Annotated in this window: 134 protein-coding genes, 1 rRNA gene and 1 pseudogene; 37 read left to right on the top strand and 99 right to left on the bottom strand. The window is 54.7% G+C overall.

Annotation, left to right across the window (positions count from 1 at the left end; genetic code table 11):
• Positions 1 to 187: 187 nt before the first annotated feature.
• From SBL51_RS20980 to SBL51_RS20915, 14 genes are all read right to left on the bottom strand, one after another.
• Complete coding sequence (locus SBL51_RS20980; RefSeq protein ID WP_317933122.1) at positions 188 to 562, bottom strand: hypothetical protein; 375 nt, start codon at positions 560 to 562, stop codon at positions 188 to 190.
• Between the two features lie 1,318 nt (positions 563 to 1,880).
• A complete protein-coding gene (locus tag SBL51_RS20975) occupies positions 1,881 to 2,627 on the bottom strand; it encodes a hypothetical protein (protein WP_317933121.1) in 747 nt (248 codons plus the stop codon).
• On the bottom strand, positions 2,624 to 3,412 hold the full coding sequence (locus tag SBL51_RS20970; protein WP_317933120.1) for an FTR1 family protein: 789 nt from the start codon (positions 3,410 to 3,412) through the stop codon (positions 2,624 to 2,626). The genes SBL51_RS20975 and SBL51_RS20970 overlap by 4 nt, the downstream gene beginning before the upstream one ends.
• A complete protein-coding gene (locus tag SBL51_RS20965; protein ID WP_317933119.1) occupies positions 3,412 to 3,768 on the bottom strand; it encodes a cupredoxin domain-containing protein in 357 nt (118 codons plus the stop codon). Before SBL51_RS20965 ends, SBL51_RS20970 begins: the two co-directional genes overlap by 1 nt.
• Before the next feature lie 8 nt (positions 3,769 to 3,776).
• Positions 3,777 to 5,081, bottom strand: a complete 1,305-nt coding sequence (locus tag SBL51_RS20960) for a sensor histidine kinase (RefSeq protein ID WP_317933118.1) — start codon at positions 5,079 to 5,081, stop codon at positions 3,777 to 3,779.
• A gap of 6 nt (positions 5,082 to 5,087) precedes the next feature.
• Positions 5,088 to 5,750: a response regulator transcription factor gene (locus tag SBL51_RS20955; protein WP_317933117.1), complete on the bottom strand. Its 663-nt coding sequence runs from the start codon at positions 5,748 to 5,750 to the stop codon at positions 5,088 to 5,090.
• A gap of 822 nt (positions 5,751 to 6,572) precedes the next feature.
• Entirely contained in the window at positions 6,573 to 7,208 is a 636-nt protein-coding gene (locus SBL51_RS20950; RefSeq protein ID WP_317933116.1) for a hypothetical protein, read from the bottom strand.
• A 118-nt stretch (positions 7,209 to 7,326) separates the two neighbouring features.
• Positions 7,327 to 8,109, bottom strand: coding sequence for an SDR family oxidoreductase (locus SBL51_RS20945; protein WP_317933115.1), 783 nt, complete (start codon positions 8,107 to 8,109; stop codon positions 7,327 to 7,329).
• Positions 8,110 to 8,157: 48 nt separating this feature from the next.
• Positions 8,158 to 8,841 carry an iron-containing redox enzyme family protein gene (locus SBL51_RS20940; protein ID WP_317933114.1) on the bottom strand — a complete coding sequence of 228 codons (684 nt, stop codon included), beginning with the start codon at positions 8,839 to 8,841 and terminating at the stop codon, positions 8,158 to 8,160.
• 48 nt (positions 8,842 to 8,889) lie between these two features.
• Positions 8,890 to 10,518, bottom strand: coding sequence for an AMP-binding protein (locus SBL51_RS20935; RefSeq protein WP_317933113.1), 1,629 nt, complete (start codon positions 10,516 to 10,518; stop codon positions 8,890 to 8,892).
• A gap of 3 nt (positions 10,519 to 10,521) precedes the next feature.
• Positions 10,522 to 11,247, bottom strand: a complete 726-nt coding sequence (locus SBL51_RS20930; RefSeq protein ID WP_317933112.1) for a thermostable hemolysin — start codon at positions 11,245 to 11,247, stop codon at positions 10,522 to 10,524.
• 227 nt (positions 11,248 to 11,474) lie between these two features.
• A complete protein-coding gene (locus SBL51_RS20925) occupies positions 11,475 to 12,020 on the bottom strand; it encodes a peroxiredoxin (RefSeq protein ID WP_317933111.1) in 546 nt (181 codons plus the stop codon).
• A 61-nt stretch (positions 12,021 to 12,081) separates the two neighbouring features.
• Complete coding sequence (locus SBL51_RS20920) at positions 12,082 to 14,586, bottom strand: cation-transporting P-type ATPase (protein WP_317933110.1); 2,505 nt, start codon at positions 14,584 to 14,586, stop codon at positions 12,082 to 12,084.
• 228 nt (positions 14,587 to 14,814) lie between these two features.
• Positions 14,815 to 16,146, bottom strand: a complete 1,332-nt coding sequence (locus tag SBL51_RS20915) for an aspartate aminotransferase family protein (RefSeq protein ID WP_317933108.1) — start codon at positions 16,144 to 16,146, stop codon at positions 14,815 to 14,817.
• Positions 16,147 to 16,314: 168 nt separating this feature from the next.
• Between SBL51_RS20915 and SBL51_RS20910 the strand changes: the two genes are divergently transcribed.
• Positions 16,315 to 17,547, top strand: coding sequence for a beta-propeller fold lactonase family protein (locus tag SBL51_RS20910; RefSeq protein ID WP_317933107.1), 1,233 nt, complete (start codon positions 16,315 to 16,317; stop codon positions 17,545 to 17,547).
• Here SBL51_RS20910 and SBL51_RS20905 read toward each other — a convergent pair.
• A complete protein-coding gene (locus SBL51_RS20905) occupies positions 17,531 to 19,903 on the bottom strand; it encodes an EAL domain-containing protein (RefSeq protein WP_317933105.1) in 2,373 nt (790 codons plus the stop codon). The two genes, SBL51_RS20910 and SBL51_RS20905, sit on opposite strands and share 17 nt — an antisense overlap.
• A 64-nt stretch (positions 19,904 to 19,967) precedes the next feature.
• Positions 19,968 to 20,537 (bottom strand): YfiR family protein, encoded by a 570-nt coding sequence (locus SBL51_RS20900; protein WP_317933104.1) that lies wholly within the window; start codon positions 20,535 to 20,537, stop codon positions 19,968 to 19,970.
• A 208-nt stretch (positions 20,538 to 20,745) separates the two neighbouring features.
• Between SBL51_RS20900 and SBL51_RS20895 the strand changes: the two genes are divergently transcribed.
• Together SBL51_RS20895 and SBL51_RS20890 are read left to right on the top strand one after the other, a co-directional pair.
• The gene (locus SBL51_RS20895; protein WP_317933103.1) at positions 20,746 to 21,117 is read left to right on the top strand and encodes a hypothetical protein; all 372 of its coding nucleotides are present in this window, start codon (positions 20,746 to 20,748) and stop codon (positions 21,115 to 21,117) included.
• Positions 21,118 to 22,242: 1,125 nt separating this feature from the next.
• Positions 22,243 to 23,979, top strand: a complete 1,737-nt coding sequence (locus SBL51_RS20890) for a S8 family peptidase (RefSeq protein WP_317933102.1) — start codon at positions 22,243 to 22,245, stop codon at positions 23,977 to 23,979.
• 143 nt (positions 23,980 to 24,122) lie between these two features.
• Here the strand turns inward: SBL51_RS20890 and SBL51_RS20885 are convergent, their stop codons facing one another.
• From SBL51_RS20885 to SBL51_RS20865, 5 genes are all read right to left on the bottom strand, one after another.
• Positions 24,123 to 25,076, bottom strand: a complete 954-nt coding sequence (locus tag SBL51_RS20885; protein WP_317933101.1) for a diguanylate cyclase — start codon at positions 25,074 to 25,076, stop codon at positions 24,123 to 24,125.
• A 4-nt stretch (positions 25,077 to 25,080) separates the two neighbouring features.
• Positions 25,081 to 30,129, bottom strand: a complete 5,049-nt coding sequence (locus tag SBL51_RS20880; RefSeq protein WP_317933100.1) for a PAS domain S-box protein — start codon at positions 30,127 to 30,129, stop codon at positions 25,081 to 25,083.
• 398 nt (positions 30,130 to 30,527) lie between these two features.
• On the bottom strand, positions 30,528 to 31,502 hold the full coding sequence (locus SBL51_RS20875; RefSeq protein ID WP_317933099.1) for a DUF4340 domain-containing protein: 975 nt from the start codon (positions 31,500 to 31,502) through the stop codon (positions 30,528 to 30,530).
• Between the two features lie 19 nt (positions 31,503 to 31,521).
• Positions 31,522 to 34,407, bottom strand: coding sequence for a Gldg family protein (locus SBL51_RS20870; protein ID WP_317933098.1), 2,886 nt, complete (start codon positions 34,405 to 34,407; stop codon positions 31,522 to 31,524).
• A complete protein-coding gene (locus SBL51_RS20865; RefSeq protein WP_317933097.1) occupies positions 34,397 to 35,353 on the bottom strand; it encodes an ABC transporter ATP-binding protein in 957 nt (318 codons plus the stop codon). The genes SBL51_RS20870 and SBL51_RS20865 overlap by 11 nt, the downstream gene beginning before the upstream one ends.
• A gap of 259 nt (positions 35,354 to 35,612) precedes the next feature.
• Here SBL51_RS20865 and SBL51_RS20860 point away from each other — a divergent pair, with 259 nt between their 5' ends.
• Positions 35,613 to 36,392, top strand: a complete 780-nt coding sequence (locus SBL51_RS20860) for a queuosine precursor transporter (protein WP_317933096.1) — start codon at positions 35,613 to 35,615, stop codon at positions 36,390 to 36,392.
• A 36-nt stretch (positions 36,393 to 36,428) separates the two neighbouring features.
• Here SBL51_RS20860 and SBL51_RS20855 read toward each other — a convergent pair whose 3' ends face one another.
• A complete protein-coding gene (locus tag SBL51_RS20855) occupies positions 36,429 to 37,280 on the bottom strand; it encodes a sulfite exporter TauE/SafE family protein (protein WP_317933095.1) in 852 nt (283 codons plus the stop codon).
• A 139-nt stretch (positions 37,281 to 37,419) separates the two neighbouring features.
• Between SBL51_RS20855 and SBL51_RS20850 the strand changes: the two genes are divergently transcribed.
• Positions 37,420 to 38,217 carry a crotonase/enoyl-CoA hydratase family protein gene (locus SBL51_RS20850; protein WP_317933094.1) on the top strand — a complete coding sequence of 266 codons (798 nt, stop codon included), beginning with the start codon at positions 37,420 to 37,422 and terminating at the stop codon, positions 38,215 to 38,217.
• A gap of 122 nt (positions 38,218 to 38,339) precedes the next feature.
• Here the strand turns inward: SBL51_RS20850 and SBL51_RS20845 are convergent, their stop codons facing one another.
• Positions 38,340 to 39,632, bottom strand: a complete 1,293-nt coding sequence (locus tag SBL51_RS20845; protein ID WP_317933093.1) for an alkaline phosphatase — start codon at positions 39,630 to 39,632, stop codon at positions 38,340 to 38,342.
• Positions 39,633 to 40,292: 660 nt separating this feature from the next.
• On the opposite strand from SBL51_RS20845, the gene SBL51_RS20840 reads away from it, so the two are divergent.
• Together SBL51_RS20840 and SBL51_RS20835 are read left to right on the top strand one after the other, a co-directional pair.
• Entirely contained in the window at positions 40,293 to 44,486 is a 4,194-nt protein-coding gene (locus SBL51_RS20840; protein WP_317933091.1) for an Ig-like domain-containing protein, read from the top strand.
• Between the two features lie 1,732 nt (positions 44,487 to 46,218).
• Positions 46,219 to 50,415, top strand: coding sequence for an Ig-like domain-containing protein (locus SBL51_RS20835; protein ID WP_317933090.1), 4,197 nt, complete (start codon positions 46,219 to 46,221; stop codon positions 50,413 to 50,415).
• A 348-nt stretch (positions 50,416 to 50,763) separates the two neighbouring features.
• Here SBL51_RS20835 and SBL51_RS20830 read toward each other — a convergent pair whose 3' ends face one another.
• Positions 50,764 to 51,300: a rhomboid family intramembrane serine protease gene (locus tag SBL51_RS20830; protein WP_317933089.1), complete on the bottom strand. Its 537-nt coding sequence runs from the start codon at positions 51,298 to 51,300 to the stop codon at positions 50,764 to 50,766.
• 312 nt (positions 51,301 to 51,612) lie between these two features.
• Here SBL51_RS20830 and ylqF point away from each other — a divergent pair, with 312 nt between their 5' ends.
• Positions 51,613 to 52,563 carry a ribosome biogenesis GTPase YlqF gene (ylqF, locus tag SBL51_RS20825; protein ID WP_317933088.1) on the top strand — a complete coding sequence of 317 codons (951 nt, stop codon included), beginning with the start codon at positions 51,613 to 51,615 and terminating at the stop codon, positions 52,561 to 52,563.
• A gap of 117 nt (positions 52,564 to 52,680) precedes the next feature.
• Here ylqF and SBL51_RS20820 read toward each other — a convergent pair whose 3' ends face one another.
• Both SBL51_RS20820 and SBL51_RS20815 read right to left on the bottom strand, forming a co-directional pair.
• Positions 52,681 to 53,574 (bottom strand): hypothetical protein, encoded by an 894-nt coding sequence (locus tag SBL51_RS20820; protein WP_317933087.1) that lies wholly within the window; start codon positions 53,572 to 53,574, stop codon positions 52,681 to 52,683.
• A gap of 408 nt (positions 53,575 to 53,982) precedes the next feature.
• The gene (locus SBL51_RS20815) at positions 53,983 to 55,554 is read right to left on the bottom strand and encodes a PAS domain-containing methyl-accepting chemotaxis protein (protein ID WP_317933086.1); all 1,572 of its coding nucleotides are present in this window, start codon (positions 55,552 to 55,554) and stop codon (positions 53,983 to 53,985) included.
• 283 nt (positions 55,555 to 55,837) lie between these two features.
• On the opposite strand from SBL51_RS20815, the gene SBL51_RS20810 reads away from it, so the two are divergent.
• Entirely contained in the window at positions 55,838 to 56,713 is an 876-nt protein-coding gene (locus tag SBL51_RS20810) for a fructosamine kinase family protein (RefSeq protein WP_317933085.1), read from the top strand.
• Between the two features lie 48 nt (positions 56,714 to 56,761).
• Here the strand turns inward: SBL51_RS20810 and SBL51_RS20805 are convergent, their stop codons facing one another.
• The 6 genes from SBL51_RS20805 to rplU all read right to left on the bottom strand — a co-directional run bounded on the left by SBL51_RS20805 (position 56,762) and on the right by rplU (position 61,257).
• Complete coding sequence (locus SBL51_RS20805; RefSeq protein WP_317933084.1) at positions 56,762 to 57,040, bottom strand: hypothetical protein; 279 nt, start codon at positions 57,038 to 57,040, stop codon at positions 56,762 to 56,764.
• Positions 57,041 to 57,057: 17 nt separating this feature from the next.
• The gene (locus tag SBL51_RS20800) at positions 57,058 to 58,113 is read right to left on the bottom strand and encodes a histidinol-phosphate transaminase (RefSeq protein WP_317933083.1); all 1,056 of its coding nucleotides are present in this window, start codon (positions 58,111 to 58,113) and stop codon (positions 57,058 to 57,060) included.
• A 52-nt stretch (positions 58,114 to 58,165) separates the two neighbouring features.
• On the bottom strand, positions 58,166 to 59,287 hold the full coding sequence (gene proB, locus SBL51_RS20795; protein WP_317933082.1) for a glutamate 5-kinase: 1,122 nt from the start codon (positions 59,285 to 59,287) through the stop codon (positions 58,166 to 58,168).
• A gap of 36 nt (positions 59,288 to 59,323) precedes the next feature.
• A complete protein-coding gene (gene cgtA / locus SBL51_RS20790; RefSeq protein WP_317933081.1) occupies positions 59,324 to 60,520 on the bottom strand; it encodes an Obg family GTPase CgtA in 1,197 nt (398 codons plus the stop codon).
• Positions 60,521 to 60,666: 146 nt separating this feature from the next.
• On the bottom strand, positions 60,667 to 60,927 hold the full coding sequence (gene rpmA, locus SBL51_RS20785; RefSeq protein WP_317933080.1) for a 50S ribosomal protein L27: 261 nt from the start codon (positions 60,925 to 60,927) through the stop codon (positions 60,667 to 60,669).
• Positions 60,928 to 60,945: 18 nt separating this feature from the next.
• Positions 60,946 to 61,257, bottom strand: a complete 312-nt coding sequence (gene rplU / locus SBL51_RS20780; protein WP_317933079.1) for a 50S ribosomal protein L21 — start codon at positions 61,255 to 61,257, stop codon at positions 60,946 to 60,948.
• Positions 61,258 to 61,553: 296 nt separating this feature from the next.
• Here rplU and SBL51_RS20775 point away from each other — a divergent pair, with 296 nt between their 5' ends.
• The 3 genes from SBL51_RS20775 to SBL51_RS20765 all read left to right on the top strand — a co-directional run bounded on the left by SBL51_RS20775 (position 61,554) and on the right by SBL51_RS20765 (position 64,786).
• The gene (locus SBL51_RS20775; RefSeq protein ID WP_317933078.1) at positions 61,554 to 62,516 is read left to right on the top strand and encodes a polyprenyl synthetase family protein; all 963 of its coding nucleotides are present in this window, start codon (positions 61,554 to 61,556) and stop codon (positions 62,514 to 62,516) included.
• A gap of 42 nt (positions 62,517 to 62,558) precedes the next feature.
• Positions 62,559 to 64,187 carry a glucose-6-phosphate isomerase gene (pgi, locus tag SBL51_RS20770; RefSeq protein WP_317933077.1) on the top strand — a complete coding sequence of 543 codons (1,629 nt, stop codon included), beginning with the start codon at positions 62,559 to 62,561 and terminating at the stop codon, positions 64,185 to 64,187.
• A 200-nt stretch (positions 64,188 to 64,387) separates the two neighbouring features.
• Complete coding sequence (locus SBL51_RS20765) at positions 64,388 to 64,786, top strand: YbaN family protein (protein WP_317933076.1); 399 nt, start codon at positions 64,388 to 64,390, stop codon at positions 64,784 to 64,786.
• Between the two features lie 33 nt (positions 64,787 to 64,819).
• Here SBL51_RS20765 and SBL51_RS20760 read toward each other — a convergent pair whose 3' ends face one another.
• The gene (locus SBL51_RS20760) at positions 64,820 to 66,169 is read right to left on the bottom strand and encodes a phosphomannomutase (protein ID WP_317933075.1); all 1,350 of its coding nucleotides are present in this window, start codon (positions 66,167 to 66,169) and stop codon (positions 64,820 to 64,822) included.
• Complete coding sequence (gene galU, locus SBL51_RS20755) at positions 66,166 to 67,002, bottom strand: UTP--glucose-1-phosphate uridylyltransferase GalU (protein ID WP_317933074.1); 837 nt, start codon at positions 67,000 to 67,002, stop codon at positions 66,166 to 66,168. The genes SBL51_RS20760 and galU overlap by 4 nt, the downstream gene beginning before the upstream one ends.
• A 303-nt stretch (positions 67,003 to 67,305) precedes the next feature.
• Between galU and fabA the strand changes: the two genes are divergently transcribed.
• The 4 genes from fabA to SBL51_RS20735 all read left to right on the top strand — a co-directional run bounded on the left by fabA (position 67,306) and on the right by SBL51_RS20735 (position 70,734).
• Complete coding sequence (gene fabA, locus SBL51_RS20750; protein ID WP_317933073.1) at positions 67,306 to 67,833, top strand: bifunctional 3-hydroxydecanoyl-ACP dehydratase/trans-2-decenoyl-ACP isomerase; 528 nt, start codon at positions 67,306 to 67,308, stop codon at positions 67,831 to 67,833.
• Positions 67,834 to 67,939: 106 nt separating this feature from the next.
• A complete protein-coding gene (gene fabB, locus SBL51_RS20745; RefSeq protein ID WP_317933072.1) occupies positions 67,940 to 69,154 on the top strand; it encodes a beta-ketoacyl-ACP synthase I in 1,215 nt (404 codons plus the stop codon).
• A 115-nt stretch (positions 69,155 to 69,269) separates the two neighbouring features.
• Positions 69,270 to 70,181: a DUF6515 family protein gene (locus SBL51_RS20740; protein WP_317933071.1), complete on the top strand. Its 912-nt coding sequence runs from the start codon at positions 69,270 to 69,272 to the stop codon at positions 70,179 to 70,181.
• A 19-nt stretch (positions 70,182 to 70,200) separates the two neighbouring features.
• On the top strand, positions 70,201 to 70,734 hold the full coding sequence (locus SBL51_RS20735; RefSeq protein ID WP_317933070.1) for a glycine zipper 2TM domain-containing protein: 534 nt from the start codon (positions 70,201 to 70,203) through the stop codon (positions 70,732 to 70,734).
• On the opposite strand, the gene SBL51_RS20730 is transcribed toward SBL51_RS20735, so the two are convergent.
• From SBL51_RS20730 to SBL51_RS20715, 4 genes are all read right to left on the bottom strand, one after another.
• Positions 70,735 to 71,619 (bottom strand): sugar nucleotide-binding protein, encoded by an 885-nt coding sequence (locus SBL51_RS20730; protein ID WP_317933068.1) that lies wholly within the window; start codon positions 71,617 to 71,619, stop codon positions 70,735 to 70,737.
• 89 nt (positions 71,620 to 71,708) lie between these two features.
• On the bottom strand, positions 71,709 to 72,203 hold the full coding sequence (gene ssb / locus SBL51_RS20725) for a single-stranded DNA-binding protein (RefSeq protein ID WP_411860508.1): 495 nt from the start codon (positions 72,201 to 72,203) through the stop codon (positions 71,709 to 71,711).
• Between the two features lie 103 nt (positions 72,204 to 72,306).
• Positions 72,307 to 73,659: an MFS transporter gene (locus tag SBL51_RS20720; RefSeq protein WP_317933066.1), complete on the bottom strand. Its 1,353-nt coding sequence runs from the start codon at positions 73,657 to 73,659 to the stop codon at positions 72,307 to 72,309.
• A 110-nt stretch (positions 73,660 to 73,769) separates the two neighbouring features.
• Positions 73,770 to 75,116 carry a UDP-glucose/GDP-mannose dehydrogenase family protein gene (locus tag SBL51_RS20715; RefSeq protein WP_317933064.1) on the bottom strand — a complete coding sequence of 449 codons (1,347 nt, stop codon included), beginning with the start codon at positions 75,114 to 75,116 and terminating at the stop codon, positions 73,770 to 73,772.
• A gap of 475 nt (positions 75,117 to 75,591) precedes the next feature.
• Here SBL51_RS20715 and SBL51_RS20710 point away from each other — a divergent pair, with 475 nt between their 5' ends.
• Positions 75,592 to 76,278, top strand: a complete 687-nt coding sequence (locus SBL51_RS20710) for a LuxR C-terminal-related transcriptional regulator (protein ID WP_317933063.1) — start codon at positions 75,592 to 75,594, stop codon at positions 76,276 to 76,278.
• Positions 76,279 to 76,305: 27 nt separating this feature from the next.
• Here SBL51_RS20710 and uvrA read toward each other — a convergent pair whose 3' ends face one another.
• Both uvrA and SBL51_RS20700 read right to left on the bottom strand, forming a co-directional pair.
• Entirely contained in the window at positions 76,306 to 79,137 is a 2,832-nt protein-coding gene (gene uvrA / locus SBL51_RS20705; RefSeq protein WP_317933062.1) for an excinuclease ABC subunit UvrA, read from the bottom strand.
• Between the two features lie 74 nt (positions 79,138 to 79,211).
• The gene (locus SBL51_RS20700) at positions 79,212 to 80,627 is read right to left on the bottom strand and encodes a mannose-1-phosphate guanylyltransferase/mannose-6-phosphate isomerase (RefSeq protein ID WP_317933061.1); all 1,416 of its coding nucleotides are present in this window, start codon (positions 80,625 to 80,627) and stop codon (positions 79,212 to 79,214) included.
• 247 nt (positions 80,628 to 80,874) lie between these two features.
• Between SBL51_RS20700 and rfbC the strand changes: the two genes are divergently transcribed.
• The 3 genes from rfbC to SBL51_RS20685 all read left to right on the top strand — a co-directional run bounded on the left by rfbC (position 80,875) and on the right by SBL51_RS20685 (position 84,002).
• Positions 80,875 to 81,420 (top strand): dTDP-4-dehydrorhamnose 3,5-epimerase, encoded by a 546-nt coding sequence (gene rfbC / locus SBL51_RS20695; RefSeq protein ID WP_317933060.1) that lies wholly within the window; start codon positions 80,875 to 80,877, stop codon positions 81,418 to 81,420.
• A 40-nt stretch (positions 81,421 to 81,460) separates the two neighbouring features.
• Positions 81,461 to 82,348, top strand: coding sequence for a dTDP-4-dehydrorhamnose reductase (gene rfbD / locus SBL51_RS20690; RefSeq protein WP_317933059.1), 888 nt, complete (start codon positions 81,461 to 81,463; stop codon positions 82,346 to 82,348).
• Between the two features lie 88 nt (positions 82,349 to 82,436).
• Positions 82,437 to 84,002 (top strand): SulP family inorganic anion transporter, encoded by a 1,566-nt coding sequence (locus SBL51_RS20685; protein ID WP_317933058.1) that lies wholly within the window; start codon positions 82,437 to 82,439, stop codon positions 84,000 to 84,002.
• 59 nt (positions 84,003 to 84,061) lie between these two features.
• Here SBL51_RS20685 and SBL51_RS20680 read toward each other — a convergent pair whose 3' ends face one another.
• The 31 genes from SBL51_RS20680 to rpsJ form a co-directional block, all read right to left on the bottom strand.
• The gene (locus tag SBL51_RS20680; RefSeq protein ID WP_317933057.1) at positions 84,062 to 84,946 is read right to left on the bottom strand and encodes a sulfotransferase; all 885 of its coding nucleotides are present in this window, start codon (positions 84,944 to 84,946) and stop codon (positions 84,062 to 84,064) included.
• A 1-nt stretch (position 84,947) separates the two neighbouring features.
• Complete coding sequence (locus tag SBL51_RS20675; RefSeq protein ID WP_317933056.1) at positions 84,948 to 85,901, bottom strand: glycosyltransferase family 2 protein; 954 nt, start codon at positions 85,899 to 85,901, stop codon at positions 84,948 to 84,950.
• A gap of 244 nt (positions 85,902 to 86,145) precedes the next feature.
• Positions 86,146 to 87,594 carry an undecaprenyl-phosphate glucose phosphotransferase gene (locus SBL51_RS20670; protein ID WP_317933055.1) on the bottom strand — a complete coding sequence of 483 codons (1,449 nt, stop codon included), beginning with the start codon at positions 87,592 to 87,594 and terminating at the stop codon, positions 86,146 to 86,148.
• A 356-nt stretch (positions 87,595 to 87,950) separates the two neighbouring features.
• Positions 87,951 to 88,337 (bottom strand): 50S ribosomal protein L17, encoded by a 387-nt coding sequence (gene rplQ, locus SBL51_RS20665; protein ID WP_317933054.1) that lies wholly within the window; start codon positions 88,335 to 88,337, stop codon positions 87,951 to 87,953.
• Positions 88,338 to 88,400: 63 nt separating this feature from the next.
• Entirely contained in the window at positions 88,401 to 89,390 is a 990-nt protein-coding gene (locus tag SBL51_RS20660) for a DNA-directed RNA polymerase subunit alpha (protein WP_317933053.1), read from the bottom strand.
• A 26-nt stretch (positions 89,391 to 89,416) separates the two neighbouring features.
• Complete coding sequence (rpsD, locus tag SBL51_RS20655) at positions 89,417 to 90,037, bottom strand: 30S ribosomal protein S4 (RefSeq protein WP_317933052.1); 621 nt, start codon at positions 90,035 to 90,037, stop codon at positions 89,417 to 89,419.
• A 14-nt stretch (positions 90,038 to 90,051) separates the two neighbouring features.
• A complete protein-coding gene (gene rpsK, locus SBL51_RS20650) occupies positions 90,052 to 90,444 on the bottom strand; it encodes a 30S ribosomal protein S11 (RefSeq protein WP_317933050.1) in 393 nt (130 codons plus the stop codon).
• Positions 90,445 to 90,481: 37 nt separating this feature from the next.
• Entirely contained in the window at positions 90,482 to 90,838 is a 357-nt protein-coding gene (rpsM, locus tag SBL51_RS20645) for a 30S ribosomal protein S13 (protein WP_317933049.1), read from the bottom strand.
• A 284-nt stretch (positions 90,839 to 91,122) separates the two neighbouring features.
• The gene (rpmJ, locus tag SBL51_RS20640) at positions 91,123 to 91,239 is read right to left on the bottom strand and encodes a 50S ribosomal protein L36 (protein ID WP_317933048.1); all 117 of its coding nucleotides are present in this window, start codon (positions 91,237 to 91,239) and stop codon (positions 91,123 to 91,125) included.
• Between the two features lie 24 nt (positions 91,240 to 91,263).
• Positions 91,264 to 92,598 carry a preprotein translocase subunit SecY gene (gene secY / locus SBL51_RS20635; RefSeq protein ID WP_317933047.1) on the bottom strand — a complete coding sequence of 445 codons (1,335 nt, stop codon included), beginning with the start codon at positions 92,596 to 92,598 and terminating at the stop codon, positions 91,264 to 91,266.
• A gap of 43 nt (positions 92,599 to 92,641) precedes the next feature.
• Positions 92,642 to 93,076 (bottom strand): 50S ribosomal protein L15, encoded by a 435-nt coding sequence (gene rplO / locus SBL51_RS20630; RefSeq protein WP_317933046.1) that lies wholly within the window; start codon positions 93,074 to 93,076, stop codon positions 92,642 to 92,644.
• Position 93,077: 1 nt separating this feature from the next.
• Positions 93,078 to 93,263 carry a 50S ribosomal protein L30 gene (rpmD, locus tag SBL51_RS20625; RefSeq protein WP_317933045.1) on the bottom strand — a complete coding sequence of 62 codons (186 nt, stop codon included), beginning with the start codon at positions 93,261 to 93,263 and terminating at the stop codon, positions 93,078 to 93,080.
• A gap of 41 nt (positions 93,264 to 93,304) precedes the next feature.
• On the bottom strand, positions 93,305 to 93,829 hold the full coding sequence (gene rpsE / locus SBL51_RS20620; RefSeq protein ID WP_317933044.1) for a 30S ribosomal protein S5: 525 nt from the start codon (positions 93,827 to 93,829) through the stop codon (positions 93,305 to 93,307).
• Between the two features lie 10 nt (positions 93,830 to 93,839).
• Positions 93,840 to 94,190 carry a 50S ribosomal protein L18 gene (gene rplR / locus SBL51_RS20615; protein ID WP_317933043.1) on the bottom strand — a complete coding sequence of 117 codons (351 nt, stop codon included), beginning with the start codon at positions 94,188 to 94,190 and terminating at the stop codon, positions 93,840 to 93,842.
• Between the two features lie 10 nt (positions 94,191 to 94,200).
• Entirely contained in the window at positions 94,201 to 94,734 is a 534-nt protein-coding gene (gene rplF, locus SBL51_RS20610) for a 50S ribosomal protein L6 (RefSeq protein ID WP_317933042.1), read from the bottom strand.
• Between the two features lie 13 nt (positions 94,735 to 94,747).
• Positions 94,748 to 95,140, bottom strand: coding sequence for a 30S ribosomal protein S8 (gene rpsH, locus SBL51_RS20605; protein WP_317933041.1), 393 nt, complete (start codon positions 95,138 to 95,140; stop codon positions 94,748 to 94,750).
• A 25-nt stretch (positions 95,141 to 95,165) separates the two neighbouring features.
• On the bottom strand, positions 95,166 to 95,471 hold the full coding sequence (gene rpsN, locus SBL51_RS20600) for a 30S ribosomal protein S14 (protein ID WP_317933040.1): 306 nt from the start codon (positions 95,469 to 95,471) through the stop codon (positions 95,166 to 95,168).
• A gap of 10 nt (positions 95,472 to 95,481) precedes the next feature.
• The gene (gene rplE / locus SBL51_RS20595; RefSeq protein ID WP_317933039.1) at positions 95,482 to 96,021 is read right to left on the bottom strand and encodes a 50S ribosomal protein L5; all 540 of its coding nucleotides are present in this window, start codon (positions 96,019 to 96,021) and stop codon (positions 95,482 to 95,484) included.
• Positions 96,022 to 96,036: 15 nt separating this feature from the next.
• Complete coding sequence (gene rplX / locus SBL51_RS20590; RefSeq protein WP_317933037.1) at positions 96,037 to 96,354, bottom strand: 50S ribosomal protein L24; 318 nt, start codon at positions 96,352 to 96,354, stop codon at positions 96,037 to 96,039.
• Between the two features lie 44 nt (positions 96,355 to 96,398).
• Positions 96,399 to 96,767, bottom strand: a complete 369-nt coding sequence (gene rplN / locus SBL51_RS20585; protein ID WP_317933036.1) for a 50S ribosomal protein L14 — start codon at positions 96,765 to 96,767, stop codon at positions 96,399 to 96,401.
• 35 nt (positions 96,768 to 96,802) lie between these two features.
• Positions 96,803 to 97,069, bottom strand: a complete 267-nt coding sequence (rpsQ, locus tag SBL51_RS20580) for a 30S ribosomal protein S17 (protein WP_317933035.1) — start codon at positions 97,067 to 97,069, stop codon at positions 96,803 to 96,805.
• Positions 97,069 to 97,260, bottom strand: a complete 192-nt coding sequence (gene rpmC, locus SBL51_RS20575; protein WP_317933034.1) for a 50S ribosomal protein L29 — start codon at positions 97,258 to 97,260, stop codon at positions 97,069 to 97,071. Before rpmC ends, rpsQ begins: the two co-directional genes overlap by 1 nt.
• Positions 97,260 to 97,673: a 50S ribosomal protein L16 gene (gene rplP / locus SBL51_RS20570; protein WP_317933033.1), complete on the bottom strand. Its 414-nt coding sequence runs from the start codon at positions 97,671 to 97,673 to the stop codon at positions 97,260 to 97,262. The genes rpmC and rplP overlap by 1 nt, the downstream gene beginning before the upstream one ends.
• A 13-nt stretch (positions 97,674 to 97,686) precedes the next feature.
• Positions 97,687 to 98,361, bottom strand: coding sequence for a 30S ribosomal protein S3 (gene rpsC / locus SBL51_RS20565; RefSeq protein ID WP_317933032.1), 675 nt, complete (start codon positions 98,359 to 98,361; stop codon positions 97,687 to 97,689).
• Between the two features lie 12 nt (positions 98,362 to 98,373).
• Positions 98,374 to 98,706, bottom strand: a complete 333-nt coding sequence (rplV, locus tag SBL51_RS20560; RefSeq protein WP_317933124.1) for a 50S ribosomal protein L22 — start codon at positions 98,704 to 98,706, stop codon at positions 98,374 to 98,376.
• Positions 98,707 to 98,721: 15 nt separating this feature from the next.
• Complete coding sequence (rpsS, locus tag SBL51_RS20555; RefSeq protein WP_317933031.1) at positions 98,722 to 99,000, bottom strand: 30S ribosomal protein S19; 279 nt, start codon at positions 98,998 to 99,000, stop codon at positions 98,722 to 98,724.
• 32 nt (positions 99,001 to 99,032) lie between these two features.
• Entirely contained in the window at positions 99,033 to 99,860 is an 828-nt protein-coding gene (gene rplB / locus SBL51_RS20550; RefSeq protein WP_317933030.1) for a 50S ribosomal protein L2, read from the bottom strand.
• An 11-nt stretch (positions 99,861 to 99,871) separates the two neighbouring features.
• On the bottom strand, positions 99,872 to 100,168 hold the full coding sequence (gene rplW, locus SBL51_RS20545) for a 50S ribosomal protein L23 (RefSeq protein WP_317933029.1): 297 nt from the start codon (positions 100,166 to 100,168) through the stop codon (positions 99,872 to 99,874).
• A complete protein-coding gene (rplD, locus tag SBL51_RS20540; protein ID WP_317933028.1) occupies positions 100,165 to 100,779 on the bottom strand; it encodes a 50S ribosomal protein L4 in 615 nt (204 codons plus the stop codon). Before rplD ends, rplW begins: the two co-directional genes overlap by 4 nt.
• Before the next feature lie 14 nt (positions 100,780 to 100,793).
• Positions 100,794 to 101,432, bottom strand: a complete 639-nt coding sequence (gene rplC / locus SBL51_RS20535; RefSeq protein ID WP_317933027.1) for a 50S ribosomal protein L3 — start codon at positions 101,430 to 101,432, stop codon at positions 100,794 to 100,796.
• A 156-nt stretch (positions 101,433 to 101,588) separates the two neighbouring features.
• Positions 101,589 to 101,900, bottom strand: coding sequence for a 30S ribosomal protein S10 (gene rpsJ, locus SBL51_RS20530; RefSeq protein WP_317933026.1), 312 nt, complete (start codon positions 101,898 to 101,900; stop codon positions 101,589 to 101,591).
• Positions 101,901 to 102,968: 1,068 nt separating this feature from the next.
• Here rpsJ and SBL51_RS20525 point away from each other — a divergent pair.
• The 3 genes from SBL51_RS20525 (at position 102,969) to SBL51_RS20515 (ending at position 107,482) form a co-directional block, all read left to right on the top strand.
• Positions 102,969 to 105,164, top strand: coding sequence for a non-ribosomal peptide synthetase (locus SBL51_RS20525; RefSeq protein WP_317933025.1), 2,196 nt, complete (start codon positions 102,969 to 102,971; stop codon positions 105,162 to 105,164).
• 61 nt (positions 105,165 to 105,225) lie between these two features.
• On the top strand, positions 105,226 to 105,474 hold the full coding sequence (locus SBL51_RS20520) for an acyl carrier protein (RefSeq protein WP_317933024.1): 249 nt from the start codon (positions 105,226 to 105,228) through the stop codon (positions 105,472 to 105,474).
• Positions 105,475 to 105,874: 400 nt separating this feature from the next.
• Positions 105,875 to 107,482, top strand: coding sequence for a hypothetical protein (locus SBL51_RS20515; RefSeq protein ID WP_317933023.1), 1,608 nt, complete (start codon positions 105,875 to 105,877; stop codon positions 107,480 to 107,482).
• Between the two features lie 89 nt (positions 107,483 to 107,571).
• Here the strand turns inward: SBL51_RS20515 and SBL51_RS20510 are convergent, their stop codons facing one another.
• From SBL51_RS20510 to SBL51_RS20495, 4 genes are all read right to left on the bottom strand, one after another.
• The gene (locus SBL51_RS20510; protein WP_317933022.1) at positions 107,572 to 108,819 is read right to left on the bottom strand and encodes an FAD-dependent monooxygenase; all 1,248 of its coding nucleotides are present in this window, start codon (positions 108,817 to 108,819) and stop codon (positions 107,572 to 107,574) included.
• A 58-nt stretch (positions 108,820 to 108,877) separates the two neighbouring features.
• Complete coding sequence (locus SBL51_RS20505; RefSeq protein ID WP_317933021.1) at positions 108,878 to 110,173, bottom strand: NAD(P)/FAD-dependent oxidoreductase; 1,296 nt, start codon at positions 110,171 to 110,173, stop codon at positions 108,878 to 108,880.
• Positions 110,174 to 110,264: 91 nt separating this feature from the next.
• Positions 110,265 to 112,169 carry an acyltransferase gene (locus SBL51_RS20500; protein WP_317933020.1) on the bottom strand — a complete coding sequence of 635 codons (1,905 nt, stop codon included), beginning with the start codon at positions 112,167 to 112,169 and terminating at the stop codon, positions 110,265 to 110,267.
• 9 nt (positions 112,170 to 112,178) lie between these two features.
• The gene (locus tag SBL51_RS20495) at positions 112,179 to 113,654 is read right to left on the bottom strand and encodes an AMP-binding protein (protein ID WP_317933019.1); all 1,476 of its coding nucleotides are present in this window, start codon (positions 113,652 to 113,654) and stop codon (positions 112,179 to 112,181) included.
• A 144-nt stretch (positions 113,655 to 113,798) separates the two neighbouring features.
• On the opposite strand from SBL51_RS20495, the gene SBL51_RS20490 reads away from it, so the two are divergent.
• The 4 genes from SBL51_RS20490 (at position 113,799) to SBL51_RS20475 (ending at position 122,467) form a co-directional block, all read left to right on the top strand.
• Positions 113,799 to 114,983, top strand: a complete 1,185-nt coding sequence (locus SBL51_RS20490; RefSeq protein WP_317933018.1) for an acyl-CoA dehydrogenase family protein — start codon at positions 113,799 to 113,801, stop codon at positions 114,981 to 114,983.
• Between the two features lie 58 nt (positions 114,984 to 115,041).
• Positions 115,042 to 118,032 carry a non-ribosomal peptide synthetase gene (locus SBL51_RS20485; RefSeq protein ID WP_317933017.1) on the top strand — a complete coding sequence of 997 codons (2,991 nt, stop codon included), beginning with the start codon at positions 115,042 to 115,044 and terminating at the stop codon, positions 118,030 to 118,032.
• Between the two features lie 676 nt (positions 118,033 to 118,708).
• Positions 118,709 to 119,737, top strand: a complete 1,029-nt coding sequence (gene hppD / locus SBL51_RS20480; RefSeq protein WP_317933016.1) for a 4-hydroxyphenylpyruvate dioxygenase — start codon at positions 118,709 to 118,711, stop codon at positions 119,735 to 119,737.
• 81 nt (positions 119,738 to 119,818) lie between these two features.
• Positions 119,819 to 122,467, top strand: coding sequence for an AMP-binding protein (locus SBL51_RS20475; protein ID WP_317933015.1), 2,649 nt, complete (start codon positions 119,819 to 119,821; stop codon positions 122,465 to 122,467).
• A gap of 87 nt (positions 122,468 to 122,554) precedes the next feature.
• Here SBL51_RS20475 and ilvN read toward each other — a convergent pair whose 3' ends face one another.
• Complete coding sequence (gene ilvN, locus SBL51_RS20470; protein WP_317933014.1) at positions 122,555 to 123,046, bottom strand: acetolactate synthase small subunit; 492 nt, start codon at positions 123,044 to 123,046, stop codon at positions 122,555 to 122,557.
• Positions 123,047 to 123,048: 2 nt separating this feature from the next.
• Positions 123,049 to 124,785, bottom strand: a complete 1,737-nt coding sequence (locus tag SBL51_RS20465) for an acetolactate synthase 3 large subunit (protein ID WP_317933013.1) — start codon at positions 124,783 to 124,785, stop codon at positions 123,049 to 123,051.
• A 466-nt stretch (positions 124,786 to 125,251) separates the two neighbouring features.
• Between SBL51_RS20465 and SBL51_RS20460 the strand changes: the two genes are divergently transcribed.
• Positions 125,252 to 125,683: a DUF4124 domain-containing protein gene (locus SBL51_RS20460; protein WP_317933012.1), complete on the top strand. Its 432-nt coding sequence runs from the start codon at positions 125,252 to 125,254 to the stop codon at positions 125,681 to 125,683.
• Positions 125,684 to 125,792: 109 nt separating this feature from the next.
• On the opposite strand, the gene clpB is transcribed toward SBL51_RS20460, so the two are convergent.
• The 3 genes from clpB to rluD all read right to left on the bottom strand — a co-directional run bounded on the left by clpB (position 125,793) and on the right by rluD (position 130,240).
• Positions 125,793 to 128,375 carry an ATP-dependent chaperone ClpB gene (gene clpB / locus SBL51_RS20455; protein ID WP_317933011.1) on the bottom strand — a complete coding sequence of 861 codons (2,583 nt, stop codon included), beginning with the start codon at positions 128,373 to 128,375 and terminating at the stop codon, positions 125,793 to 125,795.
• A gap of 133 nt (positions 128,376 to 128,508) precedes the next feature.
• Positions 128,509 to 129,276, bottom strand: a complete 768-nt coding sequence (gene pgeF / locus SBL51_RS20450) for a peptidoglycan editing factor PgeF (protein WP_317933010.1) — start codon at positions 129,274 to 129,276, stop codon at positions 128,509 to 128,511.
• Positions 129,269 to 130,240: a 23S rRNA pseudouridine(1911/1915/1917) synthase RluD gene (rluD, locus tag SBL51_RS20445; RefSeq protein WP_411860507.1), complete on the bottom strand. Its 972-nt coding sequence runs from the start codon at positions 130,238 to 130,240 to the stop codon at positions 129,269 to 129,271. Before rluD ends, pgeF begins: the two co-directional genes overlap by 8 nt.
• Before the next feature lie 191 nt (positions 130,241 to 130,431).
• Here rluD and SBL51_RS20440 point away from each other — a divergent pair, with 191 nt between their 5' ends.
• Positions 130,432 to 131,403 carry an outer membrane protein assembly factor BamD gene (locus tag SBL51_RS20440; RefSeq protein WP_317933009.1) on the top strand — a complete coding sequence of 324 codons (972 nt, stop codon included), beginning with the start codon at positions 130,432 to 130,434 and terminating at the stop codon, positions 131,401 to 131,403.
• A 46-nt stretch (positions 131,404 to 131,449) separates the two neighbouring features.
• Here SBL51_RS20440 and SBL51_RS20435 read toward each other — a convergent pair whose 3' ends face one another.
• Complete coding sequence (locus tag SBL51_RS20435; RefSeq protein ID WP_317933008.1) at positions 131,450 to 133,081, bottom strand: NAD+ synthase; 1,632 nt, start codon at positions 133,079 to 133,081, stop codon at positions 131,450 to 131,452.
• Positions 133,082 to 133,228: 147 nt separating this feature from the next.
• On the opposite strand from SBL51_RS20435, the gene SBL51_RS20430 reads away from it, so the two are divergent.
• The 4 genes from SBL51_RS20430 to SBL51_RS20415 all read left to right on the top strand — a co-directional run bounded on the left by SBL51_RS20430 (position 133,229) and on the right by SBL51_RS20415 (position 138,461).
• Positions 133,229 to 134,857, top strand: a complete 1,629-nt coding sequence (locus SBL51_RS20430; RefSeq protein ID WP_317933007.1) for a sensor histidine kinase — start codon at positions 133,229 to 133,231, stop codon at positions 134,855 to 134,857.
• Between the two features lie 49 nt (positions 134,858 to 134,906).
• A complete protein-coding gene (locus SBL51_RS20425) occupies positions 134,907 to 136,289 on the top strand; it encodes a sigma-54 dependent transcriptional regulator (protein ID WP_317933006.1) in 1,383 nt (460 codons plus the stop codon).
• Between the two features lie 170 nt (positions 136,290 to 136,459).
• Positions 136,460 to 137,023, top strand: coding sequence for a GspH/FimT family pseudopilin (locus SBL51_RS20420; protein WP_317933005.1), 564 nt, complete (start codon positions 136,460 to 136,462; stop codon positions 137,021 to 137,023).
• A gap of 88 nt (positions 137,024 to 137,111) precedes the next feature.
• Positions 137,112 to 138,461, top strand: coding sequence for an MATE family efflux transporter (locus tag SBL51_RS20415; protein WP_317933004.1), 1,350 nt, complete (start codon positions 137,112 to 137,114; stop codon positions 138,459 to 138,461).
• A 348-nt stretch (positions 138,462 to 138,809) separates the two neighbouring features.
• On the opposite strand, the gene SBL51_RS20410 is transcribed toward SBL51_RS20415, so the two are convergent.
• From SBL51_RS20410 to murJ, 17 genes and pseudogenes are all read right to left on the bottom strand, one after another.
• A complete protein-coding gene (locus tag SBL51_RS20410; RefSeq protein WP_317933003.1) occupies positions 138,810 to 142,460 on the bottom strand; it encodes a pilus assembly protein in 3,651 nt (1,216 codons plus the stop codon).
• A gap of 173 nt (positions 142,461 to 142,633) precedes the next feature.
• Positions 142,634 to 143,296: a PilX N-terminal domain-containing pilus assembly protein gene (locus tag SBL51_RS20405; protein WP_317933002.1), complete on the bottom strand. Its 663-nt coding sequence runs from the start codon at positions 143,294 to 143,296 to the stop codon at positions 142,634 to 142,636.
• A 3-nt stretch (positions 143,297 to 143,299) separates the two neighbouring features.
• Positions 143,300 to 144,280: a PilW family protein gene (locus SBL51_RS20400; protein ID WP_317933001.1), complete on the bottom strand. Its 981-nt coding sequence runs from the start codon at positions 144,278 to 144,280 to the stop codon at positions 143,300 to 143,302.
• The gene (pilV, locus tag SBL51_RS20395; protein ID WP_317933000.1) at positions 144,280 to 144,807 is read right to left on the bottom strand and encodes a type IV pilus modification protein PilV; all 528 of its coding nucleotides are present in this window, start codon (positions 144,805 to 144,807) and stop codon (positions 144,280 to 144,282) included. The genes SBL51_RS20400 and pilV (SBL51_RS20395) overlap by 1 nt, the downstream gene beginning before the upstream one ends.
• 428 nt (positions 144,808 to 145,235) lie before the next feature.
• Positions 145,236 to 148,667 carry a pilus assembly protein gene (locus tag SBL51_RS20390; RefSeq protein WP_317932999.1) on the bottom strand — a complete coding sequence of 1,144 codons (3,432 nt, stop codon included), beginning with the start codon at positions 148,665 to 148,667 and terminating at the stop codon, positions 145,236 to 145,238.
• 172 nt (positions 148,668 to 148,839) lie between these two features.
• A complete protein-coding gene (locus SBL51_RS20385) occupies positions 148,840 to 149,391 on the bottom strand; it encodes a PilX N-terminal domain-containing pilus assembly protein (RefSeq protein ID WP_317932998.1) in 552 nt (183 codons plus the stop codon).
• Between the two features lie 25 nt (positions 149,392 to 149,416).
• Entirely contained in the window at positions 149,417 to 150,403 is a 987-nt protein-coding gene (locus SBL51_RS20380; RefSeq protein ID WP_317932997.1) for a PilW family protein, read from the bottom strand.
• Positions 150,404 to 150,425: 22 nt separating this feature from the next.
• Positions 150,426 to 150,914 carry a type IV pilus modification protein PilV gene (gene pilV / locus SBL51_RS20375; protein WP_317932996.1) on the bottom strand — a complete coding sequence of 163 codons (489 nt, stop codon included), beginning with the start codon at positions 150,912 to 150,914 and terminating at the stop codon, positions 150,426 to 150,428.
• 21 nt (positions 150,915 to 150,935) lie between these two features.
• On the bottom strand, positions 150,936 to 151,370 hold the full coding sequence (locus SBL51_RS20370) for a GspH/FimT family protein (RefSeq protein ID WP_317932995.1): 435 nt from the start codon (positions 151,368 to 151,370) through the stop codon (positions 150,936 to 150,938).
• A gap of 3 nt (positions 151,371 to 151,373) precedes the next feature.
• Positions 151,374 to 151,448 (bottom strand): annotated as a pseudogene (locus SBL51_RS23305) (prepilin-type N-terminal cleavage/methylation domain-containing protein); the annotation flags it as partial.
• A 472-nt stretch (positions 151,449 to 151,920) separates the two neighbouring features.
• On the bottom strand, positions 151,921 to 152,388 hold the full coding sequence (locus SBL51_RS20365; protein ID WP_317932993.1) for a type IV pilin protein: 468 nt from the start codon (positions 152,386 to 152,388) through the stop codon (positions 151,921 to 151,923).
• Between the two features lie 197 nt (positions 152,389 to 152,585).
• Positions 152,586 to 153,524 carry a 4-hydroxy-3-methylbut-2-enyl diphosphate reductase gene (gene ispH / locus SBL51_RS20360; RefSeq protein WP_317932992.1) on the bottom strand — a complete coding sequence of 313 codons (939 nt, stop codon included), beginning with the start codon at positions 153,522 to 153,524 and terminating at the stop codon, positions 152,586 to 152,588.
• A gap of 12 nt (positions 153,525 to 153,536) precedes the next feature.
• Entirely contained in the window at positions 153,537 to 153,986 is a 450-nt protein-coding gene (locus SBL51_RS20355; protein WP_317932991.1) for a peptidylprolyl isomerase, read from the bottom strand.
• 5 nt (positions 153,987 to 153,991) lie between these two features.
• Positions 153,992 to 154,510, bottom strand: a complete 519-nt coding sequence (gene lspA / locus SBL51_RS20350) for a signal peptidase II (protein ID WP_317932990.1) — start codon at positions 154,508 to 154,510, stop codon at positions 153,992 to 153,994.
• An 86-nt stretch (positions 154,511 to 154,596) separates the two neighbouring features.
• Positions 154,597 to 157,392 carry an isoleucine--tRNA ligase gene (ileS, locus tag SBL51_RS20345; protein WP_317932989.1) on the bottom strand — a complete coding sequence of 932 codons (2,796 nt, stop codon included), beginning with the start codon at positions 157,390 to 157,392 and terminating at the stop codon, positions 154,597 to 154,599.
• A gap of 79 nt (positions 157,393 to 157,471) precedes the next feature.
• Positions 157,472 to 158,425: a bifunctional riboflavin kinase/FAD synthetase gene (ribF, locus tag SBL51_RS20340; protein WP_317932988.1), complete on the bottom strand. Its 954-nt coding sequence runs from the start codon at positions 158,423 to 158,425 to the stop codon at positions 157,472 to 157,474.
• 95 nt (positions 158,426 to 158,520) lie between these two features.
• Positions 158,521 to 160,107, bottom strand: a complete 1,587-nt coding sequence (gene murJ, locus SBL51_RS20335; protein WP_317932987.1) for a murein biosynthesis integral membrane protein MurJ — start codon at positions 160,105 to 160,107, stop codon at positions 158,521 to 158,523.
• Between the two features lie 191 nt (positions 160,108 to 160,298).
• On the opposite strand from murJ, the gene SBL51_RS20330 reads away from it, so the two are divergent.
• The 4 genes from SBL51_RS20330 (at position 160,299) to SBL51_RS20315 (ending at position 162,566) form a co-directional block, all read left to right on the top strand.
• A complete protein-coding gene (locus SBL51_RS20330; protein WP_317932985.1) occupies positions 160,299 to 160,637 on the top strand; it encodes a YebG family protein in 339 nt (112 codons plus the stop codon).
• Between the two features lie 243 nt (positions 160,638 to 160,880).
• The gene (locus SBL51_RS20325) at positions 160,881 to 161,297 is read left to right on the top strand and encodes a hypothetical protein (RefSeq protein WP_317932984.1); all 417 of its coding nucleotides are present in this window, start codon (positions 160,881 to 160,883) and stop codon (positions 161,295 to 161,297) included.
• A 98-nt stretch (positions 161,298 to 161,395) separates the two neighbouring features.
• Positions 161,396 to 161,662: a 30S ribosomal protein S20 gene (rpsT, locus tag SBL51_RS20320; protein ID WP_317932983.1), complete on the top strand. Its 267-nt coding sequence runs from the start codon at positions 161,396 to 161,398 to the stop codon at positions 161,660 to 161,662.
• A 211-nt stretch (positions 161,663 to 161,873) separates the two neighbouring features.
• Entirely contained in the window at positions 161,874 to 162,566 is a 693-nt protein-coding gene (locus SBL51_RS20315) for an OmpA family protein (protein ID WP_317932982.1), read from the top strand.
• 1,457 nt (positions 162,567 to 164,023) lie between these two features.
• Here SBL51_RS20315 and rrf read toward each other — a convergent pair.
• Positions 164,024 to 164,139, bottom strand: a 5S ribosomal RNA gene (gene rrf / locus SBL51_RS20310).
• Positions 164,140 to 164,144: the final 5 nt, after the last annotated feature.

Below are 164,144 nucleotides of genomic sequence, written 5' to 3'. Positions count from 1 at the left end.
AAACAACCCCGCAACAAGAAAAAATAAAATAATGGCGACTGCTATTGATGCGAAGATCCCTATGACATTGAATATTAACGATGCAAGTTTTAGTGAATCATTCATGATCTATCCCCTGCGCATAACGCTTGCAGCATGGGCGGCCACGCAGTGGACGTCCAATGCCTGCACTTGTTAGCACTTTGCATTAAAACTCCTTGCTAAACTCTGGAAGGCCTAATTCAGTTTTTAGTTGCAAAAACCTAGACTCTGAGAATGGCCCTTGAGTAATTTCATCCCAGTTTAAGTATTTATCATCTTTAGCTCGATCAATGTAGAAATATGAGATAGAACCACCACCAATTGGTTTTTGTTTGGCTACTACATATTTTTCGTTGCTTCCGACAGCTATAACTTCTGCTTCAACTCGACCGATTGAGGCATTTTCACTTATTTCGTGATTCAGTGTTCGGTTATCACTCGTATCAATCCATATCACCTCATAAGGGCTATCTTTCCATTCCACACCTGAATCACATGAACAAAGGAATGAGGTAAAAATGATAAGTAATGCTCGTTTCATATTGAGTGCTAACGCCGCGGTTTGGGGCTGACATGGAGCGCCAGCGGAATGGCAGTCCCAGCCGAAGGCGACAACACCGCCTTGTTAAGTGTTTTCATTGCAGACACTGCCAGATACTTTTGTGGTATCAATATACTGCTTAAAATATGGCCACAGCTTAATAGATGAACGTAGATAGAGGGCCACACAAAAACAATAACCACCAACCACACCCAAAATCGCAGAAGCTCCTGGGGGGATTGCCGGCTCAATTGAAATTGCCTGAATAATTGAGGTAGCTATAAGCAGCCAACCAAGCCAATAAAATACAGCCTGCCTTTTTACGAGCCTAGAAATCTCTAGATCTTCGTTTTCTACAAGCCCCTTAAGCCTCTTTAATAATTTATCTTCCGATTTGATGGTTGAACTCCTTTGACACTTAACATTTGAATCAACGAAACAGTTTCGCTTTTTCCATTTCGCATGATTTTTTCGTAAATTTTTGTAAAGCTCTGAAGCCCCCGTTATTCGTGGCCTCTAGAGCTTTACGTTTTTCCTGTTCTGGAAAAAGCGAAATCGTTTCGCCTATCCCAAAAAATACCCCTTAGCTAAGTGCTTGAATTATCTTGGTATTAACCTTATTTCCGAGCCTAGCCCGGGATCACCGAAATAGTTTCGCGTTTTTGGAGTTTACAAGAGGAGTTACGCGTCGCCTATACTGTATTTATATTCAGACTTTGTATTTTTCTATGGGTACACACCCAAGCCCCACCTGCAAAACTCCTTAGTTTTATGGATTGATTTCGAGCTTATACACACTCTCACTAATTGTGTTGAATAGTTGCGTTACGCTAACGCTTATTTTTAGCCCGTACTGCCGAAAGCAGCCGAATAACGCTTTCTGCAGTGATTTTTATGAGTAGTTAAGCCATCCGGCGTCGCCGCTTTAGCTTTCCTTTTGTGCTAAAAACGGCATCGCCGCGACTGTTTATCCTTTTATTAATTTCTCAGCTTGGAAATTGGTTCATTGGACTTTGGTGGTGACCATAAACCTTGAGAGTTGGCGAAACGGCTCACCATAAATCGGCTCTTACACTGGCAAATTTTACAGGTGCAAACAGCTGTATCCATGTTGATGCAGGGCTTTAGCTGGGAAGTGTTGAAGTTTAAGTAGAACTGGGCAATCGCCGTGGGAATTAAAAGGTGCGCAGTGCCTGCTATGTTAACGGCCTACTGCCGCATGAATGGGCTAATTGAAAGCGATGGAGTGTTGGGAACATGGTTTAGCATCACCCCCAACAATCCCGAACAGCTCCAGCAAAGGAGAGGGAAAGAGCCGTTAAAATTCAAACTCCAGATTCACCTTAACGGTTGTATCCGGCGTGACATTATCCAAGCCAGCATAGGCCCCCACTTGCCAAAAAAATCCCTTCCGGCCACCCATACGGACATTACCCATAACCACCGGGCCGGTTGCGCGGGTATCCTGGGCTAAAAACAGTTCCCAGCCGGGCTCAAAGGCGCGGCGGTAGCGGTATTTAATCTGGCCGTTGAATTCGGTTTCGAGCTCTTCCTGACTACCACTGCCCCACTCGTAAATCACAGAGCCGTTGGCCACTGCCCACCAGTTGCTCCACTCATGGGCGACGATCAGCGTGGTCGCGGCCTCCCAGATATTGGCTGAAAATTCGCGTTCCAGCTCCACCATCACGCCCCAGTCGTTGTTGTATTCGCCCTGTTCGGTGAGCTGCCACTTGCTCTCCAGCTCGAAGCCTTCAGTCTCTGAGCGACGGTGCTCCCCATCCTGCACCAACAGGTAGGCCTCGGTAAACCAACGGTCACTCATTGATTGGCCGTAACCAAATTTATGCAGCTGCAGGTTATTGGTATCGTCGTGAATAACACGGTATTCCAGTTCGTGCTCCAGGGGTTGCACGTAGGGGTCGTAGATTTTATCCACGGTTAGGCCATCGGCCCAGGCCGAATTGACCAGGCTGGCACTGCTGATGACCAAAGCCCATGCAACCCGGTTGACAACACTGGGCAAAGAGGGAGCGTTTAGGAGTAGGTGACGATAACAGTTCATTGCGAATCCGTCGGTTTTACAGAATTAAAAAAGAGCTGGGTGGCCAGTTGTGCGGCCGTCGCCAGAATAATTGCCCCCCAGTAGATGGTCGCCTGCAGTGCGGTGGGGGTCGATTCGTAGCCGAGCACAGCGTAGGCCAGGGTGCCAACGAGAGATTGCTCCGGCAACAAGCCGTTGCTGTTCCAAATGGGCAGGCTGGTGGGCAGCCAGTCGGCCTGCATTAACAGTTGCGTGGCCTGGGAGACCATGCCAGCGGCCACAAAGGTGAGCACCAAGCGCACCAGCAAGCCGCCCAGCTTTTCAGCCAGAGGCAAAAGCAGGTAGTAGACAATACCACCCACACTAAAGCCGATCATCAAACCGATAAAGCCACTAAGCAGCGGCTTAATAAAGCCCTCATCCGAATGCCAAAAACCGCTGTAAAAGAGCAGAATTTCCACCCCTTCACGAATAATCGCCAGCGCCACCATCACCCCTGCCAGGCTGGCGACCAACTCGGTTTTGGCAAACCAGGGCGAGGAGCGTAGAGCCAACAGCACCAACAGCAGAATAAAGATAAGGTACTGCAAACTGGCATTGACCACCTCCTGGCCAACGTAATCAAACCAGGTGGAAACCGCCGGCAACTGCCACATATAAACAAAAGAGCCGACCAACCCCAATACTAACGCCGGCAGTACCCACAAAGCGGAATGGCGAGTATTGAGCAGCACCAACAGCAGGCTGATCAGCACGCCGGCTTCCAGAGTCTCGCGCAATACAATAATGACCGCGTCTAACAGCATTATTCGTCCTTCACGATAATTTTGCCCTGGGCAGTGGAGAGATTAAATTCCCCGAAAAAGGGGTACTCACCGGGCGCCAGTGGGCCGATAAAAATCACCGCGCGGCTGTTGCCAAGCACAACCTTTTCGCGATTGAGCTCGTAGCTTTCAAACTCTTCGGCGGTGGCATCTTCATTAATGACCACCAATTTTATTTTGGTGTTGGCCGGCACCATCAACTCCGCCGGGTAGAAGAGATGGTCGCGAATGTGCAGCTCTATCACCGGCGCCGCCACGGCTACCTGGCTCAATAATAGGGCCGCGGCCAATAGCAGGCTGCGCCAGAGCAGCGAGTGTTGTTGTCGAGAGTGGATCATACCGATTGTTATTTTGCCTCCGGCAAATTGACCGTAATTTTCAGACCATGCAGCTCGGCCGACTGGCCCAGAGTAACCTCGCCTTTGTGGAGTTGCACAATCTGTTTGACGATAGCCAGCCCCAACCCACTACCCACCACCTTCGAGGGGTGGCGATCACCACCCACCCGGTAGAAGCGATCGAAGGCGCGCTCGCGCTCGGCCACGGGAATACCCGGGCCCGAGTCCTCCACCGAGAGGCTCACCAGCTTGCCCACCCGCTGCAGATGAACGCTGATACTACCAGCCTCCGGCGCGTATTTTATGGCGTTATCAATTAAATTTTTCACCAGGGTCTGCAGAGCAAAATGGTCACCTTTCACGGTCACATCTTCAGCCAACAGTTCAATCGTCTGCTGTTTGTTCTCTACCGCCGGGTAGAGATCGACTATCACCTGTTTGATAAGCGCGGTAAGGTCGATCAACTCCGACTCGCGCACCAGCTTCTCCGGCGTTAGCCGGTGCAACGCCAAAATCTGTTCGATGGAGTTTTCCATACGCAGCACGGCTGCCTCGGTAGCGGAGATGTTGTCGTTGTCGAGTTGCAGCTCGCTTTTTAAATTGTAGAGGTGCAATTTTAAAGCTGTGAGTGGGGTACGCAGTTCGTGGGCGGCGTCAGCGGTAAGCTGCTGCTCGCGGTTGAAGGCGTCGTCCAGGCGTAGCATTAACACGTTAATTGCCGAGACCACCACGGTCATCTCTTTTGGGTAACCGCGTAGGGGGAAGGGCTGCAGGTTGGCGGCGTTGCGTGACTGCAGCAATTTCGCCAGGGATTTCAACGGTGCCAGGCCGTAGCTGACGATCACCCAAATTATGATACCGAGCAGGGGCAGCATCCAGATGATGGGCAGAATCGATTCGATAATCATCTGTTCAATAATGTGGCGGTAGCGGGCATCGCGCCGGCCCACCAAAATGGTGTGGTCATTTTCATTGACGGTAAGTACCCGCCAGCGTTCACCGCGAAAGCTCAGCCAGTGATAACCCGGCTCGCCAATCGCCAAGGAAAAGACCGTTTCAGATTCCGCCCAGTCGCGGCCCGCGTTGGATTGCCACAGCCGGAAGAGGTAGTTTTCATCTGTGTAGTTTTGCGGCAGCGCCACCCCTTGGGTAAGCATATTGGCAAGGAAGGCACTCTCTTCAGATAACTCTCTATCCAAAATTTCGTTGCCCTCTTCCATCCCCTTTTGGTAGCCGGTCAGCGCCGCCAGAAAGTTCGCCAAGCAGATGGTGGAGAGCAGCAATATGGCCAGGTAACGGCGGATCGATCGCACAGGCGGCTACTGAGATTTTTTTACGCTGTAGCCAACGCCGCGCACGGTTTGAATAAACCCTTCCGGTAATTTCTTGCGCAGGTTGGAGATGTGTACCTCCACGGTGTTGCTGGCGATCTCATCGCCCCAACCGTAGAGTTTGTTCTCCAACCCCTCTTTGGTTTGAATGCGGCCAGCATTTTCCATTAGCGCTTTCAGTAGGTTGTATTCACGGCGGGTTAGGCTTAACGGCTCGCCATCGATGCTGGCCATATGGCTGGCCAGATCGAGAGTGACACTGCCGCTGGTAATACAGCTGGAGTTGGCGGTACCCACCCGCCGCGACAGCACCCGCAAGCGGGCGGAGAGTTCCTCAATAGCGAAGGGTTTACAGAGGTAATCGTCAGCACCCAGATCGAGGGCATCCACCTTATCGTTGATGTCGTCGCGGGCGGTGAGAATCATCACCGGCAGTTTCGGCTGGGTGCGCCGAATTTTAGCCAGCACCTCAGTACCGTCCATGTCGGGCAGACCCAGGTCAAGCACCACCATATCGGGCTCGACGGTTGTTAAATCATCCAGTGCCGCCTGGCCGGTAAAACAGGCCTCGACGATATAACCTTCGGCGGTAAGTACGCGCACCAAGCCATTGGAGAGAGCAACATCATCTTCGACCAGCAGGATTTTCATGGTTACCTTCTTTTTAAGTTTTGCCCAAGGCGTCCTGCATTGGGCAAAAGTCGCCAACCCGGCACAGGTCCGTGTTGGCTCGCGCAAGCGGGGGCGGTATCTCGCTGTTTACCCATTTCCCTTTAGCGCTTTTAAGTTTTGCCCAAGGCGTTCTGCATTCCCCAAAAGTCGCCAACCCGGCAGAGGCTCCGTGTTGGCTCGCGCAGGCGGGGGCGGTATCTCGCTATTTACCCATTTCCCTTTAGCGCCTTTAAGTTTTGCCCAAGGCGTTCTGCATTCCCCAAAAGTCGCCAACCCGGCACAGGTCCGTGTTGGCTCGCGCAAGCGGGGGCGGTATCTCGCTGTTTACCCATTTCCCTTTAGCGCTTTTAAGTTTTGCCCAAGGCCTCCTACATTGGGCAAAAGTCGCTAACCCGGCAGAGGCTCCGTGTTGGCTCGCGCAAGCGGGGGCGGTATTTCGCTGTTTACCCATTTCCCTTTAGCGCTTTTAAGTTTTGCCCAAGGCGTTCTGCATTCCCCAAAAGTCGCCAACCCGGCAGAGGCTCCGTGTTGGCTCGCGCAAGCGGGGGCGGTATTCGCTATTTCCCTGTTTTGCTTTTCGTTTCTGCAGGCTGCAGCCGCCATAAAATATATCGGCCCGGTAAGCCTAAAATATTTTCGGTGAAATAGCAGGCCTGAGGTTACTGAGCATCAAAAAAAAGACCCCGAATACGGGGCCGGGTTCCAGTCAGTTTAGCATTACTGCGGGCGAGGGTGGCTGGGAATAAGGGTGGTACGTCCTTGTACCGTTGGGGAAAAACTCGGTTGCAGCGGCCTTCGCAATTAAATCAGCTTGGCAGAGATCTTCTGCAGCAGCTCAGAGATCTCGCCGTGGCGGCCCTCATCGGCTACCGGTCGGTCGGGGCGGGCTGGCGCCTGCTCGGCCAGCTTGGCGTACCTGAGTGCTGCTTCGTAATCGCCCTTGGCGTAGAGGTAGTCGGCATAGAAGTAGTTGGAGTCGATACCCGTGGGATTAATAGCCAAGGCTTTTTTCAGCATGGTTTCTGCCTTTTTATCGTCACCAAAACCGATTGGCCAGCCGGGCACTTTGAAGTAGAGGGTCCCGAGGCTGGTAAAGGCCGAGCCCTGCAGGGCGCTCTCATCGATGGCCATGGCCGCTTCCAGGTCACGCTTGGCCTGCTTGGCAAATTTCAACGCACCCAGGCCGCCTTTGGCACCGGCATAGCTGGAGTTGATAATACCGCTCCAGATAAAGACGCGGGCATCTTTGGGGTTGGCCTGCTTGGCGGCGTCGGCTTCGGCCAGCAATTTTTCAAACAGGTTGAGTTTTTCATCGCCCTGCAGAAGATAGTTGGCCTTGGCCCAGTCGGCCTGCAGTTGGGTATGTGGGTCGGCCAGGGCATCTACCCCCACCAGGCTGAGCACACTCAGTACAAGAATCGCTAATGTTTGTCTCATGATGTCACCTCTGCAATCGCGCCACGGGTTAGTTGTGGTTGCTTCTCTTTTTAATTGTGTTGTTGTTTTACATTTTTCAGTTGTTGCTGTGCCGGTTAGGCTCTGTTTGCGGCAGCAATTACTGGCCGGCGTAACGACGAATAATCGGCAGCTGCTTTAACAGTGCGCCATCCACCAGCTTGGGCAGAATGCCGTTGATTTTAACAAACAGTTTTTCCGGCCAACCCAGATAGGCACTGTGTGGCCGGCGCCGTTTTAACAGATTGACCAGCTGCTCCGCTACCCACTCCGGTGCATCCATCGCCACTCCCAAATCCTGGTTCATGGCGACCGCTTTATCGGCATTCATGGCGGTGGCGGTAGCCCTCGGGGCGAAGTAGATCACCGCCACGTGGCTGTCGGCCAGCTCCCGGCGCAGCGCCTCGGTAAAGCCGCGCAAGCCAAATTTGGTGGCGCAGTAGAGGGTGGAGCCGGGGTAGCCAATGCTGCCAAGAATCGAACCGACATTGACAATGGCCGCCTCGGGCCGTGCACTCAGCTGCGGCAACAGATCGCGGGCGAGCAGCATAGGCGTGGTGAGATTGGTTTGCACCAGCTGGGCGATTTTATCGTCGCTGGTGTCGCTCAACAGGGCCAGCTCATTGGCGCCGGCGACGTTAATCACAATATCGACCATCAGCCGCTGGGCCTTGGTCACCAACTTGGCGCGGTCGGCACTTTGCGCCAGGTCAGCCACGCACAGCTCGGCGCTAGGTATCTGCTGCTTAAGGACTTTCAATTTTTCCGGGTTGCGGCCGGTCAATAACAGATTGGCCCCCGCTTCCGACATCTGCAGGGCAATGGCCGAACCAATCCCCCCCGTGGCGCCGGTAATCAATACGGTTTTATTGCTTAAATTCATGGTGTCCGCTCCTGGGGCAACCCACTCAATGATTTTCCGGTGGTCATCCTAAGCCGCCGAACTCTTGCGGAAGGCCTGGGCCTGGTCGGCGTCGATACTGCGGAAGACATCACCGTAGAGGTGATAGAAGCGCTTGGCACAGTGCAGTATCTGCCGGCGATCGGCTTCGCTTTCGATCCGATCCATTAAATTGGCGAAGAATTTCACATGCTCCTGATCGAGGGCGCCGTGGGAGCGCAGATAGGAGAAGGCCTGGTCGGGCAGGCCCAACTTGCTTTGAATGGCATCGGCGGCGTAGTCGGCAATCTGAATGGAGGTGCCTTCCAGTACCTGCACCATGCCAAAAAAGCCGAGCGGGTTAACGCGGTTGATGGTGTCGTGGGCGTAGGCCACCATCAGTTCGGTGGCGAAGTTGGGCAGGCTTTCGGCCACCTTCTGGCCGTCGAAACCACAGTGTTCAATGTCATTCAGAATCCACTGCTGGTGGCCGGTCTCCTCTTCGATGTACTCGGCAATCGCTTCGCGCAGCCACTCCTGGTCAAAACCGATACGGGCACCGGTGGCCATCAACAGCGGCACGGTGTGTTTCACATGGTGGTAAGCCTGGGCCAGAAAGGCCACATACTCTTCCAACACCACCTCCTGCTGCATGGCGCGACCAATAATGGGCGCGCTCATCAGGTACTCCCGTTCGCGGGCGGTGTCGGTTTGCAGTTGCTCATAAAAACTCATATTCGTCTCTCTTACTGAATCTCTCTGCGCGGGCGGTGCGGTTGCCGATTAGTGCAAGGTAGCGCGGGCACCGCTGGCGACCAGCGGTTCGCTTTCGCCGGAGGTTTCACTGCTGGCTTGGCTATCGCTCTCGGGTTCGCCCAATGAGTCGCTGCCGGGTTCGACCAAGGGCGTTTCATCGAGTAGCGCTTCATCCAATAGATAAAGGCCATCGATCAACTCGGCAAAACGCTGGTTGATACGATCGCGCCGGGGTCGGCCGTTATCGGTAAGCAGCCCTTGCCAGTCGTTGGGGGCTACCCGCAACCACGCCTTCACCTGGGCGTAGTCCGGCAGCTGACTGTTAACTGTGGCCAGCCACTCTTCCAGCGCCTGATCGTTGAGGTCGCTGTTAATCAGCGCACTCAGATGGGAGCGACCATCTCCCACCACCACTGCCAGGCGGATGGCGGGGTTGAGGTGCAGTTCGCTTTCAATCCACTCCGGGCTGACATTGCGGCCAAAAGCGGTAATCAACAGATTTTTGCGGCGGCCGTACAGAGTCAGACGTTCGCCCTCCAACTCACCCAGGTCACCACTGGCCACCTGCTCCGGGTACCAGCTGGCGGGGTCGCCCACATAACCTAAGAAACTGGCACCACTGACCCACACTTCACCCTCCTCCAGGGAGACCTGGCAGTGCGGCAGAATCTGGCCAACGCTACCGGGCTGGTCGGCACTGGGAGTGTTTAATGCCACCACCGAGCCGCACTCAGAGAGGCCATAGCCCTCATACACAGGCAGGCCCAGCTGGCGCGCCTGGTCGATCAGCCCCGGCGCCACTCGGGCGCCACCAACGGCGATAAAGCGCAGGCTGGTCGGCGGTTGCCAACCCAGGCGAGCAGCATAGGTGAGCGCCATCAGCAATTGCGGAATCAGAATCAGAGAGTTGGGCTGTTGTTGGCTGATGGTGGCCAGCAGGCGCCCGCTATCGAGGCCACTACTGCCCTGCAGGCCGCGCACCTTGGCACTCGGCAGGAGCACAGTACCCGCCGATAAGAGCGGCGCGTAGATACCGGCGACGTTTTCCAGCAAGGTGGCCAACGGCAGCAGGCAGAGATGGCGTGGGCTTTTCAGGTGGATCACCTCGGCCAGAGACTCGGCCACCTGCCATTGGTGGTCGGTACTCAAGCAGACCCCTTTTGGGGTGCCGGTAGAGCCGGAGGTAAAGGTAATTTTGCCAGTACCAACCGGCAGCATGGTCGAGCGGCTGATCACATTTAAGCGGCTGGCGTAGAGCGGCTGCAGTTGCTGATGGCCGGCCGGTGGGTCGCCGAGCGGGGCATCAAACAGATTGTCAAAGGTACTGCTCTCCTCGGGCTGTTCATCGCTCAGCAACAACTCGGCACCAGCCTCCTTTAGGCAGTGCTGTACCTGGCCGGGTTGGAAGAAACCGGGAATAGGCAGTGCCACCTTACCGGTCACCTGGCAGGCGAGGTCGGCCAACAGCCAGGGGATGCCGTTATCGGCCTGGATAGCCACCACCCGCGCGGATTGGTGGGCAAGCCACTCGCTCATGCTGGCGATGGCGGCAATCAGTTGTGGGTAGGTGAGCGCCGCCTGGTCATCGGCGACGGCAATCTGCTCGGCAGGCACCAGTTCGGCAATAAAACGTAACCGCTCTAACACTCCAGTCATAGCTTAGGCGACCTCAGCCCGGGCACAGAAGCGACGGTGGTCGCGCAGGTGCGAGGCCAGTTGTGCAATCAGCGGGCGATAGGGCTCGGCCAGTTGTTTAAGGCCAGGGCTGACGTCGAAGATAGCCTTGGCCTTGGCCACGCTGCCAACCATCACCTGTGGATTGTTGGCGTAGTACTCGCCCCAATCACCACTCTCGTCACCCAACTGATCAATACTCGCCGGTGCCAGGGCCAGGGGTTCGAAGCCGAGGCGGGAGATCAGCCGCTGTACCTCAGAGGTGGCCGTAAACACCATCCACTGAAAACCGGCCTGCTCCAAAATGGCATTCATCAACACAAATAGAACAAACCCGCTGCCGCGCCGGGCGACAGCCAGATTACCAATCTCCACCATGCCGGCGCGGTCGATGGGCTGGCCAAGCGCCTGGGCAACGCACTGCTCCACCGGCTTCGGCAGGTAGTGCTCAAGAAACATCTGGCCGGCGTAACCGGGTTTCAGCCCCACGACACCGGCGGTGTTACCAGCCTGCTCGGAGAGCGCTAACAACAGTGGCAGAAAGTTGGAGACGCGGGCGCCGTGGACCTTGGCAAACTGGTCGGCGATATAGCCCTCAAGCTGGTCGCGCTGATCGCTGCCGTGGCTGTGTATTCGCACCTGGAAGTTGGGCGCGGAGTGCCCGCCACGCACCATTGGCTTGTTGGCTAACGCTAGAGTAGTGCTGGTCATAATCGCGTCCCGGTCATAAAAGATTGGTGTGATGATGAGACTAGATGGGGGGACTTAAGAGAGTCTTAAGAGGGGGCTTAAGGTTGTGGTTTTTTGCTAACTGGATCAAAAAACGGGAGAAAAGTTAATTGGGGGGGTTGTGAACGAGGGGTTGTGAACGAGGGGTTGTGAACGACGGGTTGACGAGGTGGCAGCCCCCTCGCCAAGCCTGAGCCCTGTGGCGGCAGCTACTGCCCCTGGGCTGCGCGCCACTCCTTGATCACCCGCAGGCTTTCAGCGATATGACTTTTCGGCTCCATGGTCTGGTGCACGTAGAGGATCTCTCCTGTGGGAGCGATCACGTAGGAGATGCGGTCGGCGATGTTCATCCCCTTCAGCTTGGCGTCGTAGGCGTGTACCACCTCCCCGGCCGGGTCGGCCAGTACAGCAAATTTATTGCGACACTCCTCCACCGAGAACTCGTGCAGGGTGGCGATATCGTCGGTGGAGACCCCCACCACCCGGGCACCCAGGGCGGCGAAGTCGTCGCTGGCTTCGGCAAACTCATGGGCCTCTACGGTACAACCGGAGGTGAACGCCTTCGGGTAGAAGTAGACCACCACCGGCCCCTGTTTGAGCGCCTCCTGCAGGTGGAAGGTGAAATCCTCCCCGGCCAGAGAGCCCGGCAGGGTGAAATCCGGCGCCTGATTGCCGGTGGTAAGCCCGGCCGGGGCGATAATTGAACAGCTGCACAGGCTGAGCAGGAGCAGCAGTTGGCTCAATTTTTTAATCATGATTCTCTCCAGTTCATGGGGTAATTCGCTTCGTTGTTAGCGCGCTTAGATAACCGCCCCGCTATACCCGGCCAAAACGACCAAGTGCTGCGGTTACCGCCACCAGCACACCGCCGGCGACACTCAGCAACAGGTCATCCAGGTGCAGGGGCGCAAGGTGTAACAGGGCAGCCAGGGGCGGCATCTGCACCAACAGCAGGCTGGTCAGCAGCGTAGCCGCCACCAGAGTACGCGCCAAACGGGTGGCCAGGCGGCTCAGGATAACGGTAATTGTGGCGCTGGCAAATGTGAGCATTACCAAAGTCATGGCCCGGGCGTGCTCGACATTCCCGCCAGCCCCCAGGCTGCGGCCATAACCAAGAATAATCAGGCCGGAGATCAACGCCCCCACCGCCGCGATTACCAGCCACTGCCGGCGGCCAAAAAAGTGCAAAGACGGCCGCCTGGGCAGTGCCGCCCTGGGTGCCGCCGGCAGCGACTGAAACACCAGCAGCGCCGTGGGATGAATAATCAACTCCAGCCAGACAATATGGATGGGCAGGTAGAGCAGTGGGTAGCCGGCCAGAGGGATCAGCGCCGCCGACAGCACCAGCGGAATATGGATCATCAGCAGGTAGGCAAAGCTCAGGCGCAGGTTGGTAAACAGCTGCCGTCCCTCGGCGATGGCCTGGGCGATGGTGCGGAAATTGTCGTCGAGCAGGACGATGGCCGCCACCTCCCGGGCACTGCGGGTGCCGTGTTCACCCATGGCCAGGCCAATATCCGCCGCCTGCAGCGCCGGCACATCGTTAACGCCATCGCCAGTCACCGCGACTATCTCTCCCGCCCTTTGAAAAGCCTGCACCAGGTGCAGCTTCTGGGCCGGCACGGCACGGGCCACCACATCAACTCCCGCCAGCGCTGCCGGCCCCCGGGCCAGCAACCCATCCAGTTCGCTGCCGGTCACTACTCTGGGATCCCCCCTACCCAGGCCAATCTGCCGCGCCACCGCCTGGGCCGTGCTGGGGTGGTCACCGGTAACCATCACCACCCGAATACCGCGGGCCAGGCAGTGGTCGATCGCCTCGCTGACCCCTTCGCGCACCGGGTCTTCAAAAGCCAACAGCCCCTGCAGGACAAAACCGCGATCGGGCTCACCGCCCAGCCAGCTCTCCACCTTGAAACTCTGGGCGGCGCAGGCGATCACCTTGTGGCCGGTGGCGGCCAGGGATTGCACCTGCTGCTGCCAGTGGTTGAGTGCATCGCTGGTAAGTGAACAGAGGGCAAAAATGGTCTCCGGTGCCCCCTTGGCCGCAGCCAACAGGGAGCCATCGGCAATTCGCCAGATGGCGGTTTCACGCTTGCGATCTTCGGTAAAGGGGAAGGTCTGCACCAGCAAAGCCCGAGCCTCAGGCTCCCGGCCCTGCAAGATGGCCAGGTCCAAGGGATCGCCCGTCTCCCGGCGCGAAGCCAGGGCGGCCGTGGCCAGCAACGCGCCGTCGCTTTCGCCGGTATTGACCAAGGGGGCGGCCTTGAGCGGAGAGTCGCTATTAACGTCGCCATTAACAAAGGTGTGCGCCAGCTGCAGCTGGCCCTCGGTGATGGTACCGGTTTTATCGGAGCAGATGCAGGAGACCCGGCCGATATTCTCCACCACCACCGCCCGTCGCACCAGAGCCCGGCGCTGGGCCAGGCGATAGACCCCCACCCCCAGGAAGAAGGTGAACACCACCGGAAACTCCTCCGGCAACGCCGCCACCGCCAGAGTCACGGCGCTCAGAATGGCATCGATAACACCGAACCCCTGGCGCAACCTTACCCAGGCCAAAACCCCGCACAGCAGGATGGCGGCGATCAGCAGCACCTGCACCAGATTGCCGATGGCCGCCTGCAGCGGTGTGCGCTCCCGGCGGCCAAGGGCAGTGGTGGCAACTATTTCGCCGTAGAGGGTTTCGCCGCCCGTGAAGACCACCCGCAGCGAAGCGCTGCCGGTCAGCAGGCGGGTGCCGGCAAAGAGCCAGTGCTCGGCCGCCACCGGTAGCTCGGCGGCTTGCGAGGCCAGCTCGGCCAGAGCACGCTTGCGCACTGGGTAGGATTCACCGGTGAGTACCGACTCATCCAGTTGTGGCGCATCACCACCGATCACAATGCCATCGGCGGGTACACTCTGCCCCGCCGCCAAACAGACCAGATCCCCCGGCACCAATTCGGCCACGGCCACGGTCAGCAGCTGCCCCTCACGCAGCACCTGGGCGTGGCTGGCCAGCTGGCTCTGCAGGCTCTCGGTGGCAGCTTGGGTGCGGCGATGCAGAAAGAGATCCATACCGATCAGCGGAATGACGGCCAGTAACAGGGTGATGGCTTCGACAATGTCGCCCAGCAGCAGAAAGAGCAACGCTGTACCCAGCAAAAACCAGAGCATGGGATCTTTGAGGGTATCCTGCAGCAGCTGCCAACGGGGGGTGGAGGCCTCGACAATAGTGTTCAGGCCATACAGCCGGCGTTGCGCACTCGCCTCCTCGGCCGACAAGCCGCGTTGGGGGTCGAGGGCATCAATCAGTCGTTGAACGGGAACAGAACGCTGCATGAGGAGCCCCGACGGAAGTGAGGCGACCATGCTACAACACATTCGCGACGGCGGGGACGCCTACCAGGGCAGCATTGTAGACGCACCAGGCGCAAAGCTGGCAAGAACGCTACGCAAGCGAGTGCAAGGGGTAACAGCGGGGATTGGTTAACAGTAATGGCTGTTGAGCCCGGCGGTGGCTGTTCGATCCGGCGGCGGCGAGCCGTGACACCACCGCCGGCGAGTCGCCTAAGCGAGCTCGGTAATCGCCTCACCTAAGGCCGCGTATACATCGTGCAGCTCTTGCGGCTGGCTGATAAAGGGCGGCGCGATGGCGATGGTGTCACCGCCGTAACGCACGTAGAAACCCTTCTCCCACATCTTCATCGCCACCAGGAACGGGCGCAGCAGTGGTTCACCCGGTGCCGGCGCAAAGGCGACGGCACTGGCCAGGCCGGCGTTGCGGATATCATCGATCCAGGGCAACCCCTTCAGCCGGTGAACATGCTCCTCCATCACCGGCACTAAAGCGCGGGCCTTGGCCACCAGGTCATCGCGCTCGAGCAGATCGAGGGTGGCAAGGCCGGCGGCACAGGCCACCGGGTGCGCGGAGTAGGTGTAGCCGTGGGGCAGCTCCAGTTGGTATTCGGGACCACCGGTCTCCATAAAGGTGTCGTAGATGCCCTGTTGGCAGATCACCGCGCCCATGGGGATCACCCCGTTGGTGAGCTGCTTGGCGACGTTGATCATATCGGGCACCACGCCGTAGGCCTCGGCGCCGGTATTGTAGCCGAGGCGGCCAAAGCCGGTGATCACTTCGTCGAGGATCAACAGAATATCGTTGGCTTTACAGATCTCGGCGATGCGCTGCAGGTAGCCTTTGGGGGTAGGAATAACCCCACCGGAGCCGGACATAGGCTCAATGATAACGGCGGCAATATTGCTGGCATCGTGCAGGGCGATGGCATCGAGCAGGTCTTCGGCCAGGTGGGCGCCCACCTCCGGGTCGCCCTTGCAGAACTTGTTCTCCGGCAGCAGGGTGTGGCGCAGGTGGTAGCTCTCGATGGCGGCGCCGTACCAGGTTTTGTTGGCCGGCAGGCCGCCGACGCTGATGCCGCCAAAGTTAACGCCATGGTAGCCTTTCACCCGGCCGATAAATTTGGTTTTGCTGGCCTGCCCCTTCTTGCGCCAATAGGCGCGGGCGATCTTCATGGAGGTGTCGGCGGATTCACTGCCCGAGCCGGTGAAGAAGACCCGGTTAAGACCGTCTGGCATAAAGTGGGTGATCTTTTCCGCCAGTTGGAAACTCTTCGGCTGGCCGAACTGGAAGCCGGGGGAGTAATCGAGCTGCCGGGCCTGAGCGGCCACCGCGTCGGCGATTTCGGTGCGGCCATGGCCGGCGCCGCAGGTCCAGAGGCCGGAGAGGCCATCAAAGATTTTGCGGCCGTCGGCGCTGGTGTAGTAGCAGCCTTCGGCGGCCACCACAATGCGTGGGTCTTGCTTGAATTGACGGTTGCCGGTGAAGGGCATCCAGTGAGCGGCCAACTGTTCTGGGGTTAGGCCGGCGAGCTTGTCACCCATTTGGTGATCTCCTGTTTTTACTACAACCCGCCGAGTCTAACCCCTTTGGCGTGCTGCGCAAATTATATTATGAGGCCACCACTGGCGCCGGGATTATTTTTTTCACAGAGGCAAAGGCCGCCAATTACGGGGCTGCAGCCCGCAATTAAGACTCCACAGGAAGTATGCATGAGCAGTCTGAACCTCTCTACCAACAAGCCCTTGCTCCCAGCCGCCTATGTCGCCCTTGCCGCCGCTCTGCTGATCGAGTTGGCGCCTATTGAAGTCCGCGCCGAGGACAACACAGTACCTCTGGTAATGGAGATCTTTATTGCGGACAAATACCCCATTCCGCAATTTCAAGCGAACCTCAACTGGCCACAACTGCCCGCCGGCACTCTGCTCGGCCAGGTCAGCGGTCTGGCGGTCGATAGTGACGATACCATCTGGATTTTGCAGCGGCCCAATTCGGTGAGTGCCGAGGATCTGGCCGCCGCTGCCGAAGCCCGGGGTGGCGACCGCTGCCAGACGGCGCCCCATGTTTTACAGTTCAAGCAAACCGGTGAGTTATTGCGCGGCTGGGGTGGTGAAGCCCTGGCCCCTATCCTGGATGGCATCAACCAATGGCCGGCCAATGTCCATGGTCTGTTCGTCGACGGCGATGGCGTCTGGTTGGCGGGCAATGGTGGCGACGACCATGTGGTACTCAACTTCTCCAAAACCGGAAAGTTCCGCCAGCAGTATGGCCGGCGCGGGGCATCCGGCGGCAATAGCGACCCCGAGCTGCTCGGCAACCCGGCCGATATTTTTCACGACCCGGCCAGCGGCCAACTGGCCATCGCCGATGGCTACATCAACCGCCGGGTGATCCAGTTCGACAACCGCGCCCATCGTTTTGATCAGCTGTGGGGTGCCTACGGCCGGCCACCAGCGGGAGTTCGGGCGGGGCAGTTTGATGTCAGCCAGGCGGTGAGCGAGGAGCGTGGCAACCCGGAGTCGGCCAGCTTTGGTGACATCATGCACTGCGTTAACCGCGCCAGCGATGGCCTGCTCTATGTGTGTGACCGGCGCAACAATCGCGTACAGATCTTCAAAGCCGATAGTGCGGGGCGCATGCAGTTCGTCGCCAACCTGGCCGTCTCCCCCGACAGCCGCGGCCCCGGCTCGGCCACCGATGTCGCCTTCTCACCGGATGAGCGCTACCTCTACATTGCCGATATGGCCAACGGCAAGATCTGGATCTACTGGCGGGAGAACCTGGAGCTACTGGCCGCTATTGGTGGCAACGGCCGGGCACCGGGTGAGTTCACCTGGCTGCACAGTGTCGCCACCGACTCCAGCGGCAACCTCTACACCAGCGAGGTGAGCCGTGGCCGGCGCGCGCAAAAATTGGTGTTACTGGGCTTTAGCGCGCCTCTTTAACGACGTGCAGCTGGTGCTGCCAGACACGCAGTTGTGCCAGTGACATGGGCCGGCCGTAGAGGTAGCCCTGCATACGCCGGCAACCCTGGCCATAGAGGTAGTCGCTCTGCTCCGGAGTTTCGATCCCCTCGGCGATTACCTCCAGGTCGAGCTTGGAGGCAATCGCCAGAATCGATTCGGTAATGGCGCGATCGTTAGCGTCGTTGGGCAGGCCGTCGACAAAATTTTTGTCGATTTTAAGCTGGTGAATACGGAATTTTTTCAGGTAGGCCAGCGACGAATAACCGGTACCAAAATCGTCCAGCGACAAACGAAAACCCATATCGTAGAGGCGCTCGATATTGTCGCTGGCGCGCTTGGCATCGGCCATCACCATCGACTCAGTAATTTCAAACTCGAGCCAGGAGGCCGGCACCTGATATTCAGCCAATATCCCTTCCAGGTTACTCACCAGATTTTTGTGGTAGAACTCCTTGGCGGAGAGGTTTACCGAGATGGTTTTAATACCAATTTTGTCGAGCAGGCTCTGCTCGCGGGTGATAATTTCCAATACATCACGCAACACCCGTTTACCCAACTCGTCGATCTGCCCACTCTCCTCCAAAATAGGGATAAATTTGGCGGGCGAGATAAACCCCTCATCCGGGTCGAACCAACGCAGCAATGCCTCGGCACCAAAGTAGGTTTGGCTGTGCACATCGTACTGTGGTTGCAGGTAGACCTGCAGTTGGTCGCCTGCGGTGATCGCCGAGCGGAATTTACGGCCTATGCGGATTTTTTCCTGGATGGCGGCATTTAAGTTGGGGGTAAAGTGGGCCAGGCAGTTTTTGCCTTTGCTCTTGGCCTGGTAGAGGGCAATATCGGCGTGATGAATCAGATCTTCGGCGCTGCCGGCGTCGTTCGGGAAACGGGCCACACCAATGGAGCAAGAGACATCCACCCGCTGATGTTCAATCGTTAGTGGCTGTAGAATTTCCGCGAGAATGCGGTTGGCAATCTGCTCGATTTTTTCAAAGCGGTCGGTGCGCTCAAGCAAAATAATAAACTCATCACCACCCAAACGCGCCACCACGTCTTCGGCAAACACCTGTTCGCGCAACCGCTTGCCTACCTGTTTTAGCAGGAAATCACCGGCGTCGTGGCCGAGAGAATCGTTGACGTCTTTGAAATTATCGAGGTCGATCATTAACACACTGACGTAACCACCCGCCTTTGACAGCTCGGCAATTCGGTAATTGAGATGATCGCGGAAGAAACGGCGATTGGGCAGGCCGGTGAGCGGATCGTAAAAGGCGAGATTTTTCAGCTCCTGCTCGGCGTTTTTCAGATCGGAAATATCCATCACCGAGCCGACCACACCACTGATACGATCGCCCTCTTTTACCGGCGAGATATGCTCCAACAGGATCATCTCCCGCTCGCCATATTTGGCAATGCGATACTCCACGCGGGTGGGCGTGCCGGAGTCGATCGCCAGGGAGAGGTGCTGACGATACTTCTCCTGGTCGGCGGTGACAATCAACCGGTGAAAGGCCTCAACACTTTCATTGCTTTCCAGGCCGGTAATCTGTCGCCATTTTTTATTAACGTAGACGAGACCAGAGCGACTCTCCTGCAGATAGATACCCACCGGTGAGTTTTCCGCCAGGCTGCGAAAGCGCGCCTCCGATGCCTGCAGGCTGCGATGCTCTCCGGCAATGGTATCGAGCATGGTGCCATAGGCCCGCGCCAGGTCGCTGATCTCGTCGGCATAACTGGTATTAAACTGAAAACTCTGCACCTCGGAGGGGTTTTGCGAAATTTTCAGTGTATGTTGGTGTAGGCGATTAAGTGGATCTAGGGTTTTGCGCAGCAGGGCTCTGGAAATCAGATAGGCCAGATAACAACTGACCAGAAAAATAACAAAAAAGATGCCGATATTACGCACCAGAATCAGGTAGAGATTTTCCAGATTACTGTCGAGCACCAGGTAACCAAACTGCTCATCGGTGCTATTAATAGAGAGGTATAAACGCAGCCGCTGGCTGGTAAATTCGTACTCGCCGGATTGAAAGGCGTAATCGATAAAGGGCGAGCAGTTGTTAACACCACCCAGGGCACTTTCGTAGTAGCTGAACAGATGACCCTGGCTGTCGTACAGACAGAGGCGGTCAACCGAGGGAATTTTACTGGCACTGGCCAGGTTGGTGGCGGCGGCATCGCGATCACTGAATATCAGCGCGGCAATGGAGCGCTCTCCCAACAACTGCCCAACTGCATTTAACTCCTCGGCCAACACCTTGCGCGCAACAAAGTGTTGAGAAAACTGCACGGCGATGGCCGACATCAACAGACAGATAACCAGGGTGACAAGCACAATCCGCTGCAGCCGCTTGTAAATCGACTGGCGGAAAACACTACCATTTACAATCGTCGCGTTATTAATGTTTGTGTACCTCGATACTGTTGGCCAACTCCAGCATGGCAGAGCCGAATTGAATGGGAGAGGTATCGGGATCGAACAGATGGACATTAAAAGCCATGCGACCACTGCGCAGAATCAATTCGATATCGACGAACTGACGACTGTTATCGCACTTATCACAGATGACCAGCTGGTTGGCCTCCGGCGGCTTGCTGTAGCTTGCCAAAGTGTTGGCCGGCAGTGGCCCTATCACCACTACCTGACACTCCGCCGTGGTCGTGAAATCTTTTACCCGCTCAACACTGGCCGGCTCGCCAGCGAGGCGAATTTTATCGGCCGCCTGTAGCAAAACCGCAGCACTGGGCGCATCACCAACGATACAGATGCGACCATTGCCCGGATTTTGCCAATGGGTAAAACGCAACAGACCGGCGATAACCGCCGCTCGAACTTCCGCTTCGGAACGACTTTCGGCGACAGAAAAGCTTGAGAAAAAGCCACAGAGGAGAGTAATAGTGGAGATGAAAATCGCGACAAACCAGCGGCGACCGAACAATTTGCCAGTGCTACCGATTGGCCGATACATCACGATGTGATGACCCCGCGCAGGAAACTGTAGGTGCAATTACTGCGATCGTTTGCTGAACAGGCACTAGGGCTGATAGGCAGAAAGCTCTGCAGAGAAGACATTTTAACTTAGGCGCTCCAAAGCCGTTCGTTAGTAAAGGCATGGCTAGGGGCCGTACCTTTTTCCAATAACCCCAAGTCACTCCAGCCATTGGAATCATCAACCAGTGCTTTTTCGCGCCGGCAACGTCAGCCCAACAATTAAAATCCCAACGAACAACCATTGGACAGCGTGCAATTATAACCAAATGCGCAATTTAGTCACTGCATTCACTGAAGAGCTCAGCCAACAAAGGCAACCACTGAGCCAATCTTTGGCAGACATCCAGTCCACCTCCAGACTTTTAAAACCTTTCGACATAAAAATTTCAAAAGCACTGGGCTTGGTTCACAAAAAAATCTTATTGGCGCATAAAATTGCAACCATTAACCAATGGACTGCCCATTTTACAACCCGAGTTTTAAGCACTCTCGCCGGCGACCAATGGTTTTTCGCTTTACCGTCAGAGAAATTTAACGCCACCGCTACAATCTGGTAGCGAAACTGGCACTAACAAAAAATCGTGTTTATTAACACGCCCGCAATAGGGTTAAAGAGCACACATTTTACCAATACTGCTATTTTTGCGAGTGAGGAAAGCCGTTACCGCCTCGTTTACTACACATTCGCCTTTGCAACCTGACTCTAACAGGCACCGACAACCAATTACTTTTTGCCGGAAAAAGCAGTGCAGTTAGGCAAAAAACAGTGAACCTAAATTTAGTGTTAGCAGACTCTCATGTAACTGCAAACAGAGAACCGTTAAAAGCCTACTTTTCTGCTGAAATTGGCAGGTGCGGATGATTTCGGCAGGCTTATCAAAAATTGTTTTAGGGCGGCATGGAGTTTTAGTCAGAGTTGACAACAATATCGACTGAATACAACTGTCACGCCATTGCAAAATTTGTGGCGCCACCGCAGTAGGATGACGGTCGGCACTCTACCGTAAGCAGCGGTTAGCAATAGCAAAAAATCGAAATAAATACGGAAGCAAATGGCAATGAGCCTAACGATATTGGCAATGGCAGTTCTGTTGTTGCTAACAGTGTTTTCGTAATAAGCCTTACCCGCACACCTTACTTGCCCACACTCACACAGGAGCAATTGGTTTAGCCGAGATGATCGGAAAAATCGAGCAAGCGGCACATGGCAAATGACGCTGGGCAAGTAACGCCCCGTCAAAGGTGATGAGTTAAAAACAGAGCAGCCAAAAGGCCGCGTAGGCATTTACCGCCGGTAACGGCTAGGAGACCAAAATGCCGAACCCAATAAAAGAGGCCAATAAAAGAGGCCAATAGAAGCGCCTAACAAAGATGACCAATAAATTAGCGCAGGCGGTATACCAACGTTAACCACCTCGCACCGTTTATTGGTGAATCCCTAGCCGGCCGCACCTCTGCCGGCAGTAACCAAAGAGGCGCAGGTGGACTGTCCAGATAGCTTTAGACAGCGACCCAGGCAATCCCTACAAGGAGTGCCCTGGGCGCAACAGTCCTGCTGCCAGCGCCTGGTTTAATTTCGACGGCGGTATGCCAGAGCTACTTATGCGGAACAGTGCTTCTGCAGGGCCTGCTGTTGCCATTTTCCACCCACCGATGTCTGTAACCACGCAAAGAGGACTGTTATGAAGAGAAACCACAGTAAGCGCTGGCTGCTCAGTTTGCCCATGCTGGCACTCGCATTCACGCTACCCTCGCAACCGGCCAACGCCGCAGCACCGCTGACCGCCGCTCAAGCAACAGCCAATCAGACCGAGGCTCTGACGGACCGCATTATCGTCAAGTTCAAAGCTTCAGCCACCGGCCTGACTGGTGCCACCATTGCCAGTGGCAACCTGGAGCAGTTGGCACCCAACAGCGGCCTGCGCCTCAGCCATGTGCGCCGCACAGCCAACGGCGCTCAGGTATTAGCCCTGGGCGGCTTCAAAACAGCCGCCGATGTCAGCGCCGTGGTGGCCGAATTGAGCGCCCGTGCCGATGTTGAGTACGCCGAGCCCGACCTGCTGATGCACCCCTTGGCTACCCCCTCCGACCCACTCTACAGCTCCCAGTGGCACTACTATGAAGCGACCGGCGGCCTCAATCTGCCGGCCGCCTGGGATGTGACCAGTGGCGCCGGAGTGGTGGTGGGCGTGATCGATACCGGTTACCGTCCCCACGCCGACCTGGCCGCCAACCTGCTACCCGGCTACGACATGATCAGCGATACCTTTGTCTCGGTGGATGGCGACGGCCGCGACAGTGACGCCACCGACCCCGGCGACTGGAGCTCCGCCGGCACCTGCTCCACCCAGGACCCGGGTTACGACAGTAGCTGGCACGGCACCCACGTCGCCGGCACCATCGCCGCTGTGACCAATAACGGTCTGGGCGTAGCGGGAATCGCCTACAGCGCCAAGGTGGTCCCCGTGCGCGTGTTGGGCCGCTGCGGGGGTTACACCTCCGATATCGCCGATGGCATGATCTGGGCCGCCGGCGGTAGTGTCAGCGGCCTGCCGGCCAACAGCAATCCGGCCCAGGTGCTCAACCTGAGCCTGGGTGGCAGCGGCAGCTGTGGCAGCACCACTCAGGCGGCGATCAACACCGCCCGCAGTCTGGGCACCACCGTGGTGGTGGCGGCGGGCAACGCCAACACCAACGCCGCCAACGCCACCCCCGCCAACTGCTCCGGGGTGATCACGGTAGCCGCCACCGGCCGTACCGGCGCCAAAGCCTACTACTCCAACTACGGTAGTGTGGTGGATGTGGCGGCACCGGGGGGCGACATGTCTACCGGCACCGCCAACGGAGTGTTATCGACCCTCAATGACGGCGCCACCACCCCCGGAACCGACAGCTACGCTTATTACCAAGGTACCAGTATGGCGACCCCGCATGTGGTGGGTACCGTCGCCCTGCTCTACTCCGTGGACCCAAGTATCACCCCCGATGAGGTGGAAACAGCCCTGAAAGCAACCGCCCGGGACTTCCCCGGTACCTGCAACCAGTGCGGCGCCGGTATTGTCGATGCCGCTGCGGCAGTGGCTTATGTTGCCGGTGGCGGCGACGGCGGTGGTGGCGGTGGCGGCACCACCGGACTCTACGAAGCCAACCTCTCCGGCAGCCGCAACAGTTGGCAGGACTTTGTCATTGAGGTGCCAGCCGGTACCAGCACACTCACCGCCAGTATCAGTGGTGGCAGCGGCGATGCCGACCTCTACGTACGCTACGACGCTGCCCCCAGCCGTCGGCGCTACGACTGCCGCCCCTACCTGAATGGCAACGATGAGAGCTGCACCATCAGCAACCCGGCTGCCGGCACCTGGTATATCAGCATTTACGGTTATCGGGCCTACTCAGGCGTTACGCTGGTGGCCGAGTAACCAGCAGCGTAAACGTCAGCAGAAAAATCGGAAATATCGGAGAGAGAAGAGGCGTCAACTGGCGCCTCTTCGCATTTGTGGTGCCGGCAATCGGCTCAGCCCAACGATTTGCCAAGCCCAGGCTGGCCTGGTTGGTGGATAGACTAAATCACCCGCGCGCGCGAATTGAGTTCGCGACAACAGACCCGGTCACGCCCCTGGACCTTCGCCTCGTAGAGCATTTTGTCGGCCTGCATCAGCAATTCGTCGCTGTTGGCATCTGGCGTTGGTATCACCGTAACAGCGCCGACGCTGACGGTTACCACCTCCGCCACCTTGGAGGCCTGGTGCTCAATAGCGAGCTCCCGCACCCGCTCCCGAATACGCCGGGCGAGCAGCAGTGCACCGGCGGCATCGGTATTGGGCAGTATGCAAGCGAACTCTTCGCCGCCATAACGGGCGACAATATCGTAGGAACGGCGCAGGGTTTTACGCAGGGTGGCGGCAATGGCCTGCAGGCAGCCATCACCGGCCTGGTGGCCATAGGTGTCGTTAAAGTGCTTAAAACAGTCGACGTCGATCATAAATAACGAGAGTGGAACCTGCTCCCGGGTGCAGTGACCCCAGGCCTGCTGCAACTCCTGATCCAGCTTGCGGCGGTTGGCGACTCCGGTCAGACCATCCACCAGAGCGATCTGCCGTAGGCGGTCGGCCTGTAGCTTGGCGTTGATATGATTTCTGACCCGGGCCTGGGTAATCACCTTATTGATCGGCTTGTGAATAAAATCGACGGCACCCACCTCAAACCCACGCACCTCGTCAGCCTCGCTGAAGTGGGCGGTAATGAAGATGACTGGGATATCGGCCGTGCCGGGATCCGCCTTCAGCAGCTGGCAGACCTGGTAACCATTGATCCCCGGCATTTCGATGTCGAGCAGCACCAGATGGGGGGCGAGCTCTTTCGCCTTGGCCACCACGCTACTGCTGTCGAGGGTCATGAAAATCTCAAACTCGTCGCGAAACAGCTCGTGCAGAATCCGGATATTGATCTGTTGGTCGTCAACGATCAGTAATTTTGGGCGCTGGCCATTGGCCTGCAACTCAGTGCTTTCCAACATCAGCTCAGATCTCTTCCAGCAAGGTATCCAAAGCCTGCAGCGCTTCACCAAAGGCCAGACTTTGCACGTGATCAATCACGGGGGAGAGCTTCTGCTGCTGCTCCGGTGCCAGGTTGCGACAGAGCGACTCCACCTCGTCCAGAGCCTGCAGGTTGTCAGTAGCTAAAAACTTGCGCAGATGAGCCAGGTTTTCACGCAGTGTGGCATCGGCCACCATTACCGAGGCCATCGAGGCAACCGGCTCGGGCGCGACCGCCGCAGGTAAAAGCGCCGCTAAGGCCGAGTCACTATCGGCAACCAGGGTCGCCAGCTCGGCCAATACCGCCGGGGTAATACATCCGCCCGGTGCCGGTGGTTGCTCGCACTTGAATATCAGCTCCAAATCCGCCGCCCGTTGCATCAAGCGGCTGGCCCCTACAGTGGCGGCAACACCCTTCACGGTGTGCAGTGCGGCGCGGCTGGCGGCAACGTCACCGGCCGCCACTGCGCTGCTCAACTGCTCCAGTTGCTTGGCCATCTCTGGCGCAAACTTGGGCTGCATTTTGGCAAACAGCTTCTCGTTGCCGCCAAAACGGCCGATAACCGTCGCATAGTCTTCAATAAGTTTTATAGCGTCTACCTCCGCTTGGCTATGGCTGTCCCCGGCCAGTGATGGCCGTTCGGACCGGCTTTTTCCGGTCACCTCAAGAAGTGTAGCAATCACCGCCTCAAGCAGGATCGGTTTTGCCAGGTGGCCATTCATACCGGCCGCCAGGCAGGCCTCGCGATCGGCCTGGCTGGCATTGGCGGTGAGGGCCAGAACCGGCAGCTGGCGGTACTCTGGGCGGGCCCGAATCTGCCGGGTCGCCTCCAGGCCATCCATGTCGGGCATCTGCATATCCATCAACACCGCATCAAAGGGCGGGTCGCCGGCCACCACCCTGGCCACTCCTTCGCCACCGCTGGCCGCCAGCACAACCCGGGCACCGGCCTGAGTGAGCAGCTCATCCGCAATCTGCCGGTTGATGGCGTTATCCTCCACCACCAGCAGAGTGAGACCGGCCAGGGGCTGGTCAGCGGGGAGTAGCTGCAGTGATTCGTTGGCCGCGTCACCCAGCACCACCCGGCCCAGGCTCTGTACGATTTGCGCCGGCAAGAAGGGCTGCCGGATCAGCGCCGGATTACTGGCCGTTTCCAGCTGGCCACTCGCCTGCAGCAGGATTATCTGTGCCGAGAGTGTTTCAGCCACGCGCTGCAGACGGCTGTGGTCGGCCAACGGCTGATCGGTAATCACCAACTCAAAGCGGGCACCCTGGCCCAGCACCTCGGCAAGCTCCTGCACCACCCACACCTCCAAGCCCTGGTACTCCAACTGGCGCCAGAGCGCTGCGCGCACCTGGGGTTGACGCACCATCAACACCACCTTGCGGCCGACCAAAGCAGCCAGCCGCTCGGCCATGGGTTGGTCGCTGAAGTCGTTGAAGGTGAGGTCAAACCAGAAGCGGCTGCCAACGCCACTTTCACTTTGCAGTTGCAGCTCGCCGCCCATTAAGTCGACTAAATGTTTGGAGATGGCGAGCCCCAGGCCGGTGCCACCAAAGCGACGGGAGGTGGAGGCCTCCGCCTGCTCGAAGCCCTGAAACAGCCGCCGTTGCTGCTGGGCGTCGATGCCGATGCCGGTGTCCTGTACCTCGAAGCGGATGCTGTTTAACCGCTGCGCGCCCGGCACCGGTTCAATGCGCACCAGCACATAACCCTGGCTGGTGAATTTGAGCGCGTTGCCGGCCAGGTTGATCAGCACCTGCTGCAGACGCAGCGCATCACCCACCAGCCTTGCCGGCAGCTCCGGGGCGATATCAAACACCAGCGCCACCGAGTCCTGCTGGAGATTACCGGCCAGAATAATGGCTAGCTCGTCGAGCAGCTCGGCCAGCTCAAACGGGTGGGGATCGAGGCTCAGCTTGCCGGCATCGATCTTGGAGAAGTCCAAAATATCGTTGAGCAGGGCGAGCAGCGATTTGGCGGCGGTCTCGGCTTTCTGGGCGTAGCCGGTCTGCTGGACGTCGAGCGAGGTGCGACGTAGCAGCTGCAGCAGGCCCAACACGGCATTGAGCGGAGTACGGATTTCATGGCTCATATTGGCCAGAAACTGGCTTTTGGCTTGGCTGGAGCTCTCGGCCCCGAGCTTGGCTTCGCGCAGACTGCGTTCAACCTGCAGCTGCTCGGTGATATCGCGATTGATCCCTGTCACCGAAAACACCCGACCATCGTCGGTGCGATCGAAGTGCGCCGCCACCTGCACCGCCCGCACACCCCCCTCGGGCAGCATGATATGGAACACGCCGTCAAAGTCGCCACGATTGGCCATCGCCGCCTGCAGACGGGCATCCAGCTCGGCCCGGTCGTCAGGCAGAATACAGGCGCGCCAATCGTCGTAGGAGATCTGCGGGTGGTCCACTTCACTGAGGTGGTAGATTTCGCGCATGCGCGCGTTCCACTCAATAAGGTTGGTAGCCGGATCCCAAACCCACACCCCCAGGTCGGCCACCTCAGAGGCGATCGCCAGCTGATCCCGGGTCTTGATCAGGGCTTGGTAATTATTCACCTCCTGAGAGATATCCAGCACCACAGCGAGGTAACCACTCACTTCGCCCTGCTCATCGGTGAGCCGGGAGAGGGTCAGCGAAGCGACAAAGTCACTCTGATCACGGCGCCGGAAATAGTTGTGGCTGCGCGCTAAGCCGGAGTCATCGAGCGTTTGGCGAAAACGCTCAAAACCCTGGCCCAGCAGTGGCTCTGCAGGCGTTTTCGAGTGGTTTAAGTTCGCCAGGTCCTGGCCATCCGCCAGACTGGCAAAGCTGGTCTGCTGCACCACCTCTGCGGCACGGTAGCCGAGCAGGTTTTCCGCGCCGCGGTTAAACACCGTGATCACCCCTTGGGGATCGGTGGCAATAATAGCCACCGGGGCGGCAATATTGAGAATGCTGCGAAACAGCAGATTGAACTGCTCCTGATCGCGCTCCGCGGATTTGCTGTGCGTAATATCCAGACGCAGCAGAATCAGGTGGTCGAGCTTGCCGTGGATATCAAAGGCGGGGGCGGCCACCCCTTGAAACCAGACCCAACTGCCATCGCTATGATGTTCGCACATCTGCCCCTGCCAACAGTGGCCCGCCTCAATGGCAGCAATAATTTCCGGCCACAGTGGCGTTGTTGCCGTGTCGCTGGCAAACAGCTTTAAGCGGCTACCCAGCAGTGTCGACTGGTTCTGCCCAAGCGAACGGCAGTAGTTGTCGTTGACGAAGGTAAGCTCGCCATTGACAGTAGCCTGAGCGTAGGCCATCTGTTCATTGATACTGTTCAACAGCGCTTCGTTTTCGCGCACCGCCTGGGAGAGCTGCTGTCTGCTCTCATAGAGTTCGGTAACGTCGTAGGTAATGAGGTAGAGGCCCAGTATCTCATCGTCGCGGCGGTCGGGAATGAAGTGCGACAGGTAGCGCGCATGCTGGCCATCACCCAGGTTGTAGCTGTTCTCCACAGTTTGACTTGCGCCGGCCAGGGCTTTGTCGAGCAGCTGCTCGGTACGCTCCAGAACCCCGGGGTGGACCTGTTCAGGCAGTGAAGCACCCACCAACTCATCCACCGACTTGCTGAACATGGCCGCAAATGCCTTGTTCACCAGCAGCAACTCCCGGTTGCGATCCAGGTAAGCCACTGCGGGCGGGATGGCATCGAGCAGGGCCCGCATAAACTGCCGGGAGCTCTCCAACTCCCGGCTGCGCAGATTGGCCAGGCTCTCCAGGGAGCGGTTCTTGGCCTCAATTTGCTGCTGCTCCACCATCTCATCACCGATATAGCGAAACACCATGGCCACCGCATTCACCTGGGCATGGTCACTCATGGGAGTCATCGAAATGGAGACGTAGACCGTGAGCTTATCTTTACACTGCCGCCGGGAGCGGATATTGGCGATGGATTCGCCCTGGCGCAGCCGGGCAAATAACAGTTCCTCCTCGTGGCGCAGCCCCTCGGGCACAATCAACTGGGTTAACGAACGGCCGAGCACCTCTTCCGCACTATAGCCAAACAGCGCCTCGGCGCCACGATTCCAATCGGATATGCGGCCCTGCAGATCAGTGGTGACCACCCCGTCCGGGGTAGCGTCGATAAGCGCTGCCATGCGCCGCCGGATGGCATCGGTGTCGGCCCGCTGCAGGCGTGATTCCACCACCTTTTCCACCAGGGCCGCCAACAGCAGGCAGATCACCAGACCGGTCAGGAAAACACCCGTAGGCGACGGCAGGTTGAGCTGTTGTACCAGGTTGGGAAAGGCCTGCAACTCCACCCGCCAGAGACGACCATAGAACTCCTGCTCGTTGTCGATTTGGGCCAGAACATTGTCGACCAGAGACGCCGATTGGTAGTAGAGCAGGGGCGAGTCGGGATTACTGACATCGGAGAGGCGCAGGCGCAGGAAGCGGCTGTCGAGCCAGAGGTCACTAAAGGCATCGTCGAGAGCGACCACCACGAAGGCCCACCCCAGTAGCAGCTGTTGGCGCTGGGAGAGGCTGCGCGGACGTTGTTCGCCGTGATAGACCGGCATCAACAAAAGCAGCTGCCGGCCACCGGCCAGATTCGGGATCTCATCCAGGGGGGCGAGGCGCAGCGCGCCCTGCTGCAGGGCTGTGTCGGCCGCATAGCGGATGGCGGGATAACGGGCAAAATCAAAATCCAGCAGCGCCTCATTCAACGCCTGCGGGGCAACCGCCACCACCGGCCACTCGCCAACGCTGGGGCTGCGCTCGGCGAAGCCAAAGCCGAGGGCGCCGGGGAACTCGGTGGTCAGGGAGTGGTTATCGTTGAGCTTCTGGACAGCCGCAACCACTTCGTTGTGGTTTGCGTTATCGATGTCGCTGGCGATCGATTTCAGACCGTATTGGTAAAGGCGCAATCGGGCGGCGATGTCATTCTGCAGCTGGCTGTGGTGCTGGGCCAGATAGTCGTTGATCACCACCTGATTACGTTGACCGATCCACCAACCGGCGGCCGCACTCGCCAGGATTCCAACCAGCACAATAAGTGACGCCCAATGCAGCGCTGACAAGCGATGAGATTTCGGCACAATCTACCCAGAATTGTCTTATTTTAGTGTTAAGACTGGCAAAATTTGGCCATTTGTCCAGCACTAACGCCACGTCCAGCCCTGGTGCGCAGCCCATTGCCGCGGGCTGCGCGTTAATCGAGGGCTGGATAGTCAGGTTAGCGTCCGCTTAACAGCTGCAAATTCAGTTGGGGGGAAAACTCGGGTGGGGCAGCGGGCAGCGGGCAGCGGGCAGCGATAGGCCGCAGATGCTCGACAAGGTCAGGCCAGGGCGAGAGTGGCGGCAGCCAGAGGATGGGCGGCAGGCGCCTGTGGGCTGTCTTGCCGAAGCGCCACAACCGGACCAAGCGGTGCCGGCTGTGGCGGGCGGTTTAGGAGTGGACGTCGGCCGTGGGTGCCACACTGCCCGGGCTGGTTGTGTCGGGCGCTGGCGCCGTGGCGGCGGGTACCTCAGCGGCCGGCACTGCCTGCAAATCAGCCACACCGGTATCGACGATCTGGGCAAACTGATATTGCCCCATGGTAAAGGTCGGCGCCAAATCCGCCCGCGAAACCCAGTAGTGGCTGTCGTCGTGGGCAAAGCGGTAGCGATAAAGTTGCTCGCCCGACTGCACGCTGATCTCCGTAACGGTGGCCTCAGCCGGTGGCGGCAGATCGGCGACACCAGTCACCCGCAATTCCGACAACACTTTCAACAGTTGCTGACGCGGGGCATCGGCCGCGGCCAGGATGTTGCCCTCGGCCTGCAGCTGCCACTGGTCACCCTGCTGCTGCAGCTGATACTCCGCTCTTTTTACCGAGCTAACATCGTTCACCGCCAGCAGGGATTTATCCAGCCAGCGGTTGGCGTGCAGCGGGAAATCAACACTGTTTAACGCCAGCGAGTAGACCGGATCCTGGCCAGGCAGGCGCCCGTAGACCTTGCGGTAGGCGGGCGAATCCCCCAACAGCAGCACCGCCGAATCACCGCCCGATTTCACCTCCAGACGGCGTTCAAAATCGTTGTCGGCCACCCGGAAGCGCTCGTGGGCAGAGGCGGTTTGGGTCACCGGCCAATCCTCGTGCTGGCCGGCGAGATGGCTGAGTGCTTCGTCCAGCAGTTGTTTATCGGCCGGCAGGTTATTGAGGCCCGGTAGAATCCAGCCACCATCCGGCCGGCGCACAATGGTTACCGACTGGTTGTTGCTGCCGGTGATATCAAACTCGGTCACCGAATCCGGGGTAAAGGTTAACAGTGGGCCACTGGGCGGGGTTGTCTCCCGGTGGGCCTGTTGGGTGTAAACACCGACTGCCAATAACAGCTGTGCTATCAGAACGCCGGTGAGCCATTTCATGGTACTGGTCATTGCTCTTCTCCCACTCGCTCTAGCCTACTAGCCACGCTTGATAACGCGCCATTCGTCGCCGGCGCTGCAACCGCTCGCCGGCCGCCACCAGCAACAGGGCCAGTGCTGCCATGCCATAGTTGCCGTACTCCCAATAGGATTGGGTGGTGGTCGCCATCGGCGGCAGGGTGCGATTGAAGTGCCCCCGGGAGCGGATGCTGAGCAGGCCGGCATCCTCCAGAGACCAATCGATGGCGTTGGCCGCCAACTGCAGGCTGTTGAGGTACTGCGACTGATCGACACCAGCCGTCATCTGCAGCACCGAATCCCGCCACAGATCGTTAGAGGCCACCACCAACAACCGGGCGGAACTGGGCGAACGCTCCACCACCGCGCCCAACTGCAGATCGGCCTGGTCGGGTTCGGCGGTGGCATCCGCATCGACGTCAGCCGGCGCCGCCAACAGTGGTGACGGTTTGCCGGCAAAGTAGGAGTCAAACCGCCCCTCGCTCAATACCGCCAGGGTACGGGTTTTGGTATCGCCTTCTGGCTGGTAGCTGGTACTGCCCTGGTCGTTGAGCTTGGGCATAACGTCGGTATCCGATGACAACCAGGCGCCGTCGGAGCTGGTAATCAATGGTGTTACCTTGCGGCTGCCCTGGTCGCCATCCAGGGTAATGGGCGATGCCCAAGCCATGGTCAGTTGTGGCAGCTGGGAAGTGATCAGATTCTGCTGACTGAGCTGATCGCCGCGCACGTCGATAAAGTAGGGGTAGTCGAGCATGCGGATATCTTGAATCTGATAGCCGCCCACATTGCGGCTGACCGGTATCGGGAAGGCGCTGTTGTGCGGGTCGAGCACCATACTGTCGCCAATATGAATACCGTTGTGCGCCAGCCAGTCAGCCAGGCCACTCTGATTGCCCGTCACCGCCAGGCTGCGATTGGCCAGAGAGGCGGTGTAGGGCGAGGAGGCCAGAATGACGGTGCCACCCTGCATCAGGTACTGGTCGATGGCAAACAGCTGGTTGTCGTTGAGCTCCTTGGGCGCCAACACCATGAGGATATCGACATCGCCAGAAACCTGGCCGTCGTCAATATTTTCATCCACCACATTCAACTCGGCGCCGAGGAATGAGCGCAACTGGTCGAAGTGGGGGCCTGGGTCCGGCATGTAGGGCGAGGCCGGTTGCCCAGCTGCCGGTGTTACCAGGCCGACGGTTTTGGTGTAGCCCTCTGAGAAGCGCTTCAAACCCGACTCAAAATTGCGGGTGAAACTACTGATGGCCAGGTCATCCAGCGGGATCTGTAACACCTGGTCGCCGCTGGTTAAGGTCATGTAGAAGTAGAAGTGCTGGTCACTGAAGAGGTTGGTGGCCATGGGCCGGAAACCGTAGTCCTGCTCAATTTGTGCAGCCACGGCACCGTTGTCGGCCTGTGGATCGATTACCCGCAATTGCAGATGGCCAGCGGACTTCTTCTGCTCCGCCTTGACCTTGTCCAATAGCTCCGTCTTGTACTTTTGCAGCTCGGTGGGAAGCATGGGGTCGCCGGAGACGTAGGCAGTGAAGGTGAGATCATGGCCGAGATTGGCGTACAGATCGCCACCCGATTGGTAACTGGCCAACACCTTTTTAATCGCCCGGGTGAGGTCGTGCTCCGGGTTGCGCAGCTCGACATTGAGGTCGCCCTCGCCCTTGGCTTTCACCTCAATCAGATCTTCAAAGCCTAGTACCTGGTGCTGGTTGCCATACTGCACCAGCACGTTGAAATAGGAGCTGACAATCGCCGATTGATGGCGGTCGGCCACCTGGAAGGGTACCGGCTGAATGCCGTACTCCTGATTGGCCTCTTTCTCGAGCTCGGGGATTTGCAAAGGGTCGATAATCTCCACCCGCACTTTATCGCCCCCGGCCACCTGGTACTCCTCGATCAGGTCGCGCAGCTGGGGCACTAAAGGTGCCAACAGCGGGTGGGTTTTGCCACTGAAATAGCCGCGAATCAGCAGCGGCTCCTGCAGCTGTGCCAGATAACCGCGGGTGGCATCGGAGATGGAGTAGAGGTTGCCCTCGGTCATGTCCGCCCGCAGCTTGCCAATGGGGAAGAGCCAGAGGTTAGCCACCAGGGCATTGATCACAATCAGAGCGGTGACAGAGCGCCAGCGGCGATGGTGAGGCCGGGTGCCACCGTAGACCCAGCGCTCTTTCTCGAGCACATAGGCATTGAGCACCAGGAAGATAAGAATCAGGCTCAGGTAGTAGGTTAGATCGCGGATATCGATCACCCCCCGGGCGATGGACTCAAACCGGCTGCCGGTGCCAAACAGACGCAGCCACTCACCCGCCTGATTGCCGACGAAATTGGTGATGGTGCTGTTGCCCACCAGATAAAAGGTACCGCACAGGGCGGTGGCCAGAATAAGGCTGACTATCTGGTTCTGCGCCCGGGCCGAAACAAACAGCCCCATGCTGAGATAAGCCGCCCCCATCAACAGAGTGGCCAGGTAACCGGCGAACACCGGCCCCCAGTCGAGATCGGCAATAATGGCAACGGTAATGGGCAGCGGCAGCGTCATCGCCAGGGCGATGGCCAGCAGCACCAGGCAGCCCAAAAATTTACCCAGTACAAACTGCCACAAGGGCACCGGCTGGGTGAGCACGGTCTCTAAGGTGCCGGTGCGTCGCTCCTCACTCCACAGCCGCATGGTTAACGTCGCAGAGAGAAAGATCAGCAGGATCGGCATCCACTCAAACAGGGGGCGCACGTCGGCAATATTGCGGGCAAAAAAGGCCTCACCCCAAAAGAAGACAAACAGGGTAACGCCGGCAAAGGTGGCCAGAAACAGATAAGCGATGGGCGAGGCGAAAAAGAGGGTCACCTCTTTTTTGGCAACCCGCAGAATACTGGTGGCAACGTTAGGCTGCATGGCTGGCCTCCTCGCTGACGGGAGCACCGGCGCTATGGAACAGGCTCTCCAGATCCTGCTGCTGGGGATTCAACTGGTAGAGATCGAAGCCGGCACCGATCACCGCCTTGGCGATACGCGCCGAGGCCTCGGCCAGAGGCCCGCCGTCACCCAGGTGCAGTCGGTAGGCACTGGCCTCAGTGGTTTCATCAACAGGCAAGGCTTCAACACTCTGCACGCCGGCAAGGCCTTTCAGCAGTGGCAGCTCCTGGCTCGGCAGGTTGCTGTGCAGGATTACGCTGCGGCTGTTGCTGAGGCTGGCCAGGGACTCATCCACCACCAGCTGCCCGGAGCGTAAGATCAGCACCCGCGAACAGATCGCCGACACCTCCTGCAGAATGTGGGTGGATAAAATCACCGTCGCCTCTTTGGCCAGCTCGCGAATCAGACGGCGCATGTGTTGGGTCTGTTCCGGGTCGAGACCGTTGGTGGGCTCATCCAACACCAACAGTTTGGGCCGGCCCAAAATAGCCTGGGCCACCCCCACCCGCTGCTTGTAACCACGCGAGAGAGTACTGATGGCACTGGCCAGTTTGTCTTGAATGTCGGTGGCGGCGAGAGCGTAGCGAATGGCGGAGATTTTTTCCGGACCGGCCAGCCCTTTGAGAGTGGCACAGTAGTCGAGGTAATCGGCCACACTCATTTCCGGGTAGACCGGTAGATTTTCAGGCAGGTAGCCCAGACCCTGTTGGATCTTTTTAGGATCGGTGGCGACGTCTATGCCGTCGACTTGAACATAACCGGTATCGGGTTCGAGAAAGCCGGTAATCATTTTCATAATGGTGGTTTTGCCGGCGCCATTGTGGCCAAGCAAACCAACAATTTCACCTTTTGCCACCGTGAATGTCACCTCATCGACCGCTCGCTGCGCGCCGTAGTTGCGACTTAGCCGGTTCACTTCCAGCATGATAACCTCCTTAGCCAATTTCCCAGCCGTTAAAAGTCGCCAGTAAGAGGGGCGTAGTCTCAAAAAGTTCACGGGCAAAATTGGCAAACGAAAAGTAACGCACAGAAGGATCGAGCTTGGAGAAAAAATTGCAATCGCCTACCAACGGCGTTTGCAGAGCCCCCGGAAAGTTGTCTCGCCGCGGTAAATCTGGTACTCATGCCGGTTCGGCGCGACTGACCGGAACGCGATCACTCACTCAGCATTGGAAATTTTTGGTATGGAGCAAGCAGTTACGCCGTTGGCAATTAGCGACTCGGATTTGCAGGAGCGTCGCGAGAAGGTTTTTCTGGCACTGGCCGGGGTGTTCATCTGCGCGATGACCATGCTCAATATTATTGGCAGCACCCGCTTTATTGAGTTGGGCCCCATGGCCCTCACCGTCGGGGTTCTGCCCTACCCCATCACCTTTCTCTGCACCGATTTAATCTGCGAACTGTTCGGCAAAAAGCGGGCAAATTATCTGGTGACAGTAGGGTTATTTTTAAACTTTTTTATTCTCGGCATTATCACCCTGGCCCACAGCGCCACCCCGGTACCAGGCATTCCCTGGCATAACCTGCAACTGGTCGAACCCGTCGTGGGGCTACCCGGTGACCAGGCGTTATCGGGCACTGCTGAGCTGTTCGATTTTATCTATATATTTGCCACCGGCACGGTGTTCGCCAGTATGTTTGCCTATGTGGCCGCGCAATATATTGACGTGCGCCTGTTCCATTTTTGGAAGCGATTAACCAAAGGCAAACATTTATGGCTGCGCAACAACTTCAGTACCCTGTTGAGCCAAGCGGTGGATTCGGTATTGGTGATTGGTATTGTTTTTTGGGGAGCCCTGGCACGCGGTGAAATCACACTGCAGCAATATTTCACCTACATGGCGAGCAGCTATCTCTTCAAAATGTTTGCCGCCCTGCTCGACACCATTCCATTTTATATTCTGACGGCAAAACTGAAACGCTACCTGCACGTGGATCGGCAATACAGCAGCCAAACCGGTTAACCGGGTGTTCTCACCCGGCAATCTGCCGCCGAACAATCAGGCCTGCCACACCTGCCAAATCATGCGCACACTGATCACCACTATCAGCAGGCCAAATAATTTTTTCAAAATAGGCACTGGCAACCAGTGAGCCAGGCGCACCCCCAGGGGAGCGGTGAGCACACTGGCCACAGTGAGCACCACCACCGCCGGCAGATAGATAAAGCCTAGCTGACCACTGGCGAGCTGAGTGTGTTGCCAGCCATTAACCAGGTAGCCAAGGCTACCGGTGATGGCAATCGGCAAACCCAGGGCCGCCGAGGTTCCGATAGCATCGGTCAGCTTATGGTTGCGCCAATGCAGGTAGGGTACCGTTAGTGAACCGCCGCCAATGGAGACCAGCGCCGAAATCGCGCCAATCACGCCGCCTGCGGTAGCCAGCTCCAGCCGCCCCGGTTCACTACTGCTCTGTACACGTAACGGAAACCACATCTGCCAAGCCACCAAACTCATAAACAGGGCGAAAAAGACGGCCAGAGCGTGCGCATTCAGTTGCGCTACAAGAAAGGTAGCTAGGAAGGTCCCCACAAACACCCCAGGCGTCATGGCACGCCAGCTTGGCCAGATGACCCCACCCCGTTTGTGGTGCGCCCAGGCACTGGCAGTAGAGGTGGCAATAATGGTGGCCATGGAGGTACCCAGAGCCATGTGCATAATCTCCTCGGTGGGAAAACCGAGGTTTAAAAAGAGCGCACTCAGCGCCGGTACAAAAATACCACCGCCACCGATTCCAAACAGACCTGCCGCCACCCCCACAAAGGCGCCCAACAAAACCAACATCACTATCACTTCGCCACTGATCACCGCTACCTCTCCACTGCTAACCATCGGCCATTCAAATTGGCGCACACTCTACACCATTGTGACCGTCAGCGACGCAGAGAATACGGTGTGCTTTAAATTGGGAAGCGATTGGGTTACAAAGCCGATTGCGCAAGCGAGCCACACTCACGCACGAACCCGCCAATAACAATAAAAGGATGACCCCGTGACAGAACCGTATCGTTTCGAGCGCCTGCAGTTGAGCCGTACCGCAACAGGCATTGTCGAGGTAAAGCTCAACCGACCGGACAAATTTAACGCCCTGGATGCCGCCACCTTCGACGAACTCTGCCAGGTAGTTGCACAGCTGCACGACGATAAGCAGCTGCGCGCGGTAATCCTGTGCGGTGCCGGCCCCAGCTTTTGCGCCGGCCTGGATGTCAGCCTGTTCGCCAACCCAAGCGCCATCGCCGACCTGTTGACCCGCAGCCACGGCGACTGCAACCGCTACCAACAGGCAGCTGTCGGTTGGCGAACCCTACCGGTACCGGTGATCGCCGCAATCCAGGGCCACTGTTTGGGCGGCGGACTGCAGATTGCCCTGGGCGCCGACCTGCGCTTGGTGCAGGCCGATGCCAAGCTCTCGATTATGGAGATTGAGTGGGGACTGATTCCCGATATGGGGCTGACGCAGCTGGCACCTCCGTTGGTGCGTACCGATCAACTGCGCGATTTGGTCTTTAGCGGCCGGATGATCTCCGGCAGCGAAGCGGTGAGCCTGGGCCTGGCGACCCGGCTGGCGCCCGAGCCCATCGCCGCCGCCCGAGCCTACGCCGAGCAGCTGCTGCACAAAAGCCCCGATGCGTTGCGGGCGGGGAAGGCCCTGCTCAATCAAGGAGCGCTGGCAGCGGGTTTACTGGCCGAATCCGAAGCCATGGCCGCGCTGTTGCGCTCGACCAACCATCGCGAAGCGGTAGCCGCCAAGATGGCCAAACGACCACCAGTGTTTGCCGACCCGCAATAATCAGAGTTCGCAGCTGGCTCGGGGAGAGCAGCTATATAGAGGTGGGAAAATTACTGGGGGGCGCCAAGTAACCCAACAGTGAACTGGGATTACCTGGCCGCTAACCAGCTGCCGCCCGGCCACTACTTCTCGGGCAGCAGCGCAATCACCTTCTTGGCAATTTCGGTGTTGTCCTGGTGACCGCGAAACTGCTCCGCGCCCATGCCGTAGGCCATCACCGGAACATCCACCGCCGTGTGACCACCAGTGGTCCAACCGGTATTGGTTAGTCGATCAATCAACTTCTTCACCAGACCTTCAGCACTGCGGGCATCGGTAAGGCCGGCCAGCGCCGTCGCCTCTTCAGCATTAAGCTCCGCACCCAGCTGCACTTTAAGCAAAGCAGCACGCTTACCCATGGGCAAGGCCAGCAGCTGTTCGGCGATTTTCGTGGGGGACTGCTCAAGCTTGCGGATCACCTCCGGATGCCACTCATATTTGCCGCTACTGCCCAGACTGATACCGCCGGTGCTGTGGTCGGCGGTAACCACCAGCAGCGTCTCGCCATCAGCATCAACAAACTGTTTCAGCCACTCAAGAGTAATGGCCATATCGTCCATCTCCCCCATGGCCGCGGCCACATCGTTGGCATGACCACCCCAATCCACCTGGCTGGCTTCTATCAACAGGAAGAAACCCTGATCACCTTGCAGATGCTTAACGGCGGTTTTAGCCAGCAGTGGCAGGCGTTGATGGTCTGGGTAATCGAGCGCCCAGGGCAGCCCTTTGTCGGCAAACAGGCCCAATAGCGGTTTACCCACTGGCGCGCTGGTCAACGCCGCCATGGAGTCGACATATTGGAAACCCGCCTCCTGAAACTCCGCCACCAGATTGCGGCCGGGGCGGATAAAGTAAGCCCAACCACCGCCCAGCATGACGTCCGCTTTAAAGTGACCGTTTAAGCGATCGTCAAAGTAGCTGTCGGCAATCTCGTTGTAGTTGTTGCGACTCTCGTTGTGAGCCATGTAAGCAGCGGGAGTGGCGTGGTTGATCTGGGAGGTGACCGCAATTCCCGTCTTCATACCGCGCTGCTTGGCCAGCTCCAGCACGGTGGGCAGTGGTTTGCGATTGACGTCCACACCAATAGCGCCGTTGTAGCTTTTCACTCCGCTAGAGAGCGCCGTGGCGCCGGCGGCGGAATCAGTGACCACACCCGACTCAGGCGCCGGGTAGGTACTGGCCAGGCCAACCAGAAGCTCGTCGAAGATAGTGGTCTCCACCACGGGCGTGGCCGGGTCATCGGCGTAATAACGGTAGCCAGAGGTGTAGACGGGCCCCATGCCATCGCCAATCACCATAATGATATTTTTGGGTTGCTCCGCAGCAAACACCCAAGGGGTAACAAACAGTAAAAAAGCACCGATTATCCGAATCATATTTCTATCTCACCTACATCCCACAATAAAACGTGACAGACTACTCAAAAGTTAAATTCTTTGCGCCAACAGAAGACGAATTCACCCAGAAAAGGTCTCAAGCATCGCTTCAATTTGTTACAAACAACGTATTAAACAAGACGCGATGTTAAACCAGTTACCCACTCGATCATCTGTACAAAAATTCACCTATCGCAATACGCGATTACATAGGACAGGGAGTCTTTAACACAAACAGGGATGATTACCCACAGTTAATTTTTGAGCGCAGGTTGTTCAACGACCGCTCCCAAAAGTGATCTTTACTGTTACTTAACAGTTATTCATCCCGCCAGAACGGCTTGATTTCACACAGCTTCTGTTGACCCAATCACACTTGTGAGCCTTTAAATAATTACAAGTTCTATTTGGTGAACAAAGTTAGCGGAACAGTTAACACATTTTAAAATTGGTCCCGGCTCCAAAAAATTTCACCACTTGGCCAATGGTATACTTTGTGTGCAAATTCTGAATTTCCCAGACCAAGCCTGATTCTTATCATTTTTTTTCAGTCTGAGCCCATATATGAAACGTTTGATAACCCCGATCGCAAGTGCGTTAGCGTTGGCATCCACCAACATCTACGCAGATTTTCCCAATGACCCCGTGGAACCTGGGGTCATGATCAGCAAATCAATCCCCGAGCTTGGACGCCTCACAGTAATAGAAGTACTGGGTGACTACATTATTGGTATCCCCGAAAAGCCCTCTTCTCCCGATGGTGCCGACTACCTGGTACGCGCGGTCGATATCTCCGACCCGAAAAATCCAGTTACAGTCGCCACCTTTGGTGAAACCGCACACCCGGTTCTCGCCCACGGCACCTACAAACGACTCAACGAGGTTTACATTGGTGGCGGGCGAACCTCAGACAATGCCATCCGCCTGAATGAGGACGGCAGCCTGAGTAAAGTCAATTGGTCAGCTTATACAACCACCAACTATGGTAAGGCCGCCGGCAACTACCCCTGGGCCGCCAAGCACTGGTGGAGCTACGATGATGTGTCGGGCAATGCCCAGCTCTTCTACAAAGATGAAGTGATGGCTGAGTGGGACCACCTGGGCTTGACCGGGGTTATCGGTTTCCCAACCATTGTCGGCAATATACTGCTGTACGGATCAGATCAATCGTTCTCCGGCGCCGCCGCTTACGACATCAGCGACCCGCACAACCCTGTGCTGTTGGACGTATTAAAGCTACCGGCCGGACACCCAACATTAAAAGACAGCCGCACCGGCGAGCCATTGCAATATGGCCTGGGTGGCTATTGGTATGAGGTCACTGGCCACTACATGGTCTTTGCCCGACGCCTGGATAACCCCGGCATACAGGTGGTTGATTTCTCGGATCCAACCAACCTGAAACTACACTGTGAAGTGCTGTTCAACGATCCCGCCTCTGGCTTGAGCAGTAGCGGTGTTGACAACCCAATGTACGTCAACTTCCAGGATGAGTACGCTTTCGCCGAACAGTTAAAAATCAATGTCGAGACCTGCGAAGTTGCCCTGCAATTTGACGAGCAAAAATACGGTGCTGAAACCAGTCAGTACAGCCGCCCAATTGGCAACCTGATGCTGGCCGGTGGCGGCCATAACTATTTGCTGGAAAACCAAGGGATTAAATCAGGTGGTTTGAGCATTTGGGGCCATCAGGCCGAGCCCGACACACGCCCACCTTACGTCTCTTACCACATCCCCAAAGCTGATCAAACCAACTACCCGGTGGGCGCCCCGATCAGCATTATGATTCCCGAAACTCTGCACGCCACCACCATTATTCCGGGCGATACCCTCACCGTTACCGAAGTGGGCGGTGCTGAAGTTACGGTTGACTACGTGTTGACCCACGCGGGTTTAATGACCGTTGCACCACTGAATGACTTCAAGCCCAATACCACTTATGAGGTACATCTTGAAGGCATTGAAGATGCCGTGCACAACAAGATGCTGCCCTACTCTTTCCGTTTTTCCACTGGCAGCTCAGTTGAGCAGAGCCCACCCACCATTCAATCTGTCGCCATCGCACCAGGCTCCACACTGCTGGTGGATGAGAGTGTAACCGTCACCGTTAATGCTACTGACCCCGAGGGTGACGCCATGGAATACCGCTTCCGGGCTTCCGAAGGCGATGAGTATGGCGAATGGTCCTCCTCCAACAGCTCCGTGATGAGCTATTCAGAGACCGGTACCTATCGAATTAATGTACAGGTACGCGATAGTAATGGCGCCTTGGTTACCGAAGTTGAGAATGTTGTGGTTACCGATGTGCTCTATCCGGACGAACCCAGCCTGGCCAGCGGCCCTATGGCCCTTGCCACCGGCGGCTCATTTACCTGGGTGGTTAACCCCGATAACGATACTGTCAGCCGAGTTTCTACCAGCACGCATAATCTGCAGTCGGAGTTCAGCGTTGGCGCAAATCCGTTCAGTGTCGCCGTCGACGCAGGCAATCTAGCCTGGATTACCCTGCGCGATGAAGACGCCATTGCCATTCTCGACCGTCCCGGCAATCGTGTGGATACAATCAACCTTCCCTACGGCAGTGGCCCCACCGGTATCGTTACCGATCGTGAGCGAAGCGTGATGTATGTGGCCCTCTACAACTCCGGCAAGGTGTTGAAATTTGATGTTGCCACACGGACTCAAATCGGTGAGATCGATGGTTTGACCACCCCCTACGCCCTAGCACTGACCGATGCCAGTGATAAATTACTGGCCACTCGATTCATTTCGCCACAAAACTGGGGTGAAGTGTACGCAATCAATACCAACAACATGACCCTGGCCAGCACCATACGTCTTGATAAGAACATGGTACCGGATGACATCGACCAGGGCCGCGGAGTACCGAACTATCTCTCCAGCATCATTATTGATGCCAATGATCAGTTCGCTTATGTGGTTGGCAAAAAGGACAATGTTGGTCGCGGGCTGTTAAATGGCAACGCCGATATCGACGATGACAATACCGTGCGAACCTTTATCGCCCAGATTAATCTGGCCGGCAACACCGAAAACCGCTCGGAGCGTCTTGATTTCGACAACGCCGACTCGCCCTCCGCGCTGGCAATCGCCAGCAATGGCCTCTATGTCTTTGCCGCCCTGCAGGGTAATAATCAAATAGCGGTATTCAGTCGTGACCCAAGCAACGGCACACTCGGCGGCGTCGTTAGTAAAATCACTGCGGGCTTAGCACCACGCGGCCTGCTGTTTGATTCCGCCACCGAGCAGTTGTTTGTGAAAAACTATACCGAACGCAGTGTCAGCACCGTCGACATGAGTGCATTCCTCTCCGGCAACATTGTTAACCCCACGATTAACAAAACCGTTACCGTCAGCAGCGAGAAGCTCTCTGCCCAGGTACTCAAAGGCAAGCAACTCTTTTTCAACTCCGTATACGGTTTGGACGAAGAGGGCGAAGTACTTGCCAGAACCAGTGCCGAAGGCTACCTGAGCTGTGCCACCTGCCATATTGATGGTGGCCAGGATGGTCGAGTCTACGACTTCACCGGTCGCGGTGAGGGTTTGCGTAATAATATCGCCCTCAAAGGACGCTCCGGCACCCGTTTTGGTAATGTCCACTGGTCCGGCAACTTCGATGAAATTCAGGACTTCGAAAACGATATCCGCCTGCGCTTTTTAGGCCGCGGCCTGATGACCGATGCGGACTTCGAAGCCTCCTCAGACCCTCAAGGTCCGGTAAAAGCCGGTTACAGTGAAGACTTGGATGCTCTCGCCGCTTATGTCAGCAGCCTGGGCAAAGAATCTCTACCACGCAGCCCATACCGTGACAGCATTGGTGAATTAACCTCAGCCGCCCTGCAGGGCCAACAGGTCTTCATCGATCTCGGTTGCGACAGCTGTCACCGTGGTAAAGCCTTCACCGATGGAATCCGTCATGATGTCGGTACAATGCGCGAATACTCCGGTCACCGTCTGGGTGGCGAGCTGGATGGCATCTCCACACCATCGCTACTTGGTGTATTCGAATCCGCTCCTTACCTGCACGATGGCAGTGCCGAAACTCTCGATGCTGTTTTCGCCATTCTTGGCGGTGAAGTATTCCAAGCTGAAGAGGCCTCTCTAAGCGGAGCCACAATTATCGATACTGGAGAATTCTCCTACCTGCGACATGGCTCTGGCGTAATGTTGTCCGAAGGCGGCAGTGTTTCGGTCACCACCAGCGCCACCGCGCACAATGGCGCTGTACGAGTACGCTACGGTTCGGTAGCGTTTGCCACCGATATGACCGTTACAGTCAACGGTACCGCTTACACCCGCCCACTGCAGGTTCTGCCAACAGTCGACGGGGAGAACGTCTCCTTTACCGAAGCTGTATTCACCGTAGCCTTGGCTGACGGCAACAACACTATTAGTGTCAGCATCACCCCCTCTGACGCCGGTCAAACTGTCGCCATTGATGACATCACCGTCAGCACTGCCGCTACGGCTGATACAGGTAGCGCCCATACTGTTTTCCAAAGCGCGTCCGCGAGCGATAAAGAGAACCTGATGGCCTACCTGTTACAAATCGACAAAGCCAGTGCTCCAGCAGATGATGAAGAGATTGTTCTCGGCGCGTCCGATGGTAGCGGCACCGGTACTGGTGGCACTGGTGGTGGCACTGGTGGTGGCACCAACAATGAAACTACCGATAACCCAGGCACTTCTGTAGAACCTACTCAGGAAGAGACCATTGACGGCGGCAGTCTCTCTGCCAGCGAAGATGGCGGTTCTGGTGCTAACGGTCCATTCTGGTTACTGTTGATGGCACTGACTGCGGTCGCCGCCAGACGCCGAAATAGAAAAGCCTGAACGCAGGTTTAATTGAAAAAGCCCTATCGTTAGATAGGGCTTTTTTTTGCCTGTTATCACGACGATTAATACACCCGCAACACCCGCAACACCCGCAACACCCGCAACACCCGCAACACCCGCAACCCGTTTAACCTGCCCCAGTGCAGAATCGATTAGCAAGTTGCAACCATTATCTACCAGAGTAAATAGCCTCGACCCACCTACTTTGCACTTACGCCTCTAACGAAACATTTACCGCCCAACAGAATAATCACGCCGACACAGACTCAAAATTAAACGACCAGGAAGCAGACCTGTATAACGACTGCGAGAGCATAGAATCTATCACCGAATTTTACGGCAACCCCACGGATAACTATTTACAACAACGGATACAGACCGCGTCGCCAGTACTGGCTTAATAGCAAATTCAATTACACCAGCAACTTCACACAACTTGCGCCCACAAAGAGAGCTTACATTATTTATCAGCCATGCTGAGCTCCACCAAATCAAGCAGCAGCATCAAGTAATTCTCTTGTCGGTGACAGTCGACACGAAACATTGGCAACATACAGAGTCTGCAGCCAAAAACTCTATATTCGAAAAAACAGGAATAACCGAAACAAAAAATTTACACAGCAGACACCAACACTGAATAGCTAAATACCAATAAACAGCACACTCAACATTTTCCAGTGAAAGCTGAACAACGACAACTGAGAGTTCGCAAAGTTAAAAACCCGAACCTCCAATGATGAACTTCTTTTCAAGATGCAGTTACCAACAAAAGAGCAACCCAAACCACACAGAGAACAAGGAAATATTAATGGAAATCTTTAATACCAATTACCAATTGACAAATAACCCCAACCACCAACAAGCAATAAAATAGTCCACACAAGCCATTGCAGAAACCCACCACAACACTCATAAACCAAATACTTCTGAGGATATTTACTGAGCGGATGCCGCCATCACAACATGGTAGATGTTTATACAACAATCAACCACAGCGCAACGAATCAATCAGAATACCGTGCTGATGCAGCCAGAAAATAACCACACAAAGAAAACAAGACATAAAGCCACTTGACCCAAAATGCACATACCTCTATGCCCAAGCTACACACCGACTATGTGCCACTAACAAATAAAAACAACCAACCAAGCAGTTAAAATCAACTCACACAAACTCCGCCAACCTGATCACATAACGAAAACCTCTGTAAAAAATATCTTGATGTCATAACTAAAACCAAACACAAACACAAACACAAACACAAACACAAACACAAACACAAACACAAACACAAACACAAACACAAACACAAACACAAAACAAATGTGCTAGATCACACATAAAATAAAAAATAAATCACACAAAAAATGCCAACTCAAAACGAATTACTTCACAGAAAAAACAAATAAAAACCCACTAACCCGATAATAAAATCAACCCAATCAACAACAAAAAATATTTTCACAACGTAATTAGAATTTCATTTAGAAATCAGTTCTTCATAAGCTAAACCACTGAATAACTAGGAAAAAAGCTCCAAGCGCCACCTCTCCTCCACAATTTTTTCATAATGTTAAACACTTATCTTTTTATCAGAGATACATCTAACGCTTTGACTATTTAATTAATTTTTAGTCTTACCCAACTGCTATTCTAAGGTTCGAGTGACTTCAAACCTTTTTTAGCAACTATCAGTTTTATCAGGCAAAGCCTGTTAAAGGACGTTATATGAATTACCGAACGACCTTTGCATTACTAGCATGTCTACCGGGCCTGACTCAGGCAGATTTCCCCAACGACCCAGCGGAGCCTGGCGTCATGATCAGTAAGTCAATTCCCGAGCTAGGACGCTTAACAGTAATTGAGGTGTTGGGTGATTACATAATCGGCATTCCCGAAAAGCCCTCTTCTCCCGATGGGGCCGACTACCTGGTACGCGCGGTCGATATCTCCGACCCGAAAAATCCAGTCACAGTCGCCACCTTTGGCGAAACCGCACACCCGGTTCTCGCCCACGGTACCTACAAACGACTCAACGAGGTTTACATTGGTGGCGGGCGAACCTCAGAGAATGCCATCCGCCTGAATGAGGACGGCAGCCTGAGTAAAGTCAATTGGTCAGCTTATACAACCACCAACTATGGTAAAGCCGCCGGCAACTACCCCTGGGCCGCCAAGCACTGGTGGAGCTACGATGATGTGTCGGGCAATGCCCAGCTCTTCTACAAAGATGAAGTGATGGCTGAGTGGGACCACCTGGGCTTGACCGGGGTTATCGGTTTCCCAACCATTGTCGGCAATATACTGCTGTACGGATCAGATCAATCGTTCTCCGGCGCCGCCGCTTACGACATCAGCGACCCACACAACCCCGTGCTGTTGGACGTATTAAAGTTACCGGCTGGACACCCAACGCTGAAAGATCGCTCCGGCGAGCCACTGCAATATGGCCTGGGTGGCTATTGGTATGAGGTCACTGGCCACTACATGGTCTTCGCCCGACGCCTGGATAACCCTGGCATACAGGTGGTTGATTTCTCGGATCCAACCAACCTGAAACTACACTGTGAAGTGCTGTTCAACGATCCCGCCTCTGGCTTGAGCAGTAGCGGTGTTGACAACCCAATGTACGTCAACTTCCAGGATGAGTACGCTTTCGCTGAACAGTTAAAAATCAATGTCGAGACCTGCGAAGTTGCCTTGCAATTTGACGAGCAAAAATACGGTGCTGAAACCAGTCAGTACAGCCGTCCAATTGGCAACCTGATGCTGGCCGGTGGCGGCCACAACTACCTGTTGGAAAACCAGGGGATTAAACCCGGTGGTTTGAGCATTTGGGGCCATCAGGCCGAGCCCGACACTCGCCCGCCCTATGTCTCCTACCATATCCCCAAAGCTGATCAAACCAACTACCCGGTGGGTGCACCGATCAGCATTATGATTCCCGAAACTCTGCACGCCACCACCATTATTCCGGGCGATACCCTCACCGTTACCGAAGTGGGCGGCGCTGAAGTTACGGTTGACTATGTGTTGACCCACACCGGGTTAATGACGGTTGCGCCACTGAATGACTTCAAACCCAATACCACTTATGAGGTACATCTTGAAGGCATCGAAGATGCCGTGCACAACAAGATGCTGCCTTACACTTTCCGATTCTCAACCGGTTCTACTATCGCCCAGGCCACCAACAGCGCACCAACAATCAATTCGGTACAGGTTTCACCGTCGGCCAACGCCTTCCTCGGCGAACCCGTATCGATCTCCGTCTCCGCAGCCGATGCTGACGGCGATCTGCTTGAGTATCGTTTTCGTCGTGCCGATGGCGAGGATTACAGCGCATGGTCAAGCTCCAGCAGCGCCAGCTTTAGCTATGATGTCACAGGTAATTACGACATTAACGTTCAGGTCCGTGACAGCAAAGGAGCATTGGTAACTTCAGTAGCCAATATTCTGGTTTCCGAAACATTGAATATCGCAGAATCCAGCTTGGCGAGCAGTTCAGTGGCACTCACCAAAAGTGGCGCCATGGTTTGGGTAGTCAACCCCGACAACAACACCCTCAGTAAGGTGAGTTCCAGCACCGGCGTATTGAAAGCAGAATACCCAGTCGGCAACAATCCACGTGGGGTTGCCGTTGATGGATCCAACCGCGCCTGGGTAGCACTCAAAGATGACGATGCGCTCGTTATTATGAGTAACACTGGCGAGGTGCTTGATACCATCCAACTGCCTTATGGCAGCGCCCCCACCGGAGTGGTCTCCAACCGGGAAAGAGACACCCTGTATGTTGCGCTCTATAACGCCGGCAAGGTGTTAAAAATCGACGCAGCAAGCCGTTCTATAGTCGGTGAAGTTAGCGGGCTGACAACTCCGAAATCAATGGCCTTGACCGAAACCGGCGACAAACTGTTAGTGACTCGGTTTATCTCCCCTGAACATTGGGGCGAAGTCTACGAGATCGCTACCAATTCGATGACGTTATCGCACACCATTCGCTTGGATAAAAACATGGTGCCCGATGATATCGATCAGGGCCGAGGTGTCCCCAACTATGTCTCAGGCATTGTGATTGATGCCAACGACGCATACGCCTATGTGGTTGGTAAGAAAGATAACACCGACCGTGGCTTGTTGAACGGCAATGCCGATATCGACGATGACAACACCGTACGTACCTTCGCAGGCAAAATCGACCTGGCAACCAGCTCCGAAATCCGCGAAGAGCGAATGGACTTCGACAACGCCGACTCGCCCTCTGCTGTAGCGCTGTCCAGTAATGGACTCTACCTGCTGGTCAGCCTGCAGGGTGACAACCAAGTCGCCGTGGTCGGCCTCGATCAAAACTCAGGCGCATTCACCGGCATCGTGAGTAAAATCGCCACCGGTCTGGCACCTCAGGGTTTGTTGTTCGACAGTGCAACAGAACACCTGTTTGTTAAGAACTACACCGACCGTACTCTATCAACCGTTGATATGAGCAGCTTCCTGCTGGGTAAAGTTGTCAATCCAGAAATCGTACAGGCCACTACCGTACAGAACGAACTTCTCTCGCCAGAAGAACTGCGCGGCAAGCAGATATTCTACGATGCCATCTTCGGCAAAGAAGAAGAGGGTGAGCTGCTGGCCCGCACCAGTGCCGAGGGTTACCTGAGTTGCGCCACCTGCCATATGGATGGCGGTGACGACGGTCGTGTCTACGACTTTACCGGCCGCGGTGAAGGTCTACGCAACGACATCGCCATGATTGGCCGCTCCGGCACCCGCTTCGGTAACGTGCACTGGTCTGGCAACTTCGATGAGATCCATGACTTCGAGAACGACATGCGCCTACGCTTCCTGGGCCGCGGCTTGATGGCTGACGCAGACTTCGCAGCCACCTCCGACCCACTGGGTGCAGGCAAGGCTGGCTACAGTGAAAACCTCGACGATCTGGCCGCGTTTGTCTCCAGCCTCGGCCAAGCTTCACTGCCGAAGAGCCCTTACCGTGACAGCATCGGTGAAATGACTCCGGAAGCACTGAAAGGTCAGATGGTGTTTGGCGACCTGGGTTGTGACGGTTGTCACCGTGGCGAAGCCTTTACCGACGGTGTTGCCCACGACGTCGGCACTCTTCGCAGCTACTCCGGTCACCGCCTCGGTGGCGATCTACCCGGTATCAAAACCCCCTCACTGCTTGGCCTGTTTGCCACCGCGCCCTACCTGCACGATGGCAGCGCCAAAACTTTGGAAGAGGTCTTCTCCATCGTAGGTGGTGATGTCTATCAAACGGAAGATCAAATTCTACGCAAAGGTGCAGAGGTAATCACCGCTGGCGAGTTCTCCTACATGCGCTCTGGATCGGCTGTGCAATTGCCAGTGAAAGGCTTCATGCAGATGAACGTTGATAGCATTGCCCACAGTGGTAGCGTACGCGTACGTTATGGTGCCGCCCCCGCCGGTAGCAAAATGGTTATCGACATCAACCGCCGCAAGTACCAACGCGATCTGGTCTCCATGCCCAGCGTAGACGGTGAAACCGTCGCCTTTGAGGAAGCGATCTTTGATGTCGACCTCGACGAAGGACGCAACCAGATCCGTGTCACTATCCGCTCAGGGGATAACAACGATAGTGTGGTCATTGACGATATCACCGTGAGTACCGCTGAAAGCGCAGCCTTGGCAAAAGCACACAGCAGCTATCAACAAGCCTCAGCCGCTGAAAAATCCAACCTGCTGGCCTACCTGCAGCAGTTGGATCGCAGCAGTGCCCCGGCCGATGATGCAGTGGTTACCTTAGGCGATAGCTTCAGCGGCAGCTTGACCACCCTGAGCACCACCTCCAGCACGACCGCGACGGGTACCACGGCTGTAGAAACTGTAGACTCAACCACTACCGCAACGGGTACCACCCAGCAAGAGACGGTAGATACCACACTGTAAGGGAAGATTTGCACAGGAATATAAGAGGGGTAGGGAAACCCTTCGGGCTCGACTGGGCGCTGGATCACTTCAGCGCCTTTTTTGTTTCTGCCGAGCAGCCAAATGTAGCAGTCGAAAATAGATAAGGGCAGCACTCACCGAGCACCCTTAAAAGAGCACCACTGGGAAAAGCCACCCCAGCCAGCAATCAATACCGCTTTTTCGTAGCGACGTCATAGCGCCCATAACCCAGGCATCAACCAAGCGGTTATTTTGCACCAACCAGACATCTATCATTGCTGACTGTGTGGCTGGTCCGGCAGCCGCTCAGAACGATTCACTGGGCAGCCCAAATTTACCCGCTGCCCGTTAATTTTCTTTGCCAAACCGCAACCTCCACCATAGGCACACCAAGCCACAGCCGGCCAACATACCCACGATATGAAAACTCGGCGTGGTTGGCCAACGAGTGTTGCTAAACAACGCGCTATGGGTTGCATACTCATAACCATTCTTGGCAAACGCCAGTAGAAGCACCAACCACAAAATTTCATTGCCACGCAGCCAGTGGCCGGGTTTGCGCAGCGTATAGAGGGCGCACACCAGAATCGTATTCAACGCTCCCGACAAACCCACATACTGCTGAAACCGGGTTTGAATAAAGAACCAAATATCGATCGCCACAAAACCAACCAACAGCGCACACAGCATTAACCAGCGACTCTCCTGTTCAATAAAAAAACCGAGCAACAGAAGCGCCGCCAAATTCCAGAACAGATGATTGCCATCGCTATGACTAAGATTTCCGGTCAGCCAGGTGATTACCTGAAACGGTTCTGACTGACGCAAACTGAGCGAGTCGAAAAGCGGGCTACCGAATGGCACCAGCAGGTAAATCAGTGACATCAAGGCGGCCACACACAGGCTCACCCACGGCAACTGTTTTTTTAAAAATGGACTTGAGCTCATGGCCGGTGAGTATAGGCAGTTGTTGCCGTCGCGGGCAACCGCTAGCCGGCTTTAGCAATGTTGAGCAAGGCTACTCTGCCGGCCGCTAGCAGCCGGCCTCGCCTCCACGGTCTGGGGCCAACAGTGCTATGATTGCCGATTAGCGCCTCCGGGCACTGTCGATGACTCTCGCAACCGCACATTCGCAATAGCGGGCTCGAAAGAACACCCGACAGCCTCTCCCCCGCAATCTCCAGGAGCACCGAGTTTATGGCGATCAATTGGTACCCCGGCCATATGCATAAAGCACGCAAGCAGATGCTGGAAGTGCTGCCCAATATGGACATCATCATTGAAATGGTCGATGCCCGAATCCCCCACAGCAGTGAAAACCCCGCTATCGCCGAACTGAGAAGTCAAAAGCCTTGCATCAAGCTGCTCAGCAAATCAGACCTGGCCGACCCAGCCACCACCGAAGCCTGGCAAAAGTATTGGCTTGAGCAAAAAGGCACCCCCTCCCTGGCCATTACCACCAAAGAGCCCGGGCGCATCAAACAGCTGCCGGAATTAATTCGCAAACTGGTGGCGTCCAAGGTCGGCCACACCCGTAAAATCCAAGCCCTGATTGTCGGCATACCCAATGTCGGCAAGTCGACGCTCATCAACTACTTAAGCGGCCGCAACGCCGCCAAGGTGGGCAATGAGCCGGCTGTAACCAAAGCCCAACAGCAGGTGCACCTGAGCGATGATATTGTCCTCAACGATACCCCCGGCATCCTCTGGCCCAAGTTCGAAAACGACAACAGCGGCTATCGGCTGGCCATCACCGGCGCCATTCGCGACACCGCCATTGAATACGAAGATATCGCCCTCTTCGCCCTGCGCTTTCTCGCTCAACACCATCCGGAGGCATTAACAAAACGCTACCAGGTGGCAATTCCCGATCTCACGGCCGACCACGACGCCGATATTGCCCTGCTCGAGGCCGTTGGTCGTCGCCGAGGCGCCAAGGCCAGTGGTGGGCGAGTGAATTTCCACAAGGCTGCGGAGCTGGTAATTCACGATTATCGCAGTGGTGAGCTGGGGGCAATTACGCTCGAAACGCCCGAGATGATTGAGCGGGAGCTGGTTGTGGTCGCCCAGCAGCAGGCGGAGAAAGAGGCGATCAAGCAGGCCAAACTGGCGGAAAAGGCCAAGCGCAAAAGTGGTTTGCGCCACTGATGGGGCGCATCTCTACAGAGGGGAAGTTTTCCTGCTAGGGGAGCGATTCAGCTTAGGGAGAGTTTCGCTGCTGAAAAAAGCCGGCAGTTTAAGGAGAGCAGTTAACAAAAAAAGACGCTACTCCAACGCAAAGCCGACATTGTCCGCCTGCGGCTCTGGGTAGACCAAACTGCACTGGGAACCGTTGCAGCTCACCATAAACGGCTCCTGCCGCCAACAGTAAGCCTCATACAGCTCTTCAATGCCACTCTCAATCAAGCGCAAGCCATCCTGGGGCAGTTGGCAGCCGGCTGCCTTAATGGTGCGTTCCGCGGCGAATTCATAACGACCGTACTCACTCTTTCTGCGCAACTCTTTCGGCAGCCAGTTACGCGCCAGCGCTCCGGTCTCGGTGTAGTCTTTCATCTTCAAATGCAGGCGCCAGAAGGCATCGTCAAAGGCATCTTCCACAGAGCCGGCCAACACATGGTTGCCGGCCAGGCTGCTTATCCCGGGCACTGGCAAACTGGCGGTGGCAATGCCCACCCCCAAGCGCTCCAGGGTGAGGAATTTAGAGCGGCCGGTAATCGGCAGATGCAGGATCTCGGCACCATCGCTGTCGTAGATACTGAAGGTCATTTTAACGGTAGCCTGCATGGTCAGCTTATTAATCGAGACCTCGTCGATAATGGGCTTCACCGCCAGGGCACAGTCGGTACATTCGCCGCGCACGTAACTTTTCTCGCGCACCTCGACGTTGGCGAAATAGTTTTCAAAGAAGTTTTTAGAGGAGTCGGCAATGGCATCCCCGGCCGCCATTTGCCAATCGAGCAGAGCACCCACAGCCAACAAGCCATGCTGGCTAAACGATTCACTGGCGATCTGCTCGGGAATAAAGATAACCACTTTACTGTGCGCGCGATGAACGGGCTTTTCCACCAATCGCTCGCTGTAGGACTCAATGGGAACCTTGACTGCGCACGCCTGTAACAGGCCAGCAAGAACCAAACAGATCCATAAGCCGCCGCGCATGATTAGCTCCTCCAAGTGATATGTTCAACAATCTGGCGCTCGCTTACTGCCGAGCCAGAGAGCCTCTCGACAAGGTACTGTAAATGGATGCCGTTACCCGATTTGTTAAACATATCACAGGTTATAAATACTGGTTTCCCTTATGCGAAAATAATTAGGTAAGCCCTTTTAATATGTCTGGTTTTAAAAACAAAAATACAAATAACCTTAAGCCATAATGCATTCGCCGTTATAACAGCCATTCGTTGTTAAGTTGCCGATAATAAATTACGGGAAAAAGGCAGGCTAATCGCGGGCCAGCAGAGGGCTGAAAGAGACATCCAACAAGGCAAGAACAACCGATGAAGGCAAACAGAAAAGGCGGATTCGCAGCAGGCGGTGGCTCTGCCCGCTGCGAACTAGTGATAATTAACGGAAACGCTCGATCAAACGCAGCTGGTCTTCGGCCAAGCGATACATTTCGGCGCTGAGGTCTGCCGCCTCACTCGCCTTCATTTCGTTGGTCCTGGCAATTTGGGAGATGTTTTGCGTGTTGTTGTTAACCTCTACCGCAACACTGGACTGCTCTTCGGCAGCGGCCGCAATCTGCTGCGACATGCGCTCAATGCTGGAGACAGACTGGGTAATCGCCGACAACGCCTGATTCACCTCGTCGATGCTTTCAACACTGCGCTGGCTGCGGTCGCGACAGGTGTCCATATTCTTAACCGCCTGCAAGGTCGCCGCCCCCAACTCCTCGATAATTTTTTGGATGTCCTGGGTCGACTCCTGAGTACGCTGGGCCAGCGAGCGAACCTCATCGGCCACCACGGAGAAGCCCCGCCCCTGCTCACCGGCGCGCGCCGCTTCGATGGCCGCATTCAACGCCAACAGGTTAGTCTGATCAGCTATGCCGCGAATCACATCGATAACACTGGCGATCTTCTCACTGCCGCCAGAGAGATTGGAAAGCACTTCACCCAATGCCGCCACCGTGCTGCTCAGCTCATTGATTTCACAGTTCGCGGCCACGATTACCGACTCACCCGACTTCACGCGGTTGAGCGCTTCCACTGTGGCATCACTGGTTTGAGTAACGCCGGTGGCCACCTCTTGCACCGCCTGCGCCATCTGATCCATGGATTCAGCTACCTGCATCGACTCCCGCTGCTGGGCCGACATACCGCCCAGGGCATCCTGCACATGCTGGCGAGCATTGGAAGATTTGTGCACCAGAAAGCGGGAGGACTCATTAAAGCGGCTCAACGCCGTTCGCAACCGGGCTTTGGTGGCCATTTGCGCAAAGAGAATTTCACCCTCGGCATCGCAGCGGCCGGAGTAGAGGTAGGCCGCCAGCGGGTCGTGAATAATCTCGCGCGATTCACGCAGCAGTTGGCGGGTACCGGCCATCGCAATGGTAACCACCGCCAGGCTCACCACGGCACTGATCAGCGCAGTAATCAGTGCCGTTACCGGAGACCATTTATCCAGCAGCCAGAGACCGGCCAGAGCTGGCAACAGCACCATAAACAGGGTGAGTAGCGGCGCATGATATTGAGACCAGAGTCGCTCTGCGGTAGGCACCGGATTTTTGCCTTGGTTAATACGGGCATAGGCCTGCTCGGCGCGCTCCACCTGCTCCCGTGTGGGTGCCACACGCACAGATTCATAACCGGTTATCTCACCGCGCTCACGCAGCGGCGTCACATAGGCATCCACCCAATAGTGGTCACCATTTTTACAGCGGTTTTTTACCAACCCCATCCAGTGGTGGCCAGATTTCAAATCCTGCCACATCTTGGCAAAGGCCGCCGCCGGCATATCCGGGTGTCGCACAATATTGTGTGCCTGCCCCTGCAGCTCTTCGGCTGAAAAGCCCGCGATACGGCTAAAAGTATCATTACAAAAGGTGATCACACCTTTGGTGGTAGTCGATGAGACCAACTGCTCATCTTTACCAAACATCACCTCTTTCTGGGTGACAGGACCCATTTTTCTCATTACTTCAAGCCTCTCCGCTCCCTCGGCCAACCGAGAAAAAATTAAATTCACACTCGGTTACCCGCATGGATAACTCTATTAATTGTGAAAAAGCATAGACTAAACTGTTGTTTCTCACTGACTTTGTTATCAATAGCAGCAACATTTCCGGCCTGACCTACGACTTTGGTATAAGGCCTGCGCTCTATCACTGTGAGTAAATAACGCTATCGGCAGCGATGGCTTTTGGTTTACCCATTTCGCTGTCGTTGTTTGATTACTGAGAGGAGTAACTCTGGTGCAAGTGACGAGATCAGGCGGAACTTGGCAGGCGTGGTTGAACGAGCATTGGCTCGGAGATTTTCGGCAAGTCAGTTTGGGAGGCAGTGAAGGACAGACGCTATTGCGGATAGAAGGTAAACAGCAACCACCCCTGCTTGTTAAGAGCTACTACACACCACTGGCAACTGAGCAGTGCCAGGCCGAAGCGCTGGGACTGCTCGCCCTCGCCACGGAGTTGGAACAGAGCCAGAAGCGCTCACAGTTGCAAGTACTCACGCCACTGGCTGTAGGTGAAAACTGGCTGATTCTGCCCTGGATAACAACCCGGCCGGCAAGCTCGGCAAACTGGCAGGCACTCGGCCAAGGGCTGGCAGAAATTCACCGCCGACCGAAAGCCAATTTTGGTTTTGTCGAAGACAACTTTTGCGGCACCACCCGGCAAATCAATACAGCCACGAGCGATGGCATAGAGTTTTTTGCCGAACACCGACTAACTTACCAAGGCCGGCTCAACTACGATACGGGATTGCTAAACGATAACGATATGAGTGATCTGGCATCGCTCTGCCAACGCTTGCCAGAACTTCTGCCCAAGCAAGCGGCGGTGTTAATTCACGGGGATTTGTGGTCGGGCAATGTGCTGTTTGGCGAGCGAGGCCCGGTGTTGATTGACCCGGCCTGCTACCACGGTTGGGCGGAGGCGGAGCTGGCAATGACACAGCTATTTGGTGGTTTTGACGACCGCTTCTATTCCGCCTACGAGCAGGTGGCCGGTATCGACACCAGCTGGCGCTCACGCGTGAGTATCTACAACCTCTACCACCTGCTCAACCACCTTTATCTGTTTGGTCCGAGCTACTACAGCTCCGTACGGGAAATACTCGGTCGCTTCGCCTAACGCCAATCGCAACTCGACGGCGGCAAGCGCACCGATTAACCGGGCTACTCAGTGCTCATCGAACAGCTGAATAGCGTAACCGGTTTTTAACGCCTCCTGAATTTGGGCATCTTTGCGCTTCAGCTGCATCACTTTACCTTCCGGCAGGTGTTTGCGCTTCTCAATAACCACGTCGTAGAAACCCTCTTTCATCACAAACAGGCGGGCTAACTGCTCGGCACCGATCAGATCTTTAAAATCGATGTAAACAATGAATGGCGCTTCAGCACCGGCCGCAAAACCCTCAATATCCTTTTTGGATTTGGCGGTAACAGAAAAAATGTACATACTTGTGCGTTGCCGCCTCAGTGAAAATATTCGGTCATCACAGCCAGGAGTTTATCGGTCTGTGCCCGCGTGCCAAAGGTCACCCGCAATCCTTTACGCCCCTGGTTGTCGACGCGTGGCCGTACCAAAATTCCAGCCTGCATCAAAGTTTCGTAGAGGCCGTCCGGGTCGGCCGGAAACATCAACACGTAGTTGGCCACAGTCGGCCAGTAGTCGATGCCCAGCTTATCCAGAAAGGCCTCGACGGCAGGCTTGCTAGAGCCCATTACCTCATCGATGTAACGCTCAACATACTCCGGATTGGCTAACGCCGCTTTGGCCGCCACCACCGCCAGTTGGTTGATGTCGTATGGGCCACGCATGGCCAATAACACCTCGATATTCTCCGCAGCCGTCAGAATATAACCAAAACGCAGGGAGGGCAGCCCCCAGGTTTTGGAGAAGGTCCGGGTAATAAAGATGTTGGGGTAGCGGTCCAACAACTCTTTGGCACTGGCACGGGTGTACTCGAAGTAACACTCATCCACCAAAATGCCCGCCTGCGGTGCAGCCTCCGCCAAGGTGGCGATCTGCTCGTTACTGATGGGAGTCCCGCACGGGTTATTGGGGTTGGCCGCCACAATCGTTTTGGTGTTGTCGGTAATGGCCGCCAACACCGCAGCCAACGGGTAGCCCCCGGCTTTGGTGTACTCCGGGGCGACAATCGTCATCCCTTCCACCTTGGCCACCTGGGAATAGATAGCAAAGGTTGGACCGGGAATAATAGCCTGGTCGCCCACGCCGCCGAGGCCGCGAAAGATCAACTCGATACCGTGGTCGGAGCCGTTGGTGATCATCACCTGGCTCTCTTGCACGCCACAATAGCCCGCCAGCTGCGTACAGATATCGCCGTAGGAGGGGTACATCTGCAGGCGATCACTGTTGATATAGTCAATCAACGCCTGCTTGATGTGCTCACCCACCGGAATCGTGCGTTCGTTGAAATCCAACAACTCGAAGCGGGCCGGGTCGCGGCCTTCGAGGGGCGGCTTATAGGCGGCCAGCGCTTGCAAATAGGGCTTAAAAATCTTCACGATCTCTCTCTTTTAACTCGTTACCGCACTCTCGACGGACTACCGGGGCGACCTAGTGAACAACCAGATTGTCACGGTGAATGAGCTCATCCTCGTCTTTGTAGCCGAGCACCTGCTCAATGGATTCTGTGGGCAAGCCCTTGATTTTGGCGACTTCGCGGGCACTGTAGTTGATCAGACCACGCGCCACCTCCCGGCCACTCTCATCCAGGCAGAGCACCATATCACCGCGCTTGAATTGCCCGGCAACGGCTTTCACCCCCACCGCCAGCAGGCTTTTGCCCTGGCGCTGCAATACGGCGACCGCGCCGGCATCCAGAGTGACACTGCCGCGGTTCTGTAACTGCCCCGCCAACCACTGCTTTCTGGCCTGCTGCGGCTGTTGATCGGCGACAAACAGAGTGCCTAAGGCATCGCCAGCCACCAGGCGGCTGAGCACCTGCTCAATACGACCGCCCACCACCAGGGTGTGGGTGCCGGAACGCGCCGCAAGCCGGGCCGCGCGCACCTTGGTGATCATGCCGCCGCGGCCCAGGGCACCGCCATCACCGGCCATCGCCTCCAGCTCGGGCGCCCCGGCTTTGGTTTCACTGATCAACTCGGCGCTGGGATCTTTGCGCGGGTCGGCGGTGTACATGCCATCCTGGTCGGTGAGAATCACCAGCATATCGGCGTCGACCAGATTGGCCACCAAGGCGGCCAGGCTGTCGTTGTCGCCAAAGCGGATCTCATCAGTGACCACGGTATCGTTCTCGTTCACCACCGGCACCACACCCAGCTCCAGCAGGGTATTGAGAGTAGAGCGGGCGTTGATGTAGCGCTCGCGGTTGGAGAGGTCGTCATGGTCGAGCAGCACCTGGGCGGTGTGCAGGGCAAAGGTTTGAAAGAGCTCTTGATAGGTTTGCACCAGCCCCATCTGGCCGACGGCGGCGGCGGCCTGCAGCTCATGAATACGGGTTGGGCGCTGGCGCCAACCGAGCCGGCTCATACCAGCGGCGACGGCACCGGAGGAGACCAAAATCACCTCTTTACCCTGTGCCGCGATGGCAGCCATCTGGCCAACCCAGCCGGCAATGGCGGCGCTGTCGAGCTGGCGACCGTTGTCGGTCAGCAGGGCACTGCCGATCTTAATGACCCAGCGCTGTTTGCTGGCGAGCGTACTGCGAAGCGACATGCTCAGGCTTCCAATCAACCAAGGGAGGAGGCGCAGTTAAGGCGCGTAGACAACTTCGACATCGCCATCATCCCAATCATCATCGTCGTCATCATCCTGCCCATCCTTGCGCTCAGCCCGGCGCTTGGCCCGCAGGGCATCGATCTTCTCGCGCGCCTCGTTCTGCATCTGCTGCTGCAGCTGCTGTTCCCGTTCAAGCGCTTCCGGATCTTCGCGCTCCTGCAGCCACAACTCTTCGAGCGTTTGCAGAAGTTTCTGGCACAAAGCCTGGGTACCACTACTGTTGATGGCGGCGATGGCCACTACCGGGCCGGCCCACTGCAATTCGTCAGTGACCCGGGCCAACAACTCCTGCTTCTGCTCTTCAGTCAGCAAATCGGTTTTGTTGAGCACCAGCCACTGGGAACGGCCGGCCAGAGTGGTACTGAAACGGGCCAACTCTTCGTTGATGACTCGGATGTTGTCGATGGGGTCACTGCCATCAACCGGGCAGGCATCGACCAGGTGTAACAGAATTCGGCAGCGGGTCAGATGCTTTAAAAATCGAATGCCCAGGCCAGCCCCTTCCGAGGCGCCGCTGATAATGCCAGGAATATCGGCCACCACAAAACTGCGGTGTGCATGCACTTTTACCACGCCCAAGTTGGGCACCAGGGTGGTAAAGGGGTAGTTGGCCACCTTGGGTTTGGCCGCAGAGATAGCGCGAATCAGGGTCGACTTACCGGCATTGGGCAGGCCCAGCAGGCCAACGTCGGCCAGCACCTTTAACTCCAGCTTCAAATTTCGCGCTTCACCCTCACTGCCTGGGGTCGTCTGGCGGGGTGCCCGATTGACACTGGATTTAAAACGGGTGTTACCCAGGCCGTGGAAGCCACCTTGCGCCACCTTCAGCCGCTGACCATCTTCCGTTAAGTCACCCAGCTGCTCCAGGGTATCGACATCCAAAACCGAGGTGCCGACAGGCACCTTAAGCACTAGATCATCACCTTTGGCACCGCGACAATCTTTGGAGCGGCCGGACTGGCCGCTCTCCGCCCGATACTTGGTCTGGTAGCGGTAATCGACCAGAGTATTGAGGTTGATATCGGCCTCCAGGAATACGCTGCCGCCATCACCACCGTCGCCGCCATCCGGGCCGCCCTTGGCAATAAACTTTTCCCGGCGAAAACTAAGACAGCCGTTACCGCCGTCGCCGGCACGGACAAAAATTGGCGCTTCATCAACAAATTTCATGGTGATCCTCCCAGCAGCTGGGATTGGTGCTTGGTGACTGGAACTTGATGCTACACAAGCCTGGGCACAGAAACAAAAAAACCCCATCAGTGATGATGGGGTTTCTTGGCCTGGCCCCATCGGGGCCGATCTACCGCCGGTCGTTACTATTGAACAGTTTCAATACTGACGAATTTGCGGTTATTTGGGCCCTTAACTTCAAACTTCACTTTGCCATCGGCTTTAGCGAACAGGGTATGGTCTTTACCCACACCAACGTTCACTCCCGGATGGAACTTGGTACCGCGCTGGCGAACCAGAATGCTACCGGCTAAAACCTCTTGACCACCGAAGCGCTTAACACCAAGGCGTTTACTTTCGGAATCGCGCCCGTTGCGCGTACTACCACCTGCTTTTTTGTGAGCCATGTGACTTTAACCTCTTTCTTAACCTTGGATGCCAGTGATTTTAACTTCGGTGTACCACTGACGGTGGCCTTGGCGCTTCATAGAGTGCTTACGGCGACGGAATTTGACGATTTTGACTTTGTCAGCGCGGCCGTGGCTAACCACTTCGGCGGTGACCTTGGCACCATCGACCAACGGGGCACCGATTTTGACATCGTCGCCATTGGCGACCAACAATACTTTGTCGAAATCGATGCTTTCGCCAGCACCCACTTCGATCTTCTCCAGACGAAGAACTTCGCCCTCGGTTACGCGGTGCTGCTTACCACCGCTTGCGATAACTGCGTACATAAATGCTCCAATTTAAAAATCAAGAATTGGACGCTACGAAGTAACGGGCGCTTAGGCACCATTTTCAAGGGTCTGTAGAGTTTACCAACAGATCCCCACAGGACTTGCAGCGTATACAAATTCAGGGGCGTGGATTGTACGGAAAATAATTAGGCAAAACAACCTAAATCACCAATTTTCCCGGGCGCCCCGCCAGCCCGAGAACAAGCGACCCGGCGCCGGGACGCTTTCTTGACGTAAGCACCCCGCCTGCCTAGGATGCGCGGTAACTACAAAAAGCCATGGCGATCGTTTACATGCTTCCATTTTTATCTATCGTTCGCGAAGATTTTGCCGCAACCAACCAATTGATTCTCGATCAACTCCACTCTGATGTCGGCCTGGTGGAAAATATCGGCCACCACCTCATTGATGCCGGCGGCAAACGCTTGCGACCGCTACTGGTACTGCTCAGCGCCCGGCTACTGGAGTACCCAGGCCAAAGGCACCTGGACCTGGCGGCAATTATTGAGTTTATTCACACCGCCACCCTGCTGCACGACGACGTGGTCGATATGTCGGAGCTGCGCCGCGGCCGCCCCACCGCCAATGCCAACTGGGGCAACGCGCCGAGTGTGCTGGTGGGAGATTTCCTCTATAGCCGGGCTTTTCAGATGATGGTGGCCATCGGCGATATGGGTATCATGTCGATCCTATCCAACACCACCAATGTGATCTCCGAAGGTGAAGTACAGCAGCTGGTCAATATTAAAGACCCAAGCGTCAGCGAAGCGAACTACTTTGAGGTGATCTACAAAAAGACCGCCGCCCTCTTCGAGGCCGCCTGCACCACGGCGGCAGTACTGGCGCAAGTGCCGGAAGCCCAGAAAGAGGCCATTGGCCTGTACGGCAAACACCTGGGGCTCGCCTTTCAGTTGGTGGATGACACACTCGATTACGAAGGCGACACCGCCACCCTGGGCAAAAATGTGGGTGATGATCTGGCCGAGGGTAAACCCACCCTGCCCCTCATCTATGCCATGGCCAACGGCAGTGCCGAGCAGCGCGAACTGATCGCCGGCGCGATCCGCTCCGGCAGCACCGACCATCTCAGCGAAATTGTCGAAGTGGTTAAAGCCACTGGCGGGTTGGCCTACACCCACGAATGCGCCAACCAGAGCGCCAAGTCCGCCCTGGCGCAACTGGACAATTTGCCCCAGAACGGTTATACCCAAGCACTAGCAGATTTGGCCAATTTCGCGGTCGACAGGGATCGCTAGCGAGTAAACCAATCCCCAAGCGGTAAGGAATGAGCAGTCATTATGAGTAACAAGGAGCGCTACCCATATCCCAGCTGGCCTCAACTCTATACACACAGCCAGCAACTACCGACACTGGTCAGCCTGCTGGCTGAGGACCCCGACCGGGTCGATCACTTTTCTCTGGAGGTAGGGCCGCTCTACCTCGACTACTCCAAATGCCACCTGGACGCACCCGCCCGTGATGCACTCTGGCAACTAGCCGAAGAGGCCGGGCTGCCCGCCGCCATCCAACGGCTGTTAGCGGGTGAACACGTCAACAACACCGAACAGCGGCCAGCCCTGCACACCGCCCTGCGCAGCCCTTCCCTATCCGCCGATGATAAAAACACCATCGTGGCCCAAACCCAAGCCAAAGTGGCGGAGTTTGTTGAAAGACTTCACACCGGAGCGTGGCTGGGCTACACCGGCAGAGCCATCACCGATGTCGTCAATATTGGTATCGGCGGATCGGACCTGGGCCCGCGAATGGTCGTCACCGCACTCAGCAACTATCAAGCCGCCCGGCCCCGGGTGCATTTTGTAGCCAATATTGATGGCGCTGATCTCAGCGACCAGATTGCCAACCTTAACCCCGAAACCACGCTCTTCATTGTTGCCTCGAAATCGTTCAGCACTCTGGAAACCCGGGAGAATGCCCTGGCTGCACGCCAATGGCTGCAGGACAGCGGCTGTAGCCAGGCACTGCTTTGCCAACACTTTGTCGCCGTCAGCAGCAATGTGCCAACTGCCGTGGAGTTTGGTATCTCTGAGGACAACATCTTCCCCATGTGGGACTGGGTGGGCGGCCGCTACTCCTTGTGGTCAGCCATTGGCCTGCCCATCGCCATCGCCCTCGGTATGAAGCAGTTCAAAGAGCTGCTGGCCGGCGCCGAACTGATGGACACCCACTTCAGTCAGGCGCCGATGGCGGCTAACATGCCCGTAACCCTGGCGCTATTAACCTTCTGGTACTCGGCTGCGCTCAACTACCAGAGCCAAGCGATTCTGCCTTATGCGCAGCGCCTCTCCCGGCTGCCGGCCTATCTGCAACAGTTGGATATGGAGAGCCTGGGTAAGAGTGTTACGGTATCCGGTGCTCCACTGGCGGATGACAGCGGCCTGATCCTCTGGGGTACGGAGGGCACCAACGGTCAACACTCCTTTCACCAGTTGTTGCACCAGGGGACCCGTAAGGTGTTGGTAGACTTTATCGCCTGCGCCCAGCCAATGAGCGTCCTCGATAACCATCACACCTACCTGCTGGCCAACTGCATCGGGCAGGGCCAAGCACTGCTGGCGGGCAAAAGCCTGGCCGAGGCGAAGGCGGAGCTGTTAAGTGCGGGCAAAAGCCCGGATGAGGCGGATCGCTTAGCGCCACATAAGGTAATCCCCGGCAATCGACCAAGCAACACCCTGATTCTGGATCAACTCAACCCCCACAGCCTGGGAGCCTTGATAGCCCTTTACGAGCACAAGGTTTATTGCCTGGGCGTTCTGTGGAATTTGAACCCATTTGACCAATGGGGCGTAGAACTGGGCAAGCAGTTGGGGGCGGCTGTCTACCCGGCACTGACCGGGCAGGCGATACCAGAAACTTGGGATGCATCAACTCGAGCGCTGACAGAGCGACTACAATCTAATAAGCAGTGAGCAGTAAGCTCCCCCTCGCTATAGGGTGAGCCGCCAGGGTATTGGCCTATAACTCGACCGTGAGACCACCACCCTAGTTGCTTACACTAGAGTGATATCAAACCCAAAAGGTTGTTACGTGCCGCAGCTGGGCTGCTGAACTGGCAACCATAAACAAATAAAATAAACACACGGGAAGTGGCAGCCGGAGATTTGTGGCAATGCCGAAAAAGATTTTGCTGTTTAGTTTGGGATGGGTCGCCCTAGCACTGGGTGTGGCCGGCTTATTCCTGCCGCTACTGCCGACTACCTGCTTTGTTCTACTGGCCAGTTGGTGCTTCGCGCGCTCCAGCCAACGCTTTCACCTCTGGCTGCGCAACAACCGTCATCTCGGACCAATGATTATTCGCTGGGAGGCGGGTGAGGGAATTTCAATTGCTGTACGCAACCGGGCGATCACCATTCTCTGGCTAACCCTGATAGCCTCGTGCCTGGCCATCGCCCAGTGGTGGGCTGTGGCACTGTTACCAACGGTGGGACTGGCGGTAAGCCTATACCTCTTCCGGCTGAGCCGCCTGACCACCGATGAGGCCAAAATCAACCCCGCCGTTGGCAACTGACATCTCTTCTCTCTAGCGCACCGCTCTGGTCTGCTACTCCCGAATCAGCGCCAGCAACTCATCTGTTTTTGCGGCCATCAGCTCGGCATCCCCGCGGGCTTCTACATTCAAACGGATCACCGGCTCGGTGTTGGACATGCGCAAGTTGAAGCGCCACTGCTCGAACTCCACAGAGAGCCCATCCGTGTGATCAACCACCAGAGCATCTCCGGCATAGCGCTGCTCGGCTTTGGCAATGACTGCTGCGGCCTCGGCCACGGTGCTGTTGATCTCGCCACTACAGGGGTAGGCCGCCATACAATCATCCACCAGCACAGAGAGACTTTTGCCGCTCTGGGAGATCAACTCCACCACCAGCAACCAGGGGATCATGCCACTATCGCAATAGGCAAAATCGCGGAAATAGTGGTGTGCACTCATCTCACCGCCGTAGACCGCATCCTCCTTGCGCATACGCTCCTTTATGAAGGCATGGCCGGTTTTGCTCTGAATGGCCACTCCGCCACAGCGGCTGACCGTCTCCTGGGTGTTCCAGGTCAGGCGCGGGTCGTGGACAATGCGCTCACCGGGGTGCTTGCGCAAAAACGCCTCAGCCAGCAGGCCCACTAAGTAGTAACCCTCAATAAAGCGGCCGTTCTCGTCAAAGAAGAAACAGCGGTCAAAGTCTCCATCCCAGGCGATACCCAGGTCTGCGCCACTCTCTTTTACAGCAGCAATGGTCGCCGAGCGGTTTTCTGGCAGCAGCGGGTTGGGGATACCGTGGGGGAAATGGCCATCGGGCTCAAAATGGACTTTCACGAACTGCAGTGGCAGAAAGGACTCCAGCGCCTCAATAACGGCGCCAGCGCCGCCATTGCCGGGGTCGACCACCACCTTCAACGGCTTCAGCTCGGCGACATTAAGGTAACCCAGCAGGTGCTGCACATAGGCCGCACGGCTATCGAGCGGGGTGACAACACCCTTTTCTGCCGCTTTGAACTCCGCTGACTCCGCCAGCTTTTGAATATCAAACAGGCCGGTATCACCACTGATGGGCCGGGAGCCCGCGCGCACCAGCTTCATGCCGTTGTAGTCCATGGGATTGTGGCTGGCGGTCACGCAAATGCCGCCATCCACCGCATTGTTAAAGGTGGCGAAATAGACCTCCTCCGTGCCGCACTGGCCGATATCGAGCACATTGGCACCGGCATCGGTGATCCCGTCAGCGACAGCCGCCGCCAGTTCGGGGCTGGTCAAGCGGATATCGTGACCAACCACCACCGTTTTGGCTTGCAGGAATTCGGCAAAGGCCCGGCCGACTCGATAGGCCACATCCGGATTGAGCTGCTCAGGCACACGACCACGGATATCGTATGCCTTAAAGCAGGTTATCGGCTGGCTCACGCCTTGCCTTTCAAATAGAAGTTGTTGTAGACGTAGTTGGTGGCCTCGACAAAACCATCGACGCTACCACAGTCAAAACGGGTACCTTTGAACTTATAGGCGAGCACGCAACCGCTTTTGGCCTGGGCTAACAGCGCGTCGGTCAACTGCACTTCACCATTTTTGCCGGGCGGGGTGTTTTCGATAATTTCGAATATATCGGGAGTGAGAATGTAGCGGCCAATAATAGCCAGATTACTGGGCGCCTGGTCAGCCGGCGGCTTCTCTACCATGTCGGTGACCTGGAAAATACCATCCTTTAACTTCTCGCCGGCAATTACACCAAACTTGTGAATTTGGTCTTCCGGCACCTCTTGAATGGCGACGATACTGCAGCGGAACTGTTTGTATAGGGCGACCATTTGCGCCAATACGCCATCGTGGTCTTCGGCGATACACAAGTCATCCGAGAGAACCACACCAAAGGCCTCATCACCAATGAGTCTGCGGCCATTGAGAATAGCGTCACCCAGGCCCCGCATCTCTTGCTGACGGGTCATGGAGAAGGTTGCCTGGCTCATAACCTGGCGAATGCTGTCGAGGAACTGCTCCTTGCTGGTACCTGCAATCTGATGTTCCAACTCATAGCTGACATCGAAGTGGTCGGCGATGGCTCGTTTACCGCGGCCAGTTACCAGTCCAATTTCCGTTAATCCTGCTTCAATAGCTTCTTCCACCCCGTATTGCACCAGCGGCTTATTCACCACGGGCAACATCTCCTTGGGCATGGATTTGGTCGCAGGCAGGAATCGAGTTCCATAACCGGCCACCGGAAAGAGGCACTTTTTAATCATGTTACAATCCTTTTAGATACGACAAATACTGTTGAACAAATCATGGTATTCATTACCTATTATTGAAGATAACACATTCAAGCTAACTGTGTTGACTCGGCACTGAAAATCGGATGAAGGCTCCCAGTTCTGGGCTTAACCTTTGATAAAAAGGGCTTACAAACCAATAAATAGGCCTGCATCGGGATTAAAATCTGGACAAGCCCCCCGCATCTATTAGAATGTGCCACCTTCGCGCAACGTGAGCCTAGCTTCAAATAGGCGGGCCCGCGCGGACAGCAACATTTAACCCAGAGTGAATTCATGGAACAACCTTTCGTCCCTAAAAGTTCATACAGCAGAGAAGAACTCATCGAATGCGGTCACGGCCGCCTGTTTGGTCCAGGCCGAGCCCGCTTGCCAATCCCCAATATGCTGATGCTTGACCGCATTACCCATATCAGCTCCGAGGGTGGTGAATTTGGCAAGGGCGAAATCATAGCCGAGTTGGATATTACCCCCGATCTTTGGTTTTTTGAGTGCCACTTCCCCGGTGATCCGGTTATGCCTGGCTGTTTGGGCCTGGATGCCATGTGGCAGCTGGTCGGCTTTTACCTGGGCTGGCGCGGCAACCCTGGCCGGGGCCGAGCCCTTGGCGCAGGCGAGGTCAAATTTACCGGTCAAATCTTACCGACCGCCAAAAAAGTCACCTACCATATTCAATTAAAGCGGGTTATTGAACGCCAGCTGGTGATGGGTATCGCAAACGGTAGCGTCGCGGTTGATGGCAAACCTATCTATTCTGCTCTCGACTTGCGAGTAGGACTGTTCACCGACACCAGCAAATTTTAATAGGCTACAATTTAGCCACTAAAGTTGCTTGTGAGATAATACGAAGCTAATTTTTAATTACATTCTTGATTACATCATCCTGTGCGGGTGATGGATGGGGTAGCTTATGAGACGCGTTGTAGTTACCGGAATGGGCATAGTCTCCTGCATTGGTAACGATATCGACACAGTATTACAATCTTTGCGAGACGGTCGATCCGGCATCAAATTTAAAGAAGAGTACAAGGAGCTGGGCTTTCGCAGCCACATTGCCGGCAGTATCGACCTGGATCTAAAAGAACTCATCGATCGCAAGATTCTTCGCTTTATGGGCAGCGCCGCTGCTTACGCCTATCTCTCTATGAGTCAGGCCATTGCCGACGCCGGCCTTCCTGATGAGCTAGTCTCCAACGAGCGTACCGGCATCATCATGGGCTCCGGCGGCGCCTCCTCCCGCGACCAAGTGGAATCTGCCGATATTCTGCGCAGCAAGGGCATCAAGCGCATTGGCCCCTACCGAGTGACCCAAACCATGGGCAGCACCACCTCCGCCTGCCTGGCCACCCCCTTTAAAATCCGCGGCGTCAACTACTCCATCTCTTCCGCCTGCGCCACCAGCGCCCACTGCATTGGCAATGCGGCTGAACTTATTCAGCTGGGTAAGCAGGACATCATCTTTGCCGGCGGCGGCGAAGAGGAACACTGGACGCTCTCCTGTATGTTCGACGCCATGGGCGCCCTCTCCACCGCCTATAATGACCGCCCAGCCGAAGCGTCACGCGCCTACGACGCCAATCGCGATGGTTTTGTCATTGCCGGCGGCGGTGGCTGCCTGGTACTGGAAGAGCTGGAACATGCCCTTGCTCGCGGCGCGAAAATCTATGGTGAACTGGTGGGCTACGGCGCCACCTCCGATGGCTATGACATGGTTGCCCCTTCTGGTGAAGGCGCCGTGCGCTGCATGCGCCAGGCTCTGGCCACCACAGAGGGCAAAATCGACTATATCAACGCCCACGGCACCTCGACACCAGCTGGAGATATCCAGGAACTGGGCGCAGTGCGCACCACCTTCCCTGAAGACTGTCCACCGATCAGCTCAACCAAATCGTTAACCGGTCACTCCCTGGGTGCTACCGGTGTGCAGGAAGCGATTTACAGCCTATTGATGATGAAGCACGATTTTATTTCAGCTTCGGCCAATATTGAGCAGTTAGACGACGGCGCCGCAGGGTTACCCATCGTGCGCGAGCGGATTGACAATATCCGCCTCAATCGTGTGATGTCCAACAGCTTCGGCTTTGGCGGCACCAACGCAACCCTGATCTTTCAGCGCTACGAATAGAGAACAGGCAGCGGCTATCTATCCCCAGTCGCTGCCTGTTATTCACTCAGCTTCAGTTCAGCTAACCACTCCTACACTGGCCCTATGCTCTCTAACCCACAGAGGAGACCGAGCGATGGCCAGATTCAATACCCAGCAATTTGCCTCTTATGCACTCGTGCTGTTAGCACTGTTTTATGTGGGCAACAGCAGCGCCGACATACAGCGCACCAATGACACCAAACGCTCCAATAACACGGTTAATCAGGCCCAGGACAACAAGCGTTCTGCCTTCCAGGACAACGGTGTTATCGTGCGCCACCCCAGTAACAGCTCTCACAACCGCGACAACAATCGCAATGACAGCCATAACAATGATCGCCAGAGTAATTACCGGGATGACCGGCGCGACAACCAAACCAACTACTACCGCGATGATCGACGCGACAGCAATCACAACAACTGGCGTGATGACCGGCGCGACGACCACCGCGACAGCCGCACCATAGAGATCAACCACTACCACTACAGCCAGCCTGGCTACCGCATTCAGAGGCTGCCGGTGGGCGTGCGTCGGCTCTACTACCAGCCTTACCCACTCTACTTCTACGCCGGCACCTATTATCGCCCCTATTCGGGCGGCTTTATGGTGATCTCTGCGCCCCTGGGCGTACGAGTGGGTCACCTGCCAGTGGGATACATCAGCTTCACCATTGGCTCCAACATCTACTACCGAGCCAACAACGTCTACTACCGGCAATACAATGACGACTACATCGTGGTCGCCAACCCCTACCAGGACTCCTCCACCAGCCAACCGGATTCGGTGCCGATTGCCAGCACCTACAGCACTGGCGACTGGATGGTCTACCCCAACTTAGGGCAGAGCGATGATCAACTCGAACTTGACCGCTACCAATGCCACCGCTGGGCCAGGGAGCAGACCGGTTACGACCCCTCGCAACCCAACCAGGATAACCAGTTACGCGGCGCCTACTACCGCGCCCAAGCCGCCTGCCTGGAAGGGCGCGGCTACGTAGTTCGCTAGCTCAGGTAATGAGGTAAGCATGATGAAAAGATTATTACTCACAGCACTATTGGCCAGTGGCGCAGCCCAGTTGATCAGCGGCGCAGCCCAAGCCGATTCGATTGCCGATACCCTCTTCGTCTATCCGGCGGCAGGCCAGTCACAACAGCAACTGGAGTTGGACCGCTACCAGTGCTATCGCTGGGCGGTGGACCAGAGCGGAGTCGACCCCAACCAGATACAAGCACCCACCCGAGGGCCAGTAATCGTTGCCAATGAGAAACGGGGCAGCACCGCCAAAGGCACCCTGATCGGCACCCTCGCCGGCGCTCTGATTGGCAACGCTATTGATGATCACACCTACAGCACCGTCAACGGCGCCATTGTTGGCGCCACTCTAGGCAATGTGATTGGGGCGGAAAATGAGCGGGCAGGCTACGCCGATGCACAACGCCGGGCCGACTTGGAAGCCCAAAAGATGGCCCAGGCGAACAACAGCTACCAGAGCGGCAAAGCGGCTTACAACCGTGCGTTTACCGCCTGCATGGTGGGACGCTCTTACAGCGTCAGGTGATTACTGGGTGTTTACTTCAGAATCCAACAACATGGGATGGTGGCTAAACCACAAACCCAGCTCCTGGCCAAGTGCCTGCTTCCAGGTGCGCGGCTGAATACCAAAACACTCCATTAAGCGGCGGTATCCTAAAGCAGCGCTCACAGGCTCGGTATCGCTGCCAGAGGTATCCTTGAGCCCGCCAGTGACTGTGCATTTCGCAGCTACCCGCCGCTCCACCTCGGCGGCAAACTCCTCCTCGGTACAGACATTACCCGAACTGTAGTGGAACAGCCCCCAATTTTCAGCACCGCAGGAGATCTGCTTGGCCATCGCCGACAAGACCCGCACCACCTCGGAGTGTCCCACCGGCGAACCCCGGCGTTCGCCCACAATGGCCGCCGAATCACCTGCCAGCAGTGGATTGATGATTTTGGTCAACAGGTTCTCCCCCTGCCAGCCAATCACCCAACTCAGGCGCAAAATAATATGCCGCGGCAGGGTCGCCACCAGCTTTTCACAGGCGAGGTAGAGCTCACCGCACTCATCTCTGGGGAGAGGCTCGTCGGTCTCCACAAAGCCTGACTTCACACCGCTGAAAACACGGTAACTGGAGAGCTGGATAAACGCCACCTCGCGCTCACGGCACGCCTCCACCAGCACCCGGGTTGGCTCGGTAAGGTGTGCAGCCGAGGCCAAACGACCATCATCACTCCAGCCCAAGGTGTTAATAATAATGTGCGGATTAACGCGGTCGAGTGCCGCTGAGACAGTCTCTGGCTGCAACCACTCGCCAGCCTGCAAATTGAGATGCGTCAGGGAGAGGAACCCAGCCTGATCAAACCCTGCCCCTACCGCCTTGGCCATAGCGCTATTTTGATCGGTTAACAAAACGGTGTGGGACAAGCTATTTACCTGGGTAAACCATCAAGTCTAGGAGTCAGGGGCACTCAGCACCCGGCACAGGCATGCGCCGGTTTCGAGGACCGCGTCAATTAAAACGGAATGTCATCATCAAAGGAGTCGAACCCGGGAGGTTGCTGTGCGGGAGCCGATGGCGCAGAGGGTGCCGACGGCGCAGAGGGCGAGCCACCACCATAACCACCAGGCGCCTGCGCCATACGGCCACCAGCCTGACCGGCGGCGGCTTCAGTGCGCCCGCCCAGCATCTGCATCTCGCTGGCAACAATCTCTGTGGTGTAGCGATCCTGGCCGCCCTGGTCCTGCCATTTACGGGTGCGCAAAGAGCCTTCGACATAGACTTGCGAGCCCTTGCGCAGGTACTCACCGGCAATTTCGGCCAGGCGATTGAAGAAGACCACCCGGTGCCACTCGGTGCGCTCCTGGGGCTGCCCGGTCTGCTTGTCTTTCCAGCTTTCACTGGTGGCGATACTGATATTGGTCACGGCGCCGCCGCTTGGCAAATAGCGGGTTTCTGGGTCCTGGCCGCAGTTACCCACTAAAATCACCTTGTTAATGCCTCGCGCCATGATGCTCTCCTAAATCTGTACAGTATTATCGTTTGGCCCGATGCCGAATCCCGGCAGGCCCGGGTCCCGAAAAAGGCCGAAACCCGACACTCTACCGAAACCCCTAGAGCAATCCAAGTTCTTGCAGCTTGGTTTTCTGAAAATGGTCGCTATCAACCCGCAGAGAGGCCGCGGAAAGCTCCTGCAGGTAGGTCACCTCAACCACACCGTCGAGCGCCCGTAAGCGCGTTTCCACCTGCTCAAACGCCTGCCCATTGAGAGTGACCAGCACCTGATTCAAGGGCTTCGGAACCACCATCGACCAGCCCCAGCACAACCACAGCAGCGCCATAGCAGCACCCAACCAGAATATCCAGTAGCTGTTCAGATGCTGCAGCAGAAAACCGCCCACAGCCCCGCCTGTAAACGCCCCCAGAAACTGGCAGGTAGAGTAGATACCAGAGGCCGCGCCCTTGGTACCAATTGGCGCCAGCTTGCTCATCAGTGACGGCAGGGTCGCCTCGAGCAGGTTAAACGCCCAAAAGAAGACCAGTAGGAAAGCGAGTGTCAGCAGTAAACTGTGCGGCTCGCTGGAGAGCAGCAGCAGGCTCACCGCCAAACTGGCGACAGCGATAAGGAAAACGGATTTCATTTTACGGCGTTTTTCCGCCAGGATGATCATCGGCACCATCGCCACAAAGGCGATTACCATAATCGGCAGATAGACCAGCCAGTGCCGCTCCACCGGCAGTTGCAAACGCTCCACAAAGACAGTGGGCAGTGCCACAAACAGCGCGGTCATCAGCATGTGCAGCACAAAGACACCGGCGTCCACCCGCAACAGCTGGCCATTGCTCAGTACCGAGCGCATGCGCGCCGGTAGGGACTCCCCCCCAGAAGCCACCGGGTGCGGTCTGGGAGAGGGCACGACAACCAGCGCCACCACCACCCCCAGCAGTGCCAGCAGTGCGGTCAGCCAGAAAATACCGGAAAGCCCCCAGGCAGAGGCAATCAACGGCCCAATAACCAGGGAGAGCGCAAAAGCGACACCGATGGAGGCACCGATTGAGGCCATGGCCTTGGTGCGGTTGGCCTCACTGGTGAGATCGGTCAACAACGCCATAATGGCCGCCGCAATAGCACCGGCGCCCTGCAGGGCTCGGCCAACAATCAACCAGTGCACACTGTCGGCGGTAGCGGCGGTAACACTGCCCAGGGCAAATACCAGCAACCCACCTACGATAACCGGTTTGCGGCCGATAAAATCGGAAAGCAGGCCCAACGGCAGCTGCAGTACTGCCTGACTCAGGCCATAGACACCCAGCGCCAAGCCCAACAGTGCCGGCGTGGCGCCTTCATAGCTGGCGCCCAGCACAACGAGCACCGGCAGGACCATAAATAGCCCCAGCATGCGGACGATATAGAGTGATGCGAGAGAGACAACCGCTCGGCGTTCTAACTTGGGATCTGAATACACGTAGCCAACAACAAATTTTAGAGTCTTAAACAGGGCGCTATTCTAATCGCCCCCCAACATGCAAGCCAGCGCCTTTCGCCTCCCGCCGATCAATCGTTCAAAATCAGCAACTACTGGCCAGCCAGCTCAACACCGTTTGATCGACCAATACCGATGTATTTAATTCCCCACTCCTCCAGCTGGTAGGGATTGTAAATATTGCGACCATCAACAATCAGTGGTGTTTTGAGATGACTCTTGATCATTTCAAAGTCGGGTGCCCAGAAATTTTTCCATTCGGTACAGATGATCAGTGCGTCGGCATCCAACAGACACGCCTCTTTGGTACCCATCAGCTGTAGATCCTCGCGCTGCCCGTAGATTCGCTGGGTCTCCTGCATAGCTTCGGGGTCAAAGGCTTTCACCCGGGCACCCGCCGCCCACAGTGACTCCATCAGCACGCGGCTGGAAGCCTCTCGCATATCATCGGTATTGGGTTTAAAGGCCAAACCCCAAAGTGCAAAAGTCTTGCCAGCCAACTGACCATCGAACTCGCCACTGAGTTTGGCAAACAGGCGGTTTTTCTGGTTCTGGTTGGTACTCTCCACCGCCTGCAGCAGATCGGCTTGGTAACCCACCTGCTGAGCCGTGGCCACCAGTGCTTTGACATCCTTGGGAAAACAGGAGCCGCCGTAACCACAGCCGGGGTAGATAAAGTGGTAACCGATACGGGGGTCAGAACCGATACCAGTGCGCACACGCTCGATATCGGCGCCGACATATTCAGAGATATTGGCAATTTCGTTAATAAAGCTGATTTTGGTGGCCAACATGGCGTTGGCCGCGTATTTGGTCAGCTCCGCCGAGCGCACATCCATAAACATCAAGCGGTCGTGGTTACGGTTGAAGGGCGCATAGAGCTCGCGCATCGCCGACTCCACCGCCGCTGAGGAGGTACCGACAATAATCCGGTCGGGCTTCATAAAATCAGCTACTGCGGCCCCCTCTTTGAGAAACTCGGGGTTGGATGCCACATGGAACGGAAGAGAGCTGTTACGTGCCGCCAGCCGCAGGGCAACGGCCGCCGCCACCTTATCGGAGGTGCCCACCGGTACCGTGGATTTGGTAACGATGATGGTTTCGCGGGTCATGTGCTCGGCAATCGTGTCGGCCACCTTCAGCACATAGCTCAAATCGGCTGAGCCATTCTCATCCGGCGGAGTGCCCACCGCAATGAAAATTACCCGACCATGCGCCACCGCCGCCTTGGCGTCGGTGGTGAAGTTGAGATGACCAACCTCGTAATTACTGGTGACCACGGCCTCCAGACCCGGCTCGAAGATAGGAATCTGCCCCTGTTTGAGGGCGTCGACCTTAGCGGCATCAACATCCACACACACCACATTGTGGCCAACCTCAGCCAAACAGGCGCCGGTCACCAGGCCGACATAGCCAGTGCCAAAAACCGTAACTCTCATCGTTGCATTCGTACCTTACTATTGGCTTCGAAGGGGTCGCCAGCGACAGATCACAGTGCAACCCCTCGGGGAAAACCGCCGATTATCCAATAAAAGTGTGACAAATTATATCCATCATTGGCCTAAATTCCGGCAGCCCGGCTGCCGAAAGCCCGCGAGCGGAAAGTCGCGGGGGATAAGCTCACAGCTCTTAAGGTCTTTCTGACGGCTACGTCACAAATTCCAGTTTTTGTCACCTTAAGCCAAGAGAGCCAATTAACTTGTCAGTCAAGAGCGCTATGATGCGAAGCCGCTTGAGTCACCAGCGCCAGGGTAGAGCTCACCTCCCATAACAAAATCTGAGCTCTGACGCCCAATTGCAGCAAGCTGCGATTTCGCTACCCAGATCGAATGTGAAACACAAACTGCTTTTTGCAATCCAGACTGACATTGAAACCCAGACTGACACTGAAACCCAGAATAGGGACATTCGCCGATGACGACACTAAGCCAACACTCGCCCTACCCCAGCACCAGCAGTAAACCCCAATTAGTGAAAGAGCCCGAATCACCTGAGCATCCAGTGCTACTGATCAGTGCCGAATCCAGCTTCTCCAGTCAGCTACTCAGTGGCCTGATTGCCAAGGATCTCTCCTGCAGCTGCAGACGGTTAACTCCCCAAACCGCCATCGCGCAGTCGGTGGAACTGGCATTGATCGATTGTCATGGCCTGGGCGTGAAAGAGATCGCCCTCTGGCTGCAGGAGAACATCCACCAGCTCCAGTACGCCGCCCTCATTCATGTACCGCACAATAAAAACTATGAACGGCTGATTGAGTGGCCCAAGGTGAATGGCCTCTTCTACGACGATGCACGGGAAGCACAACTGTTGCAGGGAGTTCGGCGGGTTCTGGTCGGAGAACTGTGGTTACCGCGGCGGCTGCTCACCAACCACTTGGAGAACTGCCGCGCCACCCACCCACTGCAGGCCCATACACAACTTACCCGCAGAGAGACGGAGATACTGCGACTGATGAAAAGCGGTGTCACCAATGCCGAAATCGGCGAGAAGCTGGGTTTAAGTGCCCATACGGTGAAGAGCCACCTCTATAACGCCTACCGTAAAATAGGCGCCAATAATCGCATGGATGCCGGCAACTGGGCGCGCGCCAATGTCGACTAACGACAGAGGACGCGCAGCCGCCCTGGGCTAACCGGCGCGCTTGAGCAGGGATTTCAAAAACCGGCCGGTGTGAGAGGCTTTCACCTTGGCAATCTGCTCGGGGGTGCCGGTGGCGATAATCTGGCCACCGCCGCTACCGCCTTCCGGCCCCAAATCGACAATCCAGTCTGCGGTTTTAATCACATCCAAATTGTGTTCGATCACCACCACGGTATTGCCGTGGTCACGCAGCCGGTGCAGAACGGAGAGTAGCAGCTCGATATCCTGAAAATGGAGGCCGGTGGTCGGCTCATCCAGAATATAGAGCGTGCTGCCGGTATCCCGCTTGGAGAGCTCGCGCGATAACTTCACCCGCTGGGCCTCACCTCCGGAGAGAGTCGTGGCGGGCTGCCCCAAGCGGATGTAACTCAACCCAACATCCATCAGGGTTTGCAGCTTCTTGGCTACCGCCGGAATTGCATCAAAAAATTCACGTGCATCCTCCACCGTTAGCTCAAGCACCTCCTGAATGCTTTTGCCCTTGTACTTAATCTCCAACGTCTCGCGATTGTAGCGTTTGCCGTGGCATACATCGCAGGGTACGTAGATATCGGGCAGAAAGTGCATCTCCACCTTGACCACGCCATCCCCCTGGCAGGCTTCACAGCGACCACCCTTGACGTTAAAACTGAAACGCCCGGCTTGGTAGCCCCGGGAACGGGCCTCCTGGGTACCGGCAAACAACTCACGAATGGGGGTAAAAATACCGGTGTAGGTGGCCGGGTTGGAACGGGGTGTCCGACCAATCGGGCTCTGGTCGATATCGACACATTTGTCGAGGTGGTTCAAACCCGAAACCGATTTATGAGGTGCCGGCTTAAGGGTACTGGCACCATTCAACGCGGTGGCGGCAATGGGAAAGAGGGTACTGTTGATCAGCGTCGACTTGCCCGAGCCGGATACCCCGGTGACACAGGTCATTAGGCCTAGAGGTATCTCCAGGTCGACCTCCCGCAGGTTATTACCAGTGGCCCCCTGCAGAGTCAGCAGTTTTTTGGGGTCGAACGCCCGTCGTTTGGCAGGCACAGCGATGGAGCGCACACCCGACAAATACTGCCCGGTGGCGGAAGTTGGGTTAGCCATCACCTCTTCCGGTGAGCCCTGTGCCACCACTTCACCGCCGTGCACCCCGGCACCCGGGCCTATATCGATCACATAATCGGCCTGGCGGATAGCATCTTCATCGTGCTCCACCACGATCACGGTGTTGCCCAGGTCGCGCAGGTGAATCAAGGTATTCAGCAGCCGTTCGTTATCGCGCTGATGCAGGCCAATGGAGGGCTCATCCAAAATGTACATCACCCCCACCAGGCCGGCGCCAATCTGGCTGGCCAGACGAATCCGCTGGGCCTCACCGCCGGAGAGGGTCTCTGCGCTGCGACTGAGCGTTAAATAGTTGAGCCCCACATCCACCAAAAAGCGCAATCGGTCGCGCAGCTCTTTTTGAATCTTCTCGGCAATTTGACCTTTGGCGCCGGTGAGTTTGAGCGCGCAGAAATATTCATAGGCCTCGGCTACCGGTAACTCGGTAATCTCCGGCAGGGTTTGATCATCGATAAAGACATTGCGGGCATCTTTGCGCAGCCGAGTTCCGCCACAGTCGGGGCACTTTTGGCTGCTCATGTACTTCACCAACTCTTCGCGCACCATGGACGATTCGGTGTCGCGATAGCGCCGCTCCATATTGGGCACCACCCCTTCAAAGGCGTGACTGCGGGCAATGGTATCACCGCGGTCATTCACATAGCTGAAGTTGATCTTCTCGCCCTTGGAGCCGTACAGAATGGCTTCGCGGTGCTTTTTGGCGAGCTTTTTCCAGGGTTTATCGATGTCGAAACCGTAGTGTTCCGCCAGCGACATCAGCATGTGGAAGTAGTAGATGTTGCGCTTGTCCCAGCCGCGAATGGCCCCCTCAGACAACGAGGCTTCGGCAAACTGCACCACCTTGTCCTCATCAAAATAGGACTTAACGCCCAGGCCATCACAGGCCGGGCAGGCACCGGCGGGGTTATTAAAGGAAAACAGGCGCGGCTCCAGCTCCGACAGCGCATAATCACAGATGGGGCAGGCGTGTTTGGCGGAGAAGGTGCGCTCCTCAGTCTGGCCGTCCATATCGGCGATAAGGGCCGAGCCATCACTCAGCGCCAGCGCCGTTTCAAATGACTCGGCCAAACGCAGCTGCAGGTCATCACGCACCTTAAAGCGGTCGACCACCACCTCAATCGTATGTTTTTTGCGTTTATCGAGGGTGGGCAGGTCATCGAGGTCGACCACCAGCCCATCGATGCGTACGCGGATGAAACCATCCCGCTTCAGACTCTCAAAAACATGCAGGTGCTCACCCTTGCGCTCGCGAATTACCGGCGCCAGCAGCATCAGGCGACTGCCTTCGGGCATGGCCAGCACCTGGTCGACCATTTCGCTGATGGTCTGCGCGCTGAGCGGCTCGCCGTGTTCCGGGCAGCGGGGCTCGCCCACCCGGGCAAAGAGCAGGCGCAGATAGTCGTAGATTTCGGTGATGGTACCCACCGTGGAGCGCGGGTTGTGCGAGGTGGACTTCTGCTCAATGGAGATGGCCGGGCTCAACCCCTCAACGTGGTCGACGTCGGGCTTCTCCATCATCGACAAAAACTGGCGGGCGTAGGTCGACAGCGACTCCACGTAGCGCCGCTGCCCTTCAGCATAGAGGGTATCGAAGGCAAGCGATGATTTACCCGACCCCGATAAACCGGTGATGACTATTAATTTATCGCGGGGGATATCCAGATCGATGTTTTTTAAGTTGTGCGTTCGCGCGCCGCGAACAAGAATTTTGTCCACTCAATTCCTACTGTTTACTGCAGCCTAATAAGAGGGTTGTTGGGTATGGGTTTAGGAAAGATAAGGCCAAGCCACTAGGCTCGACCGTAGAGATCTTTGAAGCGCACAATATCATCCTCGCCCAGGTAGCTGCCCGACTGTACTTCAATCAGCTCCAGAGGGATAGAACCCGGGTTTTTTAACTGGTGTTTTTGGCCAATGGGGATGTAGGTGGACTGGTTTTCGGTGAGCATGATCTCCTTTTCACCATTGACCACCAGCGCTGTACCGGAAACCACCACCCAGTGCTCGGCCCGGTGATGATGCAGCTGCAACGATAACTCAGCACCCGGGCGAACCACAATGCGTTTCACCTGGAAGCGGTCACCAAAATCGATGGAGTCGTAGTAGCCCCAGGGGCGGTAAACCTTGCGATGACTGGTCGCCTCGGAACGCCCCTGGCTTTTCAGCTCACCGACAATCGCTTTCACATCCTGCACATGGGCCTTACTGGCCACCATAATGGCGTCGTCGGTATCGACGATAACCAAGTCTTCCACACCCACCGTGGCAATCAGTTTGCCATCGGCCTGCACGTAACAGTTACTGGTTTCGTAAGTTAATACATCCCCCTTCAGGGAGTTGCCGTGTTTGTCTTTGCTGGAGACATCCCACAACGCCGACCAGGAGCCCAAATCACTCCACTCAGCGGCCAGCGGCACTACAACAGCGCGGTCGGTTTTTTCCATTACCGCGTAATCGATGGAGTCCTCCGGGCAGCGGCCGAAAATCTCGGCATCAATGCGAGTAAAATCGAGATCGTGGCTGGCCTGCTCGAACGCTTCACGGCAGCAGGCCAACATTTCAGGATTAAATTTCTCCAGCTCTTCCAGGTAGCGCGAAGGTTTGAAGACGAACATGCCACTGTTCCAGTAGTAGTCACCAGTACTGATGTAGCGCTCGGCCACTTCGGCATTGGGCTTCTCAACAAACTGCATCACCTGGTAGACCTCACCCAGGTCGTTGGCAACGGCGCTGCTGCGCTGGATATAGCCATAACCGGTTTCAGGCGCGGTTGGCACCACACCAAAAGTGACCAACGCACCGGCTTCGGCCTGGGCAACGGCAATGCGAATGGACTGGTGAAATTGGGGTAGCTTTTGAATGGCGTGGTCGGCGGGCAGCACCAACATGACCGAGTCGTCACCTTTGGCTTGAATGGCCAGGGCCGCTAAGGCGATGGCCGGTGCGGTGTTGCGCCCCACGGGCTCCAAGATAATACCGGCCGCCGGGCGCTCACAAACGCGCAGCTGCTCGGCCACCATAAACCGATGATCTTCGTTACAGATAACCCAGGGAGGTGAAACCGATTCCAAACCGTCCAACCGTAATGCCGTCTCTTGCAGCATGGTCGACTCAGAGGTGAGCGGTAGAAACTGCTTGGGGTATTGCGCTCGAGAGTAGGGCCACAGACGGGTACCGGAACCGCCAGATAAAATCACAGGTATCATTCGCTCTCCTTAAAAACATCCTTTACGCTGGCGGACTTCACTATAACCGGCCAAGCGAGCAAGTTTACAAATCCATCTTTGATAACACCAGCGGTTGGGCCCAAGCGCGTCATCCGTAGCAACATTGCTTCTTAAACAACAGTTGTTAGACTACGCCGAAGACGCTTGCTGTAAAGCCACGTACACTGAACTCTACACTGATGCGGCCAACCAAGGCCAGACCGAAATTTAAGTATAGGAATAGGATATGGAAGTTATCAAAACCAAACTCAAGGATGTGGTAATTATTGAGCCCAAGGTGTTCGGTGATGAGCGCGGTTTTTTTCTGGAGACCTATCAACAGGAGCGCTATCGCGAACAGGCCGGCATTGAGCTGCCCTTTGTCCAGGATAACCATTCGCGCTCAGGCAAGGGCGTATTGCGCGGCCTCCATTTTCAGGTGAGCCGGCCCCAGGGCAAACTGGTGCGAGTGGTACGTGGTGAAGTCTACGACGTAGCGGTCGACATCAACCCCAACTCCCCCACCTACGGCCAGTACGAAGGGGTGATTCTCAGCGAAACCAACAAGCGGCAGTTCTGGGTACCACCGGGTTACGCCCACGGTTTTCTGGTACTGAGCGAGGTGGCGGACTTTGAGTACAAATGCACCGACTACTACGACCCGAGCGATGAGGGCGGTATTATCTGGAACGACCCCATGGTCAACATCGACTGGCCATTAACCGACCCCAAACTCTCCGCTAAAGATGCCGTTCTGCCCACATTGGCGGAACTGAACGCCCCCGCCCAATAAGCCCCACTCAACATTCAGGTTACAGACCAAGGAAGCCATTGTGAAAATCTTAGTTTTTGGCCATCGCGGGCAGGTTGGTAGCGATCTCTATCAACAACTGCTCGACAGCCACCATGAAGTCATTGGCGTGGATAGAAGCCAGGTCGACTTTGGCCAACCAGCAGCGGTTGCCGCCGCCATTGCAACCCACCAACCCGAGCTGGTGATTAACGCCTGTGCCTACACCGCCGTCGACAAAGCCGAGACAGAACAAATCATCGCCGATGCCGTCAACCATTTGGGCGTCGCCGCCATGGCCGAGGCATGCCAAGCGCTCAACATTCCCACCATCCACCTCTCTACCGACTACGTCTACGCCGGCGATGCCACCAGCCCCTACCGGGAGGATGCCGCCACCGCGCCACTGGGCAGCTATGGCAAAACCAAGTTGGCCGGCGACCAAGCCCTGGCGGAGAAAAACCCCCAGCACATCATCCTTAGAACCAGCTGGGTATTTGGCGAGCAGGGCAACAATTTCGTCAAAACCATGTTGCGCCTGGGCGAGAGCCGCGACGAGCTCTCGGTGGTGGCCGACCAGCAGGGTAAACCTACCTACGCCGGAGACATAGTCACCGCCATTCTGGCGTTTGTGCAGGCCTACGAGCAGGCCCGCACCCTGCCCTGGGGGGTCTACCACTGCGCCAGCGAGGGTGAGACCACCTGGCACGCGTTCGCCCTGGCGATATTTCAAAGCGCCCTTGACTGCGGCCTGCTACCGCGCTCACCCACAGTTCACGCCATCCCCACCAGCGGCTACCCGACACCAGCGCCACGCCCCACCTACTCGGTGCTCAATACCGATAAACTCACCCAGTTTCTCGGCCACCCCCTTCCCCACTGGCAGGTCGGGCTCAACAAGCTGCTCAGCCACCTAAAAGCAGAAGCCTAAAATGAGGCCGGGTGTCGGCTAGGACACCCGGCCCAGGTTTGGTACCATGCGCCCTCTTTAAATTTACCCCCAGCAGTCAGAGGCCCAGATGTTTAACCTCTTGGATCGCCGCCCCACCAATGTAAAAAACGATGTGCTTTCGGGCATTACCGTCGCCCTGGCCCTGGTGCCGGAAGCCGTCGCCTTCGCCTTTATTGCCGGACTCGAACCCATGGTGGGCCTCTACGCCGCCTTTATGGTGGGCCTGATCACCTCTATTTTCGGTGGCCGGCCGGGCATGATCTCGGGCGCTACCGGCTCCACGGCGGTGGTGATGATCGCCCTGGTCGCCAGCCACGGCCCTCAGTACCTGTTTGCGGCGGTATTCCTCGCTGGCATCCTGCAGATGACGGCCGGCGCCTTCAAGTTGGGTAAATTTATCCGCATGGTGCCCCACCCGGTGATGCTCGGCTTCGTCAACGGCCTGGCCATTGTTATCTTTCTGTCGCAGTTGGACCTGTTTAATGAAGAGGTGAGCGAAGGGGTCTGGCAGCCGCTGCACGGTACACCACTGGCGGTGATGGGGGCACTGATTGTCATCACCATGCTGATCATGCACTTTCTGCCCAAGTTCACCAAAGCGTTACCCTCCGGCTTGGTGGCTATCGTCAGCGTTACCCTGGCGGTCTATTTTCTTGACCTGCCGGCGCGCTCGGTAATCGATTTCGTCGCCGACAAACTGCCCTCCGCCCAGGCCGCCACGGCCAGCCTGCAAGGGACACTCCCCAGCTTTAACATCCCCGATGTGCCGTTTACCCTGGCAACCCTGTGGATCATCCTGCCTTATTCAGCCATTATCGCCGCCGTTGGCTTGATCGAATCACTGCTGACCATGAGCCTGATCGACGAGCTGACCAACACCCGCGGCCGCGGCAATCGCGAATGCTGGGGCCAGGGGTTGGCTAACTCGGTCAATGGCGTGTTTGGCGGCATGGGTGGCTGCGCCATGATCGGCCAGAGCATGATCAACATTAACAACGGCGGCCGCGGGCGCCTCTCCGGCATTACCGCCGCGCTGGTATTACTCGGCTTTATTTTGTTTGCCGCACCACTGATTGAGATGATCCCACTGGCGGCCCTGGTGGGCGTGATGTTTATGGTGGTGTTGGGCACCTTTGAGTGGTCGAGCTTCCGCATTTTGCACAAGGTCCCCAAGAGTGATGCTTTTGTCATTATTCTGGTATCGGGGGTTACTGTCGCCTTTGACCTGGCCATCGCGGTGCTGGTGGGAGTGATCGTATCGGCCCTGGTGTTTGCCTGGAAACATGCCCAGAAGATCTACGCCGATATCTATATCGATGACCAAGGCCGCAAGGTCTACGACCTGCGCGGGCCGATATTTTTTGGTTCGGTGAGTAATTTCAAAGAGCTGTTTGACCCGGACAACGACCCAGCCGACGTGATCATCGAGTTCAAACGCTCACGGGTGAGCGACCACTCCGGCATCGACGCGCTGGATGCACTGGCCGAGAAATATCAGCAGCAGGGCAAAACCGTACACCTGCGCCACTTAAGCTCGGAGTGCCGGGCGCTGCTGGCCAAAGCCGGCAACCTCTGTGAAATTAATGTGCTGGAAGACCCCACCTACCACGTAGCATCCGATAAGCTCGGCTGAGTGCCGTAGCCTGCCAAAAGCTCAACGGGCCGGTAGAGAGCCGGCCTGGGGCTAATTGATTACACCGCCTTACCGGCTATGTATTGTTTGGCCACGGAGGAGTAGTTCTCGAGGTTGATCTCAACCCCCAGGATCTTGCCCAACGCCTGCAGGTCAGCGCCAAATTCGGCATTGATTTGTGCCAGCGACGACTCCGACAAAACCGGCCGAGACTTCATGGTCAAACCTTTTTTAATTTTATTGCGCACCCACTTAGGCACCAGGTTCTGACGCAACCAGGTCATTGGTTTGGAGTCGACCAACAGACTGTAGAGCGGAAACTTGCGCAGACGCTCTGAGCTGACATTGGAAGCGCCGAGATTAAAATCCCACTCGGGGTTGCCCTCAATTCCCAGAAATTGACACACCTCGGTGAACACTGCCTGTGGGTTATCGCGCAGGGACTCAAAGAAGACAAATAAGATCCTCTCCTTGGGAAACTCATCCAGATAGTGCTGAATTTGGTAAGCGTATTTTGAGTAACTGACCAGCTCTGGGTTAGTGCCCAGGGCGGTGTCGATATCGCAGCTGATCACCCGTTGGGACCATTCGTGAATATAGTGAGAGATCAATCGGTCCACCGGATGACGCATCACATAGATCAATTTGATATCGCCAAGGCCCGCCTCCTTGATGCGCTTTATTGTCTCCGGGTAGGTTGGGAATTTGGTGTAGTGAGTGCTCGACTCGCCTTTTAAATCCGACGTTTCAGCAGCCTCATACAACCCCTCATACCAGCCAAGCCCTTTGGCATAAACGGGATCATCACTGAAAAAATAGGGCTCTTTTGGCGTTGTCATAAAGACAGCGTCGAGCTGAGCCAGTTGATCGTGTAGCGTAGAGGTCGCGCATTTCATAGCGCCGATAATCATAAAATCGGGTTTTTTGTTAGCGTCCAAGCCCATGCTATTTTTCTCTCGGTTTTAACGGCGCAAAAAAGTTGGTCCAGATATCACGCCACTGGCCCTGCAGGATAGGTGAGTTTTTACTGCTAACCCAAGCCCTTACGGTGACTAAACAGGCCCCCATTACCCACAACAGGTTAGCCAGCAGCAGCCCGGCGTGGCCGTAATGTTTGGCAAAATAGCGGCTGCGCGACTCCCAAACAAAGCGCGGCTGGCGGGACTTTTTAATCTGATTGGCTTTGACGTCTGAACTGCCGCCGCGCAGGTGGACCACCCTGGCGGCCGGGTTGTTAATCACCTTCCAGCCGGCGTCATAGGCCATCCGACTGTAATCGACATCTTCATAGTAGAGGAAGTAGTCCTCATCCATCAGGCCAATCTGCTCGACAACCTCTTTGCGCAACAATACACAGGCGAAACTGACCCACTCATACTCAGCGAGCTCATCTTTAACATCGACCGGGACAAACCAACGATGAAAAATGCGGGTGATCGCTGCGGTATTGGCAGCGGCAATCAATTCACTGATGGGACTATGGAAACGAAAGCAGGATATTTGAGGCGTGGCATCGGGCCACTCCAAGCGAGGGCCAATCAAACCGGCTTCGGGATGCTGTTTAGCCGTTTCAACCAACTGTTCGATAGCCCCTGGACGGATCAGGGTGTCGCTATTGGTCAGCAGATAATACTGCGCTTTACGAGTTCGGATGCCGAGGTTATTACCGGCGGAAAAGCCCGAGTTAGTTGGCGATTCGACAAACTCCACATAAGGCGGTTGCGCATCCGCCAACCAGGCGCGTAACGCCTCCACCGAGCCGTCGTTGGAAAAGTTATCGATGATTACAACACGGCGCTGTTCGCTCAGCTGCTCCTGCATCGAATTAATGCAATCAACTACCAAACCGGGGGTTTTGTAATTAATGACAACAACCAATAATTCAATTTCTTCGCTCACGCCAACAGTACACTCTTGCCTTGAAAATTAACGTTACCAACCTAGGTGCAGCATCCCTCGCCGAGTTAACCTTAATTCGCTCGATTTGGCAAAAAGGAAGAGCTCAGGACTGGGTAGTAAGAATTAGACTGTTGCTGATAGTTAGGGGAACAAGCCGAGCAATCGCGCGGCAGCTGGACAAGAGCCCTGCTACCACTACGCCGCGAACGGATGATCGGCCTAGTGGCAGCAACCGCTGGTTGAATCAAAACGCATTCTTCCCAATAAAACCCTTAAAAACAGTGAGGAAAATGATTTTGAGATCCCAGCCAACTGACCAGTTGCGTATGTACTGCAGGTCATACTCAACCCGGCGCTCCATCTTATCGAGTGTGTCGGTTTCACCACGAGCACCGTTGATCTGTGCCCAACCGGTTATGCCGGGCTTAATTTTGTGACGCAACATATAGCCGGAAATCTGTTCGCGATAGAGCTCGTTGTGCGCCACCGCGTGGGGACGCGGGCCGACGATTGACATATTACCCTCCAGCACATTAAAGAACTGAGGCAGCTCGTCCAGGGAGGTTTTACGCAATATCGCACCCAGTTTAGTCACGCGGGTGTCATTCTTCTGTGCCTGCTTGATCTCGCTGGAGTTGTCTTCGCAGACCGTCATAGAGCGAAATTTCCACATTTTAAAGGGCTTGCCATCCAAGCCATAGCGGGTCTGGCGGAAGAAGATCGGCCCCTTGGAGGTAAGTTTGACCAGCGCTGCGATTACCAACATCGGCCCGCTGATCAGCGCCAGAATACCCATCGCCAGCATCAGATCCTCCATGCGTTTCAGCATGGACATGGTACCCCGGCTCGGTTCACCGACCACACCAATCGCGGGGATACCGTTCAGGTTGATAGTGCGCGCGTGTAGCAGGTCAAACATGAAGACATCGGGGATCAGATAAACAGAGGTCGCCGATTCCGCCAGACGCTTGATCAGCCACTGGATACGCTGCTCGCCGCGCATGGGAATGGTCAGGTAGACCTGATCAATCTTACCGGCACGAGCCTCTTTGATGAGATCGGCAAAATTGCCGGACAACGGGCAAACGCGGGTAAGTCCGTGCGCGGTACGAGGCTTTTGATCGCCCTCAACCGGTGCTTCCGGCGCCTGACGGTCGTCGAAGAAACCACGGATCACGTAGCCGCCCCAGGAGCACTTCTGTAAACGGTGGGCTACATCCAGCGCCAGTTCACCATTGCCGACAATGGCCACATTACGGGTGTTGTAGCCTCGATCCCGGATTTTCTGTAAAGAGACCCGCAGGATTACCCGCCAACCCAACAGCATTAACCAAGTGAGAACGAACCATTGGGCAAACTGCGGCCAGGCAAACAGTGTTGCCTCGAGCTTGGTGACGCTGCCTATGGCAAGGATAAAAGAGAAGCTGGCTATCCAGCACAACGACACCTGGCTGGCTTCAGCCCAGATGGTCTCTGAACGCCAGGAGCGATAGATTTCGGCGAACTCGGCCGAAAATTGCAGACAGATAACAGCCCCCAAAGCGGCGATTAGATAGGCTTGTGGAACTGTATTAGCTGATAACAGAGCTGTTATTGCCACTCCGGTTATGACAATGCCGCAATCGACGACCCGTGCCAGGAGTGCAAATAGAGAACTGTGGGGTTTGACCAATCCTTTGGCGCCTAACGCCATAGTAGTGCCCTCTTCCTTAGATGACAGACAAAACCACAACTTGCATGTTCGGCTTTGTAAACTTTCCCTAAATCAAACCGTTATCGAGGGTGCCTCCCTCTAGGTTTGCGTTTGGACATGCATGAACTGTGAATCAGTACTGCTTTTGATAACTCAAACTTCAATGAATGAATTCGGGTGAATTGCAAAAAAGAATATACACGCACCACTGCTGATTCAACCTGGACATGATAAGTGCGCAAGTTTTAGATCCAAACGGGCGTAGTATAAAAATGATGCAGGGAGAAAAGCAATCGAATAATGGGGAGGGAAACCAGCCTGGACGGGAAATACCCCCTCCAGGCCGATACAAGACCTTACTCGGCCTCTACAGCTTCGGCGTTGACTGGTCGATCAACCAACTCAACGTAAGCCATTGGAGCTTTGTCGCCGGCGCGGAATCCGCACTTAAGAATGCGAATATAGCCACCGGGACGGTCTTGATAACGAGGACCGAGCTCGGTGAACAGCTTGCCCACAACCGCATCGTTACGAACGCGTGAGAAAGCCAGACGGCGGTTAGCAACGCTATCTCTCTTGGCCAGAGTGATTAATGGCTCTGCCACGCGGCGCAACTCTTTGGCCTTGGGCAGGGTGGTTTTAATCAACTCGTGCTCTACCAGAGACGCTGCCATGTTGCTGAACATGGCTTTGCGGTGTGAGCTGTTGCGATTCAGTTTACGGCCACTTTTACGATGACGCATGACTCTAAATCCTTTGGTTAATTGCTATCACAGCAATATTGGTTACAGGCCTGACCGGCTAAATCAGTCGTCGTTACGCAGGCTGGCAGGTGGCCAGTTTTCCAAGCGCATCCCCAACGAAAGACCACGGGTAGCCAGAATGTCTTTAATTTCAGTCAGTGATTTTTTACCCAGGTTCGGGGTTTTCAGCAGCTCCACTTCGGTGCGCTGAATTAAATCACCAATGTAGTAGATATTTTCCGCCTTCAAGCAGTTAGCTGATCGCACGGTCAATTCCAGGTCATCCACTGGGCGCAGCAACACAGGATCTACCTCTTCCTGCTTCTCTTCTGGCTCAGCATGTTTTTCGCCTTCCAGATCAACGAAGACTGCCAACTGCTGTTGAAGAATGGTTGCCGCACGGCGAATGGCCTCTTCTGGATCGATAGTGCCATCGGTTTCCAGATCCAAAACCAGTTTGTCCAGGTCGGTACGCTGCTCAACCCGAGCACTTTCCACGGTGTAGGCAAGGCGCTTGACCGGGCTGAAGGTTGCATCCAACTGCAGGCGACCAATAGCGCGAGTCTCTTCGTCGTCATTGGCACGGTTATCCGCTGGCTGGTAGCCGCGACCCCGGGCAACAGTCAACTTCATACTGAAATCGATATCGCCAGTCACGTTAGCAATCACGTGCTCTGGATTTACGATTTCAACATCGTGATCCACCTGAATATCACCAGCGGTGATAACACCGGGACCACGCTTAGAGACGGTCAGAGTTGCCTGATCTTTACCGTGCATTACAACGGCCACACCCTTCAGGTTTAACAGGATTTCGATAACGTCTTCCTGCACACCTTCAATGGCACTGTACTCGTGTAATACACCCGCGATCTCTGCTTCCACGACGGCACAGCCAGGCATGGAAGAGAGCAGAATGCGACGCAGAGCGTTGCCGAGTGTATGGCCAAAACCTCGCTCGAGAGGCTCGAGAACAACCTTGGCGTGATTGGTGCTGATGTCGGTGACATCGATAGTTTTGGGGGTCAAAAATTCGTTTACAGCACTCTGCATAGTCATACCTTTTATTGGTTGTTCGCTTACTTGGAGTAGAGCTCGACGATCAGGTTCTCGTTGATCTCGGCAGGCAAATCGCCGCGATCAGGCACACGCTTGAAAGTACCTTCTTTCTTCTCGGCATTCACGTCCATCCACTCAACCTCGGCACGGCCGCGTGACAACTCCATAGCATTGCTGATACGCAATTGGTTTTTGGATTTCTCACGAACAGCTACAACATCGCCAACCTGGATTTGGTAGGACGGGATGTTAACAACAGAGCCGTTAACGGTGATGGATTTGTGTGATACCAACTGGCGACTTTCAGCGCGGGTTGAACCGAAGCCCATACGATAAACAACGTTGTCTAAGCGAGTCTCCAACAATTGCAGCAGGTTTTCACCGGTAGCACCTTTCAAGCGAGCCGCTTCTTTGTAGTAAGAACGGAACTGCTTTTCCAGAATGCCATAGATACGACGTACTTTTTGCTTTTCACGCAACTGAACACCATAGTCAGACAAACGACCACGACGAGCGCCGTGTTGGCCTGGAATGGTTTCCAATTTACATTTTGAATCCAGCGGACGCGCGCCACTTTTCAGGAACAGGTCAGTTCCTTCACGACGAGCGAGCTTACATTTTGGACCTCTATAACGAGCCATCTGTTAATCTCCCCTTATACTCGACGTTTTTTCGGTGGACGACAGCCATTGTGTGGAATGGGTGTCACGTCGGTGATGTTGGTCACTTTGTAGCCGATGTTGTTAAGTGCGCGTACTGCGGACTCACGACCTGGTCCAGGTCCTTTCACTTCGACATCCAAATTTTTCAGACCATACTCTTTAGCTGCTTCACCAGCGCGCTCGGCGGCGACCTGTGCAGCAAAGGGGGTGCTCTTACGAGAACCACGGAAACCAGAACCGCCGGCAGTTGCCCAGCTCAGGGTGTTACCCTGGCGATCGGTAATGGTTACGATAGTGTTGTTGAAAGACGCGTGGATATGCGCAACGCCATCAACAACCGTTTTCTTTACTTTTTTACGAGGGGCTTTATTACCTGGCTTGGCCATAGCAATCCTTCCTAAAGTCGGTTGATAAGCTTACTGCTTACTTCTTGATGGGTTTACGTGGGCCCTTACGGGTACGCGCATTGGTCTTGGTGCGTTGTCCGCGCAGAGGTAAGTTGCGACGGTGGCGGATACCGCGGAAACAACCCAGGTCCATCAAGCGTTTGATATTCATGGAAATTTCACGACGCAAATCACCTTCAACAACACGTTTAGCCACTTCTTCACGCACGGCGTCCATCTGAGCTTCAGACAGATCACCAATTTTTGTGCTCTCGGCAATACCTGTAGCAGCACAGATCTGTTTGGCGGTGGTTTTACCAACGCCAAAAACATACGTTAGCGAAATAACGGCGTGTTTGTTATCTGGTATGTTGACACCAGCAATACGAGCCATTCGGAGATACTCCAGTTTTAAGAAATTTTACGGCATTAACAGCAGTTACACGGCACTCTTCAAGCCCGGGAACTGGCTAAAACACAGGTTTTGGCCACCCAAAAACGGCTTTAAGCGGCCTAAAAAGGCGCGCAAGAATACTCGTAAAGCCACCCGATTGCAATAGCCTGGTGATTTCTCAACCAGACGACAGTTAATGCCTCCGGTTTCGGCAAATAACAAAGCAGCGGTAAAACCGCTGCTTTGTTACGAACCGAAGAGCGAGCGTCGTCAGCTAACTAAAATTAGCCTTGACGCTGCTTGTGGCGGGGCTCAACGCTGCAAATTACACGCAGAACACCATTGCGACGCACCATTTTGCAGTTGCGACACATTTTTTTAATAGATGCACGTACTTTCATGACTCACCTCATCCAATGGCTTAGTTAACGGGCAATACCGCTACCATAGCCCTTTAAATTTGACTTTTTCATCAGGGATTCGTACTGGCTGGACATCAGATGAGACTGAACCTGTGCCATGAAATCCATGACTACCACCACGGCAATCAACAGCGAGGTACCACCCAAATAGAAAGGCACATCGGTTGCCAACACTAAAAACTGAGGCAACAAGCAGACTGCAGCGATATAGATCGCACCGACAATGGTTAAGCGAGTCAGGACTTTGTCGATATAGCTCGCTGTGTGATCACCTGGTCGAATACCGGGCACGTAGGCGCCGGATTTCTTCAGGTTATCTGCCACCTCTTTCGGGTTAAACATCAACGCCGTATAAAAGAAGCAGAAGAACACGATCATTGCCGTGAAAATAATAAAATTCAGTGGCTGACCCGGCCCAATAGCAAGTGCAATCTCCTGAAGGATGTCGGAACCCGCTCCTTCGGTACTATTGCCAAACCACTGGGCGATAGTGGCCGGAAACAACAAGATACTGCTGGCAAAAATTGCCGGAATAACACCCGCCATATTCACTTTCAACGGCAGGTGACTACTCTGAGCCGCAAAGACCTTACGTCCCTGCTGGCGCTTGGCGTAGTTGACCGTAATACGGCGCTGGCCGCGTTCCATACGAACCACAAACCAGATCACCGCCATTGCAATCAAGCCAACCAACAACAGCACAATGATGTTGAGCTCCCCTTGGCGCGCACTCTCGAATGCTTGGCCTATCGCTGAGGGAATGCCGGCCACAATACCGGCGAAAATCAGCATGGAGATGCCGTTACCGATACCCCGCTCAGTGACCTGCTCACCCAGCCACATCATAAAGACGGCACCGGTAACCAGCGAAACAACAGCCACGAAGTAGAAGCTGAAGTTAGCCACATAGGCAAAGCCTTGAGCGAAACCAACCGACATACCAATAGCTTGCAGAGTCGCCAGTGCCACCGTCAGGTAGCGGGTATACTGGTTGATCTTGCGACGCCCGGCGTCACCTTCTTTCTTGAGCTGCTCCAGCGACGGTGTCACGGCCGACATCAACTGCATAATAATAGAGGCAGAGATGTAGGGCATGATTCCGAGAGCCAGGATACTCATGCGCTCCAGAGCACCCCCAGAGAACATGTTAAACAATCCAAGGATGGTACCCTGATTCTGATTAAACAGGTCGGACACCCGATCCGGATCGATACCGGGCACGGGAATATGAGTACCAATGCGATAAACAATGATCGCCAAAAACAAAAACTTCAAACGGGCCCAAAGTTCACTCAGACCCTTTTGATTAGCAAACGGCATTTTCCCTGCTGTTGCCATTGACTCCCCCAGTTAAACTTAGGTGCAGGCGCTCAGGCGCGGTTTAGTCTTCGACTTTACCGCCAGCCGCTTCGATCGCTGCCTTAGCACCTTTGGTTACGGCGACGCCTTTGACAGTCAATGCTTTATTCAATTCACCAGACAGGAAGATTTTTGCCCGTTTAATGTTGGCGTTGACCAATCCAGCCTCAGAAAGCGCTGCCAAATCAACAACATCACCAGCAACTTTATTAAGCTCAGACAAGCGCACTTCAGCGGTAACTCGACCAATACGAGAGCTGAAGCCATATTTTGGCAGGCGCTTCTGCAAAGGCATTTGACCGCCTTCAAAACCTGGCTTAACGCTACCGCCAGAGCGAGCTTTCAGACCTTTGTGACCACGGCCACCGGTTTTACCCAAACCGCTGCCGATACCACGACCCAGTCGTTTCTTACTGCTTACTCGGCCAGGAGCAGGACTAAGAGTATTTAAACGCATGTTACTCACCTTCTACCTTAACCATGTAGTTAACTTGATTGATCATGCCACGGGTTGAAGGAGTGTCCTCAACTTCAACGGTGTGACCAATACGGCGTAATCCCAAACCAGAAAGACAAGCCTGGTGCTTTTTCAAACGACCGGCGCTGCTTTTTACTTGGGTCACTTTGACTGTTTTCTTAGTCATGCTTCCACCTATTTACATTCAGCCATCTGCCAGATGCAGAATTAGCCGGTAATTTCTTCTACCGATTTACCGCGCTTAGCAGCTACGGCTTCAGGAGAGGCCATTGATTTCAGCGCTTTGAAGGTAGCGCGCACTACGTTCACCGGGTTGGTTGAACCGTAGCACTTAGCCAAAACGTTTTGTACGCCGGCGATTTCCAATACCGCTCGCATTGCGCCACCCGCAATGACACCGGTACCAGGTGAGGCTGGCTGCATGTACACGTTGGACGCAGAGTGACGACCTTTGGTTGGGTACTGAATAGTATCGCCATTCAGGTCAACCTGAATCATGTTACGGCGCGCAGCTTCCATAGCCTTTTGAATCGCTTGAGGCACTTCGCGCGCCTTGCCACGGCCAAAGCCCACCTTGCCATTACCATCACCCACAACAGTCAATGCTGTGAAAGTGAAAATACGGCCACCTTTAACAGTTTTAGCAACGCGGTTTACTCCAACCAGCTTCTCCTGCAAACCTTCATCTTGCTGTGGCGCTTGAGCGCGATCGTCTTTTCGATTGTTAGCCATATCTTAACCTTTAGAATTCCAGACCAGCTTCACGCGCCGCATCGGCAAGAGCTTTCACACGACCATGATATTTAAAGCCACTGCGATCGAAGGCGACCTCAGTAACACCAGCTGCTTTGGCGCGCTCTGCGATCAATTTGCCAACCTTTTCTGCAGCTTCCGCATTACCGGTTTTATCGCTACGCAGCTCCTTTTCAACAGTGGAAGCGCTTGCCAATACTTGATTACCATCGGCAGCGATCACTTGTGCGTAGATATGACGCGGTGTACGGAAAATAGTTAGCCGGGTAGCACCAAGCTCGCGAATTTTGGCGCGAGAGCGGCGAGCACGACGCAAACGAGATAGTTTTTTTGCACTCATTACCTAACCCCTACTTTTTCTTGGCTTCTTTACGACGTACATACTCGTCTGAGTAGCGCACACCCTTACCTTTGTAAGGCTCTGGCTGACGGTAAGCACGAATCTCTGAAGCCACCTGACCGAGCAACTGCTTATCAGCACTCTTCAGAATGATTTCGGTCTGACTGGGGGTCTCGACGGTTACACCTTCCGGCATGGTGTAATCAACAGGGTGCGAGAATCCCAAAGTCAGGTTTACAGTTTGACCCGCAGCTTTTGCACGGTAACCAACGCCGACCAGCTCCAACTTCTTCTCGAAGCCTTTGCTTACGCCAACAACCATGTTGTTGACCAGGGCGCGAGTGGTACCCGCTAAAGCATTGGACTGCTTGGCCGCATCTTTCGCTGCGAACAGGAGAAGGTTATCTTCTTGCTTAACCTCAACGTTCGAGTGAATGTCTAGCGCCAATGTACCATTGCTGCCTTTTACAGAAAGTGCTTGGCCTTGCAGCTCCACTTTCACGCCAGCAGGTATTTCAACCGGACTGTTTGCAACTCGTGACATGACTATTTCCTAATTAGAACACAGTGCAAAGCACTTCACCGCCTACGCCAGCTGCACGAGCTGCTCGGTCGGTCATAACACCTTTACTGGTAGAAACAATGGCGATACCCAAACCACCACGAACGGACGGCAACGCATCTTTACCAGCATAATTACGCAAACCAGGTCGGCTAACTCGATCGAGCTCGGCGATAACTGGCTTACCTTCAAAATATTTCAGAGTAATGCTTAATTCTGGCTTGGCGTCTTCGCTAACAGCGAAGTCAGTGACGTAACCTTCTTCTTGCAACACTTTAGCCACGCTAACTTTCAGCTTGGAAGAAGGCATAACGACAACAGACTTGCCAACCATTTGGGCGTTACGGATGCGAGTCAGCATATCTGACAAGGGATCCTGCATACTCATAACATCTGCTCCTAAATTCTCTTAATTACCAGCTGGCCTTAACCAGACCTGGGACATCACCGCGCATTGCCGCTTCACGCAATTTATTCCGACACAAACCAAACTTACGATATACCGCATGTGGTCGGCCGGTAATGCGACAGCGACGCTGAATGCGCGTAGCGCTGGCATCGCGTGGCATTTTTTGCAGTTTGATTTGCGCTTCCCAAACCTGCTCTTCAGAAGAGGAGGGGCTGGCAATAATTGCTTTCAACTCGGCACGCTTGGAAGCGAACTTAGCGACAGCTTTAGCACGCTTTGCATCACGCGCGATCATTGATTTCTTAGCCATGACTGATCCCTTAACCTTTCAACGGGAAATTAAAGGCTTTTAATAACGCCCGGCCTTCATCGTCGGTACGCGCCGTTGTCGTAATACAAATGTCGAGTCCGCGCAGCTTGTCGACCTTGTCGTAATCAATCTCAGGGAAAATGATCTGCTCGGTCACACCCATGGAGAAGTTACCGCGACCATCGAACTGCTTTGGGTTAATACCGCGGAAGTCACGAATTCGGGGAATAGCGATACTGACCAATCGCTCCAGAAATTCGTACATACGATCACTACGCAGTGTTACCTTACAGCCGATGGGCCAACCGTCACGAATCTTAAAGCCAGCGATAGACTTACGCGCTTTGGTAACCACAGCTTTTTGACCGGTAATCGCTTCCAAGTCACGCACAGCGTTTTCCAAAATTTTCTTGTCGCCAACCGCCTCACCAACACCCATATTCAAGGTGATCTTGGTGATTTTTGGAATTTCCATGACGTTTTTCAGGCCCAGCTCCTGTTGCAGCTTGGGTGCGATTTCCGACTTATAGACTTCTTTCAACTTAGCCATTTTTGTCACCACCTATCAAGCGTCAACAGCTTCGCCGTTGGATTTAAAGACGCGAATTTTCTTACCGTCTTCCAGAATTTTGAAACCCACTCGGTCCGCTTTGCTGGTAGCACGGTTGTAAATGGCAACGTTGGAAGCCTGAATTGGTGCTTCACGCTCAACAATGCCACCGGCTACACCCATCTGCGGATTGGGTTTTTGGTGTTTTTTGATCATGTGTACACCTGAAACAATCAGGCGATCATCGGCGAGTACTTTCACTACCTTGCCGCGCTTACCTTTATCGCGACCGGCAATGACAACCACTTCGTCATCACGTTTGATCTTACGCATTACCCGTTCCTCTTAACTTTGACCGGTATACTGAGGGACAACCCTTACAGCACCTCTGGCGCCAAAGAGATAATTTTCATAAATTTTTCGCTACGCAGCTCTCGCGTTACCGGCCCAAAAATACGGGTGCCGATAGGCGATTCACTGGCGTTCAACAGAACCGCAGCGTTGTCGTCAAATTTGATCAGCGAACCGTCCTGGCGGCGTACACCTTTCTTGGTGCGCACAACCACAGCCTTCATCACTTGACCTTTTTTCACTTTACCGCGAGGAATGGCCTCTTTCACGGTAACCTTAATGATGTCACCAACAGCGGCATAACGGCGATGGGAACCGCCGAGCACTTTGATGCACATAACCCGGCGCGCACCAGAGTTGTCAGCAACATCCAAATAAGTTTGCGTTTGTATCATCGTCCGTCTCCGAAACTTTTAGTTGAGCTACCGGATTAGATTTCGGTGGCGCGCTCTTCAATTTTTACCAATACCCAAGACTTGGTCTTGGACAGAGGACGCGATTCCGAAATTGTTACCAGATCGCCCTCTTTACACTCGTTGTTTTCGTCGTGTGCTTTAATCTTCGAAGACTTGCTGACGTACTTGCCGTAAACCGGGTGCTTTACTCGACGTTCGATAAGCACGGTTACGGTTTTGTCCATCTTGTTGCTGACTACTTTACCAGTCAACGAGCGAGCGGTTTTTTCTGCTGTAGCCATTATTCACCTGCCTTCTGATTCAACACTGTTTTGATACGGGCAATGTCTTTGCGAGTAGCGTTCAGCAAATGGGTTTGGTTAAGCTGACCAGTTGCTTTTTGCATGCGCAGTTTGAATTGCTCTTGCAGTTGTTTAATCAGTTCGCCGTTGAGCTCTTCTACTGATTTTTCGCGAAGTTCTTGTACTTTCATTACATCACCGTTCGCTTAACGAAGGTTGTACTCACTGGCAGTTTGGCAGCCGCTAGCTGGAACGCTTCGCGGGCCAAGGCCTCGCTCACACCTTCCATCTCATAGAGCACTTTGCCCGGCTGAATCTGACAGATCCAATATTCCACGTTACCCTTACCTTTACCTTGACGCACTTCCAAAGGCTTTTCGGTGATAGGTTTGTCCGGGAATACTCGAATCCAGATTTTACCGCCACGTTTAATATGACGAGTCATGGCTCGACGAGCCGCCTCAATCTGACGCGCCGTAATACGACCACGAGCGGTCGCTTTCAGGGCGTATTCGCCAAAACTAACTTTTGATCCGCGTTCTGCCAGGCCACGGTTACGGCCTTTTTGCATCTTGCGGAATTTCGTACGCTTCGGTTGTAACATTTATGCGTACCCCTTATTTCGAACGTTTTTTCTTGGTGTTGTCTTCAGACTGCTCGATACCGCCGATGACTTCACCTTTGAAGATCCAAACTTTGACACCGATGATGCCGTAGGTCGTACTGGCTTCAGCAGTGGCATAGTCAATATCTGCACGCAGAGTGTGCAGCGGCACGCGGCCTTCACGGTACCATTCGGTACGAGCGATTTCGGCACCACCCAAACGACCGCTGACCTGCACCTTGATGCCCTGTGCGCCTTGGCGCATTGCGTTTTGAACAACGCGCTTCATCGCGCGGCGGAACATCACACGACGTTCCAATTGCGAGGCAACGCTTTGTGCAACCAGAGTTGCATCGATATCAGGCTTACGAATCTCTTCGATGTTGATATGAACCGGAACGCCCATTTGTTTGGTCAGCTCATTGCGCAGCTTTTCTACGTCCTCGCCCTTTTTACCGATGACGATACCTGGACGTGCAGTGTGAATAGTCACACGCGCGGTATTGGCTGGCCGCTCAATCTCGATGCGACTTACAGACGCATGTGCCAAGCTCTTTTGCAAATACTTACGCACACTCAAGTCTGTGTAGAGCTTGTCGGCGTAGGCGTCACTGCCGGCATACCAAGTCGAGGTATGTTTTTTAACGATACCCAGACGAATGCCTGTCGGATGTACTTTCTGACCCATAACGTCTGTCTCTTAAATTTCAGCTACTTTTACGGTGATATGGCACGAGCGCTTGAAAATTCGATCCGCACGGCCTTTGGCTCGTGGGCGAATACGCTTCATGGTCATACCTTCGTCCACAAAGATTGTGGAAACCTTCAATTCATCTACGTCAGCACCTTCATTGTGCTCGGCGTTGGCAATTGCAGATTCCAGTACCTTCTTGATAATGGCTGCGCCTTTCTTGTTACTGAAAGTCAAGATGTCTAACGCTTCTTCAACCTGCTTGCCACGAATCTGATCGGCAACCAAGCGGGCTTTTTGCGCTGACAGTCGCGCACCGCTTAATTTTGCAGCTACTTCCATCATTAAACCCTCGTGTTAGCGTTTCTTGGCTTTTTTATCAGCCACATGGCCTTTGTAGTTACGGGTCGCAGAGAACTCGCCCAACTTATGGCCAACCATTTCTTCGTTGATCAGCACTGGAACGTGCTGCTTGCCATTGTGCACAGCGATGGTCAATCCAACCATCTCCGGCATAATCATGGATCGACGAGACCAAGTTTTGATTGGACGTCGATCGTTCTTCTCAATCGCAGCCTCGACCTTCTTGATTAAGTGAAGATCGATGAAAGGACCTTTCTTCAGTGAACGTGGCACTGTCTTTTCCTCTTCAGCTAGTTAATCGCGCGTTACTTTTGGCCGCGACGACGAACAATCATTTTATCGGTGCGCTTGTTGGTGCGCGTTTTATAACCCTTGGTTGGAGTACCCCATGGGCTCACTGGGTGACGACCACCAGAGGTACGACCCTCACCACCACCGTGCGGGTGATCTACCGGGTTCATAGCCACACCGCGAACGGTAGGGCGCACACCACGCCAGCGGGAGGCACCAGCCTTACCCAATGAGCGCAGGTTGTGTTCGGAGTTGGAAACCTCACCAATAGTGGCTCGGCAGTCGGCCAACACACGACGCATTTCACCGCTGCGCAAACGCAGAGTCGCGTATGCACCCTCACGGGCCACCAACTGTACGGAAGCACCTGCGGAGCGAGCCAACTGGGCACCTTTACCCGGCTTCAGCTCAATGCAGTGCACAACCGAACCCACAGGCACATTGCGCAGCGGCAGTGTGTTACCAGGCTTAATTGGCGCACCAACACCAGACTCAATCACATCTCCAGCCGCAACACCTTTAGGGGCGATAATGTAGCGGCGCTCACCATCGGCGTAGCAAACCAAAGCGATATAAGCACTGCGATTTGGATCGTATTCAAGACGCTCAACTTTCGCGGTAATACCATCTTTGTTACGCTTAAAATCGATAACGCGGTAGTGCTGCTTGTGACCACCGCCAACATGGCGAGTGGTGATACGGCCAGCGTTGTTACGGCCACCGCTCTTTGATTTCTTTTCCACCAAAGGTGCGTAAGGCGCACCTTTGTGCAAATCGGGGTTTACAACGCTGACAACAAAACGACGGCCAGGCGATGTCGGTTTACGTTTTACAATAGGCATATCCCAGCTCCTTACTCGGCCACTTGAAGATCAATATCTTGACCTTCCTGCAAACGGACGTAGGCTTTTTTCCAATCGTTGCGCTTGCCCATACCGTAGCGAGTGCGCTTGGTTTTGCCCTTTACATTCAAAGTGCGAACGGCCTCAACCTTCACCTCAAACAGCTGCTCAACTGCGGCTTTAATTTCCGCCTTGGTTGCATCTGTTGATACTTTAAAAGCTACCTGATTACCCGCATCACCAGCCATAGCTGCCTTTTCGGAAATCACCGGGCCGCGCAGCACGTGATAAATTCGTTCCTGACTCATCCCAGGACCTCCTCAAATTTTTTCAGGGCCGCTACAGTGACGATGACCTTGTCGAAACGAATCAAAGAGACTGGGTTAACCCCGTTAACATCACACACATCAACTTTGTGCAGATTGCGAGCAGACAGGTACAGAGACTCGTCCACCTCTTCGGTGATGATCAGCGCTTCTGTCACGTCATACTGAGCCAGCTTCTGCAGCAGGGCCTTGGTTTTTGGTGATTCCAACGCGAAGTCTTCAACCACCACCAAACGCTCCTGACGAGCCAACTCAGACAAAATGCAACGCAAAGCACCGCGGTACATCTTTTTGTTGAGCTTCTGCTCATGGTTACGCGGCTTGGCAGCAAAGGTAGTACCACCACTGCGCCAGATTGGGCTGCGAATAGTACCAGCACGAGCGCGACCAGTACCCTTTTGACGCCACGGCTTTTTACCACCGCCAGACACTTCAGAACGGGTCTTCTGAGCCTTGGTACCCTGACGAGCACCGGCCAAGTAGGCAACTACCGCCTGGTGGACCAAATCCTGATTAAATTCACGACCAAAGGTAACCTCGGAAACACTGACAGTGCCGCCTTTACCCTCTGGAGTAGCAATCGTTAATTCCATTAGTAACCCCCGAATTAGTTGCGAGCTTTAACTGCTGGACGCACGATCACACGACCGCCAGGAGCACCCGGCACCGCGCCTTTGATCAACAGCAGATTGCGTTCGGTATCGACACGAACAAGCTCCAAGTTCTGTACAGTGGTACGGACAGAACCCATATGACCAGCCATTTTCTTGCCTTTAAAGACACGACCAGGAGTCTGACACTGACCGATAGAACCGGGAGCACGATGGGATAGGGAGTTACCGTGAGTAGCATCCTGGGTGCGGAAGTTCCAGCGCTTAACACCGCCGGCAAAACCCTTACCCTTAGAAGTACCAGTCACATCAACTTTTTGACCCGCCTCGAAACCCTCTAAAGTAAGCTCTGCACCTACTTCGAAATCAGCTTCAGCGGTATTACGCAGCTCCAGCACCGCACTACCTGCTTCAACACTCGCCTTAGCGAAGTGACCAGCAGCCGGCTTGGAAACTCGGGAGGCACGACGAGAACCTACAGCTACCTGCACGGCGGCATAGCCATCGGTTTCGACGCTCTTGACCTGAGTAACGCGATTGGATTCAATCTCAACCACGGTTACAGGAATGGATTCACCCGCATCCGTAAAGATACGAGTCATGCCGCTTTTGCGGCCGACAATACCTATTGTCATCTCTTTTAGACCTCTCAGTGTACGGGGCTTTTACCCGCTATGGCCGCCCATTTCAGAGCGTTACACAAACCCGGCATATGGCACGGGATTTCGGCAACTTGTAAACCTCCCACCAGTTTTCAGCACACGGCCGAACACGGTAGAAAGTGGAGTTTATTAACCGAGACTAATTTGAACCTCAACGCCTGCAGCCAGATCCAGCTTCATCAGGGCGTCTACGGTCTTCTCAGTTGGTTCAACAATATCCAACAAGCGCTTGTGTGTACGAATTTCGTATTGATCACGCGCATCTTTGTTAACGTGAGGCGAGATCAGCACAGTGAAACGCTCTTTGCGAGTTGGCAGCGGAATCGGGCCGCGCACTTGAGCGCCTGTACGTTTGGCTGTATCTACGATCTCTTGGGTAGAAGCATCGATCAACTTGTGATCGAAAGCCTTCAGGCGAATACGAATACGCTGATTCTGCATTGAACCGAACTCCAAAAAACTTAAAGAACTTTTCCAGTTAGGACCCTTTTCACCGCAGGGGGCTGAAAAAGGAGGCGCAATTCTAATGACCGCTTTTCCCCATGTCAAACCTTCTTTAGGGGAAAAATGCAAAAACAGCCAACAAATCGGTAAGCAAGCGACTCAACGGCCTAAAAAAGGATTTTAGCCCCTGCTCCTACCACACCCTGTAGATTCCCCCGACTTAATATCCACCGCTTGGCGCTAAAGTTACCATATATAACCATTTGGAATATTTAAGCGCCAGTTGGCCAGGTACGAAGGCAGCCCCTCTCAAATGATCAAAGAACAATATGACGCCAGGAGCAGATTTTTAGGAGAAGGGGAGTAACTATGATGCAGTCGAGTCACACCGACCTGTAGATGTATCGCGTTAACTATAAATAGAGGAAGGAGATAACAGACTGCATATCACCACTTCTAATAAGTCTATAAACCGATCAGCTGCTTGGCACATATCAATTAACGAAGATTTTACACAACAACTGATTGAATTTTATTCAACCGCGCATTAATTTACCCCCAGCTTTTTTAGGATGCTTTTATCCACTGAACAGCAGACGAGAAGTTCGTAGCCGTTAAGAAATCCTCTATGAACGCTAATGATTTACATTTATATAACGCACAGGGTGCAATTGGTCGCACTAAGCTACCGCTGGGAAAAAGCGCCGCACTGCTGCACTGGCACAAATAACAGAAATTAAGCTAATGTTTAACCTTAACCCGTTAAATGAGCATTCAGCAAAAGCCGTCGCGGAGCTAGGCATTAGTCGTTGTTTTTAACCAGAAACAAAGAACACAAATGCGCTGAAGACGATTGCGTGAGTCAACCCCACAAACTCTTCGCGGAGCCGCAAAAGGAAAATTTGCTAAGCAAAGTGCTATCTATTTGCAGCAAACAACACTAATACCGAAGAGCAGGAATCGACAAGCGTAATGGAAGACATATTTATGAACAGCTCTTCGGCATTAAACTCACCGATACACCCTATCCAGTTAAGCCGCAGTGAGGCACCATCGGCCACGCTTGTGTCAAACCTTGCCACCTCAGATTTGAGCCAGATTGACCTGTCCCCACTTAGGGCCCACCAGGGTCACCACACCGCCATCACTTGTCAGCAACAACAACTCACTTATGCAGAGCTGGTCAGTAAGAGCAATCGCCTAGCCGAAATCCTCCGTCATACAGGCACCGAGCTTCACGCACCGGTCGCCATTGCCCTTCACTCCTGCACAGAGCTGGTTGTCGCAGTGGTTGCCCTGTTAATGGCCAAACGCACCTTTCTGTTTGTGAGCCCGGAAGAGTTACAGGCGCTGCCATTTACAATCAATTGCGTGCTTACCGATCGGCCCCTGCCGGAAGCGGCCGCCACCTTGATGCAGATAAACCTGCACGCCGACAGCTGGCTGACCAGCCCCACCCATTCCGATCAGGCTGAGCCAACTCCGACCACACCGAACAAACATCCTACGGCCATTAAGCTCAGCCGCTTCGTTACCCCAGACGCCAACGTGGTCTACCACCAATTGCCGGAAAGTCGCCTGATTTATCCACTGCGATGGGCCGCTGCACATTTTCCGCTATCCGCCGGCGACACCGTCGCCTTCGTTGAGCCCGCCGACACCGAGATCAATGTTTGGCAACTGCTGTGGCCGCTGCTGGCCGGAGCCACACTCGCTGTCCGCAGCCCTAAGGAAACACTGGCAAGCTTCCTGGCAAAGCAGGAAGTTACTCACGTGGTGCTCGGCAGTAACAGTGTTAACGCCACCATGGTGGCTCTGCGCGAAAGCACTCCTGCCAAGCTCAAGACGCTTATCTACTGCGGCCCAAGTCCCACCACCGAGACACTTAATACGCTCAACCAGCAGGCCAAACACATAGCAGTGGCCTATTTTATCCACCCAGCCACCCTCGGCGAGCTGGGTCTAGCCTGCCACCTTCGGGTCAACGACACCAGCAACCCTGAGCTTGCCGGCCAGCCCGTATCGGGCAACGCATTTCTGTTACCAAACAACAGCGACGTCATCGACAGCGCGGAAATCGCAACCAATCTGCGACAAAACCTGCATTTTGCAGCAATTCCCCTCCAAGCCAATAGCGATGAGAAATCCTTGCAGTGGCTCCCAACGGAGATTAAAGCGTCCCAGATCCAGGCCAACGTATATCGAATCCAATTGGCCGCAACCGCCGAAATAGCTCCAGAGACCAAGCCCAACCCCAGAAAGCCGAATGATGTGGAGCTAAAGCTTGCTGAGATCGTGAGTGATACTCTCTCTCTGGACTCCATCGATGTGCAGGACAACTACCTCGAACTCTGCCCCGACATGGAGCAACGGGAGGTGATTGCCAATAAGATCAATACCATCTTTGACCTCGCCCTCCAGGCCGAAGACCTAGAGCGCTACCCGACTATTACGCAACTGGCGGAACCCGCCAAACAGTCCCGAAAAAAGCTAGGGACCATGCTGGTCCAGCTCAACAAAGTAAAGGATCAACCCAGCCTCTTTTTTGTCTGCGGCATTGCTCTGTATGGCAATTTGGCGAAAAACCTCGGCAATAACTACAGCTGCTATGGCATCTACGTGCCCGAGGAAGAGGCGTTCATCAAAGCTGACGAGAAGCTCAACAGCTACACCCTGGAAGACCTGGCAAGGTGCTATGTCAAAGCCATAAAAAAACACACCCCAAACGGCCCCTACACAGTAGCCGGCGCCTCTTTTGGGGGCGTACTGGCTTTTGAAATCGCTCGCCAACTGCAGCAGATGGGCGATACCATCTCCGGCCTGGTAATATTCGATGCTATCCTCCCTGGCACCATTAAGCGCACCTGGGCCTCGATTAAAATCTCTGTCGGACGCCGTTTGAGAAGACTTCTCAGCAAAGAGACACTCTACAAAGTTCGAAAACAGTTAACTTCACTAACAAAACCCAAGAAAGCGCCTAAAATTACAGCAGAGGCGAGAAAGAAACAGCTCACCAATATCCTGAAAGGGCCGCGGGTGAGGGATTATTTTTATAACAAGCCCACCTTCGGTGAACCGACACTGATCGTCCGGGCTGGTTACCAGGGTGAACAGAAGCTGGCCCCCGACTTAAACTGGGGGTCAAAATTAACCGGGCCAATGATTCTTTCCGAAGCGCCGGGAGATCATCTGGAGATACTCCAGAGCAAAGAGACCGCAGATCTGATCGTCCAGTTTCTTCGCCCTCGCTGCCAACAATAGGGGTCGGCTAGCCAACACGATTGGCAATGCAGTTTCCCATAACAATTACTAGGATGTAGTTATGACAGATGTAAAAAGCAAAATCAGAGCTTTCCTGGGCGAAGAGCTCGAAGTCGATGTTGCCAGTATTAGCGATGACGACGCACTGTTTACCAGTGGTCTGGTCGATAGCTATTCGCTAATTGAATTGTTGAGTTTTCTGGAAACAGAACTCGGTTATAGCGCAGACTTTGCCGACCTCAACGTCGACGACCTGGATTCAATCAACTCGCTTCACTCTTTGGTCGCCAATAAAACCGAAGAGGCATGATTCTCTCCTTGCGCATTGGTGGGCACTCTTTGCTAGCGCACCGCCAATGCCAAGCGATGATTAGTAGGCCCAACAAGCTACACCCTCCACTCTTGGCATGGCTGCCCACACAATTAACACCGGCAAACGCGCTAGCAGACATTGATGCCAATCCCTCTCCTTATGTTAGCAAGTGATCCGGCCCCACTGATGAACCGCCTCTTCCCTAAGGTATTTTGCCCACCAATATTGCAGACTCAACGGGGCAGAAGATGATTCGGGTAACGCCAACCAATGCCTCTCTCCAGCCCGTGAGGCCAGCACAGCGCAGCACTATCAATTAGCGATCCAAACCATGATCTACAGCCTCGATATATTCGATACACTTATTCTTCGCAAAGAAGCCCCAATCGATACTCTAATGCGACTCCCCGAAGAGTACCGGGCCGCACGCCTTGAGCTGCACGAACAGCACTATCCCACGGCAGTCGATGAGTTCTATCGAACAGTAGGCCAGAGCATACAGCTGGAACTCGATATAGAAGCAGAGCAGCTGGAGGCCAACAGTGAAATTTTAGCCTTCATCGAGCGGCATCCAGAGGATACCTTTATATTAACCTCTGATATGTATTTAACCTCTAGCCACCTAAGCTACCTGCTCAACAAGCTAGGAATCCCAGAGTTTTATAAAGAGATATTTGTATCCTGCGAACACAACTGTTCCAAGGAGGGGTTTGGCAAACTGTTCGACGTAGTGGCCGAACGTTACGGCCGTGAGATTATTCATATTGGCGACCATCTAAAGCACGATTTTATGCATGGCTCCGCCAAGCTACTACCAGCGGTACATTATGTGCGTGAAGCCACCCGCTACCAGCCAGACTACAGCTCCCCAGAGGCTTATTACCAAGGTTATATCGACAACATTCTAGCCCCAGCCATGTGGCTGACCATTGCCAAAATTGACGATCTGATTGAGCGCTTCCAGATCGAACAGATTGTCGTACTCGGCAGCGTATTCGACTTCTATAAAGACTTACTCGGCAAACACTTTCCGAAGCTTCCATTTAAAAAACTGGAGATATCGCGCTACAACATCCGCTACATAAGCTACAACCACCTCGCCCCAAAGGATTTTGCCAAGCAACTGCACACAGAATCTTTCCTGAAACACTTTTTTCCAGATCGCTTCACTGACACGGGCTTCGACAACAAAAATATTGTCGAAAAATTAAAACACCTGCAGTGGGTCACCGAACAGGAACGAGAAACATTGTCGGCACGGGCGACAAAGGTCGAACAGGAGTTTGTTGAGCAGCTACAGGCATTGCAGATCGACCGAAAGAAAACGCTCTTTTTGGATTTTGGTTATCAAGGTTCGTTTTGCGAGCTACTACAGCACGTACCCATGCTCGCCAATGGCAACAGCGAGCTGTTTTTAACCGTCAAGGAAGAGAACAAAAGCAGCTGCCACTATGGCTTACTGATTCCACAACTCAACCTCCCCAGTAAAGTACTACGCGACCCTTTCTGGATATTGGATTCGGAAATTATTATCAAACGCTCAGCCAAAACGCCAATAGCCTTCGGCGAGGCACACCAAAACAGCCTGGGCTGGGCAGCCATGTACGACACCTTGTTAACAGCGGTCGATCACTACCAATCAAACCAGACCCCATACCAAGTAGAAAAAGAGCTTACCTATAAGCTGATCAAACACATCAGCACCATGCAGAAAAACTATTACAATGTGTTCAACTGGCTGTGTGAGAAAGTTCGCTACAACAAGTACAGCATCGCAGCAGGCAGCGATGGCATTATCCACAAACGACTGGGCTATGTTCAGGTGGATACACAACCTGCGGCCAGTAACGAAATTGCCCAGTTTCAAACCAGCTATATTGATGCCGAATGGCTGGATTTGATTAGTGCATCAACCGATAACAAGCGGCACCCGCTGTTTCGCTATCACTGTTACCTAAAATCCATTGAATGGCTGAATAAAAATCTAAGAATAGAAGAGAACTGAACCCCAGCCAGTAGGCCACAACGACTCACCAGGAGCGAACCAAAAATTCACCGGGGTTACAATTACAGTGGCCACTTATAGAAAACCGCTTAGATGGTCAGCATTTGAGCCTCTTTAAGGATCTGCAAGTGGAAGTCCGGCGACTCAGCCACCTTTTTATGCTGTGCGGCGGTAAGCTTGCGTACCAACTCAATACGTTTTTCGTCCTGCGCAGATTCACTAAAGAAATTTTTGTCGAACGCGGCTGATTTCTTCCAGGCCTTTTCCGTCCATCGCAATGCCTGAATGTAGTAATTTTGTGTGGCAAAATTCTCGGCCGAGATCTCACCATTGGCCAACGACTGCTTTAACGCCAGGCAGTGCCCCAAGGCAATGGTCATCCCCTGGCCAAATATTGGGTTCAATGAATTTACCGCATCACCTAGGGGTAGGTAACCTTTTGGCAGTTGCTCCTGACACTGGTCGAATCGACGCCAGATAGCGTGGGATTTCTTGAATGTTTGCAACCCGGAACTCGGCTCGGCCTCTTTCACCCTCTGCCAAATTCGATCGTCCGGTAACGAGGCGATACTGTCGTACCATTCAGCCATGGTTTTCGGCACCGGCTCACGGTCCCGACCATGCAGTGACACGCACCAGCTATCGTTTTCCACGTCCAGCAATGAACCTCCCAAATTGGAAACGCCCGCCTCTGGCACAATTAGAATGTTCTCTTTTTGGGTTAGGAATTGTACCGGCTTTTTAAAATGCACCGTCGAGTAAAAGATATGGATCGGTGAGCGGTCGGTCGGTATGCTTTGGCCTGCGTGCTTGTTAAGCCATTTGGAAAGCACGCCACCAACACCCGACGCATCAACCACCAGGTCCGCCTCGATGGTCGCGGTACGCTCGCCGCATTCAACCCCTTTCACCCGACCAGACTCTATCTTCAAACCAGTCACCTGCGCCTGCAGCGATTGGACATTCGACAGGGAGAGGAAGCGCTCGTATAGCACCGACTCCAACAACAGACGGGAAATACCGATAAATTCCAAATCTAACGGCCTGGTCATGCGCCAGGCACCATATTCGAAAACCTGCTGATCACAACCGGCATTGATGCGCGACGCACCAGCATTCATTAAATCCCGATCCAAGCCAGGATAAAATTCACACAGAATATCCAACCCCGCTTTAAGCAGTATGGAGATATGGGCCCCTTGAGGTACATATTTACGGGTGGCGACCGGTGATGGACGAATATCTTTATCAATAACTGTAATTTGCTCGCAATAATCGGCCAGGGCTGCCGCGGCAGACATTCCAGCAATACCTCGACCAACAATAACCGCTTTCATTGCACCACCCACTCAACGCGCTGTCTATTTAAAGGGAGAGCCACCAATCGCACTGTCGTTAGCTCATCATCTGTGCTGACTTAAACATAGCCAGGTGCGCATCAAAACTTGCCAAGGCTTCTTTATGTTTGTTTTTAACCATCATCTGCAACGCCTGGAATTTTTTATCGGCTGAAGACTCTGCACTGCCAAACATGGATTCGTAAGCCAGAGTCTGTCGCCAGGCAGGAAGGGAGTGCTTGATAGCTTTGGCGATATATTCCATTTGTGCAGAATCAGTATCATCCGGGCGAAAAGTCTCGCCCAGGGCACTCGCGTGCAAGAAGGCCAAGGTCATTCCCTGGCCAAAAGTCGGATTCACGCTATTGATGGTATCCCCCAGCGGGAAATAACCTTTGGGCAGATCCACCACTTTATCAAAACGACGAAGATAACTGCTGGACTTCTTAAATTTTTTCAACGGGCCAATCAGCTCCGCCTCTGCTATACGTTGCCAGATAGCCTCTGTCGGCAAGGTTTTAGCGTATTCAGTCCATTCGGCAGCGGTCTCCGGCGGGCTCACCCCATTGCGGCCATTTAGCGACACTACCCAGGTATCGTCTTCAATATCCAACAAGGCACCACCCCGCGACTCCGTTGGGCCAGTAACAATAAGTACATTTTCATGAGTTGAGCGCCACTGTTCCGGCTTTTTCAAAAAGCCGGTGACATAGACGATATCGGAAGCCACATCCTCTTTACAGCTTGCTAATTCAGGAAACGATTTCGCCAATTTGGCCAACAAGCCACCCGACAAACCCGAGGCATCGACCAGCGCCCGGCAATAAATATCCGCAACGCCATCATCACCGCCAGTAACGGAGACACCGACGATACGCTCGCCCTCAAGTAAAAAATCAGCCACTTTGGTTTGATCCACCATTGTGACATTCTTCAACCCTGCCAAACGGCTGCGAATTTTCGACTCCAACAACATACGTGACTGGCAGTAGATGTTGATACCCAGATCACGATCGGGCATCCACTCTCCGTATTCGAAAATCTTTTGGTCCAAGCCCGCGCGCAGCAAAACGGATCCACTAGCGACAAGCTCCGCGTGCAAACCAGGAAAGACCTTTTCCAAAACATGACCACCACCCACCAGCAAGCTGTGCAGATGATTACCCTGCACAATACTTTTGCGGAACCTTGCGGATAAATCCAAAGCGTCTTTATCGATTAACAGCACGTGTTTACAATTAGGAGCCAGCGCAGCTGCGGCCACCATACCGCCAACACCACCGCCGATTACAAGACAATCAACCGGCTTGGCCGGATCACTATAGGATTGAAGCTGCTGCAGTGGTTGATTCATAGCTGGGTAACCTATCCGTTTGCTTTTATCTGATTTTATGACACGTGCTGCATCAATAACGAATCAGGATCAAGGCAGATCAATTTCTGCCTTAATTCAATAACATTAAAAATTGATAAATATCCTGCAGCTCTGCTTCGGTGAAATTTTTAAAGCGCGTACGCGCCACCGTGCCCATTAACCCGGCATCTTCGCCACTCAATTTAATCCCGGTACGCAGCAGATGCTGAAATTGATCAAAACTGTAGGCATGGGCAATAATCAGGGGCGGCGCACCACTTTCCATGCTTCCCTGCAATGTCTCCCCATGACACTCGGTACAGGCACTGCGAACCCAGCGCTTACCCGGCAGATCCGGATAGTGATCATAAAATTCGGTACTGGCACTGACCGCCTCCTCAAACGGATACTGGTACTCACCCGTAGCGATCTGCCACCGCCATTTTAAGCCGATGGTACCTATCTCTATGGGGTTCGGCTTGGTCGGCATGCTGCGAATAAACGCCAACATCTGGCCGATTTGTAGATCAGGTATTTCTGAATAGCCGGCGATAGGCATCCCCAAAATCAACGGCCGTCCATCCGTGCGCAGCCCTGAGCGGATAATCTGCGCCATCTCCGCGTCGTTATATTTTTTTATCACCTGTGTGAGATTGGCGGAATGATACTGCCCAAGAAAAGGGGCCCGATGATAGGTCTTGCCGGCCAGATCCGAGCCATGACAGCCGATATAACAACCATAAATAGCAGTAAGCCGCCGCCCTTCATCGATATTTTCATCTGTTGCCGGTACCGGCTGAAAGGGCGGGATGCTGGTCGCAAACAAATTCCGCAAACGAATTTCAGAAACGGTGTAGACAGAAGCCTGCGCCACGACTCCCAACAACAACACAGCATAGCCACCTAACCGCAGCCACCTATACCGCACAAAGAGCGAAGAGAGCTGCCGTATACCAGGCACTGCTGGGGGCTGTAACAGCTGCTTTAAAAGTGGCCAGTTTCGTAAATAGAAGTAGATGAATGCCGCCATCACAACCAACAGCATTCCCGCCAGCAAATGTAGATAGACGTTACCGACGTTTAATGACCTAACCAACACCTCGCGCAAACCACTGATGATGGTGAAGTGCGTTAAAAAGGCGATCAAAGACCAGTGAACAATTGCCAACGGCTTTAGCGAAGCAAAACAACCCGTAACAAGCCAAGCAACCGTCAACCAAAACGCAATGCCCGTCAGCGCCAATAGCAATGTCGGCCAACTATTTTGGTAACTGCCAAGCCCAGCCCAACCATGAAACAGCCACTGCCCCACAGCAAAAACCAGAACCGCCATAAGTAACCAGCCGCGTGCTATTGACGCGGGAGAAAAAGAGCGTGGCAGCAACCATCCAAGCAGAAAGAAAATAAAGCTTTCCGCCAACAGATCAAACGGATAACCAACCACGCCAGGCGCAAATGCTAGATAAGCCCATACGGCAAAAGCCGGTGCAAACAACCATTTAACTACCGCCATTTTTTGACTAAGCAGTTCAACCAGCTGCACCAGTAGAATACAAAGCACTATCGCCATCAACAGCCATAGATGATTGGCCGGGCGTGCCACCAGATCAAAATAGATATCATTCAAAACCGCCGCACTACCGGTGTAACCGGAAAAAACCACCTCCACCAGATTTTGAACAATCACCCAAAGGATGAATAGATAGAGCAACCAACCGACCAGTCTCGGCCCGGATAGCAGCACTCCCGCAATTCGTGCGTAGAGGGCTCCACACAAAAACAGAAGCGTAGGAACCAAAAAACTGTTGATAATGCTATCGGCTATATGGAAAGCAGAAGAGAAATCTCCTACCGACTTGGCAAACAGTCCATGTTGGGAAGCGGTGTAGGCTGACAATAAAACTAATATTGGCAGCGGAACTACCAGCCACACCAAGCTTGATTCAATACGCCCCACGTCCCCATTGGAAGATTTGGTATTTGTAAGGCTTTGCATGATTTTAAATTACGCAGGTCTGAGAGTTTTGCTTTGATAAATCTCAAGCAGCTGTTTTTTGCACACTTTGCCGCTGACATTCGTTGGGAATCGATCGATGAATACAATCTTCTCTGGGATTTGATACTCCACCAGATGTGTGGCTAGATCCTTTTTAATCACAGCCGGCGTTATAGCCTCAGGTGCATCACCTTTGAGGATGAGATAGCAGACGGTGATATTCTCTTTAATTTCATCGGGCACAGCGATGGTGGTGACATCCTGCACATAGGCCAGCTTGGCAATGTAGGAGTCGATATCCAGCAGATTGATACGATAGCCCCGGTACTTGATGGTATCGTCCATACGGCCGACCACAAAAAATTCACCACGGGGATTACAGTAGGCCAGGTCGCCAGTGCGGTAGTATTGCACGCCATCAATAACCACCAAGGCCTCGGCGGTTTTCTGCGGGTTTCTAATATACTCCGACATTATCTGTGCGCCACAGAGCAGCAATTCCCCGCGCTCCCCCGCCGGCTGAAATTGCCCATCCCGATAAATATGCCCTTGCACCTCGGTGTTGGGAGTACCTATGGCGACGTTATGATCTTCGCAATCCAGCGCTTCATCGAACTGAATTTTCTTGGCGTGCGAGTAGATGGTAAATTCGGTCGGCCCGTAAAAATTGGAGATTGACTTACCCTGAAAGTGGGCCTGCACCTTCTGATAGAGGCCGTAGCTGAATCGGGCACCACCAATCATTACTTCTTTCAGGCTGGTGAAATCCGCCTTCGAGACAATAAATTTATCCAACATCATATTAATGTTGTTTGGCACCGTGCTAAGCGTGGTGATCTGGTAGTCAGCGATCTCCTGAGCCAATTTAAAGATGGCACCATTAAAGCCGGTGAAGTAGAGCGAGCAGCGTTTGGTAAGCAACAGAATAAGATCTATCAGTGAGATGTCGAAGGTGAACTCGGTAACCTGCAGCACCCGGTCATCGGCATTCACCCCGGCCAGATAACCATCGAGCCATTGATAATAAGCAATAAATGCCCGCCGCGAGATCACCACACCCTTGGGCCTCCCGGTACTACCTGAGGTAAAGATAATATAAAGCGGAGTTTCACCGGTGAGTGTTGGTAATTTATGCAGAACAGCAGGGTTTTCAGGTTGCTGTAGCGCGCTCGCCAAAAAGGCCTGATCGATAATCAAACCCAGACCAGAATCTTCTTTTATCTCTTCTATTCGGCTTTCAGGAAAGGATTCAGAGAGCGGCACATAGGCCAGCCCCAGCGCCATACAAGCCAACATCGATAACAGATACTCGGGCTCTTTCGGCAACCGGATACCGACTACGGTAACACCCGCATCAGATACCGCCTTAAGGCTCTCGCAAATTTTTAAAAAACTTGCTCGGCTTTTGAGATAGGCCGTGCCATCACTAGAATAGAGTGCCGACGGATTGGCCATTGATGATAAGATCAGCTTTTGTAAATCCATTACGTCACCAGAAAGCGGAGTGTTCTCCTTTTGGCTATCCTGTAGTATAACGGCGCGCCGTTTGCCAAAATCAGCGCCAAGTATAGCATGGCCGATTGTGTGTGACGCCACGCTTTTAATCAAAGCCGACCAAAGAGCATATCCATGTCTCATCCGGGCAGCATCAAAGGAGGGTTTATGTTGTTGGAGCATATCAAGGAGCTGCTTCCCCAATTGCGCAGCAATGCCACACAGGCCGAAGAGAGCGCCAGTGTTCCCAAAGCCAACGTCGAACTACTGAGAAGTGTCGGCTTTTTTAAGGCGCTACAACCCAAAGCCTATGGCGGCCTGGAGCTGAACATCAGCGATTACGCCGAATGCGTCATGACCTTAGCCGAAGGCTGTGCTTCAACCGCCTGGGCCTGCTCGCTGCTCGCCAACCACTCTCACGGCCTGGGTCTATTTTCAAAAGAGGCTCAGGATGATGTCTGGGGAGCGGATCCAGCAACACTGGTCTCCTCCTCGGTGGCACCCATGGGCAAGTACCAGGAGGCCGATGGCGGCATTCGTTTATCGGGAAAATTCGGCTGGTCGTCGGGTTGCGATCATGCACAGTGGGCCGTTGTTGGCTACATGGGCGTGAATGAAATTGGCCAACCCGGCCCCTGTTATGCGCTCATCCCCCGCTCCGACTACACCATTATGGAAGACTGGGATTCTGCTGCGCTCAGTGGCACCGGCAGTAAGACCCTGGTGGCAGACGATATCTTTGTCCCGGCGCACCGCTGTGAATCACTCCTGGGTCTCAACGTTGGCATGAGCAAAGGCTTTGGCGTGCACCCAGGCAAAATCTTTTTACTACCCTACTCGCCAGTATTTTCACTGGGCTTCGCGGCCGTGGCCGCCGGCATCGCCCGTCGCACACTCGCCGTTTTTAAAGAGAAGACCAGCAATCGGGTGCGAGCCTACACCGCCGCCAGAGTGGCTGAATCCGCTGCGGCCTGCATGCGGCTGGCGGAGTCAACTTGTGAGGTTACAGCCGCCATCGAGCTGTTGCGCAAGGATTGGCGTGAAATGGATAGCGGCTGTGATGCAGGCAAAAAGCCAGACCCCGAACAGGTACTAAACTGGCGGGTCCACCAAGCTTACAGCGTGAAGATGTCGATCGCGGCAGTCGATCGGCTATTTGCCGCGGCCGGTGGCGGGGCCTGGTTCAGAAGCAATGAATTGCAGCGTTTGTTTCGGGATATTCATATTTGTGGCAACCATGCTCAAACCGATTTCGACATCGCCTCTCTCACCTATGGCAAACATCTGATGGGACTGGCTACCTCCAAGGAAGATTATTGACCTACTGGTCAGCCCGCAGCACTTTCACACAGTTTACCCAGTCAATTGATACCGGTTTATGGACGACAACACTTTTCTTGATGACCTCATTCTTGCTCACGCCAGCACCACTCCCGACAAAATAGCGATCCGTTTCAACCAGCAGGCGATCAGCTACCGCCAGCTGGCGGAGTGGGTGGATTATCTCGCTGTTCAGCTGGCCGAAGCCGGTGTTAAACCCGGTGATTTTGTTGCTACGGTGGTGCCGGCCTGTGCCGAGATCATCCCCGCACTGCTTGCCTCGATTCGCGTTGGCGCTGTTTATATGCCACTCGATCCACAACACCCCGATCAACAACTGGCAGAGAAATTTGACGACACCCAGTGCCGCGTGGCACTCACCACCCGCGAACTGCAGGTACGTGTAAGCAACTGGTGCACGACGCCATTGGTTATCCAACCACCCAGCCAAGCGGTTCAGTTCCAGCCACCGCAGCGGCGCTTAGAGGCCCCGGCCTGTATCTTTTTTACCTCCGGCACCACCGGCGTGCCCAAAGGGGTTCTCGGCAGCGCCCAGGCGCTACGCGACTCTATTGTCTACCCCAGCCAAGACCTCGGCTTTAGCGCCGACGACACGCTCAACTCCATCGCCCGCTATGCCTGGAGCATCAGCATGCTGGAGATGATGGCTGCACTGGTGCAGGGTGGCACCACGCTGATTCTGGACGCTCGCGAGGCTTTAGATCTGCGCTGGCTGACCAATCAAGCACGGCAATGCACGGCATTCCACTGCCCGCCGGCACTGTTGCGCAGCCTGGCCAATACTCTGGTGCACACCCCATCAGCGGATGGCCCAGTCAACAATTTGCGCTTGGTTTGGTATGGTGGTGACACCTTCCGCCCCAGCGATATCGAAACCCTGCGCAGCGCTTTTCCCGATGCTACTTTAGGCACCGCTTATGGCACCACCGAAATATTCGGCCTCAGCCATATCTACTTCTACCCGGCCACGGGTGAGCCCAAGGTCTTAATCGGTAAGCCGGTGTCGCACATGGGGCAGCTGCTGCTCGACACCGAGGGCAAACCCGTAGGCCCCGGCGAAGAAGGCGAGATCTACATGAGCGGTCCGCGTATCGCCATGGAGTACCGACACAACCCGGAAGCCACCCGCGAGCGCTTTGTTACCATCAATGGCACCCGCTACTTCAAAACCGGAGACTTTGTTGCCATTACCGAATCCGGCGATCTGGAATTTCTGCAGCGGCAGGATACCCAGGTAAAAATTCGCGGCATTCGCATTGAGCTGGGTGAAATTGAACAGGCGCTGCTCAGCCATGAAAAGGTGCGCGAAGCCTGCCTGTTGGCGATTGAAACCGCTGGCGGCGAGCGGGAGCTGCGTGCTTATGTTGCCACCTGGCAACCGATAACCGCCGGCGAGCTGCAAACACATCTACAATCCCGCCTGCCCGACTACATGCAACCCGCCAAGTGGTTTTTCCTAGAGCGGTTACCGGTAACGGAAAACTTCAAAATTGATCGCAAGCAGCTGACGGCAATGGAGCCTGCGCCAACCAGCCAAAGCCAACCAACCGACAGCCATGCCCTGGCAGAGATATGGGCATCACTTTTAGAGGTGCCACCTGGAGATGCGAGCGACAACTTTTTCCAGGTGGGCGGAAACAGCGTGCTGGTAATCCAACTGGTGATGAAAATCAACAAAGAGCTCAAAGCACAGGTGGAGGTGGCCGATATCTATCGCAATGCCACCTACGGCCAGCTTACCAAATTTATCGACGCCAAATTAGCCCCTGCTACCACACCCGCAAATGAGAGTGTGGAAGTTTACGCAACCCAAGGTCAGGTTGGGCTCTTTTTCCGTGAGCTGCTCACCACCAAGGACAGCTCCATCACCTGTACCCGATATTTGCAAAGCGCCAACGGCTTTGAAGACCACCAGGTGCGGGCCGCCATTGCACAGCTGGTCGAGCACTACCCTACCCTGCGCACCAACATCAAGATGAAAAAACCCCATCTTGAGTTGCTGGAGAACCAATACCAGACTGATCAAATACCCATTATCCGGTTGCAGGAGTTGTGGACCTTTCAACCGGGGCAGTCAAATACCCTCCACAAGCAAGCCATCAAATTTAACCTGCAAAAGGGCCCACTGCTTGGCGCTATCATCTTTCCACTTGACGATGGCAGTGAGGTGCTGCAGCTAACCGCCCACCATATCGCCGCTGACGATAACTCGATGGGGCGGCTGGCCGTGGAGTTTGCGCAAATCTACGCCAATAACGAACAGGGGCAGAGCACCTCACTACCGTCCAACATTTTGGATTACAACGAATTCGCCCGCGACCAGTATCGTAAGATAAGCTCCGGCTACTTTAAGGAGCCCGCCAAACTGTTGGCAGAGAAACTGCTGCAACTACTTCCGCAACTGCAATCGCAACCACTGTTCGAGTTTGACCACACCACAGACACACACCCGCTGCTCGGTAAACATACGCTGCCGCAAACCGTAAGCCACCTGCCAATCACGCGCTTTATGGCGGCGTTGACCTACGCCCTGTATCAGCAGTCTGGACGCACTGAATTTGTTTATTGCGTCCATGTGGCCACCCGCAGAGACAGTGAAGAGATGCCCGCCGTGGGCATGTTTGTCAATTTGGTGCCCATCATCACCGGCATCGACCCCAAGGCCACCCACACAGAGCATTTGGCCCGCTCCATTCGCGATTTCGACGAAGCCATGGCGCGCAGCGACCTCATTTACGAAGAGGTGATTGCCTGCGAACCCGCCCTCAAAGCGCTGCGCATGTACCCTTTCGATGCACTGCTGAATGAGATTTTCTACAACGATAAACTGGTCAGTCGCTTTAACAACGTGATTGTCGATACCCTGTTCGGTACCGACCGGAGCAATCTGAATGTCACCGTCTTTCAGGCCAACGAAGATAAAATCTTGCAGTTGGAGAGCCCAAATGGGAAATCAGTGACAGAAATTCACGCAAACTTAAACCGGGAGATAGTTGCCTTTTTGGAACAAATTGTCAGCCTCACGTAGACCCGAAAAAATAGCAGCTACTTAAAGAGGCAAAAAGAATATTAACCTACCCTTATAATAGTTAATCCTTATTAATATTCTCTTAAAACCATGCAGCATAGGTAGCGAGAAGTTAGTTATTAAAAAGATTAACAAGGCTTGAAATATACACATATTGACGTATATTTACATTTCTTTACTCTAAAACCTGTACTAATTAACAACCACAAGTGACAGCATAACGAACAAATAGGCGACAAAAATAAGAGCACTGGATTCTCTTCGAGTCAGCCGCAATTAGCCTCCAAAGTCCACATACAAAATAGTGGTCGGCCAATAGATTAGCCCTACGTCACTTGGCAGAAAGTATGAATAAGCTAGGTGTGATTTAAACCCAGCGATGTACAACAGTAGCCAGACTGTCCATCAGACATACGGATTGTCTGAGACAGAGGTACAGAGTGGCGCACCATTTAAGATAGCAGTTAGGTAGTTGGCGGTAATCGGCATCCAAATCGCCCTGTTATATGCCATCAGCAAGTGCGAAGCAGGTTTATAAGATTCAAGATCAATAAAAACCAAAGAGTGGTTGCACACTCAGCTTGTTTCAGCTGCCAGCTAAGACATGTCGTTTAGCGTAGTATGAGCAGCACACATTACAGTTAATGTCTTAACAGACAACATGGAGGTTTTAAGGGTGGCCAGTCAATCATATCCAGTGGCGATTCAAGGTATCTCATTCCTCGAATTCTCCGGCAGCAAACCCCACTTGTTGGACACTCTGTTCCGCAAAATGGGCTTCTTCGTCTACCCCAAAGGCGATAAAACGCTATACAACATCAACGAAGTCTTTTTCATATCCAACCCAAGTTTCGGCGGCACCGCGGAGAACTTTCGCAAGCAACATATTCGCGGGGCCAGCGCCATGGGTTTCAAGGTTAAGGACTCAATGGCTGCTTATGCACAAGCACTGCGGCTAGGTGCTCAGCCAGTTAACAACCCCGATTTATCCATCCCGGCCATTAAGGGTGTTGGCGCCTCGATTATCTATCTGGTGGATGAAGAGCATGAAGCCAAACTCTTTGCCAGCTTCGACTTTGATAAAGATCTCCATCAAAAGTCGAGCAACAGCATTCTTGCCATCGACCATCTCACTCACAACCTGCGGATTGGTGGCATCAATCGCGTTAAAGGTTTCTACGAGAAGGTGTTCGGTTTTGTCTCAACCCGCAACTTTGATATTGATGGCAAGGCGACCGGCCTAGTCAGCGAAGTCATCCGGAGCCCGGATGGTTCGGTAACCATTCCTTTGAATGAATCCAAGGACGAAATGTCACAAATTGCCGAGTTTGTGCGTGAATACAATGGTGAAGGTATTCAGCACATAGCCCTACTCAGTGACAACATCTTTAATACGGTTGGCCAGTTGGAGAGCAACGGCATCCCCTTCCAGGATACCCCAGACACCTACTACGAAATGATCGACAGCCGCCTTCCCGGCCACGGCCAGGACGTTGCCGCGCTACAAAATCAGAGAATTCTTATCGATGGTGGTGAGGCGCAGGGGGGCGGTTACCTGCTACAAATCTTCACACAAAACAGCATCGGGCCTATTTTCTTTGAATTTATCCAACGAATTGGCAACGACGGTTTTGGCGAAGGCAATTTTCAAGCCCTGTTCGAATCAATCGAACTGGACCAGATACGCCGGGGAAAATTAGTTTAGTCTCAGCACGATTTTCAAGGAGCTAGGCAGGTATATCACCTGCCCTATTGCATTTTCCATCCCGGTGAAGAGTCCGACTTGATGTATGCATCCAATAGTAGTGGCAGCGTTGGTAACAGCGTCCAGAATCGAACCGCTAGAGTCCACCCCGCAGAACAGCCGGTGGAGACATCAGTTCAGCCTAACCCAATCACATTGTTTGAGCAGACTGCACTCAAGCAGGGGGATTCTGTAGCCGTAACCTACGGCGAAACCAGTACCAGTTACAAAACGCTGAACAACCAAGCGAATCGGCTGGCTAAAACCCTACTGGCCCAAGATTGCCGCGGCAAAGTTTGCATCTTATTTGTAAAGCCCAATGTCGATATGGTGATCAGCCTGTTGGGCATAATGAAAGCTGGGGCAATTTATACCCCTGTGGACCCGGATTTTCCCGCCGGCCGCATTCAGTACCTGCTGGAAAAACTCGACCCTGCCATCATTCTGACAGACTCGAATAACCTGGCGCTCTTACCCGAGGAGTTCCGCGACCGGGCCGCCTTTATCTCCGAGTCACTGACATCAACCGATTCAGATGCCGAGCCAGAAAATCCAGATGCTCCACTTAACAACAGCGATCCGGCCTACATCTTTTTTACCTCCGGCACCACCGGCAACCCCAAGGGCGTAGTTGGCAGCTGTGGCAACCTTAAGCATTACGTTGCCTCCGCCATTTACGAATTGGGCCTCAACAACCGAACCCGGCTGATTTCTGTTGCCAAATTCACCTTCAGTATCAACTTATTGGAACTGCTTGTACCACTCTGTGTTGGCGGCCATATCACGCTGTTGTCGCGCAGCGAAGTACTGGATCCCAACAAATTGATTCAAACCATCAAAGGGGCGAACACCTTTCACTTCACCCCCAACCTGCTACGGACCCTGTTCCGTGAGTTTAAACAGCGAGATCTCTCGGCCAAAGATTTCGAACATATTATTCACGTCTCCAGTGGCGGTGATTTAATTCCTGTGGAGGTGGTAAACGAGATCGGCAACTACTTCCCCAATGCGGAGGTGTTCACGGTCTACGGCTGCAGCGAAGTGGCCGTAATGGGCTGCCGTTACCCCGTGCTTGCCCCCAAAACATTACCACAAACCGTGGTGGGCACCCCCTTCGCCGGGGCTGATATGCGTATCCTGGACGAAAATCTCAACCCTGTTGCCGCCAACGACAAAGGCGAGATCTACTTCTCCGGCAATGGCATCACCCTCGGTTATTGGCAGGATGAAAAGCAAACCGCCGAGCGGTACAAAATCATTGATGGCGAACGCTGGTACGGTACCGGCGATATTGGCCGACTGGACCCCAGCGGCAATTTACAGATCCTCGGTCGCGAAGATTTTCAGATCAACATTAATGGCATCCGCATTGAGCTGGCTGAAATTGAAGCGCAACTACGCAAAGCCCCCCACATCACCGATGCCGTCACCATGAGCTTCAAAGACGACTCAGGTACACACCGCATATACGGCTTTTTAGTGGGAGAATTTAATGCCGGGCAGGTAGCGGAAATTCGCCAATACCTGACCACCCAAATGCCTGACTATATGCAGCCAGTGGGTTTTGTCAGCATCGACAAGCTGCCCCTCAACCACAATCTGAAAGTGGATCGCAAAGCCCTTGCCGCGCCCACGCAAAGTCAGCTGATTCGTGAAGAGGAGTTTGTTGCTGCCGAATCTGATATTGAGGCCACCCTGTTGCAACTTTGGCAGGAGGCGCTCGAATCAACAGAGATCGGTGTGAACGATAACTTTTTCAATCTCGGCGGGGATTCCATCCGGGCTGCAACTCTGGTCTCCAGAATACAAAAAGAGTTGAATGTTACTCTGCCAATTCAGGCCTTTTTACAACGCCCAACCATTCGCTCTCTTGCCGAGCTGCTCGCCAATGCCGACCAGGCACTCAAGCTCAGTAATGTGTTTATGCTGAAAGGGGGCAGTGCACTACCCCTGTTCTGCTTCTACGGTGTACTGCTCTACCGTGAACTGGCACAAGCCCTACCCGATTACACACCGGTGTTTGGTGTCTTTCTCCAGGAAGAGGTGGAGTTGCTGGCGACCGGCGACCTCAACGTAGTCCTCAAGACGCTGGCTGACGTACAAACCATCGCCCAAAAATACCTGGTGGAAGTGCGCTCCATACAACCGAAAGGGCCCTACTATCTGTGCGGGGAATCCTTTGGTGGCATGGTCGCTTTAGAGGCGGCACGCATATTAATGGCGGAAGGGGAAGAGGTGAAGTTTATCGGCATGTTCGATACCTGGACACCGAACTACGGGCACAAATCGATATTGCACCAACTGGTCTCTATCGGCCGTACTGCCATTCTCCGGCCCGACCTATTGATAAAAAAGGTCTACTCGAAAATCGATAGGAAGGGAGTGCCGCCAGAGGCTGGCATTGACGCTAACAATAACGGTGACGATATCGCCGCCAAGGCACGTCGAATTATCATTCGGCGTTACGTGCCTGACCCCTTCCACGAACCCGTTGTTCTCTATCGAGCCAAGGACCGCTCGCCACTGGAGCCGATTGGCAAGGACCTAGGCTGGCGCCGATTCCTCTCCAATCTGAAGATCAAAACGACCCCGGGCAACCACCTGGGAATTTTAAAGCAGCCCAACGTGCAGACACTGGCCAATGATCTGGCGACCTACCTGCCCAAAGACAACCCTCATATTCCCAACTAGCCGAGAGGCGCCCAAGTAAGCCGGTAAGGGGCAGTGCTGGCCGGAGAGCCACCACCGCCTGACACCGGCTTAAACCGCCAACAGCGGTCAGATACTCAATACCTTCTCACCACGCGAGATACCCGAAACACCACTGCGTACCACCTCCATCACCGAAGACTCACCAATCGCCTGTACGAAAGCGTCTAGCTTGTCACTGGTTCCGGTCAGTTGCACGATGTAGGCGTTGGGCGTCACATCCACCACCTGGCCACGGAAAATATCAACACTGCGCTTGATCTCATCGCGCTGACTGCCGGTAGCGCGAATCTTAATGAGCATCAGCTCGCGCTCAATGTGCGCGCCTTCACTCAGATCCACCAGCTTCACCACATCAATCAGCTTATTGAGGTGTTTGGTGATCTGCTCGATTTTGTGATCGTCACCAATGGTGGTTAAGGTCAACCGCGACAGGGTTGGGTCTTCCGTGGGCGCCACCGTTAAGGTCTCGATGTTGTAACCGCGCTGGGAGAAGAGGCCAACCACCCGCGACAAAGCTCCAGGCGCGTTCTCCATGAGGATCGAAATAATTCTTCGCATGCTTAGGTTCGCTCCGTCTTGCTTAACAACATATCGCGCATGGAACCATTGGGTGCCACCAGCATGGGGTAAACGTGTTCAGTGGGATCAACGGCGATATCCATAAATACCACCCGATCTTTCATGGCAAAACACTCACGCATTTTGCTTTCCAGCTCTTCCCGCTTGCTCACACGCATGCCCACGTGGCCATAGGCGTCCATCAACTTCACAAAGTCAGGCAGCGACTCTTCATACAGGCTCTCGGAGTAGCGGCCGCTGTACTGCATGTCCTGCCACTGCTTCACCATGCCCAAGGCCTGGTTGTTGAGGCAGATAATTTTCACTGGCAGATGGTATTGGCGCAGAGTGGAGAGCTCCTGAATACACATCTGGATACTACCTTCACCGGTGATACAGACCACACAGGCATCGCGCTCGGCCAACTGCACCCCCATCGCGGCGGGCAGGCCAAAGCCCATGGTGCCCAGACCGCCGGAATTAACCCAGCGCCGGGGTTTATCAAACAGGTAGTACTGGGCGGCAAACATCTGGTGCTGACCTACATCGGAACAGATATAGGCGTCGCCGCCGGTGACCTTGTGCAGCATCTGCACAACTTCCTGGGGCTTTAACACCTCACCGCTGCTATCGAAGCGGTTGGCGGAATAGAGGCCGTGACGCTCACGCCACACCTCAATCTGTGCCCACCACTCCTCAATGGCCTTGGTGTTGGTCTGAGCATCGGCCGCTGAGACCAGCGCCAGCATCTCAGACAACACACTATCGACGGCACCCACGATGGGGACATCCACCGGGATGGTTTTGGCGATAGAGGCCGGGTCGACATCGACGTGAATAATCTTTGCGTGCGGGCAAAATTTATTGGGGGTATTGGTTACCCGATCATCAAAACGGGCACCCAACGCCAGAATCACATCGCTGTGATGCATAGCGGTGTTGGCCTCGAAGGTGCCGTGCATACCCAACATACCCAGGAACTGACGGTCGGTGCCGGGGTAGGCGCCCAGCCCCATCAGGGTGTTGGTCACTGGAAAATTAAGCTTTTGCGCCAACTCGGTCAGCAGTTCACTGGCGTTGCCCTGTACCACACCACCACCGGCGTAGATAACCGGGCGCTTGGCCTCCAACAACAGCTGCACCGCCTTTTTGATCTGGCCGGTGTGGCCGCGCTCGGCCGGGTTGTAGGAGCGGATTTTGACCGACTGTGGAAAATCGTAGGGGTATTTCTGTGCCGGGTCGGTCATATCCTTGGGAATATCAACCACCACCGGTCCCGGTCGGCCGGTAGCCGCCAGGTAGTACGCCTTGCGAATGACCGTTGGGATCTCAACCGGGTCGGTGATAACAAAGCTGTGTTTAACAATCGGACGGGAGACGCCGATCATATCGGTCTCCTGGAAGGCATCCTCACCAATTTTGCTGGATACCACCTGGGCCGAGAGCACCACCATGGGAATCGAATCCATGTAGGCGGTGGCAATACCGGTAATGGTGTTGGTGGCACCAGGGCCAGAAGTCACCAGCACCGTACCCACCTTGCCGGTTGCTCGTGTATAGCCGTCGGCGGCATGGGCAGCGGCCTGCTCATGTCGCACGAGAATGTGTTGTACATCTTTTTGCTGAAAAATTGCGTCGTATATATGAAGGGCCGCCCCGCCTGGGTAGCCGAAAACATGCTCTACGCCCTGATCCCGCAGGGCTCGAACGAGCAATTCTCCACCGGAAAGCATTTCCACGGTTGAATACCCCTTTACAAATTGGGAGTTGAATTTAGTGCGCTTTTGAAAGCAGCAAAGGCTGAGAATTCCCACTGGGACTCAGCCAAGGTATCAGTAAGTGTAAATAGTTTGCGGGAGTTCGCCCGCGACCATAGGCTTTTAGCCAAGTGTTGCAGATAGCCTGTGCCGATAACACAGCTGTCCGCTGGAGGATGGTGAGGTGGGATTTTGACCCACCCGGGGTAGGCTGGGTCGAGGGTGGGTTGACTTGACCTACGCGCCATCTTGGGAACCGGCAATTGTGGTGAAATATTCGTCAATGTCAAGTATTCCGGGGGCAAACTACAACCAACGCACATTTCAACGAACGACTCGGTACTCAACTTGTCAATGAGCAGCTATAGTTAAAGGCACATTTTCATTACCTTTTGATCATTTCAACTGCATTCCCTTTTGATCATTCCAGCCCAAGGCCGAAGAATAAATGTTTGGTAACCGTACATCCCGATTGCTTGCAAGCTTAGCCGCTCTATCATTCACTGCCATGGTTCATGCCGGCCCCATTCTCTACAAATGGCAGGATGACAAAGGCATAGTCCACTACTCCGAGCACCCACCAGTGGGGGTTACCAACTTCGAGCGTGTACGCAGCGAAGTGACCCCGGGCAATTCACCGGTGGACTATCAGACTGAGTCTCCCGAGCAGAGCAAGAAAGATGAGGCCAGCGAGCCGGAACAACCCCAGATTGACCAGGCGCGCTGCGACAACGCCCGCAAAAACCTGGAAGCCCTCAACAGCTTTGCCCGCATTCGGATCACCGAGCCCGATGGTAAAGTCCGTTTCCTGAGCGAATCCGAAGTGGCTGAGCGCAAGGTGGAGTTCAAAAACATCCTCGATCAGGAGTGCGTGGAGTAATCTGCGCACACCGCCTAGCAATTACCGCACACCTCGCAACGCAAAACGCCTCGGCAAAACCGAGGCGTTTTTGTTTGGCTTAGTTAAACTGTATCAACGATAACGCAACTCAGCTCCTATCGAAGACCACCTTCTGTTCGCCATCCAAGCCCACCACAATGGTGTCACCCGGGCTGAAATCACCCGCCAGCACACGCTGCGCCAGCGGGTTCTCCAGCAGTTGCTGAATAGCCCGTTTTAGCGGCCGTGCACCGTACACCGGGTCAAAGCCGGCTTCGCCGAGCTTATCCAGCACCGCATCGCTCAACTGCAGGTGCAGGTCGCGGTCCGCCAGGCGGTCGCGCAGGCGTTGCAGTTGGATGGTGGCGATACCGCGAATCTGATCTTTGGAGAGTGGGTCAAACACCACCACCTCATCGATACGGTTGATGAATTCAGGCCGGAAGTGGCCACCCACTACATCCAACACAGCGTTTTTGATCGCCTCCTGCTCGCTGCCCAGTTTGGTCAGCTCCTGAATCACATCCGAGCCCAGGTTGGAGGTCATAATCACCACGGTGTTGCGGAAATCGACCGTGCGCCCCTGACCATCGGTCAGGCGGCCATCTTCCAGTACCTGGAGCAGTACGTTGAAGACATCCGGATGAGCCTTCTCCACCTCGTCCAGCAACAGCACCGAGTAGGGCTTGCGGCGGACGGCTTCGGTCAGATAACCACCCTCTTCGTAGCCAACATAGCCCGGAGGAGCGCCAATCAGTCGGGCTACGGAGTGCTTCTCCATAAACTCCGACATATCGATGCGCACCATGGCGTCTTCGGTGTCGAACAGAAACTCAGCCAAGGCTTTACAGAGCTCGGTTTTGCCCACCCCGGTTGGGCCCAGGAACAAAAATGAACCGTTGGGACGATTGGGGTCGGCAAGACCGGCCCGGGAACGGCGCACGGCGTTGGCTACCGCCTCCACCGCCTGCCCCTGGCCAATCACCCGGGAGTGCAGCCCCTCTTCCATACGCAGCAGTTTTTCACGCTCGCCTTCGAGCATTTTCGAGACTGGAATGCCGGTCCACTTGGAGACCACCTCGGCGATCTCTTCGTCGGTGACCTTGTTGCGCAACAGGGTCATGTCCTGCATCTCAACCTGGGCGGCCATATCGAGCTGTTTTTCCAGCTCCGGAATAATGCCGTACTGCAACTCTGACATGCGCCCCAGGTCGCCGGCACGACGGGCGGCTTCCAGATCCATACGCGCCTGTTCCAGGGTGCTTTTAATCTCCTGGGAGCCGTGCAACGCGGCCTTCTCGGCGCGCCAGATCTCCTCCAGATCGGCGTATTCGCGCTCGGCCAGGGCAATATCATCATCGATTTTAGAGAGCCGTTTTTTGGAGGCTTCATCCTCGTCTTTCTTCACTGCCTCGCGTTCAATCTTCAACTGCACCAGGCGGCGCTCCAGGCGATCCATGGATTCCGGTTTGGAGTCGATCTCCATACGAATGCGGCTGGCAGCCTCATCGATCAGGTCGATGGCTTTATCGGGTAACTGGCGATCGGTGATGTAACGCTGGCCGAGCTTCACTGCGGCAACGATGGCCGGGTCGGTGATATCGACCCCGTGGTGCACCTCGTAGCGCTCCTTCAGGCCACGCAGAATAGCGACGGTGTCCTCTTCGGAGGGTTCATCCACCAAAACTTTCTGGAAGCGGCGCTCCAGGGCGGCATCTTTCTCGATGTACTGGCGATACTCATCCAGCGTGGTGGCACCCACACAGTGCAGTTCACCCCGGGCCAGAGCCGGCTTCAACATATTACCGGCATCCATCGCCCCTTCGGCTTTACCGGCGCCGACCATGGTGTGAATCTCGTCAATAAACAGAATCACCCGCCCCTCTTCTTTGCCCAGTTCATTCAGCACGGACTTGAGGCGCTCCTCAAACTCACCGCGAAACTTGGCGCCGGCCAACAGGGCACCGAGGTCCAGCGACAGCAGCCGCTTGTTTTTTAACCCTTCGGGCACCTCGCCATTAATGATGCGTTGAGCCAAACCTTCAACAATGGCGGTTTTACCCACACCCGGCTCACCAATTAACACCGGGTTGTTTTTGGTACGGCGCTGCAACACCTGAATCGTTCGGCGGATCTCATCGTCGCGGCCTATTACCGGGTCCAGCTTGCCGGCTTCGGCACGGGCGGTTAGGTCGATGGTGAATTTATCCAGTGCCTGGCGATTGCCCTCGGCGTCGGGGTTATCGACGGTTTCACCGCCACGCACCTTGTCGATCGCATCTTTCAATCGTTGGGCATTACCGAAATCTTTCAGCAGCTTACCCAGGGAGCTGTTGCCATCCTCCAGGGAGGCGATCAGCAGGGATTCGCTGGAGATAAACTTGTCACCGGCCTTCTGTGCCTGTTTGTCGGCCAGATTGAATAGCCGCACCAGCTCCTGCGACATGTGCACTTCGCCGGTGGGGCTCTGTACCCGGGCACAACCCTCCAAGACCTTGGCCAGGCCATTGCGCAGGCCATTGACGTCAAAACCGGCCTGGGATAGCAGCGGACGCACTGCGCCACCCTGTTGATCGAGCATGGCCAGCAGCACGTGGGCCGGTTCAATTTGATTGTGGTCGCGGCCAATCGCCAATGATTGAGCGTCGGCCAGCGCGTTTTGCAGTTGATTGGTTAAACGGTCGATTCGCATGTGTACCCTCTCGTTGGTCCCACAGGGCTTCTAACGCCCATTTCTATTGGCTTTTTATGTTGGGGATACCACTGGAAATACAAGCGGTTGAATTGGGAAATTTTGACCCAAAGCAATTTTGCTTTTAGTTCAATTAGGGCTGCAACCAGATGACGCTGGCCTGGCGGCCGGTGACCTGATCCCGGCGATAGGAGTAGAAACGCTCATCACCATAGCTGCACCAGTGGCCGCCATAGATCTGCTCAACACCCAGCCGTCGCAACTGAGCCCGAGCGACAGCGTAAAGATCAACGTAAAAGTGCAAGGGCCGCTCTCCGGGCCGGGTGGCACTGGCAAAAGCGGACAACTCTTCGGCCGATTGCGCACTGGCCATCAGTGCCTCAAGCACTTCCACCCCCACCTCAAAATAGTGTTGGCTGATAGCCGGCCCCAAATAGGCCAGTAACTGGCCCGGAGCAACGGCCATGGCAGCGACGGTCTCGGGCAGAATACCGCCCACCAGTCCGCGCCAACCGGCATGAGCCGCAGCCACCACGCTCGCCTGCCGGTCACAAAAGAGCACCGGCAGGCAATCGGCGGTCAGCACCGCGCAAGCCAACCCTGGGGTGCGGGTAAGGCAGGCATCGGCGGTAATCACCAGGCCATCCTCTTCCGCCTCCACCACCCGCTCACCGTGTACCTGGCAGAGCCACTGTACCGGCACGCCGGCCATCTGGTCAGACAGAAGCTGGCGGTTGGCAACTACCGCACTGGGGTCGTCTTGAACATGGTCAGCCAAATTAAAACTGGCGTAGGGGCCGACGCTCACCCCGCCTTGGCGGGTCGTCTGCAGGGCGCAAACACCCTTCGGCGCGGGCCACTCGAGGCTGATAAAAGAGGGGGCTAAACCCGCTTCACTCACCACCGCCCGCCTCCTCCACCCGCAACAGGGCCAGCAGGTCGGCCATATCCTTGGGCAGTGGTACCTGCCAGGAGATAGCCTCGCCGCTCACTGGGTGAATCAAGCCCAGGGCGGTGGCGTGCAGTGCCTGCCGGGGAAAACGTTTCAGTGCGGCGATCAATGGCTCACTGGCCGCCGGTGGAATTTTAAAACGACCAGCGTAGGTGCTGTCGCCCACCAGGGGGTGGCGCAGGTGGGCCATGTGTACCCGAATTTGATGCGTGCGTCCGGTTTCAAGCTTCACCTCCAACAGGGTGTGGTTGCTGAAGCGCGCCTTAACCCGGTAGTGAGTAATTGCTTGCTTACCTCCTTGGACGACGGCCATCTTAGTGCGCTGGCCAGGGTGGCGATCAATCGGGGCATCGACGGTGCCGCCGCCGGTGAGGCCGCCAATCACCAACGCCAGATAGGTGCGGCTCACCGTGCGCGCCTGCAGCTGGGCCACCAAGTCGGTTACCGCCGTCGGAGTTTTGCCGACCACCATCAGACCGGTGGTGTCTTTATCGAGCCTGTGCACAATACCCGCCCGCGGCAGCTTGGCCAGCTCCGGCAGGTGCGCCAGCAGGGCATTGAGCAGGGTGCCATCACGATTGCCAGCGGCCGGGTGCACCACCAATCCAGCCGGCTTGTTGATCACCATGAGGGCGTCGTCCTCATAGACGATATCCAGGGGAATCGCCTCGGGCTGCCAGTCGCCTTGCGCCTCAAGTTCGGCGTCGAGCAACAGAAATTCACCGCCAATCAGTTTGTCTTTGGTTTTGGCTGGGCGCCGATTAACCGTCAACTGGCCGCCTTTAATCCACTGCTGTAGCTGTGAGCGGGAATAATCAGGAAACAATTGCGCGGCTGCCTGGTCCAACCGGGAGCCTCTGAGCGCCACCGGGACCGTGGTTTCAATATGAATATTGGATATAGACACTAACAACCCACCACTCGCGGGGCAAAGGAGAAGAACAGAGGCGCAATTATGCACCATGCAAGGCTTTGGCGCTTCTCAACTCTGTGATTAAATAGGCGCCCATTCGAACTGAACGCTGGCGGCGCGGGCTTAACCCGACTGCCAAGGAAACATTTACTTGTGTGGGCGCACCCATCGGCCACCAGATACGCTGCTTTATGACCAATACTTTTGCAATACTCCGCTGGCCCGCACGCCACATCGCTCTGCTTTCCACACTCGTCCTACTGTGTACCAGTCTCTCCGGCTGTGCCCTGTTCGGCAAAGATGACGATCCATCCGCCGCCCCGGAAACCACGGAAAAAATGCTCTACGACGCCGCCGAGCGGCAGCTCAAATCGAGCCAATGGGAGGCAGGTATCAGCACCCTGCAACTGTTGGAAGAGAACTTTCCGTTTGGCTCCTACGCCGAGCAGGCCCAGCTGGAGCTGATCTACGCCTACTACAAAAACTTCGAAACCGAAGCCGCCATTGCCAGCGCCGACCGTTTCATTCGTCTGCACCCCCAGCATCGCCAGGTCGACTACGCCTATTATATGAAGGGGCTGGCCACCTTTACCGAGGGCCGTGGCGCCTTCGAGAAGTTCCTGCCCACCGACCGCACCAGCCGAGACCCCGGCATGGCCCGCGAATCCTTCGGCCACTTTGCCCAACTGCTGGCCCGCTTCCCCAACAGTGCCTATGCCCCAGATGCCCGCAAACGGATGATCTATCTGCGCAACCTGCTGGCGCGCTATGAGATCCACGTAGCCAACTACTACTTCAAGCGCGGCGCCTATATTGCCGCAGCCGACCGCGGTCGCTACGTGGTAGAGAATTTTCAGAAAACACCGGCCGTGCCCGATGGCCTGGCGGTGATGGTGCAGGCCTACAAACTACTGGGCATGGATGACCTCTCCGATGCCAGCTTGGCGGTGTTAAGCAGTAACTTCCCTAACCACCCGGCCCTGAACGAAGACGGCAGCTTCCGCTTCGCCTCGGGTACCCAACGAGGTGAGCGTTCCTGGGTGAGCAAGGTCACCTTCGGCCTGTTTGATAAGCCAGTCTCGCCCAGTTTTGACTCCCGTGAGCTCTACAACTCGGTCTACTTTGACGAGAGCCAGGTCTCCGCCCCCCGGCCACAGGATTAAGCAACCAGCCGGGGAGGCACCAACCACCCCTCTTTAACTGGCCAGCCTAGTCGCCTATCTTCCAGCCATTGGTAATCGGGTAACGACGGTCGCGACCGAAACCACGCTCACTGATACGCACCCCAACCGGCGCCTGGCGCCGTTTGTATTCGTTGATATCCACCAAACGCAGCACCCGCCGCACGGTGGCGGAATCAAATCCGGCCGCTTCGATCTCCGCTGCGCTCTGATCCTGCTCGATGTAGCGCTCCAGAATTTCATCCAGCACCGGGTAGGGCGGCAGGCTGTCTTCATCTTTTTGATCCGGGGCCAACTCGGCTGAGGGTGGCCGCTCGATCACACTCACCGGAATCACCTCCGACAGGGTGTTGCGATAACGCGACAACTCAAACACCGTCACCTTGGGTACATCTTTCAATACATCAAAACCACCCGCCATATCCCCATAGAGGGTGGAGTAGCCAACCGCCATTTCGCTTTTATTGCCAGTGGTGAGCACCAGATAACCCTTTTTGTTGGAGATCGCCATCAACAGCACACCCCGGCAGCGGGCCTGCAGGTTCTCTTCGGTGGTATCGACCTTGCTGCCCTCAAACTCTTCGGCCAGGCTGGCCATAAAAGCCTCATAGATGGGCTCGATACTGATCGACTGGTAACGCACCCCCAGGCGGTTGGCCTCATCACTGGCATCGTTTTTGGACAGATCGCTGGTGTAGCGAAACGGCATCATCACCGCCTCAACCCGCTCCTTGCCCAGGGCATCCACCGCTACCGCCAGTGTGAGGGCGGAATCGATGCCACCGGAGAGGCCCAACACCACGCCACGAAAGCCGTTCTTATTGACGTAATCGCGCACGCCAACCACCAGAGCCTGATAAATTGCCGCCAACTTGCTGGGTATGGCTATCTGATCCTGGGCCGGCACAGAGACAGTGCCGCTACTATCAACCGCCAGGGTGACCGGGAATAACCCCTCCTCGAAGAAGGGGGCCTGGCGCTGTATGGTGCCCGCGGCATCGACCACAAAGGAGCCGCCATCGAACACCAGTTCATCCTGGCCACCCACCAGGTTGGTATAGACTATCGGCATTGCCCCCTGCCGTGCCCGGTTGCTCAGCAGTTGCCGGCGCTGCTCGTACTTCTGGCCACTAAACGGCGAAGCATTGAGATTGAGCATCAATTTGGCGCCGTGGTTGCGGGCCTGTTCGGTCGGCTCGGCCAGCCAGATATCCTCACAGATGGTGATAGCCGTGGGCACGCCTTGGATATCGACCACACAGGGTTGATCACCGGCGACAAAGTAGCGCTTCTCATCAAACACCTGGTAGTTGGGCAGGCACTGTTTGGCGTACTCGGCAATCAACTGGCCGCCCTGAAACACCCCCGCCATGTTGAACACCCGGCCGGAGACCACCCGCGGATAACCCACCACCAGGGTAACCGGCAACGCGGCCTCGGCGATTTCGCTCATGGCGGCGTCGATCCGCTTTTGCAGACTGGGGCGCAGGAGCAGGTCTTCCGGTGGGTAGCCGGTGAGGGTTAACTCGGGGAAGAGCACCACATCGGCCTGATGTTCCTGCTGCGCCTGGCGGGCGGCCTCCAACATCAAGCGGGTATTGCCGGGAATATCGCCCACCAAAAAATTTAACTGGGCCATAACGACAGTAATGCTAGCCACTCGCCACCTCTCCTCTTTTGAACCAAACTGTGTGGGGGTGTATTGTCCGGGAAAGGTGGATAATAGGCAAAGTAATTGCCGGCTTACCCCGCCCGTGTGCGTCCAACACTTGCCACGCACTTCGCGTTAACGACAGACAGACCAACCATGACCTCGGCCACTAGCAACAGCACCAACAACAGTTCCAACAACAGAGACAACTACCGCCTCCTGCGCATCTACACCTATTACCGGACCGCACTCGGCAGCCTGCTGATGCTGCTGTTCACCGGTAACTTTGCCAACGATGTGCTGGGCCGCTACGCCCCCAAATGGTTTTTTCTCACCGCGCTGGTCTATACGGTGTTTAACCTGTTGACCTTAATTGGCCTCTGGCGCCGCCAAGAGGAGCCCGATACCCGGCAGCTGGTGGGCTACCTGATTATTGATGTCGCGGCGCTGACCTTGTTGTCCGGTACCAGCGGTGGTATCGCCAGTGGACTCTCCTACCTGCTGGTGATCACCGTGGCCGCCAGCGCCATCTTCCTTACCCGGCAGCTGGCCATATTTATCGCCGCCCTGGCCACAGTGACCACCCTGACCGAAACCCTGATCACCGCCCAGATCTTTGGCGACAGCTCTTCCCGGATGTTCTCCGCCGGCGCCCTCGGCATTTTGCTGTTTGCCACGGCGCTGCTGTTCCAATACCTGACTCAACGCATCCGCGAAAGCAGTGAAGAAGCCGATATTCAAGCCCAGGAGGCGGCCAAGGCGCGCGACACCTCGCAAAAGATTATCGAACGGATGCGCACCGGCGTGCTGGTCACCGACAGCCAGCAACAGATCCAGTTAATTAACAATGCCGCCTGTCGACTGCTTGGCTTGCCACCCATCTATGCACAACTCTCCACCAATCTGAGCGAAATCCCCCTGCTGGCCGATGCCTATCAGAGCTGGCAAGAGAACCCCAAGCGTGCCCGCCCGCCGGTACGGGTAGCGGAGAACAGTGCCGAGGTGCGCATTAATTTTGCGGAGCTAACCGGGCCAGAGGGCGACACACTGATCTTTGTTGAGGATCACCGCCTGCTGGCTCAGGAGGCACAAAAGCTCAAGCTCGGCTCGCTCGGCAAACTGACAGCCAGTATCGCCCACGAGGTACGCAACCCCTTGGGCGCCATCGCCCACGCAGCCCAACTGCTGACGGAGTCGCCAGAGCTTGCCGACGACTCCAAAAAGCTGCTCAACATTATTCTCAACCACTCCAAACGGGTTAATCAGATCATTGAAAATACCTTGCAACTCTCCCGCCGCAGCCAAAGCCAGGCGCAGGTGGTGGAGCTGTGTGAGTGGCTGCCCAAATTTATCAGCGAATACAGCCAGGCGCTGGCCAACGCCAGTGAGGTAGATATTGAATTGAATATCGAAGCGAGTAGCGAGCCGATTCTGGCCAAGGTGGATATCAACCACCTGCGCCAGATTTTAACCAACCTGTTCGATAACGGCCTGCGTTACGGTTATCAAATCACCGGCCGCTACCATCTGCAGCTACGCCTGGGCTACCAGGCCAGCAGTGAATTGGCCAGCCTGCTGATTATTGACGACGGTCCGGGTGTCAGCGAAGAGATGGAAGAGAGCATCTTTGAGCCCTTTTTCACCACCGAGAACACCGGTAGTGGCCTTGGCTTGTATATTTCTCGAGAATTGTGCCAATCTAATCAGGCATCGCTCACTTTTACCCGCTGGCAGGGTAAAAGCTGTTTTCAAATCAAGTTCGCCCACGCACAACAAGTATTTTAATAATCCCAAACCATTCGCTTTGAACCCCGACAGGAAACCCGCTGGCGCCATGAGTAGACACGCACTGATCATCGACGACGAACCCGATATTTTGGAGCTGCTGGATATCACCCTGTCGCGCATGGGTGTCGTTGCCGAGCGCGCCGCCAACCTTGACGCAGCCCGCCAAAAGTTGGCTCAACACCGCTACCAATTCTGCCTGACCGATATGCGGCTTCCAGATGGCAACGGCATTGATCTGGTCAAAGAGGTGCAACAGAGCCACCCGCAAATGCCCATTGTGGTGCTCACTGCCCACGGCAATATGGATACCGCGGTGGAGGCCATGAAAGCCGGCGCCTACGACTTTATTACCAAGCCGGTCGACCTGGAGCAGTTGCGCCAGCTGGTGAACTCAGCGCTGGCGGTGAGCCCGGAACCCCCCAGCGGTATCCAGGAAGATCAACTGATCAAGGGCGAATCAGCGGCCATCGTGGCATTGCGCAAGAAGATCAACAAGCTGGCCCGTTCTCAGGCGCCGGTATTTATCAGTGGTGAGTCGGGTAGTGGTAAGGAGCTGGTGGCGCGCTCCATACACGCGCAAGGCCCCCGAGCCAAGCATCCCTTCATTGCCGTGAACTGTGGCGCAATACCGGCCGAGCTGGTGGAGAGTGAGCTGTTTGGCCATCGTAAAGGCAGTTTCACCGGCGCCCAGAAAGACAAGGAGGGGCTATTCCAGGCGGCCCACGGCGGCACACTCTTTTTGGATGAGGTGGCGGACCTCCCCCTGGATATGCAGGTTAAATTACTGCGCGCCATTCAGGAGAAAGCGGTGCGCGCCATTGGCGATGCCAACGAAACCAAAGTAGATGTCCGCATACTCAGCGCCAGCCACAAGGATCTAACCGAGGCCATTGAGAACGGAAAATTTCGTGCGGACTTGTACTATCGAATCAACGTTATTGAAGTCCCTGTACCCGCCTTGCGCGAGCGTGGCAGCGATATCCTGCTACTGGCCAACTACTTCCTGCACCATTTTGCCAACGACTATAACGACGAACCGGCAATACTGTCGCAGGCGGCCTCCGCCGCCCTGGCCGCTTACGATTTTCCGGGCAATGTGCGCGAGCTGCACAATATTCTGGAGCGGGCCTACACCCTGTGTGAAGGCCTGGTAATCGAAGCCGCAGACCTACAACTGAGCCCCATCGGCAAGAACAGCGACACCGGCCGAGAGCCCAGCCCTCCCCCTAGCCACACCGTTAGTCAGAAGCTCGACTACGACGAAAGCATTCCGCTGGATGACTATCTGGCCGATATCGAAAGAGAGATACTGCTCACCACCCTCGACAAACACCGCTGGAATCGAACCACGGCCGCCAAGGCTCTGGGCATTACCTTTCGCTCCCTGCGCTACCGGCTGAAGAAGTTGGGGCTCGACAGCGACGACTAATCCTTTGCAAATTAGGCCAATGCTAAGACTTTGCGGTGACGTCACTCAGGCAAAGTCATTAATTCAGCCAATATTTCACAAAAAATCGTCACCCAATTCACTTATCTATTGAGTTAGCATTAGCACCGCCTGCACTGCCCCAGAAGATCACCACCTGGGGAGGATAAGTGATGAAAAAGCATGGCGGCTTGAGCTTGATTGAACTGATGATGACTCTGGCGATCGTCAGCATTCTCTACTTTGTGGCAATTCCCAACGGCTACCAGATTTATGCCCGCCATAAAGCCAGCGCCACCATCAATGAGTTGCTCGGACAACTGGAGTTTGCCCGCACCCTGGCACTGGCTCAGGGTCGTTATATCAGCGTGTGTGCCAGCGGCGATAACCAGAGCTGCGGCGACAATTGGTCCCGGGGACTGTACATATTTGCCGACCCGGACATCAACGGCGTTATTGAATCCCCCGGGCAGATCATCCGGGTGTTTGACCGGGCCAACGACCAGGCCACCATCACGCTCAACGCCGGACTCAATATCAACTACATCAACTACACCCCCACCGGAACCAGCTTTCGCAAGAACAGTGGCGGCAATCTGGTCTACTGCAGCCGCGCCGGCGAGACGCGCAACGCCAAAGTAATTATTTTTTTCCGTACTGGACGGGCCTATTTGGGACGCGACCGCAACGGCAACGGCATTCCGGAAAACGGCAGCGGCAACGACATCAACTGCTGATTTAAGGCGGGAGTGGGCCGGCAACTATTGGCTGCCAATTGAATTGTGTTTTAATGGGCGCCGATTTTTTCCAGCAAGAGCAGCCAGTGTGAAGCAACCCATCTCATTTACTCAGGGGCCGGTCGGCAAGGTTTTGTATCAATTGGCACTGCCGGGGGTGATCGGCTTGGGGGCCTCCATGTCGTTTAATATCGCCGATACATTCTTCGTTGGCCGGCTCGGCAGCGAATCGCTGGCGGCGATGAGTTTCACCTTTCCCATAGTGCTGCTGATCACCACCCTCGGTATTGGTTTTGCCACCGGCACCTCATCGGTCTATGCCCGCATGCTCGGCCTGAAGATGCCACAAGAGGCCAGGCAGATGGCAGGTGACACACTGCTGCTCTGCCTGGCCATTTCAACGACGGTGATGATGTTGGGTTGGCAGTTGATGGAGCCCACCTTTCAGCTGCTGGGTGCCAAACCGGCACTGTTACCATTAATTAATCAGTACATGTGGGCCTGGTATTGGAACACACCCTTTTTCTGTCTCTCAATGGTGATCTCCGCCATTTTGCAGGCCTCCGGCCACAACAAAATCGCAGGCACGCTGATGATCTGGAGTGCCATTGCCAATATCATCCTCGACCCAATTCTGATTTTTGGGCTGGGCCCCATCCCAGGCCTCGCCATTGCCGGTGCGGCCTGGACCACGGTGTTCACCCGTGTGCTGTTAACCGGCCTCGCCCTCTATCTGGCGATTCACCGCTACCAGTTAATCAGCATCCCCCATCTACGCGGCCCGGCCATGCTGCGCTCCTGGAGGGCGGTTATGAAAGTGGGCGTGCCGACCATGGCCACCAATCTGATCATCCCGATATTCAGTGGCGCCGCGTTGGTGTTGGTGTCGAGCTTTGGTCCGGAAGCGGTGGCCGCCATGGGCATCACTCAACGCCTCGAGCCCTTGCTGTTAATTGTGCTGATCGGCCTGGCCAATATTCTGGGCCCGTTTGTCGGCCAGAATATGGTGCCGGAGCATCGCGCCCGCCTGCCGCAAGCCCTAGCCGCCAGCAGCCGCTTCAGCCTGGTTTACGGTCTCGTCTGCGCCCTGCTACTCTGGCTTTGTGGTGGACTGATCAGCAAGGCCTTTACCGACTCTGCGCGGGTAATTTCCATTGCCGCCACCTACCTCGCCATTGTCCCCCTCTCCTACGGCTTACAAGGTATCTCCATGGCGGCCAACTCCAGCTTTAACGGCCTGGGTAAACCCCTGCCCGGTGCCGCTATCTCCGCGCTGCGGGTGCTGGTTATCTTTGTACCTCTCGCCCTGTTGGGTAAGTACTGGTTTGGCCTGGTGGGTATTTTTGTCGCGGTGGCGCTGGCCAATAGCCTGGCCGGAATTATTGGTTATTTTTGGCTGAGGCAGACCTATCGCAAGGCAACCCTGCAATCCATTTAAGGGGGGGTTACTGCCCACACCATCCAACGGCAAGGTTACTAGTAATTTGATTGGGCCAAGAGGAGTGAAGGCTAGAGGGCAGATCAAGCTGGCTGGCCACAACCTCAATCAGCGGCCTACCACTTCGACTATTTAATAAATAAAAAAGGTACTACCAGAACTCGCCCAAGAACGGCAGCACTTTTTATCGCCATGCCGTAATTATTGCTCTTCCCAGTTGCTAGAACAGCGGCTTTATAAGACGCAGGCAGTACCGATACAACCTACCAGAGCTACGACCTGCCAGAACTACGTCAATCACTATTGGCAAAGCAGAGCCTCACCTAGAGCGAGGCCCGGTGCCAGCTATTAATTACCAAACAGCTCCTGCCACGCCACACGCCCTAACCCTGAGGCAGCATCCGGGCAGACCCAGCGATAGGAGACTTCACCATTAGAGGTGGAAAATGCCTGGTACTGGCCGTTGTTTTTCGGGCAGGGCTGGTCAACGTCATCTGGTGCACCAATAAAGGCAGAACCGGAGGGCATGGCCTCGTCAACGGGCTGACTGACATAACCCTGATCCTCATCATTAATTACACCATCGCCGTTGTAATCGTAGATTGGATTGGTGGTTGCCAAACCATCAACACCGATACTGTTGAGGTAACCCATACCACCGGCATCACAAACATCGCTAGATGGAATGACACTGGTAAAGAAGATGGTGCCCAGCAAAATGGCCGGGTCGGCAATAACCCGCTCACCCGACTCCGGCAGCAGATCCATATACCAACCGTAGTCACCTGAGTCACTCACCTCGTTGTACCAGACAATGGCATCACCACTCACCTTCCTGCCACTGCTACCTTCCGGGGTCTCGAGAGTGCGCGCCTGCAAGTCGGAGCGGGTGATGGCGCCATCGCCACGATCCCAAACCGCGTAGAAGCTCTCGGTTTTCGTGGTGGCGTAATCACCGAACTCCAGCATTTTGCCAGTACCAAACAACACAACCAGGTTTGGCAGATTATCGGTAAATGGTGTCTCTTTATTGATTACCACCAGCGGTGTGGTGGTGATTGCCTGACTTTCGCCGTCGTTATTGACTGCACTAAACAGAGGCTCAGGATCAGCCAAAGTACCGTGCGCCACTTTCCATCCAGAAGCATTGGCAGCACGTAAATCAAACGCCCACAGGTTGCCTTTCAAGTCCCCGGCATAAGCCCAGTCAACCACACGATCACCGTCGGTATCGGCCAAAACCGGGGCAAATAGGCCATTTCCATCGCCCGCTTGGGTGTCCAGCTCAATGTAATCACCAACCGACCACTCTCCATCCACCCCCTCCTCAATAAAGAGAATAAAGAGCTTGGCTAAACCGCCATCGGAGTTGACGCCGTTACCGGTAATCACGGCAAACTTGCCGTTATTCATCATGACCACTTTGGCTTCACCAAAGACGTGCCCCATATCGCTATCACCGCTGCCGCCGTTATTGCCGTCGAACTCCCACAGCAGCATGTCGTCGGCGTTGCCCTCACTAAAGGTCGCCGGATTGGTCACATCCAGTGCAAACAGACCTTTACCACCATTGCCTAAAGCGCCAACCACAATGGTGCGCCAATTTCTGCTGTCGGCCTGCACTGGATATTCGGCATCGATAAATACGTCTGACGCGGTTAGCGTGCCGTCTACATAAAAGCGATGTTGATAGCTGGGGCTGGTTAAATAAAACAGCCCTTCGGTTTCAGAATCACCATTTGCCAATTGGCTGGGGATATAGGCGAATAGCTCTTTACCCGCGTCGTCGCCACTACCACTAAAGGCGTGCAACATACCGTCGTTGGCGCCAACGTAGATAACCGACTTACGGTTGGCGTAGGTGGAGGCAAAATAGGAGTAGTTACCGTCAGGGGAGCTGTCACCAAATTTAGAGTTGGCATTGTAATTGGGATAGCGGATCTCCGGCTCACCCACTTCAATGGGGGAGGAGTTAACAATATCGCCCAATAAACCCGAAGCACCGGAGGTTCTATCGCGGAACTCTTCGAACGCCTGACCACGCAGATAGGCAATCACCTTGGCCGTTAAAATTGGATCTCCACCGGCACCATCCAGGTCATCCCGCATTTCGTCGCTAAATTGTGCAAAATTCAAAAAACGAAAAGGCACACCATCCTTACGCGTCTCCATACCCACCGTTACACTACCGGCGGTGATAATCGTCCGATTAGAGGGACCCAAAGCCGGGTCTGCGACGCGGGCATCCAGCTGCGCTGCCACCGTCCAACTGGGTGTATCAGCAAACAGATTACCGTCATTATCATCTGGATTAACATAGGGATAGGCGGCCAGGTCACCCCACCACTGACTGCCCTGATAATTAAAGGTGGCTTGGAATAAGAGAGAATCTGAACTGACCGCGCCGGAGTTAAATGCCACTGTGGTAAGCGAAGTTTTTTCACCTTCGATATCGGTAAAAATACTATTTAAAGACTCGACAAGCTCATCAACGTTATTAGCCTGGCGAACTGATCCATCCTCATCGGGACGAACGCCATTGGCGGCTGCACGCATTAGTAGTTCGTCCTCAGCCACCGAACTGTCGAAACCGCCAATAAAATAAGTTTTAATGTTGTTGATATTGGTTAAGCCGACCGGATCATCCGGCGACGGGCGCAAGTTGCTGTCGTTAAGTGCAAGAGTGATATCGTCCAATACATTTAGGGCGCGCAGCGGGCCGGTTGAGCCATCGTCATAAACACGGTACTCAATGCTGTTATCAATACCGTCGGCATCATAACCAACATGACTACCCACCTCACTACCACCCATCAGCAGCGGACTGATTAATCCCGTTTCATTGGGAATACCGTCGGTCAGAGCAATGATGTAATTCTCCTGACAATAACCCTGAATTATCTCTTTCGCTGGAATCTCATCTGCCGGTGCAACCACCCCTTCAGCGTAGGCCGGCAGCGTGGAGAAGACTTCCGATGCAAGAACGGCTTGCGCATCAACGGTATCCGCGTGGATGGTGATCTCTTCGTTTTCATGCCCCGAGATAAAATAGCGACCAATATCCGACAGCGCTTCCGAAATGGGTGTATCCCCTCCCAAACGAAGATCCGCCAAACTATTGAGAAGCTGATCGCGTTGGCGAACACCACTGCCGATATCGGCATCAATATCCTCAATACCCGAGAGGATTAAAGCTCCACCCACCTCGGCGGTTTCATCCTCCTCATTCACCCGCTCAAAGGCAGCCAGCCCGAGACGCACATCGGACAGCCCCATCAGCAACTTTTCGCCGGCATCCTGTGAAATCTGCAGACGCGAACCCACGCCAAATTTTCGACCGCGGTTTCCCCAGGTTAAATCGGGCCCAGTTTGGTCGGCATTAGAGAAGTAGTAATTCCAAAAATTGGCCGGACCCGATTCAACACGAGTCGCACGGGACGCCCAGTAGGAGCCCAAATAGTCAGGACTCTCAACCACCATGACAACCGCATCGTCTGGCACATTATTAGGGGACCCATCCAGATAACTGTCCATTGCGGAACTTAAACTGTCGAGCGCAGAAGCCTCAAACAGACCCGACACCGTTCCAACATAGGTGTCAAAAAAACCAGATTCAAAAAGGTCTTGGAATTCACCCCAGGTAACCGTAATCGGGTCGGCGGAGAAACAGGCGGTCGGATAGAGCGTACCCTCTCCGGATGTACCCCACTCGTAATTTGTACCGTCGTAAGTGAAATAGCCCATGCCACTGTCGGTGGCCGCAGCATTGAAAACCGGTGTTACGAAATCGTCGCGGTAATCTCGGTTACGAGCGTCAAACAGCTGATTGGGCAACAGAGCCAACCCATCGGCACAGGTGCCATAATTCACGGAGGCATCGTACCCACCATACTCAAAACGGTTCATGGAGCCCGAGGTATCAAACAGCATCATCACATTGGGTTTCACGCTGGCTTCGGTCAGCAGGGGTTGGTTGGGAAGCTCTACCGCGCCAACCATTGAGCAATTACCCGCGATGAATGCAGCCAGCAGCGGTTTCCTTCCGCCACAAGAGTGCGTAATTATTTGCGTAAGAACTTTTGTTTTGTTAGCCATGATAATTTTTGTCTTGTCGCTTATTGTGGCAGCTGCAACTCTTCTCAACCCTGCAACCCGCCCTAAAAATAATTCAATTAAGATTCTGAAAGATCTGCGCTGTAGTAGCCGGAGACGAGGCGCACAACACCGCTGCCACTTTCAGCCCTTACAACAATACGAAACAGCCGAGCGGTGGGCGGCACTGTCGGCTGGCTGTAGTTGTTGCTCAGGCCAACACTAATGTCCTGCCCTTTCACAACCACCTCGCCCAAATCCTCTATAAAATATTTTGCGGAAAACCCCTGGCTGACCACATTGGCCACCTGGGTTTTAGCTGCGGCCCAGGTATTGACCAGGTCGAGATAATTGGTCGGACCGTGGCCTTCCGAGTAGAGCCCGGCCATAGAGACGCCTTCCGAATAGGTGCCCGAATCACTGAACATCGACAGGCTGCCCGCGCCGCTATTGATAAAATCCTCGGCCTCCACCAGCGCACTCTCTGCTGCCTGGAAAACCAAATTGGATTCGCGAATAGCCGAGGTCATTCGCTCCTGTACCACCACCTCGCGGTTGGCAGACAGCACCACCATGGTTAACACCAGCAACAGAATCAGGCTGACGATAAGCACCGCACCGGCCTCGCCACGCGCGGCTGGCTGAGGGGCCTGCCCCTTGTCGAATCCCTGGAAAGACCCAGCCAACTGCGCAGCTCGATTGGGATTAGCAGAATTAAGTAAGCGTTTTTGTGTATGGATCATTGGTTATAGCTCCGACTCGACTGTGCGGTTGCGGATATTGGAGGTGCTGGTGTAGGTTCGGGTGATCGGCTTACCATCCACCAGCTCGGTACTGCGTACCGTTACCGATGTTCTTACCGCCATAATCGCGGCCGGGTCTGCAACCGAAGCGGGTTCGAGAAATTGCTGCTTGTTATCAAGCAACACCCCAAAACGAACCTGAAAATCGATTACATCAGGGATCAGCTCGTAATTGGTACCATCCTCGCGACGATAGAGCGCCGGGTTGCCATTACTGCCATCGGCCAGGAAATAGGTGTAGACAAACGGCTCTAAAATGGAGGCATCTTTGCCATAGAGCGAAGAGAGATTGGCGGTGGAGTTGCCCAGGCCGCTGATGGTGTCGGCAGTGTGTTCAATATTGGTGCCCGAACCATTGGTTTTAATAAAGATATCCCCGTTAAAACAGTTGGTCACCATCAACACCGTGCCATTGGGAATCGCAGTGGGACAGGCCTCGGCCAGAGTCAGGGCGTCACTTTCGGTGCTGAGTTCCACCCCCAGGTTCATCACCCCGTCGCAGATCGGACGCGACCCCACAATGCGCAGAGTATCTGTACCACTCAACACTGTTTTACCACCTATGGCCTGGGTGCCAGTGGCGGTGTAGCCGTACACAGCACCATTGGCCAAATTGAAATAGGGGTGATAACTGGCGTCGTAGTTACCACCGGTGAGTGCATTGCTCAAACCGGTGTGATCACGCAGACAACCGCTGAAGTCAGCACTGCGCACATCGCGGCTGATAAACTCTGTCGCGATACGGCCACCATCCTGCACCGAGGCCATGGCGTTTTGCAGTCTGGCCCCTTCACGGCTGCCGTCGAATACCTGGGTAACGCCAAACAGCAACAGAACGCCCAGGAACATGGCCACCAAGGCCTCCACCATAGTGAAGCCCTGAGCCTTACGACTCGCCAGCGCGGTTGCTATTGGGCGGCCCATCACAGCAACACCTCCAGGGAGAAGGTCTGCGGCAGGTTTGCGGCGGTCTCGGCATTGCGCACCACCTCAGACCAGCTGACCGAGATTATGTAGCTGCCGCTAACTTCGTCGTAGGCCACACTGCCACTGCCACTCGGTAAGCCGCCCTCCGTTACACTACCCTTGATGATCTGGCTCCACTCATAGGCATCGCGATTGGCCATCTCGCTATAACTGCAGCCGCCGTCACATTCAGGATTGGATAGGTTCGACCAGGTGATATTTTTATAGGCGTCGGCAGAGATACCGCCCGGATTACTGCGCATGCGCTCGGCAAAGTCGTAGGCGTAGATGGTGGCCAGTGTTCGGTAATTACTGGCGGCGATATTTTTAGCGCCCAGCAGCTGGACACTCGCCAAACCCAGAAAACCGATTGCCAGAATAATGATCGTCACCAGGATCTCGATCATGGAGACGCCCTGTTGGCGTGTTACTGAAGCAGGCGTTATCGTTTGTTTTACACCCGCTGTCGTCAGCCCGAGTTTCATTTGGTTATTTCCCTAGTGGCAAACCCCGTCTCCACCTGACTTCAGGCTTAGCCTTCTATGGCCATCCATTCGCCAGATATTTGACAGTTTTGGCATATTTTTCTACGACGCAATATTGTCGCTTTGCTTCTTCTGTGGAGCCAGACCGGTAAAAAGGTCAAAAATCCGTCTCAGGCGTAAAGTACCACCACAAGCAAAGCCACAGATAGGGAAGAACCGGTAAAAAGCGGCGGGGATGGGACAAAAGGCGAAAGGGCTTGGACAAGCGGCAACCCCACTGAAACGCCTTTCAGGCGCTATCCATCAAAAGCCAGAGAGGTGTTTAAATAGGGGGGTTAAAACAAAACAACCCCCTGTAACAGGAGGTTGTTTCGGGAGAAGCGCCCAGGACGCGTTAAACGAATTGTGGCGCTGTAGGGCTCGGCCTGTTACTGACGCAACATCTCCTGCCAGGACATGCGCCCAACCGCTGCGGCATCTGCCGGGCAGACCCAGCGATACTGAACCTCACCACTGGAGGTAGAGAAAGCCTGGTATTGGCCATTCTTCTTCGGACAGGGGTCAGTCGCGACACTACCATCACCACCACCGATGTAGGCGGCACCCGACGGCAAACCGTCCTCGACCCGCTCACCCACATAGCCAAGGTCATCTTCGTCGACATCACCATCGCCATCGGCGTCGTAGATAGGCGTGGTGCTCGACAAGCCATCGGTGCCGACACTGTTCACCCACCCCTTACCACCGTTGGAGCAGGAGGCCGTAGAAGGCACAGAGGTGGCAAAGAAGAGCGTCCCCTGCAGCACATAGGGCTCAACAATATTGCGCTCGCCCGTTTCCGGAAGATCCATATACCAACCATAGCTACCGGTCGTGCCATTCCACCAGGAGATAGTACTGCCGCTAACCGTGCGGGTGGAGACGGTATCACCATTAACGTCGGTCAGTGTGGCGGCCGCCAGCGTGCGCGCGGTCAGATTGCCGCGCAACAGCTGATCGTCGCCTCTATCCCACACGGCATAGAAAGTTTGCGCACTGTTGTCGGTGTAGTCAGACAACTCGATAAATTTACCCGTGCCAAAGAACACCAACACATTCTCGCCATTGCCGGCTTTGGTGGTGGAAGGGTTGAGCGTGATCAAAGGCTGCGTGGTAATCGGCTGCACATTGCCACTGCTATCTTTCGCGGTAAACAGCGGTTTGGGGGTAGTGCCATCAAGGTAGGCCGAGTGCCAATTGGCATCACTGGTGTCAGAGACATCGAACGCCCAGAGGTTGCCTTTCAAGTCACCGGCATAAATGCGATCAGGGATATAGTCGCCGTTAAGATCCGCCAACACCGGAGCACCCATACCATTGTCGCTGCCGATACCAGTGCTTAACTCAACCCAATCGCCGCTGCTCCAACTGCCATCGACACCCTGCTCCAGATAGACAATAAACAGCTTGGCCTCACCGCTACCGCTGTTGTAACCATTACCCAGAATGGCGGCCCATTTACCGTTCGCCATCATGGCGATTCGAACTTCGCCATAGACATGACCGATATCGCTATCGTCGTTCTCATCAAACTCCCACAGCACAATATTGCTGGCGTTGCCGGCGGTAAATTGCGCGGGGTTAGTCACATCAAGCGCGTACAGACCCCGACCACCGGCACGCAAGCCTCCGACAATAACGGTGCGCCAGGATTTACTGACGCCGCCATTGGGGTCGAGGTATACATCCGAGGCGGTAATTGGCCCATCAACATAAAAGCGGTGCTGATAATCGGGATCGGTCAGATAGTAGAGCCCCTCCTCGTTGGAGGAGCTGTCAAATACCATGCTGGGGATATAGGCAAAGGCCTCGCCACCACCGGTACTGAGGTCACCGTAAAAGGCGTGCACCATACCATCGTTGCTGCCCACATAAACCATGGAAGCACGGCTGCTGTTACTGCTGACAAAAGAGGAGTATGGGTCAGAAGCCGAACCAAACAGAGTCACGGTGGTGCCGTTGTCAAGCAGTGCGCCGTAGTCTGGATAGCCGACCTCTGGTTCGCCCACCTCCACCGGTGAGGAGTTAACAATATCGCCCAGCAAACCCATGGAGCCAGTGGTTGTGGTGCGATCGCGATAGAGGGCATTACTGGCACCACGCAGATAATTCAACACTGCCTTACCGTCAGTTTCTGAGCCACCGCCTTTAAGGTCGTTCTGTTGTTCGGTAGAGAGACTGGCCCAGTTGGCCTCGGTAAAGGGAATACCGTCGCCGGTGTTCGACATAGTTAAAATCAGGCGATCACTATGGCCAGACAACGCCACGCGAGTGCTCAGCTTGGTCTCGGCCGACCAGCTGGCAGTGGTGGCAAACATGCCATTGGCGGAGTCGTAAGCGTAGGCTTTTAAATCGCCATTCCACAAGCTGTCGGAGCGCGTAAAGGTGGCTTGATAGAGCGCTGAGCCCACCTGCAGAGAACCGGAGTTAAATGAAATGGAGGTAAGCGATCCTGCCGAGGCAAAAATCTCTTCAAAAATATCATCGAATGCAGAAATCAGTGCATCGGCATCGTCAGCCTGATAGAGGGTTCCTGAAGCATCCGGCGTAATACCCACACCGACACCGTTATTTACCGTGTTGGTCATAATGGTGGAAGAGCCCAAACCAAAACCGGCAATAAGATAGGTCGAGATATTATTAACAATGGCAGAGCCATCAAATTCATTTAGATCGGGGCGCAAATCGATGTCGTACAGAGCAAGAGCAACGTCATCCATAATGCCGTTGGAACCGGTGACACCATCAGCATCATAGCCGCTCAAATAGCTGTTAAGGTTTGAGTCACTGGTCGGCGCACCATCGGTCAGCATCACCACAAAGTTCTTTTGGCAGTAGGCCTGAATAACCGGCTGAGCACTGGTTGGCACAGTGGTGCCGTTTAAGTAGGTTGGCGCTTGGTTAAAGACGGACGAAGCGGCCGCCGTCGTCTCTGTACCGGTAATACCACCGGGGTGTAAGGTCAGCGTCTCGTCGGTATGCCCCTCAATATAGTAGCGGCCCAGTTCATGCAAACTCTCGCCCAGCGGCGTACTGCCGTTGGCATAGATGCCGTTGACTTGGGTGATCATGCGCTCCTCTTGAGTCTCACCGGTACTCGCGTCCACCACGTCGTCGATGGAATCGATACCGACCAGAATAGTGCCGCCGGATCCGCCGTTAAAACCAGCCAGGCCGATGCGGATACCATCCAGGTTGCGCAACAGTAATTTGGCAGCGTCCTGGGCAATCTCCACGCGCTCACCCACACCAAATTTTTGATCTTCCTCGCCCCAGTTGTCACCGTCGGTTTGATCGGAGTTAGAGAAGTAGTAGTTCCAGAAATTGCCTTTCCAAGAATCCTTGCCGTCGTAAATATCGTCGTTATCACCATCTAAGTTGGTGAAGTCATCGGAGTACTGAACATAGTAATCATCAGAATCGTCAAAGCAGGCCTGCTGCAGACCTGTATTGCTATCGATAGCATCGGTGGTACCCCAAGCATAGTTGCTACCGCGATAACTGAAATAGGCGTAACCACTGCTATTGGTGTGCGCCACCACCTGATAGTAGGTACCACCCGTGGCGCTATACCCGGCAATGGTAATTGTCGCCGGGCAATCAGCGTAATCAGTGTCTTTATCGTAGTCACCAAAATACCAGTCGTAGATCATTGAGCCGGAGTCATCCAACAGCAACATTACGTTGGGCTCAATGCTGGCTTCGATCAATAATGGCTTTTTGGGTAGCGTTAGTGACCAGGCACTATGACAAATAGAGATCGCAACAACAGCGACCAAGCATGACATTGCCAGGTTACGGGTGGTTTGAACAAATTTCATGACGCATCTACCTTATCAAGACTTGCACGCAGCATTAGGCACACAATTCCAGTCTGATTCCTTTTAGACCCCACACCATCTCCTGCCGGGTTTTACCCTAAGCAGATAAATGCAGGCACAACAATTCCTCTGCGCATCGAGTGCTGGTTAACCCCCCAAAAAACTAGGTCAACTACAGGCTTCTGCTGTAATAACCGGCAATAATTTGTTGAGTTAGCCCATTTGGCCCAACCGAGCGAACAACAATGCGGAACACTTCCGCGACTGGTTTCACATCGGGCTGGTTATAGTCATTGCTAAGGCTGATATCTTTCGCCAGGCCGGCGAGGGTAAATTCGCCCAAGTTCTCAATATAATATTGCGCGCTGTAGCCATCCATCATGCCATTGGCTTCCCGGGTCAGGGAATCAGTCCAGGCGGCCACCGCCGTGTAATCCGCAGGGCCATTACCTTCGGTATATAGACCGTTGGCCCCGGTATCCGAAAAATCCGAAAGATCACTGATTGTGTCGAGAAAAGCTTCCGCTTCCACCAGGGCAGTTTCGGCGGTTTGAAAGGCTAAATTGGTTTCCCGAATAGCCGATGTCATTCGCTCCTGTACCACCACGCCGCGGTTGGCCGACATAACGATGACCGTTAACACCAATAACACCACCAGGCTGATGATTAACACCGCACCGGATTGATTGCCGGGATTAAAACTCTGTTTTTTCACGACTGTCATCTCACCCTATTTTTATCGTAACCATTCACGCGTCTGGGTCAGCTTCGGAATTAACGGTACGATTGCGAATGCTGGAGGTGCTGGTGTAGGTCCGGGTCAACGGTGCACCGTCGATTAAATTGTCACTGCGTACGGTTAACACTATGCGTGCCGACACCACACTGCTCATATCAGCAAATGTGCCGGCAAAATTATCGGCCGCATCGTCGCCATCGCTGTCCTGCCCATAGGTAACCTGGAAGTTAACAACATTGGTAACCAGTTCCCGGTTCTGTCCGTTTTCACGACGGTACAGGGAGTCGTTGCCATTGGAGCCAGGCGCGACAAAATATTGCCGAACAAAGGGCTCGAATATTTGAGCATCGGACTTATAGGTCGTCTGGAAGGCCGCCGAGGCGTTGGCCAGGCCACTGACTGCCGTGGTTGTGTGTTGTATATTGGTATCACTTGCCGCGTTGGTTTTAACAAAAATATCGCCGTAGTAACAATTACTCACCAACAGCACCGTACCGGGGTCAATGGGGCAACTGGCGCGCAACACCAACGGATCGTCTTCATCGACAGCGGAGGAATCGATTGCCGTAATGCCATCACAGGCTGGCTGAGCACCAACAATTGCCAAGGTGCTGGTACCATTTGCCACGCTGGCACCACCCAAGGTTAAGCTGCTGGCGGACTGGACTCCGGAAATACCGCCAGTCGCGTAAAAGGTGTGGTATTCCGCGTTATAGTTGGAGCTGCTTGTACTCAGTAAATTTTGCAGCCTGGATTTATCCTGCAAGCAACCGGAAAAATCCGCCGCACGCAAATCGCGGGAAATAAACTCCATGGCGATACGACCACTATCCTGCATACTGGCCATGGCGTTTTGCACCTGTGTGCCCTCGCGACTGCTATCAAATACTTGTGTCGCACCGAAAATCAACAGCACACCCAGGCCCATCGCCACCAGTATCTCTACCAGGGTCAGCCCTTGTTCGGCATGCATAAATTTGGCTGGCAAACGTCTCATGTCAACTTACCCGAGGTGGCCGCTACATCTTGACCAATAGACTGTAGGTCTGATTCTGCAACTGACCGATATCACCCTCGCGCACATTTTCTGTCCAGCGAATAGCAATGGTGAAAACATCGTCAGTGGCATCGTAGGCAACAGAGCCTGCGCCATTGGGCAAGCCACCGTTAACCGGGTCGGCGGTGAGCAGATCATCCCACTCAGAGGCATCGCGGTCGGCCATCTGCGCAGGCGTACAGTAACTGCTGCAAGCGGGGTCGGTGGCACTGCTGCTGATCACCGCGTTGTAGCTACCTAAATTGACGCCCACCTGATTGGCGCGCATACGCTCAGCCATATCGTAGGCATAGATCGTGGCCAGAGTTCGATAGTTGCTGTTGGAAATATTGCGCGTACCCAACAACTGCACACTGGCGAGACCAAGAAAACCGATTGCCAAAATAATCATGGTAACCAGAATCTCAATCAACGTGATGCCTGCTTGTGTTCGCTGCCTATTCAACATCATCTATTCACCTGAGCTAGATTTCTAACAATCGTTGGCGTCGCCAATCCAAACTGAGCCGGACATCAACAAATTGATTTTACGACCAGTCTCGCCTTCGCGATCATCGCAAAGCTTAAACGCCTCTTCCGAAGGCGCCGCCGAGCCATCGTCATTGGCAGCGGCAAAACCACGGCTATCAAAAACAATGACCGATGCTCCACCGATAGTCGCCAACGAGGTACCGGTTTTAAATGCACCCCAAACACGAATCTCTTCGCCATCATCGTATTTTGAATTGCCATTGCCATCGGTAAATACGGCAATACCACTTACCCAATTGATTCCATCCAGTGGCCCCACCGAAACATTGCCACCTCGTCGCAAAGCCTCGGTACGGGCAAATTGCAAACTGGTAAAAATTTCATTGGCATTGGTGGTCATGCGATTACGCTTGTTGGCATCGGTAAAATTAGGCACTGCCACTACTGCAAGGATCGCCGCCAAAGCGAGTGCGACTAAAATTTCTAGTAAAGTAAAACCCTGTAGACCTTTCACTTTGTGACCCCTACTTAACTTGAGTTGAAGATTAGTTGACCGACCATTCTATTGCAGCCGAGCCCTGATTAACGGCAAGCTTACGATACCTAAAGGGTCTAATCAGAGCGACTAAATAGCCAGTTGTGATGTTTTTCTCACCCAAAACCGCTACTTTTGCTAACCATCGGGCAATGCGCAGTGTATCGCGCAATAAAACTCAGCAATAGAATTTAATCGCCACGAATAACCGTAGTCACTGCCTACACAGCAGCTGCTTTATGCAACAAAACACCACGCTACTGTTGATTTAATTTTTTGTGGGAAATGAGAGAGGAAGGAGAAAAGCGGGAAACTAAAACGTCTATTTTGGAAAGGTGGGCGACTGAATTTTTTAATTGGATTTTCCAGTCGCCCCGGTAATTGAGCCGTTCACCTGGTATTTATTTACGCCTGTCGTACGTAATTACGGTTTAAAGATAAGCTAACTGTTTTAGCAATCACTATCCCAACAGGTCTCACCAGTACCGAAAGGATCGGTGTCACCGTCTTTGTCCCAACCACGCACACCCGTGGATTTCAGGCCGATAATGCCATCGTCCTTCATTCGACCACCGGCTTTCGGTTTGGCAATCAGGGTGTAGCTGGTCGCAGAGGCTTCAGTAATTAACAGGTCGTAAACTTTATTACTGCCATCGATGGGCGCTTCTGTGGGAAATATGGTTGGCGCGGTTTCTGAAGTGATCGCAACAGTGCCGCCATCGGCACCAATATAGGTACCATTAATCGTGAAGTGCCGTTCCATCGCCTGTGCGAAGGCGGTCAACGCACCCATGGCATCGCTGCGGTAGCCTTTACTCACATGCGAGAAATAGCTGGGCAATGCAATCCCCGCAAGAATAGCGACAATCGCCACCACAATAACCATTTCCACCAACGAAAAACCCTGCTCGCGCTTCATAATGCCATTCTCTTTTAAACTATCGTTTTATATAACCAGGTAAATTAGCAGTTACCGATACACGTTTGCCGAAACGGCGAATATCGGGGTAACCAACAGATTAAAAATAGGTGAGAAACGGTCCAAGCTCAATGTTGGCGCTTAAATCGTGTGAACAAAGTGATGAATATGCCCGGTTGGGCTGCTCATAGGACTTCTTAACGCAGCTCAACCGGCAGAGAGAAACGGACGTTTTCCGGTTGACCCAGCGCCTCTTGCGGCTGTGCCGCTCCCATGGCCCGTAGACGGTCTACCACGCCCTGTACCAGCACCTCCGGCGCTGACGCCCCGGCGGTGATACCGATGCGCGACTTATTACGGAACCAAGCCTCCTGCAACGCCTCGGCGTCATCGACCAGGTAGGCTTCGGCACCACAGCGCTCCGCCAGCTCTCGCAAGCGATTGGAGTTGGAGGAGTTAACGGAACCGACCACCAGCACGATTTCGCACTCCAGTGCCAATTGCCGCACAGCATCCTGGCGATTTTGGGTTGCGTAGCAAATATCATCCTTGCGCGGGCCGGTGATATTGGGGAATACCTGCCTGAGGGCATCGATTACCCGGGCGGTATCATCCACCGACAGGGTCGTCTGGGTGACGTAGGCGAGCTTATCGGGGTTGCGGACGTTGGCCGACAGCGCGACTACATCGAGCTCGTTTTCGACCAGATACATATCCCCACCGGAGCTGAAATCGTACTGCCCCATGGTGCCTTCCACCTCCGGGTGACCGTGATGTCCAATCAGCACGCACTCCTGGCCAAGGCGGCTGAAGCGTAATACTTCCATATGCACCTTGGTTACCAGTGGGCAGGTTGCGTCGAACACCTTCAAGCTCCGCGCCTTGGCCTCTTCCTGTACCGCTTTGGAGACACCATGGGCACTGAAGATCACCAGGGCATCGTCTGGCACCTGATCCAGCTCATCAACAAAAACAGCACCCCGTTCACGCAAGGAGTCGACAACAAATTTATTGTGGACCACTTCATGGCGCACATAGATGGGGGCACCAAAGACATCGAGAGCCCGATTAACGATATCAATAGCGCGATCTACACCGGCACAAAAGCCGCGGGGATTGGCGAGTTTTATTTCCATAGCTTGCGGATATTAGTGGGTGGTAACCGGCGCCACATCGAGAATTTCCACCTCGAAGTGGATCTCCCGGCCAGAGAGGGGATGGTTGAAATCGATCTGCACCACCTCTTCGTCAAAGCTGGTCACCACACCGGGGAGCTCGGTATTTTGGGCATCGGCAAAGGCCAACATCAGCCCCTCACTCATTTCTATACTGGGATCAAACTCAGAGCGTGGGATCTCCTGCACGTTTTGCGGGTTGTGTTGGCCAAAGCCGTTTTCGGGCTTGATGACCAGCGTCTCACGGGCGCCGGAAACCATGCCGAATAACGCCCGCTCAAAGCCTTCGAGTAGATTGCCGTCGCCCACCTCAAAGGTGGCAGGCTCACCGCCAAACGTGGAGTCAACCACATCGCCGTTATCCAGCTTCAGTGCAAAGTGCAGGGTTACTCGGGTACCCGGCCCAACGGTAAATTCAGTCATATTGATCACTGCTTGTTTAAACTTTCGGTGGATTCTTCACCAGCTTTGTGCCGGCTCCGAAACGCATCTATTACTAACATTATAGCGCCAGCACTGATCGCCATATCGGCCACGTTGAAGGCCGGCCAGGCGTGCTGTTGATAGTGGACGACAATAAAGTCCACCACGTAGCCGTGCAGGGTGCGGTCAATCAGGTTACCCAGAGCGCCACCCAGCACCAAGGCCAACGCCGCCGGCTCCCACAGTTTGCCGGCGGCAATGCGGGCAATCCAGACCACCAGCCCTACACTCACCACCAGCGCCAGGATGCCTAGAGCGTAGCGCTGCCAGCCACCGGCACTGCTAAGGAAGCTGAACGCCGCCCCCTCGTTGTGTAACAGGGTGAAATTGAAAAAAGAGGTAAAGATTACCGACTGGCCCAGCACCATGGCATCGCTGATCCATATTTTGGTCAGCTGATCGAGGCCAATCACCAGTAGAGCCAAACCGTACCAGAGCCAAACTTTTTTGTGCAGCTTAACCACCGGCTCTCTCCAAAAGCACGTTCAGCGGGGGATAACCGCCACTATAATCACCGCCAATGGGGCGCAGACTCAGCATAGCAACCCCCTCACGCGAACTGGCGCGGTTCGCCAGAACCGGCCACATTACTGTGACAACGGCCACAAAGCTCGGGATGCTCAGCACTGCTGCCCACATCCTCACGCACATGGTAACAGCGCACGCACTTACTGCCCGCCGCCTTGCCAACCAACACTTTTAAGCCGGACAATTCGGTAGCCACCGCTTCCGCGCCAGCCTCGGCCATTGGCCGAACCTCTGCTTTGGAGGTAATCAACACAAAACGCAGCTCATCGGCTAGAGACTCCAATAGCCCCAACAGGCTGTCATCGGCGTAGAGGGTAACCGCGGCCGACAAGCCACCACCAACCACGCCTTTACTGCGCTGCTCTTCGATGACTTTGTTCACCGCCGATTTGACATCGGCAACGGCATCCCAAAAGGTCATATCCGCCTGCGCCTCGGGCAATGCCAACCACTCGGCCAAAAATACGGAGGGTTCACGCTCGGCCGCGGGCAGTGCCGCCCAGATCTCTTCAGCGGTGAAAGACAAGACCGGCGCAATCCAGCGCACCAGAGCCTCGATAATGTAATGGATCGCCGTCTGCGCCGAGCGCCGGCCAAGGCTGTTGGCGGGCATGGTGTAAAGGCGGTCTTTAATGATATCCAGGTAAAATCCACCCAACTCCACACTGCAGAAGTTGTGCAGCTTTTGATAGAGCAGGTGCAGATTGTAGCTGCTGTAATCGGCCTGCAATTGCGTCTGTAAAGCCGCAGTGTGAGCAATCGCCCAGGCATCCAGCGACAGCAGCTCCGACTCTGCCACCGCGTGCTCGGCGGGGTTGAAATCGAACAGATTGCTCAACAGGAAGCGGGCGGTATTGCGAATACGGCGATAGGAGTCCGCACTGCGTGAGAGAATCTCTTTTGAGGCACTCATCTCCGCGCTGAAATCGGTGGCACACACCCATAGGCGAAGAATATCGGCGCCCAGGTCGTTGAGTACCTCTTGCGGAGGAATAGCGTTATCACCCGATTTCGACAGTTTCTTGCCTTCACCATCCACCAGAAAGCCGTGAGTCAATACGGTTTTATAGGGCGGAGCATCGTTAATAGCGAGACTGGTTTTCAGAGAGGACTGGAACCAGCCACGGTGTTGATCTGAACCTTCCAGATAGAGGTCTGCCGGCACCGACAGATTGTCGCGGGCGTTAAGCACGGCAAAGTGAGAGACTCCGGAATCAAACCAGACATCCAGGGTATCGGTCACCTTCTGATAACTGGCCGCCTCACTGCCCAGCAGCACTTCCGGTTCCAGGTCGAACCAGGCATCCATCCCATCGACCTCTACCAGCTGAGCAACCTGCTCAATCAGCTCCGGGGTACGGGGGTGAAGCTCTTGCGTCTGTTTGTGCACAAACAGTGCGATGGGGGCACCCCAGGTGCGCTGACGGGAGATACACCAATCCGGACTGTTGGCCAACATGGCCTCAATACGCGCCTTACCCCAGCCGGGCAGCCACTCAACCTCGTCCACCGCGGCCATCACTTTTTGCTGGAGGCCGCTTTTGGTGAGGCTGATAAACCACTGCGGCGTCGCGCGGAAAATCAGCGGGGTTTTGGTTCGCCAGCAGTGCGGGAAGCTGTGCACAATTTTACTTTCACACAGGAGCGCATTCTGCTCTTTCAATACCGCGATAATCTTCTCATCGACCTTATAGACGTGGTCCCCGGCAAACAGCGGAACACTGTCGCGGTAGACACCGTGATCATCGATATAGTTGAGCGTTTCGATGCCGTACTGATTGGCGACGTTAAAGTCGTCGGCCCCGTGGTCAGGGGCAGTGTGGACACAGCCGGTACCGGCATCGGTGGTAACGTGGTTACCCAGAATAATGGGCACCTGGCGCTCGTAGAAGGGATGCTTAAGCTTCAGCAGCTCCAGTTTCTGGCCAGCTACGGTGGCCACCACAGAGTACTCGTCTATGCCAGCGCGCTGCATAACGGCGGCCACTAACGGCTCACCCAAAATAAAATAGTCACTACCGGCTTGTACCAGCGCGTATTCAACATCCGCATTCAAGCTGACTGCCTGGTTGGCCGGCAGCGTCCAGGGGGTGGTTGTCCAGATGACCACACTCACCGATTTGCCCGCTAAATCCTGCTGTAACAGCTCCGATAACTTATCAAGCTCCACCACCGGGAACTTCACATCAATGGCAAAGGAGGTTTTATCCTGATACTCCACCTCGGCCTCGGCCAGGGCAGAGCCACCCACCACCGACCAGTAAACCGGCTTATAGCCTTTTTGCAGGTGACCATTTTCAATGATTTTGCCGAGGGCGCGAATGATGTCGGCCTCGTATTTCTTATCCATGGTCAGGTAGGGGTTATCCCACTCGCCCAGTACCCCCAAACGAATAAAATCTTTTTTCTGCCCATCTACCTGCTTGGCGGCGTACTCTCGGCACTTTTGCCGAAAGGTTTTGAAATCGACCTTGGTGCCGGCTTTACCGATTTTCTTTTCCACACGGTGTTCAATCGGCAGACCATGGCAGTCCCAACCCGGCACATAGGGGGCATCAAAGCCAGACAAGGTTCTCGATTTAACGATGATATCTTTCAGGATTTTATTGACCGCGTGGCCCAGGTGAATATCGCCATTAGCGTAGGGGGGGCCATCGTGCAGAATGAATTGTGGGCGGCCGGCACGGGCCTGACGAATCTGTTCGTACAACTTATCCTGCTGCCATTGTTTTACAAAACCGGGCTCCCGTTGAGCCAGGTTGGCCTTCATCGCGAAGGTGGTATTCGGTAGGTTAAGTGTGGCTTTGTAATCTGTCATAAAACTCTATTGTGTATCGGCGCTCTCCACCGACATCCCCATTACAAAAAACAGATGGCACTAACCGTAGTGCCGTTAATTATGGATTCACTGAAAAATAGCTGCGCGCCTGTTCGATATCCGCCAGAATCTGCTCACGCAGATCCTCCAAGGAGTCGAAGCGCTGCTCTTCGCGCAACTTGTGGCAGAATTCGACTTTCAAAATCTGGCCGTAAATCATCTGGTTAAAATCCAGTAGATGAACCTCCAGAATCACCTTATCACCGCCTTTTATCGTCGGCCGAAAGCCGATATTGGCGGCGCCGTGTAACCAATCGGAGTCGCCCAGCTTGGCCCGAACCGCAAACACGCCGCTCAATGGTGAACGAAAGCGGTGCAGCTCTATATTGGCAGTAGGCAGCCCCAGCTGCCGCCCCAGCTGTTTGCCGTATACCACGTGGCCGGTGATGAGGTAAGGCTTACCCAGCAGTTGAGCCGCCAGTTCGATATTGCCCTCTGCCAAAGCCTCTCGTATGCGGGTACTGCTGATGCGCTCGCCGTCCTGAACATAGGTTGAGGTATCACTGACGGTGAAGCCGTAGATCTCGCCATACTCGCTGAGCAGGTTGAAGTCGCCACAGCGATCGTGGCCGAAGCGAAAATCGTCGCCCACAATCAGGTGCTTCACCCCAAGCCGATCGACCAGTATCTCCTTGGTGAAGGCCTTGGCGTCGTAGCTCGACAGCTTGGCATCGAATCTCAGACAAAAGACGCGATCGACCTCTGCCTCAAACAGCGCCTGCACCTTCTCGCGAAAGCGCATCAACCGTGCCGGGGCTTTCTCAGGCGCCAGAAACTCCAGCGGCTGAGGCTCAAAGATCATCACCGCCGACGGCAACCCCAGTGCTGCTGCCCGTTCCCGCACCTGGCGCAGCACCTGCTGGTGGCCCAGGTGAACGCCATCAAATGAGCCCACGGTGAGCACGCAGCCGCGGTGCCGGGCTTTGATGTTGTGTAGTCCACAGACCAACTCGCGGGGGGATTGGGGGGCCATTCTGTCTATGTCATTCCGGATTCTAAAATTCGGCGATTATAGCGCAAGCCGGTGCCAGTGTGTGCCATTTACTTCCCTCTTTGGCCCGGCAGCAGCTAAGCTCTAAGCGCCTTTAGCCTGAACCCGGCCAGGAATAGCCCCAGTAGGTAGGCCAGCAGCCCAGACACGCACAGACACAACAACGCGGCAGCCCGCAGATAGCTTGGCAGAGGGGCTAAATCCCCAAGCCAATGGGTAGCCCCCAGCAGCACAGCCACCATCAAGCCATTGGCCAGCAGCTGTTGCACCAGCACCCGCCACCAGCCAGGTAGTGGCTTATACACCTCGGACTTTCTCAGCGAGCGCAGTAACAGGCCGGCATTGAGAAAAGCGGAGCCAGCCGTCGCCAACGCCAAGCCCATATGCCCCAGGTTAAACCACCAGTAGAGCGGAACCACAAAGGCCACATTCAACACCATATTGGCAATCATGGCGATAACACCAATTTTTACCGGTGTTTTCATATCCTGCCGGGCGTAAAAACCGGGCGCCAACACCTTGATTAACATGAATGCGATCAGCCCCAGTGCGTAACCCCGCAGGCTGAAACTGGCCATGGTGACATCCAGCGGGGTCGTTTTGCCGTAGAGAAACAGACAGGTAAGAATCGGTTCGGCCAGTACCATCAAGGCAACAGCGGCCGGCGTCGCGATCAGAACAATCAGCCGCAAGGCCCAATCGAGCATGGCATTGAAGTGCTGGGCCGACTGTTCGGCGTGTAGGCGGGAGAGCTTCGGCAGGATGACAGTACCAATCGCTACCGCAAATACCCCCAGCGGCAGCTCAGATAACCGGTCGCTGTAGTACAACCAGGAGACGCTTCCGGTAGGCAGCAGCGAGGCCAGCACTGTATCAAGCAGCAGGTTAATTTGGCCGACCGAGACACCAAATATTGCCGGCACCATCAACTTCAGCACCTGCATCACCCCCGGATGATGCCAATTGAGCTTGGGGTGGGGCAGCAGTTGCAGCCGCGCCAGGAAAGGCAACTGAAAGCAGAGCTGGACACAACCGGCAACCAACACGCCCCAGGCCAAGGCAAAGGCGGGCTGTTCCATCCCCGGGGCAACCACCACCGCCGCCGTAATAAGCACCACATTCAACCAAACGGGCGTCAGTGCCGGCACTGCAAATCGATCGTAGCTATTCAATATCCCACCGGCAAAGCCGGTGAGCGAAATCAACAACAGATAGGGGAAGGTGATGCGCAGCAGCTCACTCGCCAAGGCAAACTTCGCGTCATCAGCCAAAAAACCCGGGGCAAAAATGGTGGCCACCACCGGAGAGAAGACAACGGCAACACCGGTAAAAATGAGCAGGCTAAGACCAAGGACACCGGCGATGTTGTCGAGCAGGGCTTTAACAGCCGCCTGGGACCCGTTAGCGCGATACTCACTTAGTACCGGTACAAACGCCTGGGCAAATGCCCCCTCAGCAAAGAGTCGTCGAAAGAAGTTGGGGATCTTGAACGCAACATAAAAGGCATCCGCTCCTGCTTCAGCCCCCAGATAGCGGGCAAAACAGACATCGCGCACCAAACCCAAAATACGGGAGAGGAATGTCATCAGCCCAACCAGGGAACTGGAGCGCAACAGCCCCCCACCCGCGGCAGGCCTAGTTACCTCGGCACTGGACAAAACCATCTCCTTTTGTGGATATCGCCATACAACTAATTCCAGCCACTTACCTGGTCAAACCCTTTCGGCTGCGCAAAGTAACCTGTGCCACTACTTTTCACAACTACCCCACAATCGAAATAAGTGGCAAACCTACGCTTGACCCGGGCGAAAAACTAAAATACTGTACACCCATACAGTATCAACAGGAGACCACCATGGCTGTTATAGCAGTTTGGAAATGCGACAGAGACGGAGCAATGTTTGAAAACAAAAAAGACGCCGACGAACACGACAGCATGCTGGAACTGGCTGCCAACATCACACAGTTGCTCGAACAGGAGATCCCCAGCCTGAATGAAGAGCACGGAGAGACCATAGGATTGATTCTGGCACAGCGACGGGAGGTCTTAGCCAGAGCCTGTAAAGGCAAACCCAACCTGCTGCTGGAAGAGAGTGAGGCTGCTGCACAGCCAGCAGCAAGCAAAGTCGACAATCCAACCCAACCAGACTCAACCGCCATGGTTGAAAATATCAAAGCTGCTGCCAACAGCTAACCCTCCACCTCAGGCTCCCACCTCCCTCCTCCTTGGTGCAACGGCCGCTACCGTTGCACCCCCTCCTGCACCTTCATACGCCATATTCCACACCAACTGCGGCATCAGCAGGCATATAACCTACAGCTTCTTGTAATAAAAATATCGAAAATGTGATTTCCTTATACATTAATAGAATAGTGAGATATAAAATCACTTAACCGCACAACTTCCCTTACAGACACTACTGGCCACCAAATACCGATGAGTACCTATCGAGTTGTATTCTGGGGAGAGACCCTACCCGGCAAGCAGAAGGACAGCGTGATGCTCGCTTTTGCCGACCGATTTGGTGTACGCAACGGTAAACAACTGCGCGCGCTCTTCTCAGGGCGGGTTAATGTCATCAAACAAGGCCTCGACCAGACCTACGCCAAGCGGCTGGTGCTAGCAATTGAGTCGATTGGCGGAATTAGCCGGATGGAGCTGGAAACACCTCAAAATGCCCTCAGCTTTGAGCACTCTGGCGAGGGAGAAGCGCAGCTCGCCGGCGAACTTGTGCCAAGCACCTACCCCAGTGGCTTGGCCGAGAAGCTGGAGCAAGCCCGCTCGCAGCCGCGCAAGCACATATCCCCACAAGCAACAGCCAGGAGACCGCCGTCACCCTTCGGGACCCGCTAAGGCGCTCAACAATAAAGCTCCAGAATCCTTGACTTAGGTAGAAAAAAACGGATAATACCGCGTCCCTAAACCTAGAGCCCATACGAAGGAGCAACACGGTGGCAAATTCACCTCAAGCGAAAAAGCGCGCACGTCAAAACGACCAGGCACGCAAACACAACGCCAGCCTGCGCTCAATGGTCCGTACTTACATCAAAAAAGTGAATGCAGCCATTGCCGCCGGTGACGTCGAAGCAGCCAAAACAGCCTATGCTGCGGCAGTGCCTGTCATTGATCGTATCGCCGACAAAGGCATCATTCATAAAAACAAAGCCGCTCGCCACAAGAGCCGCTTGAATGCCCAGGTTAAAGCGCTAGCTGCTTAAGCCGAGCGTGTGCTAGACACACATCAGGCATAAAAAAACCGCGTATCCACGCGGTTTTTTTATGCCTGCAATAAATAGCCGCCACAATTTGCCACAATCTATCCTGCATTCCCCCTAAACCCGCCTGCTCACCGCCCGAATACCCTCGTTTAATAACCCTCGTACCAGCGAAAACACTCTGAATAACCAATTCAAACTACGAGGAATCACAATGAAGAAGAGCATCCTGACCAGCACCCTCTGCCTGGCGATTCTAACAGCAAGCCAATACTCATCAGCAGGCACCACCGAGCTCAAACAAGGCGCAGCCTTTGGAGGCACCGCTGTCCTGGGAGCGATAGCCGGCGGGCCAATTGGCTTTGTCGCTGGCGCCATTACCGGAGCGCTAATCGGCGAAGAATTAAAAGCGGCAGATCAAGCGGATGAAGCGATCAACGCCGCCAGCAACGAGGTTATCACCCTAAAAGAGGAGTTAAGCATGAACCAGGCGATGTTGGCAGAGCGGGAAAAGTCACAGGATGAGATGGCCGACCTACTGCAAAATCTACCCAATGAGGTCTACTTTGAATCTAATTCAGATGAGTTAACACCAGATGCGGAATCGATTATTGCGGTACTGGCCAAGCTGATCCAACAAGACCCATCGATCACCGTGGATGTCGTAGGCCATACTGACCCAAGAGGTACAGATGAATACAACAATGTTCTTTCGCAATACAGAGCCGAAGCAGTTGTTGCCAAACTGATCGACTGCGGCGTACCCGCTTATCGAATCAGCAGCAAGGGTGAAGGGTCGAACCAGTCAACATCCATGAAAGGGGATTTAGACAGCTATGCCCTGGAACGCCGCGTCGACATAGAGTTGATTACCGATACAGGACTTGCTTACCAATCTAATTTTTAAATCGACCTCCTTTCTGCTCGCCATGACTTGCCCGGAATATCCGGGCTTTTTTTATCGGCCGAACAGCCAGTAACAGCAAAACACACGCTACCGCCCCACTCTTCGTCTCTGTTGCAGCAGGTGATTGCCAGCTCCCAACGTAAAAATCAAAAGGCGCCCCCGAAAACCATCTCGACAGGCCAAAGAGCATAAAAGTTATTGCCGCCTGTAATCCTACAGTCGCACCGATTATATATCTTATTTATCTGCTACAAATAATCTGGCGATTTTCTTATAGATACCTACTTAGTTGTCCCTGAAAAATGCTATCTAATCGTTTCTACCAGGAACACTACCCCTCCTCAATTAAAATATAAAACAGGACTTTCGGGCTTGTACTATAAGCTTTAAGGAATTCAAAAATATAATTAAACAAAGTAACTGAGGCATCCGCCGGGTGAAACGCGAAGCCACCAAGCTCAACATCATGAAGAATGTTGATATCCAGGTTCGACCGCCACTATCTGGCGCCATCCAAAACATACATTAATAGGTAAGAGAACAGCAACCGCCGTATACCGTTATTTAAGACGATCGCGAGCTACTGGAGAATACAGAATCAAAAAATACTGCATCAAATATTTTCCTAAAAATTGTGAACCGTGCGCTGCGCTCAGCAAGCTGAATAAAAATATTTGCACACAATAACGATAACAGAGGCTTAAGGTTGCACTGCTGCGCGTAGCAGAGTAACTGCAACGTCGCGCAGACTAGAAAGCCTGTTTAACCATTTCTACTCGCAAAAAATAACAGTCCAGCTATTGGAAAGGACACTTACAAACTGGGGCGCCCACCCTCTTAACATCCCCCCCGCCCTTTATTCGCAATCCCAGTAAGCATTGCTACTGGAAAATAGGGGAAGGGTTAAGCTTGATCATATTTCGGGCCTAAGCAGCACTTTAGCTTAGCGCTTCATAACCGATCACTATACCTGTGCCATGCCTAAGCATCAGGAAAGCCAGTTTAAAGAACATTATCCGAATGCCATAAAAACCATAACATCACTGATTTGGCGTTCGAGAATGGCACCAATGCGCGCGGGCTTGGCGATGGTTAGGTTTCACAAAGGGGAATAAGGCGCTTAGAACTCAACATCCTTCGGTCACCCCGAAGCAACTACGAGCATAGCTGACAGGCTGTGGTGGGACTAGCCTACATTAAGAAAACCAGGTGCCCATAGAGAAAAACCCCAAACTGTTACTGATTCGGGGTTGAGGGTAGAGCCGGGGCGCGCAGCCTTAACGATCTCCTACACTCGCATGTTAGGGGCTGGCGTCTAGAGACGAGCACCGCTCGGCTAGCCCGCCACGACACGAGCTATACGCATTGGCTGAGGGAGCTGCCCCACATTAATAAAATGAGATGCCCCATAACAGAAAAACCCCGAACCATTACTGATTCGGGGTTTTAGGATAGAAGCTTGACGATGTCCTACTCTCACATGGGGAGACCCCACACTACCATCGGCGATGCGTCGTTTCACTACTGAGTTCGGGATGGGGTCAGGTGGTTCCAACGCTCTATGGTCGTCAAGCAATT

The sequence above is a fragment of the Halioxenophilus sp. WMMB6 genome, assembly GCF_033283405.1.
In the GTDB taxonomy this organism is placed as follows: Bacteria; Pseudomonadota; Gammaproteobacteria; order Pseudomonadales; family Cellvibrionaceae; genus Halioxenophilus.
Note: the sequence above shows the minus strand (reverse complement) of the source record. Positions and strands in the feature narration are given on the sequence as shown.

What these genes read in the sequence shown, in the direction of transcription:
- SBL51_RS20700 (WP_317933061.1), bottom strand. Translation starts at nt 80,627, where the DNA reads ATGATACCTGTGATTTTATCTGGCGGTTCCGGTACCCGTCTGTGGCCC.
- SBL51_RS20920 (WP_317933110.1), bottom strand. Translation starts at nt 14,586, where the DNA reads ATGCAGCGTTCTGTTCCCGTTCAACGACTGATTGATGCCCTCGACCCC.
- cgtA (WP_317933081.1), bottom strand. Translation starts at nt 60,520, where the DNA reads ATGAAATTTGTTGATGAAGCGCCAATTTTTGTCCGTGCCGGCGACGGC.
- SBL51_RS20390 (WP_317932999.1), bottom strand. Translation starts at nt 148,667, where the DNA reads ATGAAATTTGTTCAAACCACCCGTAACCTGGCAATGTCATGCTTGGTC.
- clpB (WP_317933011.1), bottom strand. Translation starts at nt 128,375, where the DNA reads ATGCGAATCGACCGTTTAACCAATCAACTGCAAAACGCGCTGGCCGAC.
- rplP (WP_317933033.1), bottom strand. Translation starts at nt 97,673, where the DNA reads ATGTTACAACCGAAGCGTACGAAATTCCGCAAGATGCAAAAAGGCCGT.
- SBL51_RS20430 (WP_317933007.1), top strand. Translation starts at nt 133,229, where the DNA reads ATGACCTCGGCCACTAGCAACAGCACCAACAACAGTTCCAACAACAGA.
- SBL51_RS20515 (WP_317933023.1), top strand. Translation starts at nt 105,875, where the DNA reads ATGCGACTCCCCGAAGAGTACCGGGCCGCACGCCTTGAGCTGCACGAA.
- ribF (WP_317932988.1), bottom strand. Translation starts at nt 158,425, where the DNA reads ATGGCCCCCCAATCCCCCCGCGAGTTGGTCTGTGGACTACACAACATC.
- SBL51_RS20510 (WP_317933022.1), bottom strand. Translation starts at nt 108,819, where the DNA reads ATGAAAGCGGTTATTGTTGGTCGAGGTATTGCTGGAATGTCTGCCGCG.
- SBL51_RS20355 (WP_317932991.1), bottom strand. Translation starts at nt 153,986, where the DNA reads ATGACTGAATTTACCGTTGGGCCGGGTACCCGAGTAACCCTGCACTTT.
- SBL51_RS20875 (WP_317933099.1), bottom strand. Translation starts at nt 31,502, where the DNA reads ATGACCAGTACCATGAAATGGCTCACCGGCGTTCTGATAGCACAGCTG.
- SBL51_RS20380 (WP_317932997.1), bottom strand. Translation starts at nt 150,403, where the DNA reads ATGAGACGTTTGCCAGCCAAATTTATGCATGCCGAACAAGGGCTGACC.
- SBL51_RS20670 (WP_317933055.1), bottom strand. Translation starts at nt 87,594, where the DNA reads ATGGCGTTAGGCGCCAAAGGATTGGTCAAACCCCACAGTTCTCTATTT.
- rplD (WP_317933028.1), bottom strand. Translation starts at nt 100,779, where the DNA reads ATGGAATTAACGATTGCTACTCCAGAGGGTAAAGGCGGCACTGTCAGT.
- SBL51_RS20425 (WP_317933006.1), top strand. Translation starts at nt 134,907, where the DNA reads ATGAGTAGACACGCACTGATCATCGACGACGAACCCGATATTTTGGAG.
- rplX (WP_317933037.1), bottom strand. Translation starts at nt 96,354, where the DNA reads ATGCGTAAGATCAAACGTGATGACGAAGTGGTTGTCATTGCCGGTCGC.
- SBL51_RS20685 (WP_317933058.1), top strand. Translation starts at nt 82,437, where the DNA reads ATGTTTAACCTCTTGGATCGCCGCCCCACCAATGTAAAAAACGATGTG.
- rpsD (WP_317933052.1), bottom strand. Translation starts at nt 90,037, where the DNA reads ATGGCTCGTTATAGAGGTCCAAAATGTAAGCTCGCTCGTCGTGAAGGA.
- pgi (WP_317933077.1), top strand. Translation starts at nt 62,559, where the DNA reads ATGAGTAACAAGGAGCGCTACCCATATCCCAGCTGGCCTCAACTCTAT.
- rpsN (WP_317933040.1), bottom strand. Translation starts at nt 95,471, where the DNA reads ATGGCTAAGAAATCAATGATCGCGCGTGATGCAAAGCGTGCTAAAGCT.
- SBL51_RS20500 (WP_317933020.1), bottom strand. Translation starts at nt 112,169, where the DNA reads ATGCAAAGCCTTACAAATACCAAATCTTCCAATGGGGACGTGGGGCGT.
- SBL51_RS20710 (WP_317933063.1), top strand. Translation starts at nt 75,592, where the DNA reads ATGACGACACTAAGCCAACACTCGCCCTACCCCAGCACCAGCAGTAAA.
- SBL51_RS20440 (WP_317933009.1), top strand. Translation starts at nt 130,432, where the DNA reads ATGACCAATACTTTTGCAATACTCCGCTGGCCCGCACGCCACATCGCT.
- rplO (WP_317933046.1), bottom strand. Translation starts at nt 93,076, where the DNA reads ATGCGTTTAAATACTCTTAGTCCTGCTCCTGGCCGAGTAAGCAGTAAG.
- ssb (WP_411860508.1), bottom strand. Translation starts at nt 72,203, where the DNA reads ATGGCGCGAGGCATTAACAAGGTGATTTTAGTGGGTAACTGCGGCCAG.
- SBL51_RS20910 (WP_317933107.1), top strand. Translation starts at nt 16,315, where the DNA reads ATGAGCAGTCTGAACCTCTCTACCAACAAGCCCTTGCTCCCAGCCGCC.
- SBL51_RS20400 (WP_317933001.1), bottom strand. Translation starts at nt 144,280, where the DNA reads ATGGGCCGCCCAATAGCAACCGCGCTGGCGAGTCGTAAGGCTCAGGGC.
- SBL51_RS20520 (WP_317933024.1), top strand. Translation starts at nt 105,226, where the DNA reads ATGACAGATGTAAAAAGCAAAATCAGAGCTTTCCTGGGCGAAGAGCTC.
- rpmD (WP_317933045.1), bottom strand. Translation starts at nt 93,263, where the DNA reads ATGACTAAGAAAACAGTCAAAGTGACCCAAGTAAAAAGCAGCGCCGGT.
- rpsE (WP_317933044.1), bottom strand. Translation starts at nt 93,829, where the DNA reads ATGGCTAACAATCGAAAAGACGATCGCGCTCAAGCGCCACAGCAAGAT.
- SBL51_RS20970 (WP_317933120.1), bottom strand. Translation starts at nt 3,412, where the DNA reads ATGCTGTTAGACGCGGTCATTATTGTATTGCGCGAGACTCTGGAAGCC.
- rpsJ (WP_317933026.1), bottom strand. Translation starts at nt 101,900, where the DNA reads ATGCAGAATCAGCGTATTCGTATTCGCCTGAAGGCTTTCGATCACAAG.
- SBL51_RS20325 (WP_317932984.1), top strand. Translation starts at nt 160,881, where the DNA reads ATGAGTACCTATCGAGTTGTATTCTGGGGAGAGACCCTACCCGGCAAG.
- rplB (WP_317933030.1), bottom strand. Translation starts at nt 99,860, where the DNA reads ATGCCTATTGTAAAACGTAAACCGACATCGCCTGGCCGTCGTTTTGTT.
- SBL51_RS20740 (WP_317933071.1), top strand. Translation starts at nt 69,270, where the DNA reads ATGGCCAGATTCAATACCCAGCAATTTGCCTCTTATGCACTCGTGCTG.
- SBL51_RS20870 (WP_317933098.1), bottom strand. Translation starts at nt 34,407, where the DNA reads ATGCAGCCTAACGTTGCCACCAGTATTCTGCGGGTTGCCAAAAAAGAG.
- SBL51_RS20900 (WP_317933104.1), bottom strand. Translation starts at nt 20,537, where the DNA reads ATGTATCGGCCAATCGGTAGCACTGGCAAATTGTTCGGTCGCCGCTGG.
- SBL51_RS20765 (WP_317933076.1), top strand. Translation starts at nt 64,388, where the DNA reads ATGCCGAAAAAGATTTTGCTGTTTAGTTTGGGATGGGTCGCCCTAGCA.
- SBL51_RS20965 (WP_317933119.1), bottom strand. Translation starts at nt 3,768, where the DNA reads ATGATCCACTCTCGACAACAACACTCGCTGCTCTGGCGCAGCCTGCTA.
- SBL51_RS20950 (WP_317933116.1), bottom strand. Translation starts at nt 7,208, where the DNA reads ATGAGACAAACATTAGCGATTCTTGTACTGAGTGTGCTCAGCCTGGTG.
- SBL51_RS20410 (WP_317933003.1), bottom strand. Translation starts at nt 142,460, where the DNA reads ATGGTTGGCGCGGTAGAGCTTCCCAACCAACCCCTGCTGACCGAAGCC.
- secY (WP_317933047.1), bottom strand. Translation starts at nt 92,598, where the DNA reads ATGGCAACAGCAGGGAAAATGCCGTTTGCTAATCAAAAGGGTCTGAGT.
- proB (WP_317933082.1), bottom strand. Translation starts at nt 59,287, where the DNA reads ATGTCGCTTCGCAGTACGCTCGCCAGCAAACAGCGCTGGGTCATTAAG.
- SBL51_RS20315 (WP_317932982.1), top strand. Translation starts at nt 161,874, where the DNA reads ATGAAGAAGAGCATCCTGACCAGCACCCTCTGCCTGGCGATTCTAACA.
- SBL51_RS20485 (WP_317933017.1), top strand. Translation starts at nt 115,042, where the DNA reads ATGGACGACAACACTTTTCTTGATGACCTCATTCTTGCTCACGCCAGC.
- rplC (WP_317933027.1), bottom strand. Translation starts at nt 101,432, where the DNA reads ATGACAATAGGTATTGTCGGCCGCAAAAGCGGCATGACTCGTATCTTT.
- rpsC (WP_317933032.1), bottom strand. Translation starts at nt 98,361, where the DNA reads ATGGGTCAGAAAGTACATCCGACAGGCATTCGTCTGGGTATCGTTAAA.
- SBL51_RS20830 (WP_317933089.1), bottom strand. Translation starts at nt 51,300, where the DNA reads ATGTCACTGATTTACCTGCTGGTGCCATTCGGTAGCCCGCTTTTCGAC.
- SBL51_RS20660 (WP_317933053.1), bottom strand. Translation starts at nt 89,390, where the DNA reads ATGCAGAGTGCTGTAAACGAATTTTTGACCCCCAAAACTATCGATGTC.
- murJ (WP_317932987.1), bottom strand. Translation starts at nt 160,107, where the DNA reads ATGGTTTTGTCCAGTGCCGAGGTAACTAGGCCTGCCGCGGGTGGGGGG.
- SBL51_RS20330 (WP_317932985.1), top strand. Translation starts at nt 160,299, where the DNA reads ATGGCTGTTATAGCAGTTTGGAAATGCGACAGAGACGGAGCAATGTTT.
- SBL51_RS20490 (WP_317933018.1), top strand. Translation starts at nt 113,799, where the DNA reads ATGTCTCATCCGGGCAGCATCAAAGGAGGGTTTATGTTGTTGGAGCAT.
- SBL51_RS20925 (WP_317933111.1), bottom strand. Translation starts at nt 12,020, where the DNA reads ATGATTAAAAAATTGAGCCAACTGCTGCTCCTGCTCAGCCTGTGCAGC.
- SBL51_RS20405 (WP_317933002.1), bottom strand. Translation starts at nt 143,296, where the DNA reads ATGATCCATACACAAAAACGCTTACTTAATTCTGCTAATCCCAATCGA.
- rpsQ (WP_317933035.1), bottom strand. Translation starts at nt 97,069, where the DNA reads ATGGCTACAGCAGAAAAAACCGCTCGCTCGTTGACTGGTAAAGTAGTC.
- rfbC (WP_317933060.1), top strand. Translation starts at nt 80,875, where the DNA reads ATGGAAGTTATCAAAACCAAACTCAAGGATGTGGTAATTATTGAGCCC.
- pilV (WP_317932996.1), bottom strand. Translation starts at nt 150,914, where the DNA reads ATGATGTTGAATAGGCAGCGAACACAAGCAGGCATCACGTTGATTGAG.
- rplF (WP_317933042.1), bottom strand. Translation starts at nt 94,734, where the DNA reads ATGTCACGAGTTGCAAACAGTCCGGTTGAAATACCTGCTGGCGTGAAA.
- rpmA (WP_317933080.1), bottom strand. Translation starts at nt 60,927, where the DNA reads ATGGCTCACAAAAAAGCAGGTGGTAGTACGCGCAACGGGCGCGATTCC.
- SBL51_RS20935 (WP_317933113.1), bottom strand. Translation starts at nt 10,518, where the DNA reads ATGACTGGAGTGTTAGAGCGGTTACGTTTTATTGCCGAACTGGTGCCT.
- SBL51_RS20865 (WP_317933097.1), bottom strand. Translation starts at nt 35,353, where the DNA reads ATGCTGGAAGTGAACCGGCTAAGTCGCAACTACGGCGCGCAGCGAGCG.
- SBL51_RS20495 (WP_317933019.1), bottom strand. Translation starts at nt 113,654, where the DNA reads ATGGATTTACAAAAGCTGATCTTATCATCAATGGCCAATCCGTCGGCA.
- SBL51_RS20840 (WP_317933091.1), top strand. Translation starts at nt 40,293, where the DNA reads ATGATCAGCAAATCAATCCCCGAGCTTGGACGCCTCACAGTAATAGAA.
- SBL51_RS20815 (WP_317933086.1), bottom strand. Translation starts at nt 55,554, where the DNA reads ATGAGAAAAATGGGTCCTGTCACCCAGAAAGAGGTGATGTTTGGTAAA.
- fabA (WP_317933073.1), top strand. Translation starts at nt 67,306, where the DNA reads ATGGAACAACCTTTCGTCCCTAAAAGTTCATACAGCAGAGAAGAACTC.
- SBL51_RS20385 (WP_317932998.1), bottom strand. Translation starts at nt 149,391, where the DNA reads ATGACAGTCGTGAAAAAACAGAGTTTTAATCCCGGCAATCAATCCGGT.
- ispH (WP_317932992.1), bottom strand. Translation starts at nt 153,524, where the DNA reads ATGGAAATAAAACTCGCCAATCCCCGCGGCTTTTGTGCCGGTGTAGAT.
- SBL51_RS20365 (WP_317932993.1), bottom strand. Translation starts at nt 152,388, where the DNA reads ATGAAGCGCGAGCAGGGTTTTTCGTTGGTGGAAATGGTTATTGTGGTG.
- fabB (WP_317933072.1), top strand. Translation starts at nt 67,940, where the DNA reads ATGAGACGCGTTGTAGTTACCGGAATGGGCATAGTCTCCTGCATTGGT.
- SBL51_RS20945 (WP_317933115.1), bottom strand. Translation starts at nt 8,109, where the DNA reads ATGAATTTAAGCAATAAAACCGTATTGATTACCGGCGCCACGGGGGGG.
- SBL51_RS20975 (WP_317933121.1), bottom strand. Translation starts at nt 2,627, where the DNA reads ATGAACTGTTATCGTCACCTACTCCTAAACGCTCCCTCTTTGCCCAGT.
- SBL51_RS20955 (WP_317933117.1), bottom strand. Translation starts at nt 5,750, where the DNA reads ATGAAAATCCTGCTGGTCGAAGATGATGTTGCTCTCTCCAATGGCTTG.
- rpsH (WP_317933041.1), bottom strand. Translation starts at nt 95,140, where the DNA reads ATGAGTATGCAGGATCCCTTGTCAGATATGCTGACTCGCATCCGTAAC.
- SBL51_RS20820 (WP_317933087.1), bottom strand. Translation starts at nt 53,574, where the DNA reads ATGCGCGGCGGCTTATGGATCTGTTTGGTTCTTGCTGGCCTGTTACAG.
- galU (WP_317933074.1), bottom strand. Translation starts at nt 67,002, where the DNA reads ATGATTAAAAAGTGCCTCTTTCCGGTGGCCGGTTATGGAACTCGATTC.
- SBL51_RS20845 (WP_317933093.1), bottom strand. Translation starts at nt 39,632, where the DNA reads ATGATTCGGATAATCGGTGCTTTTTTACTGTTTGTTACCCCTTGGGTG.
- pilV (WP_317933000.1), bottom strand. Translation starts at nt 144,807, where the DNA reads ATGAAACTCGGGCTGACGACAGCGGGTGTAAAACAAACGATAACGCCT.
- SBL51_RS20505 (WP_317933021.1), bottom strand. Translation starts at nt 110,173, where the DNA reads ATGAATCAACCACTGCAGCAGCTTCAATCCTATAGTGATCCGGCCAAG.
- SBL51_RS20890 (WP_317933102.1), top strand. Translation starts at nt 22,243, where the DNA reads ATGAAGAGAAACCACAGTAAGCGCTGGCTGCTCAGTTTGCCCATGCTG.
- SBL51_RS20680 (WP_317933057.1), bottom strand. Translation starts at nt 84,946, where the DNA reads ATGGGCTTGGACGCTAACAAAAAACCCGATTTTATGATTATCGGCGCT.
- SBL51_RS20775 (WP_317933078.1), top strand. Translation starts at nt 61,554, where the DNA reads ATGCTTCCATTTTTATCTATCGTTCGCGAAGATTTTGCCGCAACCAAC.
- ylqF (WP_317933088.1), top strand. Translation starts at nt 51,613, where the DNA reads ATGGCGATCAATTGGTACCCCGGCCATATGCATAAAGCACGCAAGCAG.
- SBL51_RS20735 (WP_317933070.1), top strand. Translation starts at nt 70,201, where the DNA reads ATGATGAAAAGATTATTACTCACAGCACTATTGGCCAGTGGCGCAGCC.
- rplW (WP_317933029.1), bottom strand. Translation starts at nt 100,168, where the DNA reads ATGAGTCAGGAACGAATTTATCACGTGCTGCGCGGCCCGGTGATTTCC.
- rpsM (WP_317933049.1), bottom strand. Translation starts at nt 90,838, where the DNA reads ATGGCTCGTATTGCTGGTGTCAACATACCAGATAACAAACACGCCGTT.
- SBL51_RS20860 (WP_317933096.1), top strand. Translation starts at nt 35,613, where the DNA reads ATGGAGCAAGCAGTTACGCCGTTGGCAATTAGCGACTCGGATTTGCAG.
- SBL51_RS20930 (WP_317933112.1), bottom strand. Translation starts at nt 11,247, where the DNA reads ATGACCAGCACTACTCTAGCGTTAGCCAACAAGCCAATGGTGCGTGGC.
- SBL51_RS20885 (WP_317933101.1), bottom strand. Translation starts at nt 25,076, where the DNA reads ATGTTGGAAAGCACTGAGTTGCAGGCCAATGGCCAGCGCCCAAAATTA.
- SBL51_RS20715 (WP_317933064.1), bottom strand. Translation starts at nt 75,116, where the DNA reads ATGAGAGTTACGGTTTTTGGCACTGGCTATGTCGGCCTGGTGACCGGC.
- rpsK (WP_317933050.1), bottom strand. Translation starts at nt 90,444, where the DNA reads ATGGCCAAGCCAGGTAATAAAGCCCCTCGTAAAAAAGTAAAGAAAACG.
- SBL51_RS20980 (WP_317933122.1), bottom strand. Translation starts at nt 562, where the DNA reads ATGAAACGAGCATTACTTATCATTTTTACCTCATTCCTTTGTTCATGT.
- SBL51_RS20915 (WP_317933108.1), bottom strand. Translation starts at nt 16,146, where the DNA reads ATGGGTGACAAGCTCGCCGGCCTAACCCCAGAACAGTTGGCCGCTCAC.
- SBL51_RS20940 (WP_317933114.1), bottom strand. Translation starts at nt 8,841, where the DNA reads ATGAGTTTTTATGAGCAACTGCAAACCGACACCGCCCGCGAACGGGAG.
- rplQ (WP_317933054.1), bottom strand. Translation starts at nt 88,337, where the DNA reads ATGCGTCATCGTAAAAGTGGCCGTAAACTGAATCGCAACAGCTCACAC.
- SBL51_RS20805 (WP_317933084.1), bottom strand. Translation starts at nt 57,040, where the DNA reads ATGTACATTTTTTCTGTTACCGCCAAATCCAAAAAGGATATTGAGGGT.
- rpmJ (WP_317933048.1), bottom strand. Translation starts at nt 91,239, where the DNA reads ATGAAAGTACGTGCATCTATTAAAAAAATGTGTCGCAACTGCAAAATG.
- SBL51_RS20835 (WP_317933090.1), top strand. Translation starts at nt 46,219, where the DNA reads ATGAATTACCGAACGACCTTTGCATTACTAGCATGTCTACCGGGCCTG.
- SBL51_RS20420 (WP_317933005.1), top strand. Translation starts at nt 136,460, where the DNA reads ATGAAAAAGCATGGCGGCTTGAGCTTGATTGAACTGATGATGACTCTG.
- SBL51_RS20460 (WP_317933012.1), top strand. Translation starts at nt 125,252, where the DNA reads ATGTTTGGTAACCGTACATCCCGATTGCTTGCAAGCTTAGCCGCTCTA.
- rplU (WP_317933079.1), bottom strand. Translation starts at nt 61,257, where the DNA reads ATGTACGCAGTTATCGCAAGCGGTGGTAAGCAGCACCGCGTAACCGAG.
- rplE (WP_317933039.1), bottom strand. Translation starts at nt 96,021, where the DNA reads ATGGCTAAGTTGAAAGAAGTCTATAAGTCGGAAATCGCACCCAAGCTG.
- rplV (WP_317933124.1), bottom strand. Translation starts at nt 98,706, where the DNA reads ATGGAAGTAGCTGCAAAATTAAGCGGTGCGCGACTGTCAGCGCAAAAA.
- rplR (WP_317933043.1), bottom strand. Translation starts at nt 94,190, where the DNA reads ATGAGTGCAAAAAAACTATCTCGTTTGCGTCGTGCTCGCCGCTCTCGC.
- ilvN (WP_317933014.1), bottom strand. Translation starts at nt 123,046, where the DNA reads ATGCGAAGAATTATTTCGATCCTCATGGAGAACGCGCCTGGAGCTTTG.
- rpmC (WP_317933034.1), bottom strand. Translation starts at nt 97,260, where the DNA reads ATGAAAGTACAAGAACTTCGCGAAAAATCAGTAGAAGAGCTCAACGGC.
- SBL51_RS20475 (WP_317933015.1), top strand. Translation starts at nt 119,819, where the DNA reads ATGTATGCATCCAATAGTAGTGGCAGCGTTGGTAACAGCGTCCAGAAT.
- ileS (WP_317932989.1), bottom strand. Translation starts at nt 157,392, where the DNA reads ATGACAGATTACAAAGCCACACTTAACCTACCGAATACCACCTTCGCG.
- rplN (WP_317933036.1), bottom strand. Translation starts at nt 96,767, where the DNA reads ATGATACAAACGCAAACTTATTTGGATGTTGCTGACAACTCTGGTGCG.